This window comes from Paraburkholderia megapolitana, assembly GCF_007556815.1.
Lineage (GTDB): Bacteria > Pseudomonadota > Gammaproteobacteria > Burkholderiales > Burkholderiaceae > Paraburkholderia > Paraburkholderia megapolitana.
In genome coordinates this window covers 517,394-746,765 of sequence record NZ_CP041743.1, presented here as the reverse complement: position 1 = coordinate 746,765, position 229,372 = coordinate 517,394, and the positions used below count along the sequence as shown (strand labels likewise).

Genomic DNA, 229,372 nt, shown 5'->3' with positions numbered 1-229,372 from the left:
ACAGGTGGCCGTGTCTGCTGGAGAAACCACGCTGCCGCCGCGGTACTGGCGATATGCGAAGTTATGGGAGCGGCTTGGTTATCCGGCGTTCATCGCGATGGTGGTCGTCTATTTCCTGATGGTGACGAAGCCTGCATTCGCGTGAGCAGTCGGTAACAGCGAACAGCGCTCCCGCCTCCGAAACCCACAAGCCCCGACCGCAAGGCAATTCCCCATGCTGCGCACCTGCGGCGTCTGGTCGTGCGTACGCACCTGTCAGCTGCGGTGCAGCAACTCGCACATCACGACGCCAATATCGTTTGCTGGCGTAATACGGCAGTAACGGGCATGATCGTGTGGCGCGCTGCCGCCCGGGCAGCGCGCGCCCATTGCGCAGGCCATGCGCACACGCCAAGGAGCATCGAGCATGGAACAACCGAACCCGGCCAATCCGTTTGGAGACGTCTTCAAGCTGCTCGAGCAGTTCAAGCTGCCGGGCTTCGATGTGCCCGCCATCATGGAGGCGCGCCGCAAGGACGTCGAAGCGCTGGTGACGGCCAATCAGACTGCGCTGCAAGGCATGCAGTCGCTGGCACAGAAACAGGCCGAGATGTTGCGCAGCACGCTGGGCGAACTGCAATCGCTCGCGACCAAGGTGTCCGCTGCAGGCGCCACGCCCTCGGCGCAGACCGCCGAACTCGTCCAGCAGTCGCTGCACAAGGCACTCGCCGACATGCAGCAGCTCGCGCAGGCGGCTTACAAGTCGCAGGCGGAGTCGTATGCGGTGATCGCGAAGCGCGTCGAGGAAAACGTCGAGGAATTGAAGACACTCCTGCAGCAGAAGAAGTAGCGGTCTTGCGCCGCGGACCTGACGTGTAGTTACGCGTCCGCGGCTTCAGCTTTTATGGATGCACGCGCATGCTGCGGTGCGGGCATGCGTGTCGAACGCCATGCAAAACACAATGCAAGTGCGACGAGGCCGCTACCGGCCCACGGCGTCGCGAGTAGCGCGCCGCGTTCCACCAGCAATCCACCGAATCCCGAGCCCAACGCGACGCCCAGATGCATCGCGGATACGTTGATGCCGACGTTCGCGTCGGCTGCTGCGGGCGCGCTGCGAATCAGGTAGTTCTGCACGATCGGCGAGATCGACCAGCTAAGGCAGCCCCAGATCATCATCGCGGGGACGAACAGGGCGAGCGCGTGTCCGCTGAGCGGTAGCGCGGCCATCGCCAGCAGAAACGCCGCAGGGCAGAGCCGCAACGCACGCGATGCGCCGGCGCGATCCGACAGCCAGCCGCCGAGCCACGCTCCGGTCACACCCGCTACACCGAATGCGACATATAGCAGTGTCAGTTCAGCCGGCCGCGGCGCGAGCCACGTCTGCAGATAAGGGCTGAGGTACGCGAACAGCGTGAAGTGACCACCGATCATCGCAATGGAAACGAACTGAGCGCAGAGCGTTTCCGGATGCGCGAGCTGACTGCGATACGTGCGCCACGCGATAGCTGCGTGCGGCGGTGCGACCGGCAGCCGGTACGCAAGGTAGCAACCGAGCGGCACGACCGCGAGCCCGATCGCCACGAAAACCGCGCGCCAGCCGGCCCAGTCGGCGATCGTCATGCCGACTGGCACACCGAGCACCAGCGACCCGCTGATTCCCATGAAAACGATACCGATCGCGCGGCCGTGCAAACGCGGCGGCGCGAGTTCCGTAGCAAGACGCGTTGCCAGCAGGATCACGGTTGCGCAACTGGCCGCCATTGCTACGCGCGCGGCGAACAGCAGTGCATAGCCGGGCTCAGTGAAGCAAGCAGGTTGCTGCACGCAAATACGCCGAGAGCGATGAGCAACAGGCGCTTGCGCTCGAATCGCGCGAACCTCATAGAAAGGCCGAACGCAGTGAGCGCGAAAACGCAGGAGAAGATCGTGGTGAGCTGCCCCGCGGATGCAAGCGAGACGTGCAGATTGGCCGCAATGGAGGGCAGTATGCCGATGCAGATGTTTTCGTCGATGCCTGCGAGAAAAACCGTTGCCGCCAGCCAGTAGATGCGTGTGTCCATGAATCCCTTCCGATACGTGGCGGCGCGGCAAACAGTTTGCGGCGCCCTCGTGGATCAGTTGGGTTTCGAGGCTGGGCTTCGGTTATCCCGGAGCGGGAAGTTACTCCAACAGCATGACGGGCGCAACTTTTCTTGACAGTGTGTGTATGCACATATAAACTGCCCGCCATGAATCGACCTCTTTCCTACGATGAGTGCAACTGCTTCGCGCTGCGCCAAGCGGCGCGTTTCGTTACGCAGATCTACGAGCGCCATATGGCGCAGGTGGGCGTGACGGCGGCGCAGTTCACGATTCTGGCCAAGCTGGCCCGCACACCGGATCTGACGATGATGGATCTGGCGGACTCAATGGTGATGGACCGCACGACACTCGTGCGCGCGCTCAAGCCGATGCAACGCGACGGGTGGGTCGTCGCCGAAGCATCGGAACACGACGGCCGGACGTATCTGTTCAATCTGTCGAAAAGCGGCGAGCAGGTCTTCGATCAGGCCGCTATTGCATGGCGCGAGGCGCAGGACGAGTTCGAGAGCAAGTTCGGCAAGGCGCGGGCCAAGGCACTGCGCAGTGAACTGTTCGACGTTACGGCAGAAGGATGAACGACGCCCGATTGTCGACCGCATCGAGCAGCACACGGTTATCCCGGAGATTTTTTTCAGCATATTGTGTGCATATACACTTTAAGTTCAGCAAAAAGCCATGGAATTTTCTCCGGAAGACGATTGTTTCGCCGTACGCCAGGCCGCACGCTACGCCTCGCAGATGTATGACCGCCATCTCGCGAATGTCGGTCTGACCATTACGCAGTTCTCGATCTTGTGCCGACTGAGCCGCGGCAGGCGGCTCACGATGAAGCAGCTGGCCGACGAGATGGTGATGGAGCGCACCTCGCTGCTGCGCGCGCTGCGGCCATTGCAGCGCGAGCGCCTGGTGGTGAGCGAAGCACTGACACCGGACGGTCGCGCGTTATCGCTGGGGTTGACGGCCGCGGGCATCGAGCGTTGCGAGGCTGCGAGGTATTACTGGCGCGCCGCGCAGAACGAGTTCGAGCAACGCTTCGGCGAACAGCGCTCGGCGTCGTTGCGCCGTGAGCTGCTCGATATGACCGGCAGCTAGCTTCGCGAAGTTTCAATAGACATATCGGGCTGGCGCGCTCTCAAGCGCTTTTTTTTAACGTTAAACAGTGCATACGCACATACAACCATGTCCACTTCTCCATCGACTCTCGCGCCCGCCGATATTGCCAAACCCGCGCGCCGTATTCCCTGGATGCTGCTTGCGATCGCGACGGTCGTCGTCGTGGTGGCCGCTGCCGTGTCGTACTGGTTTATCGTCGGCCGCTTCATCGAAACGACCGACGATGCCTATGTTGGCGGCGACGTCACGGTGATGGCGCCGAAGGTGAACGGCTTTGTCACCGACGTGCTCGTCAAGGACAACCAGTACGTGCACGCGAACCAGGTGCTGATCCGGCTCGATTCGCGCGATTACGATGCGCGCCTTGCCCAGGCTGATGCAGAAGTGGCGAGTGCCCAGGCGGCGGTGACGGAGCTGCAGGCCCGTAAGTCGCTGCAGCTCGCGACGATCAACGAGCAGTCCGCGGAAGTGAAGGCGTCGGGTGCGGAGCTGACGCGCAGCGCGGCCGACCAGACGCGTTATCGCGAACTGGTGAAGGACGATGCGGTGTCGAACCAGGTGGTTGAACGCGCCGATGCCGATCTCACGAAAGCGCATGCCGCAGTGGACCGCAGCAACGCAGCGCTAGTCGCCGCCCAGCGGCAACTGACGGTACTCGACGCCCAGGTCGGCGATGCGCAGGCGCGGGTTGCAACCGCGCAGGCCGCACAGCGCGTCGCTGCACTGAACGTCGAATACACGACGATCCGCTCGCCGATCGACGGTTATATCGGCAATCGCACCGCGCGCGTCGGCCTGCTGGCCGACGTTGGCGTATCGCTGCTGACGGTCGTGCCGGCTAGCGGCTTGTGGGTCGACGCGAATTTCAAGGAAGACCAGTTGAAGAAGATGCGCGCCGGCGACACAGTCGACGTTTCTCTCGATGCATCGAACCGGGAGATCCACGGCACGGTCGAGAGTCTGGCGCCGGCGACGGGTGCGACCTTCAGCGTGCTACCCGCGGAAAACGCCACCGGCAACTTCACGAAGATCGTGCAGCGCGTGCCGGTGCGCATTCGCCTCGATGTGCCGCACGACATGCAAGGCGTGCTGCGCCCGGGTCTGTCGGCCACGGTCGAGGTGCACGTCGACAGCCCGTCGAACCGTTCGTAACCCATCGGCCCGACGCATCATGAATGCCACCCCCTTTACCGCGCGCGCCCAGAACCACGCTCCCGTTCCTGCGAATCCCGCCGACCAGCCCACCCGCACGAAAGTCTTCGCATTCGCGTTGATGTGCCTGGGCTTCTTCATGGCGACGCTCGATATCCAGATCGTCGCCTCATCGCTGAAGGACATCGGCGGCGGTTTGTCCGCGAGTCAGGACGAACTCTCGTGGGTGCAGACCTCGTATCTGATCGCGGAAATTCTCGTGATCCCGATGTCCGGCTGGCTCACACGCGTGTTCTCGACCCGCTGGGTATTCGCGGCTTCCGCACTGGGTTTCACGCTGACCAGCATGCTGTGCGGGATGGCATGGGACATCAATTCGATGATCCTGTTTCGCGGCCTGCAGGGCGCGCTCGGCGCAGCGATGATTCCCACCGTGTTCACTACCGCTTTCGTGCTGTTTCCCGGAAAGCAGCGGCTGATCGCCTCGACGACGATCGGTGCGCTCGCGTCGCTGGCGCCGACCATCGGCCCTGTGATCGGCGGCTGGATCACTTCGCAATGGTCGTGGCAATGGCTGTTCTATCTGAACGTCGTGCCGGGTGTGTTCGTCACCTTGCTGGTGCCGCGCTTCGTGCACATCGACGAGGTAGATCTGTCGTTGCTGAAGAAAGGCGACTACCTCGGCATCGTGCTGATGTCGGGTTTTCTCGGCTGCCTCGAATACGTGCTCGAAGAAGGCCCACGCAAAAACTGGTTCGGCGATCACGTCATCCTTTTCTGCACCTGGATCTCGGCAATCTGCTGCTTTCTCTTTCTCGTGCATGCGTTCACCGCGAAAGAACCGATCGTCGATCTACGAGCGCTCGCGGTCCGCAATTTCGGCATCGGCAGTCTGCTGTCGTTTATCACCGGCATTGGTCTGTTCTGCGCGGTGTTTCTCACACCGGTGTTCCTGTCACGCGTGCGCGGCTTCGATTCGCTGCAGATCGGTATCGCGCTGCTATCGGTGGGCTGCTTTCAGTTGATCGCGCTGGTGGCGTATTCGCAGCTGGCGCGCTTCTTCGATATGCGCTGGCTGATGGTGTTCGGCCTCGTGTGCTTCGGTCTCGGCTGCTATCTCTACGTGCCGCTGACGAGCCAATGGGGCTGGCAACAACTGCTGATTCCCCAGGCACTGCGCGGTATCGGCCAGCAGTTCGCGGTACCGCCGATCGTCACGATGGCACTCGGCTCGCTGCCGCCGTCGCGGCTCAAGTCGGCGAGCGGCCTGTTTAACCTGATGCGTAACCTTGGCGGTGCGATCGGTATTGCGGTGAGCAGCACGATGCTCAACGACAGGTTGAACCTGCACTATCTGCGGCTCGACGAACATGTCACCGCGGGGCGTCCGGTGATCGAGTCGCTATTGCACTCGCAAACCGCGCATTTTGCTGCGGTGGGCGGCGGCGCATTGAATGCCGCGAACGCAGGGCTCGGCACGTTGCATGCGTTGCTGCTGCGCGAGGCGTTGGTGCTGACGTTCTCCGATGCTTTTTTCGCGGTCGCACTGTGCTTCGTGGTCGGTCTGCTGAGCGTTGTGTTCTCGAAGCCGTTCGGCAACCGGGCACCGCCTCCCGATGCGCATTGAACCTGATGTACCGACACTGAGACGACAGACATGAACCCAATGATGAAGCGCGCGCTGGCCGCCATGATGATCGCGAGTCTCGCGGCCTGTGCGGTGCAGCCCGAAAGCCATGCCAATCTGCCGCAGACGGTGCAGACCGTTGCGCCCACGACATGGAGCGTCGATGCGCCGCACGATACGAAGGACGCAGCCGCATGGTGGGCGCAGTTCGGCGACCCGGTCATGCATCGTCTGGTGCAGACGGTGCTTGATAACAACCTCGATGTGAAGGCTGCAGTCGAGCGCGTCAAGCAGGCGCAGGCCGTCGCGACACAGCGCGGCGCGGTTCTTTTGCCGCAACTCGATGCCAACGCGCAAGCGGCCGATGAACGCCAGAACGCACCACCACCGCTCGGCTACGTGCGGCAGGCAGGCTTCGGCCTCGCGGCGAGCTGGACCCCAGACATATTCGGTGGCGAGCGTCTGGCGTTGCTCGCGGCACAGGCACAGACAAGCGGCCGCGAAGCTGCGCTGAACGAACTGCGGCTTGCGCTCGCGGCAAATGCTGCGTCGGCGTATATCGATCTGCGCTGGGCGCAGGCCGATCTGCAGATCCTGCAAGACAACGAGCAGATTCGCAGCCGCGCGCTGAAGTTGACGCAGGAGCGCCTGCACTACGGGCTGTCGACGCAGCTCGACGTCGCGCGTGCGCGCAATCAACTCGAAGACGTGCAGGCGCGCATACCCCGCACGCAATCGACGATCCAGCATCAGTTGAGCCTGATTGCGGTGTATTCGGGGCGGGCGCCGGAAAGCGTCGATGGTCTGTTGAGCGGCGACACACTGGTTGGAGCAGTAGCGATTCCAGTTCCACCCACCGACGTTCCGCAAACTCTGCCTTCCGATGCACTGTTGCGCCGTCCCGATGTGCGTACCGCGTATGCAGGCGTCGAACAACGCGCAGCGGAAGTCGGAGCGGCGAAAGCGCAGCGCTATCCGCAATTCCGGTTGAGTCTGACTGACGGCCTGCTTGCTTCGTCATACCTCGGCTTGCCGACACTGACAGACAACCTGTTCAGCGCCGCATTGAGCGCGACGAGCCCGATCTTCAACGCGGGCCGTATCACTGCGAACATCGACGAGAACGAAAGCCGCATGCACGAATCGCAGCTCGGTTTGCAGCAGACCATGCTGCAGGCGCTCAAGGAAATCGAGGATACGCGCAGCGATCTCGTTAGCGGCGCGGTGCAGGTCGAGCGTCTGGGCGGTGCGCTCGATGCGTCGAACCAGGCGCTGCATCTGTCGAGCGCGTTGTACAAGAACGGGGCGTCGAGTTTTCTCGACGTGCTCGACGCACAGGAGGTGTATCTGCGCGACGAGCAATCGCTGAACCAGGCGCGCCGCGAACATGCGCTTGCTGCTGTGGCGTTGTACCGGTCGCTCGGTGGCGGTTGGGACCCGGACGCAGCGTCTGCCGATGTGGCGTCGGCGGCGCGCTGACTGGCGAAGGCTTGCAGCACTGTTCCAGCAGATTGACGTTTTCGGTATATTGCATTTGTAATTATAAAAATGCAATATACCGGGAATGCAAACTACCCGTATTCCCACTACAGCGAAGCTGAGCGTCGGCGATGCCTCGTTTCGATTCGTCGATCTCAAGGCATCGTTCGGCGCTGAGCTGTTGCGCCTGCCGGTGGTACTACGGCTGCTGCTGGAAAACGCGGCGCGCAATGCACAGGGAACCGAACAGCACGATGCGATCGAAGCGATCTTCGACTGGCTCATAGACGGCACGAGCCACGCGGAGATCGCGTTTTACCCAGGCCGCGTGCTGATGCACGACACGACCAGCACACCCGCACTGGTCGACATTGCCGCGATGCGCGATGTGCTCGCGGAAGCCGGCGTCGATCCCACCGTGCTGAACCCGGTGCTGCCCGTCGACGTTTCAGTCGATCACTCGCTGGCCGTCGAATACTTCGCGCAACCCGACGCCGCGTCGCTGAACCTGCAACTCGAACTCCACCGCAATGCGGAGCGTTATCGCTTCCTGCGCTGGGCATCCCACGCGCTCGAAGGCGTGCGCATTCATCCGCCGGGCACGGGGATCATGCACACGATCAACCTGGAGCAGCTTGCCACGGTCGTGTCGATCGAAAGCCGCGAGGGCGAGGACTGGGCCGTGCCCGATACCCTGATCGGAACGGACAGCCATACGCCGATGATCAACGGCATCGGCGTACTCGGCTGGGGCGTGGGCGGGCTGGAAGCCCAGACGGTGATGTTCGGCATGCCGGTCATGCAGAGGGTGCCCGATGTCGTGGGCGTGCGGCTGAGCGGCGCGTTGCGCGCCGGCGTACTCGCTACCGATCTGGCGTTGACCGTCACGCAACGCTTGCGCGAGATCGACGTGACGGGTGCGTTCGTCGAGTTCTTTGGACAGGGTGTGAGCACGCTGAGCGCGGGCGAACGTTGCGTAGTGGCGAACATGGCGCCGGAATACGGCGCAACGACGGGCTTTTTTCCGGTTGACCAGCAGACCCTCGATTATCTTCGAGCGACCGGCCGGCCAGCAGACGTCATCGCTCGCGTCGAGGCGTTGATGAAAAGAACCGGCTTGTGGTTCGATCCAGATGCGGTACCGCGCTACACCCGCGTCGTCGACATCGATCTGGCCGCGATCGGCATGCATGTAGCCGGGCCGCGCCGCCCGCAGGATCTGCTCGGCTATGCGGATACAGCACAAGCACTGGCGAAGCTCGCCTTCGCACCCGGCAACGCGCCAGCAAACCTGCCTGAATACCCAGTCGCGATCGCCGCGATCACCAGTTGCACGAATACTTCGGACCCTGCGTTGCTCATTGCTGCCGGCCTCGTCGCTCGCAACGCGCGCCGCCTCGGGTTGCGCGTACCGCCTTGGGTGAAGACTTCGCTTGCACCGGGTTCGCCGGCTGCGGGGAGCTATCTGCAGCGCGCCGGCTTGATCGACGATCTGTCGGCGCTCGGCTTCGATATCGTCGGTTACGGTTGCACGACCTGCATCGGCAATGCCGGCCCATTGACCGAGCCCGTTCAGGCCGCGCTTGCCGACGGCACGATTCATCCGGTCGCGGTACTGTCGGGCAACCGCAATTTCCCAGGCCGCATTCACCCCGAGCTGGATCTTGGCTTCATCATGTCGCCGCCGCTCGTGATCGCTTTCGCGCTAGCAGGCGATGCGCAGGCGAATCTCGAGCGCGATCCGTTGCAAATCGGGGCCGACGGTACAGCGGTTTTTCTCAAGCAGATCTGGCCGACGCGCGAAGAGATTGCCGCGCTGGTCGAGCGCGCTGCCTCGCCGGACGACTATCCACGTGCATTCGCCGAAGCGTCGCGGAACCCGGTCTGGCATCGGCTCGACGCACCCGATAGTCCACGCTTCCCATGGAACCCGACTTCGACCGCGCTGCGCCGTCCTCCTTTTGCGACGCTCGATGAAGGCGGCCTGCCAGGACATTACCGCGCGTACCCGCTGCTCGTGGTCGGCGACGACGTGACGACGGATCACATCTCGCCGGCCAGCGCGATTCCGCAAGACAGTTTTGTTGCCGATTTCCTGGTGGAGCGCGGCGACGATCGTAACGATCTGAATGTGTTTGCATCGCGACGCGGCAACTGGGAAGTGATGGTGCGCGCCGCGTTCTACAACAAGACGCTGATCAATCTGTTGCAAGCCGATGTGCCGGTCGCGCACACGCTGCATGTGCCTGACGGCGCAGTGCTACCGATCTTCGAAGCCGCGCGCCGCTATCGCGCGAACGGCGACGCGGTCGTGCTCGTTGCGGGCGAGCGCTACGGGACAGGTTCGTCGCGCGACTGGGCCGCCAAGGGGCAACGTCTGCTCGGTATCCGCGCGGTGGTGGCGGTCAGCTTCGAACGGATTCACCGCTCCAACCTGATCGGTATGGGCATCCTGCCGCTGTGCCTGCCACCGGGCGTCAATCCCGCGACGCTGAATCTCCAGCCGCGCGATCAACTGGAGATCGACGCGAACGCCGATGCGTTGGCACCGCGCGGCCCGATCTCCGTGCGAATCCATCGGGCGAACGGCAGTACCGAGGTATTCGAGGCGCACGCGGCCGTGGAAACGCGGCTCGAAATCGAACTGCTGCGCGTGGGCGGCGTGATTCCGCTGATCCTGCAGAAAACGCTGACAGCACACCGCACAACGACCGGCCTACCCAACGGCACCCGATGACCCCCGACCAATCCATCGCGAGCCAGATTATCGAACTGATCCAGACCGAAGGGATCGAGGTCGGCAGCCATTTGCCCGCGCAGAAGCTGGCCGACCGGCTGCGCGTTTCGCGCTCGCCGGTCAACGAAGCACTCGTGCTACTGCACGAAAAAGGCCTCCTGACCCGCGAACCGAACCGCGGTTTCTTCCTCGCGAAACCTGTCATCGCACCGCTTGCGGAAGTCGTCGACGGACTCGGTCTGGCCGCGCAGGACATCGTCACCCGCGTCTACTTCCAGATTGCCGACGACCTGCTGAAAGGCGAATTACCCGAAACATCATCCGAACTGATGCTGCGCGAGCGCTACGGGCTCACGCATACCCAGTTGAATGCGGTACTTGGACGGATTGCAGGAGAGGGCTGGGCCGAGCGCAAGCCCGGCTACGGCTGGATCTTCTCGACGATGCTGACCACGCCGGACAGCCTGTTGCAGTCGTACCGTCTGCGGCTCGCGCTGGAACCGGCCGCGTTGCTGGAACCAGGCTTTCGTCTCGAACGCAAGGTACTGGAACGATGCCGTGCCGCGGAGCAGCATCTGCTCGACGGCGGAATCGAAACCGATACCGCGGATCAACTCCACGATCGCGGCGTGCGCTTTCACGAAGCGCTGGTCGAAGCGTCCGGAAACCCCTTCTTCATCGATACGATCAAGCGCGTGAACCGCGTGCGCAGGCTGCTCTCATACCGCTCGATGCGCGATCGCAAGCGTTACGTCAAACATTGCCGGCAGCACCTGCAGATTCTTGCGTTGCTCGAACAGGAGCGCAACGACGAGGCGTCCGAGGCGCTGCGCGAACATCTGCGTCATACGCTCGACGCGCTCGCGAAGATCGCCGGCATCCTGCAACCGTAGCGGGCCGAGCCTCATGTGCTCCCGGAGAGCCGGGCGTGACGATCTAAAAAACAGATCACGATATTTTGGACTGGCTTCCTTGCTGGCAAGGGCGTGCTTACGATCGTCACACATCTCGATGAGTGACTGACACAAGCCTGCATAGCTAAAGTTTTCGTTTATCGTAAGTAAGAAGAAATCGTAACTTTCTTTGTTTTTGCGAATCCACACTACGCATATGACGATTTCCAACAACTCTTTAAGTCTGTCTATGCCCCCTCAAGACCCTCCCGCCGGTGCCGTCTCCCAGGGCGATGCGATGTACGACTACGGCTCAACCACCGTGTTCACGCACCGCAACGATCCGCGCTTCGCTTACACGTTGTACGTGCCGCCCGCTATCCGGCAACCGTCGAACAACGTCGAACTCGTCGTTGCGGTACACGGCACCGACCGCGGCTTCATCAAATACCGCGACGCTTTCGCAGGCTTTGCCCGCTGGAACAACTGCGCGGTGCTGTGCCCGCTGTTTCCGGTCGGCGTGCTCGGCGACAACAACCGCGACGGCTACAAGCATCTGCTGGAAGGCGACATTCGCTACGACCGTGTGCTGCTCGATATGGTCGAAGAAGTCGGCAGCCGTTACGTCAAAACCTTCGACACGTTCGCGTTGTTTGGTTTCTCCGGCGGCGGCCAGTTCGTCAACCGCTTTGCCTACCTGCACCCGGAGCGGCTGTGGGCGGCATCGATCGGTGCACCGGGCTCCGTGACGCTGCTCGACGTGAACCGCGACTGGTGGGTCGGGTTGCGTGGCATCGAACAGCGCTTCGGAAAACCGTTCGATCTCGAGGCGTTGCAACGCGTGCCTGTCCAGATGGTGGTCGGCAAGGCCGATCTGGAGACGTGGGAGATCACGCATCGCGAAGGCCGCGGCAGCTACATGCCGGGTGCCAACGATGCCGGTGCTACGCGCCCGGAGCGCCTGCGCACGCTGCGGCAGACCTTCGAAACCGCCGGCGTCAAGGTGCAGTTCGACGAATTGCCGAACATCGCCCATAACTCGTTGCAGACCATCGAGGCCGCGGTGCTCGATTTCTTCGCAACAGTACTGAGTACGCGGCGTTCGCAATAGCGACGGCGCGAGAACAATATCTGGAGACCGCATTTGTGATGCCCCGCTGCCTGGTTGCCTTGCAACATCGGTTGTGCGTGCTTGTCGCGTTGACGGGATGCGTCGTGTGGGCGGCGCCGCGTGCCATTGCGGCCGCAACGACAGCGCCGGGAACGACACACGAAATCCGCCTTGCCGAAAGTATCGATACGCAAACGTCGATGCCCGGCAACGTCGCGCGCAACGTGACCACCGACAACATCATGGCGAACGTCGTCGAGTCGCTGGTGGCGCTGCGCGCGGACCTGAGCGTTGCGCCGATGCTCGCGGACAGCTGGGACATCTCGCCGGACGAGAGAACCTATACGTTCCACCTGCGACACGGCGTGCTGTTTCACGACGGCAAGCCGGTGACCTCTGCCGAGGTCAAATGGAGCTTCGAGTTTCTGATGAAACCAGGCTCGCAGTTTCAATGCCGGTTTCTCTATAACGGCGATCGCGGAGCGCGCGTGCTTGCGGTCCACACGCCTGATCCATCGACGGTTGTCTTCGAGCTCGACCGGCCCGATACCCTATTCCTCAAACGCATGGTCGATCCGAGTTGTCCGCTCGCGGTGCTGAGCCCGTCGAGCGTGGACAGCACCGGTGCCTGGATCAAACCGGTTGCCACCGGCCCGTATGTGTTCTCGGAATGGAAGCGCGGCCAGTACGTGCTGCTCAAGCCGTTCGCGCGATACCGGCCGCGCAGCGAACCGCCGAGCGGTATGGCCGGTGCCAAGATCGCGCACGACGACGTCCGCTTTGTCGTGATTCCCGACGCGGCTGCACAGAAGTCCGCGCTGGTCGCCGGGCAGATCGACTTGATGGGGATCGACGGCGACGACCTGTTGCCACCCGATCCGCGCTGGCATGTCATCGACGGTCCGAGCGCCGATCCGTCCGCGCTGCTGATGCAGACACGCGACCCGTTGCTCGCCGACGTGCGCATGCGCCGCGCGATTGCGCTCGCGCTCGATCTGCCTGGTATCGTCAATGCGGTGAGCGACGGACGCGCGCGCTACAACCCGTCGTTCGTGCCCGATGCCAGCGAGCTGTTTTCTTCTGTCGATGCGACCGGCTACACGAAGAACCTGCCCGAAATGAAGCGTCTGCTCGCGCAGGTGGGGTACCACGGCCAGACGCTGAAGCTCGAAACCAACCGGCGCTATACGGACATGTACAAGCAGGCGGTGTACATGCAGGCGCTGTTGTCGAAGGCGGGTATCCGTACTGAACTAAGCATCGTCGAGTGGGGTACGCAGCTCAGCGACTTTCGCTCGGGTCATTTCCAGATGATGTCGTTCGGCTACTCGGCGCGTATCGATCCGGCATTGATGTATGGCGAGGTGCTCGGCGACAAATCGAAGGCGCCGTTATACCAATGGGAAAACTCCGCTGCGCGCGCGTTGCTGCGCAGCCTGCAGGGCGTCGCCGACGACAACGTGCGCAAGCGGACCTTCGAGCAACTGCACCGCATGATGATCGCCGACACACCGATGCTGGTGACTTACTACACGCGTGACCTGCTGCTTGTCAGCAGCCGTCTGCAGGGCGTGACCTCCTGGCCGATGCGCCGGATCCGGTTGTTCAACGTGACCAAAGAGTAGCGAACACGATGCTTGCCTACATGATCAAACGGATCGCGATGGCGGTGCCCACGGTCGTCATCGTGACGCTGCTGGTCTTCGGCATGATGCGCGCGATTCCCGGCGACCCCGCAACGTTGATGCTCGGCGATATCAACGACCCGGTGCTGCTCGCGCAGTTGCGCCACCAGTTCGGACTCGACCGCTCCGTGCCGGAGCAGTTCGTGGTGTGGGTCACACACCTGCTGCACGGCGATCTGGGCATGTCGATCGCGCGTCATCAACCGGTGGCCGAGCTGATCCGCACGACGTTCCCGGTCACTGCGCAGATCGTGCTGGCAGCAACGCTGCTGGCAAGTGTGATTGCGATTCCGGCGGGGCTCTTCGCGGCGTGGTCGCAGAACCGCCGCGCCGATCCCGCGATCGTGTTCGGCAGCATCCTGCTGGTGTCGTTGCCGAGCTTCTGGGTCGGCATCCTGTTGATGTGGGTATTCGGTGTGAAGCTGCAATGGCTGCCGACGTTCGGCTACGAGAGTTTCAGCGAAGCGGGTTGGGGCAGTGTGCGATACCTGGTGCTGCCGGTGCTGGCCGTTGCGTTCGGTGAAATCGCCGTGCTGACGCGCATGATGCGCGCGAGCAGCCTCGAAGTGCTGCGCCTCGAATACATCTCGCATGCGCGTGCCAAGGGGTTATCCGAACCGCGCGTCCTGCTGCGTCACGCGTTGCCGAACGCGTTCGGGCCGGCGCTGACCGTGGTCGGCCTGATCCTCGGCCATTTGCTCGCGGGCGGAGCTGTAATCGAAACCGTGTTCACACTACCGGGCATGGGACGTTTGCTGGTCGACAGTATTTACGCGCGCGACTATCCGGTCGTGCAGGGTTGCCTGCTGCTGATCGCGTTGCTCTATGTCCTCGTCAATCTGCTCGTCGACCTGCTGTACCCGGTCTTCGATCCGCGCATGAAGCTCTAGATGAAACTGTCCTCCTTCAAGCGGTTGAATCTCGCGATCGGTGTCGTGCTGGTCGGATGGCTGCTGCTGATCGCACTGGTCGGCCTTTTCTACACACCCTACGATCCCAGCGACGTCGATCTCGTCACACGCTACGCCGCACCGAGTTTGCAGCACTGGCTCGGCACCGATGAATTCGGTCGGGACGTGCTGTCGCGCATCATGGCGGGTGCCGGGGTGAGCGTGACGGTCAGCGTTGGCTCGGTGTTGTTCGCGCTCGCGCTTGGGACGACGCTCGGCACTGTGTGCGGATATGTCGGCGGCTGGCTCGACCGGTTGGCGTTGGTGCTGATCGATGCGTTGATGGCGTTCCCGGGCTTGTTGCTCGCGCTCGGCATCATGACGGTGCTGGGGCCGTCGAAATGGGCGGTGGTCCTTGCGCTCGGGCTTGCTTACACGCCCTCGGTGATGCGGCTCGCGCGCGGCGGCACATTGTCGCTGCGCAGCCGCGATTTCGTCGTTGCGTCGCGTGCAATGGGCAATAGCGGCTGGTGGACGCTATGCCGGCACGTGCTGCCGAACTGTGTCGCACCGCTGCTGATCTTCTCGACTTCGCTATTCGGTTCTGCGCTGCTTGCAGAAAGCGCGCTGAGCTTTCTCGGTCTCGGCGTACCGCCGCCTGCGCCGACCTGGGGCGGCATGCTTGCCGATAGCCGCGGTGCAATCGACCGCGCGATCTGGCTGGCGATTTTCCCAGGCATGTCGATCTCGCTCGCGCTGCTTGGCATCAATATGCTCGGCGACGCGGTACGCGATCTGCTCGATCCGCGCATGAAGGGAGTGGTCCGATGACGGTTCCGCAATCCGCACAGACACCGCTGCTGAGCGTGCGCGATCTCACGCTCGCGTTTCGCGGCGCCGACGGTAACCCGAAGCCTGTGGTTCAGCAGGTGAGTTTCGAGCTCGATGCCGGAAGGTCGCTGGCGGTGGTCGGAGAATCGGGCAGCGGCAAGACGATGATCGGTAAAGCGCTGCTTGGCTTGCTGCCGGACTCCGCGCAGATACTCGGCGGCAATGCGACCTTCGCGGGCCGCGAGTTGCTCGACCAGACGCCGGCACAATGGCGCGCGCTGCGTGGTGTCGGGGTCGGCATGGTGTTTCAGGAGCCGATGGTGTCGCTGAATCCGGCGTTTCGCATCGGCACGCAGTTGACTGAAGCGCTGACACGGCGACGCGGTGTACCGCATGCGCAGGCGTGGGCCCAGGCGGTCGCGATGCTCGAGCGCGTACGGGTGCGCGATCCACAAGGTTGCATGAAACGCTATCCGCACGAGTTCTCCGGCGGTATGCGGCAGCGGATCATGCTCGCCGCGGTGATGCTGCTGCGTCCCAAACTGCTGATCGCCGACGAGCCGACCACCGCGCTCGACTGCGTCGTGCAGAAGGAAGTACTCGACCTGATGACAGCATTGACGCGCGAAGAGGGCACCGCGTTGATCTTTATCAGCCACAATCTCGCGCTCGTTGCCGCATATACGGAGCAGGTGCTCGTGATGCGTGCCGGGGTTGCAGTGGAAAACGGCCCGGCAGCGCAGGTGTTATCGCGGCCTTCGCATCCGTACACGCTTGCGTTGCTCGATGCGTTACCGCGGCGTGCAGAAACACCATTGGACGTGGCTCCGCCGGCACAGGCCGAGGTGCCTCGTGGCGCCGCAGTTGTGCCGCCGGTCCTCGAGGTGCGCAACGTCGCGATCGACTATCCCGCCGCACGCGGTGGCATCGGCACCTGGCTGCGCGGCGCTGGCAAGGTACGGGCGGTGCACAGCACGTCGTTCAGCGTGCGGGTAGGCGAAACGCTCGCTATTGTCGGAGAGTCGGGCAGCGGAAAGACGAGCTTGACCAAGGCCGTGCTCGGCCTCGTCGCGCCAGCGGAAGGAGAGGTTCTGCTGAACGGCGAACCGTTTCTGGACGGCAGCGCGAAGCGTCTACAGCTGGCGCGTCGTGCGATCCAGATCGTCTTTCAGGACCCGTACTCGTCGCTCGATCCGCGCATGCGGGTCAGTGCGCTGGTAGCCGAAGGTTTGCGTGCAGACCACACACTCGATGCCGCACAGCGTGCAGTGCGTGTCAGCGAATCGCTGGCGGATGTCGGTCTTGCCGATCACGCACAGCGCTTTGTGCATGAGCTATCGGGTGGTCAGCGTCAGCGGGTGGCGATAGCACGTGCGCTTGCGAGTCGTCCGGCTGTGATCATCGCCGACGAACCGGTATCCGCGCTCGATGTGACCGTGCAGAAGCAGGTGCTCGATATGCTCGTGGCGCTGCAGGCGCGCTACGGCTTTGCCTGTCTGCTGATCTCGCACGACCTGGGCGTGGTCGAGCAGATCGCGCAGCGCGTGCTGGTGATGCTGCGCGGACACATTGTCGAAGAAGGCACACGCGACGCGGTATTCGACGACCCCTGTCATCCGTACACGCGCCGCTTGTTGCAGGCGGTGCCGGAGTTGCGCGGCAACCGGCAGGATGGTTTCAAGGTCGTATCGCGCGAAGTGCCGATGCAGCGCCGCGCTACCGAGACCTATTTCGATCCAGACGACGCAAAACGCGGCACACCGCAGATGATCGATGTGATGCAGGCAGATGCAAGGCATCGCGTCGCGGTATTCGCGAACGCGTAAGCAGCAGACAAAGAAAAGGTGCCGCGAGACACCTTCTTCAAAGTAGTGCGGTAGCGCCCGACGTTGTCAGAACTTGTGCCGGATACCGACCACCACAGCAGTCTGCGAATTGCTCGACGAACTCGACAGGTTGGCGATTGCGGCGACGGCCTTCTTGCCGGTCGAGTCCTCGCCGCTGGCGTGTTCGTAGATACCGACGAGATAGAGATCGGTGCGTGTGGAGAGCAGGTAGTTCGCGCCCAGGTTGATCTGGTTATAAGTCGCGCCGGAGATGCTGCCAACCGAACTGCCGCGCGTATAGGTATAAGCGGCACCGAGTTGCAGCGCCGGGGTGACGAGGTAGGTAAAGTTCAGCTCGCCGAGATTGAAACTGGCGGTACCGTGCAGATGGCTGGGGTTCAGTCCGGCACCTGCTTCGCTGCCGAGATTCTGGAACGCGACGTTGCTGTAAACACCGCCGATCGTCGCATTGCCGATCTTGTAGGCGGCGCCCGCGCTGATCACCTGCCATGCGCCTGCCGACGCGAAGCCGCTGTACACCGGGCTCGACATGTTCAGTGCGCTGGTCGATGCCGAGGTATTCGCGTTCGGATTCGTGCCGAACACCGAGTAGTTCGGGTCTTTGGCTTTTTCGTAGGCGACGCCGAGTGCGAGCGGGCCGTTGCGGTAACCGGCACCGAAGCCGTACAACTGGTTTTGCGTGACCTCACCGGCTTTACCGCCAAAGCTGTAGAGGCCGCCGAACGTGAAGCCGCCATAGTTCTGGCTCGCGTACTTGACTGCATTGTTGATGCGATAGGAGTTGTCGAGATTGTCCATGTCGCCAGGGTGGGCGCCATAGATGCTGCCCCATTCGGTAGCGGTGACGAGTGTTTCGTCGTTTGCCGATTCGAAACCGCCGACATAGTCGCCAAGCGGATCGTACTGACGGCCTAGGGTTACCGTGCCGTACGGGCCTGCGAGGCCGACATACGCTTTGCGTCCGAACAGGGCGCCGCCCTGGCCGAGTGTGCCGTTGTCGACGTTGAAGCCGCCTTCGAGACGAAAGATGGCTGTGAGTCCGCCACCGAGATCTTCGGAACCGCGCATGCCCCAACGGTCGCCTTGCAGGTTGCCGGACGCAGCGGAGTATTGACGCGCGCCTTTCGAGTTCGAGTTGTACTCGAGGCCGGTGTCGATGAGTCCGTAGAGGGTGACGCTGCTCTGGGCATGCGCGATGCCTGACAAGGTGGAGAGTGCGGCGAATGCAGTGAGCGTTGGAATGGTCTTTTTCATCATATTATCCTCGGCAAAGCCGGATGCGACTGCGGTATGAAACCTGCGCGAAAGGCGCAAGCTGAATCGAAGGCTAAGCGGTCATTTTTGGTCCAGGAAGTTCGATCCATGGCATCGCGATCGAATGGAAAGATCACAATAGAGACCCGTATTTGCAGCGTGTAGAAGACCTGTTACGCGTGGCGGGGGTCGTTACGGGTCGTCAAGGAAACCTCATGACATTGAGTCAGCTCAGAGCGTTTTGCTCAGTCGTCGAACAGGGCAGTTTTCGCGCGGCTGCGCGTTCACTCGATATCGCGCAGAGCGCGTTGACCCATGCGATCCAGAGTCTCGAAGCGGAACTCGCCGTGACGCTGCTGACGCGTTCGCATCTCGGCATCAGCCTCACGCCGTTCGGCGAGAAGCTGCTCGTCAGGGCCTCGGCGATTCTCAAGGATTGCGAGCGCATCGATCTCGACATGCGCGAGCTGGAGGGCGAACCGGTTGGGCGGATTTCGCTCGGCGTGACTTCCGAGCCGCTCGCCGAATTGCTCGTACCGGTGCTGAAAAACTTCATGGCGGCGTTTCCGCGTGTGCTCGTGCATGTATCGAGCGGCTCGGCGCAGATGCTGATGGAACGGATTCGCAACGGCCGGCTCGATTTCGCGCTGTGTCCGTTGTCGCCGCAGGTGGTCGATGCGGATCTGCATATCGACCGGTTGTATCCATCGGCGCCCGCGGTGCTCGCGCGCGCGGGGCATCCAAAGGCGCACGCGACGTCGATTGCCGAGCTGGCCGATTGCGAATGGGTCGGTTTCAGGCGGGAAGGCATCGTCGGGATTGCAGCGAATCGCCTGGTAGGCATGTTCGCTGCACACGGCATCGAAGGGCCCAAGATCGTGATTACCGCTGAAACCCTGCTGGAGTCGCTGTTTCTCGTGTGCGAGACCGACTATCTGACGATGGACCCTGGCGTGCTTGCGAGCTACAAGCTGTTTTCAGGTTCGCTGATCAGAATTCCGATCCGCGAGACTTTTAGCCGGCGCGACGTGAGCTTGATACGCCGCAGTACGTCGCCGCTGACGCTGGTCGCGCACGAACTGTCGAGCATGCTGATTTCGTATGCGCGTCTGCAGCACGGTGTGGCGCGAAGTAGCGATGCGTGAGCGGCTATGCGCTGCAGTGATCTGATTCTCCGATCGCGATAGCCGCGAGCGCGCTTCCGGCCGTCCAGGCGAGCACCTAACATAGCGGGCATTCATTGCGTTTGCGAGCCCCAGGAAAATGACCCGATATATCGATGTAAGCGATGTCCGCAAGCTGGTCACGTCGATTGGCGCCGAGGCGTTCATCACGACGATGGCCGACTACATTCGCGCGGACTATCTGCGCTGGAACGAGTTCGAGAAGTCGGCGCGAGTCGCCAATCATGTGCCCGGCGGCGTGATCGAGCTGATGCCGACATCGGATCGCACGCTATACGGCTTCAAGTATGTGAACGGGCACCCGAAGAACACCCACGTCAATATGCTGACCGTGATGGCGTTCGGCGTGCTCGCGGAAGTCGATTCGGGCTTTCCGGTGTTGCTCAGCGAATTCACGATCATGACCGCGTTGCGCACAGCCGCGACGTCCGCGCTCGTGGCGAAGGTGCTGGCACGACCGGATGCGCGATCGATGGCGTTAATCGGCAACGGCGCGCAAAGCGAGTTCCAGGTGCTGGCGTTTCGTGCGATGCTCGGTATCGATGAGGTTCGCGTGTTCGATATCGATCCCGCCGCCACCGACAAACTGATCCGCAATCTGTCCGGTTTCAAGGGGCTGCGGATCGTCAGGTCGGCAAATGCGGCAGAAGCGGTGCGCGGCGCCGACATCGTGACGACCGCCACCGCCGACAAAGCCAACGCAACGATCCTGACACCGCAGATGATCGAACCGGGCATGCATATCAACGCCGTTGGCGGCGACTGCCCCGGCAAGACGGAGCTGCATGCGGACGTGCTGAAGGGCGCGCGCGTGATCGTGGAGTTCGAACCGCAGACCAGGATCGAAGGCGATATTCAGCAACTGCCGGCAGATTTTCCGGTGGTCGAGTTATGGCGTGTGCTGTCCGGCGAGCTGGCTGGTCGCGAACATGCGGCGCAGGTCACTGTGTTCGATTCGGTTGGCTTCGCGCTCGAAGATTTTTCGGCGCTGCGCTATTTGCGCGACGTCGCCGATGCGCGCGATATCGGTCGACAGATCGATCTGATACCTAAGCCTGCGGACCCGAAGAATCTCTATCAGTTTGTCGCCGCTGCCGAAGTTGTCGCTGAGCCGCGATTCGTTCGATTGACGGCATAACGCGCGCTTTATTTTTCCACTCACACCAGGTTTAGAGACCATGTCAGACCCCTCCGCCGATCGCGACATCAAATCCGATGGCTTGACGCGTGCCCAGCCGTCGGAGGCGGGGGTGGATGTCGACGCGGTGATTGCGTTTCTGAACGACGTCGAGGCTGCGCAGCTCGATCTGCATTCGCTGATGCTGTATCGCAACGGTCATGTCGTGGCCGAAGCCTGGCGCTGGCCGTATCGGGCAGACAGATTGCGCAACCTGCATTCGGTCGCGAAGAGTTTTACTGCATGTGCAATCGGTCTGGCGCTCGATGAAGGACGATTCCGGCTCGACGACAAGGTCGTATCGTTCTTCCCCGAGATGTTGCCTGATGTAGTGAGCGACGGTCTGGCCGCGATGACGGTCGAAGATCTTCTGACGATGCGCGTCGGCCACGCGAGCGAAACCTCGGGTGCCGCATGGCGCACACTCGAAACGAGCTGGATTGCGGAGTTTCTGAAGATCCCGGTCGTCGAGCGCCCGGGTGAAGTGTTTCTGTACACGAGCGCGGCCAGCTACATGTTGTCGGCGATCCTGAGCCGCAAGACTGGCGAAACGTTGCACGATTACCTGAAGCCGAGGCTCTTCGAACCGCTCGGGATCGACGGCGAAGCGTGGGATATCGGCACGGACAATATCAATCCCGGTGGCAATGGGCTCAGCACCAAAACGGTCGACCTGCTCAAGCTCGGCATTCTCCATCTGCAGAACGGCATGTGGGAAGGTAAACGTGTGTTGCCGGAATCGTGGGTGAGCGCGGCGACTCGCGCGCATGACGTTTCGGGGCGATACGGTTACCACTGGTGGGTGCACGAGAACCGCACATATAGCGCGATCGGTGTGTTCGTTCAGATGGTGACCGTGTTTCCCGAACAGAATGCGGTACTGGCGGTGACGGGTGCTATCAAGGGAAGCTCGAAGCTGCTGCCGCATATCTGGCGGCACTTTCCTGCAGCATTCGGTGCTGCGTTGCCCGTCGATGCGGCAGGCAGCGCCGCCACTGCCGCCGATGCAAGACTCTCTGCGAAGCTCGCCGAGTGGCAAAGGGAAGACGCTCCGGTGGCATGGAAGCTGCCTTATTTGCATGCGCGCGGCGCGGCGGACGATCACACTGACGAACCATCGAAGGTTGGTACCAGACGGTTCACGATGCAACCGAACGCACAAGGCATTCGCGAGCTGCAACTCGACCTCGACGCGACGGAGTGCAGATTTAGCCTGACCGATGCGGACGGCGAGCATGTCATCGTGGCGGGCATGGACCGGTGGATCGAGAGCGGCAACCAGATGCCCGGGCAGGATTTACATCACAGCTACCGCCTTGTCGGCAGCCCGGTCGTTGCGCGCGCATGCTGGCTCGACCGCTCGCGCCTGCAGATGACATGGATTTTCGCCGAGACCGCCTTCCGCGATACGGTGATCTGCGAATTTCACGAACGGCAGATCGTGTATCGGCGCGAGGTGAATATCAATAGCGGAGCGCTGCGTTATGACGATGTGATCGGGATGCTTGCGGAACTGTAAAAGAGGTATTTCTCTATGTCGCCGAGCATGCAGCACGAGGCGTATTCGTTCTGGATACGCGCTACGCGATCGCAACGGGCTAGCGCTATCGTTTGGATCGGTTCACGACGCGAATCCGCCCGGTGTAAAACGAGCTGGGTGCTAGCCGTGAATGCGGGCGCTGCTCCTAACGAGACCAGAATCCAAGGTTCCCGAGGCTTAAAGCCAGTCTTAGCCGGGAGGTGCGCCACTTCGAAATCGCAAGCACGCGTTGCTTGCGTGCATCGGTCAACGCCGCCTGGGAATTCAGTAGTTCCGTGAATGTACCGACGCCCTCCCGGTATCGCCCGCGTGTGATTTCAAGCGAGCGCTCAGCAGCGGCAAGCAGATCCTTCGAAATTCCAAGGTTTGTCGTACCGGTTAGTAGATCTTCGTAGCTTTTCCATACGTTAAGCGACACCTGCAATTTCGTGTTTTGCAGGCTCGCCTCTTCGGCATCAGCCTGGCGCTCTGCCTGTTCGACCCGATAGCCAGATGCAAAGCCTTCAAAGAGGGGGATCTTCAACTGGATACCAATTGTGCTTCCCCGGCTACCCGTGATCGGAAACTGTTCAGGTTGCTGCTGGTAGGACGGGTTGTTCTGGGTGAGGTCGCCGACCAGTGAGACAGTGGGTCTGCCTTCGGCGCGCACGGAGTCAACGTTTGCACGTGCAGCCTCCAGTCGGGCGCGGGCTGCAACCAGTTTCGGATGCTGCGATTTCGCCTCATCAATCAATAGATTCACGTCTTGCGCGAATGCCGGGTTGTCGGGCTCTGACTGTGCTGCACTGATCTTCACTGGCGTATTCGCGTCGAGTCCCATCACGCTCGCAAGCGTTCCGGTCGCGCTTGACACGTCCCCTTCGGCGCTCACGCGGTCGAGCACGGCGCGCCGGTAGGTTGTCTCGGCCTGCAGCTGATCGCTCAAAGCGCCAACACCGCCGTTGTGCTTTTCGGTTGCATCGACGAGGCTGTCGTGTGCGATGCCCTCTGTTGCTCGTGCGGCCTCAAGTGATGTTTGCGCGTCGCTCAGGTCGTAATAGGCCTGCGCGGCGCTAAAGAATATGGTCTGGAGCACATCGTCCTGTGTCGCGTTTGCGGCGGCCAGCAGTTGCCGCGCCTGGCGAAGATCCGCATTCCGTTTTCCAAAATCGAACAGAACCCAACCGAAGTTCAAAGTCCCGTACCGGCTCGATGAGTTCTGCGACGAAGAAATCGAACCAGCGCCAATAGCACTCGCGTTGTAAGTCGTCGCCAGTGTGTCACGCTCGACGCCTGCCGTCGCGTCAAGCGTTGGCAGATAGGCCGCTTCACTGACACCCACAGCTGCTGCCTGTGCGCGTACGTCTGCCCATGCCTGTCTCGCTTGTGGGTTCACGCAGATCGCTTGCAGCAGAACGTCCTGCAGGCCTAGCGCACGATCCGTCGTTTCGGGAAGACACGATTCGTTCATCAGGAGGGGGCCGGCGGGAGAACCTGAAACGGTCTGCTTTGTTCCGTAAATGTCTACCCACTGGGCACTCGCGGTCTGCGCAAGAAATAGAAACACCACGCCAGAGGTGAGAAGGAGGCGAGTCGACATGAACCTTACCGCCCGGACACTGCGACATCCGCGCCGGGTGCCATTGAGGCAAGTACCGACGTTGGTTGATCGCAAGCCACCTTGCCCGCATCTAGGACAATGACCCGTGACGCGGAAGCGATCGTTTCCGGGCGGTGTGCGACGATCAGGCGAGTCATCTGCAACGAACTCACGGCAGCGTTGACCTGCTGCTCACGCTGGATGTCCAGGTGACTTGTGGCCTCGTCCAGGACGAGAATTTTTGGCCGCTTGTAGAGAGCCCGCGCAAGCAATACCCGTTGCTTTTGGCCGCCCGACAGAACCGTACCCATGTCGCCGACCAGTGTGTTGTAGCCCATCGGCATCGCGACGATGTCGGAATGTATGGCAGCGAGTTGCGCACATTCGGCGATCCAATGGGAATCAGCCTGTGGATCGAAAAAACAGATGTTGTCGGAGATCGATCCGGCGAACAGCACGTCGTCTTGCAGGACCGTACCGACAAGCGAACGCAGCCGCTCGATGCCAAGTCGATCAACCTCAATACCACCTATGCGCACCGTGCCGGCAGTCGGGCCGAAAATTCCGAGTAGCACATTGATGAGTGTGGTCTTGCCGCATCCTGACGGCCCGACGATGGCGACCGATTCGCCCGGTTCGATACGAAATGAAACGCCGTTCAGAACGAACGGCTCGCCTTCAGCATACTGGAACGTAAGGTTGTGGGCCTCGATGCTTGAGTCAAGGTTGTCCCCTTCTCCCGGCACGTGACGAATGGGCATATCGGGTTCAGGTTGTGCAAACGCAATATCTGCCAGGCGCTCGCCCTGGAGTTGCAGCATCTTGACTTCGAAAAACCGGTCGATCAGGCTACTCACGCGACCGTCAAACTGCATCTTGTATGCATTGAATGCCATGAGCGCGCCGACGGTGAAATGACCGTCGAGTACAAGTCTCGCGCCTAACCAGATGATGCAGATACCTTCGATTCCGAACAACAAGCCATTCACTTGCTGAAAGACCAGTTGCAGTTTTTGCACACGCAGCCCTGCATTGATCTGTTCGACCAGCAGTGTGAGCCATCCCGCACGTCGCTCGTTCTGACGGTTAAACAGCTTGATCGTCTTGACCCCGCGAACCGTCTCCAGGAAATTGGTCTGTTGCTTCGCGGCATGCACGATCTGTTTGCCCGTAGCCTGACGCAACGGCGAATACAAGGCCCATCTCAACAGACCATAGAGAAGCATCGTGCCAAGTGCGATCACGCCCAGGATGGGACTGTAGACGAACATCATGGCTAGAGTGACTATCGTCATCACACCGTCAATGATCGCTGTCAAAAACGACGTGGTAAGGGTCTGCTGGATTGTATCGATTGAGCCGAAACGCGAAACGACGTCGCCCAGGTGCCGCCGTTCAAAATATTGAACTGGAAGGCTCAGGAGATGCGTAAACATGTTCGCGCGCCATTGCACGTTTAACGTTGTGCCGAAGTAAATCAAGGCCCACGTCCGCACCGCGCTCGTAACCTGCTGCATCAACAGCAACAGGCCAAACCCCAAGGCCAGTAAAGCCAACAGATCGCGATCTGCTGCGACGATAGCGTCATCGATCACCCATTGCAGGAAAAACGGCGACGCAAGCGAGAACACCTCAAGCGCCAGTGCGAGCAGCAGGACCTGTCCGAGTGAGCGGTACAACCCTGCAACCGGTCCAATCAGTGTTCTCAACCTGACAGCCGGGTTCGCTTCACGTGGCTTGAAACTGCCCGTGGGCCACACTTCAAGTGCGACGCCGGTAAACGAGCGCGACGCTTCTTCGAACGTCAGACTGCATTCGCCTCGTGCCGGATCATGAATCAGCGCGCCGCGACTGGTGATTTCGCGCAGCACGACAAAATGATTGAAGTTCCAGTGCAGGATGCATGGCAGACGCAACTGATTCAGGTCGTTGAGATCAAGCCTGAGTGCGCGGGTGCCGAGTTCAAGACGCCTGGAAATTTCGATAACGCGATTGAGCGACGCGCCTTTGAGAGAGAGTGGGAACTGGCCGCGCAGTGTCGCAATGTCGACGTGATGGCCGTAATAACCCGCGATCATCGCGAGGCAGGCGAGCCCACATTCCGCAGCTTCGGTTTGCAGGATGACCGGCAATCTGCTGCCGATGCCGAAGGAAAGACGATCCAGAAGGGACATGAGTCGAAGTGGGATTAGAGTTTACCGGTCATGCTGTAAAGCGGCTCAAGCACCCATTCGTAGAGGCGACGACGTTCCTGCAGGATATCCGCCTGAAGTGTCATGCCTGCCTCCAGCGGTTGGGGTTTGCCGTAGGCGGTCACTGTCTGCGATTTCAGTGCAACGGTGATCCGGTAGTAGGTGCGGTCACCGGCACTCTGGATGCCACTGGTTCCAAGTTCGGCGGTAGACAGCGCGGTTCGCGCGATGGCGACTATGTTCGCCCGATATTGTCCAAACTTCTGATACGGGAATGCCTGATAGCGGAGCAACACGGGGTCGCCCACGCGCACAAAACCGATAGCTGCACTCGGTACAAACAGATACGCCCGCCAGTGCGCACTTTCAGGCACGATGCTTACGACTGGCTGCGTGGTGTCCACGGTCTGCCCAGGCTGCGCTATCACGGCGGTAACCGTGCCTGCCTCCGGCGCGGAAACGACAAACTCGCGCTTTGCCTCGCTCTCGATCACGTTCTGGTCAACACCGATGACTTCACGCTGCATCTGCGCGATCTGGTTCTGATGCTGAAGCGTCGACTCAGCAAGGTTACTGTTTGCCTCCTGCAATGATTGCATCAAACCTGTACGGTCGCGCTCCAGACTTTCGAGCTTTGATTGCTGATCAAGGAGATCTGCCTCGCGCTGCTGTGCCTGATCCTTCGAAATGTAATCTTTGGAAAGCAGATTCTCGTAGCGGGTGGTTGCATCTGCGGCAAGGGATGTGCGTGTGCGCTGCGCAACCAGTTGGCTCTCAACGCCCACAAGCTCGGCACGCAGACTGATGATTTTTGACTGCAATGTAGCGCGCTCGTCGGCCTGCAAGATGCGGGTCTTGTCGATTTCCTGCTGTAGAGACTCCTTGCGTTGCAGTGCCCCCTGGATGAGCGCGGCCTGTGTGTCACCCTCCGCCGTGCTTCGCAGGTCAGTCGAGATCGTGTACAGCGACTCGCCGGCATCAACTGACTGTCCTTCGGACACGTTCAGTTTCAGCACCACGCCTGCCTGTCGCGGGTACATCTTGACCATCCCCTCGTCGGGTGTGACGACGCCTTCGACTGATATTCGGCGGGTATAAGTGCCGAAAACGAAAAACAGGATGACGCAAATCGCCATAGGCAGGGCGATTGCCGTGAGAACCGTGAAGGACAGTGGACGAATCAGGATAATCTCACCGAAAATCCGGATTCTCTGTTCATCTTCTGCTTCTGTGCGGAAGAGTGTTGATTGTTGAGGCATTTTCACACAAAATATTTCAATTCCGAAGCAAGAAGCGCATTGTTGAACTCAATGAAACCGAGAGTTCAAGACTCGCCTCTTATGAACATTCAGGCTGAGCACACTTGATTAATCTTCTTTAAGACATAATACGCGCCACGAATTTCTAATTCATCGTTTCCCGAGAAATAGAGGTGCACATCTTGTGAATCGAATCGTAATAATCTGTGTATTTTTGGGACATACTTCACACCATTCGACATTCGATCATAACGATGAGTCTCAAGATAATCAATAATGATGATTCTTTTTGATTTTGGAAGTTTCAAAGATGAAACAGTGGTTGCTATCCAATGTCCAATCAATCCGCAAATTCCCCCGATAAATATCATGGGAGCGGTGTCTTCGCCGAACCACCATGCAAAAAGAGAGCCGATCATAACGATAATTGCCGTAGCTATATAGAATACCGTTCTCCATTTATCTTTAAGTTGCTCATTAAATGAAGAACGTTGAATTCCATTTTTCAATTTCACATATGCCTCTCATGTCAATTGCCCGGCATATAGCCGGGCATTTCTCACTCGCTAAATTATTAGTGACCTCTTGCAGCAATAACAACGGCCTTTCCCGCCAAATAGCCAAGCACTCCACCTGCGCCCGCACCGATAATCGCTCCGACCGGCCCGCCTACGCCCAACCCAATCGTAGCTCCTTCTTCGGCACCTTCGAATCCACCGGCGGTACCACCCGCTGCTGATCCGAAAATCTCCGTTACATCCTCCCAAAAAGCTCCACCCGCCACCATATTGATTTGGTCAACAGTCAATTCGCGCATTTCTGGTTCCCGATATAATGTTTGCGACAAAGAGGCAACTACATCTACAAGGCTGTCGCGGATCTTGCAGATTCTTCTCAAGTGTTTCGGAAAAGTGGATTAAGTCTTTCTGGTGAGTCGTCTTGAGATTCGTTAGCTCGGGCAGAATCCATCTGCCGGAGCGCCAAGAGGTACGTTGTCGATCTGATCAACTTCGGTATTCATCGCGGCCTTGATGAGGCTACGCGCGAACGCTGGCTGATCGATCACAAGGCGCCCCTGTTTTATCTGCCTGTCTACAACCACGAACTCAATCCGATCTAGATTGTCTGGCGGTGCCTGAAATACCGGTGGTAACGCTTCGTCATCCGGACTCAGGGTATAATTTATGCCGAACTCGCCGACCTGCGGGTCGAGTATGGTATCAAATATAAAACCACTTATCTAACTCGCAGCGGAATTGTCATTGCAGATTTCCCCGGTAATATAGTTGGTGGTATAAATATTATTGGAGTGCATTTTTTAAAAAATTATCACACGGGAAATCCCTGTGCAAGAGTTGTTTGGCACAGGGAAATGCAAATGTGCTAAAAATATACCGTCAATTGTGCTATCTCTGCATTTTCCTTTCATTATGTTTTGTTTACCCACTCGCGGCAGATGATTTTGCAGGCTTTGCGTTAGGCGTCGGTATGCATTCCGTGAGGGTGCTGCATGCCGATGACGTGTGAGCCGATATTGGCCGAGGTGAGAAGCTGGCGTTGAAGCAATTGAACCCGAATCATCGTTACTGCGACATCCCTACGTGCAGTAGTACTCATGTGGATTGCGCATGGTCTATCGGGACCGAGGGCGCCGGAGCGCCTCAGGGTCGGTGTGGTTGCTCTATAAACTGGGTTCGTACCTGGTGGACCGATGGTGAGTGCCGGAAGGCTGCCAATGCGAATCCCTAATCCTTGCTACAGTCGCCCTACTCGCGACACACGCAAGGGGCGTCGTGCCGTTGACCGGTCAGATTGGAGGGTAGGGCAATGCGGATTCTCGTGGTAGGAGCGGGAGCAGTCGGCGGTTATTTCGGCGGACGTCTTGTGCAGGCGGGGCGCGATGTGACGTTTCTCGTGCGGCCCGCGCGCGCCGCGCAACTGAAGGATGCGGGTCTCGTGATCCGCAGTCCGCACGGCGATGCGACGCCGCGTGACGTGAAGACGGTTCTTGCCGACGGCATTACCGGGCCGTTCGACGTCGTATTGCTTAGCTGCAAGGCGTACCACCTCGATGACGCAATTGCATCGTTTGCACCGGCTGTCGGACCTAACACGGCCATCTTGCCGCTGCTAAACGGCATGCGCCACATCGATGTACTCACGCAAAAATTCAGTGCGGAGCGTGTGCTCGGCGGTCAGTGTGTGATTGCCGCGACGCTGAACGCCGCACGCGAAATCGTGCATCTGAACGACATGCACGCAATGTCATTCGGCGAACTCGCAGGCGGTTCGAGCGAACGCGTACGCGCGATCGCCGCGCAACTGGAAGGCGCGGGCTTCGATGCGAGGCCCGCCGATAACGTCCTGCAGCAGATGTGGGAAAAGTGGGTATTCCTCGCCTCGCTAGCAGCGAGCACGTGTCTATATCGAGCGTCGGTGGGCGATATTCTCGCGACACCGGACGGTCGCAAGTTGATCGAAGGAATTCTGGCCGAGGCGCGCGCCGTGTCTGCGCACAACGGTCATCCGGTGGGCGACGCGTTCGAAGGCCGGGCCAACACCGTGCTGTTCACCGAAGGTTCGCCGATGACGGCCTCGATGATGCGCGATGTCGAGAATCACGCGCCGACGGAAGCGGATCACATTCTCGGCGATCTGATTGCGCGCGGCGGCGATGCGCAGCACGGCGATGCGTTGTCGCTACTGCGCATTGCATACAGCCATCTGAAAGCCTACGCGACCCGCGAAGCCCGTGGCGCATAAATAGCACACAGCAACAACACCATGCGTGCAGGCCCAACCCTGCACGCACGCCAACCTCACCGTTCAATCTCGCGATTCCAGCGCGTATCCCACTGCGCGCGATGTGCGTTGATCGTGTCCCAGTCCACCACCGTCACCTTGCGCACCAGATCGTCGAGATTGCCGAGACTCTGCTGCATCGGCGCGGGCATCTTCGCGAGGCGGTTGGTCGGGATCTGCTTGCCGGCTTCGGCAGCTTTGGTTTGCGCGGGTGCGGACAGCAGGAACTGCGCAAGCTTCTGTGCGAGTTGCGGGTCCGGGTTGTGGTTGACGACGCAGACATCTACGAGCAGCAACACCGGGCCTTCCTTCGGATTCACGTAAGCCACTGGAATGCCTTTGTCCTGCAGGTCGCTGACAGCCGTCGGCGTGAGCGGGAAAAGTCCTGCTTCGCCGGTCTGCACCATCTCCGAAATTTTCGCCGAGTTCGGAATGTACTCGACGACGTTCGGCCCAACTGTCGTCGCCCACTTCGTGAAGCCAGGTTCGACATTCTGCTCACTACCGCCGAGCAGACGGTTGATCGCGAGAAAGCCGTGCAACCCGAACGTGCTGCTCGACGCCGACTGGAACACCACCTTGCCCTTGTACTTCGGATCGGCGAAGTCCATCCATGACGTGGGCGGCGCCCAGCCTTTTTCGGCGAACAGTTTCTTGTTGTACGCGATGCCGGTCATGCCGAGCTGAACGCCCGCGCCGACGTCGCCCTTCATGCGCGCGAACGGATACAACTCCTTGAGCACCGGCGCGTCGTCGAGCTTCTGGCACACGCCCATGCTGACCGCGCGCGACATCACACCGTCGTCGAGGAACGCAACGTGGATCTGCGGGCTGTTGCGATTTGCGAGTAGCTTGGCGAGTACATCGGACGAGGTACCCGGCACCACCACGACCTTCACATTGTTTGCCTTTTCGAAGTCGGGTAAGACCTGACTCGTATAGGCTTTTTCCATCGGGCCGCCGTTCATGCCGATGTAAAGCGTCTTGCTTTGCGACCACGCGGGCGCGGCCACCGTGCACAGACATAACGCGGCAGTGGCCGCGATCGTAGCAGACAGTTTCATGGATGGTCTCCTCATTAACGATGGACAGACGGAACGGGGTGCGCTGCGATATTCACTACGTCGGGTGATATAGCGGGCGACGCAAAGCGGCCGATCGCAAACGCATCGAGCGGCGTTGCAGTCGCACCGTCGACGACCAGGTCCGCGAGCACTTCACCGACTCCCGGCGCAAGCAGAAAGCCGCCACCGGAAAACCCGAACGCATGCAAGAGACGCGGTACTGTGCCGCTCGCACTAATCACCGGGTTGTGATCGAGCGTGCAGCCCTCGACGCCGCTCCACGTCCGGATCAGTAGCGCATCGCGGAGTGCAGGCAACAGCGCGCACGCGTCGCGCATCACGGCACGCGTCGTTTCGGTGGAAGGCTGACCGTATTCACCATCGCCATGTCCGCGACCACCGCCGATCACGCAGTTGCCGCGCGCAACCTGGCGCGCGTAGATACCGCCGCCGTACACGCCGAGGTTGTGTGTGATGAACGGCGGTAGCGGCTCGGTGACCCACATGTTCGGGTAGATCGGTTGCATCGGCACCGTTTCGCCGAATCGGCCGGCAATCGTATTGGCCCACGCGCCCGCCGAATTGATCAACCAGTCGGCGCTCGCATGCAGGTCGCCGGCACGCAACTGGAAGCGCGTGCCGTCGTACTCGATGTCGTCGAGCGCGGCGTGCTCGCGCACGTCCGCGCCGGCCGCGCGTGCCGCGCGCGCAAACGCGGGCGATACGAGCCGCGGGTTCGCGTGACCGTCGGTGGGGCACAGCGAGCCGCCCAGTGCCGCGCGGCCGAGCCATGGGTAGCGCTGGCGAAAGGTATCGCCGGCAATCAGTTGCAGATCGAGACCGTGTTCGCGTGCGAGCGTCGCATACGCTTCGAGTGCAGCGAAATCGGCTTCGCTACGCGCAAGTCGCAGATGCCCCGACACGACAAATTCTCCATCGATGCCGAGCAGTTCCGGCAGCCGGTCCCACACGCGCCGTGCGCGCAGCGCGAGCGGCAACTGTTCGGCAGGGCGTCCCTGGCAGCGCACGCCACCGTAGTTGACGCCGCTTGCCTGCGCGCCGCAAAAGCGCCGCTCGAACAACCCGACGCGCAGACCACGTTGCGCCAATGCGAGCGCCGCGGATGCGCCGACCAGTCCGCCGCCCGCAATCGCGACGTCGTAGTGTAGCGGTTCATTCATCGCGGGCCTCTTCGGGAATTGCCGTTACGCCTTCCGTGTACAGCGCGGGCGACATCGGAATCGGCTTGATCGGCGCCTGGCTGCGCACGCGGCCGACGGCTTCGAGCGGTAAGCCGGTTTCCTCGCTGAGCAGTGCGGCAGCGGCTTCGCCACACATACGTCCCTGGCAGCGGCCCATGCCGACGCGCGTCAACGCTTTCAGACGGTTGATCTCGACTGCGTCGCCGGCACGAATGCATTGCCGCAATGTGCCCGTGTCGATTTCTTCGCAGCGGCACACGGTCATGCTGTCCGGCCAGTGCGACGTGCAGCCTGCGGGCGGTGCGAATGCAGCCTCGATGCCGCTACGAAACACAGCGATGCGTTGCAGCTTGCGTGCGAGTTGTGCGGCATCCGGTTGACCGTCGATACGCGGATGCGCGATGCCAAGATCGTCGAGCAGGGCGAGTGCCGTGCGACGTCCCGCAGCTTCCGCTGCATCGGCGCCGGCAATGCCCGCGCCATCGCCGGCCAGATAAATACCGCGCACGGAACTGCGGCCGGCGTCATCGAGTTCGGGCAGCCAGCAGCGATTCAGCGTGTCGAAGTGGAAGCGGCAACCGGCGAGATCCGCGAGCTGCGTCTCGGGACGCAGGCCGAAGCCGATCCCGACCGCGTCGCAAGCTAGCGTTTGTAAAACGGCATCGCGTCCGCTTTGCCGCCGCCACGTAATCCCGGTGACGAAGCGTTCCCCATCAATACCGTCGATCGTCACGCCGCGTTCGATCCGCACCCCATGCGCCTTGAGCCAACCGACGTAGTAAAGCCCTTTCGCGAAAGTCGATGGCAGGCGTGCGAGCCGAGGTGCCGCGGCGATCTGTTGCGACCAGCTGCTCGTGTCGAGCACGGCGGCGATCTGCGCACCGGCTTTTGCGTATTGATACGCAACGAGGTATAGCAGCGATCCCGTACCCGCAAGCACGACACGTCGGCCGATCGCGCAGCCCTGCGCTTTTAACGCAACCTGCGCACCGCCGAGCGTATAGACGCCGGGCAGCGTCCAGCCCGGCACCGGCAGCACGCGATCAGTTGCACCGCTCGCGATGATCAGGTGCGAGAACGGCACACGTGCTTCACGGCCTGCATGCAGCGTGTCGAGATAGCCAGGTTCGCAAGCCCACGCGAGCGTGTCCGGCCGGTAGTCGAGTTGCGGCAGCAGAGCAGCCATCGTCGTATGCAGCGCATCGGCCTTGCGCGCTTCGAAGCCGTACAGCGTAGCTTTTGAGCGGACGAATGCAGCACCTGCAGGTGGCTGACGATAGATCTGGCCGCCCCAGCGCGCGTTCTCGTCGATCACCACCGGCGACAGTCCCGCGGCGACGAGCGTCTGTGCGGCGCGCACGCCAGCCGGCCCGGCTCCGACGATCACGATGCGAGCGTCGTCGTGCGTCATTGATCGGCTCCAGGCAGACCGGCCAGCGCACGTGTGACGATACGCATACCTTCGGCAATCTGCGTCGAGCACGCACGGATACGTGTGCCGTCTTCAGTACGGACCCAGCAGTCCTGACACGCGCCGATCAGGCAAAAGCCCGCGCGCGGTTCGCCGCTGAATTCGCTCGCGCGTACGCTGCGCTGTTGCGTGAGGATCGCGGTGAGAACGGTATCGCCGGCGAGCGCCACAACCGGCCGCCCATCGAGCACGAACGCAAGCGACGCGCGCTGCGTTTCGGCGAGCCGGACGAACTGCGCGCCGGCCGCTTGAGGATCGAACGAGTGCGAATCAGAAGAAGACATCAATGCTGACCGATCAGAATGCGGTTGAGTCCGTACACGCGATCGAGCAACAGCATCGCGCCTGCGGTAATGAAGATCACGAGCGCCGAGACGGATGCCATCATCGGATCGATCGATTCGATCGCGTACATGTACATGCGCACCGGCAACGTGACCGTTTGCGGCGACGTGACGAAGATCGACATGGTCAGCTCGTCGAAGCTGTTGATAAACGCGAGCAGCCAGCCGCCGGTGATGCCGGGCAGGATCATCGGTAGCGTGACGCGGCGGAAAGCGGTCCATGCGTCGGCGCCGAGTGACTGCGCAGCGTGTTCGATGCTGCGATCGAGTCCGCTTACCGACGCGAGTACGAGGCGCATCACGAACGGCGTGATGATCACCATGTGTGCGAGCACGAGCCACGCAAACGAGCCGGTTGCGCCAACCAGCGCGAAAAAACGCAGCAATGCGATACCGAGTACGAGTCCTGGAATAACCAGCGGCGATAGCAGCAGGCCGTTCAGGAAGCTGCGACCCGGAAAACGCGCACGGCCAATTGCAAGCCCTGCTGGCAGCGCAACGAGCAACGACAGCGTCGCCGACGCGAACGCGAGCTTCAGGCTGTTGAAGAACGCACTGACGAAGTCGGGATAATCGAGAATCGCGCGGAACCAGCGCAGCGAAAAGCCGTGCGTGGGCAGCGTCAACGTTTCATCGGGTGTGAACGCAACCAGCACGACGATTGCGAGCGGCGCGAGCACGAACAGGATGACGAGCGTATGGAAGGCGAGGGCGAGTGGACCGTTCTTTCTCATCGTGGGCTCCTAGCCGATACTGCGCGCGTAGCGGCGTTCGAGTACACGGTAGTACGTCAGCATCACGACGAGATTCGCGGCAAGCAGCAACAGCGCGATCGTCGCACCGAGCGGCCAGTTCAGCGAGCTGAGAAATTCGTCATAGACGGCGGTCGCCGCAACCTTCAAGCGGCGCCCGCCGAGCAGACCCGGAATCGCAAACGCACTGGCCGACAGACCGAACACCATCAGGCTGCCCGACAGGATGCCGGGCATCAGTTGCGGCAGCACGATGCGGCGCAACGTCGTAGCGGGCGACGCCATCAGCGACAGCGCGGCGTTCTCGGTCTGCGGATCGAGCTTTTGCAGCGCGGTCCACACGGGGATCACCATGAACGGCAACATCACGTGAACGAGCGCGATGACGATCGCGAATGTCGTGTACTCGAGCTTGTACGGACCAAGACCGAACGCACCGAGTGCATGATTGACGAGCCCTTCGGTGTTGAGCAGCATGCTCCAGCCGAACGCGCGCACCACCACCGACACGAGCAGCGGCGCGAGAATCACCAGCAGAAACAGCGAACGCCATGGGTCGCGCATGCGCGACAGCACATACGCTTCGGGCGTGCCGATCGCGATGCATAGCGCGGTGGTCAACACGGCGATGCCGAAGGTCCGCGCGAAGATCGTGTGGAAATACGACGACGTCAGCACTTCCGCATAGTTGCCGAACTGGAATGCGGCAATCGGGCCGCTGGCCGGATCGAAGCGATAAAAGGTGAGAACAAGCGTCATCGCGAGCGGCACGAGGACGAGCACCGCAAACAACGCGAAGGCGGGCGCGCACATCAGCCACAGCGGCAGGTACGCGTGCCACGGTGCGCGCGCTGCAGCAGCGCGGCTGGTAACAGGCAGCGCGCTAGCCATGATGCGCATCCCGCTGAATAAAGCGGATCGCTTCGCTGTTCCAGTCGACGCCGACCGGCGCGCCTTCCGCGAGCGGTTCGGTGCCTTCGTTCTGACAACACACGAGCACCTCGCCCAGTTTGCTGTCGACGCGATACAACCACTGGCTGCCGAGGAAAAACCGGCTCGTCACGGTGGCCGACAGCCTGCCGGTGCCCGGTGCACATAGCCGCAGTTTCTCCGGGCGGATGCACAGCGTGACGGCATCGCCGACATCAACCTCGCGTTCACGCAGCGGCAGTTGCGCGGTGCGTCCGGTCTCGGCGAGATCGTGACCGAGGTCGATACGGATCGCTTCGCCGTCACGGCTCACCACCTTGCCCGGCAGCATGTTGGCCTTGCCGATGAACTGCGACACGAACAGATTTTCGGGGCGCTCATACGCGTGATACGGCGTATCGATCTGCGTAATGCGGCCCGCTTCCATCACGACAACACGGTCGCTGATCGACAGCGCTTCGGACTGATCGTGCGTGACCATGATCGTTGTCGTGCCGACCTTGCGCTGGATCGCGCGCAGTTCGAACTGCATGTCCTCGCGCAGCTTCGCGTCGAGATTCGACATCGGTTCGTCGAGTAGCAGCACGGGTGGTGCGATCACGATCGCGCGGGCAATCGCTACGCGTTGCCGCTGTCCGCCGGACAACTCACGAGGAAAGCGATGCGCGAGCGTATCGAGCCGCACGAGCGCGAGCGTCTCGCGAATCCGCTCGTTGCGCTCGGCCTTGTCGATGCCGCGCATCTCGAGTCCGAAGCCGACGTTTTCCGCGACGCTCATGTGCGGAAACAGCGCGTAGCTCTGAAACACAACGCCGAGGCCGCGCCGGTTCGGCTTCATCTGTGTGATGTCGCGGCCGTCTAGCGTGATACGGCCGCGCGTCACGTCGACGAACCCCGCGATCATCTGCAGCGTCGTGGTCTTGCCGCAGCCCGATGGTCCGAGCAGCGACACGAACTCGCCTTTTTCGACCGACAGGTTGACGTCGGCGACCGCGTGCAGATCGCCGAACGACTTCGTCAGGTCCGTGAGTGTGAGGAACGACATGGCGTGGCCTTTGGGTGAGCGCGCACCCGATGAGTCCGTGATGGCTCGGATGAAGCCGACTCTAGCCAGCCAAATTATGCAGCGTCAATTCGATATTCCATCAAACGATATGAAAACGAAAATAATTCCGATGAATGGAATATATTTGCCGAAAGGCATCAAATTGATTCCATCCAAAGATGTGCGAGTAATCCCTGATACTTCCGAACTCAAGCCAGAACGAAGGCGTACGCAGGTATTCTGATATCGAATCGAACCCGTGATAATCTTCCACTGAATGGAATCAATTTGAAGGAAAGCCGATGGCAACCACCACCCATCACGACGATCCAGCGCCGGGTTCCACCGGCACGCCGGGCACCGGCATGCTGGCGCGGGCGTTCGCGGTGCTGCGCGCACTCGCGGGCATGCAGCAGGACGGCGCACGCGTCACGCGGCTTGCGAAGACGGTCGGCCTAACGCAGGGCACCGTGCATCGCATCCTGCAGACACTGATCGTCGAAGGGATGGTCGAACAGGACGAGCAATCGAAGCTGTACCGCCTGAGCGTCGACTTCTTCGCGCTCGCAGCGCAGGCCGGCAACCCGAACGGCCTGCGTACGCTCTGCCGGCCTGCGCTGCTGCGTCTGTGCGCGAGTCTCGGCGACACGATCTTCCTGCTCGCGAAGAACGGCTTCGACGCCGTGTGCGTCGACCTGTGCGAAGGACCGTTCCCGATCCGCTCGTTCACCGGCGACATCGGCGGACGTGTAGCGCTTGGCGTCGGCCAGGGCAGCCTCGCGATCCTCGCGTTTCTGCCGGAAGCGGAACGTGAAGAAATCATTCGCTTCAATGTCCCGCGCATTCGCGGCTATGGTGTGCTGGACGAGGTCTATCTGCGCACGGAGATCGAGCGTGTACGGCAACTTGGCTACGCGGGCCGCAGCAGCGGTGTGCTCGACGGGATGGCGGGGGTAGCGGTGCCGGTGCTCGACCGCAACGGTATCGCGGTGGCGGCGCTCAGCGTCGGCACGCTCGCGTCGCGGCTCGGTGACGACCGCTTGCCGATGGTCGTCGAACTGCTGCGGCGTCAGGCCGAGGCGATCGGCCCGCAGACCAATCCATTCGATGCCGCGCTACGCCGCCCGATGCAGGCGCTCGCGGCGGTGGCCGTCAGCGAACGGATCGGCTGACGGCCCCCGGTTGCAGGTGCAGCGTATGACCTAGAACACCTTGACCGGCACATTGACCACCAGCCGGTATTCCATGTTGTTGCTGTCCGAGTAGTGCGCCTGCGAGACGTGCCACATCGCGATGAAGGTGATCTTCGTATCCTTGAAGCGACCGCTTTGCAGCGTATAGCTCGGAATAAAACCGATCTCGTGATGACGGCCGTGCACCGGTTCGCCGTTCTTCCAGTACAGATCGTGGAACGGACTCGACACCGATGCGTTCGCCGCCGCTTCTGCCGATGCATCCGCACCCCAACCGGTCAGCCCCCACAGCATCGCCTTGAAGCCCGGCAAGCCGAGATACTTGCCGTCCACCGAATAGCGCAACTGCAGCGATTTCTCGTGCGGCGCGTTGTAGTCGACGTCCATCGAGTTGGTCAGATAGATGCCGTTGGTTTCGTTCACGTAGTCGAAGAACTGGTTGCCGAGCACCTGCTGGTAGCCGAGCAGCAGCGAATGCGCGCCGTGCTGCGCGGACAACGCGAGGCTGTACGCGTTGCTGTTGATGTGGCCTTCCAGCGCGTTGCCGGTGTCGTGCGTCGAGTAGATGTTGGCGAGGCCGGTCCACTTCACCGTCGACGGATCGCCGATCGAGTGCGTGACCGAAGCGAAGTACTGGCGCCATACGTTGTCGGCCTGGTCCGCGTACAGCGACAGCGTGCCGTTCGGCGAGTAGTTCCAGTTGCCGCCCACATAGCTCAGCCGGTCGAACTTCACGCCGCCGTACGAGGTGCTCAGCGAGGTCAGACGCGTTTGCCCGCGCGCATCGGTTTTCGTGAAGCTGCCGGCTTCGAGCGACATGTCCTTCACGTCCTTGCTGACGAGCGACACGCCGAGGAAGGTCGGCGGCAATGCGCGGTTGTCGTGCGGCTCGAGGAACGGATTCGACACGGTCTGCAGACCGTACTTGACGACGGTTTCCGAAATGCGTCCCTTGATGTCGTACATGCCCGGATAAGCCCACGCAAGCTGGTTCGAGCCGCCGCCAGGCGCGACGTGCACCATGTTGCCAGCGCCCTGGCCTCCGTCGAGTTTCAGCGCACCGAATAACGACGCATCGACGCCGAAGCCGATCAGCCCCTGCGTGTAACCCGACTGGTAGTTCGCCTGCGCGCCCTGTACCCATGAGTGGCGACGCGGACCGCCCTTGACCTCCAGATAGTCGGAGTAATTGCGGAATTGCAGGTCGAGGTGGCTATCGGCGATAAAGCCGTTGCTTTTCGCCTGGCTCGATAGCGGTGTGGGCGGTAGCTGGATCTGGTCGGCTTCCGCGTTGACGATGACGTTCTCGGTCGGCGTGGGACCGACGGGTGACGTTTGTGCGAGTGTGATGGCCGCTGCCGTTCGCGCGGCAACGCCAGTAACTGCTGGCATCGCGTCGTCTGCGTATGCGCTGGCTGTCGCTGCGAGCGCAGTCAGTGCGGGCAGGCCGAGCATCAGCCAGGTGTTTCTTGATGTTTCGGGTCGAGAAAGGGTGCTTTTCATCTAGATCTCTTTTTTATGGTGTTGAATCTTCGACTGACGGTCGGCCAGTCCACGCGTTTGCCCGTTCTGCGGTAGCAGGACGAGCGTCTCCAGCGACAGGGCGGGTCAGCCCTGTCGGGAAAGGATTACTTCAGGGTTGGGGGATATGCGTCTAGTCGGCGCCGACGCGAATGCACGCGATGCGTGCCGTGCCGGTGCCGCGCGTGAGCGGTAACGGCGTTTCGCTTGCACAGGCATCGATGGCTTCGGGGCAGCGGTTGCGGAATGCGCAGCCCGACGGTGGCGACAGCGGCGACGGAATTTCGCCGCGCAGGAGCAGATGCTTGCGTGCCTTTTCAATCGCCGGATCGGGTACCGGTACCGCAGACAGCAGCGCGCGCGTGTACGGATGGCGCGGCGTCTTGTACACGTCCTGACGGTCGCCGAACTCCATCACGCGGCCCAGGTACATCACGAGCACGCGCTGGCTGATAGCCTTGACCACGGCGAGGTCGTGGGCGACGAACAGCATCGAGAGCTGCAGTTCGCGCTGCAGATCGCGCAGCAGGTTGACGATCTGCGCCTGGATCGACACGTCGAGTGCCGATACGGGTTCGTCGCAGATCACCAGTTGCGGCTCGCCGATCAGCGCGCGTGCGATGCCTACACGCTGGCACTGACCGCCGGAAAACTCATGCGGATAGCGCCGCAGATGTTGCGAATTCAACCCGACGCGCTCGAGCATCGCAAGCACACGGCGGCGCACGTCTTCGCGGCCGACGCCGGGGCGATGCGTCGTGAGCGGTTCGGCGACGATCTGTTCGATCGTCATGCGCGGATCGAGCGAAGCCAGCGGGTCTTGGAAAATCATTTGCACGTCGCGGCGCAGTTGCGTCGTATCGCGCCGGGTCGCGTGGCCTGCCGCATGTACGGTTTCCGCGCCGAGCCATTGCACACTGCCGGCACTGACCGGTACGAGACCGACGATCGCGCGCGCGAGCGTCGACTTGCCGCAGCCCGACTCGCCGACGAGTCCCACGGTTTCGCCGCGGCGCACGTCGAACGTCACGCCGTCGACTGCGCGCAAGGTCGCTTTGCCCGACCACGGCAAGCCGCCGCGCGAGACGCGGAAATGTACCTTCAGGTCGCTGACCGAGAGCACGGTCGAAGTATCGAGGTTCACAGCCGGCGTGGTCATGGCAGTGCCTCCACAATTTCATTGACGGGACGATGGCACGCGCGGCGCGCGGTGCCCGGCGCTTTGCCTGGACCGACCGGCGGAGTCGTTGTCGAGGCGAGCGTTGGCGGTGTCGTGCGGCACACATCGAGCGCGTAGGCGCAGCGCGGTGCGAACGCACAGCCCGCGCCGAGGTGACCCGGCATCGGCGGATTGCCGGGGATCGTGCGCAGCGGTGCGTCGCGGTCGTAGTCGAGCGCGTCGTCGTCGGTGAGGCGCGGCAGTGCGTTGAGCAGGCCGATCGTGTACGGATGCGTCGGCGCGGCGAACAGCGTTGCGGCGCTCGCCTGTTCGACGGTCTGGCCGGCGTACATCACCATCACGTCGTCGCACAGACCAGCCACCACACCCATGTCGTGCGTGATCAATACGATCGCCGTGCCGCGCTCGCGGTTCAGCTCGCGCAGCAGTTCGATGATCTGCGCCTGCACGGTGACGTCGAGCGCGGTGGTCGGCTCGTCGGCGATCAGGATCTCGGGCTCGAGCAGCAGCGTCATCGCGATCATCACGCGCTGGCGCATACCGCCGGAGAACTCGTGCGGGTACATGCCGATGCGTCGTGCGGCGTCTGGAATGCGCACCGTTTCGAGCGTTTCGATCGCGCGGCGGCGTGCTTCACGGCGCGAGACGCCGCGATGCAGTTGCAGCGTCTCGGTCATCTGCCGTTCGATCGTCAGGAACGGATTGAGCGACGTCATCGGGTCCTGGAACACCATGCCGATGCGGTCGCCGCGAATCTTGTTCAGCGCGCCTTCTTTCATCCCCAGCAGGTTTTCGCCGCGATAATTCGCTTCGCCCGATACGTGGCCGTTCGAGGCCAGCAGACCAAGCAGCGCCATCACGGTCTGGCTCTTGCCCGAGCCCGATTCGCCGACGATGCCGAGCGTCTGGCCCGCGTCGAGCGAGAACGACACGCGCTGCACCGCATCGACGGGCGGGCGGTCGCGGCGCGTGAAGCGCACGCTCAGGTCTTTCACTTCCAGCAGGGTCATCTCAACGCTCCTTCGGGTCGAGCGCGTCGCGCAGACCGTCGCCGACGAAACTCACGCAATAGAGCGTCGCGCACAGCATCACAGCGGGACACAGCAGCAGCCACGGCATCGATTCGAGCTTCTGCGCGCCGTCCTGGATCAGCACGCCCCAGCTCGTCATCGGTTCCTGCACACCGAGACCGAGGAACGACAGCACCGATTCGGTCAGCACGATGTTGGGCACCGTAACGGTCGCATACACGACCACAACGCCGATCAGGTTCGGCACGATGTGACGCGTGATGATCGGACGCGAGCCGATGCCGATCGCACGTGCGGCGTCGACGAATTCGCGCGTGCGCAGCGACAGCGTCTGGCCGCGCACCACGCGCGCCATGTCGAGCCACGAAAACGCGCTGATGGTCAGCACGACCAGATAAAACGCGCGGCCGAACAGCGTCATCATCAGGATGGCGATCAGCATGTAGGGGATCGCGTACATCATGTCGACGATACGCATCATCCCCGAATCGATGCGTCCGCCGAGGTAGCCCGCCGTCGCGCCCCACGCGACGCCGAACAGGCCCGACACGAGCGTGCCGAGCAGACCGACTTCGAGCGATACGCGACCGCCAACCAGCGTACGCACGAGCAGGTCGCGACCGAGTTCGTCGGTACCGAACCAGTGTGCGTTCTGCCAGGTCGGCGGCAGGCTGATCGACCCCCAGTCGCTGTTGATCGGATCGTTGGGCAGCAGCCATGGGCCGACGAAACACGCGATCACGATCAGCAGCAGGATGACGAGCCCGGCCATCCCCGCGCGATTGCGCAGGAAGCGTGCGCAGGCGGTGGCGAACGGGCTGCGCGAGCGCGGCGGCGCGACCGCGGCCGGCGACGCGTCGAGAGCAGGAGAGAGGCGGCTCATGGGATCAGTAGCGGATGCGCGGGTCGAGCCATGCATACGCGAGGTCGACCAGCAGGTTGAACAGGACGGCCACGGCGGTGGTCAGTACGACGAGACCAAGCACCAGCGTGTAGTCGCGGTTGATCGCGCCGTTCACGACGAGCTGCCCGAGCCCGGGCAGCGCGAACACCGACTCGGTGACGACCGCGGCGGTGATCGACGAGATGCAGATCGAACCGAGCAGCGAGACGACCGGCATCAGCGCCGGTTTCATCGCGTGACGCATGATGATCGTGCGGCCCGGCAGGCCCTTCGCGCGCGCCGTGCGGATGAAGTTGCCGGACAGCACTTCGATCATGCTGCCGCGCATGACGCGCGCAATCGCGGCGACGTTGATGATGGTGAGCAGCACGATCGGCAGCACGCGGTAGCGCCATTCGCCGTTGCCCCAGCCGCCGGCGGGCAGCAGGCCGTCGCCGTTCGAGGTTTTCAGCAGGATCGCGAAGACCCACACGAGCACCGGGCCGAGTACGAACGGCGGGATCACGTTGCCGATATTGCCGAGCACCATCACGATGTGATCGATGATGCTGTCGCGCCGGACCGCGGCGAACGTGCCGAGCAGTACGCCGATCGCGAGTGCGATCGGCACCGACACGCCGCCTACGCCGAGGCTCACCGGCAGCGCATGCCACACCAGATCGTTGACCGACCAGTCGACATAGCGGAACGACGGCCCGAGGTCGCCGTGCAGCAGCGAGTTCAGATACAGCAGGTACTGCCGCCAGAGCGGCAGATCGAGGTGGTACTTCGCATTGAGGTTGGCCATCACGGCGGCCGACAGATGCTTGTCGGTGTCGAACGGCCCGCCGGGAGTCAGATGCAGCAGCAGGTAGCACGCGGTGATCACGGCGAGGATCGTCGGGATCGCCCATAGCGTGCGTCTGAGGGTGTACGCCAGCATGACGGGACTCCGGTGCTCAGTGCTTGATCACGTACAGGTCCTGCGACGAGCGCATGTCGATGTAGTTGGTCGGCAGATAGCCGCCCAGATACGACTTCACGAGCCGGTCCGCCGAGTACTGGAACAGCGGAATCAGCGGGTAGTCGTTCATGGCGAGAGCGTGCGCCTGGGTGAGCAGCGCGGTGCGCTTTGCGTCGTCGGTCTGCTGGTTGCCCTGGGCGATCAGTGCGTCGACCTTCGGGTTGCAATAGTGCTGGTCGTTCTGCACGCTGCCGCAGCGGATCAGATCGAAGAACGACATGGCGTCGTTGTAGTCGACGAACCAGCCGTCGCGCGATGCTTGTACCTTGCCGTCGTGACGCTCCTTGAGCAGCACCTTGTACTCGACGTTTTCGAGCTTGGCGGTGACGCCGAGCTTGGTACGCCATTCGGAGGTGACGAAGAGGGCGACCTTCTTGTGCAGGTCGTTGGTGTCATACGTCAGCGTGAACGTGAGCGGCTTGGCGTCCGAATAGCCGGCCTGCTTCAGCAGGTTGCGCGCATAGTCGATGCGCCTGGCCATCGGCCACGAGGCCCAGTCGGGGGTGAAGACGCCCGCGCCCTTGGTGCCCTTCACGATCAGGCCGTACATCGGCTCTTCGCCGGCTTGCGTGAGCTTCGAAGTGAGCAGGTCGCGGTCCAGAACCATCGACAGTGCCTGACGCACGCGCACATCCTTGAACGCCGGGTTGCTGTTGTCGAGGCTGTAGTAGTAGGTCGCGATCTGCAGGCCGGTGCGCAGCTCGCCGCCGAACTGCTTCGAAACCTGCGCATAGATACCCGACGGAATCGAGTACGTGTAATCCATCTGACCGGCCTGATACATGCGCATGGCCGTTTCGTTGTCTTCGATCGGCAGGTACGTCACCTTCGAAATCACCACTTTCGGCGCGTTCCAGTAGTGCGTGTTCTTCACCATCACGATGCGGTTGTTCGGCTGCCAGTCGGTCAACGCATAGGCGCCGTTGCCTACCAGGTTGCCGGGGCGCGTCCATGCGTCGCCAAATTTCGTCACCGTCGCGCGATCGACCGGCGCCATCGTCGCCATGGCCGTGAGTTCGGGGAAGAACGCGGCCGGCACTTCGGTGGTGACTTCGAGCGTGTAGGGATCAGCTGCGCGTACGGCGAGGCCCGACGGCGGCATCTTGCCGGCAATCACGGCCTTCGCGTTTTTCACGAATTCAACGAGGATCGTGTACTTCGAGCCGGTTTTCGGATCGACGACGCGCTGCCACGCATAGACGAAGTCCGCTGCCGTGACAGGCTGGCCGTTGCTCCACTTTGCGTCATGACGCAGCTTGAATACCCATGTGTCCGGCCCGGTGCGCGTCCACGACTGCGCCACACCCGGTACCACCGCGCCGCTCGCGTCGATGCGCGTCAGGCCCTCGAACAGGTCCAGGCCGACCGTATTGCCGTTCCACGACTCGATGTGCGCGGGGTCGAGCGACTCGACCTCGCCGCGCACCTGGCGGGTGATTTCCTGGCTGGGAGAGAGCGCGACGCCTGCGGGGACCGTAACGGCACCGGCGGGGAGAGTAAGTGCGAGGGTAGACGCGAAGGTGAGCGCGGTCAGCGCCGTCGCGAGGGCGGACGTTTTTTTCATAGGTAAGGTGGCAGAAAGGGTGAGGGGAACACTGCTGGCGTGCGCGGCCACGCGCCCGGTGATTAGCCTGGGCGGGGCCGGGGCGGCCCCTGTTGTCTGTCCAGCATCGAGGAATCCTTACAATTCGTAACGCAGGCATGCGATTCGATGCGTCGGACCCGGCCGATCTGAAATGCCTGCGATCTAAAACAGTCTCGGCGTACCCACCCAGACGACAGTCGATTCCGCACGGGCCGTATTCGCCCAGCTATGCGGCACCGTCGATTCATAATGCGCGCTGTCACCCGCGTGCAGGACGAACGTCTTGCCTTCCAGTGTCAACGATACCTCGCCGGCGATCACGTACAAAAACTCTTCGCCCGCGTGCGTCGTGACTTCCGAACGCTTCTGCCCGGGCGGCATCTTGACGAGAATCGCCTCCAGCTGGCGACCCCCGGACAGATTGGTCATCCGGGCAAACAGGTTGGCCGAGTCGGCAAACCCGAAAAACTTCAGCTGATCCCCGCGGCACACCGAGCGTTCTTCGCTGGGCGTGTCCACGAAGTACTGCACTTTCACGCCAAGCGCATGGGCAATGCCCGCCAGCGACGTGATGGACGGCGACGCCAGGCCTCGCTCGACCTGCGACAGGAACGGCTTTGAAATGCCGGCCGCGCTTGCCGTGTCGTCGAGGGTGCGCTTCAGGCGTTGCCGCAGTGCGCGTATCTTGCTACCCAGCGCAAGCGCCGGATCCTTCTTTTCGAGTGTCGAGACCATAGCAGGACGAAATCACCCCGTCAAAATTTGTTTGATGTAAGTAAATCTTGTTTGATAGCCTGCGCAACACTGGGCAAGGGGTTGTGCACCGTGGCGCATGACTTGGAAACATGCAGGGAAAACGCACTATGTTGCCAGAAGCCTCACGTCTGACCGCAGAACGACGTGAAAGATGCCGTAGAACCCGCACCGTCCCCGCTGAAATCTGCGTCAGTCAGGAGATTAAGGGATTCGACTCGATCCGCATAACGTCTTCCTTACGCAGTGGGCAAGGAAGGCGTAACGGTCGCCCCGCAAAGCAAGACGGGCGGCGGCGATGCGCTTTGATATCAGTGCATTCCCGGAGTGACGCGTTGAGCGTTCGTCGGGAGAATCGCGAGCGCTCGCCGGCCGGCACAACTTTTCGGTCTGCTTGCGACACTCAATCCCGTGCGCAGCGATCCTGCAACGGCTGCAAGTCGGACCGATTCCACCCGGATCGCCCGCGTATGACCGAAATGGACCACAATTTCTACTCCGAGCTTTCCCGTCTGCCTGACGCAGGGCCGTTGCCCGCACAGCGCAGCAACGTCTACCGCCGGCCAGCCCGCTTTGCCGGCACCGCGGCACGGTTTTCCCGTCATGCATTATCATTGCGCCCGTTCCGCAAACCGGAGCCGCGGCGCCATGTTACGCGATTCATTGCGTGCCGGGCTGCCCTCCTATTCCCTGGTTTTTCCGTTTCGACGTGCAGATGAACGTGCTCGACAGACGCGTTCGTACGCACGATCCGGCGCTGCATTACGCACGCCGGCATCCGACGATCTCCAGACTGGTTTTCCTGCGACGCGCGCGGCCTGTGCGCGTCGGCGTTAGTGTATGAACACGAGGTACATGATGAATTCACCCGTTTCCCAGACCCGATCGTTCTCGACGGTCTTTCTGATCGAAATGTGGGAGCGTTTCGGCTACTACGGTATGGCCGCGCTGCTCGTGCTGTTCATGGTCAACCGGCTCGGTTTCTCGGACAGCCACGCCACGCTCACGTGGGGCGCGTTCACGGCGCTGGTGTATGCGGCGCCGTCGGTTGGCGGCTGGATCGGCGACAAGATTCTCGGCACGCGTCGTACGATGATTTGCGGGGCACTCGTGCTGGCCGCCGGCTATCTGATGCTGGCAATGCCCACCGATGCGCTGGGCCACATGTACGCATCGCTCGGCGTGATCGTGGTCGGCAACGGGCTCTTCAAGGCGAACGCGGCGAACCTCGTGCGGCGCATTTACGAAGGCGACGATGCGCGGATCGACAGCGCGTTCACGATCTACTACATGGCGGTCAACATCGGCTCGACCTGCTCGATGCTTGCCACGCCGTGGATTAAAGATCACTGGGGCTGGCACGCGGCTTTCGGCGTGTGCTGTGCGGGCATGCTGCTCGGTGTGCTGAATTTCCTCGTTCTGTACCGCTCGCTCGCGCATATCGGCTCCGCGCCGGATGCCGAACCGATCCGCTGGAAAGCCGTCGGCGTACTGGTGCTGGGCGCGATTGCGCTTGCCGTCGCGACGACCTACGTGCTGCAGCACAAGAGCATCGCCGTGGCCTGCGTGTATGCGGCCGGCGTCGCGATTCTCGGCATCTTCGGTTACATGCTGACGCGCTGCGAACGCTCCGAACGCGCAGGCCTCGTCGCCGCGCTGATCCTGACGTTGCAGGTCATTCTGTTCTTCGTGTTCTATCAGCAGATGTCGACATCGCTCACGCTGTTCGCGCTGCGTAACGTCGACCCGCGGTTCTCGCTGTTCGGTGTGTCGCTGTTCTCGTGGAGCGCCGCGCAATTCCAGGCGCTCAATCCGATCTGGATCATGGTGCTGAGTCCGATCCTCGCGCTGTTGTACACGCGGCTCGCACGCAGCGGCAAGGACGTGCCGGTTGCCGTGAAATATGCGCTGGGCTTTGCGGTGGTGTCGGCGGGGTTCTTCGTCTATGCGCTGAGCGGCCGCTACGCGGTGGACGGTCGCGTGTCGTCGTGGTTCATGGTCGGCGGCTACGGGCTGTACTCGCTCGGCGAACTGCTGGTGAGTGGTCTCGGCCTCGCGATGATCGCGCGCTACGTGCCGGTCCGCATGAGCGGTTTCATGATGGGTGCGTACTTCGTCGCGACCGGTGTGTCGCAGTATCTTGGCAGCGTGGTCGCGAATTTTGCGCAGATGCCTTCCGGCGATCTCACGGCGGTGCAGTCGCTGCCGCTGTACACGAAGCTCTTCACCGGGCTTGGCTGGCTTGCCGCGGCGGGCGTGGTGGTGGCTGTACTGCTGCTGCCGCTGATGCGTCGCCTCTCGCGCGAACATCAGCGCTGCACCGACGAAGCGCGCGAAAATGCGCAGCGCGATTCGGGTACGTTGGCCGCTGCGGCGCAATGACGGTCATTTAGGTGTTGCCGTATTGATCGATGGGTTTCACGTGTGCGAACGCACCTACTAGCGCACGCAGAAACGCACTAAAGCAAGCGGCCCCGGCAGACGATGCCGGGGCCGTTTTGTCACTACGAGATGCATTCGCGCTGTGCTGCGCGTTTACCGCCTAGCCGCGCGGAATCACGAGCCGCTGCCCGACCAGGATCAGGTTGGGGTTCGGCAGGTTGTTGCGTCGCTGGATCTCGACGTAGCGCGCGGAACTGCCCAACTGGCTCGATGCGATCAGGTTCAACGTATCGCCCGACTTCACGATGTAGGTCTTCTCGTTGCCCTGTGCGGCGGTCGTCGCGATCTGGTTGCTGATGAAGTATTTGCGCAGCAGATCGAGATACTCGGGCGATTGCCTGACCTTGGCGATCGCCGAATTCAGGTACACCAGCAGGTCGTTATCGCTCTTGCGCACGCCGATCTTGTACGCGAGGTTCGAACCTTCCAGTTTGCTGACCGCGAAAGTCAGGTCGGTGCCTTCAATTTCCGCGACACCGAACGGGTAGTCATAGACGATCGCGTCGACTTGTCCGTTGTTCAGGAAGTGCGCCATCCACGAACGCTCGCCGTTGATGCTGGCATCGGACAACTCGACCACCTGGTTGCTCGGGAACGCCTTCGTCACAAACGCCTTGACGTCGGGGTCGCCCTGCAGGATGCCGATCTTCTTGCCGGCCAGGTCGGCTGTCGAATGAATCGACGAACCCTTGCGTACGATCAGCGCGTAACCGAAGTCATCGATGTAGGGCACCGTGTAGACCACGCCGTTGGGCGTGTCGTCGGAGAACGTCAGGCCGTCCATCGCGATGTCGACGGTGGCGTTGCCGTCCTTGTCGGTCTGCGTGAGCTGCGCGGGGACGGCCGGGTAGGTGTCCACGCCGTGGCCGGTATCGACCTTGATCGTGCTGTGGTCTCCCGAAGTGAATTCCTTCTGCGCGAACAGCAGCTTCGCGAAGTCGACGTTAAAGCCCTGCGGTTTGCCGCCGTCTTCCGAGTAGAACGGGCGCGACGGATTCTCTACGCTGATGCGGACTACGCCGTTTGTCACAATCGATTTCAGCGTGTTCTTGTTCGGCACGAACCCGTCCACCGCGACCGATTGCACGACGTTCGTGCTGGCATTACTGCTGCTGTTGTTGCTACTGCTGCCGCTGTTACTGTTGTTATTGCCGTTGCCGCTGGAATTCGAGTTGTCGCTGGAACTGGTCTGCGTCGACGATGACGACGACGAAGGCGACGCCAGGCGTTGTACCAGACCGCCCTGATAGATCAGCCATCCCGCAACGAGAATGACCAGAAAGATTGCCGAGCCTAGTATTTTTTTCATTGTGTCTGTTCGGTAGTTGGACGTGTCGAGAGTGCTGTTTCGCTGCTTACTGTTTCGAGGCGATCTGCGGCGATGCGAGCGGCGTGGATGACGCCCCCGATCCCGCTGTCAGAAGGCTTGCGTTCGCCGCCTGCTGGGCCTGCTGAACTTCCGGGTTGTCCATCAGCGAGGTTTCCATTTCCGAGAAGGCCTTGTTCACCGAATTGGTCACGGCGTCGATGGCGGCATCCGTCTTGATCTGCTCGAAGGTATTGCTGGTTTGCATGCCGGCAATCTTGTTCATGCGCTGCGCCGATTGCGACATGTCCCACAGCGCCTTCGCGCGATCGATTGCGTTCGAAAAATTCTGCAGTTCCGACTGAACCTGCTTGTAGCGTTGCTCGCGGAAGGTCAGCAGCTTGTTCATCGTGGCCAGTTGCGCTTCGAAGCGCTCGGCGTCGTCGGGATACTGCTTCTTGAATTGCGCGGTCTTGGTCGCGAAGTTCGCGACTTCCGTGCGGAAGCCGGTAATGCTGTCCTTGAACTTCTGCGCGGCCTGTTCCTTTTCCGCCAACTGGTTATAGAGCGTCTCGATCGGGTTCGTGCCCGCCTCGTTGACCATCATCTTGACCTTCTGGTTCGCGAACTTCATCGCGATGACCGGCGCGAAATTGATTGCCGCGAGCCCGATGACCGCGGCCGCGATGAGGCCGACCAGCCCCTTGATCAGCAGAACCACGAGCGGGGCGACGACAATGATGCCGAGGCCGATGATCCCCCACTTGATGAGCTTGACCTTGCTCTGATTCGTGCCTGAATTGCCGGTCGTCATATCTTTGGACATACGAGCTACCCCTGTGACGTTTATACGAGCTGAATGGTGAAGCTAGAATCAATCGTTAAAAGAGGCAAAGCAAAAAAAGAAAACGGTGTAACGGTTTGAACCCATGACTTAATCGATCGCGCTGGCAGGCTGCCTCCGAAACATTTCCCGGCGCGCGGCGCCGTGCGCCATATTAAGACGCTTTTCCCGACATTTTTTCGATTGTCGTGTGCCCGGGTGCGCAGCGGCGTCCATACGGGCTCGCAGCAACAGGCCAACTGGTCTGCCGCGGTGCGCTACGTCGAAAAGCGCGGTCGCAGCGCACGGTTCACTTTTAAAGCGTTCGAATGCGGTAACCCGTATTAACTCCGACGGCTCGATGAAGCTCTGCACGGCGGTGTCGCGGTCTTCTGCTTCGATCATGATTTAACGTTTTCGCGCATAAAGGCACCGAAAATATTACACCTGTCCGCCTGTATGGGCGGCATTTTCGGTGGAGCGGGGTAGCGAAGAGGGAAATCGCCGGATAGGGCGAGGTAGCGCAAGCCGGGGATGGCGCTGCGAGGGGAGTGGTTCTAACGAGACATTCAGAGGAAAAAGCGGGCAGCGACCGCGCAGGCTGCGCGGTCGCTATCGCCCTAGCCGGTTGCCGCCCGCGTCCGAAGTGCGCTGCAGGGCGACACCGGCACCCGTTCAGGCCGGCATCATGCGGAACGACACGGCGATCCGGTTCCAGCCGTTGATCGCGATGATCAGCATCGTGAGGTCGGTGATTTCCTGGTCGGTGAAGTGCGGCTTGACCGCCTCCCAGGCCGCGTCGGGTACGTGCGTCTGCGCGATGAGCGTGAGCGCTTCGGTCCATTCCAGCGCGGCGCGCTCGCGGTCGGTGAAGAACGGCGTTTCGCGCCACACCGTGACGGTGGCGAGGCGACGTTCGGTTTCGCCGCCCTTGCGCGCGTCGGCGGTATGCATGTCGACGCAGAAGGCGCAGCCGTTTATCTGCGATGCGCGCAGCCGCACCAGTTCGGCGAGCGGTTTTTCGATGCTGCTTTTGCTGACCTGTTCTTCCAGCGCCAGCATGGCCTTGGTGCCGTTCGGGCTGGCTTTATAGAAGTCGAGACGTGATTGCATGGTTTGCTCCAGTTGAATGCGCCCGCGATTGGGGCCATGGATCAAGCTTAAATCTCATTGTGGTCGTGCAAAATAGCCATTTCTGGAATATCTCAGGTAACCACTTCCGATGGACATCCACATTGCAGTCGAGGGTCGGCACGACCTGGCAGGGCAGATCTACCGGCAACTGAGGGAAGGGATTATCGAAGGGCGGCTAGCCGGCGGCACGCGTTTGCCGTCGACCCGCGATCTCGCCACCCGGCTCGGCGTGTCGCGCAAGACGACGCTCGACGTATTCGAGCGGCTGCTCGCCGAAGGTTATCTGAGTGCGCGCGCGGGCTCTGGCACCTTCGTTGCCGAGGGGTTGCAGCGACTGCCCGCCGGACGCTCCGCGCAGATCCGCGAGGTTGAAGCCGCCCGCACGCGGACGAAGGCGCGCGTGCGGGCCCGACCTGTCTGGGAACAACTGCGCGATGCATCGATGCTGCCGCGGCCGATCGTCGGATCGCCGTACGACTTCGTCGGCGGTATGACGGACAAGGCGCTGTTTCCGTTCGACGTGTGGCGTCGCTGCGTGAACCACGCGCTGCGAGTCCAGGCGCGCGGCCGCGGGATGTATCGCGAATCTGCCGGCGAACAGGACCTGCGACTCGCGGTGTCGCGTTATCTGGCCTTCAGCCGCGCGGTGAACAGCAACTGGGAAGACGTGTTCGTCACCCAGGGCGCACAGCATGCGCTCGATCTGCTGGCGCGCATCACATTGCGTCCCGGCGATGTGGCCGTTGTCGAGGATCCCGGTTACCCGCCGGCACGCGAATGTTTCGCGGCGCTCGGCGCGAAGGTGGTGCCGGTCCCCGTCGACGCAGAAGGACTGATCGTCGCGAAGCTGCCGAAAAACGCACGGCTCGTCTATGTGACGCCGTCGCACCAGTTTCCGCTCGGCATGCCGATGTCGCTCGAGCGGCGCGTCGCGTTGCTCGAATGGGCGGAACAGCGCGACGCGCTGATCATCGAGGACGACTACGACTGCGAATTCCGCTTCGACGGCCGCGCAATCGAACCGCTGAAGACGCTCGATCGCGCCGGTCTCGTCGCCTACGTCGGCACCTTCTCGAAGACGCTTTTCCCCGAGCTGCGGGTCGGTTATGTGGTGCCGCCGGCATCGCTCGGCGGACCGTTGCGCAAGGCGCGCCAACTTGGCGACTGGCATGGCTGCACGCTTACGCAGACTGCGCTCGCGGCGTTCATGCTCAATGGCGATTTCGCGAAGCATCTGCGCCGCATGCACAAGATCTACGTGACGCGCCGCATGCGTCTGCTGTCGCATCTGCGCGGTCCGCTCGGCGCATGGTTCGAGCCGACCGCGCCGATTGCCGGGATTCACCTTGCCGCGCATCTGAAGGTGCCGCTTTCCGAAGCAACGCTGATCGCCGCGGCACGCGATGCATCGATCGGCCTGTACGGACTCGCGCCGTTCTATGTACGGGCCCGGCCGCGGCCGGGATTGATCTTCGGTTACGGCGGCATTGGCGCCGATCACATCGACGAGGCGCTGACGAAGCTCGCGCGACTGATGCCGAAGCTGGTGCGTTGAGCGGGTTGCGTGTCGACTATGGCGGAATATTGCGGGGAATTACGGCACAGGTCGCGTGGCCAGCGACGGGTCACTGGTCGCCATAACTGCGGTTTCGATGCCGGGAAGGGGGTACGGGTAGTCTAAAAACACGATGCGAGTTCATGCGTGGTGCACGTGCGAATCATGCGAAGTTCACGCGAGACTCACGTTTACCCCTTGAAACAAGCCTCAAAATGCACCCGAGAGTCAGCGCCACGCAACAAACCCCGCCTGTGACGCACAAAAGATTCGCGCGAAACGCTATAGCGCTTGTAGAATCCGGCGTTGAAGTGCACGCATACCGTGTGCACTTCGTGCATTCACTGACCACAACAGGTAGGAGAAACATGCCGACTTCCGCAAAAAAGGTGGCCAAGAAGGCCGCACCGGCAGCTGCCAAAAAGGTTGCTGCGAAGAAAGTGCCTGCGCAAAAAGCTGCAGCTAAGAAGGTCGCCGTGAAGGCGTCCGGCGCTCCGTCGCCGATCAAGGACACCTTCACGAAGGCCTCGCTGGCTGCTCATGTCGCAGAACGTGCTGGTGTTGAACCGAAGGCTGCCAAGGCTGTTCTGGCTGCACTCGAAGACACGATCCTCGGCTCGGTGCACAAGAAGGGTGCTGGCGAATTCACGTTGTCGGGTCTGCTGAAGATCGTCGCGCAGCAAGTGCCGGCGAAGAAGAAGCGCTTCGGCAAGGACCCGTTCACGGGTGAAGAGCGCTGGTTCCCGGCCAAGCCGGCAAGCGTGCGCATCAAGGCACGTGCGCTGAAGAAGCTGAAGGACGCAGCAGCGAGCTGATCTCGCGCGAGACGTCGGTGCCTTTCGGGGCAACGGCGTTTTCCGCAGACAGGCAGTACACGATCCCCACGGGCTCACGTCCGTGGGGATTTTTCATGGGCCCTCGATGTTCGGGCTGCACGTGGATGACATCGATGACGTCGATGAACCAGGGCGTCAAGACGTGCCCGATTTCGTGACGAACGGGGTTGCGCCGCGGAGTATTACAATAGCGGGTCTTTTTCTAGCGGATCTATCCATGACTTACTGTGTCGCGATGTGCGTCGACGACGGTCTCGTGTTCCTGTCGGACACCCGGACCAATGCGGGCGTCGATCACATCAGCACCGCGCGCAAGATGTCGGTATTCGAGCAACCCGGCGAACGGGTGCTCGTATTGCTGGGCGCGGGCAATCTGTCGCTGACTCAGGCCGTGCTGCACGTGCTGAGCGAACCGTCGGACGACGGCCGCCCCACGTTGTGGACGGTCGGGACGATGGCGGACGCGGCGCGGGTCGTCGGGGATGCGGTGCGTGCCGTGCATCAGCGTGAAGCGCCGGCGTTGCAGGAATTCGGCGTCGACTTCAATTGCAGCTTTATTCTGGGTGGACAGATCGGTATCGACGGCAAGCCGCAGACGCCGCGACTTTTCATGATTTACGCGGCCGGCAATTTCATCGAGGCATCGACGGTATGCCCGTACTTCCAGATCGGCGAGTCGAAGTACGGCAAGCCGATCATCGACCGCGTGCTGACGCCTGCCACGCCGCTCGACGAAGCGGCAAAATGCGCGCTGATTTCGATGGATTCGACGCTGCGCTCGAATCTCTCGGTGGGCCTGCCGCTCGATCTGCTGGTGTACGAAACCGATGCGCTGCACGTCACACGCTTCGTGTCGATCGATCAGGACAACACGTACTATCAGATGATCCACCGCACCTGGGGCGAGCGGCTGCGCCAGGTGTTCAGTGAAATTCCCGATCCGGACTGGCTTGAGACCGCCGATGTGCCGCTGGCGCAGCGCGAGCGTGCCTCGGTGACCTATCGCGGTCCGGCGGCTGCCAATGCCACCGACGCGATGCCTGAGCAGACCCTCGCGCAGGCAGCAAAAGAGAAAGCGCGGCGGTGAAGTAGTACGGTGCCGTGGCTGCCGCCTGAGCCCTCACGCGGCCACTACGATGCCACCCAACGCGATCACCCCCAACGAGCCAACACCACACAATCGCGTCAACGCGACAGCCTCAACGCAACCGCCCCGACGCAACCGCCAATAAAAAAGCCAGCCTTCGGCTTGGCGCCTCAGGCTGGCTCATGACAGCTGGAACTTCAGCTGCGCATCACGTCATGCTTAGAACTTGTGACGGATACCCACGCTGAAAATTTCCTGTGCCGTCGAGTCCGACGGGTAGCCATAGTCGGCCACGGTTGCAGTTACACCGCTACCGCTTGCGCGTTGGTAGGCACCAACGGCATAGACGTCAGTACGCTTCGACAGGTTGTAATCGCCACCCAGCGAGATCTGGTTATACGTCGCCGACGGGCCGTTGCCCGAAGCGTGCGTAAAGGTGTAGCCCAGACCGAGCAGCGCAGCCGGCGTCAACTGGTAGTTCACGAAACCTGCACCGACGTTGTAACGCTCCGTCGCACCGAATCCCGACAACGCGTCCGGCTTGTACTGCGCGTTGCTGTAACGGATGCCAGCGGTGATCGGCCCGATCACATATTGGCCAGCGACCGAAGCGATACCGATCGACTTGGCCGTTATGAACTGGTTGTTGATCGTCGAGTCGAACGTGGCGTCCGACGTCGCATTGAAGCCGCCCGCACGCAGTGCCGCCGTGTTGGAGTTGTTCATGCGGATGTAACCGGCCGCGAGGCTGAACGGACCCGTTGCGTAGCTGACTGCGCCAGACCAGGTCTGTCCTGAACTGATCGAGCCTGCGACGCCACCGAATGCGTACATGCCTTCGAACTGGAGACCACCGAATACCGGCGACGTGTACTTGACAGCACTGTTCGTGCGCGAGCTGTTGTCGTTATTGTCGACGTCGCCCGGGGTCGTGAACGTCGAGCCCCAGTAGTTGTCTGCCGTGACCGGCTGGACCAGGTCGACGACCGGGTCGTACTGACGGCCGAGGGTGACCGTACCGTACTGGTCGCTCGTCAGGCCGACGTAGGCCTGACGTCCGAATTCCCGGCCGCCCTGGTTGAGCTTGCCGCTGTTCGGATCAAAACCGTTTTCCAACTGGAAGATGGCCTTCAGACCGCCGCCCAGATCTTCGGTGCCTTTCAGGCCCCAGCGATTGCCCTGCATGTTGCCGCCGACCAGGCCGACGAAGCTCTTGTTATCTGTATTGGCGTTGTGCACGTACTGGAACGCGTCGTCCAGCACACCGTACAGGGTCACGCTGCTTTGAGCGTGGGCTGCGCCGGCGGCACCCAGAAGGGCCAGCGAGAGGGTAGATAGTGCGATTCGTTTCATCCATTTCTCCACGCAGATGATTAGTTTCGTTGTTGCGGAAAGGAGAATAGCGCAGTGTGTCTATGTGTAAGAACTGAAAAAAAATCACTGTCTCCAAAATGTGACATATCGCTCAAAGCCTTGTATATAAAGCCTTTCGACGACTGTTCCAAATTTGACAATATTATCTCTCTGATATTGCATTATTGTTGTTTTGTTGAGAGTGCGTGTGGAGCTATTTACAATTCGGACATCGTTTTGAAGGCTATACGTAATAAATCCGGTATGTCGATTGGTGTTCGTCAGGTGATTGTTAGCATCTTTTTTATGCGATTTGCGCGCTAACCGGCAGACAAAGATGGACAGATCTTCGCGATGAGACTAAGCGCGCAATGCGCTGCGCGGCGGGATCAACGGTCGTCGTTGGCTGCGGCCGGAGGCTCGCTGTCGCCGTTGCGGCGACCCGCGACCGCGGTCACGACCAGCGCGGCGCCCGCGGCCAGCAGCAGCGAGCCCCACGGATGTCGCTTCACGTAGCGATCGGCGGCGACGGCGCCACGGCCGGCCTGCACCAGCGTCGCGGCGGCTGCCCGTGTAGCCTGGTTTTCGACGCGAACCACCGTGCGGCCGAAGCGCACCGCACCGTTTGTCGCGGGCGTTTCGGGGGGCGCGTCCGCGTCCGTATCGGCGACTTGAGGAAGCGACAAGGCGGACGCAGGATCGGCCGTCAGCGAATCCTGCAGGTCGCGTCGGCGTTGCGCTCCGGCGGCAACCGTCGAAGCCGCGATCACCGAAGCCAGCTTGGCGCGACTGCCTGGCGGCGGTTCGCTATCCTGCAGGCCCCATGCGCCGCGCGGATCGTGCAACCGGCCGCGGGCCGCGGAGAATTCGGCGCCAAGCAACAGCACGGCCGCCGAGAAATACAGCCACATCAACAGCACGGCGAGCGAGCCCGCTGCGCCGAACGAATTCGCCATGCCCGCATGCGCGAGGTACAACGCGAACAGCTTCTTGCCCGCGGAGAACAGTACGGCGGCGACGAGCCCGCCCACCATCGCGTCCTGCCAGCGCACCACGGCATCGGGCAAAAACTTGAGTAGCGCGGCAAAGGCGAACGCGAGGACGAGCAGGCCGACGATCAACTGCAGCACATTGCCGATCACTACGTAAGGCGAATTGCCCCACAGCCACTGACCGACGAACGTGATCGCAGTGTCGAGCACCAGCGACACGATCAGCAGGAATGCGACGCCGAGCACGAGACTGAACGAGATCAGACGCACACGCACAAGCGCGACCACGCTCGACGAGCGCGTCCCCACCGGCGGCCACACCATATTGAGCGCGCTGTTGAGCGACGAGAACGTTGCCGACGCACCGATCGCGAGTGCCGCGAACGAGATGATCGCGGCGATGCCGCCTGCATTGCCGCTGCGGTGTGCGTTCTCGACGATCGTCGTGATGCCGGCGGCCGCTTCGTTGCCGAGCACGCCGTGAACTTCGCGGAACAGTTCGCCGCGCGCGGCCTCGGCGCCGAAGAACCAGCCGGCGATCGCGATCACCATCACGAGCGTCGGCGCCAGCGAGAACGCTGCATAGAACGCGATGCCCGCGGCCATCGCCGCACAGCGGTTAGCCGAGAATTGCCTGAGTGCGCCGATGGCCCACGACGCCTGCTTGCGGGCCACTGTCTGCAGTTTTTCTGAAGAGAGCGTGTCCATGGTGGTCCTTGTGGTCGGGAGCGTGACAGCAGTGACGACGGTAAGTAAGTGCAAGCACCATGCCCGAGGAACTATAACAAGTGCAACCCGCGAACGCGGCCGCGCCGTCTCTCAAGCACCCGGACTGCCGAATACCTCAGCGCACAGCGACCGGCCCGCCTCGCTCAGCCGCGCGGTGCCCGTGCCTTCCTCGGTGAAGGTCGTCTCGACGATGTCGCTGTCGACGAGCGCTGTTAGTTGACGTCGCAAGTCGCTCATCGGCAGGCCGGCCTGCTTCGCCAGTTTTGCCAGCGACCATGCATGGCCCGGCGTTTCCTGTTCCGCGCGCCATAACTGCGCGAGCACCGCGACGAGGGCGGGGTCGATGGCGTCGTTCATAGCGTGTCTCCTCGTCAGACCATGCTCGCAGCGAGTTCGCCGAGCGTCTTGAGCGCGTGCTCGGTCTGCGCGTTCCATGGGTAGCTGTAGTTCAGCCGGATGAAGTGGCTGAAGTCGTTGCGCGTCGAAAACATATAGCCGGGACCGATCGTGATGCTGCGCGCGAGCGCTGCCTGATAGAGCCGCATCGAATCGACGCGCGGCGGCAGTTCGACCCATAGCACATAGCCGCCTTGTGGCGACGAGGTGCGCGTGCCGGCGGGGAAAAACCGCTGCACCATCGCGATCATGAGCCGCGCCTGCTGGCGATAGAACTTGCGCACCTGCCGCAGATGCCGGTCGTAACCGTCCTGGCGCAGATAATCCGCTACCGCGATCTGCGGTACCGACGGCGTGGTCAGCGTATTGAGGAACTTGAGTTTCTCGACCTGGGCGCGATAGCGGCCCGGCATCGCCCAACCGATCCGGTACGACGCCGTCAGGCTCTTCGAAAACGACGCGCAATGCAGTACGAGACCGCGCGTGTCGAAACTCTTCAGCGTCGAGGGGCGTGTGTCGCCGAAATACAGTTCCTGGTAGACGTCGTTTTCGATGGCCGGAATGTCGTGTGCGGCGAGCAGATCGACGAGTTGTTGCTTGCGTTCGTCGGGCATCCGGAAGCCAAGCGGATTCTGGAAATTGGGCATCACCATGCACGCGGCGATTTTCTGCTTACCGACGATCTGCGCGAGCACGTCGATATCGATGCCGTGCGCGGGATGAGTCGGCACCTCGATTGCGCGCATGCCGAGACGTTCGATCGCGTGCAGCATCGCGTAGTAGGTCGGCGATTCGACGGCGACGGTGTCGCCGGGTTTGGCGACGGCCTGCAGGCTCAGGTTGATCGCTTCGGTGGCGCCTACGGTGATGATGATTTCGTCGGGATCGATCGCAATGCCGTTTTCGGCGTAGCGCCGCGCGATCTGGCGAATCAGCTCGGGGTTGCCCGGCGGCAGATCGTCGATCAGGTTCCAGCTCGCATGGCGCCGCGCGATCGCGTTCGCATACTGGTTGATGCGCCGCCACGGGAACAGCGACGGGTCCGGATACGGCGAGCCGAGCGGCATCGCGTCTTCGCTGCGGATGCTGCGCAGTGTGGATAGCACGAGCCGGCTTACGTCGACTTCCGCCGCGACGACTTGTGTTTGCGTTGCACGGCCGGGCGCGGTGCGGGCTCGTACGGCTGCATCGCGCACGAAGTAGCCCGACTGCGGTCGCGTCTCGACGACGCCACGGCTTTCGAGCAACCCATACGCGTGCAACACCGTCTTGATGCTCACGCCGTGCTGCTGGCTGGCCTGCCGCACCGATGGAATCCGTTCACCGGCGGCGAACACGCCGCGCCGCACAGCGGCCTCGATTTCGTCGGCGAGTTGTTCGTAGAGCGTCACGGTGGCGGGCGGTGAGGGCAACGACGCGAGTGTAGGCCAGATTCGCGTAACTGTATCCCTCGGCTTTCGTGTTTTCTGTGTGCTATGACAGTTTTGGAACACAGTACGCTGGACACATCGGCGCAGTGCGCCTTGTTAATTGGCCTGTATCCGGCCATCCGATCATGAAGAAACCCGAAGCCCGCATCGAACCGTACACGCACCCCGCCGCAGGCTGGGGCGCGCTGAAGTACGTCGCCATCAACCTGATCAAGGAAAAGGTCGCGGGTGGCAACTACCGCACGCTGCTGGCGCAGAACCAGCCGAACGGCTTCGACTGTCCGGGCTGTGCGTGGCCCGACCGCGAACATGCGTCGACCTTCGAGTTCTGCGAGAACGGCGTCAAGGCGGTGGCCGCCGAGGCGACCGGCAAGCGCGTGACGCCTGCGTTCTTCGAGGAGCACACGGTAACCGCGCTGATGACGCAGTCCGACTTCGAACTCGAACAGCACGGCCGGCTTACCGATCCGCTCGTCTACGACGCCGCGCGCGATCGCTACGTCCCGATCAACTGGGACGATGCGTTTGCGCTGATTGCACAGCATCTGAACGGCCTCGACGATCCCGATCGCGCAGCTTTCTATACGTCGGGACGCGCGAGCAACGAAGCTGCGTTCCTGTATCAGTTGTTCGTGCGGATGTACGGCACCAACAATTTCCCCGACTGCTCGAACATGTGTCACGAAGCGACGAGCCGCGGCCTGCCGCATACGGTCGGTGTCGGCAAGGGCACAGTGACGCTCGACGACTTCGAACACGCGGACACGCTGCTGCTGTTCGGCCAGAACCCCGCGACCAACCATCCGCGCATGCTCGGCGAACTGCGCGAGTGCGCGAAGCGCGGCGCGACGATCGTGTCGATCAATCCATTGAAGGAGCGCGGCCTCGAACGCTTTGCGAGCCCGCAGCATCCGGTGGAAATGCTGACGCTCGGCAGCACGAAGATCAGTTCGGTGTTTATCCGGCCGAAGGTCGGCGGCGACTTTGCGTTGATCAAGGGCGTTGCGAAGCGTGTCGTCGAACTCGACGATGAAGCGCTCATGTCCGGTCTCGAACGCGTGCTGGACGTCGATTTCATCGCGGCGCATACGGTCGGCTTCGACGCATTTGCCGACGATCTGCGTGCCGAAAGCTGGGACACGATCGTCGCCGAATCGGGTGTGCCGTTCGACGACGTGCTGAAGCTCGCCGATATCTACGCGAAAGGCCGCGCCGTGATCTCGACGTGGGGCATGGGCCTCACGCAACACAAGAACTCGGTGCCAACTGTGCAGTTGCTGTCCAACCTGATGATGATGCGCGGCAATATCGGTCGGCGCGGTGCAGGGCTGTGCCCGGTGCGCGGCCACTCGAACGTGCAGGGCGATCGCACCGTCGGCATCGAGGAACAGCCGACGCAAGCGTTTCTCGACCGGCTCGGCGCCGTGTACCGTTTCGAGCCGCCGCGCGAACACGGCCTCGATGTCGTCAGCACGATTCAGGCGATGCTCGAGCGCAAGGTGAAAGTGTTCATCGGGCTCGGCGGCAATTTCTCGATCGCGACGCCCGATACACCGCGCACGTGGGACGCGATGCGCTCATGCGACCTGACCGTGCACATCACGACCAAGCTGAATCGTAGCCATCTCATACATGGTCGCGACGCGCTGATCCTGCCGACACTCGGTCGCACCGAGATCGATCTGCAGAACGGTATCGCACAGGGTGTGAGCGTCGAGGATTCGATGAGCATGGTGCACATCTCGTACGGGATGAACCGGCCGGCTTCGCCGAATCTGCTGTCGGAGATTGCAATCGTCGCGCGGATGGCGCAAGCGACGCTCGGTAGCGCGAAGGTCGACTGGCTTGCGCACGCGAACGATTACGCGCTGATTCGCGACGGCATCGCGCAGGTGATCGACGGTTTCGAGGACTACAACGAACGGCTCAAGCATCCGGGCGGCTTTCATCTCGGTGTGGCGTCGCGCGAGCGGATCTGGAAAACGCCGAGCGGCAAGGCGCAGTTTCTCGTCCACGCAATCGCAGCCGACACGCCGATTCATCGCGCGCGCGAACGTCACGGCGAGCGCCTGATGACCCTGATGACGACGCGCTCACACGATCAGTACAACACGACGATCTACGGTCTCGACGACCGCTATCGCGGCGTGTTTGGCCAGCGACGCGTGCTGTTCGCGAACCGCGAGGATCTCGCGATGCTCGGTTTTGTCTCCGGGCAGCGCGTCGATATCACGAGCGTGTGGGACGACGGTGTGGAGCGGCGTGTCGACGGTTTCCTGCTCGTCGAATACGACATCCCGCGCGGCTGCCTCGGCGCCTATTACCCGGAGACGAATCCGCTCGTGCCGCTGGAATCGGTGGCCGACGGCGCCGGTACGCCGACGTCGAAATCGATCCCGGTGTTGCTGTCCGCTGCCGTCGAGGCAGTCGCTGCCTGATATCGAAAGTAAGCTTGCTGGAGGAAACGAAAGGCCGCCGTGAGGCGGCCTTGTTGTATCTTGCCTGGCCGCAGGCCATACAGGACGGGGAAGGCACGCGTTGCCAACGAGGGTATCTCGTTTTTCTACATAGTAATAATTCTCATTTGCGTTATAATCGTCGGTCTTATACAAGATTTCCGTTCGCGTTCTGTAATGCTCAGACGTGACGAGCGAATCACAGAAACATGCCGCCCAGATTCCGAGCACGCCCTGGGACGGAAACTCGGACCACTACGCTTTTTCCATTCATGTCTGCTTTCCGCCTTTCCCTTGCGCCGGTCCAGCCGGCGAAGCTTCTTGCCGGTCGTCTCGCCATCAGTACCGCAATCTCCATGGCTTTTGGCGCTGCCGCGCCTGCCTTTGCGCAGTCGGCGGGGGCCGATGCCGCGCCCGGCTCGGTGTTGCCCGCTGTCAAGGTTGAGGCCTCGGTGCCGGTGCTGCCGGGCGATCTCTCGCCGACTTACGCCGGCGGCCAGGTTGCACGGGGCGCCGACTTCGGCGTGCTCGGCAAGCAGAAGATGATCGATGTGCCGTTTAGCATGACGACGTATACGGCGAAGCTGATCGCGGACCAGCAGGCGTTGACGCTCGGTGACGTGCTCGATAACGATCCGGCGGTTCGTGTGAGTTCCGGGTTCGGCAATTTCTCGCAGGTCTTCGTGATCCGCGGCTTTCCGCTCAATGGCGACGACATCTCGCTGAACGGCCTCTACGGTGTGACGCCTCGGCAGCTCGTGTCGACCAGCGCGCTCGAACGCGTCGACGTGTTCAAGGGCGCGAATGCGTTTCTGAACGGCGCGTCGCCGGGCGGCACGGCAATTGGCGGCGGCGTGAACCTGCAGCTCAAGCGCGCCGACGACAAACCGCTCACCCGCGTGACGCTCGAAACCAGCGGCTCGGGTGAATTCGGCGAACAGATCGACGTGGGTCGCCGCTTCGGCAGCGAAGGACAGTTCGGTATTCGCGTGAACCAGATGAATCGCGGCGGCGAAACCAGCATCGACGGCGAACATCGTCTCAACAACACGACGGCTGTCTCGCTCGACTGGCGCGGCGACAAGCTGCGTCTATACGGCGATTTCGTGTATCAGCGGCAAAAGATCGACGACGGCCGTCCCATCGTCTACGTGACCGGCAGCCAGATTCCGGAGCCCCCGTCGGCGACCCACAACTACGCGCAGCCCTGGTCGTTCAGCAATCTCGAAGACACGGTTGGCATTGTGCGTGCCGAGTACGATTTCCTGCCGGCGTGGACCGCGTACGTCGCCGGCGGCGCGCGTCATACGAACGAGCACGGCGATTACGCGTCGCCGACCTACAACGGCGCAACGGGCGTAACGACGACCTCGCGACTCGGTGTGCCGCACAAGGAAGACACGTTGTCCGGCGAAGCCGGCGTGCGCGGCCATTTCACGACCGGGCCGGTCACGCACATGGTGACGGCAAGTGGATCGGTGGTACGTATCGACGGCCAGTCGGCTTATACGTTGTCGGGTACGGTGCCGACCAGTCTGTACGACACCCCCGTACTGCCGCGCCCCGCCGACAAATTCACCGGCGGCGATCTGGCCGATCCGGGTACGACGGCGCTTACGCTGATGCGCAGCGTCGCGGTGTCGGACACGCTTGGCTTCCTGAACGATCGTGTGCTGTTCACGATCGGTGCGCGCCATCAGTCGATCCATTCGAACGGCTTTAACTACAAGGGCGTGCAGAACTCCAATTACGATCAGAGTTTGACGACGCCGCTGTTCGGGCTCGTCGTCAAGCCCTGGGAAAATGTCGCGTTCTTTGCGAACCGTAGCGAAGCGCTTGCTCAAGGCGGCCAGGCGCCGAATACCGCGGTCAACTTCGGCCAGCTCCTCGCACCGTATCGTACGAAGCAGTACGAGGTGGGCGTGAAATACGATACCCAGAGGCTGGGTGCATCGCTTGCGGCTTATCAGATCGAGCAACCGTCCGCTTACACCGACAGCACGACGAGAATCTACGGAACGAACGGCACGCAGCGGCACCGTGGGCTCGAAGCGGAAGTGCACGGCGAGCCGTACAAGGGCGTGCGGTTGCTGGCCGGCATGTCGCTGATCAACGCGAAGCTGCTCGACACCAACGGCGGCGCGACCGATGGCAACCGGCCGATCGGCGTGCCGAGCTACCTGTTCAATCTTGGTGCCGAGTACGACGTGCCGATGGTGAGCGGCCTCACGTTGACTGCGCGCTGGATTCACACCGGCTCGCAGTATCTGGACGCGGCGAATACGGCGTCGATTCCGTCGTGGGATCGCTTCGACCTTGGTGCGCGCTATGCGACGTCGATATTCGGCCGGCCGACGACATTCCGTGCCACCGTGCGCAATGTCGCGAACAAGGCGTACTGGTCGTCGACGATGGGCACGTATCTGACGCAGGGTGAGCCGCGTACGTTCCTGCTGTCGATGACGACGGACTTCTGAACCTTGCCGGCCCATTCGGGCCGTCCGGGTTGTCCCGAATGAGGACTGTATCGCCAGGTCGATCAGCACATAGTGAGTTAGAAACGCACGCGCAGCCCCGCCGTCACCGCGATCTGCTCGTTCGAGTTCGACATCGACAGCCCGTTGATGACCGCGTGGATTCCACTGTTACCGGTGTCGCTCACGTGTTGATAGACACCTTGCAGATAGAGGTCCGTGCGCTTGGACAACGCATAGTCGGTCTGCAACGTGAACTGGTTCCACTTCGGAGAGACGCCGTCGATCTGGCTGTCCGTGAACGTATAGGCGCCCGCGATCGAGACAGCAGGCGTGATCTGATACCGCGCGTTCAGCTCGTAGTTCGTGAAGCGCCCGCTATTCGCTCCGAGGGACAGACCGCTTGATGTACCCGATGCGGAAGCGCCGATGCCGGTCAGATTGCCGAGCACCGTCTGCGTGAAGACGAGGCCGACCGTCGCACCGGCAAACGAGTAGTTCGCACCGGCGCCCCACGTGCGTTGCGTGCTGGCGGTGAAGGTCGCGTCGTTGGTCACCGCGCCGCCGGAGTTCAGATCGGTGCCGCTGTTGTTCAACTGCAGGTAGCCGGCCGCTGCGTTGAACGGCCCGTAGCTATACGACGTGCCCACGCTGTACGCGCGGTTCGTGGCGAAGGCACCTGCGCTGTTGGAGAAGCCGTACAGGCCGCCGAACTTCAGGCCGCCATAGGCGACGCTTGAGTACTTGATCGAATTGTTGATACGGAACGAGTTGTCGAGGTTGTCGTTGTCAAACGGATGGGCCGCTCCCGTACCGCCATAACCTGTTCCAGTAAGCGCAAGCGGTGCAAGATAATCGACGACGGAATCGTATTGCCGGCCGAGTGTGACAGCACCATATTGCAGGCTCGATAGACCTACAAAAGCCTGCCGACCAAACTCCAGACCGTTCTGTCCGAGCTTGCCGTTCGCGATGTTGAAGCCGTTTTCAAGGGTGAAGATCGCCCTGAGTCCGCCGCCCAGATCTTCCGTGCCGCGCAGACCGAAGCGGCTGCCGTTTACCGATCCGCTCGTTTCCTGAAAGTTGCTGCTGCCGCCCTGATTGTTCGTGTAGGTGAGGCCAGCATCGATGAGCCCGTAGAGTGTGACGCTGCTTTGCGCGTGAGCGGTGGCTGCGAACGCGAGTGCACTGGTTGCGCCCAGTGCGATCAACGACTTTTTCATCCGAATCTCCAATACGCCAAAAAAATGGGGCGTGTGGGCAAGCGCACATCGACATTCGACACATGCCCAACTTCGCCCTGATGCAACGGCTTCTCATATCTGTCTGCCGTTGGAGAGCGATTAGAAACGATCGGATGGCAACTGCTGTGGTGCTGCGACAACGTCGAATTTACGGATTGTTTCGGCCCATCCTCTTTTGAAATATCGACGGGAAAACAGATGCGGGACGTGACAGTGCGCAACGCTTTACTGTCGGGGGAGAGGCGATGATTTCGTTAGCCGACAGGTGCAAGTAAGTACCGGCACGGTGTTATGCAAGTTAAGACCGTGAAAGGCTTTTGCGTGCGCAGAGGGACCAGACGAAGATCAGGAGGAACTCAGTTCCACAAGAAACTCGTGCTGGCAGTGACCGGTGGTTGCGCGGTAAGTGCGCGAGTCAGGCGCTCGATACTCTCCGCAGGCAACGCGTATGCAATCCAGCCAGCACCGCTATGTCGCAGCATGAGCACCGGTCCGAGCGTCGGAGAAAAATCGACGTGCCAGCAAGGATCCATTTCAAGCGGATAGTCGTTCGAGACCGCCGGTTGAACTTCGGGCGGTGGTTGCATCTGCGAACGCAGCATAATCAGGCGACGAATGAGCGAGTCGATGTCGTCCGTCTTCAGCACAGAAGCCCGCTCCGCGATTCGAAAACGCAGCGCGGCCTCGTCTTCTTTCTCCACTACATCCAATGTCAATACGTCGTACACGGTCGATCCTGATCAACTTCGCCAGCCAGCCGTCCAGCCTGAACGAGCATGAGCGGTTATTCATCGGTCTGCTCTCGCGTGGGCGCATTCGTTGCCCCGGCGAACTCAGACTGGTGAGACGGTTGATCAAGTCTAGGGCAGGTATCGTTGGTCCGTGTAACCGGTTCGTTTCCGCGCGTTACGCGGCGCCGCGACCACACGCTGTCCGTGCGGCCCGACGCAACACGCTGCGCCGTCTTGCGCCACATCCATGCAAAGCACAGCGCGCCGATTGCCGCACCGATGTCGATGCCGATCGTGTCGGCGGTTGTCGAACCCCACAGACCGCTCGAGGGTGCGAGCCATCCGAGTACGCTCGCGAGCGGAATTGCCGCCGTCGCGCAGGTCGCGAGACCTAGTAGTTCGATCGATCCGCGTGCCGCGCCGCGCACGAATGCCCACACGATGCTCGCGAGAAACACGCTGTAGTAGATGCCGATGTGCCACGCGTGCAGGTCGGCAACGCGGCCGCTCAGCAGCTTGCCGGCCACGAGCGTGAGCGAAATGCCGGCGATGCAGCCTAGCGAAACGCCGACGGTTAGCGCCGCCATCGCAAACGTCGCGCGCCGTTGCGTAACCGGCAGACCATCGCGTCGCGCGGCTTTGCGGCGACTCTCGATCCACAGCAGGTTGCCCGAATAAAACAGGAACGCACCGGCGATGCCGAGCAGGAAGTAGCCCCAACGCACCGGGCTGCCGCCGTAGCTGCCGAAGTGCAGCGCATAGAACGCGCTCGTCGCCGCGGACCACGCATTGCCGTTACCAGCGCCTGGCAGAAACTCGGTATTCAGGAAGCGGCCGCTAGCCGGGTCCATCAGCGCAAAGCCGCCCGAGCGGGCCAGAAAACGCGGATCGTCGCCGGCGATGAAAACCGTTGCACCTGGTTCGCCCGCGCGGCGATAACTAAGCGATGTCGGGACGAAGTGCGGCGCTCGCTCGCGTACGCTTGCCAGCAACTGTCGGACCGGGACCATCGGCGGTGTGGCGGACGCATCCGGTGCAGCGGGCGCTTTGGCGAAGAACGGATTCTGCGCGGTCATCATCGGTTGCAGCGTGCCGCGGTAGATGACCGCATCCTGCACGTCGTAGATGTTGTCCTTGAGGCCGAACGCCACCACCGACAACGCCATCACGACATGAAACGGCAGGCTCAGAATCCCGATGGTGTTGTGCGCGTCGAGCCACATGCGCTTCAGGTTCTTGCCGATGCGCAGCGCGAAGAGGTCCTTGACCAGCGTCGGCAGCAACACGATCACGCCGGATACCAGCGCGAGACCGTACAGCATCGATACGACGCCCATCACGCCCATACCGACCGCGTAGCTGCCTGGCACACCGGCGGTCATATGCAGCACGTCGATGAAACGCGCGGCATCCGAGGGCCGGCTTTGCTTCGCGACGAGTTGTCCGTGCTCGTCGAACGAAGTACTCCAGCGTTGCCCCGGCGCCGGCTGCCACGTGAGCCGTGCGGTGCCGTCGTCGTCACCGAGCGCAAGCGTGAACTGCCGACGCGCGGCGGGGTAGGCCGCGAGAGTCTGTTCGATCAGTGCGTCGGCGCGCTCGATCGATACGGCGTGCGTGCCGGTTTCAGGCGGCGTGACCCACTCGGTCAGGGAGTCCTTGAACATCGTGACCGCGCCGGCATAGAACGCGATGAAAAGCAGCAGACCGGCGACAATGCCGGTCCATGTGTGCACGGTTTTATAGACGCGAAGAACGTCGCTGCGCATGTCCAGTCGGTCCGCTTGAAGAGATCAGAAAAGAAAATGCTGGCAGGCCGCGACGAGCGCGAACGCGGCAAGGTTCGCACCGCCGAGCCAGGCGCTTGCGTGCCTGCCGCTGCGAAACATGAAGCTGGCCGCGATCACGCCGATCCACACCGGCGGGACGAGCCACATCGCAACCTGAAACTTGTTGGGAATGTCCAGACCGCCGGGGGCGAGACCGGCGAGCAGTGCGCTCGCGGCGATCCCGAGTCCGAAGCCCCCTACGGTACCGGCCAGCGTTTTGGTCAACCAGTCCCGTTCAATCGAACCGCGCGTCACCGCGCGAGCCTCGGCAAACGACGGTGTTCGAGGACGGCGCCGAGCAGCGGACAGGCGACGAGCGTCGCCATGATCGTCGTGATCACGAGCGAAAGCGAGGTCGCGGGATGCATGGCATCGGCGCCGGTCGAGAACGCAGCGATCGTGCAGGCAACTGCGCCGATCCGGCTTGGGCGGGCACGCCACGGTTTGCGAAACCAGCGTTGCCCCGGGGCGCTCAGATAAAACAACAACGCACCGGCGAGTGCCGATGCGACGATAAACAGGTCTTTCATGATCCGGCGGACGCGCACGCGTCGAGAGCAGCTAACATCTAAATGAGATCTTAATGAGAATTATTATCATACACGGGATCGGGTTGTTACGGCTCGAAACTCGTACGGCTGGCCGATGGCGGCGTGCTGCTCAGCTCCGGTCGGTGCGTATCGACGAGGTATCCGCCGTTCGTGTCATGAAGCCCGGCAAGGCGGCCGCGAGGGCGTCGACGGCAAGACGGACCTTCAACGGCAACTGAGGCGTTTGTAGCCACAGCGCGTAGGCGTCGTAGAGAAAGCCGGGTTGATCCGGCAATAGCTGTTCAAGCGCGCCTGTTTCGATGCGCTCGCGAACCAGCCAGTAGGGAAGCCAGGCCAGTCCCATTCCCATGACCGCCGCATCGGCGATGGCATCGAGATCGTCGAGTCGCAACCGGTTAGCCGGAGTGACTTCGGCGGCAGGCAGATCGCCGCGTGGAAACAGCCACGGACGAATCCGGCCGGAGCGGCGGTAGATGATCCCCTGATGGCCGCCGATATCCTCGATCTGCTGCGGCCTCCCGTGTGTCTCGAGATACGAGGGCGCCGCGCAGACCACCATGCACTGGCGTGCGACCCGCCGCGCGATTACCCCGCCTTTGTCCTCGGGAATGCCGGTCCGGATGGCCAGATCGTAGTCGTCCTCCGCGAGGTCGGCGAAGCGATCGGTCAACGACAGATCGAGTTCCAGCGCCGGGTACTGTTGCGCCAGCGCGAGCAGCACCGGCGTCACGCAATGCCGCCCGAAGTGCGCGGGCATCGTGACGCGCAGCTTGCCGCGCGGTTCGGACAATTGATCGGCGGCCAGCGCATCCGCGGCCTCGGCTTCGGCGAGTACCACGCGGCAGCGCTCGTAGTAGGCGCGCCCGAAGTCCGTCAGGCTCTGCCGGCGCGTCGTCCGGTGGATCAGGCGCACGCCGAGCCGTTCTTCCAGAAACCGGACATGCTTGCCGACCATCGGCCCGGACAGATCGAGTGCGTCTGCAGCGGCCGCGAACGAGCCCAGATCGACGGCTCTGACGAACACTTCCATGCTGGTGAGGCGGTCCATGTTTGAAAACTCCCAGTTTCGACTGTTCTAGTTTTCCGGCTATTTATCTGCCCGAAGTCCACGCGCATAGTCTATTCGGTTCAGTTACTTTGGAGTGGGATCGAAATGACACGAGTCGTCCGCTTTTATGAGCACGGGGGTCCCGAGGTTCTGCGCATCGAAAACGTCGACGTTGCGCCGCCCGGGCGAGGCGAGATTCAGATCCGCGTCAAGGCGCTGGGTCTCAACCGGGCCGAGGCATTGCTGCGCGCGGGGTCCTATATCGAAACGCCGGCGTTACCTTCGGGTCTTGGCCTTGAAGCGGCGGGGCTCATTGAAACGGTCGGTGAGGGTGTGGACGGATTCGCGCCAGGTGACGCGGTCAGCGTGGTGCCGCCGCTGTCGATGGTTCGCTGGCCCGCCTATGGCGAGCTGGTTACGTTTCCCGTCGAGCTCGTCGTCAAACATCCGCCGTCGTTGAGCTGGGAAGCAGCGGCGGCCACCTGGATGGCCTACCTCACCGCGTACGGTGCGCTGATCGACATCGCTGGACTGAGCAGCGAGGACCTTGTCGTGATTACCGCAGCGTCCAGCAGTGTCGGACTGGCCGCGATCCAGATTGCCAACAGCGTTGGCGCAACGCCGATCGCGGTCACGCGAAGCTTCGACAAGAAGCAGGCATTGCTCGAGTCCGGCGCGGCGCATGTGATTGCGTCAGCGCAGGAAGATCTGGCGGGCCGGCTGCGGGAAATCGCTGGCGAGAAAGGCGCGCGGGTCGTGTTCGACCCGATCGGCGGTCCGATCTTCAATGCGTTGACGAGCGCGATGTCTCGCGGCGGCATTCTCATCGAATATGGCGGCTTGAGCCCCGAGCCGACGCCGTTCCCGTTATTCACGGTGTTAAGCCAAACGCTGACGCTGCGCGGTTACCTCGTGCACGAGATTCTCAGCGATACGCAGCGACTCGAAAGGGCCAAGGCGTTCATCCTCGACGGGTTGCAGTCCGGTTCGTTGCGGCCGGTTATCGCGAGAACCTTTCCGTTCGACCAGATTGTCGAGGCGCATCGTTTTCTGGAATCCAACGAACAGTTCGGCAAGATCGTCGTGACGGTTTGAGCGAACAGGTGGGTGAGGATTTGCCAGGCAGGTGGAGTGCAGGCCGTTCAGTCAAACTCCAGATACGCTTTCGCCCGGTTCAATCTGGATTCGGGCGAAAGTTCGACGACCTCCACAACCTCGGTCCCGAGGGTTTCGTAAACCGTCTTCATCACCTTATAGAGTTCGAGGCTGAATGCCAGCGACTCCACTCGCACCGGATCGGTAAGGTGATCGATGTCTCCTACCGGCTGGAGCAAAAAAACCTGCTTGAAATGAAATCGAACGGCACGCTCGATAAATATCTCGGGCCATCCGTGTCCCGTAACGGCGAGATACGCGAGATTGTCGGGAAGGCTGTAGTCCCAGACAACGATGTCAGAAGGAGCGAGTACCAGCGCTTCATCGAGCGTCAAATCGCTGATCCTGCGTTGCAGGCCTTCAAAATTGCTACGCGCGTCGACTTTCGTTCGACCTTCCTGCAGGTTCTCGCAGATCGCTCGACGGCCACAATCGGCCACCGTTTGATAACCGCACGACCCAAGCGAATCGACCAGCGTGGTCTTGCCGCTAAACGGTGGCCCGGAGACCACGCGCCAGTTGGTATAGATGCGCTCTTCGGCCGTGTTTGCCGCGTCTCGAAGATGCTGAAGGTGATGGTCATCGAGTGGCATGATGAGGGCGCCCGGGGATGACCGATTCTACTTCACGATGCCAATCAAACGTCCGTCGCAATCCCACGACGCGAGAGGTTGCGATACAACGCCCGCACGCCGAACGTCCACGGCTCGATCTGCGTCGACAGACGCACCGTGTTCACGAGCGCGCCGAGCGCCGGTGTCGAGATCGTCACCACGTCGCCGAGGTGATGCGTGAAGCCGCCGCCCGCCGTATCGCGATCCTTGATCGGCGAGAACATCGTGCCGAGAAACAGCATGAAGCCGTCCGGATACTGATGATGCGCGCCGCAGGTCTGGCGCACGAGATCTTCCGGGTCGCGACTGATCTCGCTCATATGACTGATGCCATCCAGCACGAAGCCGTCGTCGATGCCATCGATGCGCAGCGACACACTGGCCGTGCGCACCGAATCGAGCGTGAACGCGCCGTCGAACAGCCGCACGAACGGCCCGATCGCACACGAGCCGTTGTTGTCCTTCGCCTTGCCGAGCAGCAACGCCGAGCGACCTTCGATATCGCGCAGGTTCACGTCGTTACCGAGCGCGGCCCCGACGATCTCGCCGCGGCTATTCACGGCGAGCACGATCTCCGGCTCGGGGTTGTTCCATTGCGAAGTCGGATACAGGCCGACGTTCGCACCGAAACCCACCGACGACATCGGTTGTGCTTTCGAGAACACTTCGGCATCGGGACCGATGCCGACTTCCATGTATTGCGACCACGCGCCACGACGTTGCAACTCGTCCTTGAGCTTCATCGCGGACGGCGAGCCCGGTTCGATCTGCGACAGATCGGCGCCGATCAACTCGTTGATCATCGCGCGCGTTTCTTCGGCCTTGCCCGCATCGCCGCCCGCATGTTCTTCGATCACGCGTTCGAGCAGGCTGACCGCAAACGTCACGCCGCATGCCTTGACGGCCTGTACGTCGCACGGTGCGAGCAGGCGTAGCGTGTTCTCCGGGGCGCCTGCTGCCGATGCATCGAGCGTTGCGTTCAGCAGCGCTTCCGCCGGCCCCAGCGATTCGCCCGTTGCATGGCGCGCGAGTGCTGCTGCATCGGCGCGCTCGAATAGATCCGCGGTAGTCGGTGCGATGTGCGTAATGTCGAACGCTTCGCCGTGTCGCACGACGATGACCGACGGCCCATCGATGGGCGCGGGTCGCCACACGCGTCCGATCAGTAACGCGTCGTCGAGGTCGGCAGGCAGATGGGCGAGAACGGAAGGTGTGGGCATGAGGTGTGTCTCCAGGCAGGCGCGCAGGCGTGGGACGGTGGCGCAGTACGGCACTGCCGCACCCCCGTCCCGCAAGCATCAATGATTGTGTCGCGACTCGCCGCGCGTTTCGATGATGTTCAGATACAGCGTGGCCGGTTCGAGGCACGCGCCGCTCGCCTGCTGTCCGACCATGCTGCGATAGATTTCTTCCCACGGCGTCTTGTGCTGCAACACCGGTGGCTTCCATGCGGCGCGCCGCTTCGCGAGTTCGTCGTCGGGGATCAGCAGATCGACCTTGCAATGCTTCAGATCGATGCGGATGATGTCGCCGGTTTGCAGCAGCGCAAGCCCGCCGCCAACCGCCGCTTCGGGCGAGACGTTGAGGATCGACGGGCTTGCTGACGTGCCGCTCTGGCGGCCGTCGCCAATGGTCGGCAGCGTATCGATACCGCGTTTGAGCAGCGCGGCCGGCGGTTGCATGTTCACGACTTCCGCGCCGCCGGGATAGCCGACCGGTCCGCAGTTACGGATCACGAGTATCGAGCGTTCGTCGATGCCGAGCGAGGGGTCTTCGATCCGCGCGTGATAATCCTCCGGTCCTTCGAACACGATCGCCTTGCCGTCGAACACATCCCGCTTGTCGGGATCCGACAGGAAGCGTTTGCGAAACGCTGCGTCGATCACGCTCGTCTTCATCACCGCGCTGTCGAACAGGTTGCCCGACATCACCACGTAGCCCGCGGCGGCTTTCAACGGTTGATCGTAGGCGCGGATCACTTCGCGGTCGGGCGTTTCGACCGTGGCCAGATCTTCTGCAAGCGTGCGGCCGGTGACGGTGCGCGCGGCGCCATGCAAACGTCCTGCGCCGAGCAGTTCCTTCATCACGGCCGGTACGCCGCCCGCACGATGAAATGCTTCGCCGAGAAACCTGCCGGCCGGCTGGCAGTCCACCAGCAGCGGCACATCGGGGCCGAGGCGCTGCCAGTCGTCGAGCGTGTGGTCGACGCCCATGTGCCGCGCAATCGCGACCATGTGAATCGGACAGTTCGACGATGCGCCGAGCGCTGCCGCGGCAACTACGGCGTTTTCGAAGGCAGCCTTGGTCATGATGTCGGATGGCCGCAAATTTTCGCTGACCATTTCGACGATGCGCACGCCGGTGCGATGCGCCATCCAGCCGCGCTCGCGATGCGGCCCGGGAATCGCTGCGCAGCCCGGCAGCGACATGCCGAGCGCTTCGGCGAGCGAGTTCATCGACAGTGCGGTGCCCATTGTGTTGCAGTGTCCCACCGACGGTGCCGACGACGCGACCATATCCATGAACGCCGGGTAATCGATCTCGCCGGCCGCGAGCCGCTTGCGCGCGTCCCAGATCACCGTGCCGGAACCGGCGAGCTTGCCGTGGTACCAGCCGTCGAGCATCGGGCCGCCCGACAGCACGATGGCCGGAATGTTAACGGTCGCGGCGGCCATCAGGCACGCGGGTGTGGTCTTGTCGCAACCGGTGGTCAGAACCACACCGTCGATCGGATAGCCATGCAGGATTTCGACCAGCCCCAGGTACGCGAGATTGCGGTCGAGTGCCGCGGTCGGGCGCTTGCCGGTTTCCTGGATCGGATGCACGGGGAATTCGAGCGGAATGCCGCCGGCGTCGCGAATTCCGTCGCGTACGCGCTGCGCGAGCTCCAGATGATGACGGTTGCACGGCGCGAGATCGGAGCCGGTCTGCGCAATACCGATGATCGGTTTGCCCGACTGCAACTCTTCGCGGGTGATGCCGTAGTTCATGTAGCGCTCGAGATAGAGCGCGGTCATGCCGGGGTCGGAGGGATCGTCGAACCAGCGGCGGCTGCGTAGCCGGGGCGTGCTGTCGTGAGCGTTGGAGGAATCGCGGTCTGTGGGTGTCGTCATGGTGGTCAGCTTTTTGTCGGGGACGAGGAGGCGAGGGGCGTCGTGGCAGGTTATCGAGGCCTGCGGGATGGGTGTTGTCTGGATTCTGCCGGCAGCGGCAGACCACTGAAGAACGCACGGGGATTGTCGCGCACGCGCGTTGCGATTGCAGCACGCATGTCGTCTCTGGCGGTGTACCGCCTCGCGACCGGTAAGCCCTGATTGCGCATGACGTCTCCCCATGCTAAATTGAATTTGACTGTTACCGGTAACAGTATCAAACCGGTCACAGCTTGTCCAGATCCAGAAGTAGAAGAAGACCCGAACGAACCGTGCGAACCGTGCGATATATAACGCGCGGTCGTCGACAGGCATGGACACTGCCTGAATGGAGACGCAAGTGAATGCTGAGCCCTCTGCTTTATCGACCGGTTCGGAGCCCGCCGCGCAGGAGAACGGGGTCGCCGCGTCGCCACCCGTTTCTGCGCGCCAGTTACAGCGCGCGACGCTCACTGGCGCAGTAGGCAGCGCACTCGAGTACTACGACTTTGCGATCTACGGACTCGCCTCGGCGCTCGTGTTCGGGCATCTGTTCTTTCCGTCGCTCGGCACGACTGCCGGTTTGATGGCGAGTTTCGCGACCTATGGTGCGGGTTTCCTCGCGCGGCCGTTCGGCGGGCTGTTCTTCGGCTCGATCGGCGATCGCAAGGGGCGCAAGTTCGTCCTGCTCGTCACGATCGCGTTGATGGGCGCATCGACGACGTTGATCGGGTGCCTGCCTGCCGGTTCGTTGGGTGCGGTGCTGCTCGTGCTGTTGCGGCTCGTACAGGGCTTTGGCGCGGGCGCGGAACAGGCCGGCGCGTCGACGCTAATGGCCGAGGTCGCGCCGGTCAGGCACCGCGGTTTCTTTGCCGCATTGCCCTTCGTCGGCATCTTCGCGGGGCTCGGGCTCGCCACGTTCACGTTCAGCGTCATGCAGCGTCTGTTGAGCGAACCGGCGATGCAGTCGTGGGGCTGGCGCATTCCGTTTCTCGCGAGCGTCGTGCTGATCGGCGTTGCAATCTGGATTCGTCTGCGGTTGCGCGAAAGCCCGGTGTTTGCGCAACTCGAAGCATCGCGCGAAGTGATTCATGCGCCGATGAAAGCGGTGCTTGCCACCGCGCGTCGTCCGGTGCTGGCCGCGACGTTGATGCGTTTCGCGGAGCAGGGCGGCTCGACTATCTACACCACCGTCGTGATCGCGTTTCTCGGTAGCTTCGTCGCGGCCCGGACCGGTGTTCCGCATGCGCAGCTCGCCGCGGTCGGCACGACTGGTGCGCTGGCGGCAAGCCTGCTGAGCATCATCACGACACCGCTGTTTGGCGCACTGTCGGATCGCGTCGGGCGTCTGACGGTGTATCGCGGCGGCGCGATCTTTCTGCTGCTGTGGTCGCTGCCGTCGTGGTGGATGATCAGTACCGGCGATCCGATATGGGTGAGCGTGGCGATGATCGGCGGTCTTGCATTCGGTGCGAACAGCATGCTCGGCGCGCAGTGCGCGCATTTCACCGAATTGTTCGGCAACCGCTATCGGTACTCCGGTGTGGCGCTCTCGCGCGAACTGGGCGCGGTGTTGTCGGGCGGCATTGCGCCGTTGCTCGGCGTGTACCTGATTGGCCTCGCGGGCGGTGCGTTCTGGGTCATGGGGCTCTACATGGCCGTGCTGTGCGCACTGACGCTGGCCGGTACGTTCCTCTCGACCGAAACGCGCGAGCGCGATCTGACGTTGCTTGGCGATGCGGTAGGCAAGGGAGCGAGCACTACGTAGCGCCACGTAGCGTGCTGCGGCGCGACGCTCCGCCTGTATGATATCGATCGTTCTGCAACGATATCCTGACGGACCTATGTCTGATCTCATGCCGACCATGGCTGACGTCGCGAAGCAAGCCGGCGTATCGAAGATGACCGTATCGCGCGTGCTCGCCGGCCGCGATGTCGCCGCAACGACGCGCGCCCGCGTGCTCGCTGTCATCGAACAGATGGGCTACGTACCCGATGCATCGGCGGGTTCGCTCTCATCGGGACGCTCGCCGTTCATCGTCGCGCTGGTGCCGTCGATGTCGAGCTCCAATTTCTCCGACACCATTCACGGCCTGAACGCCGCAGTCAATACGCATGGCCTGCAACTCCTGCTCGGCGATACCGACTACAGCCCCGATCAGGAAGAGCGGCTGCTGCGCGTGATGCTTGCGCATCGCCCCGAAGGCGTGATGCTCACCGGTTCGTACCACACGAGCGGCACGCGCACGATGCTCGATCGCGCCAAAGTGCCGGTCGTCGAAACATGGGATCTGCCGCGCACGCCGATCCATCAGGCGGTCGGTTTTTCGAATGTGGAAGCGGCGTTCGCGATGATGCGTCATCTGCATGAGCGCGGGTATCGGCGGATCGGTTTTGTCGGCGGTGCGACCCGGCTCGACCGTCGCGGGCTCGACCGGCAGAAGGGGTATCGCGAGGGCTTGCAAACACTCGGCCTCGGCGCGCCGCGCGTGATCGAATACGGCGAGTCGCCGATCACGATGAGCCACGGCGGTGAGGCATTCACACAGTTGCTCGCTGCATGGCCCGACACCGATGCGGTGATGTGCGTGAGCGACATGTCGGCGTTCGGCGTGCTGATGGAGTGCCATCGGCGCGGCATCGCGGTGCCTTCGCGCATGGCCGTGGCAGGATTTGGGGATTTCGAGGTGTCGCGACATTGCTTCCCGCGTATCTCGACGGTATCGGTCGATCCGCTGGCGATCGGCCGGATTGCGGGCGAGATGCTGCTGGCCGCCGCCGATGCGCGCAAACACGGCGCGCCTGCGCAGACGCAGCGGCGCGCGATCGATTTCCAGGTGATCGTGCGCGAAAGTACCTAAGAGGTTCCCGGCGGCGTACGACTCTAATTCCGGTTTCCCTATGAGGGTTGTATTCTGAAACTCATTGGGTTGCGGCGTCGCTTGTTTTAATATGCAACCAATAGCCGCGGCGCTGCGCATCGTACGCAACCGGCATATAGGGTGTTGTACTCACGTTTGAAATGGTGGATGGAATGGCGAAGCGAAAAAGCCTGGCAGACTCGACGTGCCCCGTGGCAAGGGCGCTGGATATCGTCGGCGATCAGTGGTCGATGTTGATCGTGAGGGATGCGTTCGACGGCATTCGCCGCTTCGGCGAATTCGAAGCGAGCCTCGGCATCGCGCGCAACATACTGACCGACCGTTTGCGCAAGCTCGTCGAGCAGCGCGTGCTGGCGCTGGTACCCGCTTCCGATGGTTCCGCGTATCAGGAGTATCTGCTGACTGAGCGCGGCGAGGCGCTCTTTCCCGTCATCGTGATGTTGCGTCAGTGGGGCGAAGCGAACCTGTACCGGCGTGGGGAAAAACATTCGGTGCTGGTCGATCGTGCGAGCGGCCGCGCGCTGCGCAAGGTGCCGTTGATGCGTGACGACGGGTCGTCGGTGGAGCATGAGCAGACTTATGTGCGGAAGCTGCCGGTCAGCTAGCAGGATTGCGGCGACTTCTGTTTTACCGATCGCGCAAGCGTGCGCGATCCGGCCTTTGCGCGCTTTTACCTTTCCATACGCTCTTCCCAGCGGTGTCCCACATTGATATCCACAGCAAATCAATAAACGCGATTTGCTGAATGGAATAACGGCAGGCGACCGACGATACTGGCCGCGACGATGCAGCGCCATCTGCCAGATATCAACATCGGAGACAACGCAACCATGGAAAGGTCCAGGCAAACCCGCGCCGGAACAGCGATCGCAGCAACGTGCCTTCTGATGCTAACCGCGTGTAACGACGACGTGACAGCGCCCGCAGACCCGACCGTGGTACAGACGCAGCAAGGACGCGCAAAAGGCATCGTCGCAAACAACGTGCGCGAGTTTCTCGGCTTGCCCTACGCCGCGCCGCCAACCGGCGCTCTGCGCTGGAAAGCGCCCGCACCGCCGGCTGTCTACACGGCGAGTGTCTACGACGCGTCGCATCTCGCCTCACAGTGCATACAGGGAACGGCAACCGCTCCATCGGGCAGCGAGGATTGCCTGTATCTGAACGTGTACGTACCCGGCACAGCGAGCACGGGCACGAGCCCGGCGCTTCCGGTGTTGTTCTGGATACACGGTGGCGGTTTCATTCTCGGTTCGGGCAACGCAACCGATGGTGCCGCGCTCGCGCAAAAAGCCAATGCGATCGTCGTAACGGTCAACTATCGATTGAACGCACTCGGCTTCCTCGCGCATCCCGCGCTCGCGGCAGAAGACCCGAACGGCGCCACCGGCGACTACGGCATCATGGACCAGGCCGCTGCGATGAGCTGGGTGCAGAAAAACATCGCGGCGTTCGGCGGCGATCCGGCAAGCGTGACGATTTTCGGCGATTCGGCGGGCGGTCATTCAGTCTATGTGCATCTCGCGTCGCCGGGATCGGCGGGATTGTTCGCGCGAGCCATTCCGCAAAGCGGTGGCTTCAGCCGTCAGCAGGAGTCGCTGCAACAGGCCGAAGCGGATGGCGTCAACTATGCGAAGACCTGGGGCTGCACCGACACGACGAGCGCTGCCTGTCTGCGCAGTCTGCCGGCGGCCGCGCTGTTACAGGGCAATCCCTCTGCGTGGTATGCGACGATCGACGGCAAGGTGTTGCCCGCGTCGACGAGTGTTGCGTTCGCGAACGGTCAGTACAACCGTGTGCCGGTGATGTCGGGCTTTACCCAGAACGAGGGTACGTTCTTCGTTTCGGCCGCGTTCGACGCACAAGGTCATCCTGTTACTGCGACCGGCTACGCAGCAGCGATCCAGGGCTTTCTCGGCGTCTCCGGAACGGACACTGCCGCGCTGTATCCAGTCGGTCAGTACGCGTCACCCAGTGCGGCGCTCGCGACGATCGCCGGCGACCGTCTGTTCGTCTGCGACGAACTGCAGGACGGCGACAATCTCGCGAAGTACTCGCCCGCCGTGTACATGTACCGCTTTTCCGATCCTGCGCCGTACAGCGTGAACTCGTTGATCTCGTCGCTGCCGCCGGTCAACCTCGACTATGGTGCGTTCCATTCGTCGGATCTCGACTACTGGTGGCAACTGATTCCGACGCCCACCGCCAACCAGGCGACACTCTCGGATGCGATGACAGCGGCGCTCGCGGCATTCGCGCATTCGGGCAATCCGAACACAGGGAGCACGGTGGCGAACTGGCCGCTCTACACCGCGCAAACGCGCCAGACGCTCGATTTCGGTTACCCGGTGACGAATACCTACGATGCGTACACCGCGCACCAGTGCGGCTTCTGGTACGGGCAAGCGCCTTCGACGGGACTGTAGCCGCAACATCCGCCGGTTCACGCGGGGAAGCCGGCGACTTCGCTCAGGAACAAGACATCGGTTCGCACAGGGGCAAGTGCACGGTCTGGACAAAATTGATACTGGCCGCATTCCCCACATCGAGGCCGCCATGTCAGCCGTGTCCGTTCCATCCCGCTCCCGATGGCCCTATGTGTTCGTCTCGGCGTTTCTTGGCACCGCGATCGAACAGTACGATTTCCTGCTGTACGGCACCGCATCGGCGCTCGTTTTCAGCAAGATCTTCTTCCCGAATCTGGACCCGCTCGCGGGCACCATCGCATCGCTCGGTACCTACGCGGCGGGCTACTTTGCCCGTGGCGCAGGTGCGCTGATCTGCGGTCACTTTGGCGATCGCATCGGCCGCAAGAAGTTGCTGCTTGCGACGCTGCTGGTGATGGGCGTTGCGTCGACCGCTGTCGGTTGCCTGCCCACCTACGCAATGATCGGCCTCTGGGCACCCGTTCTTCTGACTACGCTGCGCGTGTTGCAGGGCTTCGCGATCGGCGGCGAGCAAAGCGGCGCGATCGTGCTCGGCGTCGAAAGCGCCCCGGCGCATCGGCGCGGACTGTATGGCAGCTGGAGCAACTCGGGCAGCTATGGGGGTGCGCTGCTGTCCACGGGTGCATTGCTGCTCACGTCGTTGTTGCCCGAGCCGGCGTTTCTGTCCTGGGGATGGCGCGTGCCGTTCCTGTTCAGCGCGGTGCTCGTCGTGATTGGCCTCGTCGGGCGGGCGAAATTGCCGGAAACGCCCGAATTCAAACAGTTGCAGGCGACCCGTAGCGTGGCGCGCTTTCCGTTGCGCGACCTGCTACGCGATCAGCCGCGTCAGGTACTGATCGTCTTTATGGCGCGGTTCGGCGAGATTACCTGGTCGGTGTTCGTGCTGCTTTTTACTGTCGCCTATGTGACTGTGCAGCTCAAACTGCCGAGGTCGGTGATTCTTGGCGCGGTGATGTCCGGTGCTGCGGTCGGCGTGTTCACGGTGCCGCTGTTTGCCGCGCTGTCGGACCGTATCGGACGCAAGCCGCTGTATCTGTTCGGCCTGCTCGTCTGCGCGCTGTACGTGTGGCCGTACTTCAGCCTGCTGAATACGCGCGACCCGCTACTCATCACGCTCGCGATCGTCGTCGCACTCGGTGTCGTGCATCCGTTGATGTACGGCCCACAAGGCGGCTTCTTCGCCGATATGTTCGACGCGCGCGTGCGTTTCTCCGGCGTATCGATCGGCGCGATCGGGGCGGTGATCGGCGGTGGCATCAACCCGGTGATCTGTTCTTCGCTGCTCGCCCAACGCGGCGGCGATCCCTACGGCGTAGCGTGGTACATCACAGGCAGTGCGTTGTTCGCGGCGTGTTTTGTCGCGTGGACGCCGAAGCGGACAGCGGCACAGTCGACCGGTGCGGAGCCGCATGCGGTGCCGGGTAGTCAGGTGTGATTTTCCAGTGGAGAAACAGCGATGAGTAACGACGAGCGCGACGATCTGAATCGAAGCGTGACCGCACAAATGGACGAGAAACTCGAAGTAGGCACGTGGGACAGCCGACAGAAGCTCGCCCTCGTGTGCCGCATGCTGGCCCACGAAGGGCACTCCGAAACGCTCGCGGGACAGGTGACGGTGCGCCAGTCCGACGGCACGTTTCTGACGACCGCGCTAGCGATCGGCTTCGACGAGGTAACACGCAACAACGTGATCCGGATCGACGACACGATGCGCGTGATCGAGGGCCGCGGCATGGCGAATCCGGCGATCCGCTTTCATCTGTGGATCTACCGGCGCAGACCAGACGTGAACTGCATCGTGCATACGCATCCGCCGTACATCAACGCGCTGTCGATGACCGGCACACCGCTCGAAGTCGCGCACATGGATGCCACGCCGTTCTTCGACGACTGTGCGTTCCTGCGCGAATGGCCGGGTTTGCCGATCGCCGACAGCGAAGGCGAGATCATCTCGGCAGCGCTTGGCACGAAACGCACCATCCTGCTCGCGAATCACGGTTTTCTCGCGGCGACGGCTTCGCTGGAGGAATCGGCTTACATGGCGGTGCTGATCGAACGGGCGGCGCGTGCTCAGTTGCTCGCGCGTTCGGCCGGCGAGATTCGCCGCATCGACGACGCGCGCGCAAAGGAAGCGCACGATTTCCTGCTGCAACCGAGCATCGTCAAGGCGAGCTTTGCGCTGTTCGCGCGGCGCGTGATCAGGCGCGAGCCGGAAGTGCTGTTTTAGGGCGCACGGCGGCAGCGCGTCGTAGGCGGAAAATTTTCTGCGACATAATGGGCGATTGCAACCGCCCGCGGCTATTGCGCCGCAGGCGGCCCACGAGCATCGTTCCAGCAGCGCACGGTGGCGGCTACATCGCAACGCGACACTGCATCCGGGAGCCGCCATGCACGAAAGCGTTCGTTTGAATTTGCCCTATGCACCCGCGCTGCGAGACATGCCGGCTTGCGGCATTGACCAGTTAAAGCACTCGCTGGACGATCTCGTCATGCCCGGCGAGCTTGTGGCCGCACATGACGCGACGGCCGGACCGCTGCGCGCGTGTCGTTTGACGGGCGGCGGCGTGCTCGCCACAGCGCAGCTTGGCCACCAGGAAGTCCGACACGACAGCACCCATCTGCGCGACCTGAGCGGCGACGACGCGATCGTGCTGATCGCACTCGACGGTAAGGGCGTTGTTTCGCAGCAAGGGCGCACGCTGCCATTCGGCAAGGGCGACATCACGTTTCGCCGCGCGCGCATGCCGTCTGTTGCGAGAGTCGACGAACCCGCGAGCCTCGTGATGCTGCGCCTGCCGGTCGCGCGTCTGCTGCGCGATGCGTTGCCGGGTCATTCCGCTTTCCTGCCCGGCCGCGCGGATGCGGCCTCCGGTATCGTCAGGACGATTCATTGCTTCATCGAATCGGCGCTGCCGGGATTCGCGCGAATGAGCGCCGACGCGATCCCTGCGGCCGAAGAGTCGCTGATCGCGTTGCTCGCGGCAGCGTATCTCGAAGCATCGACGCGCAGAGCGGACACAAGGCACACAACGGACACAAGGCACACCGCCGCCGCACGTAACCCGTTGCGCTGGTCGCAACTGAGCGCCTACATCGATGCCACGCTGCGCGACCCGGAGCTAAACGTCGAGTCATGTGCGCAAGCGCTCGGCGTGTCGACCCGTTACGTGCACAAGCTGTTCGAATCGATGGGCACGCAGTATGGCCGCTATGTGCTGCAACAACGTCTTGCGTGCGCCCGCGCCGATCTCGAGAATCCGTTCTGGCACGCGCAGTCGATCGAACGCATCGCGTACCGCAACGGCTTCAACGATCCCGCGCATTTCAGCCGGCGCTTTTGCGCGTGCTTCGGCATGTCGCCGCGCGAATTCCGGCAGCGTACGCGAAGCCAGGCTAGCCTCGCGCACGCACAGTAGCGCGGCCTTTCGACAAGATTCGTCCGTTTAGGCAGCCGGATCGCTCGTACTGTCGTGACCGGTTTCGACGCGTCCGGCAAAACGACGCACAAAGCCGCCGGCTGCCGCCACCGTAAAGTCGTACCACCCGCCGACACTGCCCAGATTCCACGACGGCTCGACCTGCATCTGCGGCGGCACGGCATAGGTCCACGGTCCGTCGGTGCGATACGCATTCGCGGTCACGGTGAAGCTCGCATTTGCAGTGCCGGTATTCATCAACGTCACATACACCGCGTCGTTATTGACGTCGTAGCACACGCGAATTTCCGGATTCGCACCACCCGCCAGCGTCGCGACGTTACCCTGAAACGCCCGATGAAAACCGTTCGGGCCGAGTACCCACAGGTCGTACGCGCCACCGTTATCGCTCACGACGGCCCACGAATCGGAGACTTCCTTGCCCGCCTCAACGGTGTAACGGCGCGGTGTGCGATCGAGATGCAACCGGTCGTACACGTGATACACCGCACCCGCGTTGCCGGTATTGCTGAAAATCAACCACAGGTTGCCGCCCGCGACATCCGCGTTCGCGCTGACATGCAACTCGTACGGTAGCGCTCGCGACGGCCGGGCAAACGGCGTTTGCTTCGGTACCTGCTGCGCGCCCACCGAAGGCACCGGCACCGCGCCCTGGGTGCTTTGCTGGATCGCCTGCTGGTCGGCCTGGCTTTTGGTCGGCGCGGCGATCGACGGAACCGCGCTGCCATTCGGATTGCCGAAGTTGAACGCCGACGTCAGATCGCCGCACACCGCGCGCCGCCATGGGCTGATATTGGATTCGGTCACGCCGAAACGCTGTTCGAGAAAGCGCAGTACCGACGTGTGATCGGAGACCTGCGAGTTGACCCAGCCGCCGCGACTCCAGGGAGACACCACGTACATCGGCACGCGTGGGCCGGGACCGTACGCAAGGCCATCGGGTTTCTCGCTGCCGTCGTTGCCGGGCGGCGTGGGGAAATCGAAGTATTCGTAGCGCGTGTCGACGGTCGATTTGCCCGCATACGTGCCGTCGGCGTTGCGCGTCGGTGCGGCCGGCGGCGGCACGTGATCGAAGAAGCAGTCGTTCTCGTCGAAGTTGACGAAGAGCACGGCCTTGCTCCAGACATCCGGGTTGGCCGTGAGCGCATCGAGCAACTGCTGGATGTACCACGCGCCTTGTCCCGGCGTCGACACACCGGGGTGCTCGCAGTACGCCTGCGGCGTGACGATCCAGCTCACCTGCGGCAACTGGCCCGCGGCGATGTCGTCCTTGAATGCCTGCAGGAATCCACCATCGGGCATCGTGTTACCGATGCCCTTGTAGAGCGGCGCCGTCGCATCGAGTTGCGGCGTATACGGTGCGTCGGGCGAACCGGGTACCGTTTCGTTGACCTTGCGGAACGTCTTGAAACCGGCAAGCGGATTGTCGGTGTAGTTGTCGGGCATGTTTTCGTAGACCTTCCACGACACGCCGGCAGCCTGCAGCCGCTCGGGGTAGGTGGTCCACGTGAGCCCCGTGCTCGACGCGCCGAGGCTGTCCCAACCATCGTTATTGACGACCGACAGGCCCGCGCCGGTCGGTCCATTCGTGCCGGTCCACAGGAAGATCCGGTTTGAGTTGGTGCCGCCGTGCAGCGAGCAATGATAGGCATCGCAGATCGTGAATGCATTGGCGAGCGCGAACTGGAACGAGAGGTCGCTCTGCTGCAGATACCCCATCGATACATCGCCCTTGTACTGCGGCCAGTTTGTCATGCGACCGTTGTTCCATGCGGCGTGCGCGTCGCTCCACGAATGCGCGCCGCCCGCGAGCAGCGCATTGCCCTTCGTGCTGTCGAGATAGAACGGCAAGACCGTTCGCGTACCGTCGCTCTGGTTCCACACGGGGACGCCGCCCGGTTGCGGAATCGTCAGTCGATCGCCGTAACCGCGCACACCCGGTAGCGTGCCGAAGTAATGATCGAAGGAGCGGTTTTCCTGCATCAGGATCACGACGTGCTGTACGTCGTTGATCGTGCCGGTTGCGTTGTTAGCGGGAATCGCGAGCGCACGGCGAATCGCGGGCGGGAATACCGAAACCGCAGCGCTGGCCGCGGCCGCGCGCAGGAAATTACGACGGGTCAATGAAGTCATGTCGGGAGTCGGTTCGCTCGAATGGGACGGATCACGGTGCGCAGCGCAACTGCGTGTTGCTGACCGGCTGGCTCGCGGCGGCGCTAGAAGCTGCGCATGGCGCGGAGGCCGCAGCCGCTGCGGAAGCAGAGGTCGGCGGCGTGACGATCGGCTGCGGCTCGCTGCTGCCGCCCGCGCCGGCTGCGGCATCGCTGCCGCGCGTGGGCGTCGCACCGACGGAACCGCCGTTGCCGCACGCGGCGAGCGTTGCGCACAGCGCCAACGCGAGCGCCGCGCCAGCGAGTTTGGAAAGAGAAAACGGGCGCATGGCGATCTCCATCAATGGATGAGTGTGGAAAGAGGTTTGCCCGAGCCGAAGACCGACTGCAGTTCCGTTTCGGTGAGCACACGGGTCCACAGCGCGAGATCGGCGAACGACTGCACATCGGGTGGCGATGCGCCGCATTGCCCCGCGTGATAGGGCGGTGTGTCCTTGCACGAGTTCATGAAGTAGCGGCCCGTGCCGTCCTCGTTCAGACCGAACACGCCGAGGCCGGGCAGCTTCGTCACGTCGATCGTGATCGCGACGCCAACGCTCTTCTGCTCGCCGAGTACCGGATCGAAGACGTAGGCGTTCATCGTTTTCGCGGCGGTATCGATGCTGAGCGCGAGATAGGTCCAGCGGTTTGCGGTTACGTTCAGGCTGTTAATGTCGTTGCGCACCGAACCGTCGCCGATGTTGAAGCGCACGTTGCAACTGCCGCCCGAGCCGGGGAACAGCCCGATTGCGATGCCTGGGTTTCCACCGGTGTAGTAGTTCTTGTTCGAGAGGATCGGCGTGCCGTTACCGGTCGCGTTCGTACAGGACGTCATGAACCAGAGCCCGAGCGTGAATTGCGCATGCGTCGTGACATCGTTGGTCTGCGTGAGCTTGTAGCCGTCGAAGCCGTTCGTATCGACGATGCTCGTGTCGACCTGCAGCCCCTTGCCGCCGAACGGATCGGCACCGGTAGTCAGCGAGCCGCCGTCGGCGTCGCTTGCCCACGGGCCCATCGTGCTCGTGTTCAGGCGGTCGGTGGGCGGCAGCGTGCCGAACGGGTAGTAGGACGACAGGCTGTTCGTCAGCGTAGTGGCGAGCGCAGGCGGGGGCGGCGGAGGCGGGGGCGGTGCGACATAGTTCGCCTGGGCGATTGTCGAAACCGGTGCACCGTTGGCACCGCCCACGACGACCGCGTAGTTGAACTGGTAGGCACCGCTCGTCGTCAGTCCGAGCTGGCCGTCGGTGTAGGTTGCAGTGCCGGCGGGCAGACTGGCGATCGTGGTGCCGTTGCGCAGTACGTTGATTGCGCCGCTCGCGGGTGCGCTCCACGTCAGGACCACGCTCGTGTGATCTGCGCCCGTCACGCCGAGTAGTTGCGACACCGGTGTCGTGCCGACGAGTGCTCCCCCATCCATCGCGTAGTTCGCGGGTGCGGGCAACGCACCCTGATATTCGAGCACGGTCGGCGCGAGGTCAGCGATATTCGCTCGCTGGTAGAGTGCCGTGAGCGTCGCCGGAGTGCTGCTGTCGCCGAGCAGCCCGTTAGCGGTCTGGTTCAGCGCGACAAAACTGGTTGCCTCGTTGAGAAGCGGCAGGCCATCCGCGCCGCCGGCCGCATTCAGCCCGTGGCTCGCCGTCACGATGATCAGCCAGTTTTCGCCGCTGCGTTTGGCCGTTTCCGCACGCAACGTCCCGAGCGCGGCATCGAGCTGGGTAATCGTGTTCGTGTAGTCGGTTGAAAACCCGGAGTTGAGTGCGGCGTCCTGCGCGGAGTGATACTGCGCGACGACCAGCGTATAGCCGTTGTCGATCAGGCCGAGCGCATTCTGCGTGACACAGCTGTCGACGCTCGCGCAATTCACCACGCTGTCGACGTAGCCCGCATTGCGGTCCGGTGCGAGCAGCGCAACGAGGCCGCTCGAACCGGCCGCGACGCCGGCCTTGCCGCCGTTCGTCGCGCGCAGGGTTTTGAACAGCGTGTCGGCATGCAGCGCCTGGTTCGGCGCATCCGAATTGACCTGATGGCGATTCGCCCACGCGCCGGTAAGCAGGCTGGCCCAACCAGGCGTATCGAGATTTGCCTGCTGGCTCAACGTGTTCACAACCCCACCGCTGTACGCCGGCGCGACCGAGAGTTTGGCCAGATTCGGCAGCGTGCCGTTGGCGATACCTTGTGTCAGCGCGTGCCAGGTGAGCCCGTCGAATTCGACGACGAGCGTCTTGTTGACCACGGCCGCCGCCGGCTGTGAGCCGGCCGCCGGTGTTGGCGCCGAAGCGGCGCCACCAGGCGTCGCCGCCGCCGTTCGCGTGGCCCCCGCATTGACGCCTCCGCTTCCCCCGCATGCACCCAGTGCACCGATTAGAACGACGCCGATTGTGGCGCCCAGCGCCCAGCGCCCATCGACCGATGAACTTCGCCATCGTCTTCTCCCCTTGCCGCTACATTGAACGGAACGCCGCACAGGCTGCGTGCAGCGGCAAGATTAGGTAAGGGCGGTGACTGGGGAATGTCGTTTGGCGCAAATAGACGGATGCGCCTATCAGACTTTTTATGTGCGACTCGCGCGCGAGTCAGCCAGTAGTCCGATAAACGTATCGATCAGCAGGGCTCCTGAACGCGCGCCCAGGTAGTAGACGTATTCGAGCGAAGAGGGCATTTCGCCTTCCAGCGGCAAGACCCGCAGGTCGGGGCTGGCCGGTACTTCGCCGGCCGGCATCAGGCTGCAGCCCATGTCGTGGCGGATCGCCTCGTGGATCGCTTCGCGGCTGCCGATCTCGATCGTCGTCGCGGGACGCACGTCGGCGGCGCGTAGTGCGGATTCGGTGATCTGGCGCGTCATCGAACCGGACTCGCGCAGCAGCAACGTCTGCGTTTTCAGGTCGGCGAGGCTCGCCTTGCCTGCACGCGTGAGCGGATGGTCGCGATGCACGACCAGCACGAGCGAGTCGCACGCGAGAGTCTGACGGACGAGGCGGGGATCGTCGTCGCGCTGCGACGACACGGCGATATCGATGCGGCTGTCGATCAACGCATCGAGCATCTCGCGCGAATTGCCGATCACGACACGGATTTCGGTCGCCGGATAGCGCTGCCGGAATGCGGCGATGCCAGGGAGGATGTAGTACGGCCCCGTCGCACCGACCCACAGCGTGCCCGCGAGCCGGCTGGCGTTGCGCAGGGCAAAGTCGATATCGCGCTCGTTCTGTAGCAGGCGCTGCACCTGCGGCATCAATCCCGCGCCCGCTTCGGTCAACTCGATGCGCCCGCCCCGGCGATGAAACAGCTCCACCTTGTACATCGTTTCCAGTTGCCGGATATGAGCGGTCACCGTCGGCTGGCTGAGCCCGAGTACCTTCGCCGCCACAGTCACACTACCTTGGCGGGCGGCTTCGTAGAACGAATGGAGTAAAGGGGCAAGCATGGCAAGCGGGTGCGAAACGGAGCGCCCATGATATCGGATGCCGGGGAACACACGTCCGCGCCGGCGCCAGGGTCGGCATTGTGCCAAAGCGCGCCTTCCGTAAACGCTACTTTGTTGCGTTATGTTTATAATGCAATCCAGTTGCGATTAAGTGAACCACGGAGCGCTTTATGAATGCACGACTGCCCGTCACGGTGCTGTCCGGTTTCCTCGGTGCCGGCAAGACGACCTTGCTGAACCACATCCTGAACAATCGCGAGGGGCGGCGGGTGGCCGTCATCGTGAACGACATGAGCGAGGTGAATATCGATGCCGCGCTCGTGCGCGACGGCGGCGCCGAACTGTCGCGCACCGACGAGAAACTGGTCGAGATGAGCAACGGCTGTATCTGCTGCACGTTGCGCGAGGATCTGCTGCTGGAGGTGAATCGTCTGGCGAAAGACGGGCGCTTCGATCAACTGGTCATCGAATCGACGGGGATTTCGGAGCCGCTGCCGGTGGCGGAAACGTTTACGTTCGCGGACGAGCAGGGGCAAAGCCTGTCCGACGTCGCCCGGCTCGACACGATGGTGACCGTGGTCGACGCGTTCAATTTCCTGCGCGACTACAGCTCGCACGACAGCCTGCAGGCGCGTGGCGAATCGCTTGGCGAGGAAGACAGGCGGACGGTCGTCGATCTGCTGATCGAGCAGATCGAGTTCTGCGATGTGCTCGTGCTGAACAAGGTCGACCTGATCGACGATGCGGATCGCGAGCGGCTGATCGCCATCCTGCACCGGCTCAATCCGCGGGCGTGCATCGAAATTGCCGAGTTCGGCAAGCTGTCGCTGGACAAGGTGCTCGACACGAAGCTGTTCGATTTCGAGGAAGCGTCGCAGGCACCGGGCTGGCTCAGGGAACTGCGCGGAGAACACACGCCGGAGACCGAGGAATACGGCATCGCGAACTTCGTCTACCGCGCGCGGCGGCCGTTTCATCCGTTGCGTTTCTGGGAACTGGTGGAGCGCGAATGGCCGGGCGTCGTGCGCTCGAAAGGCTTTTTCTGGCTCGCCAGCCGGCCGACCTATGCGGGCACGTGGTCGCAGGCTGGTGGCGTGTGCCGGCACGGTTCCGCAGGCATGTGGTGGGCCGCAGTGCCGAAGGCCTACTGGCCGGAAGACCCGGAAGCGTTGCGTGCGATCGATGCGAGGTGGGACCCGCATGTCGGCGATGCGCGCCAGGAACTGGTGCTGATCGGCATCGACATGGATGAGGCGGCGTTGCGCGAGCGACTCGATGCGTGCCTGCTGAGCGACGCCGAAATGTACGCGGGGCCGTCCGAATGGCTGAAATTCACTGATCCATTCCCGGTCTGGCGCGAGGCACCCGAGGACGCGGACGAAGCGTAATCCCGCCGATGCGCGAGCCCCGCTAGCGGTGCGGATGAACGCAGTTCTTGCAGGTGCCGTGCAGTGTCAGCGACGCCTTCGTGCTATGCGCGCCGCTGCGGTTGACGCGCCGCCCCATCCGGGCGAGCACGTCGGTAAGAGCGGGGTCGCTTGGGAGCGCCGTGACCGAGTGGCATTGATCGCACTCGAAGTAGCCGGCCGCCGATGCATGCGTGAGCGTGTAGCGCGCGACGCGATCCGAGCCCTGAATCTTCGCAATCAGCTCGACCAGGGTGAGCCGATCGAGGATGCGGTATAGCGTGACGCGGTCCACCTTGCCGCTGGGGTTATCTTCGGCGAGTTCCTGAGCGAGGTCTTCGTGGGAGTACGGCTGGCTGGCGGTTTCGAGCCGTTGCAGGACGGCGAGCGTCAGCGCGGTGGAACGTAGCCCTGCGGCCCGCAGGCGTTCCGGCCACGCGGCGGGTGGGGCATTCTTGACTCGGGAAGTGTGTCGTGACGGCATGATTTAAAGCGCGGCTTGCGGTCGGTCAATGATACATCCATCGGTTTGCCCGACAGTCTGTGAGGACCTCGCAGTAGGGTTATGCGCGGCCGCACCCCGCAGCCCGCACCTTGCGCACGGCGATGGTGCGATGCACTAGCGGACTGCACCAAATCTATTCGTAAGGAGACATTCAGGCGCTTCGAAGAAATGCCTGCGATGTCGCATGCCGAAGCGCAGCGCATATCGCATGTGGCCCACGAGCGACTACCTGCATCGGCCCGATCGTCCCACCACACAACGCTATACGTTCTTCCGGGGCGCGGCCCGGCCGCTTCGTCCGGCGCGCACGAAGCGGCCCGTTCAAGGCGTGGCACAGCTATTGCATTTGTCCGTCCCGAGGTCAACGGAGACCTCGACGTATCGGATATCGACTGGCCGCTCGATGTAGCGGCTTTAGGGACAACGGCGTCCCGGATCGCAGAAGCGGATCGAGCAATCGGTCTGCCCGCGCGGTTCGGGGCGCCTTTTTTTTCGCCGGTCGCATGACCGGGTCCGTTGCAAGAGTCATCGCTATCGCCCTGTGAGAGAGACCCATGAGAAACCTGCTGAATTCGCTGAAGAGCGGTAACTGGCGCGCGTTGCTCGCGTGCTTTCTGTATTTCGACACGGGCTTTACGGTGTGGGTGATGTTCGGCCCGCTCGCGCCGTTCATCCACAAAGACATCACGATGTCGCCCGCCGAACTGGGCTTCCTGGTCGCGGTGCCGGTACTGGGCGCCGCGATTCTGCGCGTGACGCTCGGCAATCTTTATCAGGCTTACGACGGCCGGCGCGTTGCGCTGCTCGGGGTGGCGCTGTCGGCTATTCCATCGGTGGTGTTGCTGTTGATGCCGGGCACGCCGTCGTACACCTTGCTGCTGGTGCTCGGCGTGTTTCTCGGTATCGGCGGCGCGAGCTTCGCGGTCGCCCTGCCGATGGCAGGCAGCAACTATCCGCCGAAAGTACAGGGGCTCGTGCTGGGCCTTGCGGCAGCGGGCAACATCGGTGCGGTGCTCGACGGGTTCCTGTTTCCGTCGCTTGCGGATAGTTTCGGCTGGGCGCGTGCGACGGGTGCCGCGTTGCCGTTGCTGGCGCTCGCAGCGGTTGCACTGTTCTTCTGGGCGAAGGATCTGAACCCGAAGACCGGCAGCGCACCGAAAGCGCTGGGCAGTTTCTGCATCACGCTCGTGGGGCTGCTGGCGCTCGTGCTGGCCGTACACGCCGGGCTATTCGGTGCAGGCAAGACGGGGGTGTTGCTGCTGCCGGTACTCGGTGCGCTGCTCGCCATCGCGGTGCTGCCGAAGCACTATCGCGCCGTGCTGGTCGAAGGCGACACGTGGGTTGTGATGCTGGTGTACAGCATCACGTTCGGCGGTTTTGTCGGCATGTCTTCGTATGTCACGACGCTGCTGATCTCGCTGTATCAGATGCCGCGTATCGAAGCAGGGCTCTTCATGTCGCTGCTCGCGTTTATTGGTGCGCTGGTGCGGCCGATCGGCGGTTTCGTCGCCGACCGGATTTCCGGCGTGCGCGCACTGGTGCTGCTGCTCGCGGCCATCTCGATCTGCGACTTCGCGTTTGCCGCGTGGATGCCGCCGCTGCCGGCCGGCATCGCGCTGCTGGTCGTCACCTACGTGTGCTTCGGGCTCGGCAACGGCGCGACGTTCCAGCTCGTACCGCAACGCTGGAAGGGCAAGACCGGCTTGATGTCGGGCATCGTCGGTGCCGCGGGCGGGATCGGTGGGTTCTATCTGCCGGTGATCATGGGTATCGCTAAGGAAAGCACGGGCAGCTATCAGATGGGCTTCGCCACGTTCGGTGTGCTGTCGGCGCTGGCGTTCGCGCTCGTCGTGCTGCATCGTACGCGCTGGCTGCAATGGGCGCTGCCGAAGGAAAGCGTCGTTATTGCCGATACGCCGCTGCAGGGGGCTGCGGTGCGAATGGATGGGAGTGTGTGAGCTGCACTGCCTTCAAGATGCGATGAAACGACGAACGACCCGCTTAGGCGGGTCGTTCGTCATTCAGGTGCGGCGTGTTTACTTCGCCAACGCTTCACGCAACGCACTGTTGGCCTGAGCGATAGCCGCACGTGTCGCTGGAGTATCGGTCAGCGCGTTGAGCATCACGAAGTCGTGGATCGTGCCTTCATAGCGCACCGCCGTCACCCGCACACCGGCCTGCGACAACTTGCGCGCATACGCTTCGCCCTCGTCGCGCAGCACATCGTTCTCGTCGGTGATCACGAGCGCGGGCGGCAAGCCCTTCAGCTCATCGAGTGTCGCGCGCAGCGGCGAAGCGGTGATCTTCGCTCGGTCTGTCACGTTCGGCGCATACGCGTCCCAGAACCACTTCATCGCCGGTCTGGTCAGCCACGGGCCGTTCGCGAATTCGTTGTACGAGCCGTCGTCGAAGTTCGCATCGGTGACCGGATAGAACAGCACCTGGTAGCGCAACGTCGGCCCGCTGCGCTCTTTGGCGAGCAGCGTCACGGCTGCCGTCATATTGCCGCCGACGCTGTCGCCCGCCACTGCAATGCGGTTCGCGTCGATACCAAACTCCTTCGGATGTGCGGCAACGTAGGTCGTGGCAGCGTAGGCCTGTTCGATCGGCACGGGGTACTTCGCTTCCGGCGAACGGTCATAGTCGACGAAGATCACCGCCGCGTGCGCACCGTTTGCAATTTCGCGGATCAGCCGGTCATGCGTGTTTTTGTCGCCGAGCACCCAGCCGCCGCCGTGAAAATACATCACCACGGGCAGCGTGCCGGTCGCGCCTTCAGGCTTCACGATACGCACGGCAACCTTGCCCGTCGGACCAACGGGCAGCACGCGGTCTTCGATCTGCGCCGGCAATTTCGCCACCGGCTGCGCCTGCGCGCTGGCCAGCACGTTACGTGCGTCGGCGGGCGAGAGCGTGTAGATCGGCGGGCCGCCGTGTGCCGCGAGGCTATCGATGAAGGCCTGGGTGACGGGCTCGAGTACCGGCGCCGCATGGGCGCCCGATGCGAGCGTGGTTCCAGTCGCCGCAGCGACGATCAACTTCTTCGCAAACTTCATGATCCTGCTCCTTCAAATGAGGTCGGTGTGCAGTCGGCAGCACATGCTGGTTGCGCCCGTTACACGCATGACTATCTATGTATAGGTAGATAAGCGGAGAAAATAAAACGCCACAAACGGCGGCTGTGATGTTGCGGTGGTGTTACTGCAGAACCAGCTTGACGTCGATGTTGCCGCGCGTCGCATTCGAGTAAGGGCACACGATATGCGCTGCTTCAACGATGCGTTCGGCCTGAGCGCGTTCGATACCCGGCAACGTGATGCGCAGTTCGACTTCGATGCCGAAACCGGTCGGGATCTGGCCGATGCCGACACTGCCGTCCACGGTGGTGGTGGCTGGCAGCGCGATCTTGTCGCGAGCCGCGACGAACTTCATCGCGCCGAGGAAACACGCGGAATAACCCGCGGCGAACAGTTGCTCGGGGTTTGTGCCAACGCCACCGGCACCGCCGAGTTCGCGCGGCGTCGTGAGGGCGACGTCGAGCACGTTATCCGACGAGACTGCACGGCCGTCGCGGCCACCGTTAGCGCGAGCATGAGCACGGTACAAGACTTTTTCGATCGACATGATGTAACTCCAGTTCAAGAGATTGCGATTGATAGTTATCTATTAGTAGATAGACAACCGGCTATAAAAAAACGACCTGCTTGCTGCTTACCGGGCGCGACCAGTGAATCGATCGCGTTCGGGTTATCCAATCCGGACTGAATTGACGACGTCTTCGAGCCGCGCCTTCGAGTGAAACAACCGGCTGGCAAGGACGCTGCCTTGAAACGACGCATACAGTGCGCGCGCCGCGCTTTCCACTTTTCCGTTCACGCGCAGTGTGCCGCGCGCTTCGCCTTCCGCCAGTACTTTGGCGAGCCAGCTTTCGTTGGCCTTGAAAAACGCCTGCACGGCCTGCCGCACGTTTTCGGGCAGCGATTCGATGTCCGCTGCCAGCATGCCGCACAGACAGATCTGATCGCCGTTGCCGAGCACGAGACCAAACTGCTTCGCATAGCGTTCGAGCTTTTTTTCCGGTGCGAGTGACGCATCGATTGCGCGGATCGTGCTCAACACCTCGCTGCTGTATGCATCTACAGCTTCAAGCGCGAGGTCTTCCTTGGTAGGGAAGTAGTAGTGAATGCTCGATGTCTTCACACCCACGAGATCGGCGAGATCCCGGTAGCTGAACCCGTTGTAGCCTCGGGTCATCAGTAAGGTCTGGGCGTGTTGCAGAAGCTGTTCGCGGACGGTTGGCGTTTCCATGAATAGCAGTCTATCTACTGGTCAGTAGATAATCAAGGAGTTTTCAGAAAATATTTCTGTAGCCGGGCGCCTTCGCAGGAGTGTTACGATTCCGTGACCAGGATGTGCACGATGAGGGAGGCTGATATGGCGACGTATGCTATCGATGGCGTTCGCATCAACCCTGTAACCGGCCGCATCACGCATGTGCGCTGGGCGCTCGTCAATCCCAAGACCAACGAATGGCTGTCGCAGCACGACATCGTCGAGGTTGCCGAAGTCGTCAAGGCCATCCGCGCGGGCAATCTCGTGTGGTCGCTGTTCAAGCTCGGCGGCATGAATTTTCTCGGGCCGAAGATCAAGACCGTTGCGCATATGGACGGCAACGACGGCATCGACACCGACATCCCCGACGGCCACATTGAAAAATCCATCGACGATCTACCGCAGGTCTAGCGCCTCGCCGATGTGTGTCCAGATACCGGACGCGCGCTTATTTTTGAAAAGCGGGCGTTCTCGGCTGAGAAACCGAAAAGAATGGATGATAAAATCCGCGCTATATCGGAGATGCATCCCTTGCATAAGGGTTTCACTGGCGAAAGCACGTACCGTACAGCGGACGTGTGTTTCGTAACCCATCAGTCGGTCGCACGCGGTTTCCTGTTCGGGGAAGCGCGCAAGGGATTCATTCGTCCTGCCAGCCACATTTCAGGTAAAGGTTTCGCCGGCAATCGCGAGGCCTTTGTCTTTGCCTTTGTTTATTCGAACGCGTAATCGGCCGATTTCGGCTGACTATTGCGAAAAACCGGTACGTCATGAAACAACAAGCGGAACAACAGGTACTGGATTTCGACGGGCAGGCGCGCGAGCGGCTGATCCAGTGGATCCGGAATCGCATGGAAGAGTTCGACATCACGATGGAAGTCCTGGAAGCGGCGCTTATCGCCGAAGCAGCCAGGCCGAAATATCGCGATGCGTTTGGCAACCGCTGGGATGGTCAGGGCGAGCGGCCCGACTGGTTGCGACGGGCGATCAATGCGGGGCAGGACATCGAACACTTTCGGTGCTGAGCGGCGCGGGCGTTGTGCCTGTTCGATCTGTCGGCTCGATCGACGCAACAGCGCGGCGCACTGCATCACTCCGTTTCGCCGGGCGCGGTTCGAATTCCCCGCCTAAGCCCGGCTGGCAAGACCTGGCACGCCATTAGCCCCAGTAATACCGCGCATAAAAAAACGCCATTTTACGGACTGATATTGGCCACTGATAACTGCACCGTTCCCCGCAGTTCATCCGCCCACTGAGAGGTGCCATGAGTCATCCGGTCCACACCCGCCAGCCGGTCCGCGCGGCCGCTGCCGCATTCATCGGCACCACCGTCGAGTTCTACGACTTCTACGCCTACGCAACTGCCGCCGCCCTCGTGCTCGGCGAAATCTTCTTTCCAGGCACCAACCGTTTTGCGAGCACACTGGCTTCGTTTGCGACGTTCTTCGCGGGATTTGTCGCGCGGCCGTTATCGGGGATGGTGTTCGGCCACCTCGGCGACCGGCTCGGTCGCAAGAAAATGTTGCTGCTGACAATGTTCCTGATGGGCGGCGCAACAACCGGCATCGGCTTGCTGCCGACCTACGCATCGATCGGTGTCTGGGCGCCCGTCATGCTCGTTACGCTGCGCATCGTGCAGGGCATTGCAGCGGGCGGCGAATGGGGCGGGGCGGTGCTGATGTCGAGCGAGCATGCGCCGCAGGGGCGCAAGACTTTCTTCGCATCGTTCCCGCAGATGGGCAGCCCCGCCGGTTTGCTGCTAACGCTGATCGCCTTCCGGCTCGTCACGTCGCTCGATCATGCGAGCTTCGTGTCATGGGGCTGGCGCCTGCCGTTTCTCGCGAGCTTCGTGCTGTTGCTGATCGGCCTCGCGATCCGATTCGGCGTCGAGGAATCGCCCGAGTTCGAACGCGCGCGGGCCGCGGGCAAGCTCGCAGTGGCGCCGGTCAGCGAAGTGCTGCGAACGCATCTGCGGCCGATCCTGCTGGCCGCCGCGGCAACGACAATCGGCGCGGCCGGCTTCTTCTTCACCAATACGTTCATGATCTCGTACGTGACGACGTGGCTGTCGATACCGAAGACGACGATCCTCGATTGCCTGTTCGTCGTGACGATCATTCAGCTGTTGTCGCAGCCGGTGTCCGCGTGGCTGGCGAGTCGTATCGGCGATGCGCGTTTTCTGACGCTGGCCGCGAGCGTGTCGATTTTCACGCCGTATCCGATGTTTCTGCTCGTGAACACGCAGCAACCGGTTGCGATCATCGCGGGTATTTCGCTGGCGGTCGTCACGCTGTCAGCGGTGTATGCGGTGATTGCCGGTTTTATGACAGCGGCGTTTCCGACGCGCTTGCGCTACTCCGGCATTTCAATCGCATACCAGTTATGTGCGACGGTGGCGGCCGGCACGACACCGCTGATCGGCACGATGCTCGCGCAACGCTTCCAGGGGCAATGGGTGCCGCTCGCACTATTTTTTTCGCTGCTGTCGCTGGTCTCGCTTGGTGGCATCATCGGGTTGGCACGTTATCAGCAGAGAGTCGCTTTGCACGGCGACGTTGCTCCCCAGGCGCAAGCCCAGCCTCAAGCTCAGGGATGAAGCGCGTCATATTGTGGATGTGTGTCTGTCACGTGCCACTTTGAAACATCATCAATGGAGACATCGTTCATGAGCGCCACGCTCGCGGCTTCGACCGCACATCGCTACAGCAGCGAAGAATGGGCTGTTCGCTGCGATCTGGCCGCGTTATACCGGCTCGTCGCGCATTTCCGGATGACCGACCTGATCGACACGCACATCACGGCTCGCGTGCCTGGGCCCGAGCACCACTTTCTGATCAACCGCTACGGCGTGCTGTTCCATGAAATGCGTGCGTCGGATCTGGTGAAGATCGACAGCAACGGGCGTGTCGTCGAACCCGATGCGGACGATGAGCAGAACGCCGCGCGCTATCGCGTCAATGCCGCGGGCTTCACGATTCATTCCGCCGTGCATATGGCGCGCGAGGACCTGCACTTCGTCGTGCACACGCATACGTCGGCCGGTTCTGCGGTGTCCGCGCAGAAACAGGGCTTGCTGCCGATCAGCCAGCACGCGCTGAAGTTCTATGGGCACCTCGCTTACCACAACTACGAAGGCATCGCGCTCGATCTCGGCGAACGCGAGCGCTTGATCGCGGACCTCGGCACGCACAACGCGATGATCCTGCGCAATCACGGGTTGCTGGCCGGTGGTGTATCGGCGGGTACGGCGTTTCACGAGATCTATTTTCTCGAGCGCGCCTGCCAGATACAGGTGCAGGCACTGGCGGGCGGCGCGGAATTGAATCCGGTATCGGAGGCGGTGTGCAAGCTGACCGCTGCCCAGTTCCATAGCGACAAGGCGGGCGGCATCATCGATCTCGCGTGGGAAGCGGCGTTGCGGTTGATCGACGATTCCGGTCCTGACTATCGCAGTTGAGCCGTGCCTCTTCGATCTCTGTTCTTGACTTGACGACGACCCCGCACCACCAATGACGCATCTCCTGTTACTCGCCGACAACCTCGACATGTCGCCGCTTGCCGGCCCACTGACCGAACGGCTGCAGCCGTTCGCGCCGAATTTACGCGTGTGCCTGCCCGGCGATCCCGGCGCAGACACCGCGGAAATCGCGGTGTGCTGGAATCCACCGGCCGGCGCGCTCGCAACGCTGCCGCAGCTGCGGCTCGTGCACAGCATCGCAGCAGGAGTCGACAACATCCTCAGCGATCCGACCTTGCCCGATGTGCCGCTGTGCCGTGTCGTCGACCCTGCTCACGCGCAGGGCATGACCGAATTCGTGATGTGGGGCGTGCTGCATTTTCACCGGCACTTCGATGCAGTGCTGGCGAACCAGTCGAAGGCGCTCTGGCGACGTCCGAGACAGATCGACGCGGCGCGACGCCGGATCGGCGTGATGGGGCTCGGTACGCTCGGCGCGCGCGTGGCTACCGAGTTGCATCGCTTCGGTTTCGATGTTCGAGGCTGGTCGCGCGAACGCAAAAGCTTGCCTGGCATCACGACCTTCGGCGCGGATCAATTCACCGGGTTTTGCTCGGACCTGGACCTCGCAGTGTGTCTGCTGCCGCTTACAGAACAAACGCGCGGCATCCTGGGCCGCGCGACCTTCGATGCACTACCGCGCGGCGCACGACTGATTCACGCGGGCCGCGGCGAACACGTGGTGCGTGCGGACCTGCTCGCGGCGCTCGAGGACGGGCAACTCGGCGGCGCGATCGTCGATGTATTCGACACTGAACCGCTGCCGCCCGACGACGCCTACTGGCGCGCATCGAATCTGATCGTGACGCCGCATATGGCGTCGGTGGCGAGCTTCGAATGCATCGGCGAGCAGGTCGCATATAACGTGCAGCAGCTGTTGAGCGGCGGCGCGTTGCGGCATGTGGTGGATCGCAGCAGGGGGTACTGACCGCCGGTTGTTATGCCAACGCCGTCACCGTAATTTCCACCAGCAAGTCCGGCGCGGCCAGCTTCGATTCGACGGTCGCTCGCGTCGGTGCGCAGCCCGGCGCGACCCACGCGTCCCACACCTCGTTCATTCCCGCAAAGTCCCGCTCGATATTCGCCAGCCAGATCTGGGAGGACACCAGCCGCGTCTTGTCGATGCCTGCCTGCGCAAGAAATCCATCGATCTTCGCCAGCACCTGCTGGGTTTGCCCTTTTACATCGAGCGTGCGGTCATTCGAGGTCTGCCCACCGATAAACACCAGCCCCGCCGCTTTCACCACGCGGCTCATCCGTTGATTTGTTTCGATCCTGACAATTTCGCTCATACGATTTCCTTTAGATTAAAAAATAGCGCGCGTGTACGCGACGTTACGAAGATTCAATGCGATGCCTCCGTCGTCTTGCCGAAGCGGTCAATGGCGAAGGCATCGAGCGGCAACGATGCTACACCGTCCATCACCAGTTCTGACACCAGCTTGCCGCAGCCCGGCCCAAGCTGGAACCCGCTCCCGCAGTAACCGAACGTATAGGTCAAATTCGACGCACGCCGACTCGACGAGATGACAGGCAACGCATCGTCGGTGAATGCTTCCACACCAGCCCATGCGCGATTAATCCCGAGATGACGCAGATGCGGAAACAGCTCAACCACCGTATTGGCGCTCTTCACCAGCCTTGCAAAATCCACCTCGCCATGACGCGCCTGCAGATCGGCAATCCCGATCAGCTTGCCGCCGATCACCACGGTCCCGTTATCGAATTGCTTGAACGACAGCGGTCGCCCCGTTGCGCCGAGCGTCGCACGACAGAACGGCGCGACGCGATGCGTGACCATCAGCATCAGTCCTTCTGGATGAACCGGTACCGGCTCGCCGACTTGCTGCGCCAGCTCGCCCGCCCACGCACCGGCTGCAACGACGAGATGCCTAGCCGAAAAAACACCGCGCGGTGTATCGACGACCCAGTGGCTCCCGCGCTGCTCGATCCGCGTTGCCGGCGTGTCTTCGTGAAATTGCGCACCGTGCTTTTGCGCGGCCAGCCGGAACGCGGTCGTCGCTCGAAACGGCAGCGCATAGCCGTCGCGCTCGACCCAGATTCCACCAGTCACATGCGGCGCAAGCGCCGGCTCGAGTTCGCGCACGGTTTCGCGATCGATGATCTTTTCATGCGTGAAACCCTGCGCTTCGAGAAGCGCAACGCGTTCGCGGCATTCATCGAGTTCGGCGTCGGTCTCGGCAATCTTCAACTGTCCCGACGCGACGAAACCCGCATCGTCGCCGATCGTGGCGACGAGGTCGTGCCAGATCTCGCGCGACATCAACGCAAGTGGAATCTCCGGTAGTGGACGCCCGAGCGTGCGCACGCCACCGGCGTTGACACCCGATGCATGACGACCGACATAGTCGGCTTCGAGCACGGTCACCGTCACGCCGCGACGCGCGAGGTGGAACGCGCTGCTCGATCCGTGCAGCCCGCTGCCGATCACCAGGACGTCCGACTCGCGGGTTGCGTGCTCAGTCACCGGCGAGTTCTCCGAGCGTCAGTGGCTTGATCGGCGGACGGATGCGGTAGTAGCCCACTTCGTCGGGCGGCGCGCCGCGGGCTGCGGCGATGACTTCGGTCACGGTCAACCCGCACAGGCGCCCCTGACACGGCCCCATCCCGCAGCGGCCAAACGATTTCGCCTGATTCGGTCCGGCGCAACCGAGCGCCACGAACTGCCGCAACTGGCCCGCTGTGACTTCTTCGCAGCGGCACACGACGACGTCGTCGGCCGGCACGCGATTTTCATCGCGAGGGCGATAGAGGCTATCGAGGAATGGCCGGATGCGCATAACCGCAGCTAGCTCGCGCAGACGTGGGGCAGCGTCGCGATCGCGTGTCGCGGTGTCGATCGCGCCAAGTTGCGCGGCGATGGCGAGCGCGATCACCTCGCCCTGGATCTTCGCCGCCTGTGCTCCGCCGATTCCACCGCCATCGCCAGCGACGAAGATGCCAGGGATATCGAGTTCACCCCACGCATCGGTCTCGGGCCGAAAGCACAATTGCGCGGCGTCCCAACGGTGTGCCGCGCGCAGCGACAGCGTGAACTGCGTGTTCGGTACGACGCCCTGATGCAGCAGAATCAGATTCGCCTCGATTCGCTGCGGCACGCCGCGCACCGAAAAGCGCAGCGCGCGAGCACGTTCGGTTCCGTCGTCGCCGGATGTGCCTTCGACGCGCAGATCGTCGGCGGCTTCGTACATCGGCACGCCGGCATCGCGCAACGTGCGTATCAACTGCAGGCCCTTGCTCAAGAAAGGCCAGGCACGCAACGCGGACAGCATGTGCCGCTTCGCCCGCCAGCGATCCGCGTGACGCGTGGTATCGACAAGCGCGCGAATCGGTACGCCGGCCCGGACGTACTGCCAGCCCAGCAGATACAGCAGCGGTCCACAACCCACGAGAACCGGCGGTTCGGCGGGCACTTCGCCGGCGCTTTTCAGCAGGATCTGTGCGGCACCGGCGCTCATCACGCCGGGCAAGGTCCAGCCGGGAATCGGAAAGGGCCGTTCGAACGCACCGGTTGCGAGGACCACGCGCTTCGCTTCGACGCTGCCCACTTTGCCGTCGCGCAGATAGTGCACCGTACGCTCGCGCGTAACTTGCCAGACCGACGCGTTCGGCAGGTGACGCGCGCCGCAGCGCGCGAACGCGTCGGCGAGTGCTGCACCGGCGCTATAGTCCGCACCGAGAATCTCGCGGCGTTGCGCGTCACTGCGTTCGATCGCGCGATAGATCTGTCCGCCCACAGCATCCTGTTCGTCGAGCAGGATCACCGACAACCCTGCCTGCGCGGCCTGAGTGGCAGCGGCAAGTCCGGCAGGTCCGGCACCGATCACGGCAACATTGACGGCTTCAGTGGCCATGAGCGTTTCCCTCTGCGGATTGTGGCAGACGAAAATCCGCAGGCGGCGGCAGATCGCGCGCACCTTCCTGCGAACGGATGCGCATGCCGTCCTTCACCATGACGAGGCAACTCTGGCGGCTCGGTATGCCGTCGATTTCAACGAGGCATTCAAAACATGCCCCCATCATGCAATACGGTGCACGCGGCGCACCCGATACCGGCGTCGCGCGAAAACGCTGGATGCCGGCCGCGAGCAACGCGGCCGCAACCGAACGACCGCCCGGCACACCCAGCGGCTGGTCATTGAACCAGATGTGGATGGTCGCATCGGCGACAGCGGGCGCGGTCGGCTCAAGCACTCTGAATAGCGGTCTGGAAGTCATGGCGAAACGCAATGTCGGGGTTGGAGAGTGGCGTGCACCGTTTCATAAGATGAGGCGACGAAGCGGCTAATGAGCATGGCTGGCAGTTCGCTCCGCACTGAGAAAACGGCCACCGCGGAACGCGGAGAGTTCGTCGGGAATCGTGCCGCCGGCCACCCACGGCGCGATCCGCATCGCGTGGGCAGCGGCCAGCGTCACGCCGCTATGACAGGTCACGACAAAGGCGCCTGGATACCTTGACGACTGCTCGTAGATCGGCAGACCATCCGGGCTATAGACGCGCAATGCGGCCCACATCCGCACGAGCCGCACATCTTTCAGCAGCGGAAAGCTGCGTATGCCGCGCCGCGCAATGGTCGATAGAACGTCGGTGGTGGTGAAGTCGTTGTAGCCGACTTCTTCCATCGAATCGCCGAACTGCACGGAGCCTTCGTCGGTTTGACGCACGTTGAGCGTCGGGTAATCGAGAAACGGTGCGATGCGTTCGCTGACCAATACCTGTCCGCGATTCGGCGCAACGGGCGCATGCAGTCCGACGTCGGCGGCGAGCGCGCGGTTACCCAGCCCAGCCGCCAGCACGACGCGCGGTGCGTGCCACACGTTCCTCTTGCCGTGCACCGCGAAGCCGCGCGGTTGCGCATCGATGCGCCCGATTTCCTCGCCACCGACAAGCGTCACACCACGTCGCTGCATCGCTTCGTGCAGCGCCCGCAGCAGCTTGAGCGGATTCACGTGACCGTCCATCGGCGTGTAGCTTGCGCCGATCGCCGCAGGGCCGACTGCAGGAATGCGTTCGCGCAATTCGCGTGCATCGAGCATCTGGTAGGGATAATCGCCGCCGAGTTCAGCGCTCAGCGCCGCAAGGCGCGCCTCGCGTTCGACAAGGTCGTCGTCGGAAAAGCACAGATGAAAACCGCCGGGTTGCTTCAGCGATACATCGATGCCGGTTTCCTCGAGCAGCGCTGCGGCGAGCCCTGGCCATTGCTGTGCCGAACTGCGTGTCCAGCGCGCGTACGGCGACACGCCGTAACCTTTTCCTTGCACCCAGACCAGCCCGAAATTGCCGCGCGACGCGCGCAGACCGTTGTCACCCTGGTCCAGCACCGTGACCTTGCGGCCTTCGCGCGCGAGTCCGTAGGCGACTGCGGCGCCTACCAGGCCGCCCCCCACCACCAGCACGTCAGGGCGGCCGGCTGTATTGCCCATCATCGTGTTTCTCCGATCAGGACGCGGTCCAGACCCACCATCCGGTCGAGCACCAGCATCAGGATGACTGTGCCGACGATCATCACGGTCGACACGGAAGCGACCAGCGGATCGATCGTTTGCGCGATCTGGTTGTACATCGCAACCGGTAGCGTGGTCGTACCGGGTGTCGCAACGAAAATGGTCATCGTCAGTTCGTCGAAGCTCTGGATGAAGGACAGCACCCAGCCGCCCGCGACGCCGGTGCGGATCATCGGCAGCACGACGCGGCGAAACGCGGTGAAGCGGCTTGCGCCGCACGACAGCGCCGCGCGCTCCGCATCCCGGTCAAGCCCGACCGCCGACGACAACGCGAGCCGCAGCGCATACGGCAACACGATGATCACGTGCGTCGCGCAGAGCGCCCAGAACGAACCGCCAAGTCCGAGCATGCTGAGAAACCGCAGGAACGCGATGCCGAGCACGACGGCGGGGATCATCATCGGCGAGAGGAAAAAACTGGTCAGCGCGCCGCGCCCCGGGAACCGGTAACGCGCGATTGCCAGTGCCGCCGGCACCGCGAGCGCGACACCGAGTGTCGCCGCGACCAGCGCGAGCCGAACCGAGAGCCAGAATGCATCGACGATCTGGTCGTTGTCGAGAATCGCCCTGAACCAGCGTAGCGAGGCGCCATCGAACGGCAGCGAGATGAAGCCTTTGTCGGTGAACGACACGGCGACCACGACGACGAGCGGCGCCGCGATGAACGTCAGGAACATCGCATTGAACAGCAGGGCGAGGAATCCGTTCTGTTTCATGAGGGTCCCGGATCAATCGAAGATGTGCTTGAGGCGCCGCTCGGCGAGCCGGCTGCAACCCATTACGATCGCCACATTTGCGATCAGCAGGAGCACTGCGATGGTCGCGCCGAGCGGCCAGTTCAAGGTGCCGAGAAATTCGTCGTAGGCGGCCGTGGCAACGACTTTCAGACGCCGCCCACCGATCAGCGCGGGCGTTGCAAATGCCGACGCCGACAGCGCGAAGACGATGATCGAACCGGACAGCACGCCTGGCAGGATCTGCGGCAGCACGACCCGGCGGAATACGCGCCAGGGCGAGCCGCCGAGCGAGCGACCGGCCCATTCCACTTGCGAGTCGAGCTTTTGCAACGTCGCCCATACCGACATCACCATGAACGGCACCAGGACGTGCGTCAGCGCGATCACCACACCGGTCATCGTGAAGACCAGACGGATCGGTTCGGACGTGATGTGAAGCGCGAGCAGCGCGTTGTTCAGGATGCCGTTGTTGCCCAGCAGGATCTGCCAGCCGAGTGTGCGCACGACCACCGAGATCAGCAGCGGACCGAGCACGACCAGCAGACAAAACGATTGCCACGGTCGGCGCATACGCGCGAGCACGATGGTCTCGGGCACGCCGAGTACGACGCACAGTAGCGTCACTGCGAGCGCGAGCACCGCGGTGCGGCCGAAGATCGCGCCGTAGTACGGATCGGTGACGACTTCCAGATAATTTCGCAGCGTGTATGCGGGCAGTGTGCCCTGCGTGTCGCTGAAGACATGAAAGGACAACGCGAGCGTCAACAGCAGCGGAATCAGCAGCAGGCCGCTGAACAGCAGCAACGCAGGGGCCGACAAAAGCCACGGCGCAGCGCCTGCGCGGGCATCGTCAAGCGTGGCCATCGGAGCCCTCCTTCTGCAGCACGCGCAGGTCGTCATCCGACCACGCGATGCCGACCTGCGCATCTTCCGGTGGCGGTGGCAACCCGGTGTTCGGCTGCGAAACGCTGATCTGCCCGAGGCCGGTGTCGACCAGCAGTAACCACTGGTTGCCGGTAAACACGCGCGTGGCGATGCGCCCGGTCGTACGCGCATCGACGGTATCGGTGCTCGCGAGACGAACCTTCTCCGGACGCAGATACACGTTCACCCTGTCGTGCACGTGGCGACCTTCGTGCGGCACCTTGAGCGTGATACCGGCGACCTGTACTTCCGCGCAACGCCCGTTGCTGCGCAACACTTCGCCCTGCAGCAGATTGGTCTTGCCGAGAAAGGTCGACGCGAACGGCGTCGCGGGCCGCTCATACGCTTCAAACGGCGTGCTCAACTGCGCGATCCTGCCGCGCTCCATCACCGCGATGCGGTCGCTCATGGTCATCGCTTCGACCTGATCGTGCGTGACGAGGATGGTCGTAATGCCGAGACGCTTCTGGATCGCCCGCAACTCGATATGCATGTCCTCACGTAGCTTGGCGTCGAGATTGGACATCGGTTCGTCGAGCAGCAGCAGTTGCGGACGGATGGCGAGGGCACGCGCGATCGCGACGCGTTGTCGCTGGCCGCCCGACAGCTCTTTCGGATAGCGGTTGCCGAGACCGCCCAGACGCACCAGTTCGAGTGCCTCGGCGACGCGCTCGGTACGCGCGGCACGCTTCATGTTGCGCATCTCGAGACCGAAGCCGACATTGCCGTCCACTGTCATGTGCGGAAACAGCGCGTAGCTCTGGAACACCACACCCATGCCGCGCTTTTCTGGCCGTTCGTGCGTAATGTCGCGTCCGTCGAGCCGGATCGTGCCGCTGCCCGGCGTGACGAACCCCGCGATCATCTGCAGCGTGGTGGTCTTGCCGCACCCGGACGGACCGAGCAGCGACAGAAACTCGCCGCGCTCCACCTCGAGGTCGATCTGCTCGATCGCGGTGAAGTCGCCGTAACGCTTCGAGATACCGGTGAGTGTCAGAAAGCTCATAGGGGCCTGTGAAAAAGGTGCGACGTGCGTTCTACCCGCGATCGATCAACGTTCGACGCTGCGATTCCAGCGCTCGGTCCATTCGGCGCGATGCGGGTTGATCGTGGCCCAGTCCAGTGCAACCAGTTTTGCAATCTCGCTGGCGCCATAAGGCACGCGTGCCGCCACTTCAGGCGTGAGCTTGACCGTGCTGTTGACCGGGCCGAGACCGATCGCCTGCGCCTGAGTGACCTGTACGTCCGGACTCAAGAGATACTGGACGAACTGCTGCGACAACGCGGGCTGGGCGTTCTCCGCGACCACGCACGCCGCGACCTGCAGCGCAACCGCGCCTTCCTTCGGATAGACGAACTTGAGCGGGAAACCCGTGTTCTGCAGTGCAACCGCGCGGCCGCTTCCATAGGGCGCGAGGATCACGTCGCCGCTTTGCATCAGGCCGTCCATCTCGCCTGGTGTCGGTGCCCAGGACAAAACGTTCGGAGCAATCTGCTTGGCGATCGCCGTGAAACCGGGCTCGATATTCTTTTCGCCGCCACCGTTCATCCGCGCGAGCATGACGAGCGTATGCAATCCATACGTGTTGGTGATCGGCGGTACACCGAGCTTGCCCTTCAGGCGTTTGTCGGTCAGTACGTTCCACGAGTCCGGCGCGGGCAGCCCCATCTTCCTGAACGCCTCGGCGTTGTAGCCGATGCCCGTCGCCACCATGCCGACACCGACCGCAGTCGGGCCGAGACGCGCGAGCGGATACAGGTCTTTCATCACCGGTGCTTCATCGACCTTCGCGCACAGGCCCATCTGCATCGCCTGATACATTGGGCCATCGTCCATCACCGCGACGTTGATCTGTTGATGGCCTTTCTGTGCCTGCAATTTCGCCAGCGTGTCGCTCGAGTTGCCCGCGACGTAAACGATCTTGACGTCATGCGCTTTCTCGAACGCCGGGATGATTTTTTGCCGGTACATGGTCTCGTTCGAACCGCCGACGTTCGCTACGTACAGCGTCGTTTCGGCCTGCGCAAGCAACGGGCCAACCAGCGTCGCTGCGAGACCCAGCGCGACGGCGCGCGGCCGCAAGAACCCACGGGAGGACGCCGAGCGGCGCGGTGGCTGTGCGTGTTCCATATGCGGTTCTCCGGACGAGGCGGGTCGGATGGTTGGGTCGGTGTGGGGGTAGCGCGAATTGATTTTGTTCGTCGCGAGGCATATCGTCCAATACGAATAAAATAACTACCTATACAACCGTGATATGGGTTTCGAGCCATGAATCTGAAGCACATAGAAGCGTTTCGCGCGGTGATGCTGGCCGGCTCGATGACCGCGGCGGCCAAAGAGCTGGTCACGTCGCAGCCCAATATCAGCCGTCTGATCACGCAGCTCGAGCGCGAAACCGGACTGCTGCTGTTTCAGCGCAGCGGCGTCCGGCTGATTCCGACCAGCGAAGGCAATGCCTTTTTCCGCGAAGTGGAGCGCGCGTATGTGGGCCTGCAGGGATTGACCAACGCGGCGGCGCAAATCAAGAACCTGGGCACCGGGCGGTTGCGCATTGCGGCGATGCCGTCGGCGGGTATGACGCTCGTGCCCCATGCGATCCAGCGCTTTCAGGCCTTGTATCCCGACGTCACCGTCTCTTTGCATGTGAATACGTCGGGCACCGTCAATCACTGGACCAGTTCGCAGTTCTGCGATCTCGGTGTTGCGATTTACCGCAGCGAAGCGTCCAGTAGCGAAGTCGAACTGCTATCGAGAGTGGCCGCGGTCTGTGTGCTGCCGGCGGATCATCGGCTGACGAAGAAGGCGTCGCTCAGGCCCAGGGATCTTCAAGGGGAGCCGTTCGTCTCGCTCTGTCATGGGGACGGCACGCGCGCGCAAACGGACGAAGTGTTCGAGCGCGCCGGCGTCGAACGGGTGATGGCAATCGAGGCGCAATACACGGCGATCTGTTGCGAGATGGTGCGTTGCGGCCTGGGCGTGACGCTCGCTCATCCGATCGTCGCGCAGGATTTCATCGGTCCTGGCATTGCGATCCGGCCGTTTTCCCCGGCGGTGATGTTTCCGATTTATCTGTTGTATCCGCCGCACCAGCCGCGCTCGCACCTGACGCAGGAGTTTGTCGAGGTGCTGCGCAAAACCCACGACGACCGGCTTGCCGCGATGGAAAGACCTGAGCGGGGGAATCGCCTGGCTCGTTCGCGGTAGCGCGCCGGGCGATTCAAAGCGGGCTATGGGGGATCGGCAATCGATAACTGGACAGCCTCAGTGGGATTTGCGCCTCATAACCATATTCGCAACGGTTGGTTGAATCGGGCGAAGCGCACGGATAGGATAGACGGTCCGTTTTGGTCTACCCTTTGGTTTTCCCTTTCGTCTGTCCATTTCCTGGACGCGGCCGCCTCGCGTTTCTGCTCGATGCAACCATCCCTTCTTGCCGTTTCCGCCGTATCGAAGCGCTTCGGCGCGACGGTCGCGCTCGAACACGTCGATCTGTCGATCGGTGCCGGCGAGATCGTTGCGTTAATGGGCGCGAACGGCGCGGGCAAGTCGACGCTCGTGAAGATATTAAGCGGTGTATATCGTGCCGACGCGGGCATGTTGTCGCTCGCGGGGCATCCGTTTATGCCCGAATCGACGCAGGCTGCGAAGCGGCTCGGCGTCGCGACCGTGCATCAGTCGATTGCCGACGCGGTCGTGCCGTCGCTGTCGATCGCGGACAACCTGCTGCTCGACCGGTTGTGCGATGGCGCTGGGCCGTGGCGCGCAACGCCCGCTGCGCGTCGGCGTAGTGCCGCGCCGCTGGCGGCGCGCGTTGGGTTGGACGTCGATCTGTCCGCACCGCTTGCTACGCTGCCGCTTGCTGCACAGCAACTCGTGACGCTCGCGCGTGCGCTTGCCGCGCAGCCCGCATTGCTGATTCTCGACGAACCTACTGCGAGCCTCTCTGCGCCGGAAGCCGAGCGTCTGTTTGCGCTGCTCGACACATTGCGCGCGGAAGGTGTCGCGATCCTGCTCGTGTCGCATCGGCTCGGCGATTTACGCCGACTCGCCGATCGTGTCGCGATCGTTCGCGATGGGCGCATCGTTGCCGATCTGCGGCCGCCGATCGATTTCGATGCGGTGGTCGAGACGATGATCGGTCGGCCGTTGCGCAGTCATCTTGTGCGTGGGCCTGATTCCATCGAAACACCGATGTCGCCCAAAATCGCTAAGGCGCATGCGGGATTAACGGGTTTTCACGCGGAGCGTGTGCAGTTGACGCAGCATTCGATTCCATTCGATCTCGATGTGCGCCGCGGCGAAATCGTTGCGATTGCGGGGCCTGTTGGCGGCGGAAAATCGCGATTGGCACGTGCGATCTTCGGAGCGGGCCGGCTCGTTGCGGGTCGCATGTCGCTCGACGGCGCACCGTGGCAACCGCGCTCGCCCGCCGACGCAATTCGTGCCGGCGTGTTTCTCGCCGGCGAAGACCGCTGGCGCACGTCGCTGTTCGCGGACAGCGTGTCGTTTGCGTCGATAGCGGGCACGATCAGCTTTCCGTTTCTACCGCGCTGGTTTCCGCACGGCCGCGTACAACGCGCAGTCGAAGCGCGTGCCGCCTCTGACGCGATCGAACGCTTCGGCATTCGCTGTACTGGTCCCACCGATCGCCTGACGAAGCTCTCCGGCGGCAATCAGCAAAAAGTTGTGCTCGCGCGCTGGCACGCACAACCCGCGCGGCTGCTGTTACTCGATGAGCCGTTCCAGGGCGTCGACGCGGGCGCGCGAGCCGATATCGTCGATACGTTGCGCGCGCAGGCTCACGAGCGCGCGACCCTCGTCTTCGTCAGCGATCTCGAAGAAGCGTTCGAGATCGCGGATCGCGTCGTGCGCTTCGATCGCGGCACGATCGACCACACCTCTTCTTTCGAACCCGAACTTTCCCCATTGTCATGAAGACCGGCTCACCACGCGTTTCTGAAGCGCATTCGGACCACGACTCCGTTCCGGTCGATGCTGTTCCTGCGCAGGTTCCCGCAGCGCGATCGAAGCTCGCATGGCGCGAATACCTCGAACGCAGCGGCATGCTGATCGTGCTTGCGGTGCTTGTCATCGTGTTCACCGTGAAGGAGCCTGCGTTCCTCAATGTCGACAACCTGTTCAGCATTCTGCAGGCCGTGTCGATTGTTGCGCTGCTCGGCATCGGCGTGACGATTACGCTTGCCGCAGGCGGTTTCGATCTGTCGGTGGGGAGCGTGGCGGCATCCGCGCAGATGGCGGCGAGCTATGTGCTGATCGTCTGGCATGGCAGCGCGCTGGCCGCAGTTGTCGCGTGCGTGGTGCTCGGCGCGGCCGCGGGTCTCTTCAACGGGTTGCTGATCACGCGCCTGCGTGTACCCGATCAGCTTGCTACGCTCGGTACGCTGTTTCTGCTCGCCGGTCTGCAACTGATTCCAACAGGCGGTCGTTCGCTCGCAACCGGTACCGTGTTGCCGGATGGCACCGAAACGACCGGCACATTCCCCGACGCGTTTCTCGCGCTCGGCCGGCTACGTCTGTTCGACGTCGTGCCGGTGCCGGTCGTGCTGCTCGCCGTGTTGACCGTAATCGCATGCATCGTGATGGAGACGACGCGCTGGGGCCGCGTGATCTATGCGATCGGTGGCAATGAAACGGCGGCGCGGCTTGCAGGTGCGCCGACCGCGCGTTACCGGATCGCGGCGTATGTCGCCTCGGGTGTGATCGCGTCGCTTGGCGGTGTGCTGATTGCTGCGCGCGTGGGACGCGGCGACGTCAGCGCCGGTCATTCGATGTTGCTCGACGCCGTGGCGGCAGCGCTTGTCGGTTACGCGGTGTGGGGGGCGAAACGGCCCAATGTGTTCGGGACGGTGGTGGGCGCGGTGTTCGTCGGTGTGCTGCTCAACGGCCTGACGATGCTGAACGCGCCGTACTACATGCAGGATTTCATCAAGGGCGTGTTGCTGGTCGGCGCGTTGGCTTTTACGTTTAGCGTAGGGCGCGATACGACGCAGCGGACGTAATACGTAGAGCGATTGGCGTCATGCGTACCGCCCATGCCGCTGCGCAAAACTCACTGCAAGCACCGCGAAAATCAACGCACCGGTAGCCACCTGCTGCCAGTAGAAATTCCAGCCAATCAGCAGTAGCCCATTTGCAACGAGGCTCAGCAGCAACACGCCGAGTAACGTACCCGCCACACCGGGACGACGCGTCGGCGACAGCGTCGTCCCGATGAACGTCGCACCGATCGCGTTCAGCAGGTACGCGTTGCCCGCTTGCGGCACATACGCCTTCACGGTCGATGACAGCAACAACCCAACCACACCATAGATCAACGCACTCGCGACAAAGATCGCGCCACCGAGGGCCGCTACCGGCAAGCCGGAATAGCGCGCGACACCCGGCTGTGCACCGAGTGCAGCGATCTGCCGGCCGAACACCGAATGCGCGAGCGTGACATGCACGGCGAGTGCGAGGACGATCACGATCCACAGCGGCACCGGCAGACCGGCGAACGTGCCGTGCGCGAGCGCACTGAACAGCGGCGGCAGCGCGACGTTCAGCAGATAGATGGGCTGGCCGCCATCGGTGGCCAGTTGCTGCGCAGTCTGCCCGATGAACAGCGTACCGAGCGTCGCGAGAAACGGCGCGATACCAAGCCGTGCGATCAGCACACCGTTGAACGCGCCGACCAGCAGCGCCGCGCCGAGGCCACCGAGCGCAGCCGGCAGCACGCTGACGTGATGCGCGCTGAGCAGCACGAATACCAGGCTCGCGATATCGATAGACGTGCCGAGCGACAGATCGATCGCGCCGAGCGACAGCGCGAGCGTCATGCCGAGCGCGGCGATGGCGAGCAGCGCGAAATTGTTCAGCAGCACATCGGCGAAGTTGTCGACACGCGCGAAACCGGGCGCATAGATCGCGAAGAAGACGATCACGACGGCGAGTGCGCCGACCAGCGCGAAGCGCTGCAGACGGGCGAGTGTGTCAATCATGAGCATCGCTCCCGGCATGACGCCGCCGCACGAACGCAGTGGTGGCGACGACGAACAGGATCAGCGCGCCTTCGACACCGTTGACCCAATAGCTCGACACATTGTCGAGTTGAAAGCCGTTGCCGATCATGCCGATGAACAGGACCGCCAGCAACGTGCCGGGAATGGTCGGCACGAGCCGCCGCGAGAACACCGCACCGAGCAACGCTGCGGCTACGACCGCAAGCAGGTTCTCGCCGGCACCGGGTGCGCTACCGCTCAGCAGCGACGATGAAACCAGGGCGGCGAGCGCCGCTGCGAGACCGCCCAGTACATAGCTGCCCGCGAGGTAACCGTTTGTACGCAGGCCAGCGGCGCGCGCAGCGTCGCGATGAGCACCGGTTGCATGCAGTCGCAGGCCGAACGGTGTGTAGTGAATCAACACCGTGAACGCTGCCGAGACGACTACGAGCGCGTAAGCCACGACCGGAATATCGAACGGCCCGTTGTCGAGCAGGAACGCAAGCAACGGGCTTGCCGCCGGTACCGACGTGTTCTGCGTCAACACCAGCTCGAAGCCGGCACAGAGATTCATCGTGGTTAGCGTGGCGAGCAGCGGGTAGATCCGCAGCACCACCACCGCGAACGCATTGAGCGCGCCGACGCTTGCGCCGGCGACGAATGTGAGCAGCAACGCCACAACGGGACTCGCACCGTCGCGCAGCGCGACCGCATAGACCGCGGCACACAAACCAAGATTGGCTGCCATCGACAGATCGAGCCCACCGCGGATCGGGTCCGCTCCACCGCCGATCAGCACGACTGTCAAGCCAAGCGCGAGTATTCCGACCACGGCCGACTGCTGGAACACATTGGCCAGATTGGCGAGCGTTAGAAACAGCGGCGAACTTAGTGCGAAACCGGCGAACACCGCGGCGAACGCGAGCGCCGCGCCGCTGCGCAACCACCATTGCGGATCGCCGAAACGGATCGAGGATGCGGGCAAACGTTCGCGCGTACCCGCGGCATCGAGTACCTTGCTCATGCGGCAAGCTCCTCGTCAGTCGATGTAGTTCGTGCACCCGCGGCCCATGCGAGCACCTGGCGGCTGTCGGTCTCGCGCGAGACCAGTTCGCGGACGAGCCGGCCGCGCGCCATCACGAGCACGCGGTCGGTGATATCGAGTAGTTCGAGCAGATCGCTGGAAAACAGCAGGACCGCAGCACCTTCGCGTGCCAGCCGATCTAGCAGCCGGTAGATCTCCGCCTTCGCACCGACGTCGACGCCAACCGTCGGCTCGTCGAGCAGATAGACGACGGACGCACGCGTCGAGCCGCGACTGAGCCACTTTGCCAGCGCGACCTTCTGCTGGTTGCCGCCCGACAGCGTGCGTACCGGCGCCTCGATGCCTGGCGCGCGCACTGCAAGCGTTTCGATCAGTTGCTGCACCGCTTGCGTCTCACGACGCCGTGCGAGCCAACCGAAGCGGCTAAATCGCGCGAGACTCGCAAGTGTCGTGTTTTCGCGCACTGACAGCGCCGGTGCGACGCCATGCGCGCGGCGATCTTCCGGAACGAATGCGATGCCCGCACGTACCGCATCGAGTGGCCGTCGCAGCCGCACCTCGCGACCGTCGATCTCGATACTGCCGCGCACACCGCGTTCCAGACCGAACAGGCTGCGTACGACGTTCTTGCCGCCGGAACCGAGCAAACCCGTCACGCCGACTATCTCGCCGCGGCGCAGGTCGAATGACACGTCGTCGAAGCGTTGCGGTGCGGCGAGACCGCGTACGCGCAGCACGACATCGCCGGGCGGACGCGTGGCGGTGGCAGCACGCGCTGAGGGCTGCGTACCGATCATCGCGGCGACCAGTGCATCGGCCGGTGTGGTGCGTGCGTCGACGTGCTCGACATCGACACCATCGCGCAGCACGGTGACGCGATCGCAGACTGCGGCGATCTCGTTCAGATAGTGCGAGACGTACAGGATCGTCAGGCCGCGCTCGCGCAGACGGCGAATCGTGTCGAGCAACCGGTCGACTTCACGACTGACCAGCGCCGCGGTCGGTTCGTCGAAAACCAGAATGCGCGGCTCGCGCATCAGTGCACGTGTGATCTGTACGATCTGCTGTTCCGCGACGCTCAGGTCGCCGATCAGCCGGCGCGGATCGATTTCGACGCCGAAGTGTGCAAGCAGCGCAGCACGCGCATCGCGCTGCATGCGACGCGGCGCGAGCAGGCGCAGTGTACCGGCGGCACGCGGCCCGACAGCGCGTTCGTCACCGAGCAGTAGTGCTTCGGCGACCGTGAAGGTCGGCGGAAGCAGACGCTCCTGATGAATGAAACCGAGCGCCGCGTGACGATCGCGATGCGTCGTCGCCGCCGGTTGCTCGATACCGTCGATAGATAGCGTGCCCGAATCCGCTGTGTGGATGCCCGCCAGAATCTTGATCAGCGTCGACTTGCCCGCGCCGTTCTGGCCGATCAGTCCGTGCACGGTACCGCGCGCGACCTCGAGCGATGCACCGCGCAGCGCCGGCACACCGTCGAAGTGTTTGACGATGTCGTGCAGGGCGAGCGCGGGCGGGTGACGCGTCTTGCTCATTTACTTCGCGCCAAGCTGACCAAGCGTCTGCTGCGCGGTGCCCGCGTTGTCCTTGGTGACGAGCAGCGATGGTACATACGTGTACGGCGCGAGCGTATGGTCGCCGGCAAGATAGCGTGCGACGTTATCGATGGCGGTCTTGCCGATCAGCGCCGGTTGCTGCGCGACGACTGCCGCCGCGCTCGACTTCGGATCTTTGACAAGCGTCACGACATCGGGACTACCGTCCACCGCATAGGTTTTGATCTCGCTGCGACCGGCGGCGTCCACGGCCTGCGTCGCGCCGACCTGCGGCACGTCCCAGGCAGCCCAGATCGCGGCGATCTGTCCTTTCGGGTATTTGCCAAGCAACTGGCTCACCTGCGCATAGGCGCTCTGCACGGTGTTCGGAATCACATCGCGCAGTTCGGGCTGGAGGATATGCACCTTCGGGTAGAACTTCAGCACTTCCTTCAACTGGTCATAGCGGATCGCACAGACCGGCACGCCATAGAAACCGTTGAAGACAAGAATATTGCCCTCGCCGTGAATGTCGTTGACGAGCTTCAGCGCGAGCTGCTCGCCGATAAAGAAATTGTCGGAGGTCGTGACGTTCAGGCTCGACGGCGATGCGGTATCGATCGTGAAGAGCGGGATGCCGGCTTGGCGGATTTTTTGCAGCCACGGTTCGAGTACCGACGCGGTGCCGAGTTGCTCGACGATCGCATCGGGCTTCTGTGCGATCAGCGTCTGGATCTGCGCGATCTGCCGGTTGTCGTTGCGGACTGCGTCGAGTGCGATCGGGGTGCCGCCGAGGCGTTTCACTTCATCCACTGCGCCTTGATATGCCTTCAGGTCCCAGTAGTGATCGGTGCCGGCCACGGTGATGCCGATGCGTTTTCCTTTGAGCGAGGGGATCGCAGCATCGTTGCCTTGCGCCTGGGCGGCATGCGGTACGACGGCGGTGAAAAAAACAAACAAAGCGGCAGCAGCAAGCGAGGCAAGGGGAATGTGCGAGCGTGTCATGTCGAAAGAAACGAAAGACGGTCGAACGCGGTGCGCGTCGGGACCCGGAAAATGGGAAAGGAGAGAGGCAGCGGGCGCTGCCGGTCTCGCCGACTCTAATGCAACTCACATCGCTGCTGAAACATCGATTCGGACTATCGATATGACGGCCGCGGCGTAGTACTCGATGCTGTCTGGATCTGCTTGCCAGCCGAAGGAATATTCATTGCCGAAACCCTCAGTTTGCGCACGCCATGCCCGCTGATAGATTGTGCGCACAGTCACTACAGCGGAGATTTGCATGGCCGAGCTCGACGAAACGGCTTTGTCGCAACCGGCGCAAGCCGATACTCAACACACGGCGCGTGTGATTGCAGACGATGCCGACGCTATAGCAGCGGCGCACGCGCTTGCACAGCGACTCGCCAAGGAAGCAGCCGTGCGCGATCGCGAACGTCGGTTGCCGCATGAAGAAATCGAATGGTTCTCGCAATCGGGGCTGTGGGCGATCACGGTGCCGAAGGTATACGGCGGCGCAGGCGTGTCGTTCGTGACGCTGACCGAGGTCGTAAAGATCGTTGCAGCAGCCGATCCGTCGCTCGGACAGTTGCCGCAGAATCACTATGGGCTCGTCGACGTGATCTCGTTGACCGGGACCGATGAGCAGAAACGCTATTTCTTCGGCGAGATCCTGAGTGGGAAGCGCTTCGGCAACGGTTTCTCGGAGAAGGGCACGAAGCACGTGCTCGATTTGAAGACCCGCGTGCGGCGTGACGGCGACGACTATGTGGTGGACGGCACGAAGTTCTATTCGACCGGCGCGCTGTTTGCGCACTATGTACCGGTGCTCGGACTCGATGACGATCGCAAGGGTTGGCTCGCTTACATCCCGAAGGGCACGCCGGGGTTGACGGTGATCGACGACTGGTCGGGTTTCGGTCAGCGCACCACGGCAAGCGGCACGGTCGTGCTGGATAGCGTGCGTGTGCCCGCTTCGCATGTGTTTCCCGCGCATCGTGTGTCGGATTTTCCGACGCTGAATGGGCCGATTTCGCAGATCATCCAGGCCGCGATCGATGCAGGCATCGCACATGCCGCGATTGAAGACACACTGACGTTCGTGCGCACACGTTCGCGACCGTGGATCGATAGCGGAGTGGAGCGCGCAGCCGACGATCCGTTGACCGTGCGCGAGATCGGCCATCTGCACATCCAGCTTCACGCGGCCGATGCGTTGCTCGAACGCGCTGCACGTACGCTCGATGCGATTGCCGCGCAACCCGAGGTCAGCGAAGACGACGTCGCGCGCGCTTCGGTGGCGGTCGGCGAAGCGAAGGTGCTGACCACCGAGATCGCGTTGCTCGCGAGCGAGAAGCTGTTCGAACTGGCCGGCACGCAATCGACGTTGAGCGAACACAACCTCGATCGTCACTGGCGCAATGCGCGCACGCATACGCTGCACGACCCGGTGCGCTGGAAGTATCACCTCGTCGGCAACTACTATCTGAACGGCGTCAAACCGGCGCGTCATCCGTGGAATTGACGTCATGAGCGCATTGCCAGATTCAGTGGCGCGTGGCAAGCGCGTCGCAACGCGTATCGAGAGCGACCAGCAGGCACTCGACATTGCCCGTGCGCTCGCGCCCACGTTCGCCGAAGGTGCCGCCGAACGCGATCGCGAGCGTCGCTTGCCGTTCGATGAAATCGAAGCGTATTCGGCGAGCGGTTTGTGGGGCATCGCGGTACCGCGCGAATATGGCGGCGCGCAGGTATCGTTTGCGACACTCGCGGAGGTCACGGCGATCATCTCCGCTGCCGACCCGGCACTCGGCCAGATTCCGCAAAACCATTTCTTCATGCTCGATGTGCTGCGTGTGAACGGTACACGCGAGCAACAGGCGTTTTATTTCGAACGTGCGCTGGCGGGCGACCGCTTTGGCAACGCGTTGTCCGAACGCGGCACGAAGACAGTGCGCGACTATCGAACCACGCTGACACCGGAAGGCGCCGGTTTCCGGATCAACGGTACGAAGTTCTATTCGACCGGTGCGCTGTTTGCGCAATGGATTCCGGTGGTCGCGAAAGCGGCCGACGACACGCTGTACGTCGCCTTCACGGCAGCGGACACGCCGGGCCTGTCGGTCATCGACGACTGGTCGAGCTTCGGACAGCGCACCACGGGCAGTGGCACGACGGTACTCGATAACGTGTACGTCGATGCCGCAGCCGTGGTGCCGTACAGCACCGCATTCGATGCACGCCCGACTACGGTCGGCCCGCTCGGACAGTTGATCCATGCCGCCGTCGATCTCGGCATCGCACGTGCAGCGTTTGCCGACGCGCGGCGCTTCGTGCGCGAGCGGTCGAGACCGTGGGTCGACAGCGGGGTAGAACGCGCAAGCGACGATCCGCTCACGCTCGAACTGTTCGGCAAGCTTGCGCTGCAGCTCGATGCAGCGGATGCGCTGCTCGAACGCGCAGGCCGCAGCGTCGATGTAGCGGTCGCACAGTCCGACGAGCGTACGGTGGCGGCCGCATCGATTGCAGTGGCGAAGGCGCGCGCCGCGACAACCGAGATCGCGCTGCAAGCTTCGACAAGACTGCTCGAACTAGCCGGTACCCAGGCGACGTTGCGCGAACACAACCTCGATCGCCACTGGCGCAACGCGCGCACGCATACGCTGCACGATCCGGTGCGCTGGAAGTACATCGCGCTCGGCAATTACTATCTGAACGACACGCTGCCGCCGCGTCACGGCGCGTTGTAACGCGCCGCGTTTTCGTTCCGAATTTTCGTTCGCTTTACTCCAGGATTTCGACGATGACGAGACAGATCCGCCTCAACGCGTTCGACATGAACTGCGTCGGGCACCAATCGCCGGGCTTGTGGGCGCATCCACGCGATACATCGTGGCGCTACAAACACCTCGACTACTGGACGGACCTCGCGAAGCTGCTCGAGCGCGGCAAGTTCGATGGTTTGTTTATCGCCGACGTACTCGGTATCTACGATGTGTACCAGGGCAACGGCGAGGCGGCGATTCGCCAGGCCGCGCAGGTGCCCGTCAACGATCCGGTGCTGCTCGTCTCTGCGATGGCCAACGTGACCGAGCATCTTGGCTTTGGCGTGACGTGTTCGCTGTCGTACGAACATCCTTATCCGTTCGCGCGTCGCATGTCGACACTCGACCACCTCACCAACGGACGAGTCGGCTGGAACATCGTCACGTCGTATCTGGACAGCGCGGCGCGCAACGTCGGCTTGCCGAGCCAGGCGAATCACGACGAACGCTATGCGCTTGCCGAAGAGTATCTGGAGGTTTGCTACAAGCTGTGGGAATCGTCGTGGGAAGACGATGCGGTGGTGCGCGATGCGGCACGGCAGGTGTTTACCGAGCCGTCGAAGGTGCATCCGATCGGGCATCGCGGCACCTACTTCGACGTGCCCGGCATCCACTTGTGCGAGCCGTCGCCGCAGCGCACACCGGTGCTGTATCAGGCGGGTGCGTCGAAACGCGGCAAGGACTTCGCGGCACAGCACGCGGAATGTATCTTCATAGCAGCACCGTCACGCACGATCTTGAAGAATTTCGTCGCCGATATCCGTGCACGCGTGAAGTCGTTCGGTCGCGATCCTCACGACGTATTGATTTTCAACCTGCATACGGTGATCACCGGCAACACCGCCGCCGAAGCGCACGCGAAGCACGCCGACTATCGCCGCTATGCAAGCGACGAAGGCGCGCTTGCGCTGATGTCCGGCTGGACCGGCATCGATCTGTCGAAGTACGGGCTCGACGAGCCGCTGCGGCATATCGAAAGCAATGCGGTGCAGTCGGCGGTGGAGGCATTGTCGAGCGCGGACCCGACGCGCGTGTGGACCGTGCGCGAGATTGCGAAGTGGGGCGGCATAGGCGGGCTGGGCCCGCTGTCGGTGGGCGATCCGCGCGAAATCGCCGATGAACTGCAGTCGTGGGTCGACGAGACCGATGTCGACGGTTTCAATCTTGCGTATGCGCTGACGCACGAAACGTTCAGCGATTTCGTCGATCTGGTGGTGCCGGAATTGCAGCGCCGCGGTGTCTACAAGACCGACTATGCTGAAGGCACACTGCGCGAAAAATTGCACGGCGGCGGCGCGCGGCTTACCGGACTGCATCCGGGCGCGAGCTATCGCGCGGCACATGCCGCACACGAGTGAAGATTTTTATCGCTTCACTCGTTCATGAATGTGAACTTCACGGGCCGTTCGCAGCGGCCAGAAAATAGAAAAGGACTTTCGATGAGATCGCTTGTTCATGCTGCGCGCTGTGTGCGTGCATCGCGGCCTATCGCCGCCGCGCTAGCCGTATTGGCCACGTTCCTTGTAACAACCGCGGCGAATGTTGCGAATGCCGAACCACTGAAAGGCGCACCTGCGCCGTTCGACAAAGGCGGCGTAAAGGTCGCACTGGTCAACTATCTGTCGACCGGCGATTTCTTCCAGGCCTATGAAGCGGGCGCGCAGAAACAGGCCAAAGCGCTCGGCATCGATCTGCGCATTTACGAAGGGCGCCAGGACGCTGCGGAGCAGCGCGAGCAGATCCAGCAGGCGATCAGCCTTGGCGTATCGGCGATCATCGTCAATCACGGTTTGCCCGAATCGCTGAAGGACGTCGTTCAGCGAGCACTCGATAAAGGTATCAAGGTCGTCGCTTTCGACGTCGATCTGAACAACCCGAAGGTGCCGCAGATCGAACAGAGCGATCGCGATCTGGCGACGCTGCTGCTCGATCAGGCGGTCAAGGACAACGGCGATGCATTCGCCGCGGGCTATGTCTATGTGGCGGGTTTCGCGCCGCTGGACCGGCGCGATGCGGTATGGCGTAGTTTCAAGGAAGCGCATCCGAAGGTGCAGGAGAAAGCGCGCTGGGGCACGGTCGACAATCCGATTGCGCAATCGGTGGCGAATCAGGCCGCGGCTGCGTATCGCGCGCACCCCGATATCCGCGTCGTGTTCGCACCGTATGACGAGTTCGCGCGCGGCGCAAAACTCGCCGCTGACGAAGCCAAACTGTCGACGAAAATCCGCATCTACAGCGCCGATATTTCAACCGCCGATATCGAAGCGATCCGCGCACCGGGTAGCGCGTGGGTTGCAACTGCGGCGACCAATCCAGCCGTGGTCGGCGCGGTATCGGTGCGGGCGGCGGCGCTGCTGGTGGCGGGGCAGAATCCGGGCGCCCACATCGCCGTGCGGCCCGCGTTGATCACTCGTGACGACCTCGTCAAGAACGACATCCACACGATCGCCGAACTCGGCGCGAAATTTCCGGCGTTCCGCACGAGCGATGCGGCGCAGGCGGCGTGGATTCCGGTGGCGGATTGAGCGTACAGAGCGTCGCGCTTCAGCGCTTCCCGCGCGAACGCTCTGCCGTCTGACGGCGACGTTTTTTCCGCCGCGCCGGGCCTGTCGATGCGCGCACAACCAGTACAGGCACCGGCGCAATCTGCATCGGTGCGTTACCGCCGGCCTTGCCGTCGATCAACGCTTCCAGCAATTCAACCGCGAGCGTCGCAGCAGCTTCAGTCGGCACCGCAACCGTCGACAACCCCGGCCGCGATTCACGTGCCAGCTGAATATCAGTGATGCCGATCACCGAGATGTCTTCAGGAATACGCAGCCCGCGATCGGCAGCGGCATGCATTGCGCCGAGCGCTGGCAGGTCGTTGGTTGCGAAGATTGCGGTGAGGTCCGGGTGTTCGTCGAGCAACTGCACAGCAGCCTGATAACCGCCTTGCACGGAGTCGGTGGTGAAGCGCACTTCGCTATCGGGATGCGCGACGTTCTCTAACTTCAACGTCGCGCAGAAACCCTCATAGCGCGGCGCCTGCACGCCATCTAGTCCGCCGGCGAGAATCGCACCGATCCGCCGATGCCCCAACTCCAGCAGATGATGCGCGGCGAGCGCACCGGCTGCGGCGAAATCGACGGCGATACACGGAATACCGGGCGGCGTTTCCGGCCGTTCCCACAAACACAGCACGACCGGTGTGCCGCGTGCCTGGGTCTTGCGCAGTACTTCGAAATCGACTTTCGCATTCATCACGAGCATGCCTTCGGACAACGTCCCCGCAATCTGATCGAGGTACGCACGCAGCATGACGGGGTCTTCGTTGGTATTGCACACGATCAGGAAGCGTCCGCTGCGTCGCGCTGCGCGCTCGGCGGCGAGCGCGAACTCCGGATAAAACGGATTCGCGATGCTCGAGACCATCAGCGCGAGCGTCGGCGTGCTGCCCTCCGCCAGTGCGCGTGCAGTCAGATGCGGACGATAGTCGAGCGCCGCGACCGCTTCAAGCACACGCTCGCGCGTGGCCGCACCGACCTTGCCGCGCTGACGCAGCACATTCGATACGGTGGCCGGCGTGACGCCGGCGCGTTGCGCGACTTCCATCAGAGTGGTCATCGATGCTTTGGGTCGTGTGAGGATGAATGCGCCGGCGAATCAAGGTCGGCGCAACTGTCGCAAGCATGCGGTCGGGCTGCAAGTTTCGGCAGGGGTGTCCACATTTCGGGATAACTTCCCGGTATTTGCATGATTTCGTGGACCTCGTTAGATTTCGTCCCAAGGTAGCAAGAACATCACGACGGAGACGGCCGGACAGTAGCGATCCAGACACGGATCGTTTTTTCTACGGCACGAGGTTAAGCGCTTAACTTCCATGTGTCTCCGAGGGAAAATACGGAGACGTCGGGCATGGCGAGCATTTCGTTACGATCGGTTCAGAAGGCATATGGCGACCATGCGGCGGTTATTCGCGACGTCGATCTCGAGATCGGCGAGCACGAGTTCTGCGTATTTCTCGGTCCATCGGGTTGCGGCAAGTCGACGCTGCTGCGCATGATCGCCGGCCTCGAAGACATCACCGATGGCGATCTGTTGATCGACGGCAAGCTCGTCAACGATGTGCCCGCCGCGCAGCGCGGTGTGGCGATGGTGTTTCAGAGCTATGCGCTGTTTCCGCACATGACCGTGTACGAGAACATGGCGTTCGGCCTCACGCTCGCGAAGACGCCGAAAGACGTGATCGATCGCAAGGTTCGCGAAGCGGCGCGCGTGCTGCAACTCGAGGCGCTGCTGGAGCGGCGTCCGAAGGCGCTCTCGGGCGGGCAGCGGCAACGCGTGGCGATCGGCCGCGCGATCGTGCGTAGCCCGGGCGTGTTTTTGTTCGACGAGCCGCTGTCCAATCTCGATGCGACGCTGCGTGGCCAGACGCGCGTGGAGATTGCGCGTCTGCATAAGCAGTTCGACAAGGCGAGCGTTGTCTATGTCACGCACGATCAGATCGAAGCGATGACGCTCGCCGACAAGATCGTGCTGCTACATGCGGGCGCCGATACCGCGAAGTACGGCAGCATCGCGCAGATCGGTGCGCCGCTTGAGTTGTATCACCGGCCTAAGAGCCGCTTCGTCGCGGGCTTTATCGGTTCGCCGAGAATGAATTTTCTGCCTGCTCGCGTGGTTTCGTGCGGCGCTGGCAGTGTTCAGATCGCGCTCGACGGAACCGGCGAACGTCTCGACACGCTGCTCGACGGTACCGCGCTGCAGCCAAACCAGAACGTCACGCTCGGCATTCGCCCCGAACATCTCGAACCCGCCGCCGCGCACAACGGCGTTCAGCAGATCCGCCGCACGGTGTCGCTCGTCGAGCGTCTCGGCGAGCACAGCTATCTGCATCTCGATCAACCTGACAGCACGACATCGCATGCGGCGCTGATCGCCAAAGCGCCAGGCGACCACACGCCCGGCAGCGGCGAAACCGTCGCATTCAACGTGCCGCCGGCATCGTGCCATCTGTTTACCGAAGACGGTTTCGCCGTCCCACCGGCGGCTATCAATCACTAGCGTAGGAGCGCACCGTATGCGTCTTGGAGTCTGTTATTACCCGGAGCATTGGCCGGAGACGATGTGGAAGGACGACGCCGCGCGCATGAGAGCGCTCGGTATCGACTACGTGCGGATTGCCGAGTTCGCGTGGAGCCGCATCGAACCGTCGCCGGGCGAGTATCAATGGGACTGGCTCGATCGTGCGGTCGACGTGCTCGGCGATGCCGGCCTGAAGGTTGTCATGTGCACGCCGACGGCGACGCCGCCGAAGTGGCTGATCGATCGTCACCCGGACATCCTGCCGGTCGGTGCGGATGGCCGCGTGCGTGGCTTCGGCTCGCGGCGGCACTACGATTTTTCGTCGCCGTCGTACTTCGAAGCCGCGCGCACGATCTGCAGGGCAGTCGCTACACGCTATGGTCGGCATCCAGCGGTCGCGTTCTGGCAAACCGATAACGAATTCGGTTGTCACCATACGGTGGTCAGTTATTCGCCTGCTGCGGCCGCGCGTTTTCGCAGCTGGCTAAGAGAGCACTACGGCAATATCGATGCGCTCAATACCGCATGGGGCACGGTGTTCTGGAGCATGGAATATCGTAGCTTCGAAGAAATCGATCCGCCCATTGGCACGGTGACCGAAGCGCATCCGTCGCACCGGCTCGACTATCGACGCTTCGCCTCCGACGAAGTCGTGCGTTTTAACCGCATGCAGGTCGACATCATTCGCGCGCACTCACCGGGTCGACCGGTTGCGCATAACTTCATGCAGCTCTTCACCGAGTTCGATCACTACAAGGTCGCGGCCGACCTCGAGATCGCCGCGTGGGACAGCTATCCGCTCGGCGCGCTCGAAGAGCAGTGGTTCGCGCCAGAAATCAAGGCGAAGTGGTTGCGCACCGGGCATCCGGATTTTGCATCGTTCAATCACGACATCTATCGCGGCATGTCGGCACTGCCGTTCTGGGTGATGGAGCAGCAACCGGGACCGGTGAACTGGGCGCAATGGAATCCCGCGCCATTGCCGGGGATGGTGCGGCTGTGGAGCTGGGAAGCGTTTGCGCACGGTGCCGGTTGCGTGTCGTATTTCCGCTGGCGCCAGGCGCCGTTCGCGCAGGAACAGATGCATGCAGGATTGAACACACCGGACAACCGGCTCGACATCGGTGGGCTGGAAGCGTCGACGGTCGCGCAGGAAATCGATGCGGTGCTCAAGGCCGATGGCGTCATGCCGGTCGTCGCGAAGGTCGCACTGATCTGGGATTACGAAGCGAAGTGGCTGTTCGAGATTCATCCGCAGGGCGCGGACTTTCACTATCCACGCTTCGCGTTCGAGTACTACAGCGCGTTGCGTAGCCTCGGGCTCGACGTCGATGTGATTCCATTGAGTGCGCCGCTTGATGGCTACAGCATGATCGTCGTGCCTCCGCTGCCAGTTGTGCCTGCGGGCTTCGCCGCGAGGCTGGCCGCGAGCGGCGCGCAGGTGGTGCTTGGGCCACGCAGCGGATCGAAGACCGAAAGCCTGACGATTCCCGGCACGTTGCCGCCGGGCGCCGATCTCGCGAGCATCATGCCGATTCGCGTGTGGCGCGTCGAATCGATGCGGCCCGGCATTGCGGTGAAGGTCAACGGAGCGGTCACAGGCGATGCGTACCACTGGCGCGATTTTGTGGAAACAGGCGAAGGCGTACAGATCGATGCGCGCTTTGCCGACGGTCATCCGGCCATCGTGCGTCGTGGGTCGATTCGCTATCTGGCGGCACCCTTCGATGAAACGCTGACACGAACGCTACTCGGCGACGTTGCACGTCAGGCAGGGCTGCCTGCGCAGGCGCTGCCGGACGGTGTGCGCATCAGCCGGCGCGGCGCGCTGACCTACGTGTTCAATTACGGCGATGCGCCATACCGGATCGAGGCGCCCGGCAACTTTGTCGTCGGGAAGCAGAAGGTCGAGCCGCAGGGCGTCGCGATCTATCGCAGTTGAAGACAGCAGGCGAAGTACACAACACTCATCCATGAGGAGACGCGCATGAAAACTTCGATTCGCACGGCACTGACCGGCGTTGCGCTGGCCGTTGCATTTGCCGCGACGGGCGCAGCGCAGGCCGGTACGCTCACCGCCAACATCGCCTTCAAGGGCGCAAGCCAGCGCGCAGTCTGGCAGCAGACCTTCGATGCGTTCCACAAGGCGCATCCCGACATCGACGTGAAGGTTTCGTTCGTCGACGAGGAAGCCTACAAGGTGCAGCTGCCGGGCTGGCTCACGACTGCCCCGCCCGATATCATCAACTGGCACAACGGCGAGCGGATGGCGTATTACGCGAAGCGCGGTCTGCTCGAAGACCTCACGCCCGACTGGAACCGCAACAACTGGAATGCGATGTACGCATCGACGAAACAATCGTCGACGTACAACGGCAAGCAGTATTCCGCGCCGACCGTGTACTACGCGTGGGGCATGTTCTATCGCAAGGATCTGTTCCAGAAAGCGGGCATTGCCGGTGAACCGAAGACGTGGCCGGAATTTCTCGACGCCTGCAAGAAGCTGAAGGCCGCGGGCATCGTGCCTGTCGCGGTGGCGGGCCGCGATGCATGGACGCTGGCCGGCTGGTTCGACTATCTTGATCTGCGTATCAACGGTAACGCGTTCCACCAGCAACTGATGGCGGGCGAAGTACCGTACACCGATGCACGCGTGAAGAAGGTGTACACCGCGTGGAAGCAGCTGATCGACGACAAGATATTCATCGACAACTCGCTGTCCTACGATCTCGACGCCGTGCAGCCGTTCCTGTTCCAGGGCAAGGCGGCGATGATGCTGATGGGCACGTTCATTACGGCGGGTTTCCCGGAGAACATCAAGCCGCAGATGGGCTTCTTCCAGTTCCCGATCATCGACAGCAAGGTGCCGACTGCTGAAGACGGCCCGGTGGAGTCGCTGCACATTCCGACGAAGGCGAAGAACAAGGCCGATGCGCACACGTTCCTCGCATTTGCCGAGACGCCTGCGATCAGCGCGCAACTGGCGAAGGGCATGGGTTCGTTGCCGACCAATAGCCAGTCGCCGGAACCGGACGATGCGATTTCGAAAACCGGCTTCCAGATTCTCTCGCAGACGACGGGTGGTATCGCGCAGTTCTACGATCGCGACATGACGAAGGAAATGGCCGACGAAGGCATGAAGGGGATGCAGCAGTTCGTCTCCGATCCGTCGAAGCTCGACGACGTACTCGCGCAGCTCGAAGCGACGCGTAAGCGCATCTACAAGAAGTGACGCGTTATGCGGCTCGCCACATCGGCGAGCCGCATAACCGATGAGGAGAGCACGATGTCCGAAACCCTCCGCGCGCCGGTCGCTCGCGCGAAGCGTCGCAGGAAGCTGTCGGCTACGGCGCGTCAGCAGCGCGTCGCCGCGTTCCTGTTTCTCGCACCGGCCTGTGCGATGGTGGCGATCTACGTGGCGTGGCCGATCCTGTCGAGCATTGCACTCAGCTTTTACAGCTGGGACGGAATGACGGAGAAAACCTTTGTCGGTTTCGCCAACTACGTGGAGCTGTTTCACGCGCCGACGTTCTACACCGCGCTCAAGAACAACCTGCTGTGGCTCGTCATGTTCCTTCTCGCACCGCCGATGGGTCTCGCGGTTGCGCTGTATCTGAACCAGGCGGTCAGTGGCATTCGTGTGGTGAAGTCGCTGTTCTTCGCACCGTTCGTGCTGTCAGGCGTCGTGGTCGGGTTGATGTTCAGCTGGTTCTACGATCCGACGTTTGGTCTTCTCAAACTGATCCTCGGCCACGGCATACCCGTGCTAGGCGATCCGCGTTACGTGAGCTTCGGCATCATCTTCGCCGCGCTGTGGCCGCAAACTGCCTATTGCATGATCCTGTACCTCACCGGGCTGACTACGCTCAACGCGGAGCAGCTCGAAGCGGCGCGGATGGAGGGTGCGAAAGGCTGGGCGATGCTGCGACACGTCGTACTGCCGCAACTGCGGCCGACGACGTTCATGGCGATCGTCGTGACGATCATCGGTGCGTTGCGCAGCTTCGATCTGATCGCTGTGATGAGCGGCGGCGGCCCGTTCGAAAGTTCGACCGTGCTCGCGTATTACATGTACGACCAGGCGATCAAGTACTACCGCATCGGCTATTCCGCCGCGATTGCCGTAGTGCTGTTCGCGATCATGATGGTGTACATCGTCTATCACCTGCGCCGTATGCTGCGCACCGAGTCATAAAGGAGCGCGCGATGTTTCCGACACCGATCGCCAGATGGAAGCCCGTCAACCGGACGCTGTATAAGCTGTCGTTACCTGTTGCGCTTTTCATCTGGCTGCTGCCGCTTCTTGCTGTGATGGTGACGTCGATCCGCTCATCCGACGAGCTTGTCGAGGGTAACTACTGGGGCTGGCCGAAGCACTTCTCGCTGATTGCCAACTACAGCGACGCGTTGACCACGTCGCCGATGCTGCATTACCTCTGGAACAGCGTTCTGATTACGGTGCCGGCGGTGGTGGGTTCGATCGTGCTCGCTTCGATGGCGGGTTTTGCGCTCGCGATCTATTCGTTCCGCGGCAACACGACGCTGTTTGCGACGTTCGTCGCGGGTAATTTCGTGCCGATCCAGATCCTGATGATTCCGGTGCGTAACCTGTCGCTGGAATTGGGTATCTTCAATACGGTTGGCGCGTTGATTCTGTTTCATGTGGCTTTTCAGACCGGCTTTTGCGCGCTGTTTCTACGTAATTTCATCAAGCAACTGCCGTTCGAACTGGTCGAGGCGGCGCGCATCGAAGGTGCGAACGAATGGACGGTGTTCTTTCGCATCGTATTGCCGCTGATCCGGCCCGCGCTTGCGGCGCTCGCGATTCTCGTGTTTACCTTCGTGTGGAACGACTACTTCTGGGCACTGTGTCTGACGACCGGTGACGATGCAGCACCGATTACGGTCGGCGTGGCCGCGCTCAAGGGGCAGTGGGTGACTGCGTGGAATCTGGTGTCGGCTGGGTCGATACTCGCAGCGCTACCGTCAGTGATGATGTTCTTTGCGATGCAGCGGCATTTCGTGGCTGGGCTGACGTTTGGGGCGACGAAGGGGTAGTGCGTGCGTTGGTGGCGGACGGTGGCGACAGGTGAGAGTAGGGGATAGTATGCTCGTCACTCAGTCGGATTTTTCGCCTGACTGCGCAACCCCATACGGATAGCAGACCATGAAGCTTTCGTCCAAGGACGCTGTCACCATTGCCGGAATGCTTGCCGATGTCGCACAGCGCGAAGTGATGCCGCGGTTCCGGAAAGTTCGTGAACTCGAAGTGCGCGAGAAGACATCGAGTTTCGATGTGGTGACCGATGCAGACCTCGCAGCGGAGCGCGCGATATCGGAGTCCCTTAGTCGCCTCTTTCCAGGCGCCGCGATTATCGGTGAAGAAAAGGCTGCGCGCGATGCGACCGTACTCGAAGGGCTTGCATCAGCGGAACTCGCTTTTATTGTCGATCCCATCGACGGTACGAAGAACTTCGTGTCGGGGCTGCCGCTATTCGGCATCATGGTCGCGGCGACCATCCGCGGAGAGATCGCACTCGCTGCGATTCATGATCCCGTCTGCGGCGACACAGCACTGGCAGTGCGCGGCGAAGGTGCGTGGCTTGAAGGCGATGGCCACACTCGCATCGAACTCCGCGTTGCACCTGCAGTACCCGTGTCGGAGATGAACGCAATCATCGGCACCAACTTCCTTCCCGAACCGCTGCGAACCACGGTCAACGGCAACCTCTCCAGACTAGGGATGAGTTCCTGGCTTCGATGCGCCGCGCACGAGTACAGAATGGTCGCCGCGGGACACTGCCATCTACTCTTCTATAACAAGCTGATGCCTTGGGACCACGCTGCCGGCTGGTTGCTTCATCGTGAAGCAGGCGGCTATAGCGCGCATTTCGACGGGAGCGCCTATCGGCCCGATCACCTGACAGGCGGGTTGATCTGCGCGCCCGACAAGGACAGCTGGGAGCAGGCGCGACAGACTCTGTTTCAGCCGTGTGAGATCTGATTCATCGCGTCAGCCCGCTTAAGCCGACCACCGCTCGGTGGACGCGCATGAGGGCGCCCTCTCTCATTAGCCACGATCGATCGAGTAGCGCCGATCCCTCCGCGCACAGCCCGTGAGTACTAGATGGGTAGGTGCATTCAACGGGCGTCATAGATGGGAATATCTGCGAAAATCCACGCAGACCGGTTTCATCGCATATCGAAGAGGGTCAATATGCGAACCGCATCCAGTGCCTTCACACTGCAGGCTGCGGCAGTGAACCTGATTGGGCGGAACCGATGGCGCCGTCGCAACGATTTGTCGGAGATAGGTGCAAGCATGAAAGGAAGGGCAATCAGCATTGCAGTCAAACTCGAACCGCTATTCGGGTTGGTCGCTTCGCGGGTGTTTCACCACGCGTCGACGATGTTGAGTGGTGAAGTGACCTTCGCGCGGGTGATATCCCTGTTCCACCTCCATCGTCACGATACGCAAACCATTGCGGAAATTGCCGGTGTAACTGGTTTGAGTCAGGCCGCGGCGAGTCGTATGGTCGATGGGTTATACCGTGAGGGAGTGGTGGATCGTCGGGAGTCGGCGGAGGATCGCAGACAGAAGTGTGTCGAACTCACACCCGATGGCTTGAAAAGGATCGAGGCCATGCGCCAGGTCACGACCGACGCATATGCCGAACTAATAGCGCAGGTGCCTCGGGAGCTACGCATCAGGTTCCATGAAATCCTGATCGAACTCGAACCGTATTTGATTCCTTCTGAACCAGGACACGAAGGTCGTCAGCCCAGGTCCCGGGCGCCTCAGCAACGCTGAGGGCTGCTCCGGAATACGAGCGCCACATCTCGTAAGAGCCAGTGCCGCTTCGACACTACCCCAGCAACGGCGGCAACTCCTCCTTCAGAAAATCGACGAACGCGCGCACCGCCGGCATCATTCCGCGGCGCGTCGGAAACAGCGCGGCAAGTCGTCCCTCTCGTGAGCGAAACTCCGGCAACACCACGCACAGGGTCCCGGTTTCGAGCTCGCGCGCGCAGGCATAGAGCGGCAGGCTTGCGATGCCCATTCCTGCGAGCGCCGCTTCCCGCAATGCCGCGAGATTGTCGCTCTGCAGTCGCGGTTGAATCGTTCGCACGAGCGCCTCGCCGTGTGCATCGATCAGGCGCAGTGTGGTCACCGGTTTGTTGATCGATTCGTAGATCAGCAGATCCCCCTGAGGCAGCGCGTCCGGCTCATCGATCATCCCGGTACCTGCGAGGTACACAGGGCTCGCCACGAGCCCCCAACGCGCCGTACCGAGCGGCGCCTGAACCAGGCTCGAAAGCTCCACGTCGAAACTCAACCCGCGCACCACCACATCGATGTGTTCTTCGACGAGATCGACCTGCCGGTTGCTTGCCTCGATCGCGAGCCGCACCTTCGGGTAACGCAGCATGAAGCGGGGCAGCAGTCTGGCCAGCAGGACGTCGGTGATCGCCACCGACATGCTGACGCGCACTAGCCCCGCCGGCTCGGCTGTCCGGCGCCGGACTGCTTCTTCGCCGGCTTGCGCTTCCGCAATCATGGCCCGGCAGTGCGCGTACAGCTCTTCGCCCGCATCGGTCAGGCTCAGTCTGCGCGAGGTTCGCTGCAACAGTCGAACGCCGAGACTCGCTTCGAGATGCGTGACGCGCCGGGAGATGTGGGATTTGCTGATGCCGAGCGCCTCGCCCGCAGCGGTAAACCCGCGCTGCTCGATGACCTGAGCAAACAGGTAGAGGTCGTTCAGATCGAGAGAGGTGGAGTTCATTCGACGTCCAGGTCGCCTTGGGAGAATCCATTCTATCGTTTCCTGTGAGCAACGATAGGTTGATAAATACCCTATTTATCGCCAATCGTTGCCTCCATATGATTCATCTCAACCGGAACAGATACGAACCGGACAGTCCGGCAAAGCGTCGATACGCCGATGCCGCATCCAAATGTCACTGGTACAAACATCATGAAACTCTCCAATCTTCTGAAAGCTGTCGTTCTTCCCCTGGCTATCGTTGCCACCTCCGCTGCCACGGTTCAGACCGCCAGCGCGGCGCCCGCGACGAGCGCGGTTGCACCTTCGGGCGCGCCGTACTCGCTGCTGTCGCGTGACAACACCGTGCTGGTGCTGGTCGATCATCAGATCGGTCTCTTCACCGGCGTGCGCGACATCGATGTCGGCGAACTCAAGCACAACGTGGTGGCGCTCGCCAAGGCCGCGAAGACGCTCGGCATCCCGATCATCGTCACGGCGACGGTGCCCGACGGCATGTGGGGTCCGACGATCCCCGAGTTGACCGCTGCGCTTCCTGGCGTCCCGGTGATCGCCCGGACCTCGATCAACGCCTGGGACGATCCGAACGTCCGCGCCGCCATCGAGAAGACGGGTCGCAAACAGGTGTTGATCGCCGGTGTTTCGCTGGAAGTTTGTGCCACGTTCCCGGCGCTGTCGCTGAAGGCCGCCGGCTACGATCCGCGTGTCGTGCTCGACGCGTCCGGTACGTTCAGCGATGCCAAGCGCACGGTTGGATTGCAACGCCTCGCGGGTGCCGGCATTCCGGTGACCGACTACGCGACGGCCGGCGTGGAAATGCTCCACGGCAACGACGATCCGAAAGCCCAGCAGGTGTACGCCGATCTCGACATGCCGTTCGCCAACCTGGTGTGGCAATTCAAGAACGTCAAGGCCAAGTGATTTCGATGCAATGACCCGATTCGGCGAGGACCCGCAGCGTCTTCGTCCGGACAACCTCGAAGCCGTCCGCGCCCACGTGCCCGGACGGTTTCGGGCTTAACGCTACAGTGAGAAGGAGTATCGCCATGGACAAGTTCGTGCGTGTGTCGCCTGTCGTCGCCGGTCACGATATGACCATCTGCACGGCTTTTTGCGCAAAGCACTTCAGTGAGGAATCGTTTGGCGGCCTGGTGGACCCCGTTGTCATGCTCGATCATTTCCACATGACGCGTCCAACCTTTGCGGTGCATCCGCATGCGGGCATTTCGGCGGTGACCTACGTGTTCGAGGACGCGACCGGGCCGCATGTCAATTACGATTCGCTCGGCAATCAAGGCCCGATCAATCCGGGGGCGTTGCACTGGTTTGCGGCCGGGCGCGGCGCGGTCCACACCGAGCAGCCCGAGGGCGACGAGCAGCACGTCCACGCGCTGCAGATCTTCGTGAATCTGCCGGCCAGCAAGAAATTCGACGCACCTTATGCCGTGCATGTGGAACCGCACGAGATCCCCGAGATCGAGACTCCCGGCGTTCGCGTGCGTGTGGTTTCCGGTAGTAGCAACGGCGTGAGCGCCGACCACACGTTGCGGTTACCTGAACCGTTTACTCTGCTGGATGCTTTCCTCTCGCGTTCGTCTGCATTCCGCCACGAGTTATTGCGTGGATGGAGTGCGATGATCTACGCCGTTTCGGGCGCGTTGCAGATCGAGGTTGGGGGCGAGGCGCGGCAACTGAAGGCGGGAGAAGCCATTGGCGTGGCTCTGGATGAAGACGCTGCACAGAGCACTGCGGCCATTCAGTTTGCTTCTACTGAGGGCAGCCACTTCGTGGTGCTCTCCGGTCCGACGCTGGATGAACCGATTGCGAAGCACGGTCCGTTTGTCATGAATACGCGCGAGCAACTCGAAGACCGCGTCAGGGCGTTTCAGAACGGTGAATTTGGACAGGTCGCGATGGCGCAGTCTGCAAGGCCGTGATCTTCCCTTGTCCCGATGCTCCGGTGTGCGTGATCGGGTGGTGCTGTCGGACACGCTCAATGCGCAAGCCGGGCACGGGCGAGTCGTCCCAGCTTGCGGACGCCGCTTTCGATGCGCTCGCTCCATTCATATCCGGCGCTCAGGCGCAGACAGTTCCGGAAGCGCCGACCGGCGGAAAAGACATCGCCAGGGGCAAAGCAGATGCCTTGCTCGAGCGCTTCGTCGAAAAGCGCGCGTGAATCGAATCGCTTTGGCAGTTCGAGCCAGAGCACAAAACCGCCGGCTGGCCGACTCACTTTCGTATCGTCGGGAAAGCTCGCTTCGATCGTGCATGTCATGCGCGAAAGGTTCTCTTCGAAGGCTGGACGGATACGCCGCAAATGCGCATCGTAAGCACCGCTCGCGAGGAAGTCCGCCAGCGCGACCTGCGGCAACATAGGACCACACAGACTAAACGCGAGTTTGCGTTCCATGACCTGCTGCGTGTAGGCGCCCGCCGCGATCCAGCCGATCCGGTATCCGGGCGCAAGGCTCTTCGAGAACGAACTGCAGTAGATCGTATTGGCGCCACCGTCGAGCGCGATAAACGGTTTTGGCCGCTCGCGAGCGAAGTGGATATCGCCGTAGACATCGTCTTCGATCAATGGCACGGCATGTCGTGCGAGTAGTGCAAGGAGCGCGCGCTTGTCGGCTTCGGCCATTATCGAGCCAAGCGGATTGTTGAAATTCGACGAGAGCAGGCAAGCTGCTACCGTTTCCGTCTCCAGCAGGCGAGCGAGTGCCACGATATCGACGCCGCGCACGGCATCAGTGGGCAATTCGAATGCCTTCAGGCCCAGCATTTCCAGCGTATGCAAAAATCCGAAGTAGGTGGGCGATTCGACCGCGATCGTATCGCCGCGTTGCGCAACCGTAGACAGCGCGAGCACCAGTGCTTCGGTGCAACCGTTGGTGACGAGCACATCGTCGGGAGAGAGCGCGTGTCCGAAGCGCATCGCGCGCTTCGCGATTTCCTGGCGCAGATGCGGCTCGCCGTGTGGTGGGCAATAAACGTTGTAGCGCGCGCCGTGCTGTCGCGCAGCCCGCGCGAGCGCGAGATCGAGCCGCTTCGATTGCAATAATGCCCCGTCGGGTACCGAACAGCCTAGCGGAACGAGCCTGGAATTCGAGGCGTGTTCGAGCAGTGTCGCGACCGCTCCGCTGATCGATACGGTCGAGGCCTTGGTGCGCGGGCGCGATGTAGACGGCAATGCGAGCGTGCCACGGTGCTTCGCGGCGACGTAAAAGCCGGACTGCGGCCGCGCGACGAGGACGCCGCGATCTTCGAGCAGACGGTACGCCTGCAGCGCCGTGGCGATGCTGATGCGATGTTCCTCGCTGACTGCCCGCACCGAGGGTAGCCGCATGCCTGGCTCGAGCGCGCCATTCTCGATCATGCCGACGATGAGCTCGGCCAGTTGTTCGTAGAGGTACGAAGCGTGCGTGTCCACGGTAGCGCCCGTCACGGAAGAATGCGCCATTATCGAGCCGCAAATCGGCAATCGGCAAGCAAAACTGTGCTGGTTCAATCAGTTGAAAACTGTGACTGTTATGGTCGGTCCATGAAGGCTACGATGGCTGGGTTCCAACGCCGAGACTTTCCAGATGAATTCCGACGCACAACAAACACGTGGCTTGAACGGATCGGACGCCCATGCGTGGCGCGGAAGATTTCCGTACAACGAGATCATTTCGCTGCTCGATGTGAATCGACCGTTCAACCTCGCCGAGAGCACATCGCAGGATCTGACGGTTGGCGAGTTGATGGATCTCGCGGGGCTGGAGCGCATTCGCGATCTGAAGCTCGGCTACGGTACATCCGCCGGCGGGATCGCGCTTCGCACGGCCATTGCAGATGCCTGCAAGGTGCCCGCCGAGCAGATCGTCACGACGCAAGGTACCGCGCTCGGACTCTTTCTTCTCGCGTTCGAGGTATGCCGCGCCGGCGACGAAGCGGTTCTCGCGACACCGTGTTTTCCGCCGAGCCGCGACAGCCTGCTCGGTGTCGGCGTCGAGGTTCGCGAAGTGACGCTTTCGTTTGAGAACGGCTATCGGCTGGATCTGGAGCAGATCGAGGCGAAGCTATCGCCGAAGACGCGCCTCGTGAGCATTGCTTCGCCGCAAAACCCAAGCGGCGTGCAGACATCGCGCGCGGAGATCGAGAAGCTGCTGGTGCTGATGGAAAAGCGCTCGCCGCAGGCGATACTTTTTGTCGACGAGACTTATCGGGAAGCCAGCTATGGCGACAAGGCCGTGATCGAGAGTTTTGCGGGACTCGACCCGCGCATCGTCACCGGTGGGTCGGTATCGAAGGCGCTCGGTGCGCCGGGTTTGCGGACCGGCTGGCTCACGGTGGCGGACGATGACTTGCGTGCACGTCTCGTTGTCGCGAAGATGAATACTGTCATCTCGGGTTCGGTGCTCGATGAGGCGCTGGCCACGGTCCTGTTGCGCAATAAGGAGGACGTGCTCGCGCCGCGCCGACGGTTGCTCGCCGCTGCACTCGATGAACTGGCGACCTGGTGCGAAAGCGAACGCGCTCGCGTCGAGTGGGTGCGGCCCGATGCGGGTGCGTTGTGTTGCGTGCGCCTGCGCTCCGACGCGTTCGACGATGCGGCGGTTTCGCGCTTCTGGGATCTGTTGCCGCAACACGATCTGCAACTGGCGTCCGGTGCGTGGTTTGGTGAAAGCAGTCGCGTGTTTCGGCTGGGCTTCGGGTATCTGCCACTCGAACGTCTTGCGCCTGCGTTGTCGGCGATTTCGGTTGTCATGAACGCCGCTACCTCGTATCGGTCGTGAAGACTCGAGATTAAGTGGCCGGTGGCTAGAACGTCGACCTCTAAACACATGGAGTAAAAGCATGAAAGTACGAATCGCCTATATCGAGGAACCGCCGTTCTACTGGACCGGTGAAGATCGCACCCCGACGGGCTCCGACATCGAACTCGCGGAAGTGGTACTTCGGGCGATCGGTGCATCGTCTATCGAATATGAACTGACCACGTTTCCGGAGTTACTACCGGGTGTACAGGCAGGCCGCTGGGATATGAACGTGCCGATTTTCGCAACGGCCGAACGCGCAAAGGACGTGGCGTTCAGCGTACCGGTCTGGAAGCTTGGCGATGGCTTCGTGGTGCATCGGGGCAATCCGAAAGCACTGACGAGCTACGAGAACGTAGCGGCTCGCAGCGACGCACGGCTTGGGGTCATTCCTGGTCAGGTGCAGTTCGACGCCGCAAAGTCGGCTGGTGTGAGCGATAGCCAGATCGTCGCGTTCAAGAATCAGGCTGAAGCGGTCGCCGCATTGCTGGCGGGAAAAATCGATGTATTCGCAGCCACCGCGGTAGGCAACCATGCGATTGTCGATGCCAGTCCGGAACTGGAGGCAGTCGCTCACGAAAGTAGCCGGGACGGCAAATCGCCTGTCGGTGCGTTCTCGTTCAGCAGGAGCAATCAGAGCCTTTTGCAGGCGGTCAATACACAGCTTCGCGAGTATCTGGGTTCGGCCGATCATCGCGCGCGGATGGCGAAGTATGGAATCACGCACACCGAGATCGATGGCGTAGTAGCGGGTAAGGACGCGAAGTAGTCCGCTTCGCGGGAAGACGGGAATATTCAGAACGGAGGCCACGATGCAGCGTTCCTACAAGGTAGTCGATGTCTTTACGTCTCGACCGCTTCTGGGTAATCCAGTAGCCGTGATACTGGACGCAGACGATTTAAGCACCGACGCGATGCAGGCAGTTGCGCGCTGGACGAATCTTTCCGAAACGACTTTTGTTCTTTCGCCCACGATAGCCGGGGCCGATTACCGCCTGCGAATTTTCACGCCACGAAACGAGCTTCCGTTTGCCGGACATCCGACACTTGGCAGTGCCCATGCCATTCTTGAGACCGGACGCGTGTTGCCTCGTGCAGACGGTCGGTTGATTCAGCAATGCGAGATCGGCCTTGTCGAATTGACTGTCGAAGGGCAAGGCGACAGTCGCGAACTGACGTTTAACCTGCCGCCTGCGAAGATGACATCGCTGCACGCCGCCGATATCGCGGATCTGGAGCGCGTCCTTAGTCGCAACGTGACTGCGAGGACCGTACCCGCCATCGTGAATGTTGGGCCCAAATGGGTTATTGCGCAGTTGAACGATGCCGCTTCTGTCATCGATCTGCGGCCCGATCTTGCCCGGCTCGCCGAGTTCGAACGGCGCCTCGGCGTTACGGGTTTGACCGTGTTTGGCGCGCACGTGCATGGAGATGCAGCCATAGAAGTACGGACTTTTGCACCGTCCTGCGGAGTCGAAGAGGATCCCGTGTGTGGAAGCGGCAACGGTAGCGTGGCTGTCTTTCAGTGGGAACGTGGCCTGTTGCCGCGCGATGGAGCGGACTACGTGGCTGCGCAAGGGCGCTGTGTCGGTCGGGATGGGCGAGTGGAGGTGAGTGTGGATGCGGAGGGCAAGGTGCGCATCGGTGGTGCTTGTGTCACGTGTGTGGACGGCTCGCTTGCGCTTGCGGACGTTTGATAAATACCTATAGCCACTTCGCTTAAGTCGAGTGCAGCGATTACACCGCGCTGACATTGATTCATCAAGCATTTCTGCTTCAAACCGACATCCTCAAATTTCCTCTCCTTGAATTGGAATCGGTGTGCACGTCGCCTATGCTCAGTCCGGCGTGCCATTCGATGACCGAAGCAAAAGAAATTCCATTTACATCGTTATTCCAGATGGATCGTGTATCGGTCGTTACCCGTGCAGAACAACAACTCCCGGAATGAGCATGTAAAAACCCTTCTATGGAGAATCAACCATGAATCGCGTTTCCAGTTTTCTGTTGAAACGGCTGATGGCGGTGACCGTAGTCTCGGTGGGTCTGCTAGGGATGGCGTCTGCAAATGCGGGCTCGACGAACGTGAGCAACGCGCAGTTGCGGCGCGTGAGCGATTTGCCGGCCAATACCGCGCCGACCACGGTGCCGCGCGATTATGTCGTCACACCGAACGGGTTTTTCCCGTCGGAGTGTGTGCACGAAATCAAGCGAGGTGAAACGTTGTTGAGCCAGTTGCGTGTCTTGAGCGCGGATGGCAAGACGGTGCGACAAGAGGCGACCTGCGAGCGGCCGCACTACACGAAGCAGGGACAGCGTGTCGATACCGCAGCGGGGATTCGTCGCGATACCGCGTCGGGCACGAAGCCCGATAGCAGCGGTGGTTGGTATGAGGCGTTGACGTACGTGAACGGCAGCACAGGTACGCGCCAGTTGTCCGCCAACTGGATCGTGCCGTCCGCACCGTCGGTCGAGAACGGGCAGGTCGTGTTCTTCTTCCCGGGCCTCACACAGTCAAATTATTCCGGCACGATCCTGCAGCCGGTATTGCAATGGAACGAGTTTGGTAACAACTCGTGGCAGTTCTCGAGCTGGAATTGCTGTGGTGCCGATGGCTCGGGCACGATCAACTACAGCACGCCTATCGATGTCGCTGTGGGCGATCAACTGGCTGGATCGATGACGCAAACCTGTGCGGTCGGGTCGAGCAGTTGCGCGAGCTGGAACATCGTGAGTGCGGATCAGACGACCGGTCAGAGCACGACGTTGAAGACCGGTGGCAATAACACGGGGTCTAGCGGTCAAGTCTACAACTGGCTCGATGGCGCAGTGCTGGAGGCTTACGGGGTGACCGCCTGCAATCAGTTCCCGGCCGACGGCAGTGTGCATTTCTCGTCGATCTCGGCGCATGACGCCAACAACCACGTGATCACTCCCACGTGGTCGTCCGATGCCAATGGGATCGGCTACGTTACGAGCCCGGCGTGCAACTACACGTCGTCGGCGACTGCGACCGATAACTGGTTGTACTACTGATCACACGCTCAAGGCGAAATCAGATCCGTAAGCGCGACGTGCGTTTCAGTTACTGCATCTGCATGCCTGTAGACGACCGCGACGCTCGGCACATTGGGCGCCTGAAGCATTGCCCTGATCTTCGATAACGTGGAAGCGTCGGCCTTAAGCGGGCCGACTCTTTCTATCAAATCGCCTGAGCGAACTCCCGCTGCAGAAGCCGGGCTATCCGCCACGACATCAAGCACCTGAAGTCCATCCTTTGCCGATAACCCCAGCCACATACCGCTTCGGTCGTACCGATCCGATGCAGCGAATTCTGGGCCTTTCGAAAGCCACATCACGTGACGGCCGTAGTCGAACGACACGCGAAACCGTTTGAGCACACCCATCCCTATGTTGCCGGCGCGATCTGTCTGGGTAAAAGCACCGGACTTCTGCAGCGACAGGCGGGTGACCGGAGCAGGCAGCGCAAGACCGCCGATCGAAAACGCAGTCGGCCGCCCGACCAGTCCGCGAATCGGCCCGCCACCGCCATATCCGGTCATGGCCTCGACCGTGTGCCCCATCTTTTCATTCAAGGCATGTGCCTGCCAGAACGCATTGAACAGCGTCAGGCTGAACCGGTCGCCGGTATCGATCTGAAACAGGCCCGTTGTGCCCGCAACCGTCGCTTCGACCAAGGGCATCTGGTTCTCATCCAGTGAGAACGGCACCTTGATCGCGTCAGCGGGTGGCTTGAACTGCGCTTCGTTCTCGATGACGAGTTGCTGGCGGGCAGCATCGAGGGTCAACACGTGCTGCTGGAATATCTCGACGCCAAGCACACCTTCGAAGTGCTGGAATCCCAGCGCCTGGCTTAGTGCGTTCGTGTCCATCGCGGGAGCGTCCAGCGCGCCGATTGAGAACGGGCCGACGCTTAGATCGTCCAGATGAACCACCGGGAACGACAATGCGTGCTCACCGGCGCCGGTTCCCGTGCCGGTGTTTACCGCAGACAGCTTCAAACTTTCTGCGAGCGCGGCGCTGACGGTGGAACTCGACGAACCGGTGTCGAGTATGAACTGAAAGGGTCCCTTTGCATCGACCGTTACGCCGACAAACGGACGGTTATCGATGATCGAGAGCGGAAGAATGGCGCTGTGCGGCGAGTCCGCAGTCGTCGCGGATCGCGCCGCGGTGCTGCACAAGAACAGTAAGGCTAGCAAGGTCGGTCGTGCGACGCGCATGTTCGTCACCGTATTCCTGTCGGAGGCGGAAATTATAGGGCAGCTCGATTGCACGGGAAAACGTCGCCCGCTCTTCGTCAATCGCTGGACCGCAGAAATAGAAAGCATAAAAACTTGATTGACCGCTGCGCGCCCGGTCTCTACACTCTAGTCCATCTTGTCATAACAAGTTGAGTTCACTGTGCCGAAGTCCTCGGGAAACCTGATCCAGCTGTCCCCCGCGCCGCTTTACGAGCAGATCAAGGCGGCGTTGCGCGCGAGCATTCTCGACGGTACGTACCCGCCGCATAGCCAGATGCCGTCGGAAAGCGAACTGTGCGCGACCTTCGACGTGAGCCGCATCACCGTGCGCCAGGCGCTCGGCGATCTGCAGAAGGAGGGACTGGTGTTTCGCCTGCATGGCAAAGGCACCTTCGTCTCGAAGCCGAAGGCGTTTCAGAACGTCACCGCGTTGCAGGGCTTTGCGGAGGCGATGTCGTCGATGGGCTACGAGATCGTCAACCAGTTGCGCGTGCTGCGCTTCGTGCAGGCGAACGCGCATGTTGCGGAGAAGCTTGCGTTGCCGGAGGGCGCGCGCGTCGCGGAGATTCATCGCGTGCGGTTGCTGAACCGCGAGCCCGTGTCGCTCGAAGTGACGTGGGTGCCCGAGGAACTGGGCAAGCGTCTCTCCAACGCAGACCTCATCACGCGCGACATTTTCCTGATCATCGAGAACGATTGCGGTATCGCGCTCGGCCACGCGGACGTGTCGATCGACGCGATCCTCGCCGACGACGAACTCGTCGACGCGCTGCAGGTCGAGGAGGGCGCGCCGGTGTTGCGCATCGAACGGTTGACACACGACGCGGACGGCGCGCCGATCGATTACGAGCATCTTTATTTTCGCGGCGATGCGTTCCAGTACCGGTTCCGCGTCGACCGGCAGAAAGCGAAACGAACCGCGAAGGGGGCACGATGAATACGCTGGTGAGCGAATACGATGTGGTCGTCGTGGGCGGCGGCACGGCCGGCCCGATGGCGGCTATCAAGGCGAAAGAGCGCGACCCGTCGCTGAAGGTGCTGCTGCTGGAGAAGGCGAACGTCAAGCGTAGCGGCGCGATCTCGATGGGCATGGACGGGTTGAACAATGCGGTGATTCCCGGTCATGCAACACCGGAGCAGTACACAAGGGAAATCACGATCGCCAACGATGGCATCGTCGACCAGTCCGCCGTTCACGCCTACGCGCAGCACAGCTTCGCGACGATCGAGGAACTCGACCGCTGGGGCGTGAAGTTCGAGAAGGACGGCACCGGTGACTACGCGGTGAAGAAAGTGCATCACATGGGCTCGTACGTTCTGCCGATGCCCGAAGGTCACGACATCAAGAAGGTGCTGTACCGGCAACTGAAGCGTGCACGCATTGCGATCACGAATCGGGTTGTCGCAACGCGTCTGCTGAAGGATGCGCAGGGCAATGTATGCGGTGTGCTCGGCTTCGATTGCCGTACCGCAGAATTTCATGTGATCCGCGCGAAGGCCGTGATTCTCTGCTGCGGCGCGGCCGGCCGGCTCGGCTTGCCGTCTTCGGGCTATCTGATGGGCACCTACGAAAACCCGACCAACGCCGGCGATGGTTACGCGATGGCATATCACGCGGGCGCTGCGCTTGCGAACCTCGAATGCTTCCAGATCAATCCGTTGATCAAGGACTACAACGGTCCCGCGTGTGCGTACGTCACGGGGCCGCTCGGCGGTTTTACGGCGAACGGCAAGGGCGAACGTTTTATCGAATGCGATTACTGGAGCGGCCAGATGATGTGGGAGTTCTATCAGGAACTGCAGAGCGGCAACGGCCCTGTGTTCCTGAAGCTCGACCATCTCGCCGAAGAAACCATCCAGACGATCGAGCAGATCCTGCACACCAACGAACGTCCGAGTCGCGGCCGCTTTCACGCGGGACGCGGTACCGACTACCGGCAGCAGATGGTCGAGATGCATATCTCGGAGATCGGTTTCTGCAGCGGGCACAGTGCATCGGGCGTGTACGTGAACGCGCGCGCGGAGACGACGGTGCCCGGCCTGTACGCAGCCGGCGATATGGCCGCGGTGCCGCACAATTACATGCTCGGTGCGTTCACGTATGGCTGGTTTGCCGGCACTAACGCCGCGCAATACGTAGCAGGCCGCGAGCACGCGCCGCTCGACGAAGCGCAGATCGCTGCCGAACGCGCGCGTATCTACGCGCCGCTCGAACGCGAGACAGGGCTCGCGCCTGCGCAGGTCGAATACAAGCTGCGACGCATGGTGAACGACTACCTGCAACCTCCGAAGGTGACGCGCAAGATGGAAATTGGTTTGCAGCGTTTCGCGGAAATTGCCGAAGACATCGATGCAATCAAGGCGGACAACCCACACGAACTGATGCGCGCCGCCGAAGTACGCGCGATCCGCGACTGCGCGGAAATGGCTGCGCACGCGTCGCTGTTTCGCACGGAGAGCCGGTGGGGGCTGTACCACCATCGCGTCGATTATCCGCAGCGCGACGACGCTGAATGGTTCTGCCACACGCATTTGCGTAAGGACGAGTTCGATCGCATGACGAGCGCGAAGCGCGCGGTGGAGCCGTACATCGTGCCGCTCGATGCGCGTGACAGCGACGTCTATCGCAACCTGCGCATCGGCGTGCCCGCAGCTGTGCCAGCCTGAGATGATCCTAGCCATGTCCACCACACCCCACGATATCTTTCAGCGCAGCACCGCCCCTGTCACGATCGACGAAGACCTCTGCATCGCGGACAAGGGTTGCACAGTCTGTGTCGATGTATGCCCGCTCGATCTGCTCGCGATCGATATGACCAAAGGCAAGGCTTACATGAAGTTCGACGAATGCTGGTACTGCATGCCGTGCGAGAAGGACTGCCCGACGAATGCGGTGAAAGTCGAGATTCCCTATCTGTTGCGCTGACATGACCGACTCTTCGCTGCCACTAACCTTCGATCCCGCCACGCTCGATCCCGAAGCGGCGCAACTGCTGCCGCGTCTCGCTTCGCCGGATGCGGCTGTGCGGCGCATCGCGTTGCTCGCGCTCGCCGATCTCGAAGACGAAGCCGTATTGCCGCCGATCGTCGCCATCCTGCGCGACGACGCGGCGTCCGAGGTTCGTGCGGAAGCTGCACGTGTGCTTGGTGCGTGGGAACGCGACGCCGTAGTCGAGGCGCTGTGCTCCGCGTTGGTCGATGGTGACACTGCCGTGCGCGACGCGACGGCGCTGAGTCTCTCGCAGTTGAAGAACGTGCGCTCCGGGCCGATTCTCGCGCGCTGGAGCGGACATGCGGAGCCATTCGTGCGTGCGGCAGTGCTTCGTGCACTGCGCGAGTTGCGCTATGCAGGCGCGCGCGAACCAGCGCTTGCCGCGCTGCACGCACCTGAAGCTGCTGTACGTCTCGAAGCTGTCAGCGTGCTCGGTTGGTTGAAAGACCGCAGTGCGCTCGGACCGCTCACCGCGCTCGTCACCTGCGATTCGCATGCAGAAGTGCGACGCGCGGCAACCGGCGCGCTCGGTCTGGCAAGCGCCGCGGATGCACAAACGGTCGATGCTTTGCTCAGCGCGTTACGCGACGACGCATGGCAGGTGCGCGAAGCAGCAGCGACCACGCTCGGCAAGCTGGCCGCAGCGCAAGCATGCGACGCACTGCTTGCCGCGCTGGACGATGCGTACTGGCAAGTGCGTTTGCAGGCAGTGCGTGCGCTCGGCAGGCTGAGCGACGTTCGTGCAGTCGCGCCGGTCGCCGGATTGCTGACGCACGCGATCAGCAATCTGCGCAAGGAGGCGGCGCTGGCACTCGGTGAACTCGGTGACGCGCAGGCACGGCCAGCGCTTGAAGTGGCCGCGGCCGATGCCGACCCCGAGGTACGCAAGGCGGCGCGGATTGCGCTTGCGCAAATCGATGGGGCGGGGCGGTGAACGTGCCGCAACACATGGCCGTCGATGCGGCCGCGCGCACGCTAACGTTGCAGTGGGACACTGCACGCGTACAGACGCTCGCTCATGCGGCGTTGCGAACGGCGTGCCCGTGTTCGACCTGCCGGCGCGTGCGTCTTGCGGGCGCTGTGGTACCCGCGACCAAAGATATCGCCATCGTCGACGTCCAACCGATGGGCTATGGCGTACAGCTCGTATTCAGCGACGGCCACGCGCAGGGCATTTTCCCGTGGGCATATCTGGAGACGCTTGTTACGAACCAACGCGTTGATACAAGCGAAAAAAGGCCCGCATAAAGCGGGCCGAACTGTTACCGGAGTTTTGCGAGTTGATCGTAGGACGGATCTTAGTCCGTCCGTGTGAAAGCCTCGTGAAAGCGAGCGCGTCAATACGGCGCCGCTGCCTTCAGAGATCGAAAAACACGGTTTCGTTTTCGCCTTGCATATGGATGTCGAAGCGATAGACGGCATTGCCCGTTCCAGATTCACGTCGCGCGATGAGTGTGGCGCGACGTTCAGCCGGTACCGCCAGTAGCACCGCGTCGCGTTCATTGGCCGCGGCCTCGTCGTCGAAATAGAGACGCGTGAACGTGTGCAGCAACATGCCGCGCATTGTCACAACCACATTCAGATGCGGCGCTTCATCGGCCGACACACGGCCCGGCTTCACGGTGTCAACGATAAAACGCCGCTGCAGATCGGTCCCGGTACCCACGCGCGCAAAGCCACGAAACCCGCTCTCTGCACATTCCTTCCGCGACGCCGGATAGCGGCCTTCGCTATCCACCTGCGAAATTTCGAGCATCGCATCGAAGATCGCCTCGCCATTGCCATCGAACACTTGACCCACGATCGTGATGTGCTCGCCCTTCGCTTCGCGATCGGCGAGTGTCGCGGTGAACAGGCTCCCGAAGTCGAAATCGTATTGCTGCGGGCACAGTCCGTAGGCGAAGTAGGGACCGACTGTCTGCGACGGTGTTTGCTTGAGCGTCGTCATGTTCAGCGCTCCATCGGTGTGTCGTTGCGGCCGCGCAGCACGATGTCGAACTCATAACCGAGCGCAAAACCTTCTTCGGTCACGTCGAGCGAGAAGCGCGAGATGAGGCGCTCGCGCGCATCGGCGGGGGTGCCCTGGTAGATCGGATCGAACGCGAGCAGCGGGTCGCCGGGGAAATACATTTGCGTGACGAGGCGCGAGCCGAAGTAGTCGCCGAACAGCGAAAAGTGGATGTGGTTCGGCCGCCATGCGTTCGGATGATTGCCCCACGGGTACGCGCCCGGCTTGATCGTCAGGAAGCGATAGCGGCCTTCGTTGTCGGTCAGGCAGCGACCCGCGCCGAGAAAGTTCGGATCGAGCGGGGCGTCGTGCTGGTCGGACTTGTGCACGTAGCGGCCCGTCGCATTCGCCTGCCAGACCTCGACCAGTGTGTTGCGCACCGGCCGTGCGTCTTCGTCGAGCACGCGGCCGGTCACGATGATGCGCTCGCCGAGCGGCGCACCGTTCACAACGGCGTTGCGTGTCAGGTCGTGATCGAGTGCGCCGAGATCTTCCGCGCCGTAGACCGGCACGTGCTGGTCGCGCAGGCGCTCCTTCAGCGGGATCAACGGGCGCAGCGGGCCGCGTTTCACCGACGAGCGGTAGCCGGGTTCGATATAGGCGGGATGGGAGGCAAAGTCGCGTGGAGTGAGGATGGAATCGTCCATCGGGGGTCTCCGTGAAGGGACGTGTGGGGGCGCAGCGTATGACGCGACTTTATCTAATCCGAGAAGTTATGCAAAATGACGTTTTATAGTGTTTCGTATAACCATTCGTTATGCAACTCAGTTAGGTAGCTCAGTTATGTCACGTAGCCTCGCCGATAACCGCGTCAAATTCCGCCATCTGCAGTGCTTTCTGGCCGTCGCGCAGTTCGGCAGCGTGCAGAAGGCGGCCGAGAGCCTGTCGGTGACGCAGCCCGCCGTATCGAAGACGGTGGCCGAACTCGAAGCGATTCTCGATGTGAAGCTGTTCGAGCGCGGCCGGCACGGTGCCGTGCCGACCCGCGAAGCGCAGCTGTTTCTGCCGCATGCCAGCGCGTGTCTGAGCGCGCTGCGGCAGGGTGTCGACCTGCTGGCCGGCACTCAGGGGGCCGTGACGGCAACGCTCGCCGTGGGCATGCTGCCGACCGTCGCGCCTTCGCTGGTGCCGCCGGTGCTGCGGCGCTTCGCGGCGCAGTGGCCGCACGTCGTCGTGCAGCTTGCCACCGCATCGAATGGCGATCTGCTGGAGCAGTTGAAGGCAGGGGCCATCGAATTCGCCGTGGGGCGGCTCGCCGACCCGGAACGGATGGTCGGCCTGAGCTTCGAGCAGTTATACGGCGAACCGCTGGTCGCCGTGGTGCGTGCTGGGCATCCGATGGCAAAGAGCGCGATGCCGGCGGTCGCGTTGCTCGACTACCCGGTCGTGCTGCCGCCGTACGGCACGATCATCCGCCAGTCCGCGGAAAGCCTGCTGACGGTGTGGGGCATGCCGCCGCTGTCGTCGTTCGTCGAGGTGCTGTCGGTGTCGGTCGGGCGCGCGCTGGCGCTCGCCAACGACGCCGTCTGGTTCGTTCCGATCGGCGCGGTCGAGTACGAACTGGCGCACGGCGTGCTGGTGCGCTTGCCGCTGCCATTCGCCGGCACCGACGAACCGGTCGGGCTGATCCTGCGTTCGGACTCGCAGCCGTCGCCGGCCGGCCGTGCGCTGATCGACGCGGTGCGGGCGGTGGCGCGGGAGCGGCTGGCGGCGCCCGACGGCACGCCGCCAAAGCGCGGACGCAAGACGGGAGGCAGGCGCGGGAACGCGGCGGATTGACATTGTGCGTCGCGGGTCAATAGGTCAATGGGCCAACAGGCTCCCGGGCCACGGCCTCAAGCCGACGTCGAACGGCCGCATCGCACTCCCAATTCCGCCACGACAGCCATCGCACCGCGATTGCACCAGGCTCCGCCACTAAAACGGCGACTTTCTGCTATCGTCGCGGGCATGCAAACGATCCTCTCCGTTTCGAATCTCTCGAAAACCTACGCGTCCGGATTTCGCGCACTCAAACAGATCAACCTCGCGATCCGGCGCGGCGAGATCTTCGCGTTGCTCGGCCCGAACGGGGCCGGCAAGACGACGCTGATCAGCACGATCTGCGGCATTGTGCGGCCGACCGAAGGCACCATCACGGTGGCCGGGCACGACATCCACACCGCGTACCGCGCGGCCCGCTCGCTGATCGGCCTTGTCCCGCAGGAACTGACCACCGATTCGTTCGAGACGGTCTGGGCGACCGTGTCGTTTAGCCGGGGCCTGTTCGGCAAGCCCGCGAACCCCGCGTACATCGAAAAGGTGTTGAAGGACCTGTCGCTGTGGGACAAGCGCAATAACAAGATCATCACGCTGTCCGGCGGCATGAAACGCCGTGTGCTGATCGCCAAGGCGCTGTCGCACGAGCCGCAGATCCTCTTTCTCGACGAACCGACCGCTGGCGTCGATGTCGAACTGCGCCGCGACATGTGGAACCTCGTGCGGGGTCTTAGCACGAGCGGCGTGACGGTCATCCTCACCACGCACTACATCGACGAAGCCGAAGAGATGGCCGACCGGATCGGCGTGATCAACGGCGGCGAGATCATGCTGGTCGAGGAAAAAGCCGAACTGATGCGCAAGCTCGGCAAGAAGCAGCTGACGGTGCAGCTCGAAAGCAAGCTGGCGACGGTGCCGGCGCAGCTCGCCGCCTATCGCCTCGAGTTGTCGGGCGACGGCAGCGAACTCGTGTACACCTACGACACCCACGACGAACACGCTACCCAGACCGGCCGGGTCGGTGATGACCAGCCGGCCGAGCGCAGCACGAGCATCGTCGCGCTGCTCAACGCGCTGAGCGATGCCGGTATCCGCTTCAAGGATCTCCAGACGACACAGAGTTCGCTGGAAGATATCTTCGTTGGCCTTCTGAAGGGAGGCCGTAACAGCAACGGCACGAACGGTACGAGCGGCGACGCGTCAGTCGACAACGACAAGGGCAGTGCATCATGAACATCCACGCAATGCGCGCGATTTACCGCTTCGAAATGGCGCGCACCTGGCGCACGGTGATGCAGAGCATCATCGCGCCGGTCATCTCGACGTCGCTTTATTTCGTCGTGTTCGGTTCGGCGATTGGTTCGCGTATCAGCCAGGTGGGCGGCATCAGCTACGGGTCGTTTATCGTGCCAGGGCTCGTCATGCTGTCGCTGCTGTCGCAGAGCATTTCGAACGCGTCATTCGGCATCTACTTTCCGCGCTTCACCGGCACCATCTACGAGTTGCTGTCCGCGCCGGTGTCGTATGCGGAGATCGCCATCAGCTATGTCGGTGCGGCCGCAACCAAATCGATCATCCTCGGCCTGATCATTCTCGCGACGGCAGCACTCTTCGTGCCGCTGCAGATCCAGCATCCGTTCTGGATGATCCTGTTTCTCGTCCTCACGGCGGTGACGTTCAGCCTGTTCGGTTTCATCATCGGGATCTGGGCGGACGGCTTCGAGAAGCTGCAACTGGTGCCGCTCCTGATCATTACGCCGCTGACGTTTCTCGGCGGCAGCTTCTACTCCGTCGACATGTTGCCGCCGTTTTGGCGCATCGTCACGCTGTTCAATCCGATCGTCTATCTGGTCAGCGGATTTCGCTGGAGCTTCTACGGTCTGGCCGACGTGCATGTCGGTGTGAGCCTCGGTATGACGGCGTTGTTTCTCGCGGTGCTGATGGCGGTCGTCGCGTGGATCTTCAAGACGGGCTATCGGCTCAAGACCTGAGCGACGGTTATGCTGGCAGGCGGGGTGAGTGGCTCGATGTAGCCCCCGGCAATGTGTCGTCGTGGGGCGGCTCAGGTGGCATCCGCCTCTAAATCGCTCGAAATCTGCTCCTCCCTGTCCTTGACGAGGTCATAGATCGGACCTCGCGGCGCGGGACACTCGATGATCGGCGCATAGGCAAGTTGCCGCGCGTTCTTCCCGCGAATACCGAATGCCTGTAGCAACGCAAGCATCATCTGCTCTGCGTAGTCGGCCGGGGCATCGCCGGAGAGCAGTGTCTCGATGCCGTACATGATCGCGCCGAGCGCGATATCCCGTGCCATCACCACCGACGCGACGTGAAAGCGTCCGTTGTCGACCGCCAGTTGCAAGTCGCGGGTCAGGTATTCGTCGAGCAGACGTCCGCGCGAACCGCGTCTCGTGCCAACTCGCGTGATGAACGCGCCCCACAGCGGATAGCGGCACGCCATTCCCATGTAAAGCCGCGAACCGGTGATGACACGTAGCGCCGGATCGTCGATTTCCAGCACGAGCGGATCTATCACGCCGAGCACCTCGTCGCTGGTTTCACCTGCGACTGCTGCAAGCAGTTCGGCGGTGGTGCTGAAGTAGTTGTAGAACGTTCCGCGCGAGACGCCTGCTGCCGCGATGAAGTCGTCGATTGACGGGGCGTCCGGACCTTGTGCGGCGAATACCGCTAGCGCGCTTTCGATCAGACGGTTTCGCGTTTTTTCGCGTCGCAGTGCGCCGACGCGACTTTGATAGTTCTCGCTGGCTGGAGTGTCGGCCATGACTGTGCAAAGTGAGTTCATGTGGAATTGTCCCGACTCATGATACGGGTTTCTCCTGGAGATTTTATAGTTGACGAATTCGTCAAATCAAATAGAATTTGGAATGACAGATTCGTCAATTCTAATTCAGGCCGCCCCGGGTCGGGCCGGCACTCAAGGAGACAGGGATGCGCTTCGTCAGTTTTCAGCATGACGGCCACGCGATGCTGGGCGTGCGCGAAGGGGACGAGGTTCGCGTGCTCGGGGAAGAGACGCTCGAGTCGCTACTCGCGCGCGGCGTGGATCTTCACGCTTACGCGAAGCTGGAGAGTGGCCTCGGCAAAGTGTCGGCTGCGGGACTGACGCTGCTGCCGCCGTTGCGCCATCCGCCGAAAATCATCTGTGTGGGTTTGAACTTCGCGGACCACACGTCCGAGAGCAAGTATCAGCAGCCCGACTACCCAACGCTGTTTTTCCGCGTCGATACCAGTCTCATTGCGCACGACGAACCGATGATCCGTCCGCGCGTAACCGATTGCGAAGGCCTCGATTTCGAAGGCGAGATCGCGGTCGTGCTCGGCAAGGGTGGGCGCCATATTTCGAAGGAGCAGGCGCTGTCGCACGTCGCGGGTTACTCGGTCTTCAACGATGGGTCGGTGCGCGAATATCAGTTCAAGACACCGCAATGGACGATGGGCAAGAATTTCGACGGGACGGGCGCGTTCGGCCCGGATCTCGTGACGCCCGACGAACTACCGCCGGGCATCAAGGGCCTTCGGCTCGAGACACGCCTGAACGGCGAAGTCGTGCAATCGGCGAGTACGGACGAGATGGTGTTCGACGTCGCGAGCCTCATCAGCATCATCAGTGTGGGCATCACGCTCGAGCCCGGCGACGTCATCGTGTCCGGCACGCCGGCGGGCATCGGCTGGGCGCGCAACCCGAAGCTGCTGATGAAGGCGGGCGACGTCTGCGAAGTCACCGTCGAAAAGATCGGCACGTTGCGCAACGTGATCGCGGACGAGTTGGGCGAGTGACCGGCGGTCTGCGCCGTCCGGCGCATGGAAACGCACGGAGCCGGCCATAGAGCGGGCATGCACAACCTGATGGAGACAGAGTCATGGCAGACACGGCAGCCGCAGGCGGCGCGAGTGTGCATTCGATCGATCATTTCGCGCTGAACGTCCCGTCCATCAATGACGCCGAGCGCTTTTTCCAGGCGTTCGGGCTTGCAGTATCGCGAACCGGCAACGCAGGGCAGGAACTCGACTTGCGCGCCGCGGATGGCCATCGCTGGGCACGCGTCATTGCATCGACTGGCAAGTCGCTTGCCTACCTGAGCTTCAACTGTTTCGAACAGGACCTCGGCGCGCTTCGGGCCCAGGTCGGTGCCACCGGCACTGCGATCGAACCGGCGCGCGACGGCGCAGGTTTCTGGTTCCGTGATCCCGATGGCAATCTGATCCAGGTCAAGGTGGGTCCGAAGATGACGCCGTCGGCGAAAAGACAGAACGTCGTCGCCGGGAGTGTCGCCGACCAGCGCGGCTCGCATGCACGCTCCGAATCGAAGACTGTCCATCCGCGGCGGCTGTCACACGTGCTGTTATTCACGCCCGATGTGCTCGGTGCGCTAGCGTTCTACGAGAAGACGCTGGGGCTCAGGCTTTCGGACAAGTCGCTCGACATCATTGCGTTCACGCATGCGCCGCACGGCTGCGACCATCACCTCGTCGCCTTCGCGAAAAGCACCGCGCGCGGCTGGCATCACTGCGCGTGGGACGTCGACGACGTCAACATGGTCGGTGAGGGCGCTTCGCAAATGGCGGCGGCCGGCTTCGACAAAGGGTGGGGCACCGGGCGGCACGTGCTCGGCTCGAACTATTTCTACTACGTCGAAGATCCATGGGGTTCGTTCTGCGAATACTCGGCGGACATCGACTTCGTATCGGCGGGTCACGCGTGGCCAGCTGGGGATTTTCCTCCCGAAGACTCGCTATACCTGTGGGGGCCGCCCGTGCCGGACAACTTCATTCGCAACACGGAAGCACCCGACTCCGTTCCGGCAGGCTGATTTCTTCATCGTTGCAACGAGGGGATGGGAACCCGGTGTATCGGGTCCCAGGGATGACTCGCACTTTTTTCCGGCAGGGGAAACAGATGACAGACCAGAACATGTTCGATGTTGTCGTGGTGGGGTATGGGCCTGTGGGACAGGCGATGTCGATCCTGCTCGGTGAGCGCGGCTACCGTGTGGCGGTGTTCGACCGCTGGCCATCACTGTATCCGCTGCCGCGTGCGGTTTTTCACGATCACGAGATCCGCCGGGTCTTTCACGCGATGGGCATCGGCAAGGACGTCGAGGCCATTTCGCAGCCGTCGGCGAAGTATCAGTGGTTCAACGCCGACTGGAAGACGCTGGTCGAGATCGACTGGTCAGCCGAGTCGATCAGCGACGGGCCGGTCGGGTATCTGTTCAACCAGCCTTCGCTCGAAGCGCTGCTCGACCGCAAGGCCAGGTCGCTGCCGACAGTTTCGGTTCAGCAGGGCTGGGAGGCCACCGGACTCACGCAGTTCGCGGACCACTGCGAACTCACGCTGCGCCGTGGCACGATCGGAGCCGGCACATGGACGCCGACCGGCGAGACGCAAACAGTGCGGGCACGCTACGTGGTCGGTGCCGACGGTGCAAACAGTTTCGTGCGCCGATCGCTCGGTATCGACTTCGAGGATCTTGGGTTCCAGGAGGACTGGCTCGTGATCGACCTGAAGCCGAACGAAGGCGTGAAGCTCGACGTGCCGGACATCGGCCAGTGGTGCAATCCGGCGCGGCCGACGACGATGGTGCCCGGTGGTCCCGGCTACCGGCGCTGGGAGTTCATGCGGCTGCCGCACGAGACTGTCGAGGATCTGCAAAAACCTGAGAAGGTCTGGGAACTGTTGGCGCCGTGGGTCGGGCCTGACAACGCAACGCTGGTCCGTTACGCCGTGTACCGCTTCCGTTCGCTGATCGCTGGGGCGTGGCGTATCGGGCGCACCGTGCTGGCTGGCGATGCGGCACATCAGATGCCGCCGTTCATGGGGCAGGGCATGTGCTCGGGGCTGCGCGACGTGTGGAATCTCACATGGCGCTTCGATCTGATTCTGAGGGGCCTCGCGTCGGATACGCTGCTCGACGGCTACACGCCGGAGCGCCGGCCGCAGGTTCGCGCCGTGATCGACGCGTCGATTGCGATGGGGCAGGTGGTCTGCATCTCGGACCACGAAAAGGCTGCGGAACGCGATCGGGCGTATCTGTCGGGACAGGTGCCGCCACTACCACCGTTCCCCGGCCTGACCGACGGACTGATCTGCGCGGATACGGATTTTTCGTGCAACGGGATGGCGGGCTTGCTGAGCGTACACGGTCAGCTGGACGACGGTGCGAACACGTTGCGCTACGACGATGCGGTTCCCAATGGCTTCCATGTGATCACACTCGACGTAGACCCCGAGCAGATCCTCGATGAGGACGCGCGAGCCACGCTCGCACGCATTGGCGCCCGGACTATCGGCATCACGACGGATCGCGCCAAGATGGTGCCTGGCCGCGTCGTGTTCGATGCGAGCGGCAAATACCGGCGATTCTTCGACGAGCACGGAGCACGGGCGGTCATCGTGCGGCCGGACTACTACGTATTCGGCGCGGTACGGTCGCTCGGGGAATTGCCGACGCTCGTTCACGCTCTGTCGTCGCGGCTGTCGCTCGTCGATTGGCATGCGATGAACTGAGTGCGCGAACCAGCCTGTTGCCCGTCAACGCATTGAACGGCCAGTTGCCACGGATAACGTAGCAACTGGCAAGCGCGAACCCTCATCCCGTTTGTCGCCAGCTATCCGGAAACCGCCCGTTGAACCGGAAACTGCGCAGAAAACGCAGGCCGCTCGTACCAGATTCGGGAACCGCTTGAGTTGTCGTGCCGAATAACATGACTTGAGAGCCGTTGATGGCATACGCCGGCCAACACGGTAATCCTGGACCGTTAGGATTGCCGGTGCGTGCGAAGTTGACCCAGTAGTTCATCATCTGGTTCGACAGTGCACGATCCTGAGTGCCTGGTGGCACCGTCGGGGCCGCCGGCTGCGGGGTGAGCGTGCCGAACACGAATGGAACTTCCGACGCGTGGACCGGGGCCGGCAGATAAGGCGAACTGTAGTTGAACTGGTACGCGTAGACAGGTGCAGTGCCAGTCTGTCGCTGCAACTGGACCCATTCCCACGATTGCTCATTGACCCGAAGGTCCCCGACGAGAGTTTGCGCAGAGGCAACTGTCACCGCGTCGTTGCTCGCAGGATAATTCTCGAGAAACTCCGCCAGCCGGCCGGGACCAAACTGCGCCGACGCGGCCGCCTCGAAGGAAGCCGCGCTATCGTGCGGCAGTGCGCCCGACATGAAAATGACGCCCTCTGCCCCATTGTGTCCTGCGAGTAGCGGAACATTGTTCTGCCTGCCTTGGGCGAATATCTCGGCTGGGCTGTCAGGAACAACGTAGCCATCCACGCTAGGGGAGAAGGCGTCGCTCACAGGGTCGCTCTGAATGCTCCAGGGTGCCGCGGCCAGTAACGTGTCCGCGGAGAGCGCCCTTAACCCGTTGATGTCTCCGCCTGCAAGTTGCGTTGCGAGTGCCTCTCCCCGCGCTCTGGCCTCGGCCAGCGTTTGCAGCGAGCCGTGCTCGCTGTCCCAGAACGCACCGCTTTCCCCGATGGCCTTTTGAAACAGACCATGTGCAAGCGGTGAACTCATCAGCATTCCAACAGCCATCGCGCCGGCCGATTGTCCGAAAATCGTGACGTTGTCCGGATCGCCACCGAACCGGGAGATGTTCGAGCGGACCCACTTCAAAGCTGCTATCTGGTCTTGCAAGCCGAAGTTTCCAGACGGCGTGCCTTCACTGTCCAGCGCAGGATGGGCGAGGAATCCGAATACACCGAGGCGATAGTTGAGACTGACGAGGACTACGCCGTCCGCGGCCAGGCTCGAACCGTCGGTAGTCGGCGACGAAGGGGTCGGCACGCCCGTCTGGAATCCGCCGCCGTGAATCCATACCATAACCGGTCGTTTTTCACCGGTCGTCTGCGCCGCGCTCCATACGTTGATGGTGAGGCAATCTTCGCTCTGGACGTTGCCAGCCGGCGCTGGCCCCAGCAGTGGGGCTCCTTCGCAGCGAGCGCCGAAGACTGTGGCGTCGCGGATCCCTTGCCATCCTGGCGCGGGCTGGGGCGGGCGCCATCGCAACTGCCCCACTGGCGCCGCAGCATACGGTATCCCCTTGAAAGCCATGACGCCGTTGGCGTCTCTTTGCGTTCCCTGAACCGTGCCGCTCAACAACACCACTTGCGACGAGATCGATTGGGAATGCGCTGACTCTGCACTGCATCCGGAAGCGACAACCATAGCGATGAGCGTGACCACAAAGCAAGGGCGTTTGCGCCCAATGTTCCTTGTCGCGCGTCTCCTGGAGTGAGACTGCGGCGAGACAGGTGTCGACTTCATCGAGTTTCCTTCGTCGGGCGACAACAAGTTCATCAACATGGTCAATGTCCTTTTTTGGCTGGTTCGAATCCGGTGTCCCGGGGGAAAGGCGGTGTTGCATCTGATTCATCTTTGAGTGATCGCGTGGAGTGGCGATCAACGCTTTCGGTGCATCAGAAGCGGGTTTGCATACCGATGCGTACGACTGTCTGGCTGGCGTTGCTCGATGGCGCGGTCGCTCCGCCTGGGATGCCGACCGTCGAGGGGATCGCTGAAGGATTGCTGCTGTGATTGCGCGCGGCAATGGCGTACAGGGCCGTTCGCTTGCTCAGAAAGTAGCGTGCGCCGATGAACGGCTGTGTGATGGTTGCCGTTGTGCCGGCGCGGTTCGTATCGCGTGCCCAACCAATTCCCGCACCGATACTGATTGCCGGGCCGAGACGGTAGCTGACGGCCACTTCGAGTGGCCTGGCTACGGCTTTTGAGCCTTCAACAACGGTCTCTCGCCCTTGCGAATAGTTGGCCAGAAAGGTCCACGAGCCCATGGTGTAGAGAGCGCGAACGGCAAAGACCTCGTTCGCAATGGTTGTCGAGAAATTGTCTTTGGTCCATCCGGCGCCCAGTTGCAGATTCCCCATCACATATTTGACGTATGCCGACCCCATGCTGTCGTGACGAGACACATCGCCAAAGCTGTACATGACACCGCCGGACCATGAGCCGATGGTGTTTTCATACTTGACAGAGTTGTCGTAAAGACCCGTTCCCGAGTGATTATCGACAGCTGGGGCGGTGGATCCTTTAGGGCCGGTGAATTGCTGATAACCCGCTTCCAGGCCGCCTTCTATGATTGATGTCGCATCGAGTGGCAATGAAGCCAGGAAAAAATCGAATTGTCGACCGATCGTCACCGTTCCAAACTTGTTGTTGCTCAACCCGACAAACGATGCGCGGTCCCAGAACGGTGAAAGAATCGTCCCAGTGCTGATTTGAGGGCGCATCTCCAGAACAAACAGCACGCTTGTCCCGCCACCCAGACTCTCGACACCGCGAAATCCCAGTCTGGACGGAGCGCTGCCGTCGCTGTTCTCGCGTATGACCGGGTGACCCGAGACGTTGCTGACGTAAGTCATCCCGGCATCCAGCAATCCGTACATGGTGATGCTGTTTTGGGCGTACGCCGTGCTTAACGGCGCAATGACAGCGATTGCCCCCGCCAGGGACGCTGCACTTATCGACCTCATCTGTCTGTCTCCATGTCGGTCGTTCGACGACCGATAGTTCTTGTCTTTTATCGTTCTGGGCTGACGTGTCGAACGCCCTTCACCCGGTGCTTCTGATCCTCACCATCTGTCCAAACTCCTTCCGACTGCCAATACGAAGCAGCGCGATGTGACACGCGGACATGCTTTTCATCGGTTGGCATATGCAAACAAGATATGAAAATTTTGACTTAAGTGTCAACACTTAAGATTCGATATTAGCCTATGGTTTACGCCGATCATCGTTAAAAAGGCCATATATCGCTATATTTTATCAAGATCGAGTAAGAATTATCCCGGAGTTATCGGCCAATGTGTTGACAGTTTGTCTGACGGATCGTAGTCTCAGCACCGTGGTCGAAGGCCCGATACGGGCCGTTAATCAATACTTCCAAACACAGGCAGAGTGCGAGTGATGTCAAGTTCCTTTCCTGCGCGGTCAGACGATGGCCGCGCCAAGCTTCCCGCGCATACCACTTGCGACGTGGCGATCGTTGGCTATGGACCCGTGGGGATGACGCTCGCGGCGTTGCTGGCGCAATACGGACTCGACGTGATTGCGGTGGAGCGCTATAGCAAGCGCTTCTCGCTCCCTCGCGCTGGGCATTTCGATGGGGAGACGATGAGAGGTGCGTTCCAGCGCCTTGGAATCGCGAAGGCAGTCGAGCTGATGGCGCGCCCGATGCTTTCGTATGAACTCGTCACGCCCGAGCAGGAAGTGCTTCAGAGCGTCAAGCTCGGTACAGGCGGATCAGGATGGAAAGAGAGCTACCTCTTTTATCAACCCGATCTCGAAGACATTATTGACGCTCGCGGCGTCGAACTTGGTGTCCGCGTTTTCATGGGATACACGGCCACAGAAGTCGCGCAAGACACGGACGGCGCCGTGCTATCGGTGCGGGAAACGGACAACGAGACGACCGACAGGTGCAGGATCGAAGCCGCGTATGTCATCGGTGCGGATGGCGCGAACAGCTTCGTGCGGCAGGCGCTTGGGATCGGACGTCGTGACCTCGGATTTCCTGCAATCGATAACCTCGTACTTGACTTCGAACATAACGATCCGGATCGGGACGTGCCGCAACTCGGCGAGGTGCGGCAGATTCTCGACGTGCGACGCCCGACGCTTGTCGGCCGCTGGAGCGGCAACCGGTGGTCGAGACTGGAGTTCCGCAGACTCGAAGGGGAAAGCCGCGAGTACCTTGAAAGCGAAAGCACGGCGTGGCGCTTGCTGTCGACTTACGGTTTGAATCCTTCTCTTGGCAGAATCGTTCGAAGGGCGATCCATACTTTCGAAAGCACGCTTGCTGAGCGTTGGCGTGCAGGCAGGGTGCTCCTTGCAGGCGATTCCGCGCATACCACGCCTCCATTCATGGGCCAGGGCATGTGCTCTGGAATCCGCGACGCGTTGAATCTTGCGTGGAAGCTTGATGCGGTACTTGGCGGCCGTGCGGACGATGTTCTGCTCGACACCTATGAGAGCGAGCGCGCTCCGCATGTCCATGAAGTGATAAAGATGGCGAATGCGATCGGCGACAGCGTGCAGGTGACCGATCCGATTCTGGGCAAATTGCGTGACGATGCCTTGCGGGCGAAGCGAGCCGATCCGCCCCCGCTGTTTCCGCGGCTGGGAAACGGTGTGGTTCGAGCACAGGGCGACGAAAGGGCAATCGATGCCGATGGCAGGCCAGGTCTTCAGGCGCGGGTCGCTCTAGACGGTCGTGTAGACCTGCTGGACCTGTTCGTGGGCACAGGCTGGCGCATCATTTCCCGTCACGCCGTGTCTGAAGAGATTTTCGACAGCCGGCAGAAGAAGCTGCTTTCTCAACTGGGCGTATCGATTGCGCACGTTTCGAGAGGGCCGGGCCCAGACTATTTCGTCGACATCGACGCAGAGTACGACTTGTGGTTTAGAACTACAGGGCGTAAGGCCTTTCTGGTGAGACCGGACAATTACGTGTTTGGTAGTGTAGCGACGGTGACCGATCTTCCGTCGCTTCTGGACGAACTGGCGGAGTCGTTGAAAAAAACGGGATCGCGCGATCTGTCCGGCGCGCGCGCTGTCCACTAGCTTTCACGCCGCTGCGCACAACGAAAAGAGTGATGTCGCATGGAAACCCGACCTGTCAGCCCACGCCGGCGTGAGATGCTAAAACAGACGTCGGCGGCGTTGGCTGCCGGCGCTGCTGCGCCGTTTTTTCTCGGGTGTAGCGCCCTGACTGCTCCGCCTTCAGCCACTCGCGGCGAACCGGCTGTATCGGCTTCGCTGCAGGAAGGCGCTGCAAACCCGAGGCGTATCGACACACACTGCCATGTGATTCCTCCGGAATACAGCGACTGGCTTCATTCTCAACCGTCGTATCCTGGCCCATTCCTGGCGTGGAGCAAGGATGCGGCGCTGGAATCGTTTGAGCTCAATGGTATCGAAACGGGCATTCTGTCTGTCTCGACCCCCGGGGTCTGGTTAGGCCCGTCTACGGACATGAATCAAAGCCGGGCGCTGGCTCGCGACGTCAACGAGTTCTGTGCGAAGGTCGTGTCCGATGATCCCGGGAGGTTCGGTTTCTTTGCAACGCTCACACTTCCAGATCTGGGCGCCGCCATTGACGAAGCTGCGTATGCACTCGATCATTTGCACGCTGACGGCGTGGTACTGATGAGCAATGTAGGCGGGGTGTATGTCGGTGCGCCGGAATGGGATCCATTGCTTGAATTCCTGAACGAAAGGAAAGCGGTGCTCTTTGTGCATCCAACCGCTTTGCCGTCTTCGCTTGTCCCGGGTATATCGGCCGCGCTCACCGATTTCCTGGCGGATACCACGCGTGCCGCAGTCAACCTCGTAAAGCACGATTGCCTGACAAGATACCCCAATCTTCGAATCATTCTCTCGCACGGTGGCGGATACGTCCCCTACGCGGCATTGCGGATTGCGAGCATGCTTTCCCCGCAGCGCAGCGAGGAGGCGGTACTCGAGCAGCTAAGACGGTTCTATTTCGATACGGCATTGACACCGGGCCCCTACGCGCTGCCTTCACTCCTCGCGTTCGCTGATCCGTTGCGACTTACCTATGGATCCGACTGGCCCTACGCACCGCTTAAGCTCGCTCACGAATTTACGCTCCGGCTAGATGCCTATTCGCTCACAGACACACAACGAATGTCCATTTCCAGGCGCAATGCGGAGAGCCTTTTCCCTCGTTTAGCTGACGCTGGGATCTGAAGCGGGTTCGAGATTTACACAAGAAAGTGTCGACTCTTCTCATGCCGAATAAACGCGGTGAACTGGTTTGAATTGCTGGCTTGCGCTTACCAGAATGTCACAAGTGGTGGCTTTCTCTCAATCCTCGTTTCTGACTGTCGAGTGGTCGCCGCGAGGTAGAATCGGGGTATTGCAGGTTGCGGTTCTCGAACTGTTGACAGTTCGTGCAAGCCGGCCTTTATACGCAGCGTCGAGGGACGACTTCAATGCCAAAATCGAATCAGCGAACGACAGGGGCTCGAGCAGTAGTCCGAACATCGGCGGGAAGGAATGCTGAAGTGAGTGAAGTGCCATCGAAAAAACGGGCGGGCGATACGTCCGTCATCATCTTCAACTCGCTCCGCGAAGACATCCTGAACGGCAAGATCCCGCCTGGTGGGCAACTGCTGCAGGCCTCGGTTGCCCGCGATTTTGGCACGAGCCGCGGCCCCGTGCGAGAGGCGCTTCAACGGCTGCAGCAAGAGCAGCTCGTAATCGCCAAGGCTAACCAGAGGTACAGCGTTGCGCCGTTTGAGATAGCGGATTACGAAAGCCTGTTGAGCCTGAAGCTGCTCAACATGACGATTGCCATCCGGGTGTGTGTGCCGCTTCTCGCCGATGCCCAGATCCGGGTACTCCGCCAGTGCGTCGAGCAAATGAACGCTTCGCTGGAACATGCGCCAGAAGAATGGGAAGCCGCTTATCGTACGTTCTCGCGAACGATCGTTGCGCCTGCTGGCGAGCGCATGGGCTCCCTGATAGGCAGTTTCATCGACAACCTGCAACGGTATCGCGCCCATGCGATCGCTCGATTCCCCAGCGTGATACGCATCGACGGTTCGGAGCTGTCGCATGTTCTTGCGGCAGTAAAGGCCAGAGATGCGGAACTGGCATCGCGCCACTATGCGAACTACTTCTGCCGGCTCGCCATGCTGATCCTGGCAGGTGTAGCTCCCCGTTACGATCCCTCCATCCTCAGGGCAACCGCCAGCGCGTTGCTGGGCGACGACGATCAGTCAAAGCCGATCTGAGCGCGACACCTGCGTGCGCATCCAGTCAAACGCGCTGGCGTAAAGCGCATCGACTGGTTCAGGAATGTCGTCTCCGAACAGGCTATCGGGAACCGAGTGTCCTTCGAGCGACAAGTGGTAGGCAAGACACCGGTAGGACTTTCGGAATCGGGCGAGCTGCTCGATATCGAGGTCAAGCGATGTTCCAGGCATCGCGGGCGTAAGCATGTCGCGCTCGTAGATGCATGTGAGGAACATGATTTTCCAGTTCGAGTCGTGGCGTTCCACCTGATAAAGATTCCGTACCGACGATTCCAGATCGGCGTCCACACCATGAATCAGCGTTCGCAGGCTGATGGATGTGGGTACCTCGACAACCGCGCGATCGCGATTGATATGTACGACAGGCGGCGAGAGCCGGTGGACTGGGCGAATGCCTCTGCTGTGTATTTCTTTTGATCGTGCGACGAAGTCGGCGCCACTGCTCCTAAGCCAGCTGATCGAAACCACCGATTCGCTGTGATAGCACTCTTCCATCTGCGCCCACCAGCCGCGATCTCGCCCTTGTCGTTCCCTGAGAATGAGCTGAGTGATTTCGGTAATGTCGGACATGATGTCTTCCCGCTGAACTTGAAAAGTGAATCTCATCTGAGGGCGTCAGGTGAAGTGCCGGGCTAACGGAAGCACGACGCTGCGCAGATCAATCCGTCAAATCTACCCGGCTCGTCTCTTTGGTGAAGATCATCACGACGGCCCCGAGCAACGCCATCGCTGCCGTGTACATGACGAACACATTGCCGAGGCCCTGCTGTCCAAGCCACTGCTGGAGGAACGGTGCTGTCCCGGCGAACACCATGGCCGACAACGAGTAGGGAAGTGCAACTCCCGAAGCCCGGATGCCGGCTGGAAACAGCTCGGCGAGGAGTGCCGGGAACATCGAGCCATTGAACGCAAAGATGAACAGTGCGATGCTCATTGCCAGTGCGAATTGCCACGTTCCGCCGCCTTGAGCAAGATGATGAAGAGGGAACGACAAAGCGGCTACGGCAACGCCGTAGATGCAATAGCTTGCGCGTCGTCCGATCCTGTCCGAGAGCGCTCCAAGAAACGGCAGTGCGATGACGCACACCAGTTGCGCGATGATTGCCGACCAGAGTGCGTGCGTGGGACTCAGTTTCAGTATGCTAATGCCCCAGCTTGGGCCGCTTATCGCCCACGCGTAGAAAAAGACAGCGTTCGAACCTGCCAGCAAAAATACTCTCGCGCCGGCAGCTTTGTTGTTCCATAACTCGCGCCACATCGGATTCTTTTTTTGTGGCATTACCCCACGTGCTGCCTGTCGCATGAATGCCTCTGTCTCGACCATGTTTCGCCGGAGAACGAGAGAGAGGAGACCGAGGCAGGCGCCGATAAAGAACGGAATGCGCCACCCCCAGCTGGTCAGCTGCGATTGATTCATGACGGACGACAGAATCAATCCGACAATATTCGCGATTACGACGGCTATCAACGACGATGCATACAGTGAACTGGCCCATAACCCCCTGCTGCGAGACGGCGCTGTCTCGGCAATATAGGTGTAGGCAGCGGCGACCTCGCCCGTATGGGCGACTCCCTGTAGGAGGCGCGCGAACAGCAGCACGCAGGCACCAGTGAGCCCGGCCGTTTGATAGCTTGGCGCCAGCCCAACGAGTAATAGACCGCAAGATGCGCAGATGACAGCGGAGATCAGGGCGAATTTGCGGCCCTTGCGATCGGCTAGCCATCCGAAAGCTACCGCTCCAAATGGCCGAACCAGAAATGCTGCGCCAAACACGGCCATTGTCGCGAGCAGGGCCGCGGTTGGGTCCGCCGGATTGAAGATGCTGCGCGCAAAAAACGGCGCGAAGATGGCATAGGCAGTGAAATCGAAAGTTTCGAGTGCCATACCGACGTTGATGCCAATTAGCGTGCTGCGCCTTGTCGCCCGATTCGTAATGTCAGCCATGTCTCGGTCCGCGCGAACGTGGTCTGCCGAGGTTGGTGACGGCGACACGGTGCCCGCCTTCGGTGCCGCAGATCCGTTGATGTCGTAGCCACGATTCGCGGCGTAATGGGGGGTACGTGGCAATCTTCGTCTCCTTGCGTCTGCCTATGGAGCGCGACGCGAGGATTCCTGCGACGCAAACTTCGCCGGTGATGGGAGAAGGCAGCGGGTTCGCCCGTTTATGGGTAGTTGTATGTGTGAGGTCTGTCTAACCCGAGAATGGCGTGGACAGACGAACGCAACATTAGTCGTGGTTGATATAACTGTCAACACTTTAGTGAAAAAATGGGTCGTCCACCGTCGCGGTTTGTTTCCACTTTTTTCGGGTGGATTTTTATGAAATATCCACAAAATACCGGAGTTTTTGCCGAAATTATGCAAGAAATTCTGTTGAATTTCGTGATCTCAATCGTAATTCATGTACGGGAAAACACTTTGATAGGGTGTCGATGTGTAGACAGATTTCATGCGCCGGGTTGTCCGGCCGGTCGATCTGGGCACACCGGTGCGTGAGGTGTCACTCGTCTGCCCCGTCGGCTGTCGGTTTCTCTCTCGCGCGGTGGTGAAAGAACAAAGTGCAAAAATTGCTTCTCTGTACAACGCCACCATGGGTGGGCTACGCCCGGACTGCGTTGCAGCGGGAGACCTCTATGTACGCCCGGTCTTCATCCGAGCCGCGACAAGCAGCGAGATCAGACAGCCCCCGCCAAGATAGGCCGCAACCGGATGCCACGATCCGCCTGCCATATTCACTAGCGCGACCGCGATAAACGGCGTAAATCCGCCGCCCACCACGCTCGCCACCTGATAACCGACGCCCGCGCCGCTATAGCGATACTCGGTGCCGAACAGTTCGGTGAACATCGGTTGCTGCACGCTCACGACCATATCGTGTGCGACGTTCGCCAGCAGCACGGCAAACACGACGATCCAGACCGTCGAGCGCGCATCGAGCGCGACGAAGAACGGCACCGCGCCGAGCACACCGAGCGTCGCGCCGAGCATATAGATGCGGCGGCGGCCGAACCGGTCCGCGAGCCACGCAAAACACGGAATCGTCACACAACTGAGCGCGCCTACCAGCAGTCCGATGCCAAGAAAGAACTCGCGCCGCATGCCGAGATTCGCCGTCGAATAGTTCAGCGCGAACGCGGTGACGATATACATCGTGAACAGCTCCGCGAGACGCAGCGCAATGATCAGCAGGAACGCCTTTGGATGACGCAGCAGCGCTTCGACGATCGGCGCGCGCAGCCGTCGTTCACCGTGCTCGCCGACCTTCTCGACGAACTCGCGCGACTCCGCCATGCTCGAGCGGATCCATAGTGCGACCAGCACGAGCAGCACGCTGAACAGGAACGGCAGGCGCCAGCCCCACGCGATAAACGACGCGTTGTCCATCGACCGGCTGATCAACGACACAAGGCCGGTGGATAGCACGAGCCCTACGCCGTAACCGACCTGCACGCCGCTGCTGTAAAACGCCTTGTTGCGCTCGGGCGCGCTTTCGACGGCCATCAGCGCCGCGCCGCCCCATTCGCCGCCAACGGCAAAGCCCTGGATCGCGCGCAGCGTCACGAGCAGCACAGGCGCCCACCAGCCGATGCTCGCAAACGACGGTAACAGCCCAATCGCGGCGGTAGACAGGCCCATCATCGCGACCGTCACCACCAGCATGCGCTTGCGGCCGAGCCGGTCGCCATAGTGACCGAAGATGAAGCCGCCTAGCGGACGAAACAGAAAACCGACACCGAACGTCGCGAATGCGGCAAGCGTGCCCATCGCGGGGCTGACCTTCGGGAAAAACTCGGTATTGAACACGAGCGCGGCAACGATGCCGTACAGCAGGAAGTCATACCAGTCGACGACCGCGCCGACAAAGCTGCCGAGCGCAGCCTTGCGCGCCTCGTTGCGAGTGCGCGTGCCGGCCGTGCTTGCCGATGCGGTGTCTGTCGTAGGCTGAGGGCCAGCTGCGATGGGCATTGCGAGGTCTCCTGATGTGATGTTCCAGCAAGCGCGCCGTGCCTTTGTTCAGGCCACCGGTCGCGCTGCGTCGCGGCGCAGTTGCGTAGAGTAATGCAACGTGTCGATGCCGGCCATCAGCAGCTGGCAGTTCGCTGAGAGTCAGCGTACGCCCGGATGGCGTGTTGCTGACCACGGTCCGTCGCAAGTATTCGCTGGATGACCTCGTTGCCCAATGCAGCACAAAAGCGCCTTTCCCGAGCGACATGACTGCATGGGGCGACGCCAGGCCGGTGGGGCGTGAAGCATGGTGAGGCGAGTCTGGTTCGAGCGAGGCGACGGTTTATTTCACCACCCAAAATCGATCGCAAACGATTCCCCGGAGCGTTTGATCCGCCCAACATAGGGCGTTTCAAAGTGCGCCGGCAGCAGCAACACATTCTCGGACGCACAGAACTCCAGCAGCTCGCGACGCGATTTCGCCGACATTGCCTTGTCCCAGCACACTCTGCTGCTCCAGTTCCAGAACGGCACCTGCACCGGCGAATGCATGATGTCGCCGGAGAACACGCCGCGTTCGCCTTGAGAGTTCAACTCGATGCGCACGTGGCCAGGCGAGTGACCTGGCGCGGGACGTAAGGTGAGGCAGTCGACAAACTCCTGCACATCGTCGACAAAGTAAGCGTTGCCCGCTTCGACAATCGGGAAGATTGAATCCTCGAATACCGCTTTGAGAAACGGGGGACTGCCTGGATTAGCGGCTTCTTCTTTTGCAGCCTCGAACTCGGTCCGGGAAATGACGTACTTCGCGTTTGGAAACGTGGGTACCCAACGACCGTTGGCGAGCCGCGTGTTCCAGCCGACGTGATCCACGTGCAGATGCGTACAGAGCACAAAATCGATATCTTCCGGGCTCACACCGCAATCCGCCATGCGCTCGAGATAGCGATTCTCGAGCATGTGCATTTCCCCAATGCCAGGCCGCGACTTGTGGTTTCCCATACACGTGTCGATCAGGACGTTATAGCTTCCCACCCTGAGCAGCCAGCTATGCACCGGCATGGCAAAGTGACCGCTCTCCGGGTTGTAGTGCGTCGGACATAGCCAGTGTTCGTGAGCCCTGACTGCCTCGCGATTGAAGTCCGGGAACCATGACTGCATGGTTTCGCCAAGCAGATAACTGTCGAGAATTCGACAGATCTCGATGTTGCCGACCTTACCGACTACGTTCCTTAGCATGCGTATCTCCGGTTCATGTCCAGTCCGTGCCATTCAAGCTCGCACGACATTCACTCGCTGCTAGTCCATTCGACATTTGCGCCGATCGAGCGCAGGTTCTCGACAAAACGCGGATGCGCGCGCCGGATCGGCAGCGCATTCATGATCTCGGAGCGTCCTTCGATACTTGCCGCGACCATCAGCAATGCAATCGCCACGCGAATAATGTACGGGCTCTCCACGCGCGCCGGGCTCAAAGCAAGGCCGCCGAACGTGATCAGCCGATGCGGATCAGATAGAAACACGTGCGCACCGAACTTCGACAGTTCGCTGGTCCAGCCCATTGCTCCGTCGTAGACCTTGTTCCAGAACATCGCGCTGCCTTCGGCCTTCACGCCGAGCGCGACGAAGATCGGCAGCAGGTCGACCGGTAGATAAGGCCACGGCGCCGCCTCGACCTTGGTGAGAATATTCTGCGTGAACGGTCGGCGTACCCGCAGCGGACCGTTGCTCAGCGCACGCGACCAGCCGTCCCGGTGCTCGACGGTGACACCGAACTTCGCGAATGTTCTATCGATCAGCGGGAACTGCTCGGGGGCGGAGTTTTTGACCACGATATCGCCGCCGGTGATCGCACCGAGCGCGAGAAACGTGGCGATCTCATGGAAGTCCTCGCTGAAGCGGAATTCGCCGCCGCCGAACTGTCCACCGCCCGTCACGCTGAGCCGCGACGTCCCGATGCCTTCAATGCCGACGCCAAGCATGGCGAGAAAGCGGCAGAACTCCTGCACGTGAGGTTCCGATGCCGCGTTGACGAGCGTCGACGTTCCTTCGGCGGCTGCCGCGCACAGTGCGAAGTTTTCGGTCGTGGTAACCGATGCGTAGTCCAGCCAGTGATCGTTGGCTGCCATGCGCTGTTCGTTATGCACGAGCAATGAATCACCGGTGCGTTCCACCCGCGCGCCGAATCGTTCGAACACTTCGACGTGCGGGTCGATCTCGCGCACGCCGAGCGTGCAGCCCTTCACGTCGCTTTCGAGCCGCGCTACACCGAAACGCGCGAGCAGTGGCGGTACCAGCATGATCGATGAGCGCATCTCTTCGGGCAGCCTGTGTGTTGCCGGATCGAAGGTGGTCGCGCTGTGATGCAGGTCGAGTATGCCGCTCGAAAAATCCACCGATACCGCGCTGCCGAGCGTGCGGAAGATGTCGAGAATCTTTCTGACATCGGTGATATCGGGTACGCCGATCAGGCGCACAGGTTGATCGGTGAGCAGCGTGGCGCAAAGGATCGGCAGGACAGCGTTCTTGTTGGCGGATGGCGTGATTTCCCCGCGTAGCGGGGCGCCGCCGTGGACGATCAGATTGGACATGGTGGGGACGGTCTGGGAAATGAGGACGTGAGGGCGATATCATGCCATCGCAGCGGGAAAGTCGCTGCAAATCACCCGGCGTCTTCGCAAAGATCATCGCGAATGCGCGGGCCGCTTCTTCTCCTGTCGCAAGGTCTGCGCGACCAGCGACCTGAACCATCGATGGCCCGCATCGTTGTGTCGTCGTGCGTGCCAGAATTGCTGCACGGTCAGGTCGGGCAAGCTGATCGGCAACTGGAACACGTCGACGTCGGCCATTTTGGAGAACAATTCCGCGAGTTCGTCCGGAACCGCGGCAATCAGATCGGACGTCGCGACAAGACTCGGCACCGCCAGCAGATACGGTACCTCAACACCGACGTGTAGCCGCGCGCCATGCCGGCGTAATTCCTTCTCCAGCAACTGGTTCGTGATCGCGAGCGTGCCCGAGACGACATGCTCCGCTTCGACGAACTGCTGGAGCGTCAACGATACGCGCCGCCGCGACTTGCCACCGCGCACGATGCCGACCAGCGACCGCTCGAACAACGGTTGCTGATGCAGGCTATCGCCCAGCCTGCCGAGGTAGCCGATCGCCAGATCGATCTTGCCGTCCTGCAAGGCGCCCGCCAGTTCGAGCGATGGCAACTGGATCGGCTTGAGCGTCGCGAGCGGCGCCTGTTGCTTGATCGCGGCGAGCAGCCGTGGCAGCAACACGATCACACCCATGTCGCTGAGACAGACGGAGAACGTCCGACGCGTCGTCGCTGGATCGAATGCGACGTTGCTCCAGATCTCTTCCTCCACCACGGCCAGCACACGGTCCACGCCCTCGATCAAACGTTCGCCGATCTGCGTCGGCGCCATTTCGCTGCCGGCGCGGACGAACAGATCGTCCTGGAACGTCGTCCGTAGTTTCCCCAGTGCGTGACTCACAGCAGGTTGCGTAATGCCAAGCCGCTGCGCGGCGCGCGACACGCTGCGCTCCTTGCCCAGCGCCTGAAGCACAAAAAGGAAGTTAAGGTCGCGGGTCGTCATCATGAACTCAATTCATTTTCGATATGAATTTCATTGTATGGATTTATAGAGGTATCCGCACTATCTTTGGCGAAAAGCATGAAACCCAGGAGACAGGAATCAGATGGATTGCGATGTCATCATTGTTGGCGGAGGCCCAGTCGGTCTGTATCTCGCGGCTGCACTCGGGCAGCGCGGCGTGCGCGTCGAACTTTTCGAAGCGCGTGACGGAACCAGCCGGCATCCGGCCGCCAACGCAAATAGCGCGCGGACGATGGAGCATTTCCGGCGCATCGGCGTATCGAAGAGGATCCGCTCGCTCGGCTTGCCGACGGACTACGCCCCCGATGTCGCCTACTTCACCAGCATCACCGGTCACGAACTCGCGCGCCTGCATCAACCGCCGTCAGGCGAAGCCGAGCGTTGGGCGCAATTGCACGCGTTCACGTGGCCGACGCCCGAGCCGCCGCATCGCTGCTCGCAACTGTATGTCGAGCCTGTACTGCTGGATGCGGCGCGCGCCTGTTCGACGGTGAAGGTGCATTTCAGCGCACGCGTCGTCGACTTCGTACAAGGCGCCGATTCGGTGACGGCGACCGTGGTCGACACCATCGACGGCGCCGAAGCCGCTCCGCGTCGGGTACGCGGCCGCTATCTGGTGGGCTGCGACGGTCCGCGCAGCTTCGTGCGCAAGACGCTGGACATCCGCTATAGCGGCGTCGCCGGTGAGAAGCGCGAGTTCATGGGCGGCCTGATGGACGCCGTCTACTTTTATGCCCCCGATCTGTATCGCGTGTCGCCGCATGCGCCGGCATGGCAGTACTGGACTTTCACGCCGAAGCAGCGTGCGCTGATGATCGCCGTCGACGGCAAAGGTCATTTCATCATCAACGTTCAGGCGCGCGAGGGCGAGAGTGCCGATGCCGAGGCGATTCGCTCGCGCATTCGCGAGGCGATCGGCGCGGAAGTGCCGTTCGAGATCCGCAGCACGTCGCGCTGGACCGCGGGCTATACGCTGGTTGCCGATCGATTCGCAGCGGGCAATGCGTTGCTCGCGGGCGATGCTGCGCACCTGTTCACGCCGACGGGCGGCCTCGGCTACAACACCGGCATCGACGACGCGGCGAATCTCGCGTGGAAAATCGAGCTTGCGATGCGCGGCGAAGGCGGCGAAAGGTTGATCGACAGTTATGACGCGGAGCGCCGGCCAGTCGCGTTGCGCAATACTGCATTTGCACGCGCGTTCGCCGACAGTATCGGCCACGTGTCGGTGCCGGCAAACCTGCTCGATGACGACGCCGCCGGCGCTGCATCGCGCGATGCACTGGGCGACTATCTGCAGTTTCATGCGAGCTTCGAGTTCGCGATTCCCGGTGTCCACCTCGGCACGCGCTACGAAAGCTCGCCACTGACGACACCCGAAGACGGCGTGCCGCCTCCCGACAATCCGAATCTGTACGCGCCCTGCGCGCGTGCCGGACATCGCGCGCCGCATGTGTGGATCGCCGACACGTCGCTTTACGACTGTTTCGGCGCCGGCTTCACGTTGCTGTGCACGGGCGCGCGCGCGCTGACGGCACAGGATCAGCGCACGGTCGATGCCGCGCGCCTGACGCATGCCGCGCTGAGCGTCGTGTGCACCGACGATCCGCAGGTGAAGGCGCTCTATAGCGCGAATTACGTGCTGATCAGGCCCGACCTGCATATCGCATGGCGCGGCGACGCGCTCGAAGAACATCTGCAAATCGCCCTGGATCGTGTGCTCGGTCGTAACGAACACGCGGCTGACACCGCACAGTCGATCGCGCAACGACCCGCGGCCTGAACAGGCATGCGTCGCAGCAGGCGGTGCCGGACGTATCGCCCATAACAATCATCGGAGACATTCATGCACGCGAACGCAACGTCGGCAACGTCGGGGGAGGCCGCGCGGGCGGACACCGGTCGGCCGACGGCTATCCAGATCGTGACACTCGTACTGTGCTTCCTCGTGGTAGCCGCCGATGGTTTCGATGTCGCGAGCGTTAGCTATGTCGCGCCGCTGCTCAGGAAGATGTGGTCGCTGACGCCGGCAGCGTTGGGGCCGATCTTTGGCGCGGGTCTGTTTGGCCTCGCGGTCGGCAGTTTCGTGTTCGGTCCGCTCGCGGACAAGATCGGACGCAAGCGCGTAATCGCGCTGTCGCTGCTGCTATTCGGTGCGGGCAGTCTCGCGTGTGCGGCTGCGCCATCGGCGGGCTGGCTGATCGTGCTGCGCTTCCTGACCGGTGCAGGACTTGGCGGCGCGATGCCGAACGCGATCACGCTGTCGTCCGAATTCGCACCGCCGCGAAACCGCGCGCTGCTCGTCACGCTGATGTTCTGCGGCTTTACGCTCGGGCTCGCGTTCGGCGGTGCGGTGGCGTCGGTGCTGATTCCGTCGTTTGGCTGGCAGGGGGTGTTCGCATTCGGCGGTCTGTTTCCGCTGGTGCTGGCGCCGTGCATCTGGCTCTGGCTGCCTGAGTCGTTGCGCTTCATGGCGGGCAAGCCACGCTACGCGCGTGAAGCACAACGGGTGGCGCAGCGTCTCGGTGAAGCGGCACATGCGCTTCTGCAAGGCACGCACACAGAGGCCGGCGATACACCTCGCGAGCGTGTCATCGGTCTGCTGTTCAGCGCGCAATATCGCGCCGGCACAGCGCTGCTATGGCTCGCGTTCTTCTGCACGCTGTGGGTCTACTACCAGATCAGTAGCTGGTTGCCGCTAGTCATCACTAGCGCCGGGATCGACCCGGTTCACGCCGCCCGCGTGGGCGCGATGATGCCGCTCGGTGGCACGATCGGCTCGCTCGTCAATGCGCGTCTGATGGACCGTCGCAATCCGTTTCTGGTGCTCGCCGCGTCGTATGCGATCGCGGCCGTGGCGATCGCTGCGATCGGCGTGTCGATCCATCTGCCGTCGCTGATCTATTGCTCGGTGTTCGTCGCCGGATATGGCCTGTCCGGCGCGCAGACCGCGGCGAACGTGCTAGTCGCCGGCTTCTACACCACGGCCGCGCGCGCCACGGGTGTGAGCTGGGCACTCGGCGTCGGCCGTATCGGATCGATCTTTGGCTCGATGACGGGCGGCGTGATTCTCGCGTGGTTCGGCCGGGTGGAGCCGGCATTCATCGCGTTCGCGGTGCCTGTCGTGCTGGCCGGCGCAGCGATGGTCATCGCCGGTCGGCTCTATCCGCGGCGCAGTCTCGATGAACGCGCGCCGGCTGCAACGCCAGCAACGTCATCGGGTCATTGATTCGCAGATCGGTTGATTCACCACGAAAAACAAAAGGAGGGGAGACATGAAACTACGCATGTTGTCGTTGGCCGGGCTTGCCGCCGGTCTGCATCTGGGCATCGCCTCGGCACAAAGCAGCGTCACGCTGTACGGCATTCTGGACACAGGAATTGAGATGGTCACGCACGCCGACGCAGCAGGCGACCGGATCGTGCGCATGCCCGGCATCACCGGCTCGATGCCTTCGCGCTGGGGACTTCGCGGGAGAGAAGATCTCGGCGGCGGGCTGGCCGCGATTTTCACCCTCGAAGACGGCTTTAACCCGCGGGCCGGCGACATCAATCAGGGAGGACGGCTGTTCGGTCGTCAGGCGTGGGTCGGTCTGTCGAGCCCGTACGGTGCACTGACATTCGGGCGTCAGTACACGATGACGTACTGGGCGATCGTCGATTCCGACATTCTCGGCCCCGACATCTACGGTGGTGTCGGTTCGCTCGATGCGTACGTGCCCAACGCTCGCAGCGACAACACGATTGCGTACAAGGGTACGTTCGCGGGATTGACCGCCGGGGCGACGTGGTCGTTTGGACGCGATTCGGCGGGCACGGGCAATTCGCCGGGGCAGGGCACCTGCGCGGGTTCGTTGCCGGGCAATGCGCAGGCCTGTCGCCAGTGGTCCGTGATGCTGCGCTACGACGGCGATAACTTCGGCGTGGCGAGTGCCTATGACGAGCAGCGCGGCGGCCCCGGCGCGGCGGCCAACCTGTTCAACGGCGCTGCGCCGTTGCCGCTGACGGCGAGCGGCGACAAGGATGTGCGGATGCAACTCAACGGCTACTACAAGCTTGGCTCGTTCAAGGTCGGTGCGGGCTGGCTTGGTCGTCACGTCGAGACCGTATCGCCTGCTGTGCCGGTCGTTCATACCGACATCTGGTACGTGACTGCGAGCTACTTCGTCACGCCGGCCGCCATCATCGACGGCGGCGCGTACCGGACCATCGATTCGCAGCAGGACACGCGCGGCACGATTGCGACGCTGCGCGGCACCTATCTGCTGTCGAAAGCGACGGCGGTATATCTGCAGAGCGGCTATCTCTTCAACAGCGCCAAAGCGAAGTACACATTGAGCCAGGGCGGTCCTGGCGCGACACCGGCGGCGGGTATTGGACAACTCGGCGTAATGGCAGGCATTCGACACAGCTTCTGATTCCATCGATAGGGAGAACCGGTCATGACAAACAAGATGAGCTGGCGATATGTTGCCGCGAAGGTTGCAACGGGCGTGCTGCTGCTAGCCGCGCTCGATGCATCGATGTCGGCGTCGGCGTCGGGCCCCGGCGCGGGCAGCCTGACGATCGTCGAATCGGGCGTGCTCGTGGGCGGCGCGCCGGACGCGTCGGGTGTGGTGAGCTACAAAGGCATTCCGTACGCGGCGCCGCCGGTGGGTCCGCTGCGCTGGCGCGCACCGCAGCCGGTCCAGCCGTGGTCTGGCGTGCGCAATGCGCAGCAATACGGCCACACGTGCTGGCAGGGCACGGCGTTCGGACCGGTCGATAACAGTCAGGCAAGCGAGGATTGTCTGACGCTCAATGTCTGGAGCGCAGCGAAAGGACCGGGCGAACGACGGCCCGTGATGGTCTGGCTGCATGGTGGCGGCTTCCAGTTTGGCACCTCGGGCGACCCGCGTTGGGAAGGGGCCAGTCTCGCGAAAAAAGGCGTGGTAGTGGTGTCGATCAACTACCGGCTCGGTGTGTTCGGCTTTCTCGCGCGAACCGATCTCGACAGTGAAGCGCCCGGCCAATCGTCCGGGATGTACGGCATCGAGGACATGATCGCGGCGTTGCGGTGGGTCAAGGCGAACGCAGTGGCTTTCGGTGGCGATCCGGGCAACGTGACCGTATTCGGCGAATCGGCGGGCGCGCATACGGTCGGCATCCTGATGGCGTCGCCGATCACGGGCGGGTTGTTTTCCAAAGCGATCGCCGAGAGTGGTGCATTCTGGGAAAGTCCGAAAGGTGTGATGGCGAGCCACGCGGCGGCGTTGCAGATCGGTGGGCAACTCGGTGCGGCGTCGGGTGGTCCGCAGACACTCGCAGCGCTACGCGCGGCACCGGCCGCGCAATTGATGGCCGATCCGACCGAGCCCGCGTATAGCCCAAGCATCGATGGTTTCGTGCTGCCGACGGATCCCGAGACGCGCTTCGCGCGCGGACTGCAACGCGACGTGCCGTTGCTCGAAGGCCAGAACGCCGACGAAGGCACGATTTTCGCTGCGACGTCAGGCATCCCCGGCAATTCGGCGCAGGATTTCATCGCGGCTGCAACGACGGCATTCGGCGCATCGAACATCGATCGGTTTCTGCAGCTTTATCCCGCCGCGAGCGATGCGCAGGCGCAGCAGTCGCAGGTATTGCTCACCGGCGACCTGGTGATAGCGTCGCAAACCTGGCAGATGGCCAACCTGCATCTGAAGACGTTGCACGCGCCGGTCTATTCGTACTACTTCAGCCAGACGTCGGCGTATAACCCGCTGCCGATCCACGTCTCCGAAGTGCCCTACGTGTTCGGCGATCTGGTGCCGAACGGTCATGGCACACCAGGCGCAAGCGACGTGGCGCTGTCCGATGCCATGTCGTCGTACTGGACCAACTTCGCGAAGACCGGCAATCCGAACGGCGCAGGCTTACCCGGCTGGCCGACGTATACCGGCGCCGGTGGCACGGTGATGGGTCTCGCGACACCGTTGCAGCAGCAAGCCGAAGTCGGCACCGCGCGCTTTGCGTTTTTGAACAGCTTCCGGACACCGGGCAATCTGGGTTTTCATTTTTAACCTCATCGGGAAAGAAGGAGCAGGGACATGCGTTTCATCAGTTTCGAGAAGAATGGCCGGTCGATGCTGGGCGTTCGGGAGGGCGAGCACGTGCGGGTGATCGGCGAGGTATCGCTGGAAGCGCTGCTCACGCAGGGTGTGGATCTGACGGCCTATGCGCGTGCGCATGCCGGCGACGAGCGGCTGGCGATCGATGGCCTGAAGCTGTTGCCGCCGCTCTCGCGGCCGTCGAAGATCATATGTGTCGGCCTGAATTTCGCGGACCACACGTCCGAGAGCAACTATCAGCAACCCGACTATCCGACGCTGTTCTTCCGCGTCGCGACGAGTCTTGTTGCGCATGGCCAGCCGATCGTTCGACCGGCGGTCGAGGATTGCGACGGCGTCGATTACGAAGGCGAGATCGCGGTCGTGATCGGGCGCGGCGGCCGGCATATCCGTCTTGAAGATGCGCTGTCGCATGTCGTCGGTTACTCGCTGTTCAACGACGGTTCGATCCGTGAATACCAGTTCAAGACACCGCAGTGGACCGTGGGCAAGAACTTCGATGCGACCGGCGCGTTCGGGCCCGATCTCGTTACCGCGGACGAACTGCCCCCTGGTGTCGAAGGGTTGCGTCTGGAGACGCGCTTGAACGGTCAGGTCGTGCAGTCGGCCAGCACCGACGAGATGGTGTTCAACGTCGCGAGCCTGATCAGCATCATTAGCGAAGCCATCACGCTGGAGCCGGGCGACGTGATCGTCTCCGGAACGCCATCGGGGATCGGCTGGGCACGTCAGCCGAAGCTGCTGATGAAGGCGGGCGACGTATGCGAGGTGTCGGTCGAAAAGATCGGCACACTGCGCAACGTGATCGCCGATGAGGTCGTTTTGTGAGCTCACGCATTGCGTATCGTTCAGGGAGAACATCATGTCTGCCTCTGTAGCCGACCATGCTGCCGTTCATTCAATCGATCATTTCGCGCTCAACGTACCCTCGCTCGACGAAGCTCGCCGCTTCTACACGACGTTCGGCCTCGACGCGCGCGATGCCGCGAATGCCGGGGAAGCGTTCGAGCTTTACGCCGCCGATGGGCATCGCTGGGCGCGCATCCTGCAGGCTGGGCGCAAATCGCTGGCGTATCTGTCGTTCGGCTGTTTCGCCGCCGACCTTGAGCGGCTGCATCGACAGATTGCGAGCACAGGCGTGGAAGTATCGACGGATGCAGAAGGGCTGTGGTTTCGCGATCCCGATGGCAATACCGTGCAGGTGAAGCCGGCTCCGAAAACCAGCCCCTCGGGCAAGACGCCTTCGCTGCTCGCAGGTGTGCCGGCGAATGCGCGCGGCTCGCACGCGCGCTCCGAGTCGGTGCCGGTCAGGCCGCGCAGGCTGTCGCATGTGTTGCTGTTCAGCGCGGACGTGCTCGCCGCGCTCGACTTCTACGAACGTGCGCTCGGATTGCGGCTCTCGGACAGATCGCGCGACATCATCGCCTTCACGCACGCGCCTCACGGCAGCGATCATCATCTGGTGGCGTTCGCCAAAAGCGCCGCACGCGGCTGGCATCACTGCGCGTGGGACGTCGACGACATCAACAGGGTCGGCGAGGGCGCGGCGCAGATGGCCGCGGCAGGTTACACGAAGGGATGGGGCACCGGCCGGCACGTGCTGGGGTCAAATTATTTTCACTACGTCGAAGATCCGTGGGGATCGTTCTGCGAGTATTCCGCGGATATCGACTACATCTCGGCGGGCGAACAGTGGGATGCCGGGGACTTCCCGCCGGAGGATTCGCTGTACCTCTGGGGGCCGGCTGTGCCCGAGAATTTTGTCAGGAACAGCGAGTGCGGAGAAGAGAAAGAACCGGTGCGGCATTCCTCGTCATCGCTCACTCCGTGATTGCGACTTGATAAAGTCCACAAAAACTCTAAGTGCCGCCGGCATCTGGCGGCGGCTGTTGTAGTACAGCCTGGGGCCCGCGAACTCCTCCTGCCAGTCGTTCAGGACCCGCACCAGTCTGCCGTCGGCGAGCGGCTCCGCGACGAATTCCTCGAAGGTGAACAGGATGCCGAGGCCGGCCACCGCGCCAGCCACTTCCACGTCGGACGACTCGCTTGCGAGGCGACCATCCGGCACGACGCGGACGATCTCCTTCTTGCGTTTGAGCTCCCAGACGATTCTCCGCCCGCTACCGAACATGTGTCGAATACAGGCATGCTCGTTCAAATCGCGTGGGTGCGCGGGCACCCCATGGCGGGCGAGGTAATCCGGCGCCGCCACTCCCACCAGGCGTTGTCGCGCGGGCCCGATGGGGACAGCGATCATGTCGCGCGCGAGGTGCTCTTCATAACGCACGCCGGCATCGCAGTTGGCCGCAAACACATCTACGAGCCCTTCGGTGACGGTGACTTCCATGCGGATCGTCGGGTGGGCGACGAGGAAGGCTGACGCAATTTGCGGAAGCACATGCCGGGCGACGATACCCGGAACGTCGAGCCGCAGGGTCCCTGTCGCCTGGTCACCCATTGCAATACTGTCGAACGCGGCGTCGAGTTCGGAAAGCGCCGGGCGCAATCGCTCCAGCAACTGCTGACCGGCTTCAGTGGGCGTGACGCTGCGCGTTGTCCGGTTCATCAGACGGACGCCCTTGAGTTTTTCGAGGCGTTGAATGGCGTCGCTGAGCGAGGACGCAGACAGCCCGTTCCTGAGCGCAGCGGAACGGAAACCGCCTGCCTCGGCGACGAGCGCAAACATCTTCATATCAGTCAGATCGGAGATATCCATTGTTCTCTCTCCCGTACGGCTCGTTCTTCTCAGGACGGGTTATCGAATGAGCGCTGCAGGCGCATAGTGAAGTCACATTATCGAACGGGAACACTGATGAAACATCGCAAGCTCGGATCTACGGGTCCCACTGTGTCCGCTATCGGACTGGGTTGTATGGGAATGTCGGATGCATACGGACCGGCCGACCGATCCGAAAGTATCGCGACAATACAGGCCGCGCTCCACGACGGCGTAACGCTGATCGATACCGGTGACTTCTACGCCTCCGGGCTCAACGAATTGCTTATCGCAGAAGCGCTGAATGGTATTGCGCGCGACCGCTATCAACTCTCGGTCAAGTTTGGCGGCGTGCGCGATCCGGCTGGAGGATGGGGTCCCATGGACGGTCGTCCCGAGGTTGTCCGGAATTATCTGGCCTATTCGCTTCGTCGTCTCAACGTGGATCACATCGATATCTATCGGGTGGGCGGCCTCGACCGATCGGTTCCGATCGAAGACACGATAGGCGCGCTGGCGGACTGCGTTCAGAAAGGCTGGATCAGGCACATCGGACTGTCCGAAGTCGGAGAGGACACGATCCGTCGTGCGGCAGCAGTGCATCCTGTTGCCGATTTACAGATCGAATACTCGCTGTTGTCGCGCGGGATCGAAGACAGGATATTGCCGACGTGCCGCGAACTCGGCATTGCGATTACCGCCTACGGTGTGCTGTGCCGCGGTTTGCTCAGCGGACACTGGCATCCAAACGGGACAACTGACTTTCGATCCATCAGTCCGCGGTTTCAGGGCGACAACCTCGCTGCAAACCTGCAACTGGTCGAGCAACTTGCTCGGGTCGCTTCGACGAAAGGCGTGACGACCACCCAGTTAGCGATCGCCTGGGCGCTCGCGCAGGGCGAGGACATCATTCCGATCGTCGGCGCCCGTCGACGCGAGCGTCTTGCCGAGGCGCTCGGCAGCCTCGATGTAACCCTCTCCGAGGACGATCTTGTTTCCATCGAACGTGCCATCCCGAAGGGTGCGGCGAAGGGGGCACGATATCCCGAAGCAATGCTGGAACATCTGGACAGCGAACGGAACGGATCTGCTGTTTCGTGAGTTCGACGGCGTTGAGAGATCGCCTTGCTGCTGATCCGTGCTGGCTTGCGCAGCCATCGCGATAGTCTATTAATATACCGACTGCTTTCCACAAATAACGACTGGACTTCTGGGCGCACGGGTCGTTGGTCGCTCGACGACGGTTCGTCCATCCCACACGCGCGTTCCTTTCCCTTTACCGTGTCTGGGGGGCGTGGCCATGAAGGTGCAGTCGATAGCGGTATCGGTGGGTGTCGGTGTAGCGATCGCGTCGATGAGCGGATGCGGGCACGGCGACAGACATTCGCCACCCCCTGTCTCGAGCGGCGCAGGCTTCATCAAGAGTTTCCAGATCATTTCGAGCGTGCCCGCTTTCAATGGCGCGACGCCTGCCGGTGCGGCAGGCCCGTACCAGGTGATCACCGCCGTCGTACACGGCGAACTCGATCCGAACAATCCGCTCAATGCGGACATTGTGAACATCAAGAACGCGCCGGTCGGCAGCGATGGTGACGTCGCCTATTCGACCGACGTCGTCATCCTGCGCCCGCAGAGCGCATCGACCGCGACACGCGTACTGTTCTACGACGTGGTGAACCGCGGCAGCAAACTTGGCGTGGGGTCTTTTGTGGGTGGCGGCGCGCTCGACACCGGTGCGGCGCCGCCGTCGAGTTTCCCGTCGCTGCTGAGAAACGGCTATACGATCCTGTGGAGTGGCTGGCAAGGCGATATTCCGCTCAACGGAAGTAGCACGACAGCGGGCGCGGGTTTGCTCGGCGTCACCTTTCCTGTTGCGACGAACCCGGACGGAACACCGATCACCGCCATGAGCCGCGAGGAATTCATTCCGGACTACGCCGGCGGATCGCCGACCACCATTCCGCTGACCTACCCGCCGACCAATCTGTCCGACACGGCATCGGTCACGTTCACCGCGCGCCAGTCGTGGCTCACTGCCTACGGCAGTATTCCGGGCGGCGTCGAAACCTATACCGCGCCATCGCAGCCAGTGGCGACGTGGCGCTACATCAGCACGCCAGACAACGTCTATGAAGGCAACTATTCAGTGTCGTTCACGCCGCCCGCGAGCGTGCCTGGCCCGAACGGCACGCAAGTTTCACCCGATGCCGGGACCATCTACAGTTTTGTTTATCGGGCCGCTGCACCGACGGTCGACGGGATCGGCTTCGCTGCGTTGCGCGATCTGGTGTCGTTCCTGCGTTACGACGCCACCGATGCACAAGGCGTCCCCAATCCGCTCGACGATCTGAAAAACGCCGCATGTGTTGCATCGTCGTGCTCGACCAGCACGAACTTCGATATCGCGATCGGCGAGGGTATTTCGCAGTCGGGCCGTTTCATGAAGGACTTTCTGTATCAGGGCTTCAATGTCGACAGCAACGGCAAGATTGTGTTCGATGGCATGTTCCCGATCATTTCGGCCGCTCGCCGTACGTGGACCAATGCGGACTTCGCACAGCCGGGGAGATGGTCGAAGCAGCATGAGGATCACTTCATGCCCGGCTTCCAGTTCCCGTTCACTTACGCGACCACGACCGACCCTGTGAGCGGGGCGACCGACGGCATCCTGAAGCAGTGCACGGCGACCAACACCTGTCCGAAGATCATGCAGCTCGATGGCGCGTTCGAATGGTGGGGCGGTGCGGCGTCGCTCGTCGTGACCGACGGGCGTGGCAACGATATCCAGTTGCCGCAGAATGTCCGTTACTACCTGGTGCCGGGGACCCAGCACGGCGGCGGCAGCGGTGTGACGACCGGCAATTTCACTGTGCCTGCAGCGGGGAGTCAATGTCAGTTGCCGGGATCGCCGGTTGAGGAAACGCCGGTGGAGCGCGCGCTGATTCCTGCGCTTGTCAACTGGATCGGCCAGGGCACGCCGCCGCCAGCCTCGCAATATCCCACGGTCGCCTCCGGCACGCTGGTCGAACCGACCCAGATCGCGGTGGGCTTTCCGTCGCTGACCAACGTGAAGGTGCCGAGCGGAGCGGCCGCTACCCCCACGCTGCTGCAACTCACTTTCAATGGCGAATACAACCAGTTGTTCGTCACCGACTTCAGCAATGCGGTGCCGGTCGTGAACACCGCGCAGGCTTATACGATTCTTGTGCCGAGTGTGGATTCGAACGGAAATGAGACGTCCGGCGTGCTGGTGCCCGACGTCAGCGTGCCGCTCGCGACCTATACCGGCTGGAACTACCGCGGCGCGGGCCATGCGATCGGCGACGGCTGCATTTCCAACGGCTCGGCGATTCCGCTTGCGGTGAATGCCGCTGCGCAGGCGGGCGGCACCGATACGCGTGCCACGCTGGCGACCCTCTATGGAGGCAGCCGATCGAAGTACCAGGCGGCGGTCGCGGCCGCGGCGAATGCACTCGTCAGTCAGGGCTATCTGCTGCAGGACGACGCGAATAACGTCTTCATTGCAAACGCGGGCAGCGTTTCTGCCACGCTGTTGCCGCAACCTTGAAATCTGGTCGGCCCACAGCTAACGCGTCGCTTGAGCTTTCGTTCCATCGGTGTCGCTATCCGATGGAGCGGACGAACGCAGTCCGGCCATCACGAGATCGAGCACGCGGCCGACCTGTTCTTCATCGGCCGACGCTGTCGCAGCGACAACCGAGCCGGCCAGGCTCAAGGTGAGATCGTCCGCTCGAATCCCACTGCGGATGCTGCCGTCGCGCGATCCCGCTGACAGAAACTTCTCGATGGTCTCGTTGATCCGGATGCGCGTCTCGGAGACGGTCCCGGAGCGAAACGTCATTGCGATCCTTAGCGCATCGTGCATGGCATGTTTGGTCGCGACGAACTTTGCATAGCGGTCCATCCACTGGCGCATCGCGTCGGCGCCCAGATGCCTCGCGAGAAGCTCGTCGGCCTCGAGATCCAGCGCGTCGAGTTCAGAGCTGTATACCGCCTCGACTAGTGCCTCTTTCGTGGGGAAATGACGGTAGAGCGTGCCGATTCCCACGCCCGCCGCCCGGGCGATGGCCTCCAGCGAAGTCGTGCTGGCAGCAGTCGAGAACAGCCTGCGCGCCTCGACGACGATCTGCTCGCGGTTCTTGGTTGCATCGGCGCGTTGGCGAGATGGTATTGACAAGCGGAGGATCCTCCGGTTAAGGTGATGGAAAACGGAGGACCCTCCGCCAAGGTGTGATTATAGGAGAACCCTTGATGTCCCGGCATACTTCGAGATCTGCTGCCCGTGCGGGAAGCTATCCCCTGGGCGCCCACGAGGTCGCACGGATCGGCTTCGGCGCCATGCAACTCCAGCGAAGTGCCGACACGCCGGCAGAGGCGCTCGAACTTCTTCGGCATGCCATCGATCTCGGCGTCAATCACATAGACACCGCTCAGTTCTACGGCAACGGTTTCGTCAACAGGACGATCGGTGAACTGCTTCGCGAGGCGCCGCAGATTGTGGTGGCGACCAAGGTTGGGGCCGATCCCAATCCTGGAGGGAGATTCCACCTCAGACCGGCACAGCGCCCGGAACAATTACGGGCCAGCGTCGAGGACAATCTCCGCAGCCTCGGCGTAGACCAGCTTGCGGTCGTCAATCTGCGTCGTCTGGACGTCGGCCCTGGCATCGCCGCCGAAGGTGACCAGATCGTCGACCTCGATGACCAGCTCGCCGTGATGATCGCCATGCGACACGAGGGCAAGATTGGGGCGATCGGACTCAGCGCCGTCGATCTCAATGGACTCAGGCGCGCCATCCCCGCAGGCATTGTGTGTGTTCAGAACGCCTACAGCATGATCAGCCGGCAATACGAAGACATGCTCGACCTGTGCGCCGATCACCAGATCGCATGGGTGCCATTTTTTCCACTGGGAGGCGCTGGTTTTGCTGAGTGGCCCAAGGTGATCGACCAGCCGAAGGTTATCCAGATTGCCGCGCGGATGGGCGTCGAGCCATCCCAGCTCGGGCTCGCCTGGTTGCTGGCTCACAAGCCGAATATCCTGCTCATCCCAGGCACCTCGAGCCTTTTGCATCTCGAAGAAAATGTCGCTGCGGCGTCGATAGCGTTCGACCGCGATGTTCTTGCCGAGCTTGATGCCAACGACGCCAAAGCCGCTCAGGCACCTCACGGAGTCAGACTGTGACCGATCAATCGACGGATCAGCCGCTTACCGCCAAGGCCGTTACATACAAAGGCCCGGGCGGCTATGAGGTCATCGAAATCCTGGAACGTCAGGTCCGGCCACCTGCGGATGACGAGGTTCGTATCGAGGTGAAGGCGGCCGCGGTCAATCCGACAGACCTGCTTCTCCGTGCCGCGGGCGCAGGCGATCAGACGTCGTTTGTTGTGCCCGGTATGGATGCTGCGGGGATCATCGAATCTGTCGGGCCGGTCGTATCGCGCCTGCATCCCGGAGAGGAGGTGATGGCGGCCGTTATGCCGCGGCGCCCTGAAGGGGGAGCGCAGGCACAGTACATCGTGGTGCCTGCCGCCTCAGTTGTTCGGATACCTGAAGGTGTATCCATAGCGGAGGCCGCGACCCTGCCGATGAACGGGTTGACTGCATTCCGGGCGCTCGAACTGGCTGCCTTGAGGAAAGGGCAATGCCTGGCCGTGAGCGGCGGCGCCGGGCTTCTCGCGCACTACGCAATCGCGGTCGCGAAACGGCAAGGAATCAAGGTCATTGCCGATGCGAAGCCGGAAGAAGCCGAACTGGTACGCAGTTACGGCGCAGATGTTGTGATCGAGCGTGGGTCGCGCTTTGCAGACGCCGTTCGTCACGCGTTACCAGAAGGCGCTGACGCCCTGCTCGACACGGCCGTCCTTGCAGAAAGTGCTTTTGGCGCCGTTCGTGATGGGGGCGTCTATATCCCGGTTCGCGGCTGGGGAGGCAAGCCGGCCGAGCGCGGAATCAGGATTGCGCCGGTGTTCGTGGTCGAGGCGCTCGAGCGTACCGAGTGGCTTGAACAGCTCCGTGACATGGTCAGAGCAGCAGAGATCAGGCTGCGCGTCGCAGCGGAATACCCGCTCGAGCAAATCGCTGACGCGCAGCGCTCACTCGAAGCCGGAGGGCTGCGCGGCCGGCCGGTCATTGCCTTCTAGCGTCCTCATCGCCACCGTAGTCGGGTAGCTTCAGCGAATTGTGCGCCTGGCTGGAGTGTTCGCTGTGCGATGAAGTACCTCCGGATGACGACTCATTGATATACTACATACGCAATATTGATTTTTGCGGCAATGCACCATATCATTGAGTTACTTGTTCACTCAATCTTCTGGGGCTGCAAATGGATCTGCTTTCTCTTTCGCTGCTTGGGGTATCCGTTGTAGGGTTAGGCGCTGCCGCGACGATTCTGTTGACGAAGTGGGTTCCGCAGCCGGTCGCCGAACTGGCGGCGGAGCATGGCCGCTTCGTCGGCCTCGGCGAAACGGTGTCGACGCAGGCACCGGCAGCAGCAGCGGCGCCGTATCGCGCGCATGTTCAACAAGAGGCGATGAATGTCGTCAGAACTTCAAACTGAAGCAGTGGCGAGTCCACTGACTCTCTCGCTCCAGCCGATCAACGCAAGCGTCAGCCTGCGCGATCAGGCCTACGTGATGCTGCGGCAGGCCATCGCCGACGCAGACATCTATCAGTCACACGATGAAATCCGCCTCGACGAACGCGTGCTGAGCGAAACGCTCGGCGTGAGTCGCACGCCGGTGCGCGAAGCGATGACGCTGCTCGAGCAGGAAGGTTTTCTGCGGATGGTGCCGCGTCGCGGCATCTATATCGTGCGCAAGAGCAAGCGCGAAATCGTCGAGATGATCCAGATGTGGGCCGCGCTCGAAAGCATGGCGGCGCGTCTTGCCACGCTGCATGCCACCGACGAGGAAATCGCCCGTCTGCGGCACATGTTCGACAATTTCCGCGATGCGACGCCGGCCGAACACATCGCCGAGTATTCGGATGCGAATATTGCGTTCCACCAGGCGATCGTCGAGTTGTCGAAGTCGCAGATCATCCTCGAGACGATCAAGAACATCTTCATTCACGTCCGCGCGATCCGCCGCATGACCATTTCGCAGAGCGACCGCGCATCGCGTTCGATCGTCGATCATCTGCGCATCATCGAAGCGCTGGAGCAGCGCGACACGGAACTGGCCGAGCGGCTCGTGCGCCAGCACTCGCTCGATCTTGCAGCGTTCGTCGAAGCGAACTGCGACTTCCTGGATTGAAGAACCGGCGGCCTTTGTGCCGTGCAGGGTGTAGCAGCGAATCAGAACAGAAGGCCGACGGCAAATTACCGTCGGCCTTTTTTTGCGTGGCGCAACGACTCGTCACGTCGACGCCGTACCCCTTCAGTTGCCCCTCGCCCGACATTCGCGGGTATCCCGTCTTTTCCCACTTGGTAAATCGGCGCCATGCACTGCGGGAAACCCTGCACTTGACGCAGAATGGAATGTAGTATGTGATATATCAACGACGCAGAATGCATGAAGATACTCGATATTTTTCCCGACGGCAGGTCGTCGGGATTTGGTGATTAACCGCCGAAACCCAGGCAGGACGGGCAGAGGCGCCATCTGCAACGGCATCTGGTGGCTGAGATCGAGCCTGAACGCAGCTGATATATCACATTCTGAATTGCCTTGGACAGGCCAGCCGCCCAGTGGCGGGGCGTCGCTAACGCGGGCACGTCCGTCGACAACCGTTATTCAACCGATTGGCCAGGAGACGACATGAGCAAAGCACTCGACGGTGTGCGCATCCTCGATTTCACGCATGTGCAATCGGGGCCGACCTGCACGCAATTGCTGGCGTGGTTCGGCGCCGATGTGATCAAGGTGGAGCGGGCCGGCGCCGGCGATATCACGCGCGAACAGTTGCGCGACATCCCCGACGCGGACAGCCTTTACTTCACGATGCTCAATCACAACAAGCGTTCGGTGACGATCGACACGAAGAACCCGGAAGGCAAGCAGGTGCTCGAAACGCTGATCCAGAAGTGCGATGTGCTGGTCGAGAACTTTGCGCCGGGCGCGCTCGACCGGATGGGCTTCACCTGGGAGCGCATCCAGGAACTGAACCCGCGCATGATCGTGGCCTCGGTGAAGGGCTTCGGTCCCGGCCCGTACGAAGACTGCAAGGTCTACGAGAACGTTGCGCAGTGCGCGGGCGGCGCGGCCTCGACGACGGGTTTCGACGATGGTCCGCCGGTCGTCACCGGTGCGCAGATCGGCGACAGCGGCACGGGCCTGCATCTCGCGCTCGGCATCGTCACCGCACTGTACCAACGCGTGCAGACCGGGCGTGGGCAGAAGGTGCTCGCGGCGATGCAGGACGGTGTGCTGAACCTGTGCCGCGTGAAGTTGCGCGATCAGCAGCGGCTCGAACGCACGGGCGTGATGAAGGAGTATCCGCAATATCCGAACGGCACCTTCGGCGAAGCGGTGCCGCGCGCGGGCAATGCATCGGGTGGCGGTCAGCCCGGCTGGATCCTGAAGTGCAAGGGTTGGGAAGCCGATCCGAACGCGTACATCTATTTCATCACGCAAGCCCCGGTGTGGGCAAAGATCTCCAACGTGATCGGCAGGGAGGAATGGGCCACCGATCCCGACTACGCGACGCCCGCTGCGCGTCTGCCGCATCTGAAGGACATCTTCGCCGAGATCGAACGCTGGACGATGACGAAAACCAAGTTCGAGGCGATGGACATCCTCAACCGCTACGACATTCCATGCGGCCCGATCCTGTCGATGAAGGAGATTGCCGAAGAGCCTTCGCTGCGCAAGACCGGCACGATCGTCGAAGTCGATCATCCGGTGCGCGGCAAGTATCTGACGGTCGGCAATCCGATCAAGCTGTCCGACAGCCCAACCGAGGTGAAACGTTCGCCGCTGCTCGGCGAACACACGGATGAGGTGATGGCCGAACTGGGCTATTCGACGGAACAGATCGGCGCATTGCGCGCGGCCGGTGCGATTTGAGCGGCCACGCCGCGAGGAGAATGCTGTGGATACATGGATGCGTTTCATGTCGAACGATGGCGGTGTCGTGTTCGGTCGTGTCGAGAATGGTTATCTGCACGAATACGACAGCCTCGATCAGCCGGTGCCGACCGGCGCTGTGCTCTCGCTGCGCACGCTTACGCCGCTTGCACCGTGTGCGCCAGGCAAGGTCGTTGCGTTGTGGAACAACTTTCATGCGCTGGCCGCGAAACTCGACAAGCCGGTGCCATCACACCCGCTCTTTCTGCTGAAGCCGCCGGGTTCGGTGATCGGTTCCGGCGCAGCGATTCGTCGGCCCGCGCATTACGCGGGAAAGATCGTCTACGAGGGCGAGCTCGGCATCGTGATCGGCCGGCGTTGTCGCAATGCGACCGTCGATGAAGCCGCGGCCGCGATCTTCGGCTACACGATCGTCAACGACGTAACCGCCGCCGATCTCCTCAACGAGAACCCGCATTTTCCGCAGTGGTGCCGCGCGAAGGGCTTCGATACGTTCTGCTGTATCGGTCCCGCGATCCTGTCCGGCTTCGCGTGGCGCGACGCGCGTGTGGTGACGACGCTCGACGGCGTCGAGCGGCAGAACTATCCGCTGGCGGACATGGTGTTCTCGCCCGCCGAGCAGGTGAGCCTGATCTCGCAGGACCTGACGCTCGAACCGGGCGATGTGATTGCATGCGGTACCTCGCTCGGTGTCGGTTCGATCAAGGACGGGGCGACGGTGGCGGTGTCGATCGAAGGAATCGGGACGTTGAGCAATGTGCTTGCTGTGGGCGGGCAGGATGTCGCTGCGGCGAACGCGGCGGCGGTGCCGGCCTGAGCGCGCCGGAACATGGCACGCAGCATGGGCAATCTGACGCGACGGTCGCGGACCGTGGTGCTGTTTGGCGGCTCGGCGGGGCTCGCTACGATGGCGGGTGGTTTCGCTCGTTACTTCGCAGACGCGACGACGCCCACGCTGCAGCGTGTCGCGGTTTGTACTGCGATCTTCATCGGTGCACTGCTGCTGGCGGCCTCACTCGTTGCGTTTTGCAAACTTCGCGGCACGCTCGAGGCACACGCGATCGCGCAGCCCGGCGACAGTCTCGTCGATTTCGCCGCGCTCGCATTGTGTGTGTGGCTCGGTTATGGATTCGCCACCGCACCGGCCCAGATGCCTGCGCTAGCCGCGCTTCTTGCAATGGGCGCGCTTGCCGCCGCGTTGGGTGCGCATCGAGTGGTGCTGGCCGGCGCGTTGACGACGCATGCTCATCTGCGATGCCCGTCATCTGGTCAACGCGTGCAGTCGCGCCTGCGCTTCGAGTGGCGCGACGTCGACGCGCATGCATGCGCGGGCGATGGCTGCATGCAACCGTGGAAACTCGAAGCCACCATAAACGGCGCGATCCGCCGAAATACACACCGGAGCGTAACAAAGCGTCGCGATCGTCAGCAGCAACGTTATCGCGCGATGCGACGTTGATCGAACCCGGAGAAATAGTCGAGAAAAATCGACGCCCGCGCAGGGTGCAACAGCGGGCGCCGCAGATAAACAGACAAGCAGGCGCTCAGAAGCCGGAAGCGGACTCGCAGTAGTACAGGGTCTTCTTGTGCAAGATTAACTGCGCCAGAAAATCGGCGTCATAGGCCTTATGAAGATGCGCATGAAACCGCTCGATATACGCCGTGATCCGCGCCGTTTCGCTCGGGAATTCGTTGAGCGCATCGAGCGTACTGCGATCCCAGCGGAAGCGCAGACCAAGGTCGCTAAACGCGGCGTTGTAAGCGCTCAGATGCGCATCGTCGGGACTGTCCGCGCTAACGCGAGCGGCACGCGTGGTGACATGAGACACCGTCGAAGCGTGATTCATGGTCGGACTCCTCTGTGGACGAGTGAATGAACTCGACTCCAGCATAGAGTCCGCGATGGATTTGCAATAGTTAAAGTTTTATTGGAATTTCATAACCTATTGCTTATGAACGCTCAACGACTTCACGCTCGTGATCTGTTCGATCAGCTTCGCCCCTTCCTCCATCAGGAAGCGCTTGAACGCAACCGCGACCGGCGGCAGCCGCTTGTTCTTCCGGTGTACGACATACCAGTTGAGCATCACCGGGAAGCCTTCGACATCGAGCACGACGAGGTGTCCCACCTGCAGTTCGAGGCTGATGGTATGGGCGGACAGAAACGCAATGCCCATACCGGCGATCACCGCCTGCTTGATCGTCTCGGTGCTCTTGATCTCCATCGCGATCTTCAGATTGGTGAGCCGCCCCGCAAAACCTTCTTCCATCGAATTCCACGTGTCCGAGCCGCGCTCGCGCACGATGAACGCCTCATTCGCGAGCTGGCTCATCTTGATGTTGCGCTTGTGCGCAAGCGGATGATTCGGCGCGGCGACGATCACGTACGGATGCGGCGCAAACGATTCGTTGATCGCATCCATTTCGTGCGGCGGACGCACCATGACCGCGAGATCGGTCTGGTTGCTCGCCAGTTGATGCAGCAGCTCTTCGCGGTTGTGCACCGCGAGATTCAGCACCACGCCGGAATAACGTCGCGTGAATTCCGCGAGCAGGCGCGGAAAGAAATAGTCGCCTGCGCTGATCACCGCGACGTTGAGCTTGCCGCCGGAGATGCCCTTCAGCTGGCTCATCGCTTCGTCCACTTCGTGGAACTGCTGGATGATCGCGCGGCTGTAATGCAGCATCTCGGTCCCGGCGGGCGTCAGGTAGATCTTCTTGCCGAGCTGTTCGAAGAGCGGCAGCCCTGCGTGTTCTTCGAGCTGGCGCACCTGGGTGGAGACGGCGGGCTGTGTGAGATGGAGTTCCTCTGCGGCACGCGAGAAGCTCAGATGACGAGCCACGGTCTCGAACACCTTCAACTGGCGCAGCGTGGCGTTTCTCATCGTGATGCCCGATGTATAAGCAGATGTGAATCCTGATACTAACAAACTTTAATTATCGTTAATTCAGCATAGACCCTAGGATGAATCGATGAATTTGTATCGGTTCAATACGCGGTTGAACAAGCGGGGCCGCCAATGGCGGGCACAACTATAAGGTGGGGCGCATCTAGCACGGCAATAACGCCGGCAACCCTGAATACATAGCGGAGACAACGCATGGACGCGAATACCCAGCCGGTTCCGGCTGCTGCATGGCTATCGAACCGGTGGTCGCAACTCGTCATCGGTATGTTGTGTATGGCGCTCGTGGCGAATCTGCAGTACGCGTGGACACTCTTCGTCACACCGATGAACACGCGGCATCACTGGGGCGAAGCGTCCATTCAACTTGCGTTTTCTCTTTTCATTCTGACTGAAACGTGGCTCGTACCCGTAGAAGGCTGGCTCGTCGACAAGTTCGGCCCGCGACCGGTCGTCGCTTGCGGCGCGTTGTGCGCGGGCATCGCATGGGTGATGTATTCCTGGGCCACGTCGCTGGCCGAGCTGTACACCGCTTCGGTGATTGCCGGGATCGGAGCGGGCGGTGTGTACGGCACGTGCGTCGGCAACGCGTTGAAGTGGTTTCCGGACCGGCGCGGTCTCGCCGCGGGGTTGACCGCGGCCGGCTTCGGCGCCGGTGCCGCAGTCACCGTGATTCCGATTGCCAACATGATTACGCGCTCCGGTTACGAGCACACGTTCTTCTTCTTTGGCATCTTGCAGGGCGTGTGCATTTTCGTACTGGCCCTGCTGCTGAAAAAACCCGTGGTGCGCAAGGTATCGGCCGTGAAGAAGCGCTTCGCGGTGACGAAGATCGACTACACGCCGGGCCAGATGATCAAGACACCAGTGTTCTGGGTGCTCTATCTATCGTTTGTCGGGGTCGCCGCGGGTGGCCTGATGGCGACCGCGCAGATCGGCCCGATCGCGAAGGACTGGGGCCTCGCCCGCATTCCGATGAGCTTCTTCGGCATGACGTTGCCGCTGCTCACCATGACGCTCTCCATCGATAACATCTGCAACGGCTTCACGCGGCCACTGTGCGGATTCATCTCCGACAAGATCGGTCGCGAGAACACGATGTTCATGATCTTCATCGGCGAAGGGCTCGCGCTGCTCGGGATGATGCAGTTCGGCACAAACCCGTACGCGTTCATGACATTCGCCGCGCTGATCTTCCTGTTCTGGGGCGAGATCTTCTCGATCTTCCCCGCAACCTGCGCGGACACCTTCGGCAGCAAATACGCCGCGGCGAATGCGGGCACGCTGTACACCGCGAAGGGTACGGCTGCGCTGCTCGTGCCGATCGCGTCGGTGCTATCCGCGACCGGCGGGTGGAATGCGGTGTTCGTCGCGTCGGCGGTCATCACGATAGCCGCCGGTGTCGCCGCGAAGTTCATCCTGGCGCCGATGCGCACACGGCTGATCGAAGCGAGCGATAAGCCTGCGGTCAGTACGCTCGGAAACCCCTCGCGTCTGAGCCACTGGCCGGAGCAGACCGGTGAATAGCGAATAGTGAATCGCGACCGTAGTCCCGACAGGTAACCCGATGAACGTATCGCTGCAGCAGTTGCGGGTTTTCATCGCCGTCGCGCGTCAGCGGAGTTTTACCCGCGCGGCGCGCGAATTCGATTTGACGCAGTCGGCGGTAAGCCGCTGCGTGCGTGAACTCGAAGAAGCCATCGACCTGCGGCTCTTCGATCGCACCACCCGCCAGGTCGAACTGACGAGCGCCGGCGCGAGTCTCGAGCGACGCATCGGCCGCCTGCTCGATGAGATCGAGCTCACCCTGCGCGAAGAGCGCGCCGCGAACGAAGGGCACACCGGCGTGGTCGTGATCGCGTGCTGCCCGGTGCTGTCGTCGAGCTGGTTGCCGGATGCGCTCGCACGCTGCGCAGCCGCGTTTCCGGAACTGATCGTGGCAGTGAAGGACTGGTCGCAGGACGCGGTGATCGAGAGCGTCGAGCAGGGCGAGACCGACTTCGGCGTGATCTCCGCGATGACCTTGCCAGGGCCCGAAACGCTGCATGTGCAGCCGTTGTTTGCGACGCCGCTGCGGGCGTTGTTGCCCATCGCGCATCCGTTGGCACACCGCGCTTCGATCGAATGGGAGGCGCTGAGTCATCTGCCGCTCATCACGCTGGATGCCGGGTCCGGCGTTCGCGTGGCGGTGGACAGCGCATTGCGGACCCATGGCGTGCGGCCGCGCGCAGTGCAGGAGCTCGCACACGCTGCCGCAGTGCTGCGCATGGTCGAGCTCGAACTGGGTGTCGGCGTGCTGCCAGTCGACGACCACGAAACTCTCGCCGCCACGCTCGTTGCGCGGCCGTTGCATCCGGAAGCGACGCTGACAGCCATGCTCGTGCGGCGCCGCAACCGCTCGTTGCGACCGAATGCCGAGGCAGTGTGGTCGCAGTTCGCCACTGGCAGCAAGCAAGTGAGACGCGCCGGCAACGCACAACACGCCCACCCCGACATCGACGACGCGAGCGTGGACAGTCCGCTCGACGACGCAACGCTACGCACGGCCTGAGGCACGTTTTACATGCCTGCCGTTCAGAATTTCCATGACCGAGCACGACGATGAACACGCAAACGGATCTCAAGCGCCACGATCTGCTGATCGACGGCAAACGGCTGCCGCCCGGCACTGGAGAATACTCGGTCGATATCGACCCGGCCACTGAGCAGACGATCGCGCTGGTCGCACAGGGCAGTGCCGCCGATGTCGATACCGCCGTGCTCGCTGCACGCGCCGCGCTGAAAGTGTGGAACGGCATGCGTGCGGCCGAGCGTGGACGCATACTCAACCGCCTCGCGGACCTGATGCGTACGCATCAAGACGAACTGGCCGAACTCGAAAGCCGCGACGCGGGCAAGCCGATTGCCGCCGTGCTGCGCCAGGACCTGCCCGCCGCGATCGATACGCTCGCGTACTACGCGGGCTGGTGCGACAAGATCACAGGGCAGGTCGTGCCGGTGCGCCCCGATGCGCTGACGTACACGGTGCGCGAACCGGTCGGCGTGGTGGCGGCGATCGTGCCGTGGAATTTCCCGTTGATGATCGGCATGTGGAAGATCGCCCCGGCGCTTGCCTGCGGTTGCACGCTGATCGTCAAGCCTGCGGAAATCACGCCGCTTAGCGCGCTGCGCGTCGGCGAACTGGCGCTCGAAGCCGGTGTGCCGCCGGGCGTATTGAACATCGTGACGGGCAAGGGGCGCGTGGTCGGCGATGCGCTCGTCGCGCACCCGGGCGTCGACAAGGTGACGTTCACAGGTTCGCCATCGGTTGGGCGCGGCATCCTGCAAGGGGCGGCCGGTAACTTCAAGCGCGTCACGCTGGAGCTCGGCGGCAAGTCGGCGAACGTGATCTTCGCGGATGCGAACCTCGACAACGCAACGCGCGCGGCCGCGTCGGGCATCTTCTTCAATACCGGCCAGGTCTGTTCCGCGGGCTCGCGCATTCTGGCGCAGCGCGAGATCTACGACGAAGTCGTCGAGCGGCTCGCCGTGCGTGCGAACGCGATCAAGGTTGGCGATCCGTCGCGGCGCGAAACGTCGATGGGGCCGCTTGTTTCGGCGGCGCAGATGAAGACGGTACTCGACTATGTCGACATTGGCCGCAGCGAAGGCGCGTCGCTGGTGGCGGGTGGCGCGCGCATCGGCGAGAAGGGCTACTTCGTGCAGCCAACCGTGTTCGCCAACGTCGAACACGAGATGCGCATCTCTCAGGAAGAGATCTTCGGGCCGGTGGCGAGTGTGATCCCGTTCGACGACGAGGCCGACGCAGTGCGGATCGCCAACGGCACGCTGTACAGTCTCGCAGCGGGGGTGTGGAGCGCCGACATCGGCCGCGTGCATCGGGTCGCGCGCGAGCTGCGCGCGGGCACCGTGTGGATCAATACCTACGGTTATACCGATGTGCGTCTACCGTGGGGTGGTTCCGGCGATTCGGGTTTCGGACGCGAGCACGGCGACGTCGCCATCGACAACTTCACCGAACCGAAAACAGTGTGGCTTGCGCTCGATCAGTGATCGCCCTGCAACGCCATCCGCTCGCGCAGTTTGATCAGCGCGAGCACGACATCGATGGCCGGCGTGGGTTCGCCGACCAGTCGGCCCATTTCCTGCACGACGGTCAGCAGCGGATCGATTTCCATTGGCCGTCGGTTCTCGAGATCGACGAGTGTCGATGTCTTGTGCGCGCCGACTGAACCTGCGCCGTCGATACGCTTCTCCATATCCACGCGAAAATGCACGTCGAAGCGATCGGCGATCCGCTTCGCTTCCGTCATCATCGTGCGCGAGACGGCGCGCGTGCCGGGATCGCTGGTGAGTACATCGAGCGTGGCATGCGTAAGCGCACTGATCGGGTTGAAGCACAGATTGCCCCACAGCTTGAGCCAGATCTCGTCGCGAATGTTGTCGCGGATCGGCGCATCGAAACCGGCGACCTGCATGATCTCGTGCAGTGCCTGGATGCGCGGCGTCCGCTCGTTGCCCGGTTCGCCGATCGGAAATTTCTTGCCGTATACGTGTTTGATCACACCCGGTTCGACGATTTCGGCCGCCGGGTACAGCACGCAGCCGATAGCCCGTTCGGGACCGAGCTTCGTCCATTGCGCGCCGTCCGGATCGATGCTGGCTAGACGCGTACCTTCGAACTTGCCGCCGTGCCGGTAGAAGTACCAATAGGGGATGCCGTTGACGCCCGTGACGATCGCGGTGTGTTTACCGAGCAGCGGCTGCATCGTGTCGACGACGCCCGGCAGCGAATGCGCTTTCAACGTGACGATCACATAGTCTTGCACGCCGAGTTCAGCCGGGTCGGACGTGCAGCGCACGCGTGCGCTGACTTCTTCGCCGTCGATCTGCAGCCGCGCGCCATGTTCCCGCATTGCTGCGAGATGGGCGCCGCGCGCGACGAAACTCACATCGGCTCCTGCACGCGCGAGCTGCACGCCCATCATGCCGCCGATCGCTCCTGCTCCGAAGATACAGATCTTCATGATTGCCGCCCCCTGACGATTAAAAACTGCTCGCCTGCCCGTGCACGTCTCGCGACCGGGGCGGGCCATGGTTGCAGAATAGGGGGAGCCTACGATTGACGACAGTTAAAGTTTCTCGCGAAAACCATTATCGATCGTTTATGGTCGATGCGTGCTTTCAACGATGCGGCGACACGTGCAAAACGTGTGGAAAGCCGCGTGCCGGAGCGGGCGTCAGGCGCGTCGCACCAGCAGGAAGCTGATGCCGATCACGCCGAGAAACGTGCCGCAACAGCGGTTGAACCAGCGCCGCACCTTGCTGCGTGTGAGCCACTTGCCGAGGTACATGCCGGCCCACGAATAGAGTGCGATCGCGACACATTCAAGGACGAGGAAGCTCGCCCCCAGCACGGTGAACTGCGGCAGCATCGGCTTCGCGATGTCGACGAATTGCGGCAGAAACGCGGTGAACACCAGGATCGCCTTCGGATTGCCGGCCGCCACCAGGCACTCCTGACGCGCGATGCGCCACAGCGACGCATCATCCTGCTTCGGTGTGTCCATTGGACTGGCGTCGGAGCGCCACAACTGGATGGCGAGCCACACGAGATAAGCGGCACCGGTCAGCTTGATCGTGAGGAAGAATACTTCGGAGGCGTGCAGGACGACCGCGAGGCCCGTCGCCGCCAGCACCAGCATCAATGCGAACGAGACGAGACGGCCCGTGCCCGCCACGAAGGCGGTCATGAAACCGTGGCGCGCCGCGACGTTGATCGACAGCAGGTTGTTTGGGCCCGGCGCCATGTTGATCGCAAAGCATGCGGGCAGAAAGAACAACCAGGCGGTAACGGACATGGCGACTCGCGGCGAAAGGGTTGAGCGGGAACTGGGGGATCGAGCCCGATTGTAGCGAACGGGCGCTGTGGTCGCGATTCTCCCCGCTAGTTACCGAGCGCTCGCGCAAACGCCGCGTCGTCGATCAACACGTTCACGCTTTCTCTCACCGTGTCTTCGAGCGCAATAGGGTTGCTGGTGAATTTCGGCGCTTCGTGCCGGACCGTCTTCGCCGACGAGAAGACCACGCGGCCCGTTTGCGTATCGGTGACGATGTAACGAATGCGCAGTGTCCACCGCGCAGGCGACTGCTCGTCATCAACCGAGCATTTCTCGATCTGCCCGCTCAATACCCTGCTTTGCCCGGTCACGTCGAAGCCAGCGAGTTGCAGTTGCGCGGCGACCGCATCGCGCACCGCGGCGCGTACCTCCTGCTTCAGCAGGATGCCGCTGACAGCCGTGTTCTCGATCCGGTGGGGCGACTGATGGAGGGTTTGCGCCGGCAGGTAGACGAAGTCCTCCGCGGGTGCGATATGCAGCGAGCCGGTAATGGGCACCGCGTGCGAACGATGGTGCCAGAAGCCGAACAACGAGCAGGCCGGCAGCAGCGACAGCATCGAGACCGCGCAGAGAATGCGGCAGGGGGTGGAGAAAAGCAGTTTCACGGTAGCGGGCCGGTTCGAACTGGGAAAACATGTGCGCGATGTGCACGATGCGCGTCTTGCTGCGATCCGCACACCACACACGAGGTTTCGAGCGCGCCCGGTAGCAGGGCCTGGACATGACGTGCGTCCGAAGCGGATGGTACCGTGCCCATTGCCCGTCAGTCCATGCGGGCCGGATGACGGTGTGGTAGATCGCGCAGCACTGCGCGGCGGCACATTGTGTGCATGGCATAATCCCGCGGTCGCGTTTCCTGGTGTTCCACACCCGCTCTCCGCATGCCGCATCGCCGTTTTCAGAGGATCGGCAGTTTCCTTGCGTTGTTCGCCATGCTGCTGGCGACGGTCGCGCCCACGATTTCGCAGGCGCTCGAAGCGCATGGCCGGCTCGATACGGCGTTGCGCCATTACTGTTCGGTGCAGACGCCTGCGGACGGTACCGGGCGCAGCACACCCGATTCGACGGGGTTCCACTGGCAGGCATGCGGCTATTGCAGCCTGCTGTCCCATTTGCCTGTCGTGCCTGGCGCTGTTGCTGCGCCTGTGCAGGTCTCGACGTTCTCGACACATCTTGTCGTCCGCATGAGTGCGGACACGCGTGCGCAAACGGTACGCACGCCGGCCCAGCCGCGTGCTCCGCCTGCCATTGCACGGCTTTCATGAACGGTTTAGGGCAGACCGGTGCGCATCACGCACATGGCGCTCATCCTTTTTCGAAATCTTGCGAACTGGCGGCGCTCGGGCAAACGAATTGCACGCGCCGTTTCGTATCGCGCACAGTGACGGAGCAGTCGAACATGACATCCAACAAAATCATTCAATGGGGTGTGGCTATCGGCGCCGCATGCATCGTAGCCAATGCACACGCGGCCGGCGTGCACGCCGAACAGTGCTGGATTCGCGCCATGCCGGCGTCTGTGCCTTCGGCGGGATATCTCGTGGTGGTCAACGACAGCGATGCGCCGCGCACGCTGACCGACATCGCGACGCCGGCGTTCGGCATGGCGATGATGCATCGCACGGAAAGCAACGGCAGCACGTCGACGATGGTCGACGTCGATACGTTACCCGTGCCGGCGCACGGGTCGGTCAGCTTTGCGCCGAAGGGGTATCACGTGATGCTCGAACAACCGGCGCATGCGCTGAAAATCGGTTCGACGTTGCCGCTGACGTTGAGCTTCGATGACGGCTCGAAGGTGACCGCGAACTGCGCGATCAAGTCGCCGGCCACACTGGGGCAGTCCACGCAGTAAGGCGAGGCGGGTAGCGTCGCGGTTCGCGTGAAGGAGGCGGAGCGCGACGTGTTATGCGGGTTCGCGCGGTACGTCGCGACGTACTTGCGCGGGCGTGCAACGCAGGATTTAATACGGGCTGCCATGGCGGGTGCAGCCACGGCAATTGCCCGGCCGGGCCACGGCTGAAAACGATTCAGCGCGGTGCCGCGGAGGTTCGTGGCGCGCCGCGCAAGCGCCGGCACAGGCGGTTCATGACGACTCAAACACGGAGCAGAGCATGAAGGCCAGTACCATCGCGGACCGACAGGCAGCCGGGCGCGCCGCGCGCGAACATTCGAAACGCTCGAGTCATCGCGCCGTCGGCGAGCTGCATCGCGATCCACTCGACCTGCTGCGCCTGAGCAGCGAGGGCCGCGTCGAACGGCTGGTGCCGCTGCGCTACGGGCGCATGGCCGCCTCGCCATTCGCCTTCTTTCGCGGCAGCGCGATCCTGCAGGCTCACGATCTCAGCAAGGTGCCACATACCGGCCTCGTGATGCCGATTTGCGGCGATGCGCATCTGCTGAATTTCGGCGGTTTCGCCACGCCGGAACGGCAGCTAGTCGCCGATCTGAACGACTTCGACGAAGTATCGCTGGGTCCCTTCGAATGGGATCTCAAGCGGCTTGCCGCGAGCCTCGTGGTGGCCGCGCGGCACATGCGCTTCAGCCGCGGCACGGCCGCCGAACTGGTGATGACTGCGATCAACGAATACCGCGACCGCATGGCCCAGTATGCGGAGTGCGGCGCGCTCGAACTCTGGTATGAAAAGATCACGTTCGACCGGATGATCGAATCCGCGTTGACGCCGGAAGGGCGACGCACAATTCGTCGCGGCATGGAGAAAGCGGCGGGCCGCACGCATGAAAGCATGCTCGACAAGATGGCCGAGCGCGACGGCGACACGTGGCAGATTCGCGATGCGCCGCCGGGTCTGTTTCATGTGCATGGCGCCAATACGCTGTTCGATGCCGGCGACGACTGGCTCAAGGTTGGTGGCTGGCAAAAGCTCATTGCGCGGATGTACGGCGATTATCGGAAGACGCTGTCGCACGAGCGTTGCGAACTGCTCGACCAGTTTGCGCTGCAGGACCTCGTGTTCAAGGTGGTTGGGGTGGGTAGTGTCGGTACGCGTTGTCTCGTGCTGCTTGGCGTCGATCATCACGACAAGCCGCTGTTTCTGCAGGCAAAGGAAGCGCGGCGATCCGTCGTCGCGCAGTATTTCGCGGCGGCCGCACCGCGGCATGAGGGCGAGCGCGTCGTGTACGGCCAGCGTCTGCTGCAGGCGGCCAGCGATATTTTCCTCGGTTGGGCCACCGGCCCTGCGGGACGACACTTCTACTTCCGGCAGTTACGCGACATGAAGCTGTCGGCTTCGATTGAACTGTTCGATAGCAGCTTGTTGCAAGGGTATGCGCGGCTGTGCGGCTGGATCGTCGCGCGTGCGCATGCGAAAGCAAGCGGCCAGGCGATCGAGCTGAGCGCCTACATGGGACGCAATGACCCGTTTGCCGAAGCGCTGACCGACTATGCGTGCAGTTATGCGGACCAGGTGGAGCGTGACTATGATCGCTTCATGAAGGCGTGCCGCAGCGGGGAGATCGAGGCGCGTACCGATGATGATATGGCGGCGGATTTCAGGGTTTAGCGTTATTACGCTGCGCGAGGCACGAACTGAAAACAATTCTCTTTTTTTGTAATCGGGCGCTGACTGCACTTCGCGGCGTATGCGGAATCGTCTGGAAGGTTTCCGGCATCCTCTGGGTGGCGTTCATGCTGCTCTCGCTTTACGTTCAAGGTACCGGTGGCCCCGCATTCCACTGGTTGTACACCGCGATCGTGCGGACGTTCGACCCTGATCCAGTGACTATCGGCTCCCTCATGTCCGTCATCAGCTACGTCGCGGCCTTGCTCTTCGAATACTCCGTCGCGGCTGCATTGGCGCTGTGGGTTCTGCACACCGTGCTGCGCTACTTTTTGCTGCGCGACGCATACGATACCGTCGGCGTCATAGAGAGCCTGAGACAATCGGGTCTCCAGATAAACCGGACGCCGGTCATGTCAATGAAGATACGATTCGACGCACCGGACGGACCCATCGTCGTACGGCTGCGCAAGCTGATCGATCTCGGGAACATGCCGCGCCGAGGCGAGCGCGTCATGCTGCGCGTGAGCCGTATCGATCCGATCTGCGTCAAGTATCGAGGACCGTCCTGAATCCTGGCGCACGTCGGCTCACTGGAACAAACCGGATGCGGTGATCTCGACGATCCAGTCGATAAACACCTTGACCGCGGCGCTCGCGTTTCGCCCGTGCGGATAGACGATGGAAACCGGCACGGGTGAACATCGCGCATCTGCCAGGACCTCTTTCAAACGCCCGCTTTGAAGATAGGGGCGGGCGGCAAACTCCGACAACTGGATCAGTCCCAACCCCTCCAGGCCGCATTGCAGATAAGCCTCGGTTTCGTTGACCGAAAACCGGCTTTGCATCGTCATGGCGACGTCCTCGCCATCGACGCTAAACCGCCAATCCAGTGGACGACCCGTCGCATTCGCCAGGTAATTGACGACACGATGAGTGCCCAGGGCGTTCACAGAATCGGGCTCGCCGTGCTGCTTGAGGTAGCGCGGCGCCGCGCAGGTCAGCCAGTTCAACTGACCGAGCCGGCGCGCAACGAGCGTCGAGTCCATCAGCTCCCCACTGCGGATGACGCAATCGATCCCGTCGTAGATCAGGTCCGCGGGACGATCGCTGAGACCGAGCACGAGTTCGATGTCCGGAAAGCGTTCCTCGAATTCGAGCAGTCGCGGCAACACGATCGCACGACCGATTACGCCGGGCATATCCACTCGTACACGTCCGTGCGGATTTTTCGCATCCGTCGACAAACCGCTTTCCGCCTCGACAATGTCGGACAGAATGGCCTGACACGATGCGAAGTAACGCGCGCCTGCGTCGGTCAGACTGAGCGTTCGCGTGCTTCGTCTGAGCAGCGGAGTGCCAAGATGCTTCTCCAGATTCTTTATCGTCGTTGTCACCGACGAGCGCGGCATCGACAAGGTCTCCGCTGCCTTGCTGAAGCTCTGTGCTTCGACGACACGCACGAAGATGGTCATTGCCTGAAGTTTGTCCATGAGGGGCACACGTAGCGGATTCATTGACAGACGGTAGCAGGGTTCCCGAAGAGAGACTCGTCTTACCGCCGCCGCATGGCGGACCCGTTGCGGTTCGGCGCTCACGCAATCTGTATTCCGCCATGGCGAACAATGCGGCACGCGTGCGCCACTACACTCCAGCTCGTTCATCGGGCCTTCTCTCCGCTGTTATTGCAGCGGGATGCGAATGCACTCTCTTTCAACGATCTTCTTCCCTGCGAGGAAAACACACATGTCGCGGAACCAGACAATTCTCGTTCTAGGCGCAGGCGAACTCGGCATGGCCGTGCTGCGCAATCTTGTCCGACGCGCCGATCTCGACGCGAGCATTTCTATCGCCGTGCTGCTTCGTCCATCGACGATCGACTCCAGCGATGCCGTCAAACAGAAGGACATCGCAGAATTGCGCGCGTTGGGCGTCGAACTGGTTCCTGGCGATCTGGCCAAGCAATCGGTATCCGCGCTCGCCGATATCTTCGCCCGCTTCGACACGATCATCTCCTGCAGCGGGTTTGCCGGCGGACAGGATACGCAACGCAAGATCACACAGGCGGTGCTGGACGCAGGCGTTAAACGGTACGTACCGTGGCAATTCGGTGTGGACTATGACGTCATCGGCAGGGGAAGCGCACAGGACCTGTTCGACGAACAACTCGACGTGCGCGACCTGCTTCGCTCGCAAGAACAGACGCAATGGATCATCGTCTCGACCGGGATGTTTACGAGCTTCCTGTTCGAGCCATCGTTCGGTGTCGTGGATCTGGCAGGGAACGTCGTGCATGCACTGGGTAGCTGGGACAACGCGGTAACGGTGACGACTGCCGAAGACATCGGTGCCTTGACGTCCGCCATCGTGTTCTCGGAGCCGGCAATCGTGAATCAGGTTGTGCGCGTCGCGGGCGATACGGTGACTTATCGTCAGCTCGCGGATACGGTCGACAGATTGCTGGGTCTGAACCTTCGTCGCACGGAATGGAGTGTGCCGGAACTGAGACGTCAGCTCGCCGAAGACCCGCACGATGCGATCAGAAAGTACCGGGTCGTATTCGCCGAAGGGTGTGGGGTGTCGTGGGACAAGAAGCAGACCTTCAACGCGCAACGTGGGATGACGGTTTGCGGGCTTGAAGACTGGGTGCGCGAAAACCTGCAATCGGGCGACGGTGTTCCGGCTTAACCGGGCGCTGGAATTTGTGACGAACGAGCCGCTGTTGTATGGTGCGAAGGCGAAGCAGTCGGATCCCGACTGAACGATCCGCTGTCGGCGGATCTGAAATCGCTGTTCGCGAACCCCAACCACTGCGCGCTCGACCGAATCGATTGAATCGACTGTCGCACGCATCGCCGGACGCGGATGGCCTACGTCTGCAAGGAGACATGTTGTGACCGAGGTTGCCGATTCGAAGAAGACGAAGAAGATTGCGCTCGTGACCGGTGCCAGTAGCGGCATCGGCCTGTCATGTGCCCGTAAGTTGCTTGCGCATGGTTATACGGTTGTGCTGGCCGGGCGCCGTCAGGCGCTGCTCGACGAAGTCGCCGACGCGGCGCGACAGCGCGGCGAGGATGCGCTGGCCGTCGCATGCGATGTGACCGACGACACGAGCGTGACCGCACTGTTCGATACGATCCGGCAGCGCTATGGGCGGCTCGATGTGCTGTTCAATAACGCGGGCCGCAGCGGGCCGCCGGTCGAGATCGACGAGATCCCTGTCGACGAATGGCGCGCCGTGGTCGACACCAATCTGACGGGCGTTTTTTTGTGCACGCGCGCAGCGTTCGGGATAATGAAGAAGCAGTCGCCGCAAGGTGGCCGGATCATCAACAACGGCTCGATCTCGGCGCACGCGCCGCGCCCCTACAGCATCGCCTACACGGCGACCAAGCACGCGATCACCGGGCTCACGAAGTCGGTGTCGCTCGATGGCCGGCCGTACGACATCGTGTGCGGCCAGATCGATATCGGCAATGCAGCCACCGAGATGGCGGCGCGCATGGCGCGCGGCGTGCCGCAGGCGAACGGCGAGATCGCCATCGAACCGCTGATGGACGTCGAACATGTCGCCGATGCGGTACTGCATATGGCCGAACTGCCGCTGTCGGCGAACGTGCAGTTCATGACGATCATGGCGAGCAAGATGCCGTTCGTCGGCCGCGGCTGACGTTTGGCCTGAGTCGTGGCGGCGCGCGGCATGCTGCAGCCGCCCGACTTATACTGCTGGCTTCCTGCGCACGTTGCTGTTTTTGTCGCTGTGTCGAAACCATCACCCGACCATTCGTCCGCGGACGATCCACCGCCGCAACCGCCGAGGCGCCCCGAACCGGACGACTGTTGCCGCAGCGGCTGCGAGCCTTGCGTCTTCGATCTGTACGACGAAGCCGTCGAGCGTTATCGCGCGGCACTTGCAGCGTGGCAGGCGCGCCAGGCATCTACGTCACGGCGATGAACATGCGCGCGCCGTTGCCCCATCCGCCGGTTTTTGCAAGCCCAAGCTCGAGACCATGACCGAATCGCAATCCGCGTTTGCCGATACATCGACGCTGGCCGACCTGTACGACTTCGTGCAACGCCATCCGCGTCTGTTCGTGCTGACCGGCGCCGGCATCAGCACCGACTCCGGCATCCCCGGTTATCGCGACGAGAACGGCGCATGGAAGCGCTCACCGCCGATCACCCTGCAGGAATTCCTCGGCTCCGTCGCCGCGCGTCAGCGCTACTGGGCGCGCAGCACGGTTGGCTGGCCCGTCGTCGCCGACGCGCAACCGAACGATGCGCATCGCACGCTCGCGCGGCTCGAAGCGGCGCGGTACGTCCCGACACTCGTCACGCAGAATGTCGACGGCCTGCATCAGCGCGCGGGCAGTCATGAGGTGATCGAATTGCACGGTGGGATAAATGGGGTGACGTGCCTCGATTGTGGGGCGCAGCATGATCGCGCGGCGATCCAGCACACGCTCGTCGTCGACAATCCCGGCCTGCTCGATGCGATTGCCGAGCCGGCCGCCGACGGCGATGCGCATCTCGAATGGCACGATCTCGATGGATTTCGGATTCCGCCGTGTCCGGTGTGTGGCGGGTTGCTGAAACCGTCGGTGGTGTTCTTCGGCGAAAGCGTGCCGCGCGAACGTGTCGAGCAGGCGAGCGCAGCGCTCGAAGCCGCCGACGCGATGCTCGTGGTCGGCTCGTCGTTGATGGTGTATTCCGGTTACCGCTTCTGCGTGTGGGCGCAGAAGATGGGCAAGCCGATTGCCGCGTTGAATCTCGGGCGTACGCGGGCCGATCCGTTGCTTGCGCTGAAGGTCGAGGCGCCGTGTGCACCGACGCTGACGGCGCTGGCCGAGCGGCTCGCCGCGGCGTGAGCGCGTTCGCGCACTGCGCGCGGCACACGCCAGATCGTCGATAATGACGCACCCGTGCACCCAAACGCTTCACAGCGCTTTCACGATCACGACCCGCATCCGGAGCCGCCCATGCTGACGACGCTCGAACAACTCGAAGCCATCTACGGTCAACCTCACGAACGCTCGCTGCGCAAAGAGATTCCGTTCGTCAACGAAGACTACCGGGCGTTTATCGAGCATGCGCCGTTCGTCGTGCTCGCAACAGCCGGCCCGGAAGGGCTCGACTGCTCGCCGCGCGGCGACGCACCGGGTTTCGTGCGGATCGTCGACGAACGGACGCTCGCGATTCCCGATCGTCTCGGCAACAACCGCATCGACAGTCTGCGCAATATCGTCAGGGAGCCGCATCTCGCGCTGCTGTTCGTCGTGCCGGGCGTCGGCGAAACGTTGCGCGTGAATGGCTGCGGACGCATCACCGATGATTCCGAGTGGCTCGAACTGTTTGCGATCGACGGCAAGCTGCCGCGCACGGTGCTGCTGGTCGACGTCGATGCCGTGTATTTTCAGTGTTCGAAGGCGCTGGTGCGCTCGAAACTGTGGGACCCCTCGCACTACGTGGAGCGTTCACGGCTGCCGAGCACCGGCGCAATTCTTGGACGACTCAGCGATCCGGCGTTCGACGCCGCTGCCTACGACCGCGATCTACCCGAACGCGTACGCGCGACCCTCTACTGAGCGTGACCGATGACTGCTTCGCCCCCAGACGCACGACAACACTCGCCTTCGGCACAACGCAACCACGAGCCGATCCTCGCGGTACTGCGCGACGTACTCATGCCGAGCGCACACGTGCTCGAAATCGCGAGCGGTACCGGCGAACACGCGATGCATTTCGCCACCGCGTTGCCCGACGTCGAATGGCAGCCGAGCGACGCGGATGCGGCGGCGCGTGCGTCGATTGCCGCGTGGATCGCGCATACGGGCGTGTCGAACGTGCGCGCGCCGCTCGATCTCGACGTGCGCCGCGTGCCGTGGGGTATCGAGCGTGCGGATGCGATCGTCTGCATCAACATGCTGCATATTTCGCCATGGAGCGCCGCCGAGGCACTGTTCGACGGTGCGTCCCGCCTGCTCGGGCGTGACGCGATCGTGTTTCTGTACGGTCCGTACCGGCGCAACGGCGCCCACACGGCGCCGAGCAACGAAGCCTTCGATTATCAGTTGCGTAGCCGCGATCCCGCATGGGGTGTGCGCGATATGGAAGCGGTCGTGGCACTTGGCGCTGCGGCAGGCTTTACCTGCGACGAACCGCTGGCAATGCCGGCCAACAATTTCAGCCTGGTATTGCGTCGCAGCTGAGTCTGCCCGCAACCCATCCGCAACCCGCTCAGCGCCGCCGCGGCGCGATGCGGGCCGTCATTCAGCCCGAAGCACACCCGACCTTTCGCCGCAGAAAGCCCCGCGATCCTGCCAGGAAGCAAGCGGCCGCGTGCCATTTCTTTTATCCTTTCATCCTCGACGCCCCGCGACCGCTATACGCGACGGGGCATCCCGTTTTCTGGAATCTGGAGAGTTCACATGGGCAAGCAGGCAATCGGCGTGGTGGGGCTGGCGGTCATGGGCCGCAATCTGGCGCTCAACATCGAAAGCCGTGGGCACGCGGTTTCCGTCTTCAACCGTAGCCGCGAGAAGACCGAGGAACTGATCGCTGAGTTTCCCGATCGCAAGCTGGTGCCGGCATACACGCTGGAAGAATTTGTCGAGTCGCTCGAAAAGCCGCGCCGCATTCTGTTGATGGTGAAGGCCGGCGAGCCGACCGATGCGACCATCGCGTCGCTCAAACCGCTGCTCGAGAAGGGCGACATCCTGATCGACGGCGGCAACACGCATTTCACCGATACGATCCGCCGCAACCAGGAGCTGGCGAAAGCCGGTCTGCACTTCATCGGCACGGGCGTGTCGGGCGGCGAAGAAGGCGCGCTCAAAGGCCCGTCGATCATGCCGGGCGGCCAGCGCGATGCCTACGATCTGGTTGCCCCGATCCTCACCGAAATCGCCGCGAAGGCGCCGGACGGCGAGCCGTGTGTCGCTTACATGGGGCCGGACGGTGCGGGGCACTTCGTGAAGATGGTCCACAACGGCATCGAGTACGGCGACATGCAACTGATCGCCGAAAGCTATGCGGTGCTCAAGCAGGTAGTCGGCCTGTCGAATGCGGAACTCGGCGCTGTCTATACCGAGTGGAACAAGGGCGAACTCGACAGCTATCTGATCGAGATCACCTCGAAGATCTTCGCGAAGAAGGACGATGAAACCGGTCAGGATCTGGTCGACGTGATCCTCGATCGCGCCGCCCAGAAGGGCACTGGCAAGTGGACGAGCCAGAACGCGCTCGATCTCGGCGTACCGCTGCCGCTCATCACAGAATCCGTGTTCGCACGCGTGCTGTCGTCGCTGAAGGATCAGCGCGTCGCGGCGAGCAAGGTGATCGAAGGGCCGGTCATCAAACCGTTCAGCGGCGACCGGGCGGCGTTTATCGAAGCGGTGCGTCGTGCGCTGTACTTCAGCAAGGTGATCTCTTACGCGCAAGGCTTCGCGCAACTGCGCGCGGCTTCGGAAGAGTACAAGTGGGATCTTCAGTTCGGCACGATCGCGAAGATCTTCCGTGCGGGTTGCATCATCCGGGCGCGCTTCCTGCAAAAGATCACCGATGCGTATGCGAAAGACCCGGCACTCGCGAACCTGCTGCTCGATCCGTACTTCCGCGATATCGCCTCGAACTATCAGGCGGCATTGCGCGATGTGGTGAGCGCGGCGATTGCGGCGGGCGTGCCGGTGCCGACGTTCTCGTCGGCGGTGGCGTACTTCGACGGCTATCGCTCCGCACGTTTGCCGGCCAACCTCGTGCAGGCGCAGCGCGACTTCTTCGGCGCGCATACGTTCGAGCGTACCGACAAGCCGGGCAGCTTCCACGCAAACTGGTCCTGAGCGAGCGGTTTTACGATTGACGTCCAGGCGGCCGGGCGGCGCAGCGCGCGCCGCCCGGCCGTTTCGCATTGGCGGGCTTGATCGGGCGGCATTATTGCAGCCTGCTATCCAACCGATAGCGAATTCCGGCCTTATTGTTGCAAATCGGGGAACAGAGAATCAATGAAACGGGGGTTTTCCCTAGAGGTTGATTTGCCTAGACTGTAATCAATCGCTTAAGACACGAGTCGAAGCGAACTAACTAAAGTCTGGAGGTTAATCATGAAATCCCTGTTCCCCGCTCTCGTCGTTGCCACCCTTCTTGCCGCTCCGGTTGCATCGTTCGCTCAATCGAACCAACCGCTGACCCGTGCAGAAGTGCGCGCCCAACTGGTCCAGCTCGAAAAGGCCGGCTACAACCCGGTCGGCGACCAGACCGAATACCCGAACAACATCCAGGCAGCACAACGCCGCGTCGACGAACAAAACGCGGTCGCGCAAGCCGACACGAGCGGCTACGGTGCTGCGAGCAACGGTTCGTCGCAAGCGGGTGTCCGCGCTGCGATCCCGGCTGCGGCTACTGGCCCGTCGTCGGTGTACTTCGGTCACTAAGCTGGTCACGAGGCAGCGCGCTCATGCAGCACAGTCGAGCGCGCCGCTTACGCAGCACCCTAAAGCAGCAAACGTAACGCCCGCGCGGACAGCTTTGCAGTGGTCCGCACCGACGAAACGAAGCAGCGAGCATGAAATCAGACAGCAAACGTAACGCCCGCGCTGGTAGCCATGCAGTGGTCAGCGCCGACGAAACGAAGCAGCAAACATGAAATCAGACAGTAAACGTAACGCCCGCGCTGGCAGCCCTGCAGTGGTCAGCGCCGACGGGACGAAGCAGCAAGCATGAAATCAGGCAACAAACGTAGCGCCCGCGCGGGCAGCCATGCAATGGTCCACGCCGACGAAACGAAGCAGCAAGCACAAAAACGGCGCCGCCCGGGACTCCCCGGGCGGCGCCGTTTTTGCGTCTGACGCGCCAGATTGCGCTATACCCGGTATCGGCGCGCGATAGCCGGGAAGCGTGGCTCAGCGGTTAGTCGGCAGATGCGGCAGCACTTCGTTATTGGTCAGATTGAGCTGATGGATCTGCCGGTGCGCCTTGTTCAACTGTGCCTGCGCGGCAACCCGCTGCGCCTCGAGCTGCGCGACTTCCTTGCGCACCTGATGCTGCCGGTTCGACACAGTCTGTTCCTGCGCGCTGCCGCGCTGCAGATCGTTGCGCAACCGCTCCGCCTGCTGTTCCGACTGCGCGATCGCGCGCGCCAACTGCTCGTTCTGCGCTTCAAGCTGGGCCCGCCGCGTTTCCCCGTCGGCGAGACGCGCGGCCTGCTCTTCGAAGTGATGGAACACCGACTCGGCGGTCTCGAGTTCGACGGTCTTCAAGGCGCGCCACAGCGAGTTGTCCTGGTACAGCGCGATGTAGTAGGTCAGCTCTTTCGCATGAAACAGCAGGCTGACCGAATAATCGAAGCTGCGAAATACCCTGAACGGCGTGAGCGCTTCTTCGGAAGCGAGCCATTCGACTTCGGCGCTGTCGGCCATCAGCACCGCGCGGCCATTCACCTGCGACGGCACCACCGGAACCGGCCGCAGCGTCGTCACGGGGCGGACGGCCTCGCTCGTCGCGGGCAGATGCACGGTGGCCCGGCTGGCTCCGGTGGCCTCTTCTTCGGCGGCAGCCGGCGCGTCTTCCCGCGTGACCGGGACCAGGTGAGCTGTGCCGTTGGCGAGCAATCCGCTACGCCGGTTCAGGAGATTTTTCATCGCAGTTCCTCTAAGTGACGTGCCCTCGAAATTCTTGGCCTGGCGGCGTTCAAGCCCGGCGTCGAGCCGGTAAGCGGTGCGTAGCGCAGCGGGCAGCAGCCCGCGTGTTTGTTGTCGCGCGAGTCAGTGCAGCGTGCGGCGGCGATTCGAGAGGTCGTTGAACAGCGCGCGGCTCGGTTCGAGCGCGAACAGCCACGATTCGTCGTAGCTGCTCAGCGTATCGAGCGCTTCACGGAGTTTTTCGATCGCCAGAGCGGAAATTTCGACGGTCGCCTCGGTGCCGCCCGTGAGTCGGGTCACGCTGGCCAGCTGGACCAGTGCATCGGCCGCCTCGGCGACATCCGCGGAAAAAACGAGGTGGGCATTCAACAGTTCGACGAGGCCCGGCGACGCCGTGACATCCTCGACGTTCAGCTGCACGGCCAGAAACGTAGCTTTGTTCATCGTCGTACTCCTTAAGGACGGGACATCGCGGCGACAGGCTCGCCTGCTGGACGTGTGGCAGCAAGGACCAGTATAGGCGAGCGTTTCGTGGAATCAATGCTCCGATAAAATTGGCGGGTTGCCCGCAGAGCGGCTTCCAGCGCGGCTCGCACCGAGGTTTGTAAAGAAAGCAGCCCTATAATGGGGAGCGCGCAACCGGGTGAGGGCCTGGTTGTCGCGCTGCCGGCGGCGGCTGCAGGGGCGGGAGGCCCTTGGGGTACGCCGCTACGGCCGGTATCGGCACGATCCGTTTCGGTTCGATTGACCCGGAACGCATCGCGAGGATGCCGATCGAACGACGGCGCCAATAAGCATCGTTTTTTGCTTCACACCCTGGAAAACTGACGATTGAACGTCGATTGACCCACGTGTCGAGGATCACAAGATGACTGGAAAACCGCTGCAGACACGCACGCAGTTCCTGATTGCCCTTTCAATCGCGGCCGCCGTCGGCGGCTGTACGCTGACTCCGTGGCCCAGCGAACCCGGCGCCACAGGCGGCCCGACCTCGTCGAGCACGGCGGCGGTGCCGGCCGGCTACTACCGCGTCAATTCCGGCGATACCGTGGCGAGCGTGGCCTCCGCATTCGGCCAGCGGCCGCAGGACATCGCCACCTGGAACGTGTTGCCCACGAACGCGGTGCTGATCGTCGGACAGGTGCTGCGGGTTGCACCGCCGGCGCCGGGCGCATACGGCACGCCGTACGCGGCGCCGGGTGCGGCGCCTGGGTCACCGGCCGGTGCAGGTACCGCCGAGGCATCCACCGTGCATCTCGCATGGCCGTTGCGCGGCCCGATTCTGCGGTCGTTCGTCGCCGGCAAGAACAATGGCATCGTGATCGGCGGCAAGCCGGGCGATCAGGTGCGGGCGGCGGCGGGCGGTCGCGTGGTGTATGCGGGCACCGGTATCCCGGCGTATGGGCCGCTCGTCATCATCAAGCACGATGCGACCGTGATCACCGCGTATGGACAGAACAGCCAGCTGCTCGTGAAGGAAGGCGACGTGGTCACGCAAGGACAGCCGATCGGCGAAGTCGGTGTGGATGCACGCGGGGTCGCGTCGATCCAGTTCGAAGTGCGGCGCGACGGTCATCCGGTCGATCCGCTTGCGTGGCTGCCGAAGGCGGGCGGTTAGCGGGTGGCTGGCATCAAGTAATGCACCAACACTGCGGCGCCCTTGGGCGCCTTATTTACGTATCGCATACACTTTCCGCTTGTATCTCCTTTCGACTTCCCAGCGGCCGCTGCGCGCATCGCGATACCTGACGATGTGCGCAGGCCGCGCGCCCACTCCCATAGGACCGCCTGATGATCGACCTGCGCAGCGATACCGTTACCCGCCCCTCTCAATCGATGCTCGCCGCGATGGCCACTGCCGAAGTCGGCGACGACGTGCTCGGCGACGACCCGACCGTACTGCGCCTGCAGGCGGCAGTCGCGCAACGCACGGGCAAGGAAGCGGGCCTGTTCTTCCCGAGCGGCACGCAGAGCAATCTCGCGGCGCTGGTGGCGCATTGCGCGCGCGGCGACGAATACATCGTCGGGCAGCAGGCACACGCGTACAAGTACGAAGGCGGCGGTGCGGCGGTGCTCGGCAGTATCCAGCCGCAACCGATCGAAAACGCGCTCGACGGTTCGCTGCCGCTCGACAAGATCGCCGCCGCGATCAAACCGCTCGACGATCACTTTGCCCGCACGCGTCTGCTCGCGCTCGAAAATACGATCAACGGCAAGGTGCTGCTGGCGGGTTATGTCGACGAAGCCGTGCAGCTTGCACGTCAGCACGGGCTATCCACCCACCTCGACGGGGCGCGGGTCTGCAATGCCGCGGTCGCATCGGGTCGGCCGCTGTCCGCGTTGTGCGCACCGTTCGATTCCGTGTCGATCTGTTTTTCGAAGGGACTTGGCGCGCCGGTGGGGTCGGTGCTGGTCGGCAGCAAGGAGTTGCTCGAGAGTGCGCGCCGCTGGCGCAAGGTGCTGGGCGGCGGGATGCGGCAAGCCGGTGTACTGGCCGCGGCGTGTCTGTATGCGCTCGAACACAATGTCGAACGGCTTGCCGAAGATCACGAGAACGCTGCGCATCTCGCAGCAGGGCTCGCGCAGATCGATCAGGTGAAGGTGCAGTCGCACGCGACCAACATGGTGTTCGCGCAACTGCCGCAGCAGGACAGCGCACCGCTCCAGGCGTGGCTCAAGGAGCGCGGCATCCTCGTCCTGATGCTGTACACGTCGCGCTTCGTCACGCACAAGGACGTGTCGCGCGCCGATATCGATACGTTTATCGCCGCCGTCAAAGGTTACTTCGCGCGCTGACGCTTTTTCGCGTTGCGTCCTTCACGGGCGCTTCGCGCAGCGCGACTAGTTGCGCGATGTCTTGGGCAACGTACCGGCGCGATGCGACGGTGCGAATAGCCGCAACCCGCTTGCGATGCTCGCCGCCCCTGCGAAAACCGCGCCCGCGGAAAGCGCCAGCGTCGGACCATGCCGCCCCGCAATGCTGAAGCTCAACGCGACCAGCGCGGCGCCGGTGGTTTGCCCGAGCAGGCGCGCTGTCGCGATGATGCCGCTTGCACCCCCACTGCGTTCGGGCGGCGCGCTCGCCATCAGTGCTTTCAGATTCGGCGACTGGAAGAAACCGAAACCCGCGCCGCAGATCGACATCCGTATCGCGATGTCGAGCACATGCGGATGCGGCGGCAGCGAAGCCAGCGACGCCATCCCGCCACACAACACCGCGAGTCCTATCGCCCCGAGCAGGCCCGGTGGATAGCGGTCCGACAGCCGACCGGCGATGGGCGCGGCCAGCGCCACGACGACCGGCCACGGCGTCATCAGGAAGCCGGTTTCCACCTGGCTGCGATGCAGGACGTCTTCGAAATAGAACGGTAACGAGACGAACGCGAGACCTTGCGTCGCGAACGAACAGACGGCGGTCACCGCCGAGAGCGCAAACACCGGTAGCTTGAACAGATCGACGGGCAGCATCGGCGCGGGATGACCGGCTTCGCGGCGCATCAGAAGCAAGCCGAAGACGATCGCGACTGCTGCTGCGATCAGCACGACATGAGCCGGGGCACGCTGGGCCGCTTCGCCGAGCGCGAAGATCAACGCGGCGAACGTGATCACGTTGAGCATCGCCGCGACGCGATCGAAGTGATGCGTGCCGCGCGTCGTGTGCGGTAGCGCGGGCAGCGCGAAGGCGAGTGCGAGTACGCCGAGCGGCACGTTGACTGCGAAGAGCCACGGCCATGTCGCCACCGACAGAATCAGCGATGCCACGGTCGGACCCACGGCAAACGATACCCCGACGATCAACGCATTCAGACCCACCCCGCGGCCGAGCCGATGCGGCGGATAGAGAAAGCGGATCAACGCCGTGTTGACGCTCATGATCGCGCTCGCGCCGAGTCCTTGCAGCACGCGCGCGGCGGCGAGCAGCGGCAGTGTGTCCGCGAGCGAACACGCGAGCGATGCCAGCGTGAAGAGCGCGATGCCGGCGATATAGATGCGCCGATGTCCGACTATGTCGCCGAGTGCCGCAAGCGGCAACAGCGTTGCGACCATCGCGAGCTGATACGCATTGATGATCCAGACCGACGCGGCCGGTGCCGCATGCAGATCGCCGGCGATGGTGGGCAGCGCGGTATTGGCGATCGCGGTATCGAGTGTCGCGAGGGCGACGGCGAGCATGATCGCCGCCATCGCACGGCGACTGCTCGCGGACATCGGTTCGTCGAAGGTACGGGGACTGTCGGTGGCGGCGGTGGGGTCGGACAAGGTGGGACTCGTCGGGGTTGTGTATTGATGTATCGGTGCGTCGGGTGCGTAGGGGTCGCGAAAGCGCCGCAGGGCGGCCAGTTGCAAGACGATGCAGGGATATCTCGGGCCGTACGCTTTCGATGAGCTGACAGCGTGGCCGCTTTATAGCAAACCGCGGCAAATCGCGCGGCGAACCTCGCGATTGTTGCAGAGCCGGAGAAATCCTGCAGCCAGCAGCGCTATGTGCAGTCCGTCGTGCGTGCGGAAAGTGCAACTAACTGTCTGCCTCGGCAAACGCCAGCAAGCACAACGGGTAGCGAATCTTTACGGGCGACAGTGAAATCCGTTTGCAGAAGAAGGCGGCGGAGCATGCCACAACCCAACGCGCGTGGGTGGCATGGATAGTGTCCGCAATCTGGACGTGCCGCGTGAGGCCCGGGCCTGTGCAATGACCTGCAAGTGCCAGCGCCACAGCTACTGCAGAATCGTCGACCCGGCAAACTCAACTACAAGTCGCGAGCAGAATCGATAGCTTGCGAATGTGCGCCTTGAATGCCTCGGCGGTTTCGCGATCGTGGCCCGCGCCCAGGTGCGGCGCTTCCGCCAGTTCCACCTGATCCTGGAACTCGTCGGAGATCCGGCGCCGGGTATCGGGCGGCAGCGCGCGAATCATCGACACCATCAGCAGTTCCTGGGCATGCATCATTCCGAGCATGGATTGTGCGTTCATGTCGACCTCCATCGGCGCGATGAAGCGGAGAGCCCATCGGGCAAGCGCGGGCCACACGGTGCTGTCGCGGCTCCGCCTTGTTCCTCTCTCATACTAGTTCACGCGACGACGCACGGAACCATGCACCGTCGCCGCGCGTCCACAAAGAACCGGTGACCCGCGATCGAACCCGGCCGCACCGACATCGTGCGGTACAGTGGCGGGACGATTGCATTGCCGACAAGCGCACTGCGTGTGTTGTGCGTGCTCAGAACGGTAGGTCGCCAGATGTCCTACCTTGCATATTGATTAGCGGTCGACAGCAACATCGCGTCGCATCGCACAACCCGGAGGCTTCGATGACAACCGTGGACCTGGAGTTCGACCAGCTCAACAGTACCGTCGACGCGCTACGGCGCTCCATTTCCAATCGCATGATGTACGGCGTCGGTAAGGACGCTGTCACGGCGCACCCGCACGACTGGCTGCATGCTGCGGCCCTCGCGGTGCGCGACCGGCTCGTCGCGCGCTGGATGAAAACCACGCGCCTGCAATACGAGCAGGATGTGAAGCGCGTGTACTACCTGTCGATGGAATTCCTGATCGGTCGTACGTTCACGAACGCGTTGCTCGCGCTCGGTATTCACGACCAGATGAAAGAGGCGCTGGCGAGTCTCGGCGTCGACATGGACGTGCTGACCGAACTCGAGCCCGACGCCGCGCTCGGTAATGGTGGCCTGGGCCGGCTTGCCGCGTGTTTTCTCGATGCGATGGCGACGCTCGGCATCCCCGGCTTTGGTTACGGCATCCGCTATGAGTACGGGATGTTTCGTCAGCAGATCGTCAACGGAGAGCAGGTCGAGACGCCGGACTACTGGCTGCGCGCCGGCAATCCGTGGGAATTTCCGCGGCCCGAGATCCAGTATCTCGTGCACTTCGGTGGACGTACCGTGCAGCGCGACGAACATGTCGAGTGGATCGATACCGAACACGTCAACGCGATGGCCTACGACACGGTGATTCCCGGCTACGCGACGAGCGCGACGAACACGTTGCGACTGTGGTCCGCGCGCGCAACCGAAGAACTCGATCTGTCGGCGTTCAACCGGGGCGACTACCGCCGCGCCGTCGATGCAAAGAACATGTCGGAGAACGTCTCGCGCCTGCTGTATCCCGACGACTCGACGTCGGCCGGCCGCGAACTGCGGCTGCGTCAGGAATACTTCTTCGTGTCGGCGACGATGCAGGATCTGATTCGCCGCTACATGCGCACGCACAGTACGTTCGGCCGCTTCCACGAGAAAGTGGCCGTGCATCTGAACGACACGCACCCGGTGCTCGCGATTCCCGAACTGATGCGGCTCCTCGTCGACGTGCATCACGTGCCGTGGGAGCGGGCGTGGCAGTCCATTGAGCAGATGTTCTCGTACACGAACCACACGCTGATGCCAGAAGCGCTCGAAACATGGGACGTCGAGATGCTCGCGCGGCTGCTGCCGCGCCACCTCGAGATCATCTTCGAGATCAATGCGCAGTTCCTGAAGCGTGTCGGCGAGCAGTCGGGCCACGACACGGAAATGATCCGCCGCATTTCGTTGATCGACGAGTATGGCCAGCGCCGCGTGCGCATGGCGCATCTCGCGATCGTCGCGAGTCACAAGGTGAATGGCGTATCGAAGCTGCATTCGCAATTGATGACGCGCGACATCTTCGCCGACTTCGCGCGCCTGTTCCCCGAGCGCTTTACCAACGTGACGAACGGCATCACGCCGCGGCGCTGGCTTGCGCAGGCAAGCCGGCCGCTCTCCGCATTGATCGACGAACGGATCGGCACGCACTGGCGTAGCGATCTGTTCGACCTCGCGAAACTGCGCGATCTGGCCGACGATGCCTCGTTTGCCGAAGCGTTCCGCGAGGCCAAGCGGCAGAACAAGATCCGGCTCACGCAACGTCTCGCGCAACAACTCAAGGTAACCGTCGATCCCGACGCGCTGTTCGATCTCCAGGTCAAACGGATTCACGAATACAAGCGGCAACTGTTGAACGTGCTGCACGTGATCGTCCGCTACAACCAGATTCGCGCAGAACCTGAGAAGGACTGGGTGCCGCGCGTCGTGATGTTCGCGGGCAAGGCGGCGTCGGCGTACCGGATGGCGAAGACGATCATCCGGTTGATCGGGGACGTGAGCGCGAAGGTCAATCACGATCCGCTGGTCGGTGATCGGTTGAAGGTGGTGTTCGTGCCGAACTACGGTGTGAGCGTCGCAGAGTTGATCATTCCCGCCGCCGATCTGTCCGAACAGATTTCGACGGCGGGCACCGAAGCGTCGGGCACCGGCAACATGAAGCTCGCGCTGAATGGCGCGTTGACCATCGGCACGCTCGACGGCGCGAACATCGAGATCTGCGATGCGGTGGGGCGCGAGAACATGTTCATCTTCGGCCATACCGCAGACGAAGTGGACGCACTACGCTCAGCGGGCTACCGGCCGCGTCAGCTGTACGAAGAAAACCCCGAGCTGCGCGTCGCGCTCGATCAGATCCGCACCGGTTTCTTTTCACCCGACGACCCGCTGCGTTTCGCGGACATTTTCCACACGCTCGTCGACTGGGGCGATCAGTACATGGTGCTGGCCGATTTCGCGGCGTTTGCGCAGGCGCAGAACGACGTCGATGCGCGCTTTCGCGATCCGCATGCCTGGACGCGGAGCGCGATTGCCAACGTGGCGGGTATGGGGCAATTCTCGGCGGATCGCACGATCGGCGAATACGCGCGCGGTATCTGGCACGTGAAGCCGCTCGACATGAGCTGAGTGGGCTGCGGGCGGCTTATCGGTGGCTTATGCGCGGTTCGTGTGCAAGCTGAGTCAGTCGTCGTGCAGTGCGGGGCGCCGCTCGACCGAAGCCGCGGCACGGCCGAGCGTCGCCTGCGACAGCGTGCGGGTGAGGGCGACGATCACCTCGTCAAGCGTGTGCGAGGTCACTTCGACGCGAAAGGTCGTGTATTCGTTGCGTTTGTCGATCGTCACGATAAAGAGGCGCAGATCGTCACCGAGTGCGGCCTGCAGTGCCCGCCGCGCATCCGCCGACGATGTGCCGGGCACCGTGACGTCGAGTGTGACGAAAGAAACCTGGGTGGGTTGTGCATGGGGCATGCGCAAGGTGCGCGGGACGGTGCTCTCTCGAGCGAGGACTGACTGGTGGAGCATCATGGGAGCGCCGGTATCGCAGATGACGGCGCGTTGTTGAGATGACTTCACTCTATAGCCGCGCGTATCAAGCCGCTGCAAAAGCTCACGGGAAGGGTATTAACATTGTGTTAACGCCGAGCGCAGCGTACCCGGCATACCCGATGTTTCCGCGTGGGTATTACAGCGTTTTTTGCACTTTCGGCGGGGCGGCGCTCTCGGACATCGCAACGCGCACCGTTTGCTCGACCTTTTCGACGAACGCGCGTTCGAGGCTCGACAGCACTTCACGCGTTTGCCCATTGCTGTCGACCATCAACCGGTGCGTGACATCCTGAGTCGTCCACGCGAGCCCGCCCACCACGGTCAGCATGATGCCGCACACCAGACCGCCGCCCGAGCCGAGCACGCCGCCGATAATCGCGCCGATCAAACCCAGCACGGAAATACCGATCGGGACAATCTTGTTCTTGGGGATGGTCACGACACGCACATCCTGGATGTCGCGCAGCTGAAAAACCTGGCCGGCGGCGGACAGCGCATTGCGCGTCACCGAGACGCCGCGTTCGTTGAACGGAATTTCCATCGATTCGGATATGCAGACGGTGTAAAGGCCGCAGCGTAACAGAAGCGGCACCCGCGCTGGAAGAGGCCCTATGACACAGTGGTGCTCGCGCGCCGCCGCGCAAGCCAAGCAGCAGCACGCGTAAACGCAAAAAACGCCCCGCAGGGCGTTTTCCGGTTCACGACAGCGGCAGCAGGCACGAGGCCCACCCGCCGCCATGATCACATCGCAACGATCAGAACTTGTGGCGAATACCGACGCGCACTGCAACCTGATTGTCCGCGCCGTTACCCGACGTACCGAAGTACGACGTCGGGCTCGAGCCGATCTGTGCCTGCACGTCCACGCCCTTGTTGCTGCCGGCCGCGCCTTGATAAACACCGAGCAGATACACGTCGGTGCGCTTGCTGAGCGCGTAGTCCACGCTTGCATCGACCTGGTTGAAGTGGCCGGTGTTCGCATTCGACAGACGCATGTACGTGTAGCCGAGCGCTGCCGTCAGTGCCGGCGTGAACGCGTACTTGCCGCCGGCTTCATACGCGTTGAACGACGTTGCTGCGCCCGTCAGTGCTTCGAGACGCGTGTTCGTCCACAACGCCCACAGCGTTGCCGGTCCGATCAGATAACGACCGCCGATACCGTACGTGCGCAGATCGCGAATCGTGCCGGTGCTGACGTTGGAGATTGCGGTCGTGAACGCCGGTGCCGACTGGCTCGGGTAGCGGATATCGGTGAATGCCGCACCGATGCTCAACGGGCCGTTCGCGTAGTTCGCGCCGACGCTGTATGCGCGCGACGAACCGGCAACCGGGCTCGTCGACGTACCGCTTGCCGGTGCGCCTGCGAAAGCGCCTGCCTGGTTCGAGAAGCCGTACAACGCGCCGAACGTGAAGCCCGAGAAGTTCGCGCTGCTGAACTTGACCGCGTTGTTGATCCGGCTCGACGTGAGCTGGTCGACGTCGTTGATGTGGTAACCGTAGTTGCCGGCCACCGACTGGCCGCCGTTCGAGTAGCTGCCGCCGAGGTAGTCGGTCGAGAACGAGTACTGACGACCGAACGTGAGCGAGCCGATGCCGTCTTTCGACAGCCCGACGTAAGCCTGACGGCCGAACATCGCGCCGCCCTGGCCCAGCGTGCCGTTGCCGCTGTTGAAGCCGTTTTCGAGCACGAACAGTGCCTTCAGGCCGCCACCGAGGTCTTCGGTGCCGCGCAGGCCCCAACGGCTGCCCTGTGCGACGCCGTCGTCGTACTTGACGAGGCTGTCGTGGCTGGTGCCAGCCTTGGCGTTGTTGACGTAGCTGATACCCGCGTCGATCAGCCCGTAAAGCGTCACGCTGCTTTGTGCGTGCGCGGTTCCCGCGAGAGTAGCGAGGATGGCGGTGGTCAATACTTTCTTGTTCAAGGCGTTTCTCCGATTAAAAAGATGCAATCGCGACGCCATGCTCTGCGGCCGGTCGGGCGATTGGCCGCAAATGTAAAGTAAAACAAGCGAAAGGATTGTGACAGGTAAGTTATATGCGCCATGTGTCGTTTGGGCGCTACATCAGTGTGGCGAAAGCCGGGGAAATATCGCAAGCGCCCGCCGCATATGCTTGGTAGCCCGGTCCCCATATGCGTAGCAGAAACGATTGGTTATGCCCGCTCGCGGTGCATGCGACGATGCGCGTCCATTCATATCCAGTCGTAACGGGGGCCGCATGCAACGCAGAACCATTCTTGGACGTCTTTTCGTTACCGCGGCCGGCACGGCGTTGGCCGCCTCGTTTGCCATTAGCCCAGCACATGCCGCCGACCCGACCCTGAAAGTCGGCACGATGAGCGGCCCGGACGCGCAGATCTGGTCGGTCGTAACGAAGGTCGCGGCGCGCGAAGGTCTGAACGTGAAGGTCATCGAGTTTAACGACTACGTCCAGCCGAACGCCGCGCTCGACTCCGGCGATCTCGATGCAAATGGTTTTCAGCATCAGCCGTTTCTGGACAGCCAGATCCGCCAGCGCGGCTACAAGATCGTCAACGTCGGCCTGACCTATACGTCGCCGATGGGCTTTTACTCGAAGAAAATAAAATCGCTGAAGGATTTGCCCGAGGGCGCGAAGGTGGGCATCCAGAACGATCCGTCGAACGGCAACCGCGCGCTGTTGCTGCTGCAGAAGTACGGCGTGATCAAACTGAAGGCGGGTGTCGGTACGAACGGCGTGAACGCGACGCCGCTCGACGTCGCGGAGAATCCGAAGAAGATCCGGTTGGTGGAACTCGATGCCGCGCAGTTGCCGCGAGCACTCGACGATCTCGAGGCCGCATCGATCAACACAGACTATGCCGTGAAGGCGGGTTTGCAACCGACCCGCGACGCGATCGCCATCGAGGATCTGAAGGGCCCGTACGCGAACCTGATCGCCGTGCGCGCCGCGGACCGCGACAAGCCCTGGGTGAAGAAGCTCGTCGCGGCGTATGAGTCGGATGAAGTGCGCCGCTACATCGACTCGGAGTTCAAAGGCGCGATCGTGCCGGCGTTCTGACGCGTCTGCATGCCGCCGTCACTGCGACAGCAGCGAGCCAGTGCGAAACGCCTTGGCTCCCGCAACGCGGGCCACTTCCATACCGGCCGTTGCGAAGCGCGACAGATGCCGCGCGTACAGCACACCGGCCACGGTACAGGGCAGCGTGACGACGGTGTCGGTGAGCGGATCGACGATATCGGCGATCGGCTGGCCGGCTTCGACCCAACGCCCCACTTCGGCACGGAATACCGCCACGCCGCTGACCGGCGCGACGATCGGCTCGGTGCCCGCAAGCGGCGTCGCAGCGAATTCGAGTGGCGGCTGCGGCGCGGCTGTTCCGGCGACCACCCCGCGATGAGTCAGATATTCGATGATCGCCTGCGCGTCGTGTTCGGCGAATTCGTGCGAAACGTCGGTCTGGCCGCGCAGTTCGATGGTCACCGAGATCGAACCGTTCGGGATCGGGAAGCGGCTGCCGAAGCGGGCGCGCAGATCGGACCAGCAAAAGCTGTGAATCTCGTCGAACGGATTGCCCACCGAGTTCAGCGCCAGCAACGATGCCTTCGCTTCGACATAGCGCGCGAGCGGTTCGACTTCGGGCCACAGGTCCGGGTTCGTATAGATATGCATCGCCGCGTCCCAGTCGCAGTGCAGGTCGAGCACGACGTCGGCGTCGTACGACAGGCGCTGTAGCGCGAGGCGTTGCGATTCGAGTTCGTTGACGGGTTTCTGCGCGTCGAGCGCTTCGCGCATCGCGGTGCGGACGGCGGTGCGATTGCGGTCGATGTCGGCGGATAGCCGTTCTTCGATGACCGGCAGCACCAGTGCCGACAGATCGTAGAAGTTGCGGTTGAAATTCGTCGCGGAGTTCGATTCGAAGCGACCCATCATATGCCCGAGGAAATGCTGGTTCAGGCCGATCGGATTGGCGACGGGCACGACGATCACTTCGCCTTGCAGCTTGCCGGCGGCTTCGAGCGCGGCCAGTTTGCGACGCAGCGCCCAGGAGACCAGCATGCCTGGCAGTTCGTCGGCGTGCAGCGACGACTGGATGTAGATCTTCTGTCCGCCGCCGGGACCGTAGTGGAAACTCGTCAGATGGCGTGCGGTGCCAAGCGTCGGGGAAATCAGCGGATGGGTCTGGGTTTGCATGGTGTCGGGGCGCGGCGCTCACAGCGGGCCGCACGAATGAGCGGTTACGAAAATGGAAAGCGGCGGCACGGTGGCTGCTCAGTGGCCGTTCCGCGCATGCGGAACGGAACGATCTTAGCCGATCCCGCCGATGTGCGCCCTGCAGCCGGTCTGCACACAGGCGAATCATGGCGTTAAAACAAAACGGGCCCCGCGTGTAGCGGAGCCCGTTCAGGTTGCCTGCACGGCGCGGAGAACCGCGCCGGTCGAAGCATCAGCTGCCGTACACGTCGAACGTGAAGTACTTCTGTTCGAGCTTCTTGTACGTACCGTCCTTGATCATGTCGGCGATCGCCTTGTCCATCTTCGCCTTCAGATCCGTGTCTTCCTTGCGCAGGCCAACGCCGGCACCGGTGCCAAGCGTCTTCGGATCGTCGAGATCCTTGCCGACGAATTCGAAGCCCGCACCGCGCGGCGTCTTCAGGAAGCCGATGTCGGCTTGCACGGCGTCTTGCAGCGTGGCGTCAAGACGACCCGACAGCAAATCGGCATAGACCTGATCCTGGTTCTGATACGGCACGACCTTCGTGCCCTTCGGTTCCCAGTAAGCCTTCGCGTACGTTTCCTGGATCGTGCCCTGTTCGACGCCAACCGACTTGCCCTTCAGCGAATCGGCGGTCGGCAGGATGCCCGAACCCTTCTTGGCGACGAGGCGCGTCGGCGTGTTGAACAGCTTCGCCGAGAAGCCGATCTGCTCGGCGCGTTGCGGCGTGATCGACATCGACGACAGCACGCCGTCGAACTTCTTCGCCTTCAGTGCGGGGATCATGCCGTCGAAGTCGTTTTCGACCCACACGCATTTTGCGTTCATGCGCTTGCAGATTTCGTTGCCGAGATCGATATCGAAACCGACGAGCTTGCCGTCCGAGCCCTTCGATTCAAACGGCGGGTAGCTGGCGTCGACACCGAAGCGGACCGTGGTCCAGTCTTTTGCGTGTGCGCCGATCGAAACGGTGGCGAGCAGGGCAACCGTCAAAGCCGCTAGCAGTTTTTTCACTGTTTTTACTCCTCGGAGTGGTTCAGGTGGTCGCGCATGCGCTTGTGCCGCTGCGCGACATTGCCCGGCGCGAGGACCGGGCTTGGTTTAAGGCTGCCGACCGGCGGCCGGCAGCGCGCGCCAAGCTTACCAGTTCAAAATGCTCGCGGAGTCGGTGAAACACCGGATGGTGGGGGAATCGGGTTCTAATTGCGTGCTGCGACGCAGCGAAAGGCGGGCTTTCGTAAGCGATGCGTAATCTTGTGCGCCTGCGCTCGCGCCGCGTGCCGCGCAGGCGCATCCAGTTCGACTGGACGTCGCCGCTAGACGATACGTGTGCCCGCGCGGTAAGTCGCGCGCGGCACCGGCAATGAATCGAGCATCGTGACGCGCACAAAATCCGCGCGCAGGCCCGGCGCGATCATGCCGCGGTCGTGCAGGCCGGCGGTGCGCGCCGGTTCCGCCGATACCGTCGCAACGGCGCGCGGCAAGGTCCAGCCGGCCTTGTCGACGAGTTCGAAGGCGGCGGTGAGCAGGCTCGACGGTACGTAATCGGACGACAGGATGTCGAGCAGTTCCGCCTTCGCGAGTTCGAGGGCGGACACGTTGCCCGAGTGCGAACCGCCGCGCACGATGTTCGGTGCGCCCATGATCGTCGCGATGCCGTGCGCGTGCGCGGCTTCGGCGGCGATGCGCGTGGTGGGGAATTCGGCGAGCACGATGCCTTCGGCGGCTGCCTGTTCGACGTGCTCGACGAGTGTGTCGTCGTGGCTTGCGAGCGGCACGCCGAGCGCCGCACAGCGCGCGACGATTTCGCGGCGGTGCGCATCGGCGAAACGCTGCTGCTCTTCCTCGAGGACGACGAGCATCGATGCCGTCTGCTCGTCGGTCCACTTGCCGTTGCGTTCCTGGAAGCGGCGCCACTGGTCGCGGTCGTGCCACTGGCGCTGCCCCGGCGTGTGATCCATCACCGACGCGAGTCGCAGCAGCGGGTGAGCGCACAGCGACTCGAATAACTCGACGACGTCGGCGGTGGCGATCTCGCAGCGCAGATGCAGGAAGTGTTCGGCGCGCAAGAGGCCGCGCTCGGAAAAGCGGCTCAGTGCCTGCGCGCATTGCGTCTGCACTTCGCGCCCGCGGATGCCGGCGCCCGGACGCGAACCGATTGCGAGCGCGTCGAACACAGTCGTGATGCCCGCTGCGGCGACCTGCGCGTCGTGAATCACGAACGCGGCGTCGGTGTTCCACAGCACGCCAGGTCGAGGCGCGAGATGCTTCTCGAGATTGTCCGTATGCAGTTCGATCAGACCGGGCAGCAGGTAGTCGCCGTCCCAGTCTTCGGCTTCGGGAGCGGACGTCGTGCCGCGTTCGAGGTCGCGAATCGTGCCGTTTTCGATCCGTACCGTGCCGGTGAATACTTCGTCTCGCGTCACGATGCGAGCGTTCTTGATCAACATCGACAGGCTCCGTGGTGTTCAGTGCATTCAGCGTATTCAGCGTATTCAGTGCAGCGCGGCGGTGTCGCGCAGTCGCGGCTGCAGTTCGAGGCGGCGTGTCGCGACCTGTGCGCGCGTGTCCTCGTCGTGGAAAATGCCGACGATCGCCGCACCGCGTTCGCGTGCTTCGACGATCAATTCGGCCACGATAGCGCGGTTTTCCGCATCGAGCGAGGCGGTCGGTTCGTCGAGCAGCAGCAACGGATGCCCGGCGATCAGCCCGCGCGCGATATTCACGCGCTGTTGCTCGCCACCGGAGAATGTTGCGGGGGCGAGCAGCCATAGTCGCTGCGGCACGTTCAAGCGCGCCAGCAATGCGCTGGCGCGCGCCTCGGCTTCTTCAGGTTCGACACCGCGCGACACCAGCGGCTCGGCGACGAGCGTGAGCGTCGGTACGCGCGGAATCACGCGCAGAAACTGGCTCACATAGCCGACAACGCTGCGCCGTAAATGCAAGACGTCGTGCGGCTCGGCCGCGGTGATCGCGATGTGTTGCGTTGCCTGCGAGTCGTCGCGAATCGCAATCGTGCCGCGGCTCGCCAGATAGTTGCCGTACAGGCAGCGCAACAGCGTGCTCTTGCCGGCGCCGGATGGCCCCACTAGCACCACGCATTCGCCGCGTTCGACGTCGAGCGATACGCCCGCCAGCGCATCGATGCGCACGCCGCCCTGGCCGTGCAGCGTGAAGGTCTTGCCGAGATCGACGGCGCGCAGCATCAGCGCCGCGTTGTCGGCGAAAGCACGCGTGTGGTTGCGAAATTCGATGGAGGACATGGCTAGTCTCGAGTGCTGGCGTCAGACCGGCAGAACCGACGACACCAGCGTTTGCGTATAGGGATGCTGCGGGTCGTCGAGTACCTGGTCGGTGAGGCCGGCTTCGACCACCTCGCCGCCTTGCATCACCATCAACCGGTGCGCGAGCAGACGGGCCACGCCGATATCGTGCGTGACGATCAGCACCGACAGATGCAACGTCGCCGTCAGCGTGCGCAGCAGATCGAGCAGGCGCGCCTGCACCGATACGTCGAGCCCGGCAGTGGGTTCGTCCATGAACACGAGACGTGGCCCGGTTACCAGGTTGCGCGCGATCTGCAGACGTTGCTGCATGCCGCCCGAAAACGCGGCAGGCAGCTCATCGATGCGCGTCGCGTCGAGTTCGACACGTTGCATCCATTGGGTTGCTGTGTCGCGAATCCGGCCGTAATGGCGCGCGCCGACCGCCATCAGCGGCTCGCCGATGTTCGCGCCGGCTGACACGCCGTTGCGCAATCCGTCGCGCGGGTTCTGCTGGACGAAGCCCCACTCGGTGCGCATCAGCATGCGGCGGCGCGGTTCGGACAGCGCGAACAGATCGAGCGTGTCGCCGTGCGACGCCGCATAGTGCAGCGTGCCATTGTCGGCTTCGGTGCGCAGCGCGAGCGTGTTCAGCAAGGTCGTCTTGCCCGAACCCGATTCGCCGACGATGCACAGCACTTCGCCAGGATATAGATCGAAGCTGACGTTGATGCAGCCATTGCGGCCGCCGAACTGTTTCGTGATGCCACGGGCGCTCATCAGCGGGTTCATGCGGCGTCTCCGTGATGGGCTTCATCGGTGCCGGCGGTATCCGCGTCGCGTCGCTCGTGGCAGTAGTCGCTATCGGAACAAACGAACATGCGCGTGCCCGCATCGTCGACGATCATCTCGTCGAGAAAGCTTTCCTTCGATCCACACAGCGCACACGCATGCTCCCAGCGCTGCACCTCGAACGGATGATCGTCGAAGTCGAGGCTGCGCACCGGGGTGTACGGCGGGATCGCGTGGATGCGCCGCTCGCGGCCCGCGCCGAACAACTGCAAGGCGGGGTTCATGTGCATCTTCGGGTTGTCGAACTTCGGAATCGGCGATGGCGAGGCGAGGTAGCGGCCATTGACGATCACCGGGTAGTCGTAGGTCGTCGCGATGCTGCCGTGGCGCACGATGTCCTCGTAGAGCTTCACGCTGATCAGACCGTAGTCCGCGAGCGCGTGCAGTTTCTTGCATTCGGTAGCGCGCGGTTCGAGCTTGTACAACGGCTCGGGCATCGGTACCTGGTAGACGAGAATCTGTTTGTCGGTGAGCGGTGCTTCGGGAATCCGGTGACGGGTCTGCACGATGGTGGCGTCCACGGTGCGTTGCGTCGTTGCGACGCCGGTCGTGCGCGCAAAGAAGCGGCGGATGTTGACCGCGTTGGTCGTTTCGTCGGAACCCTGGTCGATCACCTTCAGCGTGTCGGTGCGACCGATGATCGCGGCGGTGACCTGAATACCGCCCGTGCCCCAGCCGAACGGCAGCGGCATTTCGCGTGCCGCGAACGGTACCTGGTAGCCTGGTACTGCGACGGCCTTTAGCAGGGCGCGGCGGATCATCCGCTTCGTCTGTTCGTCGAGGTAGGCGAAGTTGTAGCCTTCGGCGGCGCGATCGTATTCGCTTGCTGCCGGTGCCATGGACGGGGTGTCGGTCGCGTTCATGCGGCTTGGTCCTCGTTGATCGGTTCGTCGCGGTCGTTGTCGTGTTTGTGGCTGGCCTCGCCTGCCTCATGCCGTGCCCGCAGACGCCGCACGAGTTCGAGTTCGGATTGAAAATCGACGTAGTGCGGCAGTTTCAGATGCTGCACGAAGCCCGACGCTTCGACGTTATCGCTGTGCGACAACATGAATTCGATGTCCTGCGTGGGGGACGCGAGCGTTTCGCCGAGTTCGTCGGCACGCAGCGCGCGATCGACCAGCGCCATCGCCATCGCCTTGCGCTCCGAGTGTCCGAACGCGAGGCCGTAGCCCTGCGTGAATGCGGGCGGCACGCTCGAACTACCGGCGAACTGGTTGATCATCTGGCATTCGGTGACGTCGATCTCACCGATCTCGACCGCTTCGCCGAGTTCGTCGAGTTCCATCTCGACTGCAATCGTGCCGAACCGGATCTCGCCTGCGAACGGATGCGAATGCGCGTAGCCGCGCTGCGTCGCGTAACCCATCGCGAGCAGAAAGCCTTCATCGCCACGCGCGAGATTTTGCAGGCGCGTTGCGCGGCTGGCCGGAAACGCGAGCGGTTCGCGTGACAGATCGCCGGGTTCGGGGGCATCGGGCGACGGCGTTTCCTGTTCGATCAGTCCTTCGCGATCGAGCAGCGTGACGACGCGCGGCATCGGTTCGGAGCGTGCGTCTGTGGATTTATCTACGACAGTATCGGCATGCGTTGTTGTAGTTTCGGTTGACCCCGCGTCGCTCTCCGCGAGCAACGCGAAATCGAGCAGACGTTGCGTGTAATCGTAGGTCGCGCCGAGCAACTGGCCACCGGGCACGTCCTTGAAGGTCGCGGAGATGCGCCGTGCAACCTGCATATGCTCCGTTTCGATCGCGCACGTGTAGCCGAAACGCGGCAACGTCGTGCGATATGCGCGCAGCAGGAAGATCGCTTCGACCAGATCGCCTGCGGCCTGCTTGATCGCGAGCGCGGCCAGATCTTCGTCGTACACCGAACCTTCGGTCATCACGCGCGCGACTGCGAGCCGCAACTGTTCGCGAATCTGCGCGACGGTCAGCGCGGAAAACCGCGTGTCGCCGCGACGTGCCTTGTCGAGCAAACGCCACGATGCCTCGATCGCGCGCTCGCCACCTTTGACGGCTACATACATGTGCTGACCTCCACACGGGTCGTACGCGGCAGGCCGACCACGGCATCGCCGCACACCAGATAGCAATCGATACCGCAGGGAAAGAGCGGGGCAAGCGCCGCGCGTTCTTCCCAGAAGCGTGCGGGTAAGCCGAGCGGCGCGATGGTCGCGATCGTCTTGATACCGGGCCCGCGCAACACGACTGGCGAGCCGCCGGTCAATGCATCGACACGCACGAGCAGCGTGACCGACTGTTCAGGCGTTTCGGGTTCGCCGAGCGCGAAGCTGGCAAGCGCGGGCAGTTCGTCTGCGTCGTGCACGTAGGCGAATGCCGCTTCGTGCGGTTCGTCGACGAGCGGTGCGCCAGTATGAAAACGCAATGCGGAACCGAGCGCTGTGTCCGGCTGCGCGAGCCAGACCGGCGTCGAGTAATCGCACAGTGTGAGCAGGGCGGCGAAGGCGGCAAGATCGGCACGTGTATGCGAAGCGCCCGAGGCACGCGCCGCAGGCAAGACATGATCGATCGTGCCGACGGTGCCGGGACGCGACAACACATCGAGCAGCGTGCGAAAAACCGCCTGCGTGT

Annotated in this window: 206 protein-coding genes and 1 pseudogene (2 of these 207 cut by a window edge); 109 read left to right on the top strand and 98 right to left on the bottom strand. The window is 62.3% G+C overall.

Annotated elements, in window-relative coordinates:
• On the top strand, positions 1-145 hold the end of the coding sequence (locus FNZ07_RS03200; protein ID WP_091008374.1) for a DUF2269 family protein. Its footprint begins 332 nt before the window's first position; 145 of the gene's 477 nt are visible here — the last part of the coding sequence; the start codon falls outside the window, past its left edge; the stop codon is at positions 143-145.
• 261 nt (positions 146-406) lie between these two features.
• Entirely contained in the window at positions 407-829 is a 423-nt protein-coding gene (locus FNZ07_RS03195) for a phasin family protein (protein WP_091008372.1), read from the top strand.
• A 29-nt stretch (positions 830-858) separates the two neighbouring features.
• Here the strand turns inward: FNZ07_RS03195 and FNZ07_RS03190 are convergent.
• Positions 859-2,042, bottom strand: a pseudogene (locus tag FNZ07_RS03190) (MFS transporter).
• Between the two features lie 168 nt (positions 2,043-2,210).
• On the opposite strand from FNZ07_RS03190, the gene FNZ07_RS03185 reads away from it, so the two are divergent.
• The 12 genes from FNZ07_RS03185 to FNZ07_RS03130 all read left to right on the top strand — a co-directional run bounded on the left by FNZ07_RS03185 (position 2,211) and on the right by FNZ07_RS03130 (position 17,408).
• Positions 2,211-2,639, top strand: a complete 429-nt coding sequence (locus FNZ07_RS03185; protein ID WP_091008364.1) for a MarR family winged helix-turn-helix transcriptional regulator — start codon at positions 2,211-2,213, stop codon at positions 2,637-2,639.
• 100 nt (positions 2,640-2,739) lie between these two features.
• Complete coding sequence (locus FNZ07_RS03180; protein ID WP_091008362.1) at positions 2,740-3,156, top strand: MarR family winged helix-turn-helix transcriptional regulator; 417 nt, start codon at positions 2,740-2,742, stop codon at positions 3,154-3,156.
• Between the two features lie 87 nt (positions 3,157-3,243).
• On the top strand, positions 3,244-4,329 hold the full coding sequence (locus tag FNZ07_RS03175; RefSeq protein ID WP_091008358.1) for an HlyD family secretion protein: 1,086 nt from the start codon (positions 3,244-3,246) through the stop codon (positions 4,327-4,329).
• Between the two features lie 19 nt (positions 4,330-4,348).
• Positions 4,349-5,956, top strand: coding sequence for a DHA2 family efflux MFS transporter permease subunit (locus FNZ07_RS03170; protein WP_091008355.1), 1,608 nt, complete (start codon positions 4,349-4,351; stop codon positions 5,954-5,956).
• 30 nt (positions 5,957-5,986) lie between these two features.
• Positions 5,987-7,435, top strand: a complete 1,449-nt coding sequence (locus FNZ07_RS03165) for an efflux transporter outer membrane subunit (RefSeq protein ID WP_091008352.1) — start codon at positions 5,987-5,989, stop codon at positions 7,433-7,435.
• Between the two features lie 85 nt (positions 7,436-7,520).
• Positions 7,521-10,172, top strand: a complete 2,652-nt coding sequence (acnA, locus tag FNZ07_RS03160) for an aconitate hydratase AcnA (RefSeq protein ID WP_091008349.1) — start codon at positions 7,521-7,523, stop codon at positions 10,170-10,172.
• Positions 10,169-11,065: a GntR family transcriptional regulator gene (locus tag FNZ07_RS03155; protein ID WP_091008346.1), complete on the top strand. Its 897-nt coding sequence runs from the start codon at positions 10,169-10,171 to the stop codon at positions 11,063-11,065. The genes acnA and FNZ07_RS03155 overlap by 4 nt, the downstream gene beginning before the upstream one ends.
• A 250-nt stretch (positions 11,066-11,315) precedes the next feature.
• Positions 11,316-12,176: an alpha/beta hydrolase gene (locus FNZ07_RS03150; RefSeq protein WP_091008343.1), complete on the top strand. Its 861-nt coding sequence runs from the start codon at positions 11,316-11,318 to the stop codon at positions 12,174-12,176.
• Between the two features lie 38 nt (positions 12,177-12,214).
• A complete protein-coding gene (locus FNZ07_RS03145) occupies positions 12,215-13,801 on the top strand; it encodes an ABC transporter substrate-binding protein (protein WP_091008340.1) in 1,587 nt (528 codons plus the stop codon).
• Between the two features lie 8 nt (positions 13,802-13,809).
• Positions 13,810-14,751: an ABC transporter permease gene (locus FNZ07_RS03140; protein WP_091008337.1), complete on the top strand. Its 942-nt coding sequence runs from the start codon at positions 13,810-13,812 to the stop codon at positions 14,749-14,751.
• Complete coding sequence (locus FNZ07_RS03135; RefSeq protein ID WP_091008335.1) at positions 14,752-15,582, top strand: ABC transporter permease; 831 nt, start codon at positions 14,752-14,754, stop codon at positions 15,580-15,582. It begins immediately after the preceding gene.
• Positions 15,579-17,408, top strand: a complete 1,830-nt coding sequence (locus tag FNZ07_RS03130) for a dipeptide ABC transporter ATP-binding protein (protein WP_091008332.1) — start codon at positions 15,579-15,581, stop codon at positions 17,406-17,408. Before FNZ07_RS03135 ends, FNZ07_RS03130 begins: the two co-directional genes overlap by 4 nt.
• 66 nt (positions 17,409-17,474) lie before the next feature.
• Here FNZ07_RS03130 and FNZ07_RS03125 read toward each other — a convergent pair whose 3' ends face one another.
• Positions 17,475-18,683, bottom strand: coding sequence for a porin (locus FNZ07_RS03125; protein ID WP_091008329.1), 1,209 nt, complete (start codon positions 18,681-18,683; stop codon positions 17,475-17,477).
• Positions 18,684-18,898: 215 nt separating this feature from the next.
• Here FNZ07_RS03125 and FNZ07_RS03120 point away from each other — a divergent pair, with 215 nt between their 5' ends.
• The 3 genes from FNZ07_RS03120 (at position 18,899) to FNZ07_RS03110 (ending at position 22,563) form a co-directional block, all read left to right on the top strand.
• Complete coding sequence (locus tag FNZ07_RS03120) at positions 18,899-19,828, top strand: LysR substrate-binding domain-containing protein (protein WP_091008325.1); 930 nt, start codon at positions 18,899-18,901, stop codon at positions 19,826-19,828.
• Positions 19,829-19,946: 118 nt separating this feature from the next.
• Positions 19,947-21,005 carry an ornithine cyclodeaminase gene (locus tag FNZ07_RS03115; RefSeq protein WP_091008323.1) on the top strand — a complete coding sequence of 353 codons (1,059 nt, stop codon included), beginning with the start codon at positions 19,947-19,949 and terminating at the stop codon, positions 21,003-21,005.
• A 40-nt stretch (positions 21,006-21,045) separates the two neighbouring features.
• Complete coding sequence (locus tag FNZ07_RS03110; RefSeq protein ID WP_091008320.1) at positions 21,046-22,563, top strand: serine hydrolase domain-containing protein; 1,518 nt, start codon at positions 21,046-21,048, stop codon at positions 22,561-22,563.
• 166 nt (positions 22,564-22,729) lie between these two features.
• On the opposite strand, the gene FNZ07_RS03105 is transcribed toward FNZ07_RS03110, so the two are convergent.
• From FNZ07_RS03105 to FNZ07_RS03085, 5 genes are all read right to left on the bottom strand, one after another.
• Positions 22,730-24,163, bottom strand: coding sequence for a TolC family protein (locus FNZ07_RS03105; protein ID WP_091008317.1), 1,434 nt, complete (start codon positions 24,161-24,163; stop codon positions 22,730-22,732).
• Between the two features lie 5 nt (positions 24,164-24,168).
• On the bottom strand, positions 24,169-26,337 hold the full coding sequence (locus FNZ07_RS03100; RefSeq protein WP_091008314.1) for a peptidase domain-containing ABC transporter: 2,169 nt from the start codon (positions 26,335-26,337) through the stop codon (positions 24,169-24,171).
• A 14-nt stretch (positions 26,338-26,351) separates the two neighbouring features.
• Positions 26,352-27,614, bottom strand: a complete 1,263-nt coding sequence (locus tag FNZ07_RS03095) for an HlyD family secretion protein (RefSeq protein ID WP_091008311.1) — start codon at positions 27,612-27,614, stop codon at positions 26,352-26,354.
• An 89-nt stretch (positions 27,615-27,703) separates the two neighbouring features.
• On the bottom strand, positions 27,704-28,129 hold the full coding sequence (locus FNZ07_RS03090; RefSeq protein ID WP_143098020.1) for a hypothetical protein: 426 nt from the start codon (positions 28,127-28,129) through the stop codon (positions 27,704-27,706).
• A 59-nt stretch (positions 28,130-28,188) separates the two neighbouring features.
• On the bottom strand, positions 28,189-28,431 hold the full coding sequence (locus tag FNZ07_RS03085; protein WP_091008309.1) for a hypothetical protein: 243 nt from the start codon (positions 28,429-28,431) through the stop codon (positions 28,189-28,191).
• 1,010 nt (positions 28,432-29,441) lie between these two features.
• Between FNZ07_RS03085 and panE the strand changes: the two genes are divergently transcribed.
• Positions 29,442-30,377 (top strand): 2-dehydropantoate 2-reductase, encoded by a 936-nt coding sequence (gene panE / locus FNZ07_RS03080; protein ID WP_091008307.1) that lies wholly within the window; start codon positions 29,442-29,444, stop codon positions 30,375-30,377.
• 56 nt (positions 30,378-30,433) lie between these two features.
• Here the strand turns inward: panE and FNZ07_RS03075 are convergent, their stop codons facing one another.
• From FNZ07_RS03075 to FNZ07_RS03045, 7 genes are read right to left on the bottom strand one after another with little or no spacing between them, the layout of a single operon-like run.
• Complete coding sequence (locus FNZ07_RS03075) at positions 30,434-31,480, bottom strand: ABC transporter substrate-binding protein (RefSeq protein WP_091008305.1); 1,047 nt, start codon at positions 31,478-31,480, stop codon at positions 30,434-30,436.
• Positions 31,481-31,494: 14 nt separating this feature from the next.
• A complete protein-coding gene (locus FNZ07_RS03070; protein WP_091008303.1) occupies positions 31,495-32,661 on the bottom strand; it encodes an NAD(P)/FAD-dependent oxidoreductase in 1,167 nt (388 codons plus the stop codon).
• Complete coding sequence (locus FNZ07_RS03065; protein WP_091008300.1) at positions 32,654-34,093, bottom strand: FAD/NAD(P)-dependent oxidoreductase; 1,440 nt, start codon at positions 34,091-34,093, stop codon at positions 32,654-32,656. The genes FNZ07_RS03070 and FNZ07_RS03065 overlap by 8 nt, the downstream gene beginning before the upstream one ends.
• On the bottom strand, positions 34,090-34,437 hold the full coding sequence (locus FNZ07_RS03060; protein WP_091008297.1) for a (2Fe-2S)-binding protein: 348 nt from the start codon (positions 34,435-34,437) through the stop codon (positions 34,090-34,092). Before FNZ07_RS03060 ends, FNZ07_RS03065 begins: the two co-directional genes overlap by 4 nt.
• Positions 34,437-35,231, bottom strand: a complete 795-nt coding sequence (locus FNZ07_RS03055) for an ABC transporter permease (RefSeq protein WP_091008294.1) — start codon at positions 35,229-35,231, stop codon at positions 34,437-34,439. Before FNZ07_RS03055 ends, FNZ07_RS03060 begins: the two co-directional genes overlap by 1 nt.
• Before the next feature lie 9 nt (positions 35,232-35,240).
• Positions 35,241-36,140, bottom strand: a complete 900-nt coding sequence (locus FNZ07_RS03050) for an ABC transporter permease (RefSeq protein WP_091008939.1) — start codon at positions 36,138-36,140, stop codon at positions 35,241-35,243.
• A complete protein-coding gene (locus FNZ07_RS03045) occupies positions 36,133-37,224 on the bottom strand; it encodes an ABC transporter ATP-binding protein (RefSeq protein WP_091008291.1) in 1,092 nt (363 codons plus the stop codon). The genes FNZ07_RS03050 and FNZ07_RS03045 overlap by 8 nt, the downstream gene beginning before the upstream one ends.
• 302 nt (positions 37,225-37,526) lie before the next feature.
• Between FNZ07_RS03045 and FNZ07_RS03040 the strand changes: the two genes are divergently transcribed.
• Entirely contained in the window at positions 37,527-38,396 is an 870-nt protein-coding gene (locus FNZ07_RS03040) for an IclR family transcriptional regulator (RefSeq protein ID WP_091008290.1), read from the top strand.
• Between the two features lie 30 nt (positions 38,397-38,426).
• Here FNZ07_RS03040 and FNZ07_RS03035 read toward each other — a convergent pair whose 3' ends face one another.
• From FNZ07_RS03035 to FNZ07_RS03005, 7 genes are all read right to left on the bottom strand, one after another.
• Positions 38,427-39,920 (bottom strand): OprD family outer membrane porin, encoded by a 1,494-nt coding sequence (locus FNZ07_RS03035; protein WP_091008289.1) that lies wholly within the window; start codon positions 39,918-39,920, stop codon positions 38,427-38,429.
• 151 nt (positions 39,921-40,071) lie between these two features.
• Complete coding sequence (locus FNZ07_RS03030) at positions 40,072-41,097, bottom strand: ABC transporter ATP-binding protein (RefSeq protein WP_091008287.1); 1,026 nt, start codon at positions 41,095-41,097, stop codon at positions 40,072-40,074.
• Complete coding sequence (locus tag FNZ07_RS03025) at positions 41,094-42,128, bottom strand: ABC transporter ATP-binding protein (RefSeq protein ID WP_091008285.1); 1,035 nt, start codon at positions 42,126-42,128, stop codon at positions 41,094-41,096. Before FNZ07_RS03025 ends, FNZ07_RS03030 begins: the two co-directional genes overlap by 4 nt.
• Position 42,129: 1 nt before the next feature.
• Positions 42,130-43,032 (bottom strand): ABC transporter permease, encoded by a 903-nt coding sequence (locus tag FNZ07_RS03020; protein WP_091008281.1) that lies wholly within the window; start codon positions 43,030-43,032, stop codon positions 42,130-42,132.
• Between the two features lie 4 nt (positions 43,033-43,036).
• Positions 43,037-43,975, bottom strand: coding sequence for an ABC transporter permease subunit (locus FNZ07_RS03015; protein WP_091008277.1), 939 nt, complete (start codon positions 43,973-43,975; stop codon positions 43,037-43,039).
• 16 nt (positions 43,976-43,991) lie between these two features.
• Positions 43,992-45,620, bottom strand: a complete 1,629-nt coding sequence (locus tag FNZ07_RS03010; RefSeq protein WP_091008272.1) for a peptide ABC transporter substrate-binding protein — start codon at positions 45,618-45,620, stop codon at positions 43,992-43,994.
• Between the two features lie 183 nt (positions 45,621-45,803).
• Positions 45,804-46,376, bottom strand: coding sequence for a cupin domain-containing protein (locus FNZ07_RS03005; protein ID WP_091008268.1), 573 nt, complete (start codon positions 46,374-46,376; stop codon positions 45,804-45,806).
• Positions 46,377-47,249: 873 nt separating this feature from the next.
• On the opposite strand from FNZ07_RS03005, the gene FNZ07_RS03000 reads away from it, so the two are divergent.
• Complete coding sequence (locus tag FNZ07_RS03000) at positions 47,250-48,776, top strand: peptide MFS transporter (protein WP_177228245.1); 1,527 nt, start codon at positions 47,250-47,252, stop codon at positions 48,774-48,776.
• A gap of 160 nt (positions 48,777-48,936) precedes the next feature.
• On the opposite strand, the gene FNZ07_RS02995 is transcribed toward FNZ07_RS03000, so the two are convergent.
• The 4 genes from FNZ07_RS02995 to FNZ07_RS02980 form a co-directional block, all read right to left on the bottom strand.
• The gene (locus tag FNZ07_RS02995) at positions 48,937-50,145 is read right to left on the bottom strand and encodes a transporter substrate-binding and LysM peptidoglycan-binding domain-containing protein (protein WP_091008263.1); all 1,209 of its coding nucleotides are present in this window, start codon (positions 50,143-50,145) and stop codon (positions 48,937-48,939) included.
• Between the two features lie 46 nt (positions 50,146-50,191).
• Positions 50,192-50,968 (bottom strand): hypothetical protein, encoded by a 777-nt coding sequence (locus tag FNZ07_RS02990; RefSeq protein WP_177228244.1) that lies wholly within the window; start codon positions 50,966-50,968, stop codon positions 50,192-50,194.
• Positions 50,969-51,076: 108 nt separating this feature from the next.
• The gene (locus tag FNZ07_RS02985) at positions 51,077-51,370 is read right to left on the bottom strand and encodes a hypothetical protein (protein WP_091008260.1); all 294 of its coding nucleotides are present in this window, start codon (positions 51,368-51,370) and stop codon (positions 51,077-51,079) included.
• A 270-nt stretch (positions 51,371-51,640) separates the two neighbouring features.
• Positions 51,641-52,078, bottom strand: a complete 438-nt coding sequence (locus tag FNZ07_RS02980) for a carboxymuconolactone decarboxylase family protein (RefSeq protein ID WP_091008258.1) — start codon at positions 52,076-52,078, stop codon at positions 51,641-51,643.
• Positions 52,079-52,187: 109 nt separating this feature from the next.
• Here FNZ07_RS02980 and pdxR point away from each other — a divergent pair, with 109 nt between their 5' ends.
• The 3 genes from pdxR (at position 52,188) to FNZ07_RS02965 (ending at position 55,577) form a co-directional block, all read left to right on the top strand.
• Positions 52,188-53,654, top strand: a complete 1,467-nt coding sequence (pdxR, locus tag FNZ07_RS02975) for a MocR-like pyridoxine biosynthesis transcription factor PdxR (protein ID WP_091008255.1) — start codon at positions 52,188-52,190, stop codon at positions 53,652-53,654.
• 368 nt (positions 53,655-54,022) lie between these two features.
• On the top strand, positions 54,023-54,469 hold the full coding sequence (locus tag FNZ07_RS02970; protein WP_091008254.1) for an HU family DNA-binding protein: 447 nt from the start codon (positions 54,023-54,025) through the stop codon (positions 54,467-54,469).
• A gap of 238 nt (positions 54,470-54,707) precedes the next feature.
• Positions 54,708-55,577, top strand: a complete 870-nt coding sequence (locus FNZ07_RS02965) for a proteasome-type protease (protein ID WP_091008251.1) — start codon at positions 54,708-54,710, stop codon at positions 55,575-55,577.
• 219 nt (positions 55,578-55,796) lie between these two features.
• Here the strand turns inward: FNZ07_RS02965 and FNZ07_RS02960 are convergent, their stop codons facing one another.
• From FNZ07_RS02960 to FNZ07_RS02945, 4 genes are all read right to left on the bottom strand, one after another.
• The gene (locus FNZ07_RS02960) at positions 55,797-56,930 is read right to left on the bottom strand and encodes a porin (RefSeq protein WP_091008248.1); all 1,134 of its coding nucleotides are present in this window, start codon (positions 56,928-56,930) and stop codon (positions 55,797-55,799) included.
• 389 nt (positions 56,931-57,319) lie between these two features.
• On the bottom strand, positions 57,320-58,630 hold the full coding sequence (locus FNZ07_RS02955; RefSeq protein WP_091008246.1) for a YihY/virulence factor BrkB family protein: 1,311 nt from the start codon (positions 58,628-58,630) through the stop codon (positions 57,320-57,322).
• Between the two features lie 111 nt (positions 58,631-58,741).
• A complete protein-coding gene (locus FNZ07_RS02950; RefSeq protein ID WP_091008243.1) occupies positions 58,742-59,008 on the bottom strand; it encodes a helix-turn-helix domain-containing protein in 267 nt (88 codons plus the stop codon).
• Between the two features lie 14 nt (positions 59,009-59,022).
• Positions 59,023-60,438, bottom strand: a complete 1,416-nt coding sequence (locus tag FNZ07_RS02945) for an aminotransferase-like domain-containing protein (RefSeq protein ID WP_091008240.1) — start codon at positions 60,436-60,438, stop codon at positions 59,023-59,025.
• A gap of 164 nt (positions 60,439-60,602) precedes the next feature.
• Between FNZ07_RS02945 and FNZ07_RS02940 the strand changes: the two genes are divergently transcribed.
• Together FNZ07_RS02940 and FNZ07_RS02935 are read left to right on the top strand one after the other, a co-directional pair.
• Complete coding sequence (locus tag FNZ07_RS02940; RefSeq protein ID WP_091008237.1) at positions 60,603-62,915, top strand: FdhF/YdeP family oxidoreductase; 2,313 nt, start codon at positions 60,603-60,605, stop codon at positions 62,913-62,915.
• Between the two features lie 290 nt (positions 62,916-63,205).
• Positions 63,206-65,410 (top strand): TonB-dependent receptor, encoded by a 2,205-nt coding sequence (locus FNZ07_RS02935; RefSeq protein ID WP_091008235.1) that lies wholly within the window; start codon positions 63,206-63,208, stop codon positions 65,408-65,410.
• A 77-nt stretch (positions 65,411-65,487) separates the two neighbouring features.
• Here the strand turns inward: FNZ07_RS02935 and FNZ07_RS02930 are convergent, their stop codons facing one another.
• The 6 genes from FNZ07_RS02930 to FNZ07_RS02905 all read right to left on the bottom strand — a co-directional run bounded on the left by FNZ07_RS02930 (position 65,488) and on the right by FNZ07_RS02905 (position 70,807).
• The gene (locus FNZ07_RS02930) at positions 65,488-66,630 is read right to left on the bottom strand and encodes a porin (RefSeq protein WP_091008232.1); all 1,143 of its coding nucleotides are present in this window, start codon (positions 66,628-66,630) and stop codon (positions 65,488-65,490) included.
• Between the two features lie 377 nt (positions 66,631-67,007).
• Positions 67,008-67,379 carry a hypothetical protein gene (locus tag FNZ07_RS02925; RefSeq protein ID WP_143098019.1) on the bottom strand — a complete coding sequence of 124 codons (372 nt, stop codon included), beginning with the start codon at positions 67,377-67,379 and terminating at the stop codon, positions 67,008-67,010.
• A 56-nt stretch (positions 67,380-67,435) separates the two neighbouring features.
• Complete coding sequence (locus FNZ07_RS02920) at positions 67,436-69,148, bottom strand: PepSY-associated TM helix domain-containing protein (RefSeq protein ID WP_091008226.1); 1,713 nt, start codon at positions 69,146-69,148, stop codon at positions 67,436-67,438.
• 24 nt (positions 69,149-69,172) lie between these two features.
• On the bottom strand, positions 69,173-69,463 hold the full coding sequence (locus FNZ07_RS02915) for a hypothetical protein (protein WP_091008223.1): 291 nt from the start codon (positions 69,461-69,463) through the stop codon (positions 69,173-69,175).
• Positions 69,460-69,738, bottom strand: coding sequence for a hypothetical protein (locus FNZ07_RS02910; RefSeq protein WP_091008220.1), 279 nt, complete (start codon positions 69,736-69,738; stop codon positions 69,460-69,462). The genes FNZ07_RS02915 and FNZ07_RS02910 overlap by 4 nt, the downstream gene beginning before the upstream one ends.
• Positions 69,739-69,868: 130 nt before the next feature.
• On the bottom strand, positions 69,869-70,807 hold the full coding sequence (locus FNZ07_RS02905; RefSeq protein WP_091008217.1) for a LysR family transcriptional regulator: 939 nt from the start codon (positions 70,805-70,807) through the stop codon (positions 69,869-69,871).
• A 105-nt stretch (positions 70,808-70,912) separates the two neighbouring features.
• Between FNZ07_RS02905 and FNZ07_RS02900 the strand changes: the two genes are divergently transcribed.
• Entirely contained in the window at positions 70,913-71,902 is a 990-nt protein-coding gene (locus FNZ07_RS02900) for a zinc-dependent alcohol dehydrogenase family protein (protein WP_091008216.1), read from the top strand.
• Between the two features lie 47 nt (positions 71,903-71,949).
• On the opposite strand, the gene FNZ07_RS02895 is transcribed toward FNZ07_RS02900, so the two are convergent.
• The 3 genes from FNZ07_RS02895 to FNZ07_RS02885 all read right to left on the bottom strand — a co-directional run bounded on the left by FNZ07_RS02895 (position 71,950) and on the right by FNZ07_RS02885 (position 75,689).
• A complete protein-coding gene (locus tag FNZ07_RS02895) occupies positions 71,950-72,555 on the bottom strand; it encodes an ATP/GTP-binding protein (protein ID WP_091008213.1) in 606 nt (201 codons plus the stop codon).
• A gap of 44 nt (positions 72,556-72,599) precedes the next feature.
• The gene (locus FNZ07_RS02890) at positions 72,600-73,796 is read right to left on the bottom strand and encodes a fumarylacetoacetate hydrolase family protein (RefSeq protein ID WP_091008211.1); all 1,197 of its coding nucleotides are present in this window, start codon (positions 73,794-73,796) and stop codon (positions 72,600-72,602) included.
• 78 nt (positions 73,797-73,874) lie between these two features.
• A complete protein-coding gene (locus FNZ07_RS02885) occupies positions 73,875-75,689 on the bottom strand; it encodes an IlvD/Edd family dehydratase (protein ID WP_091008208.1) in 1,815 nt (604 codons plus the stop codon).
• Between the two features lie 379 nt (positions 75,690-76,068).
• Between FNZ07_RS02885 and FNZ07_RS02880 the strand changes: the two genes are divergently transcribed.
• From FNZ07_RS02880 to FNZ07_RS02850, 7 genes are all read left to right on the top strand, one after another.
• Positions 76,069-77,475: an MFS transporter gene (locus FNZ07_RS02880; protein ID WP_249040656.1), complete on the top strand. Its 1,407-nt coding sequence runs from the start codon at positions 76,069-76,071 to the stop codon at positions 77,473-77,475.
• Positions 77,476-77,572: 97 nt separating this feature from the next.
• On the top strand, positions 77,573-78,568 hold the full coding sequence (locus tag FNZ07_RS02875) for a LacI family DNA-binding transcriptional regulator (protein WP_091008934.1): 996 nt from the start codon (positions 77,573-77,575) through the stop codon (positions 78,566-78,568).
• A 173-nt stretch (positions 78,569-78,741) separates the two neighbouring features.
• Positions 78,742-79,194, top strand: coding sequence for a winged helix-turn-helix transcriptional regulator (locus FNZ07_RS02870; protein WP_091008203.1), 453 nt, complete (start codon positions 78,742-78,744; stop codon positions 79,192-79,194).
• Between the two features lie 306 nt (positions 79,195-79,500).
• The gene (locus tag FNZ07_RS02865) at positions 79,501-81,012 is read left to right on the top strand and encodes a carboxylesterase/lipase family protein (RefSeq protein WP_170275656.1); all 1,512 of its coding nucleotides are present in this window, start codon (positions 79,501-79,503) and stop codon (positions 81,010-81,012) included.
• 130 nt (positions 81,013-81,142) lie between these two features.
• Positions 81,143-82,468: an MFS transporter gene (locus FNZ07_RS02860; protein ID WP_245811363.1), complete on the top strand. Its 1,326-nt coding sequence runs from the start codon at positions 81,143-81,145 to the stop codon at positions 82,466-82,468.
• Between the two features lie 21 nt (positions 82,469-82,489).
• Positions 82,490-83,260 carry an aldolase gene (locus FNZ07_RS02855; protein WP_091008198.1) on the top strand — a complete coding sequence of 257 codons (771 nt, stop codon included), beginning with the start codon at positions 82,490-82,492 and terminating at the stop codon, positions 83,258-83,260.
• A gap of 160 nt (positions 83,261-83,420) precedes the next feature.
• Positions 83,421-84,449, top strand: a complete 1,029-nt coding sequence (locus FNZ07_RS02850; RefSeq protein WP_091008193.1) for an AraC family transcriptional regulator — start codon at positions 83,421-83,423, stop codon at positions 84,447-84,449.
• Positions 84,450-84,476: 27 nt separating this feature from the next.
• Here the strand turns inward: FNZ07_RS02850 and FNZ07_RS02845 are convergent, their stop codons facing one another.
• The 4 genes from FNZ07_RS02845 to FNZ07_RS02830 form a co-directional block, all read right to left on the bottom strand.
• Positions 84,477-86,603 carry a phosphocholine-specific phospholipase C gene (locus FNZ07_RS02845; protein ID WP_091008189.1) on the bottom strand — a complete coding sequence of 709 codons (2,127 nt, stop codon included), beginning with the start codon at positions 86,601-86,603 and terminating at the stop codon, positions 84,477-84,479.
• Positions 86,604-86,634: 31 nt separating this feature from the next.
• Positions 86,635-86,910: a hypothetical protein gene (locus tag FNZ07_RS02840; RefSeq protein WP_091008186.1), complete on the bottom strand. Its 276-nt coding sequence runs from the start codon at positions 86,908-86,910 to the stop codon at positions 86,635-86,637.
• An 11-nt stretch (positions 86,911-86,921) separates the two neighbouring features.
• Positions 86,922-88,853 carry a LamG-like jellyroll fold domain-containing protein gene (locus FNZ07_RS02835; protein ID WP_245811361.1) on the bottom strand — a complete coding sequence of 644 codons (1,932 nt, stop codon included), beginning with the start codon at positions 88,851-88,853 and terminating at the stop codon, positions 86,922-86,924.
• Between the two features lie 318 nt (positions 88,854-89,171).
• Positions 89,172-90,044: a LysR substrate-binding domain-containing protein gene (locus tag FNZ07_RS02830; RefSeq protein WP_091008182.1), complete on the bottom strand. Its 873-nt coding sequence runs from the start codon at positions 90,042-90,044 to the stop codon at positions 89,172-89,174.
• Positions 90,045-90,214: 170 nt separating this feature from the next.
• On the opposite strand from FNZ07_RS02830, the gene zigA reads away from it, so the two are divergent.
• Complete coding sequence (zigA, locus tag FNZ07_RS02825) at positions 90,215-91,432, top strand: zinc metallochaperone GTPase ZigA (protein WP_091008179.1); 1,218 nt, start codon at positions 90,215-90,217, stop codon at positions 91,430-91,432.
• A 22-nt stretch (positions 91,433-91,454) separates the two neighbouring features.
• On the opposite strand, the gene FNZ07_RS02820 is transcribed toward zigA, so the two are convergent.
• Positions 91,455-91,934: a Fur family transcriptional regulator gene (locus FNZ07_RS02820; protein ID WP_091008176.1), complete on the bottom strand. Its 480-nt coding sequence runs from the start codon at positions 91,932-91,934 to the stop codon at positions 91,455-91,457.
• A gap of 575 nt (positions 91,935-92,509) precedes the next feature.
• Between FNZ07_RS02820 and FNZ07_RS02815 the strand changes: the two genes are divergently transcribed.
• Positions 92,510-93,913: an MFS transporter gene (locus FNZ07_RS02815; protein WP_091008173.1), complete on the top strand. Its 1,404-nt coding sequence runs from the start codon at positions 92,510-92,512 to the stop codon at positions 93,911-93,913.
• A 78-nt stretch (positions 93,914-93,991) separates the two neighbouring features.
• Here FNZ07_RS02815 and FNZ07_RS02810 read toward each other — a convergent pair whose 3' ends face one another.
• The 3 genes from FNZ07_RS02810 to FNZ07_RS02800 form a co-directional block, all read right to left on the bottom strand.
• Positions 93,992-95,011, bottom strand: coding sequence for an alpha/beta hydrolase (locus tag FNZ07_RS02810; RefSeq protein ID WP_091008170.1), 1,020 nt, complete (start codon positions 95,009-95,011; stop codon positions 93,992-93,994).
• 142 nt (positions 95,012-95,153) lie between these two features.
• Positions 95,154-95,579, bottom strand: coding sequence for an organic hydroperoxide resistance protein (locus FNZ07_RS02805; RefSeq protein WP_091008167.1), 426 nt, complete (start codon positions 95,577-95,579; stop codon positions 95,154-95,156).
• Between the two features lie 123 nt (positions 95,580-95,702).
• Positions 95,703-96,263, bottom strand: a complete 561-nt coding sequence (locus FNZ07_RS02800; RefSeq protein WP_091008165.1) for a TetR/AcrR family transcriptional regulator — start codon at positions 96,261-96,263, stop codon at positions 95,703-95,705.
• A 126-nt stretch (positions 96,264-96,389) separates the two neighbouring features.
• On the opposite strand from FNZ07_RS02800, the gene FNZ07_RS02795 reads away from it, so the two are divergent.
• From FNZ07_RS02795 to FNZ07_RS02770, 6 genes are all read left to right on the top strand, one after another.
• A complete protein-coding gene (locus tag FNZ07_RS02795; RefSeq protein ID WP_091008163.1) occupies positions 96,390-96,698 on the top strand; it encodes a hypothetical protein in 309 nt (102 codons plus the stop codon).
• 81 nt (positions 96,699-96,779) lie between these two features.
• Entirely contained in the window at positions 96,780-97,016 is a 237-nt protein-coding gene (locus tag FNZ07_RS02790) for a hypothetical protein (RefSeq protein ID WP_143098018.1), read from the top strand.
• 41 nt (positions 97,017-97,057) lie between these two features.
• The gene (locus FNZ07_RS02785) at positions 97,058-97,312 is read left to right on the top strand and encodes an H-NS family nucleoid-associated regulatory protein (RefSeq protein ID WP_091008156.1); all 255 of its coding nucleotides are present in this window, start codon (positions 97,058-97,060) and stop codon (positions 97,310-97,312) included.
• 239 nt (positions 97,313-97,551) lie between these two features.
• On the top strand, positions 97,552-98,883 hold the full coding sequence (locus FNZ07_RS02780) for an MFS transporter (RefSeq protein ID WP_091008153.1): 1,332 nt from the start codon (positions 97,552-97,554) through the stop codon (positions 98,881-98,883).
• A gap of 69 nt (positions 98,884-98,952) precedes the next feature.
• A complete protein-coding gene (locus FNZ07_RS02775) occupies positions 98,953-99,744 on the top strand; it encodes a class II aldolase/adducin family protein (RefSeq protein WP_091008149.1) in 792 nt (263 codons plus the stop codon).
• Between the two features lie 52 nt (positions 99,745-99,796).
• Positions 99,797-100,732: a 2-hydroxyacid dehydrogenase gene (locus tag FNZ07_RS02770; RefSeq protein ID WP_091008147.1), complete on the top strand. Its 936-nt coding sequence runs from the start codon at positions 99,797-99,799 to the stop codon at positions 100,730-100,732.
• Positions 100,733-100,742: 10 nt separating this feature from the next.
• Here FNZ07_RS02770 and FNZ07_RS02765 read toward each other — a convergent pair whose 3' ends face one another.
• The 9 genes from FNZ07_RS02765 to FNZ07_RS02725 form a co-directional block, all read right to left on the bottom strand.
• The gene (locus tag FNZ07_RS02765) at positions 100,743-101,096 is read right to left on the bottom strand and encodes a RidA family protein (RefSeq protein WP_091008143.1); all 354 of its coding nucleotides are present in this window, start codon (positions 101,094-101,096) and stop codon (positions 100,743-100,745) included.
• 53 nt (positions 101,097-101,149) lie between these two features.
• Positions 101,150-102,292, bottom strand: a complete 1,143-nt coding sequence (locus FNZ07_RS02760) for an NAD(P)/FAD-dependent oxidoreductase (RefSeq protein WP_091008140.1) — start codon at positions 102,290-102,292, stop codon at positions 101,150-101,152.
• The gene (locus FNZ07_RS02755) at positions 102,285-103,679 is read right to left on the bottom strand and encodes an FAD/NAD(P)-dependent oxidoreductase (RefSeq protein WP_091008137.1); all 1,395 of its coding nucleotides are present in this window, start codon (positions 103,677-103,679) and stop codon (positions 102,285-102,287) included. Before FNZ07_RS02755 ends, FNZ07_RS02760 begins: the two co-directional genes overlap by 8 nt.
• The gene (locus tag FNZ07_RS02750; protein WP_091008135.1) at positions 103,669-104,043 is read right to left on the bottom strand and encodes a (2Fe-2S)-binding protein; all 375 of its coding nucleotides are present in this window, start codon (positions 104,041-104,043) and stop codon (positions 103,669-103,671) included. Before FNZ07_RS02750 ends, FNZ07_RS02755 begins: the two co-directional genes overlap by 11 nt.
• A gap of 66 nt (positions 104,044-104,109) precedes the next feature.
• Positions 104,110-105,252 carry an NAD(P)/FAD-dependent oxidoreductase gene (locus FNZ07_RS02745; RefSeq protein WP_091008133.1) on the bottom strand — a complete coding sequence of 381 codons (1,143 nt, stop codon included), beginning with the start codon at positions 105,250-105,252 and terminating at the stop codon, positions 104,110-104,112.
• The gene (locus tag FNZ07_RS02740) at positions 105,249-106,046 is read right to left on the bottom strand and encodes an ABC transporter permease (RefSeq protein WP_091008130.1); all 798 of its coding nucleotides are present in this window, start codon (positions 106,044-106,046) and stop codon (positions 105,249-105,251) included. Before FNZ07_RS02740 ends, FNZ07_RS02745 begins: the two co-directional genes overlap by 4 nt.
• A gap of 12 nt (positions 106,047-106,058) precedes the next feature.
• Entirely contained in the window at positions 106,059-106,931 is an 873-nt protein-coding gene (locus FNZ07_RS02735; RefSeq protein ID WP_091008127.1) for an ABC transporter permease, read from the bottom strand.
• Positions 106,918-107,997 (bottom strand): ABC transporter ATP-binding protein, encoded by a 1,080-nt coding sequence (locus FNZ07_RS02730; RefSeq protein WP_091008124.1) that lies wholly within the window; start codon positions 107,995-107,997, stop codon positions 106,918-106,920. Before FNZ07_RS02730 ends, FNZ07_RS02735 begins: the two co-directional genes overlap by 14 nt.
• A gap of 45 nt (positions 107,998-108,042) precedes the next feature.
• Positions 108,043-109,122 (bottom strand): ABC transporter substrate-binding protein, encoded by a 1,080-nt coding sequence (locus tag FNZ07_RS02725; protein WP_091008121.1) that lies wholly within the window; start codon positions 109,120-109,122, stop codon positions 108,043-108,045.
• A gap of 138 nt (positions 109,123-109,260) precedes the next feature.
• On the opposite strand from FNZ07_RS02725, the gene FNZ07_RS02720 reads away from it, so the two are divergent.
• The 3 genes from FNZ07_RS02720 (at position 109,261) to FNZ07_RS02710 (ending at position 113,012) form a co-directional block, all read left to right on the top strand.
• Positions 109,261-110,196: a LysR substrate-binding domain-containing protein gene (locus FNZ07_RS02720; protein ID WP_091008118.1), complete on the top strand. Its 936-nt coding sequence runs from the start codon at positions 109,261-109,263 to the stop codon at positions 110,194-110,196.
• Between the two features lie 210 nt (positions 110,197-110,406).
• Complete coding sequence (locus FNZ07_RS02715; protein WP_091008115.1) at positions 110,407-111,927, top strand: sugar ABC transporter ATP-binding protein; 1,521 nt, start codon at positions 110,407-110,409, stop codon at positions 111,925-111,927.
• A gap of 128 nt (positions 111,928-112,055) precedes the next feature.
• A complete protein-coding gene (locus FNZ07_RS02710; RefSeq protein WP_245811387.1) occupies positions 112,056-113,012 on the top strand; it encodes an ABC transporter permease in 957 nt (318 codons plus the stop codon).
• Between the two features lie 18 nt (positions 113,013-113,030).
• Here FNZ07_RS02710 and FNZ07_RS02705 read toward each other — a convergent pair whose 3' ends face one another.
• From FNZ07_RS02705 to FNZ07_RS33520, 5 genes are all read right to left on the bottom strand, one after another.
• Positions 113,031-113,990 (bottom strand): ABC transporter permease, encoded by a 960-nt coding sequence (locus FNZ07_RS02705; protein ID WP_091008108.1) that lies wholly within the window; start codon positions 113,988-113,990, stop codon positions 113,031-113,033.
• Positions 113,983-115,014 carry an ABC transporter permease gene (locus FNZ07_RS02700; protein ID WP_091008105.1) on the bottom strand — a complete coding sequence of 344 codons (1,032 nt, stop codon included), beginning with the start codon at positions 115,012-115,014 and terminating at the stop codon, positions 113,983-113,985. The genes FNZ07_RS02705 and FNZ07_RS02700 overlap by 8 nt, the downstream gene beginning before the upstream one ends.
• Positions 115,011-116,576, bottom strand: a complete 1,566-nt coding sequence (locus FNZ07_RS02695; protein WP_091008102.1) for a sugar ABC transporter ATP-binding protein — start codon at positions 116,574-116,576, stop codon at positions 115,011-115,013. Before FNZ07_RS02695 ends, FNZ07_RS02700 begins: the two co-directional genes overlap by 4 nt.
• Positions 116,577-117,581 (bottom strand): sugar ABC transporter substrate-binding protein, encoded by a 1,005-nt coding sequence (locus tag FNZ07_RS02690; RefSeq protein WP_091008100.1) that lies wholly within the window; start codon positions 117,579-117,581, stop codon positions 116,577-116,579.
• Positions 117,582-117,686: 105 nt separating this feature from the next.
• Positions 117,687-117,863 (bottom strand): hypothetical protein, encoded by a 177-nt coding sequence (locus FNZ07_RS33520; protein ID WP_170275655.1) that lies wholly within the window; start codon positions 117,861-117,863, stop codon positions 117,687-117,689.
• Here FNZ07_RS33520 and FNZ07_RS02685 point away from each other — a divergent pair.
• From FNZ07_RS02685 to FNZ07_RS02670, 4 genes are all read left to right on the top strand, one after another.
• A complete protein-coding gene (locus tag FNZ07_RS02685) occupies positions 117,862-119,103 on the top strand; it encodes an SfnB family sulfur acquisition oxidoreductase (RefSeq protein ID WP_091008096.1) in 1,242 nt (413 codons plus the stop codon). The genes FNZ07_RS33520 and FNZ07_RS02685 overlap by 2 nt on opposite strands.
• A gap of 4 nt (positions 119,104-119,107) precedes the next feature.
• Positions 119,108-120,328 carry an SfnB family sulfur acquisition oxidoreductase gene (locus tag FNZ07_RS02680; RefSeq protein WP_091008094.1) on the top strand — a complete coding sequence of 407 codons (1,221 nt, stop codon included), beginning with the start codon at positions 119,108-119,110 and terminating at the stop codon, positions 120,326-120,328.
• A gap of 53 nt (positions 120,329-120,381) precedes the next feature.
• Entirely contained in the window at positions 120,382-121,761 is a 1,380-nt protein-coding gene (locus tag FNZ07_RS02675; protein WP_091008091.1) for an LLM class flavin-dependent oxidoreductase, read from the top strand.
• A gap of 81 nt (positions 121,762-121,842) precedes the next feature.
• Positions 121,843-122,928: a substrate-binding domain-containing protein gene (locus tag FNZ07_RS02670; RefSeq protein WP_091008087.1), complete on the top strand. Its 1,086-nt coding sequence runs from the start codon at positions 121,843-121,845 to the stop codon at positions 122,926-122,928.
• A 19-nt stretch (positions 122,929-122,947) separates the two neighbouring features.
• Here FNZ07_RS02670 and FNZ07_RS02665 read toward each other — a convergent pair whose 3' ends face one another.
• Complete coding sequence (locus tag FNZ07_RS02665) at positions 122,948-124,009, bottom strand: LacI family DNA-binding transcriptional regulator (RefSeq protein WP_091008084.1); 1,062 nt, start codon at positions 124,007-124,009, stop codon at positions 122,948-122,950.
• Between the two features lie 291 nt (positions 124,010-124,300).
• On the opposite strand from FNZ07_RS02665, the gene FNZ07_RS02660 reads away from it, so the two are divergent.
• The 7 genes from FNZ07_RS02660 to FNZ07_RS02630 all read left to right on the top strand — a co-directional run bounded on the left by FNZ07_RS02660 (position 124,301) and on the right by FNZ07_RS02630 (position 132,281).
• Entirely contained in the window at positions 124,301-125,449 is a 1,149-nt protein-coding gene (locus FNZ07_RS02660) for an ABC transporter ATP-binding protein (RefSeq protein WP_091008081.1), read from the top strand.
• Positions 125,450-125,465: 16 nt separating this feature from the next.
• Positions 125,466-127,412 carry a beta-galactosidase gene (locus FNZ07_RS02655; RefSeq protein ID WP_091008078.1) on the top strand — a complete coding sequence of 649 codons (1,947 nt, stop codon included), beginning with the start codon at positions 125,466-125,468 and terminating at the stop codon, positions 127,410-127,412.
• A 45-nt stretch (positions 127,413-127,457) separates the two neighbouring features.
• Positions 127,458-128,702 (top strand): ABC transporter substrate-binding protein, encoded by a 1,245-nt coding sequence (locus tag FNZ07_RS02650; RefSeq protein ID WP_091008073.1) that lies wholly within the window; start codon positions 127,458-127,460, stop codon positions 128,700-128,702.
• Between the two features lie 54 nt (positions 128,703-128,756).
• Complete coding sequence (locus FNZ07_RS02645; RefSeq protein WP_245811360.1) at positions 128,757-129,665, top strand: carbohydrate ABC transporter permease; 909 nt, start codon at positions 128,757-128,759, stop codon at positions 129,663-129,665.
• An 11-nt stretch (positions 129,666-129,676) separates the two neighbouring features.
• Positions 129,677-130,528, top strand: a complete 852-nt coding sequence (locus FNZ07_RS02640) for a carbohydrate ABC transporter permease (protein ID WP_091008068.1) — start codon at positions 129,677-129,679, stop codon at positions 130,526-130,528.
• 109 nt (positions 130,529-130,637) lie between these two features.
• Positions 130,638-131,474 carry an inositol monophosphatase family protein gene (locus FNZ07_RS02635; RefSeq protein WP_091008065.1) on the top strand — a complete coding sequence of 279 codons (837 nt, stop codon included), beginning with the start codon at positions 130,638-130,640 and terminating at the stop codon, positions 131,472-131,474.
• A gap of 213 nt (positions 131,475-131,687) precedes the next feature.
• A complete protein-coding gene (locus FNZ07_RS02630; RefSeq protein WP_170275654.1) occupies positions 131,688-132,281 on the top strand; it encodes a MarR family winged helix-turn-helix transcriptional regulator in 594 nt (197 codons plus the stop codon).
• A gap of 55 nt (positions 132,282-132,336) precedes the next feature.
• Here FNZ07_RS02630 and FNZ07_RS02625 read toward each other — a convergent pair whose 3' ends face one another.
• Positions 132,337-133,254 (bottom strand): LysR substrate-binding domain-containing protein, encoded by a 918-nt coding sequence (locus FNZ07_RS02625; protein ID WP_091008059.1) that lies wholly within the window; start codon positions 133,252-133,254, stop codon positions 132,337-132,339.
• A 192-nt stretch (positions 133,255-133,446) separates the two neighbouring features.
• Here FNZ07_RS02625 and FNZ07_RS02620 point away from each other — a divergent pair, with 192 nt between their 5' ends.
• On the top strand, positions 133,447-134,175 hold the full coding sequence (locus FNZ07_RS02620) for an isochorismatase family protein (RefSeq protein ID WP_091008924.1): 729 nt from the start codon (positions 133,447-133,449) through the stop codon (positions 134,173-134,175).
• Between the two features lie 125 nt (positions 134,176-134,300).
• Positions 134,301-135,191 carry a pirin family protein gene (locus FNZ07_RS02615; RefSeq protein ID WP_091008057.1) on the top strand — a complete coding sequence of 297 codons (891 nt, stop codon included), beginning with the start codon at positions 134,301-134,303 and terminating at the stop codon, positions 135,189-135,191.
• 56 nt (positions 135,192-135,247) lie between these two features.
• Here the strand turns inward: FNZ07_RS02615 and FNZ07_RS02610 are convergent, their stop codons facing one another.
• Positions 135,248-136,711 (bottom strand): aminotransferase-like domain-containing protein, encoded by a 1,464-nt coding sequence (locus FNZ07_RS02610; RefSeq protein ID WP_245811359.1) that lies wholly within the window; start codon positions 136,709-136,711, stop codon positions 135,248-135,250.
• A gap of 124 nt (positions 136,712-136,835) precedes the next feature.
• Here FNZ07_RS02610 and FNZ07_RS02605 point away from each other — a divergent pair, with 124 nt between their 5' ends.
• The 4 genes from FNZ07_RS02605 to FNZ07_RS02590 all read left to right on the top strand — a co-directional run bounded on the left by FNZ07_RS02605 (position 136,836) and on the right by FNZ07_RS02590 (position 141,086).
• On the top strand, positions 136,836-138,029 hold the full coding sequence (locus FNZ07_RS02605) for a pyridoxal phosphate-dependent aminotransferase (protein WP_091008054.1): 1,194 nt from the start codon (positions 136,836-136,838) through the stop codon (positions 138,027-138,029).
• A gap of 61 nt (positions 138,030-138,090) precedes the next feature.
• Positions 138,091-138,819, top strand: a complete 729-nt coding sequence (locus FNZ07_RS02600; protein WP_091008051.1) for a transporter substrate-binding domain-containing protein — start codon at positions 138,091-138,093, stop codon at positions 138,817-138,819.
• A gap of 43 nt (positions 138,820-138,862) precedes the next feature.
• A complete protein-coding gene (locus tag FNZ07_RS02595) occupies positions 138,863-139,747 on the top strand; it encodes a PhzF family phenazine biosynthesis protein (RefSeq protein WP_091008048.1) in 885 nt (294 codons plus the stop codon).
• Positions 139,748-140,033: 286 nt separating this feature from the next.
• Positions 140,034-141,086 carry a hypothetical protein gene (locus tag FNZ07_RS02590; protein WP_091008045.1) on the top strand — a complete coding sequence of 351 codons (1,053 nt, stop codon included), beginning with the start codon at positions 140,034-140,036 and terminating at the stop codon, positions 141,084-141,086.
• An 8-nt stretch (positions 141,087-141,094) separates the two neighbouring features.
• Here FNZ07_RS02590 and FNZ07_RS02585 read toward each other — a convergent pair whose 3' ends face one another.
• A complete protein-coding gene (locus tag FNZ07_RS02585) occupies positions 141,095-142,294 on the bottom strand; it encodes an aspartyl protease family protein (RefSeq protein WP_170275653.1) in 1,200 nt (399 codons plus the stop codon).
• Positions 142,295-142,475: 181 nt separating this feature from the next.
• Between FNZ07_RS02585 and FNZ07_RS02580 the strand changes: the two genes are divergently transcribed.
• Genes FNZ07_RS02580 through FNZ07_RS02560 form a run of 5 tightly spaced genes read left to right on the top strand, consistent with a single transcriptional unit; the run spans position 142,476 to position 146,555 of the window.
• Positions 142,476-143,252 (top strand): GntR family transcriptional regulator, encoded by a 777-nt coding sequence (locus FNZ07_RS02580; protein ID WP_091008039.1) that lies wholly within the window; start codon positions 142,476-142,478, stop codon positions 143,250-143,252.
• The gene (locus tag FNZ07_RS02575) at positions 143,249-144,982 is read left to right on the top strand and encodes a fumarate reductase/succinate dehydrogenase flavoprotein subunit (protein WP_091008037.1); all 1,734 of its coding nucleotides are present in this window, start codon (positions 143,249-143,251) and stop codon (positions 144,980-144,982) included. The genes FNZ07_RS02580 and FNZ07_RS02575 overlap by 4 nt, the downstream gene beginning before the upstream one ends.
• A gap of 13 nt (positions 144,983-144,995) precedes the next feature.
• Positions 144,996-145,241 carry a 4Fe-4S dicluster domain-containing protein gene (locus tag FNZ07_RS02570; protein WP_091008034.1) on the top strand — a complete coding sequence of 82 codons (246 nt, stop codon included), beginning with the start codon at positions 144,996-144,998 and terminating at the stop codon, positions 145,239-145,241.
• 1 nt (position 145,242) lies between these two features.
• The gene (locus tag FNZ07_RS02565; protein ID WP_091008031.1) at positions 145,243-146,241 is read left to right on the top strand and encodes a HEAT repeat domain-containing protein; all 999 of its coding nucleotides are present in this window, start codon (positions 145,243-145,245) and stop codon (positions 146,239-146,241) included.
• Positions 146,238-146,555, top strand: coding sequence for a gamma-butyrobetaine hydroxylase-like domain-containing protein (locus FNZ07_RS02560; protein ID WP_091008028.1), 318 nt, complete (start codon positions 146,238-146,240; stop codon positions 146,553-146,555). The genes FNZ07_RS02565 and FNZ07_RS02560 overlap by 4 nt, the downstream gene beginning before the upstream one ends.
• 109 nt (positions 146,556-146,664) lie before the next feature.
• Here the strand turns inward: FNZ07_RS02560 and pcaG are convergent, their stop codons facing one another.
• A complete protein-coding gene (gene pcaG, locus FNZ07_RS02555; RefSeq protein ID WP_091008026.1) occupies positions 146,665-147,255 on the bottom strand; it encodes a protocatechuate 3,4-dioxygenase subunit alpha in 591 nt (196 codons plus the stop codon).
• A gap of 2 nt (positions 147,256-147,257) precedes the next feature.
• Complete coding sequence (pcaH, locus tag FNZ07_RS02550) at positions 147,258-147,962, bottom strand: protocatechuate 3,4-dioxygenase subunit beta (protein ID WP_091008023.1); 705 nt, start codon at positions 147,960-147,962, stop codon at positions 147,258-147,260.
• 136 nt (positions 147,963-148,098) lie between these two features.
• Here pcaH and pcaQ point away from each other — a divergent pair, with 136 nt between their 5' ends.
• From pcaQ to FNZ07_RS02535, 3 genes are all read left to right on the top strand, one after another.
• Positions 148,099-149,094, top strand: coding sequence for a pca operon transcription factor PcaQ (gene pcaQ, locus FNZ07_RS02545; RefSeq protein ID WP_091008020.1), 996 nt, complete (start codon positions 148,099-148,101; stop codon positions 149,092-149,094).
• Positions 149,095-149,265: 171 nt separating this feature from the next.
• Positions 149,266-150,306 (top strand): ABC transporter ATP-binding protein, encoded by a 1,041-nt coding sequence (locus tag FNZ07_RS02540; RefSeq protein WP_091008018.1) that lies wholly within the window; start codon positions 149,266-149,268, stop codon positions 150,304-150,306.
• Positions 150,303-151,064 (top strand): ABC transporter permease, encoded by a 762-nt coding sequence (locus FNZ07_RS02535; RefSeq protein ID WP_091008015.1) that lies wholly within the window; start codon positions 150,303-150,305, stop codon positions 151,062-151,064. Before FNZ07_RS02540 ends, FNZ07_RS02535 begins: the two co-directional genes overlap by 4 nt.
• A 71-nt stretch (positions 151,065-151,135) precedes the next feature.
• Here the strand turns inward: FNZ07_RS02535 and FNZ07_RS02530 are convergent, their stop codons facing one another.
• Positions 151,136-151,876: a TetR/AcrR family transcriptional regulator gene (locus FNZ07_RS02530; RefSeq protein ID WP_245811358.1), complete on the bottom strand. Its 741-nt coding sequence runs from the start codon at positions 151,874-151,876 to the stop codon at positions 151,136-151,138.
• A 146-nt stretch (positions 151,877-152,022) separates the two neighbouring features.
• Here FNZ07_RS02530 and FNZ07_RS02525 point away from each other — a divergent pair, with 146 nt between their 5' ends.
• From FNZ07_RS02525 to mhpA, 3 genes are all read left to right on the top strand, one after another.
• The gene (locus FNZ07_RS02525) at positions 152,023-152,871 is read left to right on the top strand and encodes a fumarylacetoacetate hydrolase family protein (protein WP_091008010.1); all 849 of its coding nucleotides are present in this window, start codon (positions 152,023-152,025) and stop codon (positions 152,869-152,871) included.
• Between the two features lie 83 nt (positions 152,872-152,954).
• A complete protein-coding gene (locus FNZ07_RS02520) occupies positions 152,955-153,905 on the top strand; it encodes a VOC family protein (RefSeq protein WP_091008007.1) in 951 nt (316 codons plus the stop codon).
• 86 nt (positions 153,906-153,991) lie between these two features.
• Complete coding sequence (gene mhpA / locus FNZ07_RS02515) at positions 153,992-155,602, top strand: bifunctional 3-(3-hydroxy-phenyl)propionate/3-hydroxycinnamic acid hydroxylase MhpA (RefSeq protein ID WP_091008917.1); 1,611 nt, start codon at positions 153,992-153,994, stop codon at positions 155,600-155,602.
• 82 nt (positions 155,603-155,684) lie between these two features.
• On the opposite strand, the gene FNZ07_RS02510 is transcribed toward mhpA, so the two are convergent.
• Together FNZ07_RS02510 and FNZ07_RS02505 are read right to left on the bottom strand one after the other, a co-directional pair.
• Positions 155,685-157,403 (bottom strand): carboxylesterase/lipase family protein, encoded by a 1,719-nt coding sequence (locus tag FNZ07_RS02510; RefSeq protein ID WP_211367864.1) that lies wholly within the window; start codon positions 157,401-157,403, stop codon positions 155,685-155,687.
• A 113-nt stretch (positions 157,404-157,516) separates the two neighbouring features.
• Positions 157,517-158,500 (bottom strand): porin, encoded by a 984-nt coding sequence (locus FNZ07_RS02505; RefSeq protein ID WP_409373393.1) that lies wholly within the window; start codon positions 158,498-158,500, stop codon positions 157,517-157,519.
• A gap of 520 nt (positions 158,501-159,020) precedes the next feature.
• Between FNZ07_RS02505 and FNZ07_RS02500 the strand changes: the two genes are divergently transcribed.
• The 3 genes from FNZ07_RS02500 to FNZ07_RS02490 all read left to right on the top strand — a co-directional run bounded on the left by FNZ07_RS02500 (position 159,021) and on the right by FNZ07_RS02490 (position 162,874).
• Entirely contained in the window at positions 159,021-160,676 is a 1,656-nt protein-coding gene (locus tag FNZ07_RS02500; RefSeq protein WP_091008002.1) for a bifunctional 3-(3-hydroxy-phenyl)propionate/3-hydroxycinnamic acid hydroxylase, read from the top strand.
• A 39-nt stretch (positions 160,677-160,715) separates the two neighbouring features.
• The gene (locus FNZ07_RS02495; RefSeq protein WP_245811354.1) at positions 160,716-161,825 is read left to right on the top strand and encodes an amidohydrolase family protein; all 1,110 of its coding nucleotides are present in this window, start codon (positions 160,716-160,718) and stop codon (positions 161,823-161,825) included.
• Between the two features lie 317 nt (positions 161,826-162,142).
• Positions 162,143-162,874: a GntR family transcriptional regulator gene (locus FNZ07_RS02490; RefSeq protein ID WP_170275652.1), complete on the top strand. Its 732-nt coding sequence runs from the start codon at positions 162,143-162,145 to the stop codon at positions 162,872-162,874.
• On the opposite strand, the gene FNZ07_RS02485 is transcribed toward FNZ07_RS02490, so the two are convergent.
• The 6 genes from FNZ07_RS02485 to FNZ07_RS02455 form a co-directional block, all read right to left on the bottom strand.
• On the bottom strand, positions 162,860-163,465 hold the full coding sequence (locus FNZ07_RS02485; RefSeq protein WP_170275651.1) for a nuclear transport factor 2 family protein: 606 nt from the start codon (positions 163,463-163,465) through the stop codon (positions 162,860-162,862). The genes FNZ07_RS02490 and FNZ07_RS02485 overlap by 15 nt on opposite strands.
• An 88-nt stretch (positions 163,466-163,553) precedes the next feature.
• Complete coding sequence (locus tag FNZ07_RS02480; protein WP_091007992.1) at positions 163,554-164,840, bottom strand: MFS transporter; 1,287 nt, start codon at positions 164,838-164,840, stop codon at positions 163,554-163,556.
• Positions 164,841-165,527: 687 nt separating this feature from the next.
• The gene (shiA, locus tag FNZ07_RS02475; RefSeq protein WP_091007990.1) at positions 165,528-166,862 is read right to left on the bottom strand and encodes a shikimate transporter; all 1,335 of its coding nucleotides are present in this window, start codon (positions 166,860-166,862) and stop codon (positions 165,528-165,530) included.
• A gap of 327 nt (positions 166,863-167,189) precedes the next feature.
• Entirely contained in the window at positions 167,190-168,080 is an 891-nt protein-coding gene (locus FNZ07_RS02465; RefSeq protein ID WP_211367862.1) for an MBL fold metallo-hydrolase, read from the bottom strand.
• Positions 168,081-168,130: 50 nt separating this feature from the next.
• Positions 168,131-169,432 carry a UDP-N-acetylglucosamine 1-carboxyvinyltransferase gene (locus FNZ07_RS02460; RefSeq protein WP_091007979.1) on the bottom strand — a complete coding sequence of 434 codons (1,302 nt, stop codon included), beginning with the start codon at positions 169,430-169,432 and terminating at the stop codon, positions 168,131-168,133.
• A 93-nt stretch (positions 169,433-169,525) separates the two neighbouring features.
• Entirely contained in the window at positions 169,526-170,452 is a 927-nt protein-coding gene (locus tag FNZ07_RS02455; RefSeq protein ID WP_245811352.1) for a LysR substrate-binding domain-containing protein, read from the bottom strand.
• Positions 170,453-170,552: 100 nt separating this feature from the next.
• Here FNZ07_RS02455 and FNZ07_RS02450 point away from each other — a divergent pair, with 100 nt between their 5' ends.
• The 6 genes from FNZ07_RS02450 to FNZ07_RS02425 all read left to right on the top strand — a co-directional run bounded on the left by FNZ07_RS02450 (position 170,553) and on the right by FNZ07_RS02425 (position 178,390).
• Positions 170,553-172,253 (top strand): FAD-dependent monooxygenase, encoded by a 1,701-nt coding sequence (locus FNZ07_RS02450; protein WP_091007977.1) that lies wholly within the window; start codon positions 170,553-170,555, stop codon positions 172,251-172,253.
• Positions 172,254-172,316: 63 nt separating this feature from the next.
• Complete coding sequence (locus FNZ07_RS02445; protein WP_091007973.1) at positions 172,317-173,699, top strand: MFS transporter; 1,383 nt, start codon at positions 172,317-172,319, stop codon at positions 173,697-173,699.
• A 46-nt stretch (positions 173,700-173,745) separates the two neighbouring features.
• Positions 173,746-174,888, top strand: coding sequence for a porin (locus FNZ07_RS02440; RefSeq protein WP_091007970.1), 1,143 nt, complete (start codon positions 173,746-173,748; stop codon positions 174,886-174,888).
• A gap of 24 nt (positions 174,889-174,912) precedes the next feature.
• Positions 174,913-176,511 (top strand): carboxylesterase/lipase family protein, encoded by a 1,599-nt coding sequence (locus FNZ07_RS02435; protein WP_091007968.1) that lies wholly within the window; start codon positions 174,913-174,915, stop codon positions 176,509-176,511.
• Positions 176,512-176,538: 27 nt separating this feature from the next.
• Entirely contained in the window at positions 176,539-177,387 is an 849-nt protein-coding gene (locus tag FNZ07_RS02430) for a fumarylacetoacetate hydrolase family protein (RefSeq protein WP_091007966.1), read from the top strand.
• 34 nt (positions 177,388-177,421) lie between these two features.
• The gene (locus tag FNZ07_RS02425; RefSeq protein WP_091007963.1) at positions 177,422-178,390 is read left to right on the top strand and encodes a VOC family protein; all 969 of its coding nucleotides are present in this window, start codon (positions 177,422-177,424) and stop codon (positions 178,388-178,390) included.
• Here the strand turns inward: FNZ07_RS02425 and FNZ07_RS02420 are convergent.
• The gene (locus FNZ07_RS02420; RefSeq protein WP_091007960.1) at positions 178,373-179,275 is read right to left on the bottom strand and encodes a LysR family transcriptional regulator; all 903 of its coding nucleotides are present in this window, start codon (positions 179,273-179,275) and stop codon (positions 178,373-178,375) included. The two genes, FNZ07_RS02425 and FNZ07_RS02420, sit on opposite strands and share 18 nt — an antisense overlap.
• A gap of 96 nt (positions 179,276-179,371) precedes the next feature.
• Here FNZ07_RS02420 and FNZ07_RS02415 point away from each other — a divergent pair, with 96 nt between their 5' ends.
• Positions 179,372-180,376, top strand: coding sequence for an aldo/keto reductase (locus FNZ07_RS02415; RefSeq protein WP_091007957.1), 1,005 nt, complete (start codon positions 179,372-179,374; stop codon positions 180,374-180,376).
• Positions 180,377-180,575: 199 nt separating this feature from the next.
• A complete protein-coding gene (locus FNZ07_RS02410) occupies positions 180,576-182,843 on the top strand; it encodes an alpha/beta hydrolase domain-containing protein (RefSeq protein WP_091007955.1) in 2,268 nt (755 codons plus the stop codon).
• 18 nt (positions 182,844-182,861) lie between these two features.
• On the opposite strand, the gene FNZ07_RS02405 is transcribed toward FNZ07_RS02410, so the two are convergent.
• Complete coding sequence (locus FNZ07_RS02405) at positions 182,862-183,473, bottom strand: TetR/AcrR family transcriptional regulator (RefSeq protein ID WP_211367859.1); 612 nt, start codon at positions 183,471-183,473, stop codon at positions 182,862-182,864.
• A 74-nt stretch (positions 183,474-183,547) separates the two neighbouring features.
• Here FNZ07_RS02405 and FNZ07_RS02400 point away from each other — a divergent pair, with 74 nt between their 5' ends.
• The 7 genes from FNZ07_RS02400 to FNZ07_RS02370 all read left to right on the top strand — a co-directional run bounded on the left by FNZ07_RS02400 (position 183,548) and on the right by FNZ07_RS02370 (position 189,784).
• Complete coding sequence (locus FNZ07_RS02400; RefSeq protein WP_091007952.1) at positions 183,548-184,480, top strand: aldo/keto reductase; 933 nt, start codon at positions 183,548-183,550, stop codon at positions 184,478-184,480.
• The gene (locus tag FNZ07_RS02395; RefSeq protein ID WP_091007949.1) at positions 184,477-185,439 is read left to right on the top strand and encodes a quinone oxidoreductase family protein; all 963 of its coding nucleotides are present in this window, start codon (positions 184,477-184,479) and stop codon (positions 185,437-185,439) included. The genes FNZ07_RS02400 and FNZ07_RS02395 overlap by 4 nt, the downstream gene beginning before the upstream one ends.
• 182 nt (positions 185,440-185,621) lie before the next feature.
• The gene (locus tag FNZ07_RS02390) at positions 185,622-185,855 is read left to right on the top strand and encodes a hypothetical protein (RefSeq protein WP_091007946.1); all 234 of its coding nucleotides are present in this window, start codon (positions 185,622-185,624) and stop codon (positions 185,853-185,855) included.
• Positions 185,833-186,552, top strand: coding sequence for a GntR family transcriptional regulator (locus FNZ07_RS02385; RefSeq protein ID WP_091007943.1), 720 nt, complete (start codon positions 185,833-185,835; stop codon positions 186,550-186,552). The genes FNZ07_RS02390 and FNZ07_RS02385 overlap by 23 nt, the downstream gene beginning before the upstream one ends.
• Before the next feature lie 504 nt (positions 186,553-187,056).
• On the top strand, positions 187,057-188,304 hold the full coding sequence (gene frc / locus FNZ07_RS02380) for a formyl-CoA transferase (RefSeq protein WP_091007940.1): 1,248 nt from the start codon (positions 187,057-187,059) through the stop codon (positions 188,302-188,304).
• 25 nt (positions 188,305-188,329) lie between these two features.
• Positions 188,330-189,142, top strand: a complete 813-nt coding sequence (locus FNZ07_RS02375; protein WP_091007938.1) for a fumarylacetoacetate hydrolase family protein — start codon at positions 188,330-188,332, stop codon at positions 189,140-189,142.
• 12 nt (positions 189,143-189,154) lie between these two features.
• Entirely contained in the window at positions 189,155-189,784 is a 630-nt protein-coding gene (locus tag FNZ07_RS02370) for an NAD(P)(+) transhydrogenase (Re/Si-specific) subunit beta (RefSeq protein WP_091007935.1), read from the top strand.
• 85 nt (positions 189,785-189,869) lie between these two features.
• On the opposite strand, the gene FNZ07_RS02365 is transcribed toward FNZ07_RS02370, so the two are convergent.
• Together FNZ07_RS02365 and FNZ07_RS02360 are read right to left on the bottom strand one after the other, a co-directional pair.
• Positions 189,870-190,172, bottom strand: coding sequence for a hypothetical protein (locus FNZ07_RS02365; RefSeq protein ID WP_091007932.1), 303 nt, complete (start codon positions 190,170-190,172; stop codon positions 189,870-189,872).
• 96 nt (positions 190,173-190,268) lie between these two features.
• Positions 190,269-191,216 carry a LysR family transcriptional regulator gene (locus FNZ07_RS02360; RefSeq protein ID WP_091008904.1) on the bottom strand — a complete coding sequence of 316 codons (948 nt, stop codon included), beginning with the start codon at positions 191,214-191,216 and terminating at the stop codon, positions 190,269-190,271.
• Positions 191,217-191,426: 210 nt separating this feature from the next.
• On the opposite strand from FNZ07_RS02360, the gene oxlT reads away from it, so the two are divergent.
• Genes oxlT through FNZ07_RS02345 form a run of 3 tightly spaced genes read left to right on the top strand, consistent with a single transcriptional unit; the run spans position 191,427 to position 195,284 of the window.
• Entirely contained in the window at positions 191,427-192,758 is a 1,332-nt protein-coding gene (oxlT, locus tag FNZ07_RS02355) for an oxalate/formate MFS antiporter (protein WP_091007929.1), read from the top strand.
• Between the two features lie 40 nt (positions 192,759-192,798).
• Positions 192,799-193,782: a LysR family transcriptional regulator gene (locus FNZ07_RS02350; protein WP_091007926.1), complete on the top strand. Its 984-nt coding sequence runs from the start codon at positions 192,799-192,801 to the stop codon at positions 193,780-193,782.
• 50 nt (positions 193,783-193,832) lie between these two features.
• Positions 193,833-195,284, top strand: a complete 1,452-nt coding sequence (locus tag FNZ07_RS02345; RefSeq protein WP_091007923.1) for an aldehyde dehydrogenase family protein — start codon at positions 193,833-193,835, stop codon at positions 195,282-195,284.
• Here the strand turns inward: FNZ07_RS02345 and FNZ07_RS02340 are convergent.
• From FNZ07_RS02340 to FNZ07_RS02330, 3 genes are all read right to left on the bottom strand, one after another.
• Entirely contained in the window at positions 195,278-196,258 is a 981-nt protein-coding gene (locus tag FNZ07_RS02340; protein WP_091007920.1) for a 2-dehydropantoate 2-reductase, read from the bottom strand. The two genes, FNZ07_RS02345 and FNZ07_RS02340, sit on opposite strands and share 7 nt — an antisense overlap.
• A 213-nt stretch (positions 196,259-196,471) precedes the next feature.
• Complete coding sequence (locus tag FNZ07_RS02335) at positions 196,472-197,092, bottom strand: LysE family translocator (RefSeq protein ID WP_091007917.1); 621 nt, start codon at positions 197,090-197,092, stop codon at positions 196,472-196,474.
• A gap of 86 nt (positions 197,093-197,178) precedes the next feature.
• Positions 197,179-197,736, bottom strand: a complete 558-nt coding sequence (locus tag FNZ07_RS02330) for a hypothetical protein (protein ID WP_245811350.1) — start codon at positions 197,734-197,736, stop codon at positions 197,179-197,181.
• Between the two features lie 276 nt (positions 197,737-198,012).
• Here FNZ07_RS02330 and FNZ07_RS02325 point away from each other — a divergent pair, with 276 nt between their 5' ends.
• From FNZ07_RS02325 to FNZ07_RS02310, 4 genes are all read left to right on the top strand, one after another.
• Positions 198,013-198,396, top strand: coding sequence for a DUF2946 domain-containing protein (locus tag FNZ07_RS02325; protein ID WP_091007910.1), 384 nt, complete (start codon positions 198,013-198,015; stop codon positions 198,394-198,396).
• Positions 198,397-198,530: 134 nt separating this feature from the next.
• Complete coding sequence (locus FNZ07_RS02320) at positions 198,531-198,986, top strand: copper chaperone PCu(A)C (protein WP_091008901.1); 456 nt, start codon at positions 198,531-198,533, stop codon at positions 198,984-198,986.
• A gap of 259 nt (positions 198,987-199,245) precedes the next feature.
• Positions 199,246-200,655: a DUF2252 domain-containing protein gene (locus FNZ07_RS02315; RefSeq protein WP_091007907.1), complete on the top strand. Its 1,410-nt coding sequence runs from the start codon at positions 199,246-199,248 to the stop codon at positions 200,653-200,655.
• A 125-nt stretch (positions 200,656-200,780) separates the two neighbouring features.
• Entirely contained in the window at positions 200,781-201,224 is a 444-nt protein-coding gene (locus FNZ07_RS02310; RefSeq protein WP_091007904.1) for a hypothetical protein, read from the top strand.
• Positions 201,225-201,242: 18 nt separating this feature from the next.
• Here FNZ07_RS02310 and FNZ07_RS02305 read toward each other — a convergent pair whose 3' ends face one another.
• Positions 201,243-202,145, bottom strand: a complete 903-nt coding sequence (locus FNZ07_RS02305) for a LysR family transcriptional regulator (RefSeq protein WP_091007900.1) — start codon at positions 202,143-202,145, stop codon at positions 201,243-201,245.
• A gap of 253 nt (positions 202,146-202,398) precedes the next feature.
• Here FNZ07_RS02305 and FNZ07_RS02300 point away from each other — a divergent pair, with 253 nt between their 5' ends.
• From FNZ07_RS02300 to FNZ07_RS02265, 8 genes are all read left to right on the top strand, one after another.
• Positions 202,399-203,340, top strand: a complete 942-nt coding sequence (locus FNZ07_RS02300; protein WP_091007896.1) for an aromatic alcohol reductase — start codon at positions 202,399-202,401, stop codon at positions 203,338-203,340.
• A 205-nt stretch (positions 203,341-203,545) separates the two neighbouring features.
• Positions 203,546-204,322: an SDR family oxidoreductase gene (locus tag FNZ07_RS02295; protein ID WP_091007892.1), complete on the top strand. Its 777-nt coding sequence runs from the start codon at positions 203,546-203,548 to the stop codon at positions 204,320-204,322.
• A 30-nt stretch (positions 204,323-204,352) separates the two neighbouring features.
• The gene (locus FNZ07_RS02290) at positions 204,353-204,607 is read left to right on the top strand and encodes an oxidoreductase-like domain-containing protein (RefSeq protein ID WP_091007889.1); all 255 of its coding nucleotides are present in this window, start codon (positions 204,353-204,355) and stop codon (positions 204,605-204,607) included.
• Positions 204,608-204,662: 55 nt separating this feature from the next.
• Entirely contained in the window at positions 204,663-205,520 is an 858-nt protein-coding gene (locus FNZ07_RS02285; protein ID WP_091007886.1) for an NAD-dependent protein deacetylase, read from the top strand.
• A 111-nt stretch (positions 205,521-205,631) separates the two neighbouring features.
• Positions 205,632-206,237, top strand: a complete 606-nt coding sequence (locus FNZ07_RS02280) for a pyridoxamine 5'-phosphate oxidase family protein (RefSeq protein WP_091007883.1) — start codon at positions 205,632-205,634, stop codon at positions 206,235-206,237.
• A gap of 9 nt (positions 206,238-206,246) precedes the next feature.
• Positions 206,247-206,861, top strand: a complete 615-nt coding sequence (locus FNZ07_RS02275) for a DUF938 domain-containing protein (RefSeq protein WP_091007880.1) — start codon at positions 206,247-206,249, stop codon at positions 206,859-206,861.
• 219 nt (positions 206,862-207,080) lie between these two features.
• On the top strand, positions 207,081-208,490 hold the full coding sequence (gene gndA, locus FNZ07_RS02270; protein WP_091007878.1) for an NADP-dependent phosphogluconate dehydrogenase: 1,410 nt from the start codon (positions 207,081-207,083) through the stop codon (positions 208,488-208,490).
• A 261-nt stretch (positions 208,491-208,751) separates the two neighbouring features.
• The gene (locus FNZ07_RS02265; protein WP_091007875.1) at positions 208,752-209,081 is read left to right on the top strand and encodes a DUF4148 domain-containing protein; all 330 of its coding nucleotides are present in this window, start codon (positions 208,752-208,754) and stop codon (positions 209,079-209,081) included.
• Between the two features lie 468 nt (positions 209,082-209,549).
• Here the strand turns inward: FNZ07_RS02265 and FNZ07_RS02260 are convergent, their stop codons facing one another.
• Together FNZ07_RS02260 and FNZ07_RS02255 are read right to left on the bottom strand one after the other, a co-directional pair.
• Complete coding sequence (locus tag FNZ07_RS02260; protein WP_091007873.1) at positions 209,550-210,287, bottom strand: DUF2968 domain-containing protein; 738 nt, start codon at positions 210,285-210,287, stop codon at positions 209,550-209,552.
• Between the two features lie 123 nt (positions 210,288-210,410).
• Positions 210,411-210,731, bottom strand: coding sequence for a hypothetical protein (locus tag FNZ07_RS02255; protein WP_091007870.1), 321 nt, complete (start codon positions 210,729-210,731; stop codon positions 210,411-210,413).
• Positions 210,732-211,155: 424 nt separating this feature from the next.
• Here FNZ07_RS02255 and FNZ07_RS02250 point away from each other — a divergent pair, with 424 nt between their 5' ends.
• Complete coding sequence (locus FNZ07_RS02250) at positions 211,156-211,905, top strand: peptidoglycan DD-metalloendopeptidase family protein (protein WP_091007867.1); 750 nt, start codon at positions 211,156-211,158, stop codon at positions 211,903-211,905.
• A gap of 173 nt (positions 211,906-212,078) precedes the next feature.
• Positions 212,079-213,083, top strand: coding sequence for a low-specificity L-threonine aldolase (gene ltaE / locus FNZ07_RS02245; RefSeq protein WP_091007864.1), 1,005 nt, complete (start codon positions 212,079-212,081; stop codon positions 213,081-213,083).
• A 45-nt stretch (positions 213,084-213,128) separates the two neighbouring features.
• Here ltaE and FNZ07_RS02240 read toward each other — a convergent pair whose 3' ends face one another.
• Together FNZ07_RS02240 and FNZ07_RS02235 are read right to left on the bottom strand one after the other, a co-directional pair.
• On the bottom strand, positions 213,129-214,496 hold the full coding sequence (locus tag FNZ07_RS02240; protein ID WP_091008898.1) for an MFS transporter: 1,368 nt from the start codon (positions 214,494-214,496) through the stop codon (positions 213,129-213,131).
• 535 nt (positions 214,497-215,031) lie between these two features.
• Entirely contained in the window at positions 215,032-215,259 is a 228-nt protein-coding gene (locus FNZ07_RS02235; protein ID WP_091007863.1) for a hypothetical protein, read from the bottom strand.
• A gap of 338 nt (positions 215,260-215,597) precedes the next feature.
• Between FNZ07_RS02235 and FNZ07_RS02230 the strand changes: the two genes are divergently transcribed.
• Positions 215,598-218,051 carry a glycogen/starch/alpha-glucan phosphorylase gene (locus FNZ07_RS02230; RefSeq protein ID WP_091007860.1) on the top strand — a complete coding sequence of 818 codons (2,454 nt, stop codon included), beginning with the start codon at positions 215,598-215,600 and terminating at the stop codon, positions 218,049-218,051.
• A gap of 54 nt (positions 218,052-218,105) precedes the next feature.
• Here FNZ07_RS02230 and FNZ07_RS02225 read toward each other — a convergent pair whose 3' ends face one another.
• The 3 genes from FNZ07_RS02225 to FNZ07_RS02215 all read right to left on the bottom strand — a co-directional run bounded on the left by FNZ07_RS02225 (position 218,106) and on the right by FNZ07_RS02215 (position 220,393).
• The gene (locus tag FNZ07_RS02225) at positions 218,106-218,393 is read right to left on the bottom strand and encodes a hypothetical protein (protein ID WP_091007856.1); all 288 of its coding nucleotides are present in this window, start codon (positions 218,391-218,393) and stop codon (positions 218,106-218,108) included.
• Positions 218,394-218,607: 214 nt separating this feature from the next.
• Positions 218,608-219,012, bottom strand: a complete 405-nt coding sequence (locus tag FNZ07_RS02220) for a DUF6232 family protein (protein WP_091007854.1) — start codon at positions 219,010-219,012, stop codon at positions 218,608-218,610.
• A 214-nt stretch (positions 219,013-219,226) separates the two neighbouring features.
• Complete coding sequence (locus FNZ07_RS02215) at positions 219,227-220,393, bottom strand: porin (RefSeq protein ID WP_091007851.1); 1,167 nt, start codon at positions 220,391-220,393, stop codon at positions 219,227-219,229.
• A 295-nt stretch (positions 220,394-220,688) separates the two neighbouring features.
• Here FNZ07_RS02215 and FNZ07_RS02210 point away from each other — a divergent pair, with 295 nt between their 5' ends.
• Positions 220,689-221,510: a MetQ/NlpA family ABC transporter substrate-binding protein gene (locus FNZ07_RS02210; protein WP_091008895.1), complete on the top strand. Its 822-nt coding sequence runs from the start codon at positions 220,689-220,691 to the stop codon at positions 221,508-221,510.
• A gap of 18 nt (positions 221,511-221,528) precedes the next feature.
• Here FNZ07_RS02210 and FNZ07_RS02205 read toward each other — a convergent pair whose 3' ends face one another.
• The 8 genes from FNZ07_RS02205 to phnH all read right to left on the bottom strand — a co-directional run.
• Positions 221,529-222,644, bottom strand: coding sequence for a M14 family metallopeptidase (locus tag FNZ07_RS02205; RefSeq protein WP_091007848.1), 1,116 nt, complete (start codon positions 222,642-222,644; stop codon positions 221,529-221,531).
• A gap of 253 nt (positions 222,645-222,897) precedes the next feature.
• On the bottom strand, positions 222,898-223,680 hold the full coding sequence (locus tag FNZ07_RS02200) for an ABC transporter substrate-binding protein (protein WP_091007845.1): 783 nt from the start codon (positions 223,678-223,680) through the stop codon (positions 222,898-222,900).
• Positions 223,681-223,982: 302 nt separating this feature from the next.
• Positions 223,983-225,116 carry an alpha-D-ribose 1-methylphosphonate 5-triphosphate diphosphatase gene (locus FNZ07_RS02195; protein WP_091007842.1) on the bottom strand — a complete coding sequence of 378 codons (1,134 nt, stop codon included), beginning with the start codon at positions 225,114-225,116 and terminating at the stop codon, positions 223,983-223,985.
• Positions 225,117-225,161: 45 nt separating this feature from the next.
• A complete protein-coding gene (gene phnL, locus FNZ07_RS02190; RefSeq protein WP_091007838.1) occupies positions 225,162-225,929 on the bottom strand; it encodes a phosphonate C-P lyase system protein PhnL in 768 nt (255 codons plus the stop codon).
• A gap of 21 nt (positions 225,930-225,950) precedes the next feature.
• Complete coding sequence (gene phnK / locus FNZ07_RS02185; RefSeq protein ID WP_091007835.1) at positions 225,951-226,721, bottom strand: phosphonate C-P lyase system protein PhnK; 771 nt, start codon at positions 226,719-226,721, stop codon at positions 225,951-225,953.
• Complete coding sequence (locus FNZ07_RS02180; RefSeq protein WP_091007831.1) at positions 226,718-227,644, bottom strand: alpha-D-ribose 1-methylphosphonate 5-phosphate C-P-lyase PhnJ; 927 nt, start codon at positions 227,642-227,644, stop codon at positions 226,718-226,720. The genes phnK and FNZ07_RS02180 overlap by 4 nt, the downstream gene beginning before the upstream one ends.
• A complete protein-coding gene (locus tag FNZ07_RS02175; RefSeq protein ID WP_091007827.1) occupies positions 227,641-228,807 on the bottom strand; it encodes a carbon-phosphorus lyase complex subunit PhnI in 1,167 nt (388 codons plus the stop codon). The genes FNZ07_RS02180 and FNZ07_RS02175 overlap by 4 nt, the downstream gene beginning before the upstream one ends.
• On the bottom strand, positions 228,798-229,372 hold the 3' portion of the coding sequence (phnH, locus tag FNZ07_RS02170; RefSeq protein WP_091007824.1) for a phosphonate C-P lyase system protein PhnH. Its footprint extends 73 nt past the window's final position; only the last 575 of its 648 coding nucleotides appear in the window; its start codon lies beyond the right edge, outside the window; it ends in the stop codon at positions 228,798-228,800. Before phnH ends, FNZ07_RS02175 begins: the two co-directional genes overlap by 10 nt.

Excerpts from the sequence above, each read along its gene's own strand:
- FNZ07_RS02285 (WP_091007886.1), top strand. The coding sequence starts at position 204,663 with ATGACCGAATCGCAATCCGCGTTTGCCGATACATCGACGCTGGCCGAC.
- FNZ07_RS03055 (WP_091008294.1), bottom strand. The coding sequence starts at position 35,231 with ATGAGAAAGAACGGTCCACTCGCCCTCGCCTTCCATACGCTCGTCATC.
- FNZ07_RS02795 (WP_091008163.1), top strand. The coding sequence starts at position 96,390 with ATGGCGACGTATGCTATCGATGGCGTTCGCATCAACCCTGTAACCGGC.
- FNZ07_RS02425 (WP_091007963.1), top strand. The coding sequence starts at position 177,422 with ATGTCTGCCTCTGTAGCCGACCATGCTGCCGTTCATTCAATCGATCAT.
- FNZ07_RS02780 (WP_091008153.1), top strand. The coding sequence starts at position 97,552 with ATGAGTCATCCGGTCCACACCCGCCAGCCGGTCCGCGCGGCCGCTGCC.
- FNZ07_RS02855 (WP_091008198.1), top strand. The coding sequence starts at position 82,490 with ATGAGTAACGACGAGCGCGACGATCTGAATCGAAGCGTGACCGCACAA.
- FNZ07_RS02620 (WP_091008924.1), top strand. The coding sequence starts at position 133,447 with ATGAAACTCTCCAATCTTCTGAAAGCTGTCGTTCTTCCCCTGGCTATC.
- FNZ07_RS02955 (WP_091008246.1), bottom strand. The coding sequence starts at position 58,630 with ATGGACACGCTCTCTTCAGAAAAACTGCAGACAGTGGCCCGCAAGCAG.
- FNZ07_RS03115 (WP_091008323.1), top strand. The coding sequence starts at position 19,947 with ATGACCCGATATATCGATGTAAGCGATGTCCGCAAGCTGGTCACGTCG.
- pcaQ (WP_091008020.1), top strand. The coding sequence starts at position 148,099 with ATGTCACGTAGCCTCGCCGATAACCGCGTCAAATTCCGCCATCTGCAG.
- FNZ07_RS02625 (WP_091008059.1), bottom strand. The coding sequence starts at position 133,254 with ATGAACTCCACCTCTCTCGATCTGAACGACCTCTACCTGTTTGCTCAG.
- acnA (WP_091008349.1), top strand. The coding sequence starts at position 7,521 with ATGCAAACTACCCGTATTCCCACTACAGCGAAGCTGAGCGTCGGCGAT.
- pdxR (WP_091008255.1), top strand. The coding sequence starts at position 52,188 with ATGGACATCCACATTGCAGTCGAGGGTCGGCACGACCTGGCAGGGCAG.
- FNZ07_RS03195 (WP_091008372.1), top strand. The coding sequence starts at position 407 with ATGGAACAACCGAACCCGGCCAATCCGTTTGGAGACGTCTTCAAGCTG.
- FNZ07_RS03130 (WP_091008332.1), top strand. The coding sequence starts at position 15,579 with ATGACGGTTCCGCAATCCGCACAGACACCGCTGCTGAGCGTGCGCGAT.
- FNZ07_RS03125 (WP_091008329.1), bottom strand. The coding sequence starts at position 18,683 with ATGAAAAAGACCATTCCAACGCTCACTGCATTCGCCGCACTCTCCACC.
- FNZ07_RS02685 (WP_091008096.1), top strand. The coding sequence starts at position 117,862 with ATGGCCGAGCTCGACGAAACGGCTTTGTCGCAACCGGCGCAAGCCGAT.
- FNZ07_RS02990 (WP_177228244.1), bottom strand. The coding sequence starts at position 50,968 with ATGTCCAAAGATATGACGACCGGCAATTCAGGCACGAATCAGAGCAAG.
- FNZ07_RS02530 (WP_245811358.1), bottom strand. The coding sequence starts at position 151,876 with ATGAACTCACTTTGCACAGTCATGGCCGACACTCCAGCCAGCGAGAAC.
- FNZ07_RS02605 (WP_091008054.1), top strand. The coding sequence starts at position 136,836 with ATGAATTCCGACGCACAACAAACACGTGGCTTGAACGGATCGGACGCC.
- FNZ07_RS02840 (WP_091008186.1), bottom strand. The coding sequence starts at position 86,910 with ATGCGCCCGTTTTCTCTTTCCAAACTCGCTGGCGCGGCGCTCGCGTTG.
- FNZ07_RS02670 (WP_091008087.1), top strand. The coding sequence starts at position 121,843 with ATGAGATCGCTTGTTCATGCTGCGCGCTGTGTGCGTGCATCGCGGCCT.
- FNZ07_RS02790 (WP_143098018.1), top strand. The coding sequence starts at position 96,780 with ATGGATGATAAAATCCGCGCTATATCGGAGATGCATCCCTTGCATAAG.
- FNZ07_RS02890 (WP_091008211.1), bottom strand. The coding sequence starts at position 73,796 with ATGCCCACACCTTCCGTTCTCGCCCATCTGCCTGCCGACCTCGACGAC.
- FNZ07_RS03040 (WP_091008290.1), top strand. The coding sequence starts at position 37,527 with ATGGCAACCACCACCCATCACGACGATCCAGCGCCGGGTTCCACCGGC.
- gndA (WP_091007878.1), top strand. The coding sequence starts at position 207,081 with ATGGGCAAGCAGGCAATCGGCGTGGTGGGGCTGGCGGTCATGGGCCGC.
- FNZ07_RS02930 (WP_091008232.1), bottom strand. The coding sequence starts at position 66,630 with ATGAAAAAGTCGTTGATCGCACTGGGCGCAACCAGTGCACTCGCGTTC.
- FNZ07_RS02390 (WP_091007946.1), top strand. The coding sequence starts at position 185,622 with ATGGATCTGCTTTCTCTTTCGCTGCTTGGGGTATCCGTTGTAGGGTTA.
- FNZ07_RS02240 (WP_091008898.1), bottom strand. The coding sequence starts at position 214,496 with ATGTCCGCGAGCAGTCGCCGTGCGATGGCGGCGATCATGCTCGCCGTC.
- FNZ07_RS02445 (WP_091007973.1), top strand. The coding sequence starts at position 172,317 with ATGCACGCGAACGCAACGTCGGCAACGTCGGGGGAGGCCGCGCGGGCG.
- FNZ07_RS02175 (WP_091007827.1), bottom strand. The coding sequence starts at position 228,807 with ATGTATGTAGCCGTCAAAGGTGGCGAGCGCGCGATCGAGGCATCGTGG.
- FNZ07_RS02810 (WP_091008170.1), bottom strand. The coding sequence starts at position 95,011 with ATGAAGTTTGCGAAGAAGTTGATCGTCGCTGCGGCGACTGGAACCACG.
- FNZ07_RS02995 (WP_091008263.1), bottom strand. The coding sequence starts at position 50,145 with ATGAAAAAAATACTAGGCTCGGCAATCTTTCTGGTCATTCTCGTTGCG.
- FNZ07_RS02585 (WP_170275653.1), bottom strand. The coding sequence starts at position 142,294 with ATGCGCGTCGCACGACCGACCTTGCTAGCCTTACTGTTCTTGTGCAGC.
- FNZ07_RS02630 (WP_170275654.1), top strand. The coding sequence starts at position 131,688 with ATGCGAACCGCATCCAGTGCCTTCACACTGCAGGCTGCGGCAGTGAAC.
- FNZ07_RS02590 (WP_091008045.1), top strand. The coding sequence starts at position 140,034 with ATGAATCGCGTTTCCAGTTTTCTGTTGAAACGGCTGATGGCGGTGACC.
- FNZ07_RS02850 (WP_091008193.1), top strand. The coding sequence starts at position 83,421 with ATGCACGAAAGCGTTCGTTTGAATTTGCCCTATGCACCCGCGCTGCGA.
- FNZ07_RS02465 (WP_211367862.1), bottom strand. The coding sequence starts at position 168,080 with ATGCTAAGGAACGTAGTCGGTAAGGTCGGCAACATCGAGATCTGTCGA.
- FNZ07_RS02730 (WP_091008124.1), bottom strand. The coding sequence starts at position 107,997 with ATGAGCTTTCTGACACTCACCGGTATCTCGAAGCGTTACGGCGACTTC.
- FNZ07_RS02350 (WP_091007926.1), top strand. The coding sequence starts at position 192,799 with ATGAACGTATCGCTGCAGCAGTTGCGGGTTTTCATCGCCGTCGCGCGT.
- FNZ07_RS03020 (WP_091008281.1), bottom strand. The coding sequence starts at position 43,032 with ATGAGCCGCCTCTCTCCTGCTCTCGACGCGTCGCCGGCCGCGGTCGCG.
- FNZ07_RS03110 (WP_091008320.1), top strand. The coding sequence starts at position 21,046 with ATGTCAGACCCCTCCGCCGATCGCGACATCAAATCCGATGGCTTGACG.
- FNZ07_RS03140 (WP_091008337.1), top strand. The coding sequence starts at position 13,810 with ATGCTTGCCTACATGATCAAACGGATCGCGATGGCGGTGCCCACGGTC.
- FNZ07_RS02500 (WP_091008002.1), top strand. The coding sequence starts at position 159,021 with ATGTCAAGTTCCTTTCCTGCGCGGTCAGACGATGGCCGCGCCAAGCTT.
- FNZ07_RS02970 (WP_091008254.1), top strand. The coding sequence starts at position 54,023 with ATGCCGACTTCCGCAAAAAAGGTGGCCAAGAAGGCCGCACCGGCAGCT.
- FNZ07_RS02895 (WP_091008213.1), bottom strand. The coding sequence starts at position 72,555 with ATGCCACTCGATGACCATCACCTTCAGCATCTTCGAGACGCGGCAAAC.
- FNZ07_RS02430 (WP_091007966.1), top strand. The coding sequence starts at position 176,539 with ATGCGTTTCATCAGTTTCGAGAAGAATGGCCGGTCGATGCTGGGCGTT.
- FNZ07_RS02980 (WP_091008258.1), bottom strand. The coding sequence starts at position 52,078 with ATGCAATCACGTCTCGACTTCTATAAAGCCAGCCCGAACGGCACCAAG.
- FNZ07_RS02260 (WP_091007873.1), bottom strand. The coding sequence starts at position 210,287 with ATGAAAAATCTCCTGAACCGGCGTAGCGGATTGCTCGCCAACGGCACA.
- FNZ07_RS02960 (WP_091008248.1), bottom strand. The coding sequence starts at position 56,930 with ATGAAACGAATCGCACTATCTACCCTCTCGCTGGCCCTTCTGGGTGCC.
- FNZ07_RS02275 (WP_091007880.1), top strand. The coding sequence starts at position 206,247 with ATGACTGCTTCGCCCCCAGACGCACGACAACACTCGCCTTCGGCACAA.
- FNZ07_RS02255 (WP_091007870.1), bottom strand. The coding sequence starts at position 210,731 with ATGAACAAAGCTACGTTTCTGGCCGTGCAGCTGAACGTCGAGGATGTC.
- FNZ07_RS02235 (WP_091007863.1), bottom strand. The coding sequence starts at position 215,259 with ATGAACGCACAATCCATGCTCGGAATGATGCATGCCCAGGAACTGCTG.
- FNZ07_RS02400 (WP_091007952.1), top strand. The coding sequence starts at position 183,548 with ATGTCCCGGCATACTTCGAGATCTGCTGCCCGTGCGGGAAGCTATCCC.
- FNZ07_RS02665 (WP_091008084.1), bottom strand. The coding sequence starts at position 124,009 with ATGACCACTCTGATGGAAGTCGCGCAACGCGCCGGCGTCACGCCGGCC.
- mhpA (WP_091008917.1), top strand. The coding sequence starts at position 153,992 with ATGACAGACCAGAACATGTTCGATGTTGTCGTGGTGGGGTATGGGCCT.
- FNZ07_RS02645 (WP_245811360.1), top strand. The coding sequence starts at position 128,757 with ATGTCCGAAACCCTCCGCGCGCCGGTCGCTCGCGCGAAGCGTCGCAGG.
- FNZ07_RS02775 (WP_091008149.1), top strand. The coding sequence starts at position 98,953 with ATGAGCGCCACGCTCGCGGCTTCGACCGCACATCGCTACAGCAGCGAA.
- FNZ07_RS02370 (WP_091007935.1), top strand. The coding sequence starts at position 189,155 with ATGGCACGCAGCATGGGCAATCTGACGCGACGGTCGCGGACCGTGGTG.
- FNZ07_RS02705 (WP_091008108.1), bottom strand. The coding sequence starts at position 113,990 with ATGATTGACACACTCGCCCGTCTGCAGCGCTTCGCGCTGGTCGGCGCA.
- FNZ07_RS02535 (WP_091008015.1), top strand. The coding sequence starts at position 150,303 with ATGAACATCCACGCAATGCGCGCGATTTACCGCTTCGAAATGGCGCGC.
- FNZ07_RS02280 (WP_091007883.1), top strand. The coding sequence starts at position 205,632 with ATGCTGACGACGCTCGAACAACTCGAAGCCATCTACGGTCAACCTCAC.
- FNZ07_RS02910 (WP_091008220.1), bottom strand. The coding sequence starts at position 69,738 with ATGAAAGACCTGTTTATCGTCGCATCGGCACTCGCCGGTGCGTTGTTG.
- FNZ07_RS02680 (WP_091008094.1), top strand. The coding sequence starts at position 119,108 with ATGAGCGCATTGCCAGATTCAGTGGCGCGTGGCAAGCGCGTCGCAACG.
- FNZ07_RS02480 (WP_091007992.1), bottom strand. The coding sequence starts at position 164,840 with ATGGCTGACATTACGAATCGGGCGACAAGGCGCAGCACGCTAATTGGC.
- FNZ07_RS03175 (WP_091008358.1), top strand. The coding sequence starts at position 3,244 with ATGTCCACTTCTCCATCGACTCTCGCGCCCGCCGATATTGCCAAACCC.
- FNZ07_RS02575 (WP_091008037.1), top strand. The coding sequence starts at position 143,249 with ATGAATACGCTGGTGAGCGAATACGATGTGGTCGTCGTGGGCGGCGGC.
- FNZ07_RS02805 (WP_091008167.1), bottom strand. The coding sequence starts at position 95,579 with ATGTCGATCGAAAAAGTCTTGTACCGTGCTCATGCTCGCGCTAACGGT.
- FNZ07_RS02875 (WP_091008934.1), top strand. The coding sequence starts at position 77,573 with ATGGCTGACGTCGCGAAGCAAGCCGGCGTATCGAAGATGACCGTATCG.
- FNZ07_RS02690 (WP_091008100.1), bottom strand. The coding sequence starts at position 117,581 with ATGACACGCTCGCACATTCCCCTTGCCTCGCTTGCTGCTGCCGCTTTG.
- FNZ07_RS02655 (WP_091008078.1), top strand. The coding sequence starts at position 125,466 with ATGCGTCTTGGAGTCTGTTATTACCCGGAGCATTGGCCGGAGACGATG.
- phnL (WP_091007838.1), bottom strand. The coding sequence starts at position 225,929 with ATGTCCTCCATCGAATTTCGCAACCACACGCGTGCTTTCGCCGACAAC.
- FNZ07_RS02455 (WP_245811352.1), bottom strand. The coding sequence starts at position 170,452 with ATGATGACGACCCGCGACCTTAACTTCCTTTTTGTGCTTCAGGCGCTG.
- oxlT (WP_091007929.1), top strand. The coding sequence starts at position 191,427 with ATGGACGCGAATACCCAGCCGGTTCCGGCTGCTGCATGGCTATCGAAC.
- FNZ07_RS02210 (WP_091008895.1), top strand. The coding sequence starts at position 220,689 with ATGCAACGCAGAACCATTCTTGGACGTCTTTTCGTTACCGCGGCCGGC.
- FNZ07_RS03035 (WP_091008289.1), bottom strand. The coding sequence starts at position 39,920 with ATGAAAAGCACCCTTTCTCGACCCGAAACATCAAGAAACACCTGGCTG.
- FNZ07_RS02435 (WP_091007968.1), top strand. The coding sequence starts at position 174,913 with ATGACAAACAAGATGAGCTGGCGATATGTTGCCGCGAAGGTTGCAACG.
- FNZ07_RS02985 (WP_091008260.1), bottom strand. The coding sequence starts at position 51,370 with ATGATCGAAGCAGAAGACCGCGACACCGCCGTGCAGAGCTTCATCGAG.
- FNZ07_RS02770 (WP_091008147.1), top strand. The coding sequence starts at position 99,797 with ATGACGCATCTCCTGTTACTCGCCGACAACCTCGACATGTCGCCGCTT.
- FNZ07_RS03050 (WP_091008939.1), bottom strand. The coding sequence starts at position 36,140 with ATGGCTAGCGCGCTGCCTGTTACCAGCCGCGCTGCTGCAGCGCGCGCA.
- FNZ07_RS02485 (WP_170275651.1), bottom strand. The coding sequence starts at position 163,465 with ATGTCCGACATTACCGAAATCACTCAGCTCATTCTCAGGGAACGACAA.
- FNZ07_RS02715 (WP_091008115.1), top strand. The coding sequence starts at position 110,407 with ATGCAACCATCCCTTCTTGCCGTTTCCGCCGTATCGAAGCGCTTCGGC.
- FNZ07_RS02220 (WP_091007854.1), bottom strand. The coding sequence starts at position 219,012 with ATGGAAATTCCGTTCAACGAACGCGGCGTCTCGGTGACGCGCAATGCG.
- FNZ07_RS02345 (WP_091007923.1), top strand. The coding sequence starts at position 193,833 with ATGAACACGCAAACGGATCTCAAGCGCCACGATCTGCTGATCGACGGC.
- FNZ07_RS02265 (WP_091007875.1), top strand. The coding sequence starts at position 208,752 with ATGAAATCCCTGTTCCCCGCTCTCGTCGTTGCCACCCTTCTTGCCGCT.
- FNZ07_RS02410 (WP_091007955.1), top strand. The coding sequence starts at position 180,576 with ATGAAGGTGCAGTCGATAGCGGTATCGGTGGGTGTCGGTGTAGCGATC.
- FNZ07_RS02720 (WP_091008118.1), top strand. The coding sequence starts at position 109,261 with ATGAATCTGAAGCACATAGAAGCGTTTCGCGCGGTGATGCTGGCCGGC.
- FNZ07_RS02885 (WP_091008208.1), bottom strand. The coding sequence starts at position 75,689 with ATGACGACACCCACAGACCGCGATTCCTCCAACGCTCACGACAGCACG.
- FNZ07_RS02450 (WP_091007977.1), top strand. The coding sequence starts at position 170,553 with ATGGATTGCGATGTCATCATTGTTGGCGGAGGCCCAGTCGGTCTGTAT.
- FNZ07_RS03150 (WP_091008343.1), top strand. The coding sequence starts at position 11,316 with ATGCCCCCTCAAGACCCTCCCGCCGGTGCCGTCTCCCAGGGCGATGCG.
- FNZ07_RS03095 (WP_091008311.1), bottom strand. The coding sequence starts at position 27,614 with ATGCCTCAACAATCAACACTCTTCCGCACAGAAGCAGAAGATGAACAG.
- FNZ07_RS02615 (WP_091008057.1), top strand. The coding sequence starts at position 134,301 with ATGGACAAGTTCGTGCGTGTGTCGCCTGTCGTCGCCGGTCACGATATG.
- FNZ07_RS02745 (WP_091008133.1), bottom strand. The coding sequence starts at position 105,252 with ATGATGGGCAATACAGCCGGCCGCCCTGACGTGCTGGTGGTGGGGGGC.
- FNZ07_RS02965 (WP_091008251.1), top strand. The coding sequence starts at position 54,708 with ATGACTTACTGTGTCGCGATGTGCGTCGACGACGGTCTCGTGTTCCTG.
- FNZ07_RS02815 (WP_091008173.1), top strand. The coding sequence starts at position 92,510 with ATGAGAAACCTGCTGAATTCGCTGAAGAGCGGTAACTGGCGCGCGTTG.
- FNZ07_RS02180 (WP_091007831.1), bottom strand. The coding sequence starts at position 227,644 with ATGAACGCGACCGACACCCCGTCCATGGCACCGGCAGCAAGCGAATAC.
- FNZ07_RS03070 (WP_091008303.1), bottom strand. The coding sequence starts at position 32,661 with ATGAATGAACCGCTACACTACGACGTCGCGATTGCGGGCGGCGGACTG.
- FNZ07_RS02525 (WP_091008010.1), top strand. The coding sequence starts at position 152,023 with ATGCGCTTCGTCAGTTTTCAGCATGACGGCCACGCGATGCTGGGCGTG.
- FNZ07_RS02195 (WP_091007842.1), bottom strand. The coding sequence starts at position 225,116 with ATGTTGATCAAGAACGCTCGCATCGTGACGCGAGACGAAGTATTCACC.
- FNZ07_RS03010 (WP_091008272.1), bottom strand. The coding sequence starts at position 45,620 with ATGAAAAAAACGTCCGCCCTCGCGACGGCGCTGACCGCGCTCACCTTC.
- zigA (WP_091008179.1), top strand. The coding sequence starts at position 90,215 with ATGAATGCACGACTGCCCGTCACGGTGCTGTCCGGTTTCCTCGGTGCC.
- FNZ07_RS03085 (WP_091008309.1), bottom strand. The coding sequence starts at position 28,431 with ATGCGCGAATTGACTGTTGACCAAATCAATATGGTGGCGGGTGGAGCT.
- FNZ07_RS03060 (WP_091008297.1), bottom strand. The coding sequence starts at position 34,437 with ATGTCTTCTTCTGATTCGCACTCGTTCGATCCTCAAGCGGCCGGCGCG.
- FNZ07_RS02800 (WP_091008165.1), bottom strand. The coding sequence starts at position 96,263 with ATGGAAACGCCAACCGTCCGCGAACAGCTTCTGCAACACGCCCAGACC.
- FNZ07_RS02845 (WP_091008189.1), bottom strand. The coding sequence starts at position 86,603 with ATGACTTCATTGACCCGTCGTAATTTCCTGCGCGCGGCCGCGGCCAGC.
- FNZ07_RS02250 (WP_091007867.1), top strand. The coding sequence starts at position 211,156 with ATGACTGGAAAACCGCTGCAGACACGCACGCAGTTCCTGATTGCCCTT.
- FNZ07_RS03185 (WP_091008364.1), top strand. The coding sequence starts at position 2,211 with ATGAATCGACCTCTTTCCTACGATGAGTGCAACTGCTTCGCGCTGCGC.
- FNZ07_RS02415 (WP_091007957.1), top strand. The coding sequence starts at position 179,372 with ATGAAACATCGCAAGCTCGGATCTACGGGTCCCACTGTGTCCGCTATC.
- FNZ07_RS02420 (WP_091007960.1), bottom strand. The coding sequence starts at position 179,275 with ATGGATATCTCCGATCTGACTGATATGAAGATGTTTGCGCTCGTCGCC.
- FNZ07_RS02905 (WP_091008217.1), bottom strand. The coding sequence starts at position 70,807 with ATGGACCGCCTCACCAGCATGGAAGTGTTCGTCAGAGCCGTCGATCTG.
- FNZ07_RS03100 (WP_091008314.1), bottom strand. The coding sequence starts at position 26,337 with ATGTCCCTTCTGGATCGTCTTTCCTTCGGCATCGGCAGCAGATTGCCG.
- FNZ07_RS02460 (WP_091007979.1), bottom strand. The coding sequence starts at position 169,432 with ATGTCCAATCTGATCGTCCACGGCGGCGCCCCGCTACGCGGGGAAATC.
- FNZ07_RS02505 (WP_409373393.1), bottom strand. The coding sequence starts at position 158,500 with ATGTACGGATTGCTGGATGCCGGGATGACTTACGTCAGCAACGTCTCG.
- FNZ07_RS02365 (WP_091007932.1), bottom strand. The coding sequence starts at position 190,172 with ATGAATCACGCTTCGACGGTGTCTCATGTCACCACGCGTGCCGCTCGC.
- pcaG (WP_091008026.1), bottom strand. The coding sequence starts at position 147,255 with ATGACGACGCTCAAGCAAACACCGTCGCAGACAGTCGGTCCCTACTTC.
- FNZ07_RS02495 (WP_245811354.1), top strand. The coding sequence starts at position 160,716 with ATGGAAACCCGACCTGTCAGCCCACGCCGGCGTGAGATGCTAAAACAG.
- FNZ07_RS02920 (WP_091008226.1), bottom strand. The coding sequence starts at position 69,148 with ATGCGCAGCGACGTTCTTCGCGTCTATAAAACCGTGCACACATGGACC.
- FNZ07_RS02765 (WP_091008143.1), bottom strand. The coding sequence starts at position 101,096 with ATGAGCGAAATTGTCAGGATCGAAACAAATCAACGGATGAGCCGCGTG.
- FNZ07_RS02230 (WP_091007860.1), top strand. The coding sequence starts at position 215,598 with ATGACAACCGTGGACCTGGAGTTCGACCAGCTCAACAGTACCGTCGAC.
- FNZ07_RS03180 (WP_091008362.1), top strand. The coding sequence starts at position 2,740 with ATGGAATTTTCTCCGGAAGACGATTGTTTCGCCGTACGCCAGGCCGCA.
- FNZ07_RS02900 (WP_091008216.1), top strand. The coding sequence starts at position 70,913 with ATGACACGAGTCGTCCGCTTTTATGAGCACGGGGGTCCCGAGGTTCTG.
- FNZ07_RS02205 (WP_091007848.1), bottom strand. The coding sequence starts at position 222,644 with ATGCAAACCCAGACCCATCCGCTGATTTCCCCGACGCTTGGCACCGCA.
- FNZ07_RS02325 (WP_091007910.1), top strand. The coding sequence starts at position 198,013 with ATGCCGCATCGCCGTTTTCAGAGGATCGGCAGTTTCCTTGCGTTGTTC.
- FNZ07_RS02640 (WP_091008068.1), top strand. The coding sequence starts at position 129,677 with ATGTTTCCGACACCGATCGCCAGATGGAAGCCCGTCAACCGGACGCTG.
- phnK (WP_091007835.1), bottom strand. The coding sequence starts at position 226,721 with ATGAACCCGCTGATGAGCGCCCGTGGCATCACGAAACAGTTCGGCGGC.
- FNZ07_RS03065 (WP_091008300.1), bottom strand. The coding sequence starts at position 34,093 with ATGACGCACGACGACGCTCGCATCGTGATCGTCGGAGCCGGGCCGGCT.
- FNZ07_RS02385 (WP_091007943.1), top strand. The coding sequence starts at position 185,833 with ATGTCGTCAGAACTTCAAACTGAAGCAGTGGCGAGTCCACTGACTCTC.
- pcaH (WP_091008023.1), bottom strand. The coding sequence starts at position 147,962 with ATGGACGATTCCATCCTCACTCCACGCGACTTTGCCTCCCATCCCGCC.
- FNZ07_RS02750 (WP_091008135.1), bottom strand. The coding sequence starts at position 104,043 with ATGACTTCCAGACCGCTATTCAGAGTGCTTGAGCCGACCGCGCCCGCT.
- FNZ07_RS02870 (WP_091008203.1), top strand. The coding sequence starts at position 78,742 with ATGGCGAAGCGAAAAAGCCTGGCAGACTCGACGTGCCCCGTGGCAAGG.
- FNZ07_RS02710 (WP_245811387.1), top strand. The coding sequence starts at position 112,056 with ATGCTGATCGTGCTTGCGGTGCTTGTCATCGTGTTCACCGTGAAGGAG.
- FNZ07_RS02510 (WP_211367864.1), bottom strand. The coding sequence starts at position 157,403 with ATGTTGATGAACTTGTTGTCGCCCGACGAAGGAAACTCGATGAAGTCG.
- FNZ07_RS02940 (WP_091008237.1), top strand. The coding sequence starts at position 60,603 with ATGAAGAAACCCGAAGCCCGCATCGAACCGTACACGCACCCCGCCGCA.
- FNZ07_RS02600 (WP_091008051.1), top strand. The coding sequence starts at position 138,091 with ATGAAAGTACGAATCGCCTATATCGAGGAACCGCCGTTCTACTGGACC.
- FNZ07_RS02315 (WP_091007907.1), top strand. The coding sequence starts at position 199,246 with ATGAAGGCCAGTACCATCGCGGACCGACAGGCAGCCGGGCGCGCCGCG.
- FNZ07_RS02950 (WP_091008243.1), bottom strand. The coding sequence starts at position 59,008 with ATGAACGACGCCATCGACCCCGCCCTCGTCGCGGTGCTCGCGCAGTTA.
- FNZ07_RS02735 (WP_091008127.1), bottom strand. The coding sequence starts at position 106,931 with ATGGCCACGCTTGACGATGCCCGCGCAGGCGCTGCGCCGTGGCTTTTG.
- FNZ07_RS03005 (WP_091008268.1), bottom strand. The coding sequence starts at position 46,376 with ATGGTCTCGACACTCGAAAAGAAGGATCCGGCGCTTGCGCTGGGTAGC.
- FNZ07_RS02785 (WP_091008156.1), top strand. The coding sequence starts at position 97,058 with ATGAAACAACAAGCGGAACAACAGGTACTGGATTTCGACGGGCAGGCG.
- FNZ07_RS03170 (WP_091008355.1), top strand. The coding sequence starts at position 4,349 with ATGAATGCCACCCCCTTTACCGCGCGCGCCCAGAACCACGCTCCCGTT.
- FNZ07_RS02520 (WP_091008007.1), top strand. The coding sequence starts at position 152,955 with ATGGCAGACACGGCAGCCGCAGGCGGCGCGAGTGTGCATTCGATCGAT.
- FNZ07_RS02725 (WP_091008121.1), bottom strand. The coding sequence starts at position 109,122 with ATGGAACACGCACAGCCACCGCGCCGCTCGGCGTCCTCCCGTGGGTTC.
- FNZ07_RS03030 (WP_091008287.1), bottom strand. The coding sequence starts at position 41,097 with ATGACCACGCCGGCTGTGAACCTCGATACTTCGACCGTGCTCTCGGTC.
- FNZ07_RS02755 (WP_091008137.1), bottom strand. The coding sequence starts at position 103,679 with ATGGCCACTGAAGCCGTCAATGTTGCCGTGATCGGTGCCGGACCTGCC.
- FNZ07_RS02340 (WP_091007920.1), bottom strand. The coding sequence starts at position 196,258 with ATGAAGATCTGTATCTTCGGAGCAGGAGCGATCGGCGGCATGATGGGC.
- FNZ07_RS02700 (WP_091008105.1), bottom strand. The coding sequence starts at position 115,014 with ATGAGCAAGGTACTCGATGCCGCGGGTACGCGCGAACGTTTGCCCGCA.
- FNZ07_RS02695 (WP_091008102.1), bottom strand. The coding sequence starts at position 116,576 with ATGAGCAAGACGCGTCACCCGCCCGCGCTCGCCCTGCACGACATCGTC.
- frc (WP_091007940.1), top strand. The coding sequence starts at position 187,057 with ATGAGCAAAGCACTCGACGGTGTGCGCATCCTCGATTTCACGCATGTG.
- FNZ07_RS02225 (WP_091007856.1), bottom strand. The coding sequence starts at position 218,393 with ATGCCCCATGCACAACCCACCCAGGTTTCTTTCGTCACACTCGACGTC.
- FNZ07_RS03165 (WP_091008352.1), top strand. The coding sequence starts at position 5,987 with ATGAACCCAATGATGAAGCGCGCGCTGGCCGCCATGATGATCGCGAGT.
- ltaE (WP_091007864.1), top strand. The coding sequence starts at position 212,079 with ATGATCGACCTGCGCAGCGATACCGTTACCCGCCCCTCTCAATCGATG.
- FNZ07_RS03155 (WP_091008346.1), top strand. The coding sequence starts at position 10,169 with ATGACCCCCGACCAATCCATCGCGAGCCAGATTATCGAACTGATCCAG.
- FNZ07_RS02335 (WP_091007917.1), bottom strand. The coding sequence starts at position 197,092 with ATGTCCGTTACCGCCTGGTTGTTCTTTCTGCCCGCATGCTTTGCGATC.
- FNZ07_RS02740 (WP_091008130.1), bottom strand. The coding sequence starts at position 106,046 with ATGAAACAGAACGGATTCCTCGCCCTGCTGTTCAATGCGATGTTCCTG.
- panE (WP_091008307.1), top strand. The coding sequence starts at position 29,442 with ATGCGGATTCTCGTGGTAGGAGCGGGAGCAGTCGGCGGTTATTTCGGC.
- FNZ07_RS03135 (WP_091008335.1), top strand. The coding sequence starts at position 14,752 with ATGAAACTGTCCTCCTTCAAGCGGTTGAATCTCGCGATCGGTGTCGTG.
- FNZ07_RS02310 (WP_091007904.1), top strand. The coding sequence starts at position 200,781 with ATGCTGCTCTCGCTTTACGTTCAAGGTACCGGTGGCCCCGCATTCCAC.
- FNZ07_RS02935 (WP_091008235.1), top strand. The coding sequence starts at position 63,206 with ATGTCTGCTTTCCGCCTTTCCCTTGCGCCGGTCCAGCCGGCGAAGCTT.
- FNZ07_RS02660 (WP_091008081.1), top strand. The coding sequence starts at position 124,301 with ATGGCGAGCATTTCGTTACGATCGGTTCAGAAGGCATATGGCGACCAT.
- FNZ07_RS03120 (WP_091008325.1), top strand. The coding sequence starts at position 18,899 with ATGACATTGAGTCAGCTCAGAGCGTTTTGCTCAGTCGTCGAACAGGGC.
- FNZ07_RS02675 (WP_091008091.1), top strand. The coding sequence starts at position 120,382 with ATGACGAGACAGATCCGCCTCAACGCGTTCGACATGAACTGCGTCGGG.
- FNZ07_RS02860 (WP_245811363.1), top strand. The coding sequence starts at position 81,143 with ATGTCAGCCGTGTCCGTTCCATCCCGCTCCCGATGGCCCTATGTGTTC.
- FNZ07_RS33520 (WP_170275655.1), bottom strand. The coding sequence starts at position 117,863 with ATGCAAATCTCCGCTGTAGTGACTGTGCGCACAATCTATCAGCGGGCA.
- FNZ07_RS02635 (WP_091008065.1), top strand. The coding sequence starts at position 130,638 with ATGAAGCTTTCGTCCAAGGACGCTGTCACCATTGCCGGAATGCTTGCC.
- shiA (WP_091007990.1), bottom strand. The coding sequence starts at position 166,862 with ATGCCCATCGCAGCTGGCCCTCAGCCTACGACAGACACCGCATCGGCA.
- FNZ07_RS02570 (WP_091008034.1), top strand. The coding sequence starts at position 144,996 with ATGTCCACCACACCCCACGATATCTTTCAGCGCAGCACCGCCCCTGTC.
- FNZ07_RS02305 (WP_091007900.1), bottom strand. The coding sequence starts at position 202,145 with ATGGACAAACTTCAGGCAATGACCATCTTCGTGCGTGTCGTCGAAGCA.
- FNZ07_RS02320 (WP_091008901.1), top strand. The coding sequence starts at position 198,531 with ATGACATCCAACAAAATCATTCAATGGGGTGTGGCTATCGGCGCCGCA.
- FNZ07_RS02565 (WP_091008031.1), top strand. The coding sequence starts at position 145,243 with ATGACCGACTCTTCGCTGCCACTAACCTTCGATCCCGCCACGCTCGAT.
- FNZ07_RS02290 (WP_091007889.1), top strand. The coding sequence starts at position 204,353 with ATGCTGCAGCCGCCCGACTTATACTGCTGGCTTCCTGCGCACGTTGCT.
- FNZ07_RS03075 (WP_091008305.1), bottom strand. The coding sequence starts at position 31,480 with ATGAAACTGTCTGCTACGATCGCGGCCACTGCCGCGTTATGTCTGTGC.
- FNZ07_RS02820 (WP_091008176.1), bottom strand. The coding sequence starts at position 91,934 with ATGCCGTCACGACACACTTCCCGAGTCAAGAATGCCCCACCCGCCGCG.
- FNZ07_RS02650 (WP_091008073.1), top strand. The coding sequence starts at position 127,458 with ATGAAAACTTCGATTCGCACGGCACTGACCGGCGTTGCGCTGGCCGTT.
- FNZ07_RS02300 (WP_091007896.1), top strand. The coding sequence starts at position 202,399 with ATGTCGCGGAACCAGACAATTCTCGTTCTAGGCGCAGGCGAACTCGGC.
- FNZ07_RS02595 (WP_091008048.1), top strand. The coding sequence starts at position 138,863 with ATGCAGCGTTCCTACAAGGTAGTCGATGTCTTTACGTCTCGACCGCTT.
- FNZ07_RS03015 (WP_091008277.1), bottom strand. The coding sequence starts at position 43,975 with ATGCTGGCGTACACCCTCAGACGCACGCTATGGGCGATCCCGACGATC.
- FNZ07_RS03145 (WP_091008340.1), top strand. The coding sequence starts at position 12,215 with ATGCCCCGCTGCCTGGTTGCCTTGCAACATCGGTTGTGCGTGCTTGTC.
- FNZ07_RS03025 (WP_091008285.1), bottom strand. The coding sequence starts at position 42,128 with ATGACCCTGCTGGAAGTGAAAGACCTGAGCGTGCGCTTCACGCGCCGC.
- FNZ07_RS02440 (WP_091007970.1), top strand. The coding sequence starts at position 173,746 with ATGAAACTACGCATGTTGTCGTTGGCCGGGCTTGCCGCCGGTCTGCAT.
- FNZ07_RS03105 (WP_091008317.1), bottom strand. The coding sequence starts at position 24,163 with ATGTCGACTCGCCTCCTTCTCACCTCTGGCGTGGTGTTTCTATTTCTT.
- FNZ07_RS03000 (WP_177228245.1), top strand. The coding sequence starts at position 47,250 with ATGATGAATTCACCCGTTTCCCAGACCCGATCGTTCTCGACGGTCTTT.
- FNZ07_RS02830 (WP_091008182.1), bottom strand. The coding sequence starts at position 90,044 with ATGCTTGCCCCTTTACTCCATTCGTTCTACGAAGCCGCCCGCCAAGGT.
- FNZ07_RS02610 (WP_245811359.1), bottom strand. The coding sequence starts at position 136,711 with ATGGCGCATTCTTCCGTGACGGGCGCTACCGTGGACACGCACGCTTCG.
- FNZ07_RS02540 (WP_091008018.1), top strand. The coding sequence starts at position 149,266 with ATGCAAACGATCCTCTCCGTTTCGAATCTCTCGAAAACCTACGCGTCC.
- FNZ07_RS03045 (WP_091008291.1), bottom strand. The coding sequence starts at position 37,224 with ATGTCGTTCCTCACACTCACGGACCTGACGAAGTCGTTCGGCGATCTG.